This is a genomic window from Serratia sp. CMO1, from assembly GCF_015689115.1.
GTDB lineage: Bacteria > Pseudomonadota > Gammaproteobacteria > Enterobacterales > Enterobacteriaceae > Serratia > Serratia marcescens.
In genome coordinates, this window is sequence record NZ_CP065032.1 from 628,913 (window position 1) to 859,598 (window position 230,686).

Consider the following 230,686-nt stretch of genomic DNA (forward strand, 5'->3'; position numbering starts at 1 on the left):
CGAGCGCACCGCGCTGGGCACCCGGGTGCGGATCATTCAGGAACTGATGCGCGGCGAGATGAGCCAGCGCGAGTTAAAAAATGAACTGGGCGCGGGGATCGCCACCATCACCCGCGGATCGAACAGCCTGAAAGCGGCTTCACCCGCGCTGAAACAGTGGCTTGAGCAGCAGCTGTTGCACGACGCGCCCTAGCAGACTCAGCGTTATTGCTGATAGATGGCGTTGTGGAACGGCACCAGCGCCAGCAGCAGCGCCTGGTGGTAAACGCTGGTGCGGCTCAGCCGGCCGTCGGTGAAGACGCCGATGGCGCCGCCCTGACGTTTCACCTCGGCGTTGCCGGTGATCGCCGCCATTTCGCTGCCCAATTCGCGACCGGCGCGAATACCTTGTAAGATGACCTCCGGCAGCATCAGGCTCGCCGAGCGGGATTCGCCACGGATGTGCGGGTTCTCGATGGTCATCCAGGCGAAGGTCATATTCTCTTCAATCCCGGCTTCCACGCCGACCCAAAAATCGGCCTCGGGCCTGACCTGGCGCGCTTCCATGACGCGTTGACGCGAACCGGTGCGGGTTTCGTGGTTGCCTATCGGCTGCAGCGAGACGCCGCTGGCGACGTCAACGGATTCAATGCGGTATTGGCCCGCGCCAAAGACGTCATCGAAGGCGAGTTGAATAGCCTTGATCTTTGCCGGGTTGGTAGTTGCAGCGACAACATGGTACATAACGGGTTTGATATCCTTCTGGCCGATACGCCGGGCAGCGGCAAAAGCGCCACCGGGCCGGGGATAAATGCAAATTTCACGCAGTATAACGGAAAACAAAAATGTTACAGGTATACCTCGTTCGCCATGGCGAAACGGAATGGAACGCGGCTCGCCGTATCCAGGGTCAGTCCGACAGCCCGTTAACCGCCATGGGGGAACACCAGGCCCGTCTGGTCGCCAGGCGCGTCAGCAAAGAAGGCATTACGCACATCATTACCAGCGATCTGGGGCGCACGCGGCGCACCGCGCAGATCATCGCCGACGCCTGTGGCTGCGAAGTGATTAGCGATCCGCGTTTGCGTGAGCTGCACATGGGGGTTCTGGAAGAACGCCTGATCGACAGTTTGACGCCGCAGGAAGAGCAGTGGCGCAAACAGATGGTCGATGGTACTCCTGACGGCCGTATCCCTCAAGGCGAATCCATGGAGGAGCTGGGCGAGCGCATGCGCGCCGCGCTGGATAGTTGCCTGATGCTGCCTGAAGGCAGCAAGCCGCTGCTCGTCAGTCATGGCATCGCGTTGGGGTGTTTGATCAGTACGGTGCTGGGGCTGCCGGCCTATGCGGAACGCCGTCTGCGCTTGCGCAACTGCTCACTGTCGCGCGTCGATCACCAGCAGAGCCCTTGGCTGGCTTCCGGCTGGATCGTGGAAACGGCGGGCGATGTCACGCATTTGGACATGCCCGCGTTGGACGAACTGCAGCGTTAACGCCGAATCGGGATCAGGTAATCGCACTTGATCTCGATAGGCGCCTGATGCGGACGGCGCTCGCCTTTCGGATAGAAGCGTTCGATGTCGTGCCCTTTGCGGCGCGTCAGCTGGAGCGCCGGCAGGCAGGTGCCGTAGACCGTCAGAATAAAGTCTTGCAGTCCCTCGGTGGGCCCTTCGTAGCTGAACATCGCAAACTCACCGCCCGGCAACACCAGCGGCTGGCCTTCCTGTACCTTGTCAGGCACCTGATCCGGCTCCAGCGCCGTGGTGTACAGCACTTCCTGTTCGTCGTCCTTCTCTTGGCTCGGTCGCGAGTGGTGCAGCCCGTACAGCACCGGCGGCAGGGTTTCGACGTCACCGAGGAACTGACGCCAGAACTGTGAGCGCAGTTCGGTGCGCACGGTGGTGATCTGTTCCAGCGTACAGGAGTAGCTTTGGGTCAGGCCGACCAGGCGCTTGTCCGGCAGCGAGACGAATTCCGGCTGCGGCAGGGTGAAGGCTCCCAGACGGATCGGCGGACAGATGCCGAATGCGTTCCAGTCTTCGGCGCGGCGGTACAGCGCCGGCGTCTGCGCAAACTGTTTTTTGAAGGCGCGGGTGAAGGTCTGCTGCGAGTCGAAGCGATATTGCAGGGCGATATCCAAAATCGGCCGGCTGGTCAAACGCAGCGCGACGGCGGCTTTGGACAGCCTCCTTGCCCGGATGTAAGCACCGATGGCGTTACCGGTAATATCTTTGAACATCCGTTGCAGATGCCATTTGGAGTAGCCTGCCTTGGCCGCTACGTTATCCAGCGACAAGGGTTGGTCCAAATGGCTTTCCAGCCAGCTAAGCAGATCACGAATGATACCGGCTTGATCCATAGATCTTCCTCGTAAAGCTTGGGGGTAGGAACCCGAACTGTTGATTCGTCACGCTGGTGCTGCGCTATCAGACCGATCCATGAGCCATTATGCGTTGCACTCTTTGCCTCTGCTGCGCATGCCGCGCCAGAGTTGGATTGGGGTACACCGTAGTGGGCGCAAAGAAATAACGACGCCGCATCATAGCAATTTTTTTACTCCGCGACTCTCAAAGATTTTTGTCACGCTCTGTGCTAAAACGGACGGTGCGGACCCGTAAAAAACCGATTCCGTGAGCTTAGACATAAATAATGGCGACCGCCGAACCTATTTTTGCAGCAAGGTTATACCGGAGTTAAGTAAATGAAAAAAAGCTGGATATTTTTATTCGGTTTGGTTTGCGCAACCGTTGGCAGCGCGCAGGCGGAGCAGGTGGGCTCCGTTGATACGGTGTTTAAATTGTTGGGGCCGGACCACAAAATCGTGGTGGAAGCGTTCGACGATCCGGACGTTAAAAATGTAACTTGTTATATCAGCCGCGCCAAAACCGGCGGCATCAAAGGCGGCCTGGGGCTGGCGGAGGACACTGCCGACGCGGCCATTTCCTGCCAACAGGTGGGGCCTATCGAGCTGAGCGACAAGATCAAAAACGGCAAGGCGGAAGGCGATGTGGTGTTCCAGAAACGCACCTCGCTGGTGTTCAAGAAGTTGCAGGTGGTGCGCTTCTATGACACCAAGCGCAATTCGTTGATTTACCTGAGCTACTCCGACAAGGTGATCGACGGTTCGCCGAAGAACGCGTTGAGCGCGGTGCCGATCATGCCGTGGGCTGAGACGAAATAAAAAAACGGGGTTCAGCATGCTGAACCCCGTTTTCATGACGGCAGGCCGGAATTACTCTTCCAGATCGCCGCAGAAGCGGTAGCCTTCGCCGTGAATGGTGGCGATGATTTCCGGCGTGTCCGGCGTCGATTCGAAGTGTTTGCGAATGCGACGGATGGTGACGTCCACGGTGCGGTCATGCGGCTTCAGCTCGCGGCCGGTCATTTTCTTCAGCAGTTCGCCGCGCGACTGGATCTTGCCCGGGTTTTCGCAGAAGTGCAGCATGGCGCGGAATTCGCTGCGCGGCAGCTTGTATTGTTCGCCGGCCGGGCTGATCAAAGAACGGCTGTTGATGTCCAGCTCCCACCCATTGAACTTGTAGCTCTCGACCAGGCGGCGCTCTTCGCCCAGGCTGCCCAGGTTCATGGTGCGCGACAGCAGGTTGCGCGCGCGGATGGTCAGCTCACGCGGGTTGAACGGCTTGGTGATGTAATCGTCGGCGCCGATTTCCAGGCCGAGGATTTTGTCCACTTCGTTATCGCGACCGGTCAGGAACATCAAGGCGACGCTGGCCTGTTCACGCAGTTCGCGCGCCAACAGCAGGCCGTTTTTGCCTGGCAGGTTGATGTCCATGATGACCAGATTGATATCATTTTCAGACAGGATATTGTGCATCTCTGCACCATCATTGGCTTCATGAACAATGTAGCCTTCCGCCTCGAAAATGCTCTTCAGGGTGTTACGAGTGACTAACTCGTCTTCGACAATCAGAATGTGCGGGGTCTGCATATTTGCTACCTAAAATTGCCAACAAAATAGAAAATCGGAAGTACAGAAGTCTTTGTTTTCTTAGAGGAGGGCAGAGATAGCGCCACGTTCCCTCTCAGCAAATGACTAAAGTACGTAAACTCGTTCTTGATGCACTTTCCATCTCATGTCAACAAGATCGCTAGCCTGGTGGGGATGCTGTTCCCTACAACCCCTGGGGTGCCGAAACGGCGCATATCCTAACCCCATTAACAGCAATATAACAGCGCGTGCCGAATTCATCACCCAACAAAACTACGCTTTGTTGACATATATCAAATTCAATTGTAGCACGTTAACAGATTTGTGAAAAACACTTACAGAAATGCCAGTTTAAGTCACAGAACCTCAAATTCTGTGAACGATTCAGCATTATCCGGCCCGATAGGATACAATTATTCGCTTATTGATCATCGCGTTGTTTTAACTTATTGATAAATAAACGCAGTAAAACATAAGCGCGAATAATGACTATTACGATGGGTTTATTAGCGCAACGAGCCGTTTAATCTTGTTTGTTGCTATTAACGCGTTTATTGTTACGTAATTGTAAATATAAGCGGGCGCTGCGCCATCGTCAAAAACGCAGGCCCGCCTTCGGTGGAAGAGTGATGCAGCTTCATATTGTTTTAGTGGCTCCGGCGCGGCCGGAAAATGTTGGCGCGGCGGCGCGCGCGATGAAAACCATGGGCTTCACGTCGTTGCGCATCGTTGACAGCGAGGCGCACCTGCAGCCGGCGGCGCGCTGGGTGGCGCACGGTGCCGGCGAGATCCTCGACGGCGTGCAAACGTTCGCCACGCTAGAGCAGGCGCTGGCGGGCGTGGATTTTACCGTCGCCACTACCGCCCGCAGCCGCGCGCGCTTTCACTACTACTGTACGCCGCCCGAACTGCTGGAACAGCTGAGCGAGCGTAAGCAGTGGGTCGGCCAGGCCGCGCTGGTGTTCGGCCGCGAAGATTCCGGCTTGACCAACGAAGAGCTGGCGTTGGCGGACTTGCTGACCGGCGTGCCGATGCAGGCGGACTATCCGTCGCTTAACCTGGGCCAGGCGGTGATGGTGTACTGCTACCAGCTGGCTAGCCTGATGGGTGTCAATACGCCACAGGAAACGGCGGCGTCGGAAGGGCAGCTTAAGGCGCTGCGCCGCCGCGCCGATGCCTTGTTGAGCGCATTGGATGTCGGCGATGACCAAAAATTGCGCGACTGGCTGCACCAGCGCCTCGGCGCGCTGCAACAGCGAGATACGGCGATGCTGCATACGCTGCTGCACGACATCGAAAAAAAACTCGCCAAGTGATAGCGGCTCCATCAGACGGTTACCCAGCGTGATCCACTAGTAAATCGGCTTTAAGTTGTTTTTTTGTTCTGTCATTTTGCTTTTCACCTGTTGCATCGCGCATTACCGCCGCTGAACGGAAAATAAGCAAAAAAAAGAAATAGTTTGACTTGGGATAGCGATTGCTTTAACCAATAGAGGGGACAGAGTATTTCATGAGACAGACAGACAACATGCGCAACATCAGCCTGAAAACCACAATTATTACCACCACCGATACCACAGGTAACGGGGCGGGCTGACGCGCACAGGAAACACAGAAAAAAGCCCGCACCTAATCAGTGCGGGCTTTTTTTTCGGCTTAAATTCGGAGAGATCACACATGCGAGTGCTGAAATTTGGCGGAACCTCGGTGGCGAATGCAGAACGTTTTCTGCGCGTCGCCGACATCATGGAGAGTAATGCGCGTCAAGGGCAGGTAGCCACGGTCTTGTCCGCCCCCGCAAAGATCACCAACCATCTGGTGGCGATGATCGACAAAACGGTGGCGGGCCAGGACATTCTGCCGAATATCAGCGACGCCGAGCGGATCTTTGCCGACCTGCTGAGCGGGCTGGCGCAGGCGCTGCCGGGCTTTGAATACGATCGCCTGAAAGGCGTGGTCGATCAGGAATTCGCGCAGCTCAAACAGGTGCTGCACGGCGTCTCGCTGCTGGGGCAGTGCCCGGACAGCGTGAACGCGGCGATCATCTGCCGCGGCGAAAAACTCTCCATCGCCATCATGGAAGGGGTGTTCCGCGCCAAGGGCTACCCGGTCACGGTGATCAACCCGGTGGAGAAACTGCTGGCGCAGGGCCACTACCTGGAGTCTACCGTGGATATCGCCGAGTCCACGCTGCGCATCGCCGCAGCGGCGATCCCGGCCGACCACATCGTGCTGATGGCCGGTTTCACCGCCGGTAACGATAAGGGTGAGCTGGTGGTGCTGGGCCGCAACGGCTCCGACTATTCCGCCGCGGTGCTGGCCGCCTGCCTGCGCGCCGACTGTTGCGAAATCTGGACCGACGTCGACGGCGTATATACCTGCGATCCGCGCACCGTGCCGGACGCCAGGCTGCTGAAATCGATGTCGTACCAGGAGGCGATGGAGCTTTCCTATTTCGGCGCCAAAGTGCTGCACCCTCGCACCATCACGCCGATTGCCCAGTTCCAAATCCCTTGCCTGATTAAAAACACCTCTAACCCGCAAGCCCCCGGCACGCTGATCGGCAAAGACAGCACCGATGACGCAATGCCGGTGAAAGGCATCACCAACCTGAACAATATGGCGATGATCAACGTCTCCGGCCCGGGCATGAAAGGCATGGTCGGCATGGCCGCGCGGGTGTTCGCCGTGATGTCGCGCGCCGGCATTTCGGTGGTGCTGATCACCCAATCCTCTTCCGAATACAGCATCAGCTTCTGCGTGCCGCAGGGCGAACTGCAGCGCGCCCGCCGCGCGCTGGAGGAGGAGTTCTATCTGGAATTGAAAGACGGCGTTCTGGATCCGCTGGACGTCATGGAGCGCCTGGCGATCATCTCGGTGGTCGGCGACGGCATGCGCACCCTGCGTGGCATTTCCGCGCGCTTCTTCTCCGCGCTGGCGCGCGCCAACATCAATATCGTCGCCATCGCCCAGGGCTCTTCCGAACGTTCAATCTCGGTGGTGGTCAGCAATGACTCCGCTACCACCGGCGTGCGCGTCAGCCACCAGATGTTGTTCAACACCGATCAGGTGATCGAAGTGTTCGTCATCGGCGTCGGCGGCGTCGGCGGGGCGCTGATCGAGCAGATCTACCGCCAGCAGCCGTGGCTGAAACAAAAACATATCGATCTGCGGGTGTGCGGCATCGCCAACTCGCGCGTGATGCTGACCAACGTGCATGGCATCGCGTTGGACAGCTGGCGCGACGAGCTGGCCGGCGCGCAGGAGCCGTTCAATCTCGGCCGCCTGATCCGGCTGGTGAAGGAGTATCACCTGCTGAACCCGGTGATCGTCGACTGTACCTCCAGCCAGGCGGTGGCCGATCAATATGTGGACTTCCTGGCGGACGGCTTCCATGTGGTAACGCCGAACAAAAAGGCCAACACCTCGTCGATGAACTATTATCAGCAACTGCGCGCGGCCGCGGCCGGTTCGCACCGCAAGTTCCTGTACGACACCAACGTCGGCGCCGGTTTGCCGGTGATTGAGAACCTGCAAAACCTGCTGAACGCCGGCGATGAGCTGGTGCGCTTCTCCGGCATCCTGTCCGGCTCGCTGTCCTTTATCTTCGGCAAGCTGGACGAAGGGCTGTCGCTGTCGGCGGCGACCCTGCAGGCCAGAGCCAATGGCTACACCGAGCCGGATCCGCGCGACGATCTGTCCGGTATGGACGTGGCGCGCAAGCTGCTGATCCTGGCGCGCGAGGCCGGTTACAAGCTGGAGCTGAGCGATATCGAGGTCGAGCCGGTGCTGCCGCCGTCCTTCGACGCGTCGGGCGACGTGGACCATTTCCTGGCGCGTCTGCCGGAACTGGATAAAGAGTTCGCGCGCAACGTGGCCAATGCCGCCGAGCAAGGCAAGGTGCTGCGCTATGTCGGTCTGATCGACGAAGGGCGCTGTAAGGTGCGCATCGAGGCGGTGGACGGCAACGATCCGTTGTATAAAGTGAAGAACGGCGAGAACGCGCTGGCCTTCTACAGCCGTTATTATCAGCCGCTGCCGCTGGTGCTGCGCGGCTACGGCGCCGGTAACGATGTGACCGCAGCGGGCGTGTTCGCCGATCTGCTGCGCACACTGTCATGGAAGTTGGGAGTTTAATATGGTTAAGGTGTATGCACCGGCCTCGATCGGTAACGTTAGCGTCGGTTTCGATGTGCTGGGCGCGGCGGTTTCGCCGATCGACGGCACGCTGCTGGGCGACTGCGTCAGCGTGGAAGCCGCCGAGACGTTCAGTTTGCAGAATGCCGGGCGCTTTGTCAGCAAGCTGCCGGCCGAGCCGAAAGAGAACATCGTTTATCAATGCTGGGAGCGTTTCTGCCAGGAGATCGGCCGCGAAGTGCCGGTAGCGATGCGGCTGGAAAAGAACATGCCGATCGGATCGGGGCTGGGCTCCAGCGCTTGTTCGGTGGTGGCCGGGCTGATGGCGATGAACGAATTTTGCGATCGCCCGCTGGATAAGACGACGCTGCTCGGCCTGATGGGCGAGCTGGAAGGCCGCATTTCCGGCAGCGTGCATTACGACAACGTGGCGCCCTGCTATCTGGGCGGCCTGCAGCTGATGCTGGAAGAGGAAGGCATTATCAGCCAGGAGGTGCCGTGCTTCGACGATTGGCTGTGGGTCATGGCCTATCCGGGCATCAAGGTCTCCACCGCCGAAGCGCGCGCCATTTTACCCGCGCAATACCGTCGTCAGGATTGCATCAGCCACGGCCGCTATCTGGCCGGCTTTATTCATGCCTGCCATACCCGGCAGCCGCAGTTGGCCGCCAAATTGATGCAGGACGTGATCGCCGAACCGTACCGCACTCGTCTGCTGCCGGGCTTCGCCGAAGCGCGCAAGGCGGCGCAGGACATCGGCGCGTTGGCCTGCGGGATCTCCGGCTCCGGCCCGACGCTGTTCGCCGTCTGCAATGACGGCGCCACCGCGCAGCGCATGGCCGCCTGGCTGCAACAACACTATCTGCAAAACGACGAAGGTTTTGTTCATATTTGCCGTCTGGATACCGCAGGCGCTCGACTACTGGGATAACGCATGAAACTGTACAACCTTAAGGATCACAACGAGCAGGTCAGCTTCGCGCAGGCGATCAAACAAGGCCTGGGCAAGCAGCAGGGGCTGTTCTTCCCGCTGGAGCTGCCGGCGTTCGAACTGACCGAGATCGACCACCTGCTGGAGCAGGACTTTGTCACCCGCAGCAGCCGTATTCTGTCGGCCTTTATCGGCGAAGAGGTGCCGGAGGCGGCGCTGAAGAAACGCGTGCAGGCCGCCTTTGAGTTCCCGGCGCCGGTGGCGAAAGTGACGGAAGACGTCTCCTGCCTGGAGCTGTTCCACGGCCCGACGCTGGCGTTCAAAGACTTCGGCGGCCGCTTTATGGCGCAGATGCTGGCGGAAGTGGCCGGCGATCAGCCGGTGACCATTTTGACCGCCACCTCCGGCGACACCGGCGCCGCCGTGGCGCACGCCTTTTACGGCCTGAAAAACGTCCGGGTGGTGATCCTTTACCCGCAGGGCAAAATCAGCCCGTTGCAGGAGAAACTGTTCTGCACCCTGGGCGGCAACATTCACACCGTGGCGATCGACGGCGACTTCGACGCCTGTCAGGCGCTGGTGAAGCAGGCGTTTGACGATCAGGAATTGAAAGATGCGCTGCACCTGAACTCGGCCAACTCGATCAACATCAGCCGTTTGCTGGCGCAGATCTGTTACTACTTCGAAGCGGTGGCGCAGCTGCCGCAGGAAGCGCGCAATCAGCTGGTGATTTCGGTGCCGAGCGGCAACTTCGGCGATCTGACCGCCGGGCTGCTGGCCAAGTCGCTGGGTCTGCCGGTGAAGCGCTTCATCGCCGCCACCAACGCCAACGACACCGTGCCGCGCTTCCTGACCAGCGGCCAGTGGCAGCCGCACGCCACGGTCGCGACGCTGTCCAACGCTATGGACGTCAGCCAGCCAAACAACTGGCCGCGTGTGGAAGAGCTGTTCCGTCGTAAGGTCTGGCAGCTGAAAGAGCTGGGCCACGCGGCGGTCAGCGATGAGACCACCAGGGAAACGATGCGTGAGCTGGCCGAACTGGGCTATGTCTCCGAACCGCACGCGGCCATCGCCTACCGCGCGCTGCGCGATCAGCTGCAGGAAGGGGAGTTTGGTCTGTTCCTTGGCACCGCGCATCCGGCCAAGTTTAAAGAGAGCGTGGAAGCGATCCTCGGCCAGGAACTGCCGTTGCCGAAAGCGCTGGCGTTGCGGGCCGATCTGCCGCTGTTGTCGCACACGCTGCCGGCCAGTTTCGGCGAGCTGCGCACGTTCCTGATGGCACTTCCGGCCTGAAATTCGGCAGGTTAGAATGCGAAAAGCCGTCTTGCGACGGCTTTTTTTATGCCTGCTCCGGGCGCTTGAACACCAGTTCATTGCCCTGCGAGGCGGCTTCGTCGAAGGCGTAGCCTTCCAGGTTGAAGTCCACCAACTGCTCGCTGCGCGTCAGGCGGTTCTTGATGATAAAGCGGCTCATCAACCCGCGCGCTTTCTTGGCGTAGAAGCTGATGACCTTGAACTTGCCGTTCTTCTCGTCGAGGAACACCGGTTTGATCAGCGAGCCGTGCAGCTTGGCCGGCTTCACCGCTTTGAAATACTCGTCGGACGCCAGGTTGACCACCACGTCGTCGCCCTGTTGCTCCAGCGCTTCGTTGAGCTTTTTGGTGATCTGATCGCCCCAGAAGCTGTACAGATCTTTGCCCTTCGGGTTTTCCAGCTTGATGCCCATCTCCAGCCGATACGGCATCATCAGATCGAGCGGGCGCAGCACCCCATACAGGCCGGACAGCATGCGCAGATGCTGTTGGGCGAAGTCGAAATCGGCTTCGCTGAAATCCTGCGCCTGCAGGCCGGTGTAAACGTCGCCCTTGAACGCCAGCAACGCCTGACGGGCGTTGTCCGGGGTAAATGCCGGCTGCCACTCGCTAAAGCGCGCGGCGTTCAGGCCGGCCAGCTTGTCGCTGATGCTCATCAGGCTGGCGATTTGCGCCGGCGTCAGCTTGCGGCAAATGTTGATAAGCCGCTGAGACTTGTCCAGCAGTTCGGGTTGCGTGAAGCGTTTTGTCGCCAGCGGGCTGTCGTAATCGAGCGTTTTTGCAGGGGAAATAATAACGAGCATGGCCAGATCCTGTTTATCCAAGTGCGGGTACTGTAGCAAAAAGCGCAGGAAAAAGCGGCAATCGGTCCAATAGGCGGGGCGCGCATCGCACGCGCCCCGGAAAACTCAGCGCGGCGGCTTTTGATCGTCCCACACGCCCGGCTCCAGCTGCGATTTCAGCTCCGGGAATCGGGTGGCGTCGAAGGTTGGTAGCTTGCCCAAGCGGCGCTGGCGATGGTAGTCGTCGGCCAGTTTCAGCGCCACCCGCGACAGCAGCAGGATCGCCGTCAGGTTGGTGATCGCCATTAGCGCCATGGAGGTATCCGCCATTTTCCACACCAGCGGCAGCTCCGCCAGCGCCCCGAACATCACCATGCCCAGCGCCACACAGCGGAAAATCAGTAGGCCGCCCGGATGATTGTGTTCGAGGAACACCAGGTTGCTTTCGGCATAGGCGTAGTTGGCGATGATCGAGGTAAAGGCGAAGAAGAAGATGGCGATGGCGACGAACGGCGTGCCCCAACTGCCGACGGCGGTCGACAGCGCGCGCTGGGTCAGATCGATGCCGCTGATGCTGTCGGTCGGCTGATCGAGAATGCCGGAGGAGAGGATGATCGCCGCGGTGGCGCTGCAGATGACGATGGTGTCGATAAATACCCCGAGCATTTGCACGTAGCCCTGCGAAGCGGGATGCGGCGGATAAGGCGAGGCGGACGCCGCCGCGTTGGGCGCCGATCCCATGCCGGCTTCGTTGGAGAACAGGCCGCGCTGCACGCCCTGGGTCATCGCCTGGGAGATGCCGTAACCGACGGCGCCGGCCGCGGCTTCCTGCAGGCCGAAGGCGCTTTTGAAGATCAGCGCCAGGATCGCCGGCATGTGCTCGATGTTATGGCCAATCACCCAGAGAGCCAGCAGCAGGTAGGCACCGGCCATCAGCGGCACCACCAGTTCGGCCACTTTGGCGATGGAACGGATGCCGCCGAAGATCACCACGCCGCTCAGCAGCACCAGACCGATGCCGACGTGCAGCGGCTGTAAGTGGAAGGCGACGGCGGAAGCTTGCGCGATGGAGTTGGCCTGCACGGCGTTGAACACCAGACCGAACGCGATGATCAGGAAGATCGAGAACAGCACGCCCATCCAGCGCATGCCGAGGCCTTTTTCCATGTAATAGGCCGGGCCACCGCGGTAGTTGCCGTTATCGTCTTTGGTTTTATAGAGCTGAGCCAGCGAGCTTTCCACAAATGAGGTGGCCATGCCGATAAACGCCACCACCCACATCCAGAAGATGGCACCGGGGCCGCCGGCGGTCAGGGCGATGGCGACGCCGGTCAGGTTGCCGGTGCCGACGCGCGCCGCCAGCGTGGTGCACAGCGCCTGGAAAGAGGAGATGCCGGCGCTGTCGCTTTTATTGCTGTTTTTCAACACCGAGAACATGTGGCTGAAGTGGCGAAGCTGGATAAAGCGGGTACGCAACGTGAAGTAGATGCCGGTGCCGAGCAGCAGATAAATCAGCACTGACCCCCACAAAATGTTGTTTATAAAATTCATCAGGTCCGTCAAGGGATCCCTCCTCTTATCGAAATGTCATGCGCACCTTGCAGCATCCACCGCAGGTGAAAAACATTGGCCTATTTTTTACAAGAGCTTAGCTGGAATCTGTCCGGCGTCAGTCGATTAAGATTTTTCGCAGATTAGCGGACGAATTGCATCAATTTTTTCGAATTTAACATAATTTATTCGGGCGATAGCACGTTATTGCCTTTCCATCCGCTCGGTAATGGCGAAAGATATCGGCGTAAACGGTTGCTCGCCCAAGGATAAAACAGATGCTTGCGCGCCGCGGTTTTCCAGCCTTGCGCCGGGCTTGGCGCATGTTATTATCAGGGCAGGGCATGGTTGAACAATGCCAAAAGTTCATGCACAAACGATGAGATAATGCCAACATGACCGACAAATTAACTTCCCTGCGCCAGCTGACTACAGTGGTTGCAGATACGGGTGATATCGCGGCAATGAAGCTGTATCAACCGCAGGACGCCACAACCAACCCTTCGCTGATCCTCAATGCAGCCCAAATTCCTGAATACCGCAAACTGATTGACGAAGCCATTGCCTGGGCGCGCGGCCAGAGCAACGATCGCGAGCAGCAGATCGCCGACGCCGCCGACAAGCTGGCAGTCAACATCGGTCTGGAGATCCTCAAACTGGTTCCGGGCCGCATCTCCACCGAGGTTGACGCGCGTCTGTCTTACGACACCGTTGCCAGCGTGGCCAAGGCCAAGCGCCTGATCAAGCTGTACAACGAAGCCGGCATCAGCAACGATCGCATTCTGATTAAACTGGCCTCGACCTGGCAGGGCATCCGCGCGGCGGAGCAGCTGGAGAAAGAAGGCATCAACTGTAACCTGACGCTGCTGTTCTCCTTCGCTCAGGCTCGCGCCTGTGCCGAAGCCGGCGTTTACCTGATCTCGCCGTTCGTCGGCCGTATCCTCGACTGGTACAAAGCTAACGGCGACAAGAAAGAGTTCGCTCCGCACGAAGATCCGGGCGTGATCTCCGTGACCGAAATTTACCAGTATTACAAACAGCACGGCTACAACACCGTGGTGATGGGCGCCAGCTTCCGCAACGTCGGCGAAATCATCGAACTGGCCGGCTGCGACCGCCTGACCATCGCGCCTGCGCTGCTGAAAGAGCTGGCGGAGAGCGAAGGCGCGCTGGAGCGCAAACTGTCTTATACCGGTGAAGTGAAGGCGCGTCCTGCCGCACTGACCGAACCTGAGTTCTACTGGCAGCACAACCAGGATCCGATGGCGGTTGAGAAACTGACCGACGGCATCCGCAAATTCGCCGTAGACCAGGGTAAACTGGAAAAAATGATCGCCGACCTGCTGTAATTCCCGCAGATCGCGCAGTAAAAAGGTGGCTCAGGCCACCTTTTTTTATGCCCGACGCTCCCGTCGGCGGGGGAAGCCCTTATACTCTCGGCAATGACAACAGAACGGGAGACGAACCCGTTCGGACCCCATCAGGCTGTAGAGGTTACGCATGGATATTTTACGTATTGGTTTGGTTTCCGTTTCCGACCGCGCGTCCGGCGGCGTTTATCAGGATAAAGGCATTCCGGCGCTGGAGGAGTGGCTGGCCGGCGCGCTGGCGACGCCCTTCAAGCTGGAAACCCGGCTGATCCCCGATGAGCAGACGCAAATTGAACAGACGCTGTGCGAGCTGGTGGACGAAATGGGCTGCCATCTGGTGCTGACCACCGGCGGCACCGGGCCGGCGCGTCGCGACGTCACCCCCGACGCCACGCTGGCGATCGCCGATCGCGTGATGCCCGGCTTCGGCGAGCAAATGCGTCAGATCAGCCTACACTATGTGCCAACGGCAATTCTTTCTCGCCAGGTGGGGGCGATCCGCAAACAGGCGCTGATCATCAACTTGCCCGGCCAACCGAAGTCGATCAAGGAAACGCTGGAAGGGGTAAAGGATGAGCAGGGCAATGCGGTGGTGCATGGCATCTTCGCCAGCGTGCCTTATTGCATTCAACTGCTCGACGGGCCTTACGTCGAAACGCACGCCGCGGTGGTAGCAGCATTTCGGCCAAAGAGCGCGCGTCGCGAGATAAACCTCTAAATTTCAGCGTTCTGCGAGATCGGCTTCAGCCCGTCTGGTGTGAAAATAATTTGCCGTTATAGTAAGGATTCTTTTACAGAAAGCCTGCGGCTTTTATTTTTACAGCCTTTACCGACGGTGCCCTATGCCTCACGACAATAATCGCCGGCTGAACCGGCAAGACTACAAAACGCTGACGTTGGCCGCGTTGGGCGGCGCGCTGGAGTTTTACGACTTCATCATCTTCGTGTTCTTCGCCGCCGTGGTCGGCGATCTGTTCTTCCCGGCGGACATGCCGGAGTGGCTGCGGCTGGTGCAAACCTTCGGCATCTTCGCCGCCGGCTATCTTGCCCGCCCGCTGGGCGGCATCGTGATGGCGCACTTCGGCGATCTGGTCGGCCGTAAAAAGATGTTTACCCTGAGCATTCTGCTGATGGCGTTGCCGACGCTGGCGATGGGTCTGCTGCCGACCTACGCCAGCATCGGCATCGCCGCGCCGCTGCTGCTGCTGCTGATGCGCGTGTTGCAGGGCGCGGCGATCGGCGGTGAGGTGCCGGGCGCCTGGGTCTTCGTCGCCGAACACGTGCCGCGCCGGCGCATCGGCTTCGCCTGCGGCACGCTGACCGCCGGGCTGACGGTGGGCATCTTGTTGGGCTCGGTGGTGGCGACGGTGATCAACACCACGCTCAGCCCGCAGAGCATCGCCGGCGGCGGCTGGCGCATTCCTTTCCTGTTGGGCGGCATGTTCGGCCTGGTGGCGATGTACTTGCGCCGTTGGCTGCAGGAGACGCCGATCTTTATCGAGATGCAGGCGCGTAAAGCGCTGGCCGAGGAGCTGCCGCTGAAATCGGTGGTGATCAACCACAAACGGGAAGTGGCGGTGTCGATGCTGCTGACCTGGCTGCTCTCCGCCGGCATCGTGGTGGTGATCCTGATGACCCCGACCTATCTGCAAAAGCAGTTCGGCATCGCGCCGGCCTTGACGCTGCAGGCCAACAGCATCGCCACCATCATGTTGATCGCCGGCTGCATCGTTGCCGGTTTGTCGGCCGATCGCTTCGGCGCCAGCAAAACGCTGGTGGTCGGCAGTGTGCTGCTGGCCGGCTGCAGCTGGCTGTTCTATCAAACGGTGGGCGTGCGCCCGGAAATGTTGTTCGCCTGCTATGCGCTAGTGGGCTTCAGCGTAGGCGTGGTGGGGGCCGTGCCGTATGTGATGGTGCGGGCCTTCCCGGCGGAAGTGCGGTTTACCGGCATCTCGTTCTCATATAACGTCTCGTACGCTATTTTTGGCGGTTTAACCCCTATTTTTGTGACGCTGATCATGAAATTAACCCCGTTAGCGCCCGCTTACTATGTGTTGGCGCTGTCGCTCCTCGGGCTGCTGCTCGGCGTCTACCTGCATCGCGACCTGAACAGCGAAGCCGGCGAGCGGCGAGCCGACTCCTACAGCTAAAAAAAAAGCCCTGCACTGCAGGGCTTTTTCGTCAGGGGAGGGCGATTACGCCGCGATCGGTGAGGCCGCGACGCGGGCCGGGGCCGGTTCGCCAATCGGCAGCACGGTGCGGCCGTATTGCTCGTTGAGCACTTCGGCCATCGCCAGGTAGATGGCGCTGGCGCCGCAGATGATGCCCTCATAACCGGCAAAGGTCAGCAGCGCGTGGTTGCCGGTGATGTTGCCGACGGCCAGCAGGGCGAACAGCAGCGTCAGGCTGGCGAACACGAACTGCAGCACGCGGTTGGCGCCCAGGGTGCCGAAGAACATGAACAGGGTGAAGACGCCCCACAGCGCCAGGTAGATGCCCAGCACGTGCGCCTCGGTGGCTTCAGCCAGACCCAGACGTGGCAGCAGCAGCAGGCCGACCAGGCTCAGCCAGAAGCTGCCGTAGGCGGTGAAGGCGGTCATGCCGAAGGTGTTGCCCTTCTTGTACTCCAGCAGACCGGCCAGGATCTGGGCCAGGCCACCGAAGAAAATCCCCATGCTGATGATGGCGGAGTTCAGTGGGAAAAAGCCCGCGTTGTGCAGGTTCAGCAAGACGGTGGTCATCCCGAAGCCCATCAGGCCGAGAGGGCCGGGATTCGCCAACTTGTTGGTGTGCATAAGTCCTCTGCGATAACAGAAAATTAACGGAAACAGCGAAGTAAAATCATAAATGGTCTGAATGGCCAAAAAATCGAAGTTTTCCACCAGAGCGCGCGCATCATAATGATCCCCGCAGCCGGAAACAATGATCTGAATGACGATAAAAAAAGAAATTTTTTTCGCCTTGCCCCTTGATGCCGGACTGGATGGCCCCATCTTATTTGCAACCGCAGCTGCTAACCGCGGGTCGCACTGAGATATCGGGCAGTTGAAAAGCAAAAAATCGCCCGCATATAGGTTAGCAACCTGACTGATTATGAATTTTTTAGTGGAGACGTTTAGATGGGCAAAATTATTGGTATCGACCTGGGTACTACCAACTCTTGCGTAGCAATTATGGATGGTGCCAAGGCACGCGTGCTGGAAAACGCCGAGGGCGACCGCACCACTCCTTCTATTATCGCATATACCCAGGACGGTGAAACTCTGGTTGGCCAGCCGGCTAAGCGTCAGGCAGTGACCAACCCTGAAAACACCCTGTTCGCCATCAAGCGCCTGATCGGTCGCCGCTTCCAGGATGAAGAAGCGCAGCGCGACAAAGCGATCATGCCGTACAAAATCGTCGAAGCCGACAACGGCGACGCCTGGCTGGAAGTGAAAGGCCAGAAAATGGCTCCGCCGCAGATCTCTGCGGAAGTGCTGAAAAAAATGAAGAAAACGGCGGAAGATTACCTGGGCGAACCGGTAACTGAAGCGGTTATCACCGTACCGGCTTACTTCAACGACGCCCAGCGTCAGGCGACCAAAGACGCCGGCCGCATCGCGGGTCTGGAAGTCAAACGCATCATCAACGAACCGACTGCGGCGGCTCTGGCCTACGGCCTGGACAAAGAAGTCGGCAACCGCACCATCGCGGTTTATGACCTGGGCGGCGGTACTTTCGATATCTCCATCATCGAAATCGACGACGTTGACGGCGAAAAAACCTTTGAAGTGCTGGCGACCAACGGTGACACCCACCTGGGTGGCGAAGACTTCGACAGCCGTCTGATCAACTACCTGGTGGAAGAGTTCAAGAAAGATCAGGGTATCGATCTGCGCAACGATCCGCTGGCGATGCAGCGTCTGAAAGAAGCCGCTGAGAAAGCGAAGATTGAACTGTCTTCCGCTCAGCAGACCGACGTTAACCTGCCGTACATCACCGCAGACGCGACCGGTCCAAAACACATGAACATCAAAGTGACTCGTGCCAAACTCGAGTCGCTGGTTGAAGATCTGGTTGCGCGCTCTATCGAACCGCTGAAAGTGGCGCTGAAAGACGCAGGCCTGTCGGTTTCCGACATCCAGGACGTGATCCTGGTGGGCGGCCAGACCCGTATGCCAATGGTGCAGAAGAAAGTCGCAGACTTCTTCGGCAAAGAACCGCGTAAAGACGTGAACCCGGACGAAGCGGTTGCCGTGGGCGCTGCGGTACAGGGCGGCGTGTTGGCCGGTGATGTGAAGGACGTTCTGCTGCTGGACGTGACCCCGCTGTCGCTGGGTATCGAAACCATGGGCAGCGTGATGACGCCGCTGATCACCAAAAACACCACGATCCCGACCAAGCACAGCCAGGTGTTCTCTACCGCTGAAGACAACCAGTCTGCGGTAACCATCCACGTGCTGCAGGGTGAGCGTAAGCGCGCCAGCGATAACAAATCTCTGGGCCAGTTCAACCTGGACGGCATCCAGGCGGCGCCGCGCGGCATGGCGCAGATCGAAGTGACCTTCGATATCGATGCCGACGGCATCCTGCACGTGTCTGCCAAAGACAAGAACACCGGTCGTGAGCAGAAGATCACCATCAAGGCATCTTCTGGCCTGAACGAAGACGAAATCCAGAAAATGGTGCGCGATGCCGAGCTGAACGCTGAAGCTGACCGCAAGTTCGAAGAGCTGGTACAGACGCGTAACCAGGCGGATCACCTGATCCACGGCACTCGCAAGCAGCTGGAAGAAGCGGGCGACAAACTGCCGGCGGAAGACAAAACGGCGATCGAAGCGGCGCTGAAGGATCTGGAAGCGGCGGTGAAAGGCGAAGATAAAGCCGAGATCGAAGCGAAGACTCAGGCGCTGGTGCAGGTTTCCGGCAAACTGCTGGAAATGGCTCAGGCGCAGCAGGCTCAGCAGGGTGCTGACGCCGGCGCGGACAACGCGGCGCAGAAAGACGACGACGTGGTTGACGCCGAGTTCGAAGAAGTTAAAGACAAAAAATAATCGCCCTTAAGCGGGCACGGGGCGGCCGAGGTGTCGTTCCCGGAAACCAGCACGGGCGTCGAGGCAACTCTGCGCCCGTGCACGCATGTTAAGGGTAAGCGAAAGAATGGCGAAGAAAGACTATTACGAGATTCTCGGCGTCAGCAAGACGGCGGATGAACGTGAGATCAAAAAGGCGTATAAACGCCTGGCGATGAAATACCATCCTGACCGCAACCAGGAACAAGACGCCGAAACCAAGTTTAAAGAAGTTAAAGAAGCTTACGAAGTTCTGACCGACGACCAGAAACGCGCGGCCTACGACCAGTATGGGCACGCGGCCTTTGAACAGGGCGGCATGGGCGGCGGCGGCTTTGGCGGCGGCGCCGACTTCAGCGATATCTTTGGCGACGTGTTTGGCGACATCTTCGGCGGAGGCCGCCGTCAGCGCGCCAGCCGCGGTTCCGATCTGCGCTATAACATGGAGCTGACCCTCGAGGAAGCGGTACGTGGCGTCACCAAAGAGATCCGCATCCCGACGCTGGAAGAGTGCGACGTCTGCCACGGCAGCGGCGCCAAACCGGGCAGCTCGCCGGTGACCTGCCCAACCTGTCACGGTCAGGGCCAGGTGCAGATGCGTCAGGGCTTCTTCACCGTGCAACAGGCGTGTCCGCACTGCCATGGCCGCGGTCAGATTATCAAAGATCCGTGCAACAAGTGCCACGGCCACGGCCGGGTAGAAAAATCCAAGACGCTGTCGGTGAAAATTCCGGCCGGCGTCGATACCGGCGACCGCATCCGCCTGGCGGGTGAAGGTGAAGCCGGCGAACACGGCGCACCGGCGGGCGATCTGTACGTTCAGGTGCAGGTGAAGGCGCACCCGATCTTCGAGCGTGAAGGCAACAACCTGTACTGTGAAGTGCCGATCAACTTCGCCATGGCGGCGCTGGGCGGCGAGATTGAAGTGCCGACGCTGGACGGCCGGGTGAAACTGAAGGTGCCTTCGGAGACCCAAACCGGCAAGCTGTTCCGCATGCGCGGCAAGGGCGTGAAATCGGTGCGCGGCGGCAGCCAGGGCGACCTGCTGTGCCGCGTGGTGGTGGAAACCCCGGTCAATCTGAACGACAAGCAGAAGCAGCTGCTGCGTGAGCTGGAAGAGAGCCTGGGTGGCCCGTCCGGCGACAAGAACAGCCCGCGTTCGAAGAGCTTCTTCGACGGGGTGAAAAAGTTCTTTGACGATCTGACTCGCTAACCTACTGTTTCTTTTGGTTTATGTACGAACCCCGGGCTTCTGTTCCGGGGTTTTTATTTGCGCGCCAAACCGCAAATTCCATAATATAAGTGTGACTTATTCGTGCTTTTTATCGGTTTTTCCGAGCTATTTAGCATTTATAAACTTATTTTTTCGAACTAAAACGCCCTCTATACTCACTTCATGACTGTTGTTCGCAGGGCGCTACGTCCTGCACAGATTTGGAGAGACGTACTGTGACCAACATCATTCGTCAATTTTTACGTCAGGAAGCCGCGGGCGGTATCATTCTGATTGCGGCGGCGATCGTCGCCCTGATCATGGCCAACACCCCGGCGCAGGGGATCTATCAGGCATTCCTTAACCTGCCGGTGATGGTGAAGATTGCTTCGCTGGAGATCGCCAAGCCGCTGCTGCTGTGGATCAACGACGGCCTGATGGCCATCTTCTTCCTGGTGGTGGGGCTGGAGGTCAAGCGCGAGCTGATGCAAGGCTCGCTGTCCGGGCGCGACAAGGCGGTGTTTCCGGCGATCGCCGCGCTGGGCGGCATGCTGGCGCCGGCGCTGATTTACCTGCTGTTCAACGGCGCGGATGACGTCACCCGCCAGGGGTGGGCGATCCCGGCCGCGACCGATATCGCCTTCGCGCTTGGCGTAATGGCGCTGCTGGGCAACCGCGTGCCGACCAGCCTGAAAGTGTTCCTGCTGGCGTTGGCGATCATCGACGACCTGGGCGTGATTATCATCATCGCACTGTTCTACACCCACGAAGTGTCGATGGTGGCGCTGGGCGTGGCGGCGGCGGCGACGGCGCTGCTGGCGGTGATGAACTGGCGCGGCGTGGGCAAGACCTCGTTATACATGATGGTTGGCCTGGTGTTGTGGGTGGCGATCCTCAAGTCTGGGGTGCATGCGACGCTGGCCGGGGTGATCGTCGGCTTTATGATCCCGTTGAACGTCAAAAAGGGGCCATCGCCGTCGGAAACGCTGGAGCATGAGTTGCACCCTTGGGTCGCGTTTATGATCCTGCCGCTGTTCGCTTTCGCCAACGCCGGGGTCTCTTTGCAGGGCGTATCGCTGGAAGGGTTAACGTCGCTGCTGCCGGTCGGGATTGCGGCTGGGCTGTTTATCGGCAAGCCGCTGGGGATTTTCCTCTTCAGCCTGCTGGCGGTGAAAATGGGCATCGCCCGTTTGCCTGAAGGCATCGGCTTCAAACAGGTGTTTGCCGTTTCGGTGCTCTGCGGCATTGGTTTCACCATGTCGATTTTTATCGCCTCGCTGGCGTTTGGCGATGCAGATGCGGCGCTCAGCACCTATTCCCGCCTGGGGATCCTGTTGGGCTCCACCACTGCGGCGGTGGTAGGGTATGGATTGCTGCGTCTGGCGTTGCCGCGCGTGCGTTAATCCTGAATGTGCGCGGTAAGGGCACATAATAAAATGGCTGGTCGGAGCTGTACGGTATAAAATATGTGCAGCTTCGGCCGTTCTTCGTTGGGACTAATGGGGTTATACGTTGTCTGAAGCAGGGAAAGGAAGTTTGTCGCTCGTCACGGCACACCGTTTGCCGCTGCGAAACGTTGTTAAGGAGAGCCGCTCGTGAGGATGTCGCATATCAACTTTAATCACCTTTACTATTTCTGGCAGGTCTGCAAGGCCGGTTCCGTGGTCGGTGCCGCCGAAGCGTTGTTTCTGACGCCGCAGACCATCACCGGCCAGATCAAAGCGCTGGAAGAGCGGTTGGACGGCAAGCTGTTCAAACGCCAGGGGCGCGGGTTGGTGCCTTCGGAGCTGGGGCAGTTGGTGTTCCGCTATGCCGACAAGATGTTTATGCTCAGCCAGGAAATGCTGGATATCGTCAACTACCGCAAAGAGTCCAACCTGCTGTTCGACGTCGGCGTAGCGGATGCGCTGTCGAAGCGGCTGGTCAGCCAGGTATTGGAAACGGCGGTGGTGGTGGACAACGAGCAGATCCACCTGCGTTGCTTTGAATCGACGCACGAGATGCTGCTGGAGCAGCTTAGCCAGCACAAGCTGGATATGATCCTCTCGGATTGCCCGGTGGACTCCAGCCAGCAGGAAGGGCTGTTCTCGCTGAAGCTGGGCGAGTGCGGCATCAGCTTTTTCTGTCGCCAACCGGCGCCGGACCTGCCGTTCCCGGCTTGTCTGGAGCAGCGCAAGCTGCTGATCCCCGGCCGCCGTTCGATGCTGGGGCGCAAGCTGCTCAACTGGTTCAATACGCAGGGCATTCAGGTGGAAATTCTGGGCGAGTTCGACGATGCGGCGCTGATGAAGGCCTTCGGCATGTACCACAATGCGATCTTCGTGGCGCCGACGCTGTATGCGCAGGATACCTACAACGATGACAACGTGGTGGAGATTGGGCGTATCGACAGCGTGCAGGAGGAGTATTACATCATCTTCGCCGAGCGCATGATCCAGCATCCGGCGGTGCAGCGCGTCTGCAACAAAGACTTCTCGGCGCTGTTTTCCTGCTAGCGGTTCACTGAACGCAGGACGTAAAAAAACCGGCCTGAGCCGGTTTTTTTATCAAGCAGATAACGAAATGCTTATTGCATTGCGTTGATGCGTGCAGTCAGGTTTGACTTATGACGCGCTGCTTTGTTTTTGTGGATCAGGCCTTTAGCTGCCTGACGGTCCACCAGTGGTTGCATTACCAGGAATGCATTTTGTGCTGCTTCTTTGTCGCCAGCTGCGATAGCTGCGTCTACCTTCTTGATGAAGGTACGCACCATTGAGCGACGGCTTGCGTTATGCTTGCGGCGTTTCTCAGACTGTACGGCGCGTTTCTTAGCTGATTTGATATTAGCCAAGGTCCAACTCCCAAATATATTCTATTGAGGACAATTCAAAGGCCGAGGAATATGCCCTTTTAGCCTTCGTTTGTCAATGGATTTGTGCAAATAAGCGCCGTTTGTACAGGCGGCACTCGCTACGTTGTGATGGCGCAGGATTTTACCAGCTTCGCTCTTGGGAATACAGTGTTTCGCGAGAAAATTCGCCAATGTTTTGCCGCGGCGGGCGCAAGCCGTTGGCCGCGGTCGAGAATCGCCCCGGCAGCGCCGGATAAACTGCGGCGAAGCCGTTTCACGCGCAGATTATCTCCGGTATGGTATGTCTATTACATAAAGGCACCAATCGCGGGTTAACCTTACCGGCTGTACAAGGTATAATCCGCCGATTTCCACTGTTTTGAGCCAGCTATGGAGCTAATTCGCGGCATTCACAATATCCGGGCGCGCCACCATGGTTGCGTGCTCACCATCGGCAACTTTGACGGCGTACACCGCGGTCATCAGGCGCTGCTGGAGCAGTTGAAGCAACAAGGGCAACGCCTCGGGCTGCCGGTGATGGTCATGATCTTTGAGCCGCAGCCGCTGGAGATGTTCGCCGCAGACAAGGCGCCGGCCCGCTTGACGCGCCTGCGCGACAAGGCCAACTATCTGGCGCAGGCGGGCGTCGATTACCTGCTGTGCGTCAAGTTCGATCCGCGTTTCGCCGCCAACACTGCGCAGGCGTTCGTCGCCGAGCTGCTGGTGGAAAAACTGGGCGTCAAATTCCTGATGGTGGGGGATGATTTTCGCTTTGGCGCCGGGCGTCAGGGCGATTTTCCGCTATTGCAGCAGGCCGGAAAAGAGTACGGCTTCGACGTGGTCAGCACCCCGACCTTCCGCGAAGGCGAGCGGCGCATCAGCAGCACCGCGATCCGCACCGCGCTGAGCGAGGACGATCTGCCGTTGGCGGAGACCCTGCTGGGTCACCCGTACAGCATTTCCGGGCGCGTGGTGCACGGCGACGAGCTGGGGCGCACCATCGGCTTCCCGACCGCCAATCTGCCGCTCAAGCGTCTGGTGGCGCCGGTGAAAGGAGTGTATGCGGTGGAAGTGTATGGCCTGGGGCCGAAGCCGCTGCCGGGCGTGGCCAATATCGGCACGCGCCCGACCGTCGCCGGCGTGCGCCAGCAGCTGGAAGTGCATCTGCTGGATGTCACAATGGATCTTTACGGGCGCCATATTGAGGTGGTGCTCCGCGCAAAATTGCGCAATGAACAGCGGTTTGCTTCGCTGGATGCCCTGAAGCAGCAAATCGCCAATGATGTGGTGACGGCCCGGAAGTTCTTCGGGTTAAAAACACTGGTTTAATCGTTTACCCTAAACAATTCGAGCCGCATCGCGGCGGCAACCGCGCGAACCCCGATGAGCTTGCACAGGCAAGTGATTCGGGTGAGAAAGGGCGGCCGACAAAGATGCAGCTTGAAGTGTGACGGGTAAATAGCCGAAAACGGAAACGAGAATCTCATGAGTGACTACAAGAATACCCTGAACTTGCCGGAAACAGGGTTCCCGATGCGCGGCGATCTCGCCAAGCGCGAACCTGGCATGCTGCAACGTTGGTATGAACAGGATCTGTACGGGATTATTCGTACTGCCAAAAAGGGCAAAAAAACCTTCATTTTGCATGACGGCCCTCCGTATGCGAACGGCAGCATTCACATTGGTCACTCGGTTAACAAGATTCTCAAAGACATTATCATCAAGTCGAAAGGGATGGCCGGCTTCGACTCGCCTTATGTGCCGGGTTGGGATTGCCACGGCCTGCCGATCGAACTGAAGGTTGAGCAACTGTACGGCAAGCCGGGCGAGAAGCTGACGGCGGCCGAGTTCCGCCAGAAGTGCCGCGAGTACGCGGCCGAGCAGGTTGAAGGCCAGAAGAAGGACTTCATTCGCCTGGGCGTGTTGGGCGACTGGGATCGTCCGTACCTGACGATGGATTTCAAAACCGAAGCCAACATCATCCGCGCGCTGGGCAAGATCATCAGCAACGGCCACCTGCTGAAAGGCGCCAAGCCGGTTCACTGGTGCACCGACTGCGGCTCGTCGCTGGCGGAAGCGGAAGTGGAGTACTACGACAAGACTTCGCCGTCGATCGACGTGAGCTTCCATGCGGCCGACGCGGCTGCCGTGGCGGCCAAGTTCGGCGTGAGCCACTTCAGCGGCGCCATCTCCCTGGTTATCTGGACCACCACCCCGTGGACCCTGCCGGCCAACCGCGCGATCTCGCTGCACCCGGACTTCACCTATCAGTTGGTGCAGGTTGACGGCCAGTGCCTGATCCTGGCGGCTGAACTGGTGGAAAGCGTGATGAAGCGCGCCGGCATCACCGAGTGGACCGTGCTGGGCAGCTGCAAAGGCGCCGATCTGGAGCTGCTGCGCTTCAAACACCCGTTCATGGACTTCGACGTGCCGGCGATCCTCGGCGAGCACGTGACGCTGGACGCCGGTACCGGTGCGGTGCATACCGCGCCAGGCCACGGCCCGGACGACTTCGTGATTGGCCAGAAATACGGCCTGGAAGTGGCCAACCCGGTAGGGCCGAACGGCTGCTACCTGACCGGCACCTACCCGCTGCTGGACGGCAAGTTCGTCTTCAAGGCCAACGATCTGATCGTCGATCTGCTGCGTGACAAAGGCGCGCTGCTGCACGTCGAGAAGTTCCTGCACAGCTATCCGTGCTGCTGGCGCCACAAGACGCCGATCATCTTCCGCGCTACGCCGCAATGGTTCATCAGCATGGATCAGAAAGGCCTGCGTCAGCAGTCGCTGGAAGAGATCAAGGGCGTGCAGTGGATCCCGGATTGGGGCCAGGCGCGCATCGAAATGATGGTCGCCAACCGCCCGGACTGGTGCATCTCGCGTCAGCGCACCTGGGGCGTGCCGATGTCGCTGTTCGTGCATAAAGAGACCGAGCAGCTGCACCCGCGCAGCGTTGAGCTGATGGAAGAAGTGGCCAAACGCGTCGAGCAAGACGGCATTCAGGCCTGGTGGGATCTGGACGCGGCCGACATCCTCGGCGCGGAAGCCGCCGACTACGTGAAAGTGCCGGATACGCTGGACGTGTGGTTCGATTCCGGTTCCACCCACGCCTCGGTTGTCGACGTGCGTCCTGAATTCAACGGCCACGGCGCCGACATGTATCTGGAAGGCTCCGACCAACACCGCGGTTGGTTCATGTCATCGCTGATGATTTCCACCGCGATGAAGGGCAAGGCGCCGTACAAGGAAGTGCTGACCCACGGCTTCACCGTCGACGGTCAGGGCCGCAAGATGTCCAAATCGATCGGCAACACCGTCAGCCCGCAGGACGTGATGAACAAGCTGGGCGGCGACATTCTGCGTCTGTGGGTGGCGTCGACCGATTACACCGGCGAGATCGCGGTGTCCGATGAGATCCTCAAGCGCTCCGCCGACTCTTATCGCCGCATCCGCAACACCGCGCGCTTCCTGCTGGCCAACCTGAACGGGTTCGAGCCGAGCACCGATTGCGTGGCGCCGGAAGACATGGTGGTGCTGGATCGCTGGGCGGTCGGCCGCGCGCTGGCGGCGCAGCGGGATATCGAGCAGGCTTACGCCAACTACGATTTCCACGAAGTGGTGCAGCGCCTGATGCAGTTCTGTTCGGTCGAGATGGGCTCCTTCTACCTGGATATCATCAAGGATCGTCAGTACACCGCGAAGAGCGACAGCGTCGCCCGCCGCAGCTGCCAGACCGCGCTGTATCACATCGTCGAAGCGCTGGTGCGCTGGATGGCGCCGATCATGTCGTTCACCGCAGACGAGATCTGGGGCTTCATGCCGGGCAAACGCGCGCAGTACGTGTTCACTGAAGAGTGGTACGACGGCCTGTTCGGGCTGGCGGAAGGCGAGTCGATGAACGACGCTTTCTGGGCTGAGCTGCTGAAAGTGCGCGGCGAAGTGAACAAGGTGCTGGAGCAGGCGCGTGCCGACAAACGCCTCGGCGGTTCGCTGGAAGCGGCGGTGACGCTGTATGCCGACAGCGAGTTGGCGGCGCGTCTGAACAGCCTGCAGGATGAGCTGCGCTTTGTGCTGCTGACCTCTGCGGCAAGCGTTGCGCCTTTGGCGGATGCGCCGGCCGACGCGCAGTCTTCCGAGCTGCTGAAAGGGCTGAAGATCGCCTTCAGCACGGCGCCAGGTGAGAAGTGCCCGCGCTGCTGGCATTACACCACCGATATCGGTCTGGTGGCGGAGCATGCAGACATCTGCGGCCGCTGTGTGAGCAACGTCGCCGGTGACGGCGAGAAGCGTAACTTTGCCTGAGAACTCGCGCCTGATGAGTAAACCAATTTGTTCGACCGGCCTGCGTTGGCTGTGGGTTGTAGTGGCGGTGCTGGCGCTGGATTTCGGCAGCAAGCAGTGGATCCTCGCTAACTTTACGCTGGGCCAGTCCCAGCCGTTGATCCCGTCGTTCAACCTGTTTTACGCGCGCAACTACGGCGCCGCGTTCAGCTTCCTGGCCGATCACGGCGGTTGGCAGCGCTGGTTCTTCGCCGGCATCGCCATCGCCATCGTCGCGGTGCTGCTGGTGATGATGTACCGCAGCGCGGCACAGCAGAAGCTGAACAACATCGCCTACGCCTTTATTATCGGCGGGGCGCTGGGCAACCTGTTCGATCGCCTGTGGCACGGTTTTGTGGTCGATTTCATCGACTTCTACGTCGGTGATTGGCACTACCCGACCTTCAATCTGGCGGACAGCTTTATCTGCGTGGGCGCGGCGATGATCGTGCTGGAAGGTTTCTTGTCGCCGGCGAACAAAGACGCAAAGAGTAAAGGTGAGTAATATGACGGCTCAGGTTATCAGTGACAGCGCGGTGCTGGTTCACTTCACGCTGAAACTGGAAGACGGTTCGACCGCCGAATCCACCCGCAGCAGCGGCAAACCGGCGCTGTTCCGCCTGGGTGACGGCAGCCTGTCGGCGCCGCTGGAAGAGCAACTGCTCGGCCTGCGCGCGGGCGACAAGCGCGCCTTTACCCTGCAGCCGGAAGCGGCGTTCGGCGCGGAGAACCCGGATCTGGTCCAGTTCTTCTCGCGCCGCGACTTCGCGGAAACCGGCGTGCCGGACGTGGGCACCATCATGCTGTTTACCGCCATCGACGGCAGCGAAATGCCGGGCGTGGTGCGCGCGGTGGCGGAGGATTCAATCACCGTCGATTTCAACCATCCGCTGGCGGGCCATCCGGTGACCTTCGACATCGAAGTGCTGGAGATCGATCCGCAGCAGGAGGAGACGCATGCAAATATTGCTGGCTAACCCGCGCGGCTTCTGCGCCGGGGTTGATCGTGCGATCAGCATCGTGGAACGTGCGCTGGAGCTGTACGGTGCGCCGATCTACGTGCGACATGAAGTGGTGCACAACCGCTACGTGGTCGACAGCCTGCGTGAGCGCGGCGCGGTGTTTATCGAAGAGATCGCCGAAGTGCCGGACGGCTCTATCCTGATCTTCTCGGCGCACGGCGTTTCTCAGGCGGTGCGCGCCGAAGCCAAGGCGCGCGATCTGACCATGCTGTTCGACGCCACCTGTCCGCTGGTGACCAAGGTGCATATGGAAGTGGCGCGCGCCAGCCGCCGCGGCACCGAAGCGATCCTGATCGGCCATGCCGGGCATCCGGAGGTGGAAGGCACCATGGGCCAGTACAGCAACCCACCGGGCGGCATGTACCTGGTCGAGTCGCCGGAAGACGTGTGGAAGCTGCGGGTGAAAGACGAAGACAACCTGTGCTTCATGACGCAGACTACGCTGTCGGTGGATGATACCTCGGACGTGATCGACGCGTTGCGTCAGCGTTTCCCGAATATTATCGGGCCACGTAAGGATGATATCTGCTACGCCACCACCAACCGTCAGGAAGCGGTGCGCAATCTGGCCGGCGATGCGGACGTGGTGCTGGTGGTGGGGTCGAAGAACTCCTCCAATTCCAACCGTCTGGCGGAACTGGCGCAGCGCGTCGGCAAACCGGCTTATCTGATCGATTCGGCGGCGGATATTCAGGAAAGCTGGCTGAGCGAAGCGCGCAATATCGGCGTTACCGCTGGCGCCTCGGCACCGGACGTGCTGGTGCAGGAGGTGATCTCCCGCCTGAAAGCGCTGGGCGGCCTGGACGTGCATGAAATCAGCGGGCGCGAAGAGAACATCGTGTTCGAAGTGCCGAAAGAATTGCGCGTGGACGTCCGTCAGATTGACTGATGTGCGTGAGTGAATGACAACGGGGGGCTTAGGCTTCCCGTTTTTTTTTGGAAAGCGAGCCGCGTAAAAAATAACACTCCATGCATATTCAAATTTTCTGCTAACTAAAGTCAAATTTATTCTGAGTATTTGAAATAACGTCGGTGTGGTTAATTATATAGGCTGGCGAAAAGTCATTAATAAGAATATCATTAGGCTGCAATCTAAATAGGCCCGGTGTTGGTAAAGTGATTACAATAATTACAATAATGGATGTTGCAGATGTTTCTTATTTTATTCCTGCCGAATATGTTCTACGTCGGTTAATCCCTTCTCCTGCAAATAGAGTTTCATATGTTCCAGCAACCGTCTGACTTTTAATGGCTGGATCTCCCTACGTGGCATAATGGCGTAGCAATTAATTTCCGGTAAGCGCCAATCGGGCAATATTTCAATCAGCTCACCGCTGCGCAATTCACGTTCAACATTGGCGAAGAAATTGCGAATGATGCCCTTGCCGGTCAACGCCAACTCCTTCATCGCCATACCGCTGTTGGTGAACAAACGCCCGGTCATGCGCATGCGGTGTTCATCACCGTTGCGATGGATAAGACGGACAAACTGTGGGTTGCCGAGCGGCGTAAAGGTGACCCAATGGTGATGGGTCAGCGCCTGCGGCGAATCCGGCACGCCGTGGTGTGCCAGGTAGGCCGGTGAGGCGCACAACACTTCGCGGCAGCGGGCCAACCGCGTGGAAACGTAGCTGGAATCGGCCAGCACGCCGCCGCGTATCGCCAGATCGATGCGTTGCGCGATCAGGTCTATCTTCTCATCGTGGATCTCCAGTCGCAGCGTGAGCCGAGGATGCTCGTCGAGAAAGCTTTGCAGCGCCGGCACCAGATAGTGAGTGGCGAATTCAGTGGAGGTGGCGACGCGCAGTTCGCCGACCAGCTCTCCGCGCAGCGCGGCGATCCGTTGTTGGCCACGTTCGGCAGCGTGGATCATCAGCAGGCAATCTTCATAAAAACACAATCCTGCTTCGGTCAGACTCAATGAACGCGTCGATCGCAACAGTAATTGAATGCCCAGATGCTCCTCCAGCTGGCGAATATGTTGGCTGACGGCGGAGGTCGTCATGCCCAATTCTTTTGCCGCCATGCTGAATGCGCCGCAATCGACCACTTTTGAGAAAATGGCCATGCGTTTTAAAATATTGCTCATAGTTTGTTAAGCACAACTTAACCAAGATTGTGAATTATACGGGCTAATAATATAGCATCATCTCTTCTATATTGCCTGAAGCATATAAACGACGGGCTGATTATTATTTTGCAGAGATTTTTTCTCTTTTTGATAAATCTTATTGCGCTTATCAATAATACTCCCGCACCACATCGTAACAGGAGCTCATTGTGGACAGCGCTCAGAAAGAAGAAATATCGTTAAAGATCCTACGTGAATTATTGCAATACCGCCGCCGTTTCCCCGGCGACGACACCTCGATCGCTGAAGAAGAACGGCGGGTCACTCAGGTGCAATTGCCGCGCATTCGGGCATTCATCGAAAACGAGCAACGTATCGAATTCGTGCTGCCGGCCTTCCCGACCAAGTCGCCCAACACCAACAAGGTGATCGGCGCGGTGCCGGACATGGCGGAGCGGCTGTCGCTGATCTTCCTCAACTCGCTATGCCAGCGCATTCAACTCTACTACCCGCCGGGTGCGCATATCGTTATCTGCTCCGATGGCCACGTGTTCGGCGATCTGATCCGCGTCAGTGACGAAGCGATCAACCACTATCAGCGCGAAATTGAAAACCTGCTGCATGAAGTGGGCGCGACGCATCTCAGCGTATTCAACCTCGGCGACGTCAAAGGCCTGGCCGAACATACTGATGATTACGATCTGCTGCGCCAACTGTTGGTGGAGGGCTATGCCGAATCGGAAGAGGCGATCAAACAGCAGTTGATGCAGGACGAACAGGGCCTCTTGCTGTACCGCGCCATCACGCGCTTCCTGTATGAAGACAGCCAACTGCCGGGCTACAGCGGTTCCAACGCCGCGCTGCAGAAAGACGCCAAACAGCGCGCCTGCGGAGTGATCCAGCGCAGCTGGGCCTGGGGCAATCTGCTGGCGCAGCATTTCCCGGCGGCGATCCGCCTGTCGATTCACCCGCAGCCGGTCGACAGCCTGAAAATGGGCATCCACATGATGCCGACCAAAGACGACTGGCTGACGCCGTGGCATGGCGTGGCAGCCAACGTGAACGGCCAGTTCGTGCTGATGAAGCGTAAAGATGCGCAGAGCCTGGACGGCGAATTGGTGGAGATCCGCGGCACGCCGAGCCATTACCTGATCGAACAACCGCAGATGGCCTGAGGCCGCTGCAGGCTTTTGCGCCCGAAATCCTGGCGGACGCGTTTTTGACGGCACGTTGCCGTGTGAGCAGCACATTCGATGCAAGGAGAATCACCGATGAATAACCAACCGCTTAATTGCCATATTCAACCGAATACCCCGTTTGGCGCGATCCTGACGCCGCAGCATCCGGGGCAAAAGATCGGCGAACTGCCGGTGGCAGCGCTGCGGGCGCTGGCGCAGGAGCATCACTTGCTGGTGCTGCGCGGATTCGACTCCGGTTTCAGCGAGCCGGAAGTCCTGACTCGCTACGCCGAGCAGTGGGGCGAGATCATGATGTGGCCGTTTGGCGCGGTGCTGGACGTGAAGGAACATCCGGACGCCAAGGATCATATTTTCGACAGCAGCTACGTCCCGCTGCATTGGGATGGCATGTATAAGCCGACTATTCCCGAGTTCCAGCTGTTCCACTGCGTGGCGGCGCCGTCGCCGGACGAAGGCGGGTGCACGACCTTCGTCGACACCACGCGCTTGCTGGCCAATGCGGACGAAGCGTTGCTGGATCAGTGGCTGTCGGTCTCGATCACCTACCGCATCAAGCAGGTGGTGCACTACGGTGGTGAAGTCTGTTCGCCGCTGGTGGTGCAGCACCCGAACGGCAGGGGCTTGATCATGCGCTACAATGAACCGCCGACGGAGGGGAAAAAATTCCTCAATCAACATGCGCTGGAATATCACGGCGTGCCGGAACAACAGCAGGAACAGTTCCACCACACTCTGCAGCAGCATCTGTACGATCCGCGTCACTATTATGCCCACCAATGGCAACAGGGCGACGTGGTGGTGGCGGACAACTTCTCGCTGCTGCATGGGCGTGAGGGCTTCACCGCCCGTTCCGCGCGTCATTTGCAGCGCGTGCATATTCAGAGCAACCCGGTGTGCGCCAATCTGGCGCTGAAGCCGGCTAACGCAGAAGCGTAAAGGAGCATTATGGCAAGGATATTGATGGCGGCAGTCGCCACTCCGGGGCACGTTTACCCGATGTTGGCCATCGCTCGCCACCTGATTGCCCAAGGGCATCAGGTGCGGGTGATGACCGGCGCGCTGTTCCGCGAACGCGCCGAGGCGGTGGGCGCGAGCTTCGTGCCGTTCGACGCGCAGGTGGATTTCGACTATCGCCACCTGGAGGCGCATTTCCCCGAGCGCGCCGCGCTGCCGCCGGGCAATGCGCAGATGGCGCTGGCGCTGAAAGATTTCTTCGCCGCGCCGATCCCGTTGTTGGATCGTCAGCTACGTGCGGCCATCGCCGCCGAAAAGACCGATCTGCTGATGGTGGAGAACTGCTTCTACGGCGTGCTGCCGCTGCTGCAGTCCACCGAACGGCCGCCGGTCTTCGGGATCGGGGTCACGCCGCTGTCGTATTCTTCGCGCGACGCCATTTTCTATGGCCCGCGCATCCCGCCGGCGCTGCTGCCGCAGGCGCTGACCCGTGAGCAACTGGTGGATGAAGAAACGCGCGTGCTGCTTGATGAGGTGCAGCAAAGCTTTGATGCCGCGCTGGTGCAGGCGGGGGGACGGGCGCTGGATCGCCCGTTCACCGACGCGCTGATCGGCGGCTGCGAGCGTTTCCTGCAGTTGGCCACCACGGCGCTGGAATATGAGCGCGACGACCTGCCGAGCGGCGTGCGCTTCGTCGGGCCACTGCGCAGCGGTGGTCAACCGGCCGCGGAAGAGGCGCTGTGGGAGGAGGACGATCGTCGGCCGCTGGTGATCGTGTCTCAGGGCACGCTGGCCAATGTCGATCTGCATCAGCTGATCGTGCCGACGTTGCAGGCGCTGGCGCATCTGCCGGTGCGGGTGTTGGCCACCACCGGCGGACGGGCGACCGAAGGGCTGATGGACGCGCTGCCGGCCAATGCCAGAGTGCGCGAGTTCATCTCCTTCGAACGCTGGCTGCCGGAGACGGCGCTGCTGATCACCAATGGCGGTTACGGTTCGATCAACTATGCGCTGAACAGCGGCGTGCCGCTGATCGTCGCCGGCACCGGCGAAGACAAACTGGAGGCGGCCGCGCGCGTGGTCGCCGCCGGCTGCGGCATCAGCCTGCACACCAGCACGCCAAGCCCTGAACAGATCCTGGCGGCGGCGACGCGAATTCTGCAGCAGCCGATCTATCGCCAGCGCGCGGCACTGGTGCGTGAGGACTATGCCCGCCACGATGCGCTGACGGCGATCGCCAACGAAGTGGCCGCCATTACCGCCTGACCTCGCTGTGATCCTTTCTCCAGGCGCCGTTTTCGGCGCCTTTTTTCTGCATTTTTTTGCCATGGAAACTGCATGATTATGTACAATCGTCGCAGGCCGCCAAATCAGTTGAATGTTAATCTCACGACAGCGCCGCTGATGAAAGCGGGGGAATATCATAATTTTCTAATTATGAAATGAATCCTCTGGCGGCGCTGCAGCGGGGCAGTTACCCTGAATCGATAGCCTAATGGGATAGGCGTCAAATCAAGAAGAGAGCAAGCATGAGTGATTCACAAATCCGCATTGCGATTGCGGGCGCCGGCGGCCGGATGGGCCGTCAGTTGATCCAGGCGGTGCAGCAGGCGGAAGGCGTGGTGTTGGGCGCGGCGCTGTCGCGCCCGGGTTCAAGCCTGATCGGCATCGATGCCGGCGAGCTGGCGGGCATTGGCGCGCTGGGCGTTAAGGTAAGCGACAGCCTGGAGAAAGTGGCGAGCGAGTTCGACATTTTGATCGACTTCACCCGCCCGGAAAGCACCCGGAGCTACCTGGATTTTTGCGTGGCGCACCACAAGGCGATGGTGATTGGCACCACCGGCTTCGATGACGCCGGCAAGCAGGCGATCCGCGCTGCGGCGCAGCACATCGGCATCGTGTTCGCCGCCAACTTCAGCGTCGGCGTCAACCTGGTGCTGAAACTGCTGGAGAAGGCCGCGCAGGTGATGGGCGACTACACCGACATCGAAATCGTTGAGGCGCATCACCGCCACAAAGTGGATGCGCCGTCGGGCACGGCGTTGGCGATGGGCGAAGCGATCGCCGGCGCGCTGGGGCGCGATCTGAAAAGCTGTGCGGTCTATGCGCGCGAAGGCCATACTGGCGAACGCGATCCCCAAAGCATCGGCTTTGCCACCATTCGCGCCGGCGACATCGTCGGCGAGCACACCGCAATGTTCGCCGACATCGGTGAACGGGTGGAAATTACCCATAAGGCTTCCAGCCGCATGACTTTTGCCAGCGGTGCGGTGCGCGCGGCTTCCTGGCTGCATAACCGGGATAAAGGTTTATTTGATATGCGCGACGTGTTGAATTTGGACCAGTTATAATTGATTTGCATACCATCGTGATGTGGTTGTATTGATCATAATGCTATGATAATCGGGCAATAATTTTATTGTCCTTTTTTTTAACATGATAAATACCGTGTTGGTTTTATTTCATTGTCAAAGCTGTTATTTGTCTGTATTTACTTTGCTAATCATCTCCTTTTTTTCCACCCTTGGCTTTTTTAGCGTCTTTTTTGTCCCATTCCGGCGCTATTTTCCGTCATTCTTCCCCGCAACCGTTTTCCAGCTCCGGTTTTCTGTGTTTTTATCGGCGCTCAAGCCGCATAAGCGCCGAGAACTGCAAAAATAAAACAAAAAACGGCAGTTTGGGTAGACAAGCCAGGCACTCATCATTAAAATGCGCCCAATTTGCCAAAAATTGGCCTCGCGGACGGTTTTTGCATTGATTTAGATCGCGATATCTGAATTAATATGCAAATATTGTGATTGATTATTCCTTGGAGGGTGTTTTGATAAAGTCAGCGCTATTGGTTCTGGAAGACGGAACCCAATTCCACGGTCGGGCCATCGGGGCAGAGGGAACGGCAGTGGGGGAAGTGGTCTTCAATACGTCGATGACCGGTTATCAAGAAATCCTCACTGATCCTTCCTATTCCCGCCAGATCGTTACTCTTACTTATCCTCATATCGGCAATGTCGGCACCAATGCTTCCGACGAAGAATCCTCCGCAGTACACGCCCAAGGCCTCGTCATTCGCGACCTCCCGCTGATCGCCAGCAACTACCGCAACGAAGAAAGCCTGTCCGACTACCTCAAGCGTCACAACATCGTGGCGATCGCCGATATCGATACCCGCAAATTGACCCGCCTGCTGCGCGAGAAGGGCGCCCAGAACGGCTGCATCATCGCCGCCGATTCGCCGGACGCCGCGCTGGCCCTGGCCAAGGCGCAAGGTTTCCCGGGGTTGAAGGGCATGGATCTGGCGAAAGAGGTCACCACCCAAGAGGCCTACAGCTGGCAGCAAGGCAGCTGGACGCTTGAAGGCGACCTGCCCGAAGCCAAAACCGCCGCGGAACTGCCGTTCCACGTGGTGGCTTACGACTACGGCGCCAAGCGCAACATCCTGCGCATGCTGGTGGATCGCGGCTGCCGCCTGACCGTGGTGCCGGCGCAGACCCCGGCCGACGAGGTGCTGAAAATGAATCCGGACGGCATCTTCCTGTCCAACGGCCCGGGCGATCCGGAGCCGTGCGACTACGCCATCACCGCCATCAAACAGTTCCTGGAAACCGACATTCCGGTGTTCGGCATCTGCCTGGGCCACCAGCTGCTGGCGCTGGCCAGCGGGGCGAAAACCATGAAGATGAAGCTCGGCCACCACGGCGGCAACCACCCGGTGAAGGATCTGGACAACAACACCGTGATGATCACCGCGCAGAACCACGGCTTTGCGGTAGATGAGAACAATCTGCCGGCGAACCTGCGCGTGACGCACAAATCGCTGTTCGACCATACGGTGCAGGGCATTCACCGCACCGACAAGGCGGCGTTCAGCTTCCAGGGCCACCCGGAAGCCAGCCCAGGCCCGCACGACGCTGCGCCGCTGTTCGATCACTTTATCGAACTGATTGAGACTTACCGTTCTAACGCCAAATAATCAGGAGCAGTAAAAAATGCCAAAACGTACAGACATAAAAAGCATCCTGATCCTCGGCGCGGGTCCGATCGTTATCGGCCAGGCGTGTGAGTTCGACTACTCGGGCGCCCAGGCGTGTAAAGCGCTGCGCGAAGAGGGTTACCGCGTCATTCTGGTCAACTCCAACCCGGCGACCATCATGACCGACCCGGAGATGGCCGACGCGACCTACATTGAGCCGATCCACTGGGAAGTGGTGCGCAAGATCATCGAAAAAGAGCGCCCGGATGCGGTGCTGCCGACCATGGGCGGCCAGACGGCGCTGAACTGCGCGCTGGAGCTGGAGCGCCAGGGCGTGCTGGCCGAGTTCGGCGTTACCATGATCGGCGCCACCGCCGATGCGATTGACAAGGCCGAAGACCGTCGCCGTTTCGATGTGGCGATGAAGAAAATCGGTCTGGATACCGCGCGTTCCGGCATCGCGCACACCATGGAAGAAGCGCTGGCGGTAGCCGCTGACGTCGGCTTCCCGTGCATCATCCGCCCTTCCTTTACCATGGGCGGCACCGGCGGCGGCATCGCCTACAACCGCGAAGAGTTCGAAGAGATCTGCGAACGCGGCCTGGACCTGTCGCCGACCAACGAGCTGCTGATCGATGAATCGCTGATCGGTTGGAAAGAATACGAGATGGAAGTGGTGCGTGATAAGAACGACAACTGCATCATCGTCTGCTCCATCGAAAACTTCGACGCTATGGGCATCCACACCGGCGACTCGATCACCGTCGCACCGGCCCAGACCCTGACCGACAAGGAATACCAAATCATGCGCAACGCCTCGATGGCGGTGCTGCGTGAGATCGGCGTCGAAACCGGCGGCTCCAACGTGCAGTTCTCGGTCAACCCGAAAACCGGTCGCCTGATCGTTATCGAAATGAACCCGCGCGTGTCGCGCTCTTCGGCGCTGGCGTCGAAAGCCACCGGCTTCCCAATTGCCAAGATCGCCGCCAAGCTGGCGGTGGGCTATACCCTCGATGAGTTGATGAACGACATCACCGGCGGCCGCACCCCGGCGTCGTTCGAACCGTCCATCGACTATGTCGTAACCAAGATCCCGCGCTTCAACTTCGAGAAGTTCTCCGGCGCCAACGATCGCCTGACCACCCAGATGAAGTCGGTCGGCGAAGTGATGGCCATCGGCCGCACCCAGCAGGAATCGCTGCAAAAAGCGCTGCGCGGGCTGGAAGTGGGCGCGACCGGCTTCGATCCGAAAGTGAGCCTGGACGATCCGGAAGCGCTGACCAAAATCCGCCGCGAGCTGAAAGACGCCGGTTCCGACCGCATTTGGTACATCGCCGACGCCTTCCGCGCCGGTTTGTCGGTTGACGGCGTTTTCAACCTGACCAACGTCGACCGTTGGTTCCTGGTGCAGATTGAAGAGCTGGTGCGCCTGGAAGAGCAGGTGGCCGAGGCGGGCATCAACGGCCTGAACAAAGACTTCCTGCGTACTCTGAAGCGCAAAGGCTTCGCCGATGCGCGTCTGGCCAAGCTGGCCGGCGTCGCCGAGAGCGAAATTCGCAAGCTGCGCCACAGCTACGGCCTGCATCCGGTATACAAGCGCGTGGATACCTGCGCGGCGGAATTCGCCACCGACACCGCCTACATGTACTCCACCTATGAAGAAGAGTGTGAGTCCAATCCGACCAACGACCGGCCGAAAGTGATGGTGCTGGGCGGCGGGCCGAACCGCATCGGCCAGGGCATTGAGTTTGACTACTGCTGCGTGCACGCTTCGCTGGCGCTGCGTGAAGACGGCTACGAGACCATCATGGTCAACTGTAACCCGGAAACCGTCTCCACCGACTACGACACCTCGGACCGCCTGTACTTTGAGCCGGTAACGCTGGAAGACGTGCTGGAAATCGTGCGCATCGAGAAACCGAAAGGCGTGATCGTGCAGTATGGCGGCCAGACCCCGCTGAAGCTGGCGCGCGAGCTGGAAGCCGCAGGCGTGCCGGTTATCGGCACCAGCCCGGACGCCATCGACCGTGCCGAAGACCGCGAACGCTTCCAGCAGGCGGTCAACCGCCTGGGCCTGAAGCAGCCAGCCAACGCCACCGTCACTGCCATCGAGCAGGCGGTCGAGAAGGCGGCGGGCATCGGTTATCCGCTGGTGGTGCGTCCTTCCTACGTGTTGGGCGGCCGGGCGATGGAAATCGTTTACGACGAAACCGACCTGCGCCGCTACTTCCAGACTGCGGTCAGCGTATCCAACGATGCGCCGGTGCTGCTGGATCGCTTCCTGGACGACGCGGTGGAAGTGGACGTCGATGCCATTTGCGACGGCGAACGCGTGCTGATTGGCGGCATCATGGAGCACATCGAGCAGGCGGGCGTGCACTCCGGCGACTCCGCGTGTTCGCTGCCGGCGTACACCCTGAGCCAGGAAATTCAGGACGTGATGCGTCGTCAGGTGGAAAAACTGGCGTTCGAGCTGCAGGTGCGCGGCCTGATGAACGTGCAGTTCGCGGTGAAGGACAACGAAGTCTACCTGATTGAAGTCAACCCGCGCGCCGCGCGCACCGTGCCGTTCGTGTCCAAAGCGACCGGCGTGCCGCTGGCCAAAGTGGCCGCGCGCGTGATGGCCGGCAAAACGCTGGTTGAACAGGGCGTGACCGAAGAGATCATCCCGCCGTACTACTCGGTGAAAGAAGTGGTGCTGCCGTTCAACAAATTCCCGGGCGTCGACCCGATTTTGGGGCCGGAAATGCGCTCTACCGGGGAAGTGATGGGCGTGGGCCGCACCTTCGCGGAAGCCTTCTCCAAAGCGATGCTGGGCAGTAACTCGGGCATGAAGAAACAGGGCCGCGCGCTGCTGTCGGTGCGCGAAGGCGACAAGGCTCGCGTGGTCGATTTGGCCGCCAGCCTGCTGAAGCAGGGCTTCGAGCTGGACGCGACCCACGGCACCGCGGTGGTGCTGGGCGAAGCGGGCATCAACCCGCGCCTGGTCAACAAGGTGCACGAAGGGCGTCCGCACATTCAGGACCGTATCAAGAACGGCGAGTACACCTACATCGTCAACACCACGGCAGGCCGTCAGGCGATTGAGGACTCCAAGCTGATTCGCCGCAGCGCCCTGCAGTACAAGGTGCACTACGACACCACGCTGAACGGCGGCTTCGCCACCGCGATGGCGCTGAAAGCGGATCCGACCGAGCAGGTTACATCGGTGCAGGAAATGCACGCGCGTATCGGCAAGTAACCGCGCGAGAATGCCTACGCCAGGGCGCTGCAGATGCAGCGCCCTTTTTTATTCAGTGAATTTGTAGGCTGGCGTTAAAAATTTCCGCTATCAATCAGTGGGCAAACTGTCACTCTGTGTGATTGATATATGCTTGGTGTATTGGCAAGGAACGAAGGAACGACGATAACAATGATTCTGATAATTTATGCTCACCCATATCCCCGGCATTCGCATGCCAATCACCGCCTGCTGCAGGCGGTGAGGGATCTCCCCGAGGTGGAGGTGCGCTCGCTGTATGAGCTGTACCCCGATTTCAATATCGACATCAACGCCGAGCAGCGGGCGGTGGAACGCGCCGACCTGGTGGTGCTGCAACATCCGATGCAGTGGTACAGCTTCCCGCCGTTGTTGAAACTGTGGATCGACAAAGTGCTGGAGCACGGCTGGGCCTACGGCCACGACGGCAATGCGCTGGTGGGTAAAGACTGCCTGTGGGCGGTGACCAGCGGCGGCGACGAGCACCACTTCGAGCTGGGCGACTTCCCCAACTTCGCCGCGCTGGCGCAGCCGCTGCAGGCCACGGCGATCTATTGCGGCATGACCTGGCTGCCTTATTTCGCCGTGCACAATACCTTTACCTGCAACGAGCCGGCGCTGCTCGCCGCCGGCGAAGCCTACCGCCAGCGGCTGGTCGACTACCTGATGGAACATGCCGAAGCGGAAACCCGGGAGGCCAGCCATGGATAATCACCACATGATGATCGAAGGGCTGATCTACCTCGGCTCCGCGGCGCTGTTTGTGCCGATTGCGGTGCGCCTGGGACTGGGCTCGGTGCTCGGTTACCTGATCGCCGGTTGCATCATTGGCCCCTGGGGGCTGAAGCTGGTGTCGGACGCCGAATCGATCCTGACCTTCGCCGAGATCGGCGTGGTGCTGATGCTGTTTATCATCGGCCTGGAGCTGGATCCTAAACGGCTGTGGACGCTGCGTGCCTCGGTATTCGGCGGCGGCAGCATTCAGATGGTGGGTTGCGGCCTGGCGCTGAGCGCCTTCTGTTACTTCCTTGGCCTTAACTGGAAGGTGGCGTTGCTGATTGGCCTGACGCTGGCGCTCTCATCCACCGCCATTGCCATGCAGGCAATGAGCGAACGCAATCTGACGCCGTCGCCGATCGGCCGTAGCGCGTTTGCGGTGCTGCTGTTCCAGGATATCGCGGCGATCCCGCTGGTGGCGATGATCCCGCTGCTGGCCAGCAGCGGCGCCACCACCACGCTGGGCGCTTTCATGCTGTCGGCGGCCAAGGTGGTGGGCGCGTTGACGATGGTGGTGTTGCTCGGCCGCTACGTCACCCGTCCGCTGCTGCACTTCGTCGCCCGTTCGGGCATGCGCGAAGTGTTCAGCGCCGTGGCGTTGTTCCTGGTGTTCGGCTTCGGCATCCTGCTGGAGATGGCCGGGCTGTCGATGGCGATGGGGGCGTTCCTCGCCGGGGTGCTGTTGGCGAGCTCGGAATACCGCCACGCGCTGGAGAGCGATATTCAGCCGTTCAAGGGATTGCTGCTGGGGCTGTTCTTCATCGGCGTCGGCATGTCGATCGACTTCGGCACGCTGTTCCATCATCCGTTGCTGATCGCCTCGTTGCTGCTGGGCTTTATGTTGATCAAGGCGGCGTTGCTGTGGCTGATTGGGCCGCTGCTCGGCGTGCCGAAGCGCCAGCGCGGCCTGTTCGCCATTCTGCTGGGGCAGGGCAGTGAGTTCGCCTTCGTGATCTTCAGCGCCGCGCAGCTGGCCGGCGTCTTGCCGGTTGAATGGGCCAAGTCGCTGACGCTGGCGGTGGCGCTGTCGATGGCGGCCACCCCGCTGCTGTTGGTGATCGCCGCGCAGCTGGAGAAAAATGCGCCGAAAGAGGATCGCCCGGCTGACGTCATTGATGACGAGAACGCCAGCGTGATCATCGCCGGCTTCGGCCGTTTCGGCCAGATCGCCGGTCGTTTACTGTTGGCCAACGGCGTGCACACCGTGGTACTGGATCACGATCCGGACCATATCGAAACGCTGCGCAAATTCGATACCAAGGTGTTCTATGGCGACGCCACGCGCGCCGATCTGCTGGAGGCCGCCGGCGCCGCTCACGCCAAGGTGCTGATCAACGCCATCGACGACGTGGAGGACAGCCTGGCGTTAACCGAGCTGGCCAGGCAGCACTTCCCGCATCTTAAGGTGGTGGCGCGGGCGCGCGACGTCGATCACTGGTATCAGTTGCGGCAGCTGGGGGTGGAAAAACCGGAGCGCGAAACCTTCGAAAGCTCGCTGCGCGTCGGCCGTGAAACGCTGGAGTTGCTGGGGCTGGACGCCTATGAGGCGCGCGAGAAAGCGGACACGTTCCGTCGCTATAACCTGAAGATGCTGGAAGATACGCTGGATAATTACCAGGATACTGAATTCCGTATCGCCAGCCTGCAGCGGGCCAAGGAGATGCTCAGCGCGGCCATCGAGCAGGATCAGAATCGGCTGGCGCGGGTGCAGCAGACCGGTTGGCGCGGCAGTATCGACGGCAAGGCGCCGGAGGATGAAGTGGTGGAAGCCAAAGGATAAGGGGAGGGGCGCCGTGATGGCGCCCCTTTTTTTGCTTAGCTCAGCGCGACCTTGATGCCTAAGGCGATCAACATGCCGCCCAGCAATTTGTCGACGATCTTCTGCGTCTTTTCCAGCCCGCGGCGCACCGGCCCGCTCTGGATCAAAAATACCAGCAGCGGCCACCAGATGACCGACAGGCCGAGAATAATCCCCGCGTACCACAGCTTGTCACCCAGACCGGAATCGATCTGCAGCACCTGGGTGAAGACCGCCAGGAAGAACAGGGTGGCTTTCGGATTCAGCAGGTTGCACAGGTAGCCTTGCGCAAAGGCGCTCTTCAGGCTGACCTGCTGCTGCGGCAGATTGCTGACGTTCATTTTGCCGCCGCCGCGCGACAGCAGCGCCTGGATGCCGATCCACACCAGATAGACTGCCCCGGCGTATTTCAGCAGGTTGAACAGCCACGGCGTGGTGGTGATCACCACCGCCAGCCCGGCGACGCAATAGGACATGTGGGTGGCGACGCCGCAGATCACGCCGAAGGCGGTCATCATGGCGGCCAGCCGCGGGTAGCGGGCGGCGTTTTTGATCACCAGGAAAAAATCCGGGCCGGGGGAGAGCATGCCGAGGGCGGCAATGCCGGCGACGAACAACGAAGTTTCAAGCATGGGAGACGTCTCGCGCAAAAGGCAGCAATCTGGCGATAATAACGCCGCTTCCTCTGATGCGCATCAACCCAATGAGGTATTGTTAGGCTCTATGATAATAATTCATCTCCCGCCAGCGACGGAGCACCATGCAGCAGACGACCACTACCGCCACAGACAGGCCGGAACCGCACCGGCAACAACGCGAAATCACTCGACTGTGCATTCAATGCGCGCTGCTGCTGTTGCAGCACGGCGCCGAGAGCACGGTGGTGGAACAGCTGTCGACCCGCCTGGGGCTGGCGCTGGGGATGGACAGCGTGGAAAGCTCGATCTCCGCCAATGCGGTGGTGTTGACCACTCTTAGCCATGGCGCCTGCCTGACCACCACCCGCAAGAACGTCGATCGCGGCATCAATATGCAGGTGGTGACCGAAGTGCAGCATATCGTGATCCTCGCCGAGCATCGCCTGGCGGATGCGCACGACGTGGCGCGTCGCTTTGAAAGGATCCGGCCGCTGCGCTACCCGCGCTGGCTGGTGGTATTGATGGTAGGGCTGTCCTGCGGGTGCTTCAGCATGCTCAACGGCGGCGGCGGCGACGCCTTCCTGGTGACCTTTATCGCCAGCGGCGCGGCGATGCTGGTGCGCCAGATCCTCACCGCCCGCCAGATGAATCCGCTGATCAATTTTTGCCTGACGGCATTTGTCGCGACGTCGATCTCCGGGCTGCTGCTGCGCCTGCCGGCGTTTAAAGACACCTCGAGCGTGGCGATGGCCGCCAGCGTGTTGCTGCTGGTGCCGGGCTTCCCGCTGATCAACGCGGTGGCCGACATGTTCAAGGGGCACGTCAATACCGGACTGGCGCGCTGGGCGATGGCCAGCCTGCTGACGCTGGCGACCTGTATCGGCGTGGTGATGGCGATGTCGCTGTGGGATCTGCGGGGGTGGTCATGAATCTGCTGTGGGCATTGTTGCAGGAGATGCTGTTGGCGGCGGTGCCGGCGCTGGGCTTCGCCATGGTGTTTAACGTGCCGTTGCGCGCGCTGCGCTATTGCGCATTGCTCGGGGCTATCGGGCGCGGTTCGCGCATGCTGATGATGCATGCCGGCATGAACATTGAGTGGGCCTCGCTGTTGGCGGCGATCCTGATTGGCATCATCGGCATCTACTGGTCGCGCTGGCTGTTGGCGCATCCGAAGGTGTTCACCGTGGCGGCGGTGATCCCGATGTTCCCCGGCATTTCCGCCTATACCGCGATGATCACGGTGGTGGAGATCTCGCATCTGGGCTACAGCGAAGCCCTGATGGAGACCATGATCACCAACTTCCTCAAGGCCAGTTTCATCGTCGGCGCGTTGTCGATCGGCCTGTCGTTACCGGGCCTGTGGCTGTACCGCAAACGCCCCGGCGTGTGAAATCGCCCGGCGGGCGATCGTTGGTTATTAGATATACTGATAAGAGCTATCTTATATATTCATCTTGCTTGATTAGCCTATCGACGGCACTCAGGCCTTTACGTATAGTGTCACCAATTTTGCTGCCTACACAGGGTTAAACAATGATTATCAGCCTGATCGCTGCCTTGGCGGCGGATCGCGTTATTGGCATGGAAAACGCCATGCCGTGGCACCTGCCGGCGGACCTTGCGTGGTTTAAACGCAATACGTTGAATAAGCCGGTTATTATGGGCCGCAAGACCTTCGAGTCCATCGGCCGCCCGCTGCCGGGCCGCCACAATATCGTTTTGAGCAGCCGCCCGGGCAGCGAAGCCGGGGTGACCTGGGTAACCTCGCTGGATGAGGCGCTGGCCGCCGCGGGCGACGTGGAGGAAGTGATGGTGATCGGCGGTGGGCGCATCTATACCCAGCTGCTGCCGCGCGCCGACCGTCTGTACCTGACGCACATCGACGCCGAAGTCGGCGGCGATACCCACTTCCCGGATTACGAGCCGGACGAGTGGGAAACCACGTTCAGCGAATTCCACGACGCCGACAATCTGAACTCGCACAGCTACTGCTTCGAAATCCTGCAGCGCCGCTGATTTCAGCCCGTTAGCCAACTCTCCCGGGGGCGCAAGCAATTGCGCCCCCGGCCTTTTTGCGCCGGTCATTTGTAACCTTTCCGTCACATTACCTGATTAGTATGAAGCCCAACTCCGAGCGCCACGGCAACTCTGGTGAATCTTGACCGCGGCGCCATAACTAAAAAGGTAACCACGTTATGACCAAGCAAATTGAGCAATTAGACGCCGACCGCCTGATCGATCCCACTCGCCGCAAGCTGCTGCTTGGCAGCGCCGGCGCCGTCGGCCTGGCCGGCTTTCTCGGCGGCGGCATCTGGTCGGTTTCCGCCGAGGCGTTGGCCGAGGATCTGCCGCCGAACACGCTGCTGGGCTTTCAGGGCATCGCCGCATCTACCGCCGACGAGGTGACCATCGCGCCGGGCTACCGCGCGGAGGTGCTGATCTCCTGGGGTGAGCCGCTGGTGGACGGCGCGCCGGCCTTCGATCCGCAGGGCAACAACAGCGCCGCCGATCAGGAAAAACAGTTTGGCGATAACAATGACGGTATGAGCTTCTTCCCTATCGATGACAATCACGGCGTGATGGCCATCAATAACGAATACGTCAACGAACAGTATCTGTTCGCCCACGGCGGCGCCAAAGCCACCAGCCTGGAAGAGGTGCGCAAGTCGCAGGCGGCGCACGGCGTCTCCATTGTCGCGGTCAAGCGGGTCGGCGACGGCCAGCGCTGGGAGGTGGAACGTCCATCGCGCTATAACCGCCGCATCACCGCCAACAGCGAAATGCAGTTCAGCGGCCCGGCCGCCGGGCACCCGCTGCTGCAGACCGCCGCCGATCCGAGCGGCCGCAAGGTGCTGGGCACCTTCGGCAACTGCGCCAACGGCAAGACGCCGTGGGGGACCTATCTGACCTGCGAGGAAAACTTCGACACCTATTTCGGCACCCGTCAGGCCGATTATCGAACCACGCCGGAACAAAAGCGCTACACGCTGAAGGTCAGTGAACCGGAGCGCAACTGGCCGGACTATGACGAGCGCTTCGATGTGGCGAAGAATCCCAACGAATTCAACCGTCACGGCTGGATCGTCGAGATCGATCCGCTGAATCCGAGCTCGACGCCCATCAAGCACACCGCGCTCGGCCGCTTCAAGCATGAAAACGCGGCGGTGACCGTGGCCAAAGACGGCCGTCTGGTGGTGTACATGGGCGACGACGAGCGCGGCGAACATATCTATAAGTACGTTTCCAAAGGCGTGGTCGACGCCGCCAATCCGGCCAACAATCGCACGCTGCTGGACGAGGGAACGCTGTACGTGGCGCAGTTCGACGGCGATGAGGCCGGCACGCCGCTGAAGGGCAAAGGACGCTGGATTGCGCTTGAGTTTGGCAAGAATGGCCTGACGCCGGAGAACGGTTTCCGCGACGAGGCCGAAGTGCTGATCTTCGCCCGCAAGGCGGCGCAGCAGGTCGGCGCCACCAAAATGGATCGCCCGGAGTGGATCGCGGTGAACCCGCATGACGGTCGCGCATACTGTACGCTGACCAACAACAGCAAGCGCGGTGAGGAAGGGATGCCGCTGAACGCCGCCAACCCGCGACCAAACAATATCTATGGCCAGATCATTCGCTGGGACGAAGGCGGCGACGCCACCGCCGACGTCTTCGCCTGGGATATCTATGCGCTGTGCGGCAACCCGATCGCCCACCCCGAGGGCGTCAACCGCGGCACGCCGAATATCACGGCGGAAAATACCTTCAACAGCCCGGACGGGCTGGGCTTTGATCGCGCCGGCCGCCTGTGGATCCTCACCGACGGCAAGTACAGCAACAAGGGCGATTATGTCGGGCAGGGCAACAACCAGATGTTGGTGGGCGATCCGATCAGCGGCGAGATCCGCCGTTTCATGGTGGGACCGAAGTCCTGCGAATTGACCGGCATCACTTTCACTCCGGACTACAAGACGATGTTCGTCAACGTACAACATCCGGGAGAAGAGGGCGATTCGCACTTCCCGAACAACAGCCCGCGCCCGCGTTCATCGGTATTGATGATCACGCGTGAAGATGGCGGGGTGATTGGGGCGTAAGGCGACTATATAGAAAACAAAGGCGGCCACCGGGCCGCCTTTGTATTTTCAGGATGCGGCTAATCTGCCGGCGTGGTCAGACGCCTCGCCCCGATTGGCGGGCTGCGTGAAGTAACGGCGGTCTTCCCAGCGCAGCATCGTCAAGTCACCGCCCCAGCAACAGCCGGTATCCAGCCCGATCACGCCTTCCGGCGTGCCCTTGCCTTCGAGCGAGGCCCAGTGGCCGAAGATGATGGTGTATTCGGGGTCGACCAGGCGCGGCAGTTCGAACCACGGCTTCAGCGGCGCCGGCGCGCTGCCCGGCGCATCTTTGCAGATCATGTCGAGTTGGCCGTTGGGGAAGCAGTAGCGCATGCGCGTCAGCGCATTGGTGCTGAAACGCAGGCGCGCCAGGCCGCTCAGCTCCGGCGCCCAGTTGTTCGGCATGTCGCCGTACATGGCGTCGAGGAACAGCGGGTAGCTGTCGCTGCTCAATACCGCTTCCACTTCGCGCGCGCACATTTTCGCGGTGTCGATATCCCACTGCGGAGTGATGCCGGCGTGCGCCATCACCAGCTTTTGCTCATCGTCCACCTGCAGCACCGGTTGGCGGCGCAGCCAGTTGATCAGCTCGTCGGCGTCAGGCGCCTCCAGCAGCGGGGTGATGCGATCTTTGGGTTTGTTGCGGCTGATGCCGGCGTAAACCGCCAGCAGGTGCAGATCGTGGTTGCCTAGCACCATGCGCACCGCCGGGCCGAGCGAGCGCACGTAGCGCAGCACGTCCAGCGAGGCGGGGCCGCGCGCCACCAGATCGCCGGTCAGCCACAGTTGATCGCGCTCGGGATCGAACGCAGCCTGAGCCAGCAGCGACTTCAGTTCATCGAAACAGCCGTGAACGTCGCCGATAAGGTATGTCGACATAATTAATGGATCAGCGTTGGAATGGCTAAGCGAAACACGGGAATAGCGGTGCGGAACGGCTGACCCTGATGGTCAACCATTTCGTAATGGCCTTCCATGGTGCCCAGCGGCGTTTCCAGAATGGCACCGCTGGTGTACTGAAACTCTCCGCCGGGCGGAATGACGGGCTGTTCGCCGATCACGCCTTCGCCCTGGACTTCGGTTTGGCGGCCGTTGCTGTTGGTGATCAGCCAGTAACGGCCCAGCAGTTGCACGTCGGTCCGCCCCAGATTGCGGATGGTGATGGTATAGGCGAAGACGTAACGCTCTTCTTCAGGGATCGACTGTGATTCCACATAGATGCTCTGAACCTGAATACACACGCGGGGCGAATCAATCATGACAACAACTCCTTATTGCTGCGGCGCCGGATTGGCTGACAGCCAGTTGGCCAGCTTGCAGTACTGCGCCACAGAAATATTCTCTGCTCTGAGCGAAGGATCGACGCCCAGTTCCATCAGCTGTTCCGGCGTGAACAGGTCGCCCAGGCTGTTGCGGATGGTTTTCCGCCGTTGGTTGAACGCCTGCGTGGTGATGCGGCTCAGCATGCGCACGTCGCCCACCGGGTTCGGCAGCACGCTGTGCGGCACCAGACGCACCACGGCGGAATCGACCTTCGGCGGCGGCGCGAACGCGGTCGGCGGCACTTCCAGCACCGGAATGACGTTGCAGTAGTACTGCGCCATCACGGTCAAACGCCCGTAGGCCTTGCTGTTTGGGCCGGCCACCAGACGGTTGACCACCTCTTTTTGCAACATAAAGTGCATGTCGCGGATTGCCTGAGTATAGCTGAAAAGGTGGAACATCAGCGGCGTCGAAATATTGTACGGCAGGTTACCAAATACGCGCAGCGGTTGGCCAGCTTCCTCGGCCAGTTCGGCGAAATTCACCGTCATGGCGTCCTGCTGGTGGATGGTCAGCTTGTCTTTCAACCGCGGGTGGTTCTCCAACCGGGTGGCCAGATCGCGGTCCAGTTCGATCACCGTCATGCGGTCCATGCGTGCGCCGACCGGCTCGGTCAAGGCGCCGAGGCCGGGGCCGATCTCGACCACCGCTTCGCCCGGTTGCGGGTGAATGGCGGAGACAATGCTATCGATGACAAACTGATCGGTTAAAAAGTTTTGTCCAAAGCGTTTGCGGGCAAAGTGCCCTTGGTGGACTCTGTTATTCATTACAATTAATTATCATTTTAATGGCGAGATTCAGGGCCGTTTGGAAACTGCCGACATCGGCGGTGCCGGTGCCGGCCAGTTCCAGAGCGGTACCGTGGTCGACCGAGGTGCGTATGAAAGGCAAACCGAGGGTGATATTCACCGCGCGGCCGAACCCTTGGTATTTTAGCACCGGCAGCCCCTGATCGTGATACATCGCCAGCACCGCATCGGCATCTTGCAGATATTTGGGCTGGAACAGGGTGTCCGCCGGCAGCGGGCCGATCAGATGGATACCGTCAGCGCGCAGCGCGTCGAGCGCCGGGATGATGGTGTCTATCTCTTCGCGCCCCATATGGCCGCCTTCCCCGGCGTGGGGATTCAGACCGCAGACGTAAATGTGCGGCTGGGCGATGCCAAATTTGTTTTTCAGATCGTGGTCGAGAATGCGAATGACTTCGAACAGGCTCTGCTGCGTGATGGCGCCCGGCACCGCCAGTAGCGGCAGGTGGGTGGTCGCCAGCGCCACGCGCAGCTCTTCGGTCGCGAGCATCATCACCACGCGATCGCAGCGGCTGCGATCGGCAAAGAATTCGGTATGGCCGATAAACGGCACGCCGGCGTCGTTGATCACGCCTTTGTTCACCGGGCCGGTGATCAGGGCGGAAAACTCGCCGTTCAGGCAACCGTCGCAGGCGCGCGCCAGGGTTTCCACCACGTAGGCGCTGTTACCTACGTTCAGTTCACCGGCGGTGACCGGCTGAGCGAGCGACACCGGCAGCACGGTCAGCGTGCCGGCGCGTTGCGCCTCGGCCGGTTGCTGCGGTTGGTAGTCGCGCAGCGTCAGCGGCAGGCCCAAACGCTTCGCGCGTTCAAGCAGCAGGGCCGGATCGGCGCACACCACCAGCTCAACAGGCCAATCCTGTTGCGCCAGGGCGGCTACCAAATCCGGCCCCACCCCGGCGGGTTCGCCGGGGGTAATGACAACGCGTTTATTGCTGTGCATCGCTGCCATCGAGGATCTTCACGTAAGCCTGGGCACGCTGTTCCTGCATCCAGGTCTGCGCCTCTTCGGCGAACTTACGGTTGAACAGCATGCGGTAAGCGCGATCTTTCTGCGCGGCGTCGGTTTTATCCACCTGACGGGTATCCAGCAGCTGAATCAGGTGCCAACCGAAGGAAGAGTGCACCGGCGCGCTGATTTCACCTTTGCTCAGCTTCAGCAACGCATCGCGGAAGGCCGGATCGTAGATGTCCGGGGAGGCCCAGCCCAGATCGCCGCCCTGCATGGCGGAACCCGGATCCTGCGACAGCTGTTTGGCTTCGTCGGCGAATTTGGCGCGGCCGCTCTTGATCGCTTCCGCAACGGATTGCAGCTTGGCGCGCGCCTGATCGTCAGTCAGCACCACCGAAGGCTTCAGCAGGATGTGACGGGCGTGCACTTCGGTGACCGACACCGACTGGCTCGCGCCGCGGATGTCGTTCACTTTCAGGATGTGGAAGCCGACGCCGGAACGGATTGGGCCGACGACGTCGCCTTTCTTGGCGCTCACCAGACGTTCAGCGAACAGGGTCGGGATCTCTTGCAGCTTGCCCCAGCCCATGTTGCCGCCTTTCAGCGCCTGAGAATCGGCGGAGTAGGTGATCGCCAGCTTGCCGAAGTCGGCGCCGCTGTTGATCTCACCCACCAGGCGTTTGGCCAGCTCTTCGGCTTTATCGACCTGCTGCTGCGACGGGTTTTCCGGCAGCGGGATCAGGATGTGGCTGATGTTCATTTCGGTGTCGCTGCCGTTCTGCGCGCCCACCTGTTTGGCCAGCGCGTCCACTTCCTGCGGCAGGATGGTGACGCGGCGGCGCACTTCGTTGTTACGCACTTCGGAAATCAGCATCTCTTTGCGGATCTGCGAACGGTAGGTGTTGTAGTTCAACCCTTCGTACGACAGGCGGCTGCGCAGCTGATCGACGTTCATGCGGTTCTGCGCGGCGATGTTGGCGATCGCTTTGTCCAGCTCGGCGTCGGACACGGTGATGCCCATTTTCTTGGCCATCTGCAGCTGGATGTTATCCATGATCAGCCGTTCGATGATCTGATGGCGCAGCGTCTTGTCGTCCGGCAACTGTTGGCCGGCCTGCTGGGCGTTGAGCTTGACTGACTGCAACAGACCGTTGACGTCGCTTTCGAGTACCACGCCGTTATCCACGACGGCGGCGACTTTATCCACTTCTTGGGGTGCTGCGAACGCGGCATTGGCGCAAACCACCAATCCGAGAATAAGCGTTCTCCAGTTCTTCATACATTTCCCATTATGTAATCCGCAAATGCGGGTGAAAGTTCTCGTTTTCAAAGTGTTGCAAAGCGTCAGAATGCGCGCTGATACGGCAGAATGCCGGAGCGCATCATTTCCGCGGAGCCGAGACTATGATCGCTGCTCAGGCCGCGCAGTTCGACGTTGAACGAAACTCTGTTGTCGTAAACGCTGGTATTGTTGCTGTTGTTCCAGTCGGTGATCTTGCGCTCATAGCCCAGGGTCACCGCCCAGCAGCAGGTGTTATACTTCAGCCCCACCAGCTGATCGGCGGATTGTTTGGCGCGGGTGTCGTAGTAGTACGCCCCGACGACCGCCCAACGATCGGCGATCGGCCAGCTGCCGGTGATGCCCACCTGCGAGATGCCGTCCTGGAAGGCCGGAATCGTTTTGGTGTTCAACGCTGTCTGGATGTATTCCGGCGTGGCGTAACGGTAGTTCAGCTGCACCACGCGCTCGGCGTCCTGGCGGTATTCCACCACGCCGTTGCCCAGCGAGACGCTGTTCAGGCGGGTGTCGTACTGCAGGCCGCCGCGCAGGCCCCAACGATCGTCGATTTTCCAATAGGTATCGCCGGCCCAGGCCACGCTGCCGGTATCGTCGTTGTTGTCGTATCCCGTCACCTGATCGCCGGTGCGCGAACGGCTGAAGTAGTAGATTTGACCCACGGAAGCGTTAAAACGTTCCACCAGCGCGTCATCATAAATGCGCGTGGTCAAACCGGTGGATACGCGGTTCTGCGAAGCGATGCGATCCAGGCCGCTGTAGGTGCGGTCGCGGAACAGGCCGGAGTAGTCGGTCTGCAGCAGCGTGGTGTCGTAGGTGTAGATGTTGCTCTGGTCGCGGTACGGCACGTACAGGTACTGCACGCGCGGCTCCAGCGTCTGGGTGGCGCCTTCGGCCCAGATCATCGGCCGCTCGAACACCAGCTTGCCGTCGACCTTGAATTGAGGCAGTACGCGGTTGACCGAGTCATCAAGATCCGGCGCAGCGACGCCTTTGCGGCTCTGGTAGTTGGCGGCGAAACCGTCAGGAATATCCTGCTGGTAGTGGGTCGCCATCACTTTGGCTTCGGTGTTCAGGCTGGCCCAGCCGTTGGTGAGCGGCAGACTCAGCGTCGGCTCCATATGCAGACGGGTGGCGTCCGGGCTGTACGGGTTGACGCTGGTGAACTTGGCCGCCTGGCCGTAAATATGGAAGTCGAACGGACCGAGGTCGTTCTTGTAATAGTTCAGATCCAGCTGCGGCTGGACTTTATACGACTCCGACTGTGAACGATCGGTATCGTCGTAAATCTGGAACTGCTTGGAGCTCAGCGTGGCGTTCCAGTTTTCGTTGGCGTAGCCGAGGCTGAATTTCTGCGTAGCGTAGCCGTCGGTAGTGGAACCGTACTTGGAGTCCAGATCGGTGAAGTATTTGGAATCGCTGACCTTGGTGTAGTCGACGTTGAAGCGCCACACCTGATCCATGACGCCGTTGTGGTTCCAGTAGAACAGCCAGCGTTTGCTGTCCTCATGATCTTTGCCGTATTCCTTGTCGTCCGGCAGCCAGTCGAACTCCATCAGGCCGAGGCCCGGCTGCACCAGATAGCGGAACTCGGTCTGCCACTGCAGGCCGCGCTTGGACATATAGTGTGGCGTGATGGTGGCATCGTAGTTCGGTGCGATGTTCCAGTAGTACGGCAACATGAACTCGAAGCCGTTGTTGCTGCCGTACTTGGCGTTGGGGATCAGGAAACCGGAACGGCGCTTGTCGCCGACCGGCAGCTGCAGGTACGGGCTGTAGAACACCGGCACGCCGCCGATGCGGAAGCGGGCGTTCCATATTTCCGCCACCTGCTCTTCGCGATCGTGGATCACTTCGGAACCGACCACGCTCCAGCTGTCGTCGCCCGGCAGACAGGAGGTAAAGGTGCCGTTTTCCAGGATGGTGTAACGGTTGGCGCCGCGCATTTTCATCTTGTCGGCGTCGCCGCGCCCCTGACGGCCGACCATCTGGTAGTCGCCTTCATAGACGTCGGTATCTTTGGTATTCAGGTTCGACCAGGCCTTCGGGCCTTTCAGTTTGATCTGATTGTCGCTGTAGTGCACGTCGCCGGTGGCGGTGACGGTGCGCACCGGTTCCGTCTGGCCAGGGTTTTCCGTCTGGTTCAGCTCGACTTCTTTGGCGGTCAGGGTGCTGTTGCCCTGCTCGATATGCACGTTGCCGCTGAACAGGGCGCTTTTCGGGTAGTCGGCGCGCGAGTCATCGGCATTGATGGTCACCGGCTGGCTGTTCGGATCGCCGCTGACCAAAGGCTTGTCGTAAACGGGAACGCCAAGCATGCATTGCTCGGCCAGATCAGCCAGCGCATGCTGACTGTAGAGTGCCGTCCAAATCATCGTGGCCAGCAGTGTTGGGAAACTTTTTTTCATACGCGGTTTTGGTGTTCCGTCATCAGAGGCGTCGTGTCCGGCAAACGGTCAGAGACTATATTACTCATCTGCGTTGCGCTAGTGCTAAATCCAGCCGTTTACTTGCGTCGTCGTTAGGCGCAAAGATAAATGACAGGTATGATAATCCAAATTCTAGGAAAAATCGCCTGCGCCCTTTCCTGAAGCGAAGGAGAGCGGGCGGCTTTCGGCATGATAATTGAGGAGTATATGCAGTATTGGGGAAAACTGCTCGGCGTCATCGTCGCCATCTGGTCTGGCGCGGGATTCTGGGGTGTAGTTCTGGGGCTGATTATCGGTCATATGATCGATACGGCGCGCAGCAACAAGCGCAGCCGGGGGTTTTTCACCGACCAGCAAACGCGGCAAACGCTGTTTTTCCGCACCACTTTTCAGGTGATGGGCCACCTGACCAAATCCAAGGGACGCGTTACCGAGGCGGATATCCAGATCGCCAGCCTGTTCATGGATCGCCTGCAGCTGCACGGCGAAGCGCGCACCGCGGCGCAGCAGGCGTTCCGCGAGGGCAAACAGAGCCAGTTCCCGCTGCGTGAGACGCTGCAGCAGTTCCGCAGCATCTGTTTCGGCCGCTTCGATCTGATTCGGATGTTTCTGGAAATTCAGATCCAGGCGGCGTTTGCCGACGGCTCGCTGCACCCGAACGAACGTCAGGTGCTGTACGTCATCGCCGAAGAACTCGGCATTTCGCGCGCGCAGTTCGATCAGTTCCTCAGCATGATGGAGGGCGGGCGTCAGTTCGGCGGCGGTCAGCAGGGCGGGTATTCGCAGGGCGGCTATCAGCAGGCTCAGCGCGGCCCGACGCTCGACGATGCCTGCAAGGTGCTCGGCGTGCGCAGCAGCGACGATGCCGCCACCATCAAACGCGCCTACCGCAAGCTGATGAGCGAACACCATCCGGATAAGCTGGTGGCGAAGGGCTTGCCGCCGCAGATGATGGAAATGGCCAAGCAGAAAGCGCAGGAGATCCAGGCGGCGTACGACCTGATCAAACGCGAGAAAGGTTTTAAATAAGCGATGAAAGCGGGCCCGGTATGCCGGGCCCGTTGGGTTTTAGCCTTAGAAATCCGGCTCGGCGCGAAAGTGCATCGGCGTCTGGAAGGCGGGGTGGGTGATGCGCAGCTCTTGCGCATGCAGCTGTAGCCGTGGCGCCATCGCCTTAGCCTCCGGCGGGGCGTAGAAACCGTCGCCGAGGATCGGATGCCCCAGCGCCAGCATGTGCACCCGCAGCTGATGCGAGCGGCCGGTGATCGGCGTCAGCTTCACGCGCGTGCTGCCGTCGGCGTCGCGCGACAGCACCTGATATTCCGTTTGCGCCGCTTTGCCGGTGTCAAAACACACCTTTTGCAGCGGCCGGTTCGGCCAATCGCAGATCAGCGGCAAATCCACCAGTCCTTCGTCATGTTCCATATGCCCCCAAACGCGGGCGATATAGGATTTCTTCGGCTCGCGTTCGCGGAATTGACGCTTCAGCTCACGTTCGGCGGCCTTGTTGAGCGCCACCACGATCACCCCGCTGGTGGCCATGTCCAGCCGGTGCACCGATTCGGCGGCCGGATGATCGGCCTGAATGCGGGTCATCAGGCTGTCTTTGTTCTCCGGCGCGCGGCCGGGCACCGACAGCAAGCCGCTGGGCTTGTTGACCACCATGATGTGTTCATCCTGATACAGGATGTGCAGCGGGTCCTGCGGGGGATTGTAGGGTTCCATCTTGGCTCCGCGAAAAGGGCTGAACGGGGAGACGGTTGCCTCCCCATGTCGCGCCGGTTACTGGTGGGTGACCACCACCAGACGAATGGCGTCCAGGCGCCAGCCGGCTTCATTGAGGTTGGCCAGCACCTGACGGCGGTTGAACTCCAGCGCTTCGACTTCGTCGTCGCGGATGTTCGGGTTGACCGCCTTCAGCGCTTCCAGACGCGCCAGCTCGGCGCTCAGCTTGTCGTCCGCTTCTTGCTTCGCCTGTTCGATCAGCGTGCGCGCCTGCGCTTCCACCAGGCTTTCCGCCTGCTGCAGCATGGCGTGCACGTCTTGCTGCACGGCGTTGACCAGCTTGCTGGAGGTGTGGCGGTTGACCGCGTTCAACTGACGGTTGAAGCTTTCGAACTCGACCTGCGCCGCCAGGTTGGTGCCCTTGCGATCCATCAGCATGCGGATCGGCGTCGGCGGCAGGAAGCGGGTCAGCTGCAGGTGTTTCGGCGCCTGGGCTTCCACCACGTACACCAGCTCAACCAGCAGGGTGCCGACCGGCAACGCTTTATTTTTCAACAGGGACACCGCGCAGCTGCCGGTATCGCCGGACAGGATCAGATCCAGGCCGTTGCGGATGATCGGGTGTTCCCAGCTGACGAACTGCGCGTCTTCACGTGACAGCGCCCGATCGCGATCGAAGGTGACGGTGCAGCCGTCCTGCGGCAGGCCCGGGAAGTCCGGCACCAGCATATGGTCGGACGGCGTCAGCACGATCAGGTTGTCGCTGCGGTCTTCCTGATTGATGCCGACGATGTCGAACAGGTTGAGCGCGAAGCCCACCAGGTTGACATCGTTATCTTGCTCGGCGATGGCGGCGGCCAGCGCCTGGGCCTTGTCGCCGCCGTTGGAGTGCATCTCCAGCAGACGGTCGCGGCCCTGTTCCAGCTGCGCTTTCAACTGGTCATGCTGCTGGCGGCAGGCGTGGATGAATTCGTCCAGGCCTTCCTGCTCGGTCGGCGCGGCCAGATAGCCGATCAACTGCTCGTAGCAGCTGTCGTAGATGGTGCGGCCGGTCGGGCAGGTGTGTTCGAAGGCGTCGAGCCCTTCGTGGAACCAGCGGCCCAGCACCGCCTGTGCGGTGTGCTCCAGGTAAGGCACCATGATCTGGATATCGTGCATCTGGCCGATACGGTCCAGACGGCCGATGCGCTGTTCCAGCAGATCCGGGTTGAACGGCAAATCGAACATCACCAGCTGGCTGGCGAACTGGAAGTTGCGGCCTTCGGAACCGATCTCGGAACACAGCAGCACCTGCGCGCCTTCTTCTTCGGAGGCGAAGTAGGCGGCGGCGCGGTCGCGCTCGATGATCGACAGCCCTTCGTGGAACACCGCGGCGCGGATCGCTTCACGCTCGCGCAGCACCTGCTCCAGCTGCAGCGCGGTATCGGCTTTGGCGCAGATCACCAGCACTTTTTCGTTGCGGTTGGCCAGCAGGTAATCCAGCAACCATTCGACGCGCGGGTCGAAGTTCCACCAGGTGGCGTTTTCGCCTTCGAATTCCTGGTAGATCTGCTCCGGATACAGCATGTCGCGCGCGCGCGCTTCGACGGATTTCTTGGCGCCCATGATCCCGGACACTTTGATCGCGGTCTGATATTGGGTTGGCAACGGCAGCTTGATCTGGTGCAGGTTGCGGTGCGGGAAGCCCTTCACGCCGTTACGGGTGTTGCGGAACAGCACGCGGCTGGTGCCGTGGCGATCCATCAGCATGGCCACCAGCTCCTGGCGCGCCTGCTCGGCGTTGTCGCCTTCGCTGTTGGCGGCCTTGAGCAGCGGTTCGATGTCCTGTTCGTCGATCAGCTCGCCCAGCAGGTTAAGCTTGTCGTCGGCCAGGCGTTCACCGCTCAGCAGCAGGGTGACGGCGTCGGCCACCGGACGGTATTTCTGCTGTTCGGCGACGAACTCGCCGTAGTCGTGGAAACGGTTCGGATCGAGCAGGCGCAGGCGCGCAAAGTGGCTCTGTTGACCCAGCTGTTCCGGGGTGGCGGTCAGCAGCAGTACGCCGGGGATATGCTCGGCCAACTGTTCGATCACCTGATATTCGCGGCTCGGCGCTTCTTCGCTCCAGGCCAGGTGGTGCGCTTCATCGACCACCAGCAGATCCCACTGGGCGTCCGCCAGCTCTTCCAGGCGCTGCTTGTTGCGGCGCACGAAGTCCAGCGAGCAGATCACCAGCTGTTCGGTCTCGAACGGGTTGCTGCTGTCGAGCTTGGCTTCGGCGTAGCGGCTGTCGTCGAACAGCGAGAAGTAGAGGTTGAAGCGGCGCATCATCTCCACCAGCCACTGGTGCTGCAGCGTTTCCGGCACCACGATCAGCACGCGCTCGGCGCGGCCCGCCAGCAGTTGCTGGTGGATGATCATGCCGGCTTCGATGGTTTTGCCGAGGCCGACTTCGTCCGCCAGCAGAACGCGCGGCGCATGGCGCTGGCCGACTTCATGAGCGATGTGCAGCTGGTGCGGGATCAGGCTGGCGCGCATGCCGCGCAGGCCGGCGAACGGCAGGCGATACTGCTCGCTCTGGTATTTGCGGGCGCGAAAACGCAGCGCGAAACGATCCATGCGGTCGATTTGGCCGGCGAACAGGCGATCCTGCGGCTTGCTGAAGGTCAGTTTGCTGTCCAGCAGCACTTCGCGCATCGCCACGCCGCTTTCCTGGGTGTCCAGGCGGGTGCCGATATAGGTCAACAGACCGTTTTCCTCTTTCACCTCTTCCACCTGCAGCTGCCATCCCTCATGGCTGCTGACGGTATCGCCCGGGTTGAACATCACGCGGGTGATCGGCGAATCGTTTCTGGCATAGAGGCGGTTTTCACCGGTGGCGGGGAAAAGCAGGGTAATCATGCGCGCGTCCAGCGCCACGACGGTGCCCAGTCCTAATTCGCTTTCCGTGTCGCTGATCCAGCGTTGACCAAGAGTAAAAGGCATATATTGTCGGCTCGATTCTTTGTAAGTAAGTCTTGTTACCGGGCGGGAAGGGCCGCGGCACCTGTACTGAACGTCTGCTAATCCCGGTTTGTTTTAAATTTGGCGGGCAATAGCCGTTCACGCCATGCAGACGTCGCGAGACGGCAGGGCTAAGCGTGGTTCAGTTTTGGGAAGGGCGCTATGGTAATGGAAGGCGGCGCGTTCGTCACCTGCAAAACCGGATGATTTTTCTTAACCTGGCGCAATCTCAAAACAGCCCCATCTGCCCGGTGACCAGCGTGGTGAAGTCGTCGTGCAAGAAAGGGAGTATAGCGTCTGCCACCGGTTGCAGCTGACGTTCGAGGTAGTGCTGATAATCGATGGGCGAATGGCGGGTTTCCAGCGGTTCCGGCCCGGCGACGGTCATCACGTAGCTGATCCAGCCGCCGTTCTGATACTGCAGCGGCCGCCCCTGACTGCGGTTGTAGTCGTCGGCGATGCGCGCGGCGCGGGCGTGCGGCGGCACGTTGCGCTGATAGTCGTCGAGCTTTCTGCGCAGCCGTTTGCGGTACACCAGTTGATCGTCGAAGTCGCCGTTCAGGGTTTTGCCGACGTAGTCGCGCACATAGTCCTGGTAGGGCTGTTGTTTGAAGATGCGCTGATAGAGCTGCTGCTGGAACTGCTGCGCCAGCGGCGTCCAGTCGGTGCGCACCGTTTCCAGGCCTTTGTACACCATCTCTTCCTGGCCGTCGGCGCGCGCGACCAGGCCGGCGTAGCGTTTCTTGCTGCCCTGCTCGGCGCCGCGAATGGTCGGCATCAGGAAGCGGGAATAGTGGGTTTCGAACTCCAGCTCCAGCGCGTTCTCCAGCCCGAACTGCTGTTGCAGATGCTGCTGCCACCAGGCGTTGACCCGTTGCACCAGCGCCCGGCCGATCTGCGCCGCCTGTTGCTCGTCATGCGGCTGTTTCAGCCAGACGAAGGTGGAGTCGGTGTCGCCGTAAATCACCTGATAGCCTTCGGCTTCGATCAGCTCGCGGGTTTGGCGCATGATCTCGTGGCCGCGCAGGGTGATCGACGACGCCAGCCGCGGATCGAAGAAGCGGCAGCCGCTCGATCCCAGCACGCCGTACAGCGCGTTCATGATGATCTTCAGCGCCTGCGACAGCGGCTTGTTGTGCTGGCGTTTGGCGGCCTCGCGCCCTTGCCAGATCTGCTCGACGATCGCCGGCAGGCAGTGTTTGCTGCGCGAGAAGCGGGCGTTGCGAAAGCCGGGCACCGAGTCGGCGTCGTTTGGGTGGCGCATGCCTTCCACCAATCCGACCGGATCGATCAAGAAGGTGCGGATGATCGACGGGTACAGACTTTTATAGTCCAGCACCAGCACCGAGTCGTACAGGCCGGGCCGGGAATCCATCACAAAGCCGCCGGGGCTGTGTTCCTCCGGCTGTTCGCCGAGGTTGGGGGCGACAAAGCCCAGGCGATGCATGCGCGGCATATAGAGGTGGCTGAAGGCCGCCACCGATCCGCCGCTGCGATCGGCCGCCAGCCCGGTGACGGTTGCGCGCTCCAGCAGGAAGTTGAGCAGATCGGCCTTGGCGAAGATGCGCGTCACCAGTTCACAGTCCTTCAGGTTGTAGCGTGCCAGCGCCGGCTTGTCTTCGGCGAAGCGCCGGTCGATCTCCGCCATGCGTTGATAAGGATTGTCGATCGCCTTGCCTTCGCCCAGCAGTTCCTGCGAAACGTACTCCAGGCTGAAGGAGGGAAAATTCCAGGTGGCGGATTTCAGCGCCTCGATGCCGTCGATGATCAGGCGGCCGGCGGCGGCGGCGAAAAAGTGATTCTGCTTGAAGCCATGCTCGCGCCACTCCAGCAGGTTGCCGCCACGTCCCAGCCGCAGCGGGATTTGGTAGCGCTCGGCGTGCTTCTGCAGCACTCGCAGATCGAACTGCACCAGGTTCCAGCCGATGATGGCGTCGGGATCGTGCCGCTCCAGCCAGGCGTTCAACCGCTCCAGCAGCTGAGGGCGGCTGGCGCAGTACTCCAGATCGAAATCCAGCGGCGCATCGCCGCCGTTGGCCGGCCCCAGCATATAGACCTGACGCTGGCCGCAGCCCTCCAGCGCGATAGAGTAAAGTTCGCCGTGGGCGGTGGTTTCGATATCCAGCGACACCAGTTTTAGCGTTGGACGGTACTCCGGCGCCGGCTTCATCTGGCCGTTGAGCAACGGGCCGCCGCCGTCGGGGCTGCCGTTGAACCATACCGGCGCGGTGATGAAGCGTTCCATCAGGTAGCGCTCCGGCGGGCGAATGTCGGCCTCGTAGACCGTAACGCCGCCTTCCCGCAGCAGTTTTTCCAGCTTGATGAGCTGACGGTGCTGGCGGCAGTATAGCCCCAGCATCGGGCGGTGATGAAAATCCGTCAGCGCCAGCGGTTTTAGTTCGACTTGCCGCTCTTCCCGCAGCAGCAGTTCCGCGCGCTGCCTTTGTTCGGCGGGGATAAACGCCACCGAAGTCTGCGGCGGCAGACGCAGCTGACGCGGGCCTGCGTCGGTCGCCAGCCAAAATTCGACCTCGGTGCCGGCTGGCGTGTCGCGCCAGTGGCGAGTGAGCAGGAAACCCTGTTGCAGTGCAGTCATAACCCCTTCGTTTTCCACCGGGCGGCGTGCGCGACGTTCAGCGTGATGTCGGTTTTGGCGCTAATATAGATAAATTATAGTATGGGTTTTTATACAGTAATTGTCCATCGCCGCGCGGCGTTGCCAAATACGCATACAATTCATCGATTGACTCGTCAGCGGCGGCGCTGGAAAATCCTCCGCCCCGTTTGGCCCGAATAATCCGCAGAGGTGTAATGGAAGCCTATTTACAAGATTTGATCACCCAGTCACTGGCTTTCACCCTGATGGTCGTCCTGCTGGTCGCTTTTCTGGAGTCGCTGGCGCTGGTGGGGCTGTTGCTGCCCGGCACGGTGATGATGGCCAGCATCGGCGCGCTGATCGGCAGCGGCAAGGTGGACTTTTACTACGCCTGGGCGGCGGGCATCGTCGGCTGTCTGCTCGGCGACTGGATCTCTTATTTCGTCGGCCGCGCGTTCAAGGGGCCTTTACACCGTTGGTCATTCCTGAAGAAGAACAAGGCGCTGCTCGACAAAACCGAGCATGCCTTGCACCAGCACAGCATGGCGACCATTCTGATCGGCCGCTTCGTCGGCCCGACGCGCCCGCTGGTGCCAATGGTGGCCGGCATGCTCGATTTGCCGCCGTACAAGTTCGCGCTGCCGAACATCATCGGTTGCCTGACCTGGCCGCCGGTTTATTTCTTCCCCGGCATTCTGGCGGGCGTGGCGATCGATATTCCCGCCGGCGCCGACAGCGCGATGTTCAAGTGGCTGCTGCTCGCGGCGGCGCTGCTGGTCTGGCTGGCGGTATGGTTGAGCTGGCGTTGGTGGCGTGAGGGTAAGCGCAACGCCGATCGACTGAGCCGTTGGCTGACGCCGCTGCGGCTGCGCGTGGTTTGCGGATTGAGTTGGCTGGCGGCGCTGGCGGTCGGTTATGCGCTGAGTCAGCAGCCGCTGATGCCGGTGTATCGCCACCTGCTGTGGCAGGTGTTGTCGGGTCAATGACCAAAGGGGGCGAAAGCCCCCGTTCGCCTTATTGGAAGAACGCTTCCAACTGTTCAAATACCCGCACGTCTTCGCTGTGGCGCTTCACCTGCAGCACGTCTTCCAGCTTTTCCACCTGGCTGATCATTTGCTCCAGCCGCTGATCGTCGGCGACCAATAGCCAAATGCGGCTCTGCTGGCCGTCCTTTAGCGGCAGACACAGAATGCCTTCGACGTTGAACGCGCGGCGGGCGAACAGCCCGCAAACGTGCGACATCACGCCGGGATGGTTACGCACTGCCAGCTCCAGGATCACTTGGGGTTTATCTTGTGGTTGCAGCATGGCTTATTCTCCAATCATGTCGATGTTGGCGGCGCCCGGCGGCACCATCGGGAATACTTTTTCGTTGATATCGATCAGCGCGTGGATCAGGCAGGGGCCCGGGCGTTGGATCGCCTCGGCCAGCGCCGCCTGCGGATCTTCCGCGGCGTTCAGATCGCAGGTATCCAGCCCGAATCCGGCGGCGATCTTCAGGAAGTCGGTGCGCTTCGGGTAGGCGGCGGCGAAGATGCGCTGCTGGTAGAACAGGGTTTGCTGCTGGTGCACCAGCCCCAGCGCCTGGTTGTTCATCAAAATGATTTTCACGTCCAGATTGTGCTCGACCGCGGTGGCCATTTCCTGAATGTTCATCATCAGGCTGCCGTCGCCGGAGAAGCACAGCACTTTGCGCTCGGGCTCCGCCAGCGCTGCGCCGATAGCCGCCGGCAGACCGAAGCCCATGGTGCCCAGACCGCCCGACGTCAGCCACTGGCGCGGCCGGCTCAGCGGATAGGCTTGCGCCACCCACATCTGATGCTGGCCTACGTCGGTGGTGATGATGGCGCTGTCGTCCACACAGCGCGCGGCGGCCAGCACCAGGCCGTAATGGCTCAGCGGATCGTCGGCGTTCGGCATGTTGAACGGGAATTCGCGTTTCAGGTCATTGACGGTGTTCAGCCATGCGCTGCGCGGCTGCGTGTCGATCTGCGGCAGCAGCTGGCGCAGCACCTGGCCGACGTCGGCATGGATCGCAACGTTGGCCTGTTTGACCTTGCCCAGCTCGGCGCGGTCGATATCCACATGAATGATGGCGGCGTTAGGGCAGAACTGCTCGGTTTTGCCGATCGCCCGATCGTCGAAGCGCGCGCCCAGCACGATCAGCAGATCGGCTTCCTGCAGAATGAAGTTGGTGCTGCGTGCCGCGTGCATGCCCAGCATGCCCAGCGACAGCGGGTGTTCCACCGGCATCGCGCCCAGCGCCATCAGCGTCATGGTGGTGGGCAGACCGGCGCGTTCGGCCAGTTCCACCGCTTGCCGGTGGGCGTCGGCGCAGATGATGCCGCCGCCCAGGTAGAGGATCGGGCGTTTCGCCTGATTGATCATCGCGGCCGCTTGCGAAACCAGCGCCGGATCGAAGCTTGGAGCGGCGTCCGGCACGGCGATCGGCGGCAGCTCTTCCAGCGTGATGGTGGCGGTTTGCACATCTTTCGGCACATCGATCCAGACCGGTCCGGGGCGGCCGGACTCGGCGATACGGAAGGCGTCGCCAATCACCTGCGGCAGTTCGCGGATATCGCGCACCAGATGGTTGTGCTTGGTGATCGGGATGGAAATGCCGTAGGTGTCCACTTCCTGGAAGGCGTCGGTGCCGATCATCGAGGAGGGCACCTGACCGGTGATGCACACCAGCGGAATGGAGTCGAGTTTGGCGTCGGCGATGGCGGTGACCAGGTTGGTGGCGCCCGGCCCGCTGGAGGCGATGCACACCGCCGCCTTGCCGTTGGCGCGCGCCATGCCTTGCGCCATAAAGCCCGCGCCCTGTTCGTGGCGCGCCAGCACGTGGTGAATGCGGGTGCTTTGGCTCAGCGCGTCATACAGCGGCAGCGCGGCGCCGCCGGGAATGCCGGCGACGGTGGTGATGCCCTGACGCTCCAGCAGATGAACGATCAATTGTGCGCCGGTGAAGCGGGTACTCGGTTGAGGCGTGCCCGAAGTTGCCATGTTCCTGTCCTTTCTCAAGGCCGGTGAGCTTTGCTGGGCAGGGTGCTAAAACAAGAAACCCCGCCCGGTTTGCGCCGGCGGGGTTTGGGAATCGATGCGTTGATTCGGACCCTACGGCGCATTGCCGACGACCACCACCACACGCACGACGACCACCGCGGCTGGTAGCGCGGTAACTAGTAGGGTCGAAGTCAGCGAGGATGCGATCACAGGGAACCTTATCATCAGTAAAAAAAGTCAGGTTTTTATAAAAACACAGGCGCAAAATTCTCACAACAGGTTTATTGGCGCAGCATAAAAAACGCGCGTCAGATCACGCTTTGCCCGAAATGCCCAGCACGCGCGCTTCGGGCGCGCTGCCGTCCAGCAGGGCCTGCGTCGGGCCGTCGTAATAGATGCGGCCGTCGACCACCAGCAGCGTGCGCGGCGCGATGCGCGCGGCGTCGTCGAGGTTGTGCGACACCATCAGCAGCGTCAGGTCGCGCTGTTCGCATACCGTCTGCAGCAGTTGCAACATCTCGTTGCGCAGCGCCGGATCGAGCGCCGAGAAGGGTTCGTCGAGCAACAGGATCGGCCGTTGGCGAATCAAACAGCGCGCCAGCGCGGCGCGCTGACGCTGGCCGCCGGAAAGTTGCGACGGCAGGCGCTCCAGGTGCTCTTCCAGGCCGACCTGACGGGCGATGTGCTCCCGCTGTTGGCGCTGTTGTTCAGTCAAGCGCAGACCGGGATCCAACCCCAGCCCGATGTTCTGCGCCACCGTCAGGTGCGCGAACAGGTTGTTCTCCTGAAACAGCATCGACACCGGCCGCTTGGCCGGCGGGGTGGCGGTGTGGTCTTCGCCGTTCAGCAGCAGCCGGCCGCTGGCCGCCGGCAGAAAACCGGCGATCAGGCTCAGCAAGGTGCTTTTACCGGCGCCGCTGGGGCCGAGCACCGCGACGCGCTCGCCCGGCTGGATGCGCAGATCAAAGCGCATCGGCAGGTGTTCATACAGGTAGGTCAGTTTTTCAAGCGTCAGCATGGCGGCCCGGTAAGCGTTCAATCAGGGTAAACAACAGGAAGCACAGCAGCAGCAACAGCAGCGCGGTCACCGCCCCGTCGTTGCTGCGGTAGGCGCCAATCTGCTGATACAGGTAAAAAGGCAGGGTACGGAAATGCTCGTTGCCAAACAAGGCGACCACGCCGAAGTCGCCGATCGACAGCACGCAGGCGAAGGCCAGCGCCTGCGCCAGCGGGCGGCGCAGGGCGCGCAGCTCAATCAGCCGCAGCCGTTGCCAGCCGCGGATATCCAGCGACAGGCACAGCGGATTGTAACGTTCGGCGAGGTCGCGCATCGGGTTCTCCAACACCTTTAGCGCGTAGGGCACCGCCATCAGCGCATTGGTGAGGATCACCAGCGCATAGGGCGACTGCGGCAACCCAATTGTATCGCTCAGCAGCAGGAAGAAGCCGGTGGCCAGCACGATGCCCGGCATCGCCAGGATCACCATGCCGCTCAGCTCCAGCGCCTGGCCGCCGTGCAGCTGCTGCCGCAGTTTCAGCTCGCGGCTGCTCCACAGCAGCATCATCGTGAGCGCCACGCACAGCAGCCCGGCGCCGAGGGCGATGCGCAGCGACGTGAACAGCGCCTGCCACAGCACCGGCTGGCGCAGCACGCTGACAATGGCCTGATTGGCGCCGTCGGCGATCACCGCCAGCAGAGGCGGCAGCAGCAGCAGCAGGGCGGCGGCGATCAGCAGAAAATCGCTGATGCGCCGCCACAGGCTGTCTTCCGGATTGCGCCAGCGCTGGGCGTGGGTATGCCCCACCGGCAATGCCTGGCTCAGGCGCTGACTGATCAACACCAGCCCGAGACAACAGCCCAGCTGGATCAGCGCCAGCATGGCGGCACGCCCCAGATCGTAGTCGTAACTCAGCGCCTGGTAGATCGCCAGTTCGATGGTGGTGGCCTGCGGCCCGCCGCCCAGCGACAGCACGGTGGCGAAGCTGGCGAAGCACAGCATGAAGATCAGCGCGCCGCTCGGCAGGATCTGGCGACGCAGCGCCGGCCATTCGACGAAACGGAACTGCTGCCAGCCGTTCATCCCCAGTTGGGCGGCCAGCTGGCGCTGCTCCACCGGAATGTTCTCCAGCGCCTGCAGCAACAGGCGGGTGGCCAGCGGCAGGTTAAAGAACAGGTGCGCCAGTAGAATGCCCTGCAGCCCGTAGGGCGAGAAGCCATACTCGACGCCCAGCCAGCCGCACAGCGTCGCCAGCCAGCCCTGGCGCCCATAGACGCTGAGCAGGCCGAACACCGCCACCAGCACCGGCAGCACCAGCGTCATGGCGCACAGCCGCAGCAGCAGCTGCCGGCCGGGGAAACGGCGGCGATAGAGCGCACGCGCCAGCAGAACGGCGGGCAGCACCGAAATCAGCGCCGACAACAGCGCCTGCCAGAAGGTGAAGCGCACCACGTGCCACAGGTAACTGTCCTGCCACAGGCCGCGCCAGTCGCTGTCCGGCGCGTGACGCCACAGTGAGCCCATCGCCAGTGCGGCGACCAGCAGGATCACGCCGGCGGCCAGCAGCCCCGGCCAGAGCCAGCGGGGGATCAGCGGCTGACGGCGGTTTGCCATGCCCGGATCCAACCGCCGCGTTGTTTGGCCACCTCTTCGGCGCTGTATTGCAGCGCGGTCTGCGGCACGTTCATCTGCTCAAAACCGACGGGCAGCGGGGTGTTGATCACCGGGTACATCCAGTTGCCGGTCGGGATGGTGTTCTGGAATGCCGGCGTCACCATGAACTGCATGAAGCGCTCGGCCAGCTCAGGCTGTTTGGCGGCTTTCAGCTTGCCCGCCACTTCCACCTGCAGGTAGTGGCCTTCGCTGAACGTGGCGGCGGCGTAAAGGTCTTTTTTCTCTTCGATCAGGTGATAGGCCGGAGACGTGGTGTAGCTGAGCACCAGGTCGCCTTCGCCTTTCAGGAACAGGCCGTAGGCCTCGCTCCAGCCTTTGGTGACGGTGACGGTCTTCTTCGCCAGCTGCTGCCAGGCGGCCGGCGCCTTGTCGCCATACACTTTTTGCATCCACAGCAGCAGGCCGAGCCCCGGCGTGCTGGTGCGCGGATCTTCGTAGATCACTTTCCAGTTGCGGTCGCCGCTGACCAGCTCCTGCAGGCTTTTCGGCGGGTTCTTCAGTTTTTCTTTGTTGTAGACGAAGGCGAAGTACCCGTAGTCGTAAGGCACGAAGGTCGCGTCCTGCCAGCCGCCCGGCACCGTCAGCTTGGCGGTGTCGACGCCGCTCGGCGCGAACAGGCCGGTTTGCTGCGCCGCCTGCAGCAGGTTGTTGTCCAGCCCCAGCACCACGTCGGCGGCGCTGTTTTTGCCTTCCATGCGCAGGCGGTTCAGCAGCGAGACGCCGTCTTCCAGCGCGACGAACTTCAGTTCACAGCCGCATTCGGCTTCGAAGGCTTTTTTCACCGCCGGACCAGGGCCCCAGTCGGCGGCGAAGGAATCGTAGGTGTAAACCGTCAGCGTCGGCTTGGCGAACGCCGGCGCGGCGCACAGCAGCAATAAGCAGGGCAGATATTTTTTGACCACGTTGCACTCCTGAAAAATAAGGGGGCAAGGGCATCTGAGGGGGCGAGGCGGCGTCGCCGGTTCGCTGGGCTCAAATCCCTCCGCCGGTATTGACCGGATCAGGTTCGACGGGTGTGCTCTCAGCGGAAAATCGGGCTTATTAGGCGGCCCGGCTCTCCGCACCCCGTTGAGACGGCGCTATTGTAAAGATTAACCGACTTGGGCGAAAGGCGCTTATGTCTCCGGCGGGGCAAACCAGGCGGACTTGAAGTCGAACCAGCCGAGGGTGTTCATCCGCACGCCGCGCATGCTGCGCTGGCCGTGCAGCTGCAGCCAGTGGTGGAACAGCGGATGCAGCTGGTGGTTGCTGACCAGACGCTGGCAGAACTCCGCCAGCGGCAAGCGGTTGGCGCGCCACAGCGCCGCGTCCTGCGCCAGATCTTCGTTCATGCAGTGCTGCATCAGCGGCAGTTCGTACAGCGTGGCGAACAGCGAAAACTCCAGCGGCAGATAGAAGTTGGCGCTGCCGAGCCACAGATCGCTGCGCGCGTCGCCCTGGTGCCAGGTGGCGTAATCCACGCTTTGCACGATCAGGCGGATGCCGTGCTGCGCCAGCAGCGGTTCAATCGCCTGGCGAATGGCGTGAAACTCCGAATGCTCATTGAAGTGGGTCATCGTCAGTTCGGTCAACCCCGCCGGTTTGGGCTGCTGCGCCAGAGCGCGGTTGTGGTGCCAGCGGGGCAGCAGGCCGTACGCCGGCGACCAGTAGCGCTGGTAGAGCGGCCCGGCGCGGCTCAGCAGCGAAATGGGGTTGATCAATTCGCACAGCCAGCTGCGAATGGCGGGGTCGGCGGCCAGCGGGGAGCGCTGATCGAACAGCAAGAAATAACAGCCCTCTTCCAGTCGGCTTTCCAGTTCGTTTTTGCCGGTTTCATCGCCCTGCAGCTGCACGCCGGAGTGCACCAGCTCTTCGGAGAACTCCGGCAGCACCCAGATGTTCACCTCGTCGATCAGCGCACGGTAGCCGAAATAGTCGTCGAAGGCGTGGATCTTCATCTGGCTGGGAAGATTGCGCACCACGCGGTAGGGGCCGGTGCCGACCGGATGGCGGGCGAAATCCGGCAGTTCGCGCCATTCACGCGGCAGGATCATGGCCTGCACGCTGCCCAGCAGCCAGGGCAGCCAGTGGTCGGGGCTGCGCAGATGCACGTCGATAACGAACGGCGTCGGCGAGGTGACACTTTCGATATGCGAGAACAGCGGTTGCGAGGTCAGACGCGAAAGCGAGCTGATGACGTCCGCCATCTCCAGCTCGCGGCCGTGATGAAAATGGATCGCCGGGCGCAGGTAAAACCGCCAGTGCAAGGGCGTCAGCGCCTGCCAATGGTGGGACAGATCGGATTCGAGTTCCCCGTTTTCCTCATTTATGCGCGTCAGGCCGTTGAAGATCTGACGCGCCAAATGGGTCTCGGAACGCCGCAGCGCCGAGCCGGGCAGCAGATTGTACAACTGCCGATAGTAGAGCACCCGCAGGATGTGCTTCCCCTGGCGGAAGCTGCGCCCCAGCTGCGACAGCAGCATCTGGCGCACCACGTTTTTGTCGCCCACCAGTTGCACCAGCTGATCGATGCGATCCTGTTCCAGCAACTCCTCGGCCCGCTGTTGCTGCAGCGCCAGGCCGGTGTAGTGGAAGGTTAGCCGAGAACGCTTGCCGCGCCCCGACTCCGCCTGCCAGGTGAGCCAGCCTTCCCGCTGCATGGCGCTCAGCAGGGAACGCACGTGGCGCCGCGAGCAGCTGAGCACCTCCGCCAGATCCTGCAGCGTGGTGTCGGTGGTTTCACCGTGGCAGCGCTGCCCCAGGCGGATGAACTGCTGCTGCAATCTGGACGTGGACATAAAAGAGGAACACTCCCGCTTCAACTCGTCAATTTTTCTTTCCCTATATTACGCCGATAATTTTCATCAATGAAAGGGGAGGACGTAATCATGAAAGCTTTCTTATCCAAACCGTTCTATCAGCGCTATTTCCGCGCGGTGCGCCGCCAGCGCGCCGACTGGCTGAGCGTGGTGCCCGAACAGGCACGGCTGGCGATGCTGGCGCACCTGACGCAATGGGACATTAAAGAGATGACCGATAAGCAGTATCGCGAGCACCTGTAGGGGCTGCGGCAACAAGTTTCTGAGTAATGGTGCTGTTTCACCAGCCAGTGGGGCGACCCACTGGTTTTTTTATGCGCGGTCATGGCGATGCGCTTGCTTTTTCCTCGCCGTGGCCTAAGGTTCTTTCTTCTGCTTTGAGGTCAGGGAAGACAATATGCAACGCCTGAGCCGGTTGTCACTGCGCATTAACCCCATCTTCGCCGCCTTCCTGCTGATCGCTTTTCTCTCCGGCATCGCCGGCGCGTTGCTGACGCCGACGCTCAGTCTGTTTCTGACCACCGAAGTCAAAGTGCGGCCGCTGTGGGTCGGGCTGTTTTACACCGCCAACGCGGTGGCCGGCATCGTGGTCAGCTTCCTGCTGGCCAAACGTTCCGATACCCGCGGCGATCGGCGCAGGTTGATCCTGCTGTGTTGCCTGATGGCGGTCGGCAACTGCCTGCTGTTCGCCTTTAACCGCGACTACCTGACGCTGATCACCGCCGGGGTGCTGATGTCCGCCGTTGCCAACACCGCCATGCCGCAGATTTTCGCGTTGGCGCGGGAATACGCCGACAGCGAGGCGCGTGAAGTGGTGATGTTCAGCTCGGTGATGCGCGCCCAGCTTTCGCTGGCGTGGGTGATCGGCCCGCCGCTGTCGTTTGCGCTGGCGCTGAACTACGGGTTCACCGTGATGTTCCTGATCGCCGCCGCCACCTTCGCGGTTTGCGTGCTGCTGGTGGGATTTATGCTGCCTTCGGTGCCGCGTGCGGCGGAGAATGGGGGGCTGCAGGGCGGGATGTCTGCGCCGATCGCGCCCGCCAGCGCCTGGCGCAATCGCGATGTGCGGCTGCTGTTCATCGCTTCGATGCTGATGTGGACCTGCAATACCTTGTATATCATCGATATGCCGCTGTATATCACCGCCGATCTCGGGTTGCCGGAAGGGCTGGCCGGGGTGCTGATGGGCACTGCCGCCGGGTTGGAAATCCCGGCAATGCTGCTGGCCGGTTATTACGTCAAACGCTTCGGCAAGCGCAACATGATGCTGCTGGCGGTGGCGGCGGGCGTGCTGTTTTATCTCGGGCTGACGGTGTTGGCGACCAAGCCGGCCCTGATCGCGCTGCAACTGCTTAACGCGGTGTTTATCGGCATCGTCGCCGGTATCGGCATGCTCTATTTTCAGGATTTGATGCCGGGCCGGCCGGGCGCCGCCACCACGCTGTTCACCAACAGCATCTCTACCGGGGTGATCCTGGCCGGGGTGCTGCAGGGCGTGCTGGTGGAGAATTTCGGTCATGGTTCGGTGTATTGGATGGCGGCGCTGCTGGCGCTGGCGGCGCTCGGGATGAGCGCCAAAGTGCGTGAAGTGTGAGGTTAAACGACGGCATTCTTGATGCAAGTCATTGAGAAGGCTAAGCCGGACGCTCAAGCTGAAGGCATATGGCGCGCGATCGCTGCGCCCACGCCCATCTCGCTATTGAGATGCCGCCCTGTCGTTTAGAACAGTGGGAACGTTATGGATAAACTCACACCGCTCAAAACGCTTCCTTCCCTGTGCGCCCTTGGCGCCACGCTGATTATCTGGTTCCTCATTCCCGTGCCGGAGGGCGTTGCGCCCAACGCCTGGCAACTGCTGGCGCTGTTTATCGGCACCATCATCGCCATCATCGGCAAGGCGATGCCGATCGGCGCGGTTTCGGTGATCGCCATCGCTCTGGTGGCGGTGACCGGCGTCACCAATCCGGGCAAGCCGGGCGCCGCGCTGGACGATGCGCTCAGCGGCTTCTCCAACCAGCTGATCTGGCTGATCGGCTTTTCGATCATGATTTCCCTCAGCCTGAACAAAACCGGGCTGGGCGCGCGCATCGGCTATTACTTTATTTCGCTGTTCGGCAAGAAGACGCTGGGCATCGCTTACGCGCTGACGCTGGCGGAAACCACGCTGGCGCCGGTGACGCCGAGCAACACCGCGCGCGGCGGCGGCATCATTCACCCGATCATGAAGTCGATCGCCGACAGCTTCGGCTCCAAACCCGAGCTCAATACCTCCGGCAAAATCGGCCGCTACCTGTCGTTGGTAAACTACAACATCAACCCGATCACCTCGGCGATGTTTATCACCGCCACCGCGCCTAACCCGTTGATCGTCAGCCTGATCGCCAAAGGCACCCATGGCAGCTTCGAGCTGTCCTGGTCGATGTGGGCGATTGCCGCCCTGGTGCCGGGGCTGTGTTCGCTGCTCGTGATGCCGCTGGTCATCTACCTGCTGTATCCGCCGGAGGTGAAAAGCACCCCGGACGCGCCGCGCTTCGCGCGCGAAAAACTGCAGGCGTTGGGGCCGGTGACGCTGCCGGAAAAAATTACCCTCGGGGTGTTCGCGCTGTTGCTGATACTGTGGGCCGGCATTCCGGCGATGATCTTCGGCCCGGCGCTGGCGGTCAATCCCACCACCGCGGCGCTGATCGGCCTGGCGGTGTTGCTGGCCACTGGCGTGCTGAGCTGGGAGGATGTGCTGAAGCATAAAGGGGCCTGGGACACCGTGGTGTGGTTCTCGGCGCTGGTGATGATGGCCAGTTTCCTCGGCAAGCTGGGGCTGATCGGCTGGCTGTCGCAGACCGTGGGCAACGGCATTGACCATATGGGTATGAGCTGGGTGGGCGGTACGATCTTGCTGACTCTCATCTACTTGTATTCGCACTATTTCTTCGCCAGCACCACCGCGCACGTGACGGCGATGTTCGCCGCCTTCTTCGCCGCCGGCATCGCGCTTGGCGCGCCACCGGCGCTGCTGGGCCTGATCCTGGCGTTCTCTTCTTCGCTGATGATGTCGCTGACGCATTACGGCACCGGCACCGCGCCGATCATCTTTGGCTCCGGCTATGTGACGCTGGGAGAATGGTGGAAAGCGGGATGGGTGATGAGTGTGGTTAACCTGCTGATCTGGATGCTGATCGGCGGGGCGTGGTGGAAGCTGCTGGGCTACTGGTGAGGAAAAAATTCACCCGCCGGGCGGCGGGTGAAGGGGATTAATTCAGAAATGCCGGCTGCTGCGCTTCGTAGCGGGAGATGTCCGCTTCGTGCTGCAGCGTCAGGCCGATGCTGTCCAGCCCGTTGATCATGCAGTGGCGGCGGAAGCTGTCGATTTCGAACGGATAGCTTTTGCCGCCGGCGTTGACCGTCTGGTTCTCCAGATCCACCACGAACTCCGTCCCTTCGTTGGCGTCTACCAGTTTGAACAGCTCATCCACCTGCTGCTCGCTCAGCGTTACCGGCAACAGCTGGTTGTTAAATGAGTTGCCGTAGAAGATATCGGCGAAGCTCGGCGCGATCACCACTTTGAACCCGTAGTCGGTCAGCGCCCAAGGGGCGTGTTCGCGCGAGGAGCCGCAGCCGAAGTTCTCCCGCGCCAACAGGATGCTGGCGCCTTTATAGCGCGGTTTGTTCAGCACGAACGCCGGGTTCGGTTGCTGGCCGGCATCGTCGAGGAAGCGCCAGTCGTTGAACAGGTGCTGGCCGAAACCGGTGCGGGTGACCTTCTGTAAAAACTGTTTGGGAATAATGGCGTCGGTGTCGACGTTGGCCGCATCCAAAGGCACCACTAAGCCGGTATGTTGAGTAAATTTAGCCACGTTAGCCCCTTAGTGAATATCACGGATGTCGGCGAAGTGACCGGCGACGGCGGCCGCGGCGGCCATCGCCGGGCTGACCAGGTGGGTGCGCCCGCCGCGGCCCTGACGCCCTTCGAAGTTACGGTTGCTGGTGGACGCGCAGCGCTCGCCTGGATTCAGACGGTCGTTGTTCATCGCCAGACACATTGAGCAACCCGGCAAACGCCATTCGAAACCGGCTTCGATAAAGATTTTGTCCAACCCTTCGGCTTCCGCCTGGGCCTTCACCGGGCCGGAGCCCGGCACCACGATGGCCTGCACGCCGCTGGCGACCTTGCGCCCTTTGGCGATAGCTGCCGCCGCGCGCAGATCTTCGATGCGTGAGTTGGTGCAGGAGCCGATGAACACTTTGTCGATCGGCACGTCGGTCAATTTGATGCCCGGCTTCAAATCCATGTAGGCCAGCGCTTTCTCGGCGGAGGCGCGCTCGACCGGATCGCTGAACGATTCCGGCGCCGGGATCGCCTGATTGACGGCGATCACTTGGCCGGGATTGGTGCCCCAGGTGACCTGTGGCGCGATCTCTTCGGCGCGCAGCGTCACCACGGTATCGAACTGGGCGTCGGCGTCGGACTTCAGCGTGCGCCAATAGGCGACCGCCTGCTCCCAGTTTTCGCCGGTTGGCGCAAACTGACGCCCCTTCAGGTAGGCGAAGGTGGTGTCATCCGGTGCGACCAGCCCGGCCTTGGCGCCCATTTCGATCGCCATGTTGCACAGGGTCATGCGGCCTTCCATGCTCAATGCCTCGATCGCCTTGCCGCAGAACTCCACCACGTGGCCGGTGCCGCCGGCGCTGCCGGTTTTGCCGATCACCGCCAGCACGATGTCTTTGGCGGTGATGCCCTCGGCGGCGTCGCCGGTGACTTCAATCTTCATGGTTTTGGCGCGGCCCTGTTTCAGGGTCTGGGTCGCCAGCACGTGTTCCACTTCGGAAGTGCCGATGCCGAACGCCAGCGAGCCGAAAGCGCCGTGGGTGGCGGTGTGCGAGTCGCCGCAGACGATGGTCATGCCCGGCAGCGTCATGCCTTGCTCAGGCCCGATCACGTGCACGATGCCCTGGAACGGGTGATTCAGGTCATACAGCGAAACGCCGAATTCCGCGCAGTTCTTGATCAACTCCTGCATCTGGATGCGCGCCATTTCGCCGCTGGCGTTGATGTCTTTGGTTTGGGTCGACACGTTGTGATCCATGGTGGCGAAGGTTTTGCCGGGCTGGCGCACCTTGCGGCCCATGGCGCGCAGGCCGTCGAATGCCTGCGGCGAGGTGACTTCGTGCACCAGGTGACGGTCGATATACAGCAACGGCGTTTCGTTCGGCGCTTCGTGCACCACGTGGGCGTCGTACAGCTTCTGGTATAAGGTCTTGGCCATGTTATGCCCCCTGAGCTACAAAGCGGGCGATGATGTCGCCCATTTCATCGGTGCTGACGGCTTTGCCGTCACCGGCCAGATCGGCGGTGCGGTAGCCCTGTTCCAGCGCCTGGTTGATGGCGCGCTCCACGGCGTCGGCCGCTTCATCGGCGCCCAGGCTGTAACGCAGCAGCAGGGTGGCGGACAGGATCTGCGCAATCGGGTTGGCGATGCCTTTGCCTGCAATATCCGGCGCGGAACCGCCCGCCGGTTCGTACAGGCCGAAGCCTTGCTCATTCAGGCTGGCGGACGGCAGCATGCCCATCGAGCCGGTGATCATCGCGCACTCGTCGGACAGAATGTCGCCGAACAGATTGGAGCACAGCAGCACGTCGAACTGGGACGGATCCTTGATCAACTGCATGGTGGCGTTGTCGATATACATGTGCGACAGCGACACGTCCGGGTAATCCTTGGCGACCTGATTGACCACTTCACGCCACAGGATGGAGCTTTGCAGCACGTTGGCCTTGTCGATCGACGTCACTTTGTGGCGGCGCTTGCGGGCGGATTCGAAGGCGATGCGCGCGATGCGTTCAATCTCGAAACGGTGATACACCTCGGTATCGAAGGCGCGTTCCTGCATGCCCTGGCCTTCGCGGCCCTTCGGCTGGCCGAAATAGATGCCGCCGGTCAATTCGCGCACGCACAGAATGTCGAAGCCGCGGGCGGCGATGTCGGCGCGCAGCGGGCAGAATGCCTCCAACCCTTGATACAGGCGCGCCGGGCGCAGGTTGCTGAACAGTTTGAAGTGCTTGCGCAGCGGCAACAGCGCGCCGCGTTCCGGCTGCTCGGCCGGCGGCAGGTGTTCCCATTTCGGGCCGCCCACCGAGCCGAACAGGATGGCGTCGGCCTGCTCGCAGCCGGCGACGGTCGCCGCCGGCAACGGGCTGCCGTGGCGATCGATGGCGATGCCGCCGACGTCGTACTCGGCGGTGGTGATGCGAATGTCAAAGCGTTGACGCACCGCGTCCAACACTTTGCGCGCCTGAGCCATTACTTCCGGGCCGATGCCGTCTCCGGGCAAGACGGCAATGTGATAAGTCTTCGTCATGTTCACACCGTTTCCTGATTATTTTGATGTTTGTTTTGCTGCAGGCGCTGCTTTTCTTTTTCTACCTGCTGTGAGCGCCAAATATTGTTCAACACGTGCACCATCGCCTTGGCGGAGGATTCGACGATGTCGGTCGCCAGACCCACGCCGTGGAAGCGGCGGCCGTTGTAAGAGACCACGATATCCACCTGGCCCAGCGCGTCGCGGCCATGGCCCTTGGCGGTCAACTGGTACTTCACCAGCTCGATCGGGTAGTCGGTGATGCGATTTATCGCCTGATAGACCGCATCGACCGGGCCGTTGCCGGTGGCGGCTTCGGCTTTCTCTTCGCCGCCGCAGATCAGTTTCACCGAGGCGGTGGCCATGATGCTGCTGCCGGACTGCACGCTGAAGTAACCCAGGCTGAAGTGCTCCGGCTCTTCCTGCTGTTTGTTGATGAAGGCCAGCGCCTCCAGATCGTAGTCGAATACCTGGCCCTTTTTGTCGGCCAGCTTCAGGAAGGCGGCGTACAGGCTATCCAGGTTGTAATCCTGTTCCTGGTAGCCCATCTCTTCCATGCGGTGTTTCACCGCCGCGCGGCCGGAGCGGGAGGTCAGGTTCAACTGCACGTCTTTCAGGCCGATCGACTGCGGGGTCATGATTTCGTAGTTTTCGCGGTTCTTCAGCACGCCGTCCTGGTGAATGCCGGAGGAGTGGGCGAAGGCATTGGAGCCGACGATCGCCTTGTTGGCCGGGATCGGCATGTTGCACAGCTGGCTGACGATCTGGCTGGTGCGGAAGATTTCCTGGTGATTGATGTTGGTGTGCACGTTCATGATGTCCTGGCGCACTTTAATCGCCATGATTACTTCTTCCAGCGAACAGTTGCCGGCGCGTTCACCAATGCCGTTCAGGGTGCCTTCCACCTGGCGGGCGCCGGCCTGCACCGCGGCGATGGAGTTGCCGACCGCCATGCCCAAATCGTCGTGGCAGTGCACGGAGATGATGGCTTTGTCGATGTTCGGCACGCGGTCATACAGGGTCGTGATGATGCCGCCGAACTGGTTTGGCGTGGTGTAGCCGACGGTGTCCGGGATATTGATGGTGGTGGCGCCGGCGTTGATGGCGGCTTCAACCACGCGACACAGATTGTCGATCGGCGTGCGGCCGGCGTCTTCACAGGAGAACTCCACGTCGTCGGTGTAGTTGCGGGCGCGTTTTACCGAGCGCACCGCCATCTCCAGCACTTCGTCGAACGAGCGCTTCAGCTTCGATTCGATGTGCAGGGTCGAGGTGGCCAGGAATACGTGGATGCGGAACGCTTCGGCGACGCGCAGCGCTTCGGCGGCCACGTCAATGTCTTTGTCCACGCAGCGGGCCAGGCCGCAGACGCGGCTGTTCTTGATCTGGCGCGCGATGGTTTGCACCGACTCGAAGTCGCCCGGCGAAGAGACCGGGAAGCCGACTTCCATCACGTCAACGCCCATTCTTTCCAGCGCCAGCGCAATCTGAATCTTCTCTTTTACGCTCAGGCTGGCCTGCAGCGCCTGCTCGCCATCACGCAGCGTGGTATCGAAAATAATGACTTGTTGGCTCATCGGTGCATTCCTTATCGTGTTGATTTCACGCTAAGCGGGCAAAAAAAAACCCGCGCAGTAGCGCGGGTTTCTTATGGGTGATCGGCTGAGTCAGCTCCGAACTTCGTCCATAGGCATACCGCGCAAACAAGATGCGTTAAGTAGTAGGCCTAGTAGACGGTGAGTACGGATCATAAGGGTTCAGCTTCTCTTAAATTGGGTGTCTGCCTAATTTGATACGTGATTGGCCTGGCGATGTCAACACCTGATTGAATGCGGGGACAATGCATCAGCCCATTAGCTAAACAGAGGATCATTCGGCAAAAAAACGACGCCTTAGAGAAAAAAATGGGACCAGTTTGCGTGCTGCTTAGCATAAACGAATCGAATATATACTGCGCTAATTGCTTCTGGATTTCGTTGCGTTAAGATTTGTGATGAAAAAAACAAGAGGGATTAATCACGGGGAGCAATGAAATAACATTTTCAATACAAATGGTTTAAATTGAACTCATATGAATAATTGATTGTTTTAGTCATAATATAACAAAATAATGCGTTTTTACACAAAGTGAGCGGTGTTTTTAGATGGTTTGATTGCTTATGATGTGTTTTTATAGTTTGTCTCATACAGTGCGGCGACGTTGTTCAATTGTATTAATCATTGTTGATACCTAATTATTAGTACTACCCAGGTGGCATTCTTCTCGCTGACGGGGGAAGCTGCTGACATGTATTCCATATACGACTTATATCGTGTCGATAACACGAGGTTTTTTATCGGTTGATGACGGTAATGGCAGAATTTGTCGTGCAAAGATAAGACAATGCGGCGTTTCATTGTTTGTCGAGCATAAGGATTAGATTATCTACACATGATTTAGTGGAGTGAAATATGGCTGAATATGATTCAGAAATCGCCATGGTCAAAGAGCCGGCGGACATTCATTTGCGCAGCGTCGATCTTAATTTACTGACGGTGTTTGACGCCGTGATGCAAATGCAAAATATTACGCGAGCCGCTAATTTGTTAGGGATGTCGCAGCCGGCGGTGAGCAATGCGGTAGCGCGCCTGAAGGTGATGTTCAACGACGAACTGTTCGTGCGCTGCGGCCGCGGGATCCAGCCCACCATGCGGGCCAGGCAGCTGTTCGGGCCGGTGCGGCAAGCGCTGCAGCTGGTGCAGAATGAGTTGCCGGGATCTGAGTTTGAGCCGCTGACCAGCACGCGAGCGTTCTCCCTGTCGCTGTGCAGCCCGCTCGATTTGCGTCTGGGCGCCGGGATAATTAATCACGTCAAACAGATAGCGCCGCAGCTTAACCTGCAAATAAAGTCATACATTAACAATAATATTGAACATCAATTACGTTATCAGGACGTCGAGTTTGTCATCGGCTACAGCCGTTTCGAGTCGGCGGAGTTTCGCAGCCTGGCGATGTTCGACGACGAATTAGTGCTGGCGGTTGCGCAGGCGCACCCGAGAATAGGCGAGGAGGTGACGCCGGAGCACATGCTGGCCGAGCAGCATGCTGCGGTTTCCCTGGAAAGTTTTGGATCGTTCAGTAAACCTTTTTATTCAGACGAGCCGATGCTGCGTGCCGTGACGCAGCAGTGCACGGATCTTTACAGCGTGTTGAATATGGTGTCGCAAACGGAAATGGTGGCGATTGCGCCCACCTGGTTGGTGCGACAGCTGACGGAGGCGTTGAAAATAAAGGCGGTTCCTTTATGTGGCAACGATAATAAAGCCACCTGCTACCTATCCTGGCATGAATCTTCAGAGCGGGATAAAGGCCACCAGTGGATGAAATCTGTCCTGATTGAGGCGGGTAACCCAAAGTAAAGCGATAAAGATGGGAGCCATATAAAGATAATATTCAACTGAGCGTTTTTTTCTCATGATAAAAACTAAGAACTATCTGTGTTTTTATTAAGATATTTCTTGGTTTTGCGGCGATAGAATAACTTATTATTAGGGTAAATTTGTTCATTTAGCGAAAACAATTAATATAAATTAATATTCTGATTTTTACTTTCCAGTTGGGATTTTAAACTAACTCGATGTGGCGGCCCGAACGGGCCGCGTTTTATGGCCGCCATCAAACCTTTTCCTTCCCATTCTGTCCAACCCATGAAAGCGCGAAAGCCGGCTTGAGTTTTAGCTCACACTTCTACGCTGAAATCGCTTTTCCCCCTGCCTGAGAGTAGGTAGACTGCGCGGAAAAAAGTAAACACGTGTAAGCTGAGATGAGGGCCGCAAGGCGTCGTTCAGGCTTAACGGTATGATTCATTTCAGGCTTAGAGCACTATGATCACTAATCTGCTGCAATACCATTTGATCCATCGTATACAGCATCAAATCACCCACCGAGCCGATCGCACAGCATTTCGCCAATGGTCGCCCAACGGCGAGTTTCAACTGACCTGGGGAGCGGCGGCTGCCCGCATTGATCGCATTGCCGCCGGGCTGCTGGCGCTGGGCGCCGAAGTGCAAGAACGTATCGGTATCTTCGCCAATAACACGATGGCCTGGTCGTTGACCGATCTCGCGATCCTGCACCTGCGTAGCGTCAGCGTACCGCTCTATTCCACCAATACGCCGGCGCAGGCGGCCTTCGTCATCAATGACGCTGACATTCGCATCCTGTTCGTCGGCGAACAGGCGCAGTTGGACGCCGCCATCGCGCTGCGCGGCGTCTGTCCGCAACTGCGTCATATTATCGTGTTCGACGAGGATGCCGATCTGCGCGATTGCGAGATAGCCCAACACCTGAGCGCCTTCGAGCATGCCGTCGATCCGGCGGCTTTTATCGCTCAACGTCGGCAGCGCATTGAAGAGTGCGACCTGCAGGATCTCTTCACCCTGATCTATACCTCGGGCACCACCGGCGAGCCGAAAGGGGTGATGCTGGATTATCGCAACCTGGCGGCACAGCTCTACCTGCATGATGAGAGACTGACGGTCGGCGAAGAGGATGTGTCGCTCAGTTTCCTGCCGCTGTCGCACGTGTTCGAGCGTGCCTGGAGCTTCTTTGTCATGCATTCCGGCGCGCAGAACGTTTTCCTGCCGAACACCGACTGGGTTCGGGAAGCGATGGGGCAGGTGCGGCCGACGTTAATGTGCGCGGTGCCGCGTTTCTACGAGAAGATTTTCAGCGCGGTGCATGAAAAAGTGGCGCGTGCCCCTTGGCTGCGCCGCGCGCTGTTCCACTGGGCGATCGTCTGCGGGGAGCGCAAGTTCCTGCAAGAGCGGGCCGGCAAACCGTTGGGCAAACTGTTCGAATTCTCTCACCGCTGGGCCGACAAGCTGGTATTGAGCAAGCTGCGCGGTATCCTCGGCGGCCGGGTGCGCTTCCTGCCGGCGGCGGGCGCCAAGCTGGATGACAATGTGATCCTGTTTTTCCAGGCGATGGGCGTCAACATCAAGTACGGTTACGGCATGACCGAAACCTGTGCGACCGTGTCCTGCTGGGAAGAAGGGCATTTCCGCTTCGGCTCTATCGGCAAACCGCTGCCGCAGGTCGAGGTGCGCATCGGTGAAGAAAATGAAATCCAGGTGCGCGGGCCTATCGTGATGCGCGGCTATTTCAACAAACCGTTGGAAACCGCCGCGACCTTTACCGCAGACGGCTGGCTGAAAACCGGCGACGCCGGGGCGATCGATGAAGAGGGCAATCTGTTCATCACCGAGCGCCTTAAGGATTTGATGAAAACCTCTGGCGGCAAATACATCGCGCCGCAGATGCTGGAAGGCACGTTGGCGCAGGACCGCTTTATCGAGCAGGTGGCGATCATCGCCGATGCGCGCAAGTTCGTTTCCGCGCTGATCGTGCCGTGCTTTGAGTCGCTGGAAGAGTACGCGAAGTCAGTCAACCTGAAGTATCAGGATCGCCTGGAGCTGCTGCGCAACGGCGAGATCCTCGCGATGTTCGAAAAGCGCCTGCGCGAGATGCAAAAGGAGCTGGCGCGCTTCGAACAGGTGAAGAAGTTCACTCTGCTGCCGGCGGCTTTTTCCATGGAGTTGGGGGAGCTGACGCCAACCCTGAAGCTGCGCCGCAAAGTGATCCTGCAGCGCTATCAGCGCGAAATCGACTCGATGTACCGGGAACAGGCCTGACGCCGCCGCCGGGCCACGTGCCCGGCGAAAAAAGTGGCATATCCTTCACCTGATTTAGTTCTGTAATTTTCCTCCTGTTCGAAACAATGCCTAGCCCAACAACCCTGAGGCTAGCGCATTGTTTTTATAAAGCTGCGATCTCCAGCCGCTTGGCAATAACCCCGCCGCCGTTAAGCCATTTTGCCGTTTGCCTGCCCCATATTCTGACGTTATGTTAATTCGATAGCGACAACCCATAAAAATTTAGGGGCATTGCCCCGCAGCAGGCGCTACGTTCCGGCGCCAGAGAAGAATAAGCAAGCCTGGAGGCAAACCCATGGAGATGTTGTCAGGAGCCGAGATGGTCGTCCGATCGTTGATCGATCAGGGCGTTAAACATGTATTCGGCTACCCCGGCGGGGCGGTGCTCGATATCTACGACGCCCTGCATACGGTCGGAGGGATCGATCATATTCTGGTGCGCCACGAGCAAGGGGCTGTGCACATGGCCGACGGTTACGCGCGCGCCACCGGCGAAGTGGGCGTGGTGCTGGTGACCTCCGGCCCCGGCGCCACCAACGCCATTACCGGCATCGCCACCGCCTATATGGACTCGATACCGATGGTGGTGCTGTCGGGGCAGGTGCCCAGCTCGCTGATCGGCTACGACGCCTTCCAGGAGTGCGATATGGTGGGGATTTCTCGGCCGGTGGTGAAGCACAGCTTCCTGGTGAAACGTACCGAAGACATCCCGGCGGTGTTGAAGAAGGCCTTTTACCTGGCTTCCAGCGGCCGCCCCGGCCCGGTGGTGATCGATCTGCCGAAAGACATCGTCGGCCCGGCGGTGCGGATGCCTTATTCCTACCCGCAGGACGTGAGCATGCGTTCTTATAACCCGACGGTGCAGGGCCATCGCGGGCAAATCAAACGCGCGTTGCAAACCATCCTGGCGGCCAAGAAGCCGGTGATGTATGTCGGCGGCGGCGCGATCAACGCCGGTTGCGAAGCCGAACTGCTGGCGTTGGCGGAGCAGCTGAACCTGCCGGTGACCAGCAGCCTGATGGGACTGGGCGCTTTCCCCGGCACCCATCGCCAGAGTGTCGGCATGCTCGGCATGCACGGCACTTATGAAGCCAACAAAACCATGCACCATGCCGACGTGATCTTCGCCGTCGGCGTACGTTTCGACGATCGCACGACCAACAATCTGGCCAAATACTGCCCGGATGCCACCGTGCTGCATATCGATATCGATCCGACCTCGATCTCCAAAACGGTGGATGCCGATATTCCGATCGTCGGCGATGCCAAACAGGTGTTGGTGCAGATGCTGGAGCTGTTGGCGCAGGATGACAAGGCGCAGGATCATGATGCGTTGCGCGATTGGTGGCAGTCTATTGAACAGTGGCGCGCCCGCGACTGTTTGGGGTACGACAAAAACAGCGGCACCATCAAGCCGCAGGCGGTGATCGAAACCCTGCATCGCCTGACCAAAGGCGACGCCTATGTGACCTCCGACGTGGGGCAGCACCAGATGTTCGCCGCGCTCTATTACCCGTTCGACAAACCGCGCCGTTGGATCAACTCCGGCGGCCTCGGCACCATGGGCTTTGGCCTGCCGGCGGCATTGGGCGTCAAGCTGGCGCTGCCGGAGGAAACCGTGGTGTGCGTCACCGGCGACGGCAGCATCCAGATGAACATTCAGGAGCTGTCCACCGCGCTGCAATATAACCTGCCGGTGGTGGTGGTGAACCTCAACAACCGTTATCTGGGCATGGTCAAGCAGTGGCAGGACATGATTTATTCCGGCCGCCACTCGCAGTCTTACATGGATTCGCTGCCGGACTTTGTCAAGCTGGCCGAGGCTTACGGCCATGTCGGCATCGCCATCCGCACGCCGGATGAGCTGGAAAGCAAGCTGGCGCAGGCGCTGGCGGAAAAAGAGCGGCTGGTGTTCGTCGACGTGACAGTCGATGAAACCGAACATGTTTACCCGATGCAGATCCGCGGCGGAAGCATGGACGAAATGTGGCTTAGCAAAACGGAGAGGACCTGATCATGCGCCGTATTTTATCTGTCTTGCTGGAAAACGAATCCGGCGCCCTCTCGCGCGTGGTGGGGTTGTTCTCCCAGCGCGGTTACAACATCGAGAGCCTGACGGTGGCGCCGACCGACGATCCGACGCTGTCGCGCATGACTATCCAGACCGTCGGCGACGAGAAAGTGCTGGAGCAGATTGAGAAGCAGTTGCACAAGCTGGTGGACGTGCTGCGCGTTAGCGAGCTGGTGCAGGGCGCCCACGTCGAGCGCGAGATCATGCTGGTGAAGCTGCAGGCCAGCGGCTACGGCCGTGAAGAAGTGAAGCGCTGCGCCGACATTTTCCGCGGCCAGATCGTTGATGTGACGGCGACGCTGTATACGGTGCAGCTGGCCGGCACCAGCGATAAACTGGACGCCTTCCTGAGCGCGGTGCGTGAAGTGGCGGAGATCGTGGAAGTGGCGCGTTCCGGCGTGGTCGGCGTGTCGCGCGGCGACAAAATTATGCGCTGAGCGTGGTCTGGCGGCGAATAATTCGGGGCGCGGCGTGGCTGCGCCCTTTGCTTTTCGGTATTTTTTGCCCGATTGCTGGCACCTTTCGGCAAAAGCGGTTGCTAGGTAGTGTTTTCTGCTGTTAGATCGCAGAGGCTGGATTGAATAACCGTACGGGATGCCATGGTTAATCCGAGCACAGCCTTCACTTCTATTTTCAGCGTCATTAAGGGGTTAATGTGAAACTGGATGAAATCGCGCGTCTCGCGGGCGTTTCGCGCACGACGGCCAGTTATGTCATCAACGGCAAGGCGAAGCAGTATCGTGTCAGCGATAAAACCGTCGAGAAAGTGATGGCCGTGGTTAGGGAGCACAACTATCACCCGAATGCCGTCGCGGCAGGGCTGCGCGCCGGGCGCACCCGTTCTATCGGTCTGGTGATCCCGGATCTGGAAAATACCAGCTATACCCGTATCGCCAACTACCTGGAGCGTCAGGCGCGCCAGCGTGGTTATCAATTGCTGATCGCCTGTTCCGAAGATCAGCCGGACAACGAAATGCGCTGTATCGAGCATTTGCTGCAGCGTCAGGTGGACGCCATCATCGTTTCCACCGCCTTGCCGCCGGAGCACCCCTTCTATCAACGCTGGGCCAACGATCCGCTGCCGATCATCGCGCTGGACCGCGCGTTGGATCGCGAACATTTCATCAGCGTCGTCGGGGCCGACGAGGAAGATGCCTTTGCGCTGGCGCAGGAGCTGCGCACCTTCCCGGCTGAATCGGTGCTGTATCTGGGCGCCTTGCCGGAGCTTTCGGTCAGCTTCCTGCGTGAGCAGGGCTTCCGCCGGGCCTGGCAAGAGGATCCCCGCCACGTCGATTACCTGTATGCCAACAGCTATGAGCGTGAAGCCGCCGGCGCGCTGTTTGCCGAATGGCTGAAGACGCACCCGATGCCGCAGGCGCTGTTCACCACCTCGTTCTCGCTGTTGCAGGGCGTGATGGACGTGACGCTGAAGCAACGCGGCCGTTTGCCGACCGATCTGGCGATTGCCACCTTCGGCGACCATGAACTGTTGGATTTCCTGGAGTGCCCGGTGCTCGCGGTGGCGCAGCGCCATCGTGACGTGGCCGAACGCGTGCTGGAGCTGGTGTTGGCCAGTCTGGACGAACCGCGTAAACCCAAGCCTGGATTGACGCGTATTCGCCGCAATCTGTTCCGCCGCGGCAGCCTGAGCCGCAAGTAGTTTGCCTGGCAGGAGCCCCCGCGTTGGTGGGCTCCTGGTTTAGACGTAGTCCGCCACCCGGAACAGCCGCCGGCAGTATTCCAGGAAATAGCCATACACCACGCCCATCGCCATGGAGACCAGCGCATTGCTGGTTACCGCCGCCAGCATTTGTTGGCCGTCGGCGCCTACGCTCCATAGAATGGCGGCATAAACCGGCGACTGGAAGCTGACGTAGGCCAGCAGATCGGCGAGGTTGCGCAGCAGGAACTGGCCGCGCGGGCAGCGGCGCGCCGTGCGGATAAACAGATCGCGATAGCGGCCGTAAGGCCAGGCGATCAGGATGTTGACCGGGATCGACAGCAGGCGCGAAGAGAGGGATTGCTGGAAGCTCATGCCTGAGATCAACACTTCTATCGCCATGCCGGCGATAAAGCAGTACACCACCAGTGCGAACGTATCGGCAGCGGCGCTACGCCAGTGAGTCGCGGGCGAAAGCATGCGTCATCCTCTTTGGTTAAAATTCTGTTAAGTTATTAATTATTGGATGTTAAGGCTGGTTTTTTGCCTTTTTTATAGTGTACTAATCTGAATTGTCTTTTTTAACTAGGTTTATATTTTTATTTTTAACATTTGTTCGCTTTTTGTCCCGCAGAGCTGGGGCATAGGATGGGGTGGAGAGATTAAAATCGGCGTTTTTAAATAAATCGATTAAAAACATAAGGTTGCAATTTTTCGTTTTTGAAGGGGATTTTTCCGGCAAAAATTGTGGAAATAAAGGTGTAAGAAAATGAAACCATAATTGTAAACAGGTATTTTGGGAATAATCTTACCAAATTGATTTGAATCGAAATTACTTCTGCTCGTAATATCCGAGCCATTTATTTTTATCGCGCCCTCATCACGGCGGTGCAAATTGAAGTAAAATAGCGCCCGGCTTTACGGTGAATAACGATTGAGCGTTATTAACTCAAGGGGTTATGGCCTTATTCCGCGATCGGTTCGCCTGGCGCCGAGCCTTGGCGGGCGCGGCTCGCCAGCGGTTACAGCCCTGAGATTGCCGAGCTGAAAAATGAGACATGGCTTGCAGAAGGAAGTAATGAGTTAATTAATCGCCAGTTCGTCAGGTTTTTAATCAGATTCTTTCCGCTTAGAAAATTCTCTCCGTTTATCATGGTGTTAATTTTTAATCGTCGAATAATCAGAGTTTCTTTCGCGAGTCAGCTCCCAAAATGACCAGAGAAATATTGCCAAAGCGCTGGCGCTCTGGCTTGACAAGGTTTTCATACCCTCCGTAAACTCCATTGTGTGGGAATTTGTGGGGTAAAGTGGTGAAAACGGTCACTAAGGGGTAGCTCAGGAATGTTCCGTGGAGCGACGATGGTCAACCTCGACAGCAAAGGGCGGCTCGCCGTACCTACCCGATATCGGGAATTGCTCAACGAGGAATCGCAAGGCCAAATGGTCTGTACCATTGACCTCCATCAGCCCTGCCTGCTGCTTTATCCTTTGCCCGAATGGGAAATTATTGAACAAAAATTATCACGTCTGTCGAGCATGAATCCCGCCGAGCGCCGCGTTCAGCGCCTGCTGCTGGGGCATGCCAGTGAGTGTCAGATGGATAGTGCCGGTCGTTTGCTGTTAGCCAGTACGCTGCGGCAACACGCCGGGCTCACGAAAGAAGTGATGCTGGTCGGTCAGTTCAACAAGTTTGAACTGTGGGATGAACAGACCTGGTATCAACAAGTCAAGGATGATATTGACGCTGAACAGTCGACTCAGGAACCGTTGTCTGAGCGGCTACAGGACTTGTCGCTATAAGCATGTTGGAAAACTATAAACACACCACCGTCCTGCTGGACGAAGCCGTCAACGGCCTCAACATCCGCAGCAACGGCATATATATCGACGGTACTTTTGGTCGCGGTGGCCATTCTCGTCTGATTCTGTCCCAGCTGGGGCCGGAAGGGCTCTTGCTGGCGATTGACCGTGACCCTCAGGCGATTGCAGCCGCCAAATCTATTGAAGATCCTCGTTTTACCATCGTACACGGCCCATTTTCCGAGTTGTCGCACTATGTGCGGGAGCGCGACCTGGTGGGCAAGATCGACGGCGTTCTGCTCGATCTGGGCGTTTCCTCGCCGCAGCTTGACGACGCGGAGCGCGGATTCTCCTTTATGCGTGACGGTCCGCTGGACATGCGCATGGATCCGTCCACCGGCCTGTCCGCCGCCGAATGGCTGATGAAGGCCGAAGCGGACGATATCGCCTGGGTGCTGAAAACCTTTGGCGAAGAGCGTTTCGCCAAGCGCATCGCGCGCGCCATCGTGGAAAGAAACCGCGTGGAGCCGATGACGCGCACCAAAGAGCTGGCGGATCTGATCGCCGATGCCAGCCCGTTCCGTGAAAAGCACAAGCATCCGGCGACGCGCAGCTTCCAGGCGATCCGCATCTATATCAACAGCGAGCTGGAAGAGATCGAGCGTGCGCTCGACGGCGCGCTGGAAGTGCTGGCCCCGCAGGGCCGTTTGTCGATCATCAGCTTCCACTCGCTGGAAGACCGCATCGTCAAACGCTTTATGCGTCACCACAGCCGCGGCGCTCAGGTGCCGGCGGGCATTCCGTTGACCGAAGAGCAGCTGCGCGGCATGGGCGGCCGGACGCTGAAAGCGCTGGGCAAAATGATGCCGTCGGAAGCGGAAGTGGCGGACAACCCGCGTGCGCGCAGCTCGGTGCTGCGTATTGCTGAGAGGATGCCCGCGTGATCGGCAACGAACGTCACGGTTTGGTCGGGGTGATTGGCGGCGATCTGCTGCGCAATGCCAAGATCCCCCTGATTTTACTGATTGCGTCACTGGTTTCCGCGATTTTCGTGGTGACTACCGCGCACCGCACCCGCCTGCTGACCGCTGAGCGCGAACAGCTGGTTCTGGAGCGCGATGCGCTGGATATCGAGTGGCGCAACCTGATTTTAGAAGAGAACGCTCTCGGCGATCACAGCCGGGTTGAACGTATCGCGACAGAAAAACTGCAGATGCAACACGTTGATCCATCGCAGGAAAATATCATCGTTAAACAATGAATGGTTTAACCGGAATAATGACACGGAGTAGAAAGGAAACGCATGAAAGCAGCGCGCCCCGGTAAGTTGAGACGCCAGGAAGATCAGGCCAGCTTTGTCAGCTGGCGTTTTGCGTTGCTGTGCGGCTGCATTTTGCTGGCGATGGTTGGCCTGATGTTGCGCGTCGCGTACCTGCAGGTCATCAACCCCGATCGTCTGGTGAAAGAAGGCGACATGCGTTCGCTGCGCGTGCAGGAAGTGCCGACCGCGCGCGGCATGATCAGCGATCGCGCCGGCCGTCCATTGGCGGTCAGTGTGCCGGTGAATGCGGTGTGGGCCGATCCGAAAGAGCTGAACGAGCGCGGCGGCATCACGCTGGACAGCCGCTGGAAAGCGCTTTCCGATGCGCTGAACATCCCGCTGGACCAGCTTTCCAACCGCATCAACGCCAACCCGAAAGGGCGTTTCGTTTATCTGGCGCGCCAGGTTAACCCGGCGATCGGCGATTACATTCACAAACTCAAGCTGCCGGGGATCTACCTGCGGCAGGAGTCGCGCCGTTACTACCCGGCGGGGCAGGTGACGTCGCACATCATCGGCGTGACCAACATCGACGGGCAAGGTATCGAAGGCGTCGAGAAGAGCTTCGACCGCTGGCTGACCGGGCAACCGGGCGAGAGAACGGTGCGTAAGGACCGCTTCGGCCGGGTGATCGAAGATATCTCCTCCGTCGACAGTCAGGCGGCGCACAACCTGGTACTGAGCGTCGATGAGCGCCTGCAGGCGCTGGTGTATCGCGAGCTGAACAACGCGGTGGCGTTCAACAAGGCCGAATCGGGCACTGCGGTGCTGATCGACGTGAACACCGGCGAAGTGCTGGCGATGGCCAACAGCCCGTCTTACAACCCGAACAACATGGCCGGTACGCCGAAAGAAACCATGCGTAACCGCGCCATCACCGATATTTTTGAACCCGGTTCAACCGTGAAGCCGATGGTGGTGATGACCGCGCTGCAAAACGGCGTGGTGAGAGAAAACAGCGTGCTGAACACCATCCCGTACCGCATTCAGGGCCACGAGATCAAAGACGTGGCGCGGTACTCGGAGCTGTCATTGACCGGGATCTTGCAGAAGTCGAGTAACGTCGGTGTTTCAAAGCTGGCGTTAGCGATGCCGTCCTCAGCGTTAGTAGATACTTACTCTCGTTTTGGGCTGGGAAAAGCGACCAATTTGGGGCTGGTCGGAGAAAGCAGTGGCATATACCCAAAAAAACAACGGTGGTCTGACATAGAGAGGGCCACCTTCTCTTTCGGCTACGGGCTGATGGTAACTCCGTTACAGTTGGCGCGAGTCTATGCAACGATCGGCAGCCTGGGCGTGTATCGCCCATTGTCGATCACCAAGGTTGACCCTCCGGTCGCCGGCGAACGCGTTTTCCCTGAACCTCTGGTGCGCACCGTGGTGCACATGATGGAAAGCGTGGCCTTGCCGGGCGGTAGCGGCGTGAAAGCCGCCATCAAGGGATACCGTATCGCCATCAAAACCGGTACCGCGAAAAAAGTGGGCCCGGACGGCAAATACGTCAACCGATACATCGCTTATACCGCCGGCGTCGCGCCGGCAAGTAACCCCCGTTTTGCCCTGGTGGTCGTCATCAACGACCCGCAGGGTGGGAAATACTATGGTGGCGCAATCTCCGCGCCGGTGTTCGGCGCCATCATGGGCGGCGTATTGCGCACCATGAACGTCGAGCCTGACGCGTTGCCCACCGGTGACAAAAGCGAATTAGTGATTAACAAGAAAGAGGGTTCAGGTGGCAGATCGTAATTTGCGCGACTTACTCGCCCCGTGGGTGCCGACGGCACCCGGGCGCGCGCTGCGGGAAATGACATTAGACAGCCGCGTGGCGGCTGCCGGGGATCTGTTTGTCGCCGTGGTCGGCCATCAAACGGATGGACGCCGCTATATTCCGCAGGCCATCGCGCAGGGCGTCGCCGCTGTGATCGCCGAGGCTGACGGTCAGGCCGAAGACGGCGCCATCGTTGAGATGCACGGCGTGCCGGTGATCTACCTGAGCCAACTGAACCAGCGCCTTTCCGCGCTGGCCGGGCGTTTTTACCATCAGCCGGGCGAGCGTCTGCGCCTGGTTGGGGTGACCGGCACCAACGGCAAAACCACCACCACGCAACTGCTGGCGCAGTGGAGCCAACTGCTGGGCGAAACCAGCGCGGTAATGGGCACCGTCGGCAACGGCCTGCTGGGCCAGGTGTGTCCGACGGAGAATACCACCGGTTCTGCGGTGGATGTTCAACACGTATTAAACGAGTTGGCGGAACAGGGCGCGACCTTCGCCGCGATGGAAGTCTCATCCCACGGTCTGGTGCAACACCGGGTGGCGGCGCTGCCGTTCGCTGCGGCGGTTTTCACCAACCTGAGCCGCGATCACCTGGATTATCACGGTGACATGGCCAATTACGAAGCGGCCAAATGGTCGCTGTTCGCCGCCCACAACGTGGGGCAGGCGATCATCAATGCCGACGATGAAGTCGGCCAGCGCTGGCTGAGCAAGCTGCCGGATGCGGTAGCGGTGACGATGCAGGACAACCTGCAGCCGGGCTGCCACGGCCGCTGGCTGAAAACCACGGCGGTCGACTATCACGACAACGGCGCCACGGTTCGTTTCAGCTCCAGCTGGGGCGACGGCGAGATCGAAAGCCGCCTGATGGGCGCTTTCAACGTCAGCAACCTGCTGTTGGCCTTGGCGACGCTGCTGTCGTTGGGCTACCCGCTGGAGGCGCTGGTGGAAACCGGCAGCCGTCTGCAGCCGGTCTGCGGCCGCATGGAAGTGTTTAACGCGCCGGGCAAACCGACGGTGGTGGTGGATTACGCCCACACGCCGGATGCGCTGGAGAAAGCGCTGGAAGCTGCGCGCCTGCACTGCCAGGGGCAGCTGTGGTGCGTGTTCGGCTGCGGCGGCGATCGCGACAAGGGCAAACGTCCGCTGATGGGCGGCATCGCCGAGCAGTTCGCCGATCGCGTGGTGATCACCGATGACAACCCGCGGACCGAAGAGCCGCGCGCGATTATCAACGACATCCTGACCGGATTGCTGGACGCCGGGCAGGCGCTGGTGATCCACGGCCGCGCCGAAGCGGTGACCAGCGCCATCATGCAGGCGCAGGAGCAGGATGTGGTGTTGGTGGCGGGCAAAGGCCACGAAGATTATCAGCTGGTGGGCAACCGCCGTCTGGATTATTCCGACCGCACGACGGTCGCACGGCTGCTGGGGGTGCTGGCATGATCCCTGTCTCTCTTCAGACACTGGCTGAGGTATTGAGCGCTGAACTGATCGGCGCCGATTGCCAAATTGTCGAGGTGACGACAGACACCCGCAAGGTGACCGCCGGTTGCCTGTTTGTAGCGCTGAAAGGCGAGCGTTTCGACGCTCACGACTTCGCGGCGGATGCCGTAGCCGCAGGCGCCGGGGCGTTGCTGGTCAGTAAGCGCTTATTGGTGGACGCGCCGCAGCTGGTGGTGAAAGACACCCGTCTGGCGCTGGGGCAGCTTGGCGCCTGGGTGCGTCAACAGGTGCCTGCGCGCGTGGTGGCGCTGACCGGCTCCTCGGGCAAGACATCGGTGAAAGAAATGACCGCTGCCATTCTGCGTGAATGCGGCGAAGTGCTGTATACCGCCGGCAACTTCAATAACGACATCGGCGTGCCGCTGACGCTGTTGCGTCTGGAGCCGCAGCATGACTTTGCCGTGATAGAGCTGGGCGCTAATCACATTGGCGAAATTGCTTACACCACCGCATTGACGCGTCCGCAGACCGCTTTGGTGAACAACCTGGCGGCAGCGCACCTGGAAGGCTTCGGCTCGCTGGCCGGCGTCGCCCAGGCGAAAGGTGAAATCTTTACCGGCCTGCCGGCCGACGGCGTGGCGATCATCAACGCCGATAACAACGACTGGCCGCACTGGCAGAGCATGCTGGGCGGCAAAACCGTCTGGCGCTTCTCGCCGCAGGCCGCCGAAGGCGTGGACTTCTTCGCGGACGACGTGCGGGTGAACGGCGCAGGCACGCAGTTTACGTTACACAGCCCGTTCGGCACCGCCGAGATCGCGCTGCCGCTGCCGGGGCGCCACAACGTGGCCAACGCGCTGGCGGCCACGGCGCTGGCGATGTCGGTGGGCGCCACCCTTGAAGCGGTGCGTCAGGGGTTGAAGCAATTGCAGGCGGTGCCGGGGCGTTTGTTCCCGGTGGCGCTGGCCGAAGACAAGCTGCTGCTGGATGACAGCTATAACGCCAACGTCGGGTCGATGACCGCGGCGGCGCAGGTGCTGGCGGAAATGCCGGGCTATCGCGTGATGGTGGTCGGCGATATGGCCGAGCTGGGCGCAGAAGCGGAAGAGTGCCACCGTCAGGTGGGTGAAGCCGCCCGTCTGGCCGGGGTCGACAAAGTGATCAGCGTCGGCGGGTTGAGCCGCGTGCTGAGCGAAGCCTCCGGCAATGGCGAACATTATCAGGACAAGACAGCAGTGATCGCGCGCGTGGCGGAATTACTGTCGGAACATGCGGTCATCACCGTGTTAATCAAAGGTTCACGTAGTGCCGCAATGGAGCAGGTAGTACGCGCGTTACAGGAGAAAGCACCATGTTAGTTTGGCTGGCCGAGCATTTGGTCAAGTATTACTCAGGCTTCAACGTCTTTTCTTATCTGACGTTCCGAGCCATTGTCAGCCTGCTGACCGCGCTGTTCCTGTCGCTGTGGATGGGCCCGCGGGTGATCAAGCGTCTGCAAGAAATGTCCTTCGGGCAGGTAGTGCGTAACGACGGCCCCGAGTCGCACTTCAGCAAGCGCGGCACGCCGACCATGGGCGGTATCATGATCCTGACCTCCATCACCATTTCGGTGCTGATGTGGGCCTACCCGTCCAACCCGTATGTCTGGTGCGTGCTGTTTGTGCTGGTGGGTTACGGCATCGTCGGTTTCGTCGACGACTACCGCAAGGTGGTGCGTAAGGACACCAAAGGGCTGATCGCCCGCTGGAAGTATTTCTGGCAGTCGGTGATTGCGCTGATTGTCGCATTCGCCATGTACGCCGTAGGAAAAGACACGCCAGCCACCGAGCTGGTTGTGCCGTTCTTTAAGGACGTGATGCCGCAGCTGGGCTTGCTGTACATCCTGCTGGCCTATTTCGTCATCGTCGGCACCAGCAACGCGGTCAACCTGACCGATGGCCTGGACGGCCTGGCGATTATGCCGACGGTATTCGTGGCGGCCGGTTTCGCGCTGGTGGCCTGGGCGACCGGTAACATGAACTTCGCCAACTACCTGCATATTCCGTATCTGCGTCATGCCGGTGAGTTGGTGATCGTCTGCACCGCCATCGTCGGCGCCGGCCTCGGGTTCCTGTGGTTCAACACCTACCCGGCGCAGGTATTTATGGGCGACGTCGGTTCGCTGGCGCTGGGCGGCGCGCTGGGCACCATCGCGGTGCTGCTGCGTCAGGAGTTCTTGTTGGTGATCATGGGCGGCGTATTCGTGGTAGAGACGCTGTCGGTGATCCTGCAGGTGGGGTCGTTCAAGCTGCGCGGACAACGCATTTTCCGCATGGCGCCGATTCACCACCACTATGAATTGAAAGGCTGGCCGGAACCGCGCGTGATCGTGCGCTTCTGGATCATTTCGCTGATGCTGGTGCTGATTGGCCTGGCAACGCTGAAGGTGCGTTAATCATGGCAGACTATCAGGGTAGAAAAGTCGTCATCATCGGGTTGGGCCTCACCGGCCTGTCCTGTGTCGATTTCTTCATGGCGCGCGGCGTTACGCCGCGCGTGATGGATACCCGTATCGCGCCGCCAGGGTTGGACAAACTGCCTGAAAGCGTGGAGCGCCATCTGGGTGATTTGAATCAGGACTGGCTGCTGGCGGCGGATCTGATCGTCGCCAGCCCGGGCGTCGCGCTGGCGACCCCGGCATTGAGCGCCGCGGCTGACGCCGGCGTGGAAATCGTCGGCGATGTCGAGCTGTTCTGCCGCGAGGCGCAGGCGCCGATCGTGGCGATCACCGGCTCCAACGGCAAAAGCACCGTCACCACCCTGGTGGGCGAGATGGCGAAAGCCGCCGGTTGGGCGGTGGGCGTGGGCGGCAATATCGGCCTGCCGGCGCTGAGCCTGCTGCGCCAGGAATGCCGGCTGTACGTGCTGGAGCTGTCCAGCTTCCAGCTGGAAACGACGCATAGCCTGCGGGCGGCGGCGGCGACCATCCTGAACGTGACCGAAGACCATATGGATCGCTATCCGTTCGGCCTGCAGCAGTATCGCGGCGCCAAGCTGCGCGTGTATGAAAACGCCGCCGTGTGCGTGGTGAACGCGGACGATGCGCTGACCATGCCGGTGCGCGGCGCCGACGAGCGCTGCGTCAGCTTCGGTGCGGACGTGGGCGACTATCACCTGAACCGTCAGCAGGGGGAAACCTGGCTGCGGGTGCGCGGTGACAAGGTGCTGAATACGCGCGAGATGAAACTGACCGGCCGCCACAACTACACCAACGCCCTGGCGGCGCTGGCGTTGGCGGATGCGGTCAATATCCCGCGCGCGTCCAGCCTGAAGGCGCTGACCACCTTCACCGGCCTGGCGCACCGCTTCCAGCTGGCCTGGGAGAACAACGGCGTGCGTTGGATCAACGATTCCAAAGCCACCAACGTCGGCAGCACCGAAGCGGCGCTGAACGGCCTGCAGGTGGACGGCACGCTGCATCTGCTGCTGGGCGGCGACGGCAAGTCCGCCGATTTCTCGCCGCTGGCGCGCTATCTGCAGGGCGACAACGTGCGTCTGTATTGCTTTGGCCGCGACGGGGCCCAGCTGGCGCAGCTGCGGCCGGAAGTGGCGACGCTGACCGAGACCATGGAGCAGGCGATGCGCACCATCGCCGGCCGCGTACAGCCCGGCGATATGGTGTTGTTGTCGCCGGCCTGCGCCAGTCTCGATCAGTTCCGTAATTTTGAAGTGCGCGGCGATGAGTTCGCCCGCCTGGCGCAGGAGCTTGGCGGATGAAACTACGCTTGCCGAACTTCGGGCTGACAGAACGGCTGAAAGACTGGGTGACCGGCGCGCGCGACAACGACGCGGTCAACATGGTGCTGTACGATCGCACCCTGCTGTGGCTGACCTTCGGGTTGGCGATCATCGGCTTCGTGATGGTGACTTCGGCGTCGATGCCGATCGGCCAACGCCTGGCGGACGATCCGTTCCTGTTCGCCAAACGTGATGCGTTGTACCTCGGCCTGGCGTTCGGTCTGTCGCTGGTGACGCTGCGCATCCCGATGGAAGTTTGGCAGCGCTACAGCAACGTAATGCTGCTGATGTCGATCGTGATGCTGCTGATCGTCCTGGTGGTGGGGAGCTCGGTAAACGGGGCCTCGCGTTGGATCGCGCTCGGCCCGCTGCGTATTCAGCCCGCAGAGCTGTCCAAGCTGTCGCTGTTCTGCTACCTGGCGAGCTATCTGGTGCGCAAGGTGGAAGAGGTGCGCAGCAACTTCTGGGGCTTCTGTAAGCCGATGGGCGTGATGGTGGTGCTGGCGGTGCTGCTGCTGGCGCAGCCGGACCTCGGTACCGTGGTGGTGCTGTTCATCACCACGCTGGCGATGCTGTTCCTGGCCGGCGCGAAAATGTGGCAGTTCCTGGCGATCATCGGCTCCGGCGTGTTCGCCGTGGTGCTGCTGATTATCGCGGAACCGTACCGTATGCGCCGCGTGACCTCGTTCTGGAACCCGTGGGCCGACCCGTTCGGCAGCGGCTACCAGTTGACCCAGTCGCTGATGGCATTCGGCCGCGGTGAGTTCTGGGGGCAGGGGCTCGGCAACTCGGTGCAGAAACTGGAGTATTTGCCGGAAGCGCATACCGACTTCATCTTCTCCATTTTGGGTGAAGAACTGGGCTATATCGGTGTGGTTTTAGCCCTGTTAATGGTATTCTTCGTCGCTTTTCGCGCGATGTCCATCGGGCGCCGCGCGCTGGAGATCGACCAACGCTTCTCCGGCTTCCTGGCCTGCGCGATCGGCGTGTGGTTCAGCTTCCAGGCGCTGGTTAACGTCGGCGCCGCCGCGGGCATGTTGCCGACCAAAGGTCTGACGCTGCCGCTGATCAGTTACGGCGGCTCGAGCTTGCTGATTATGTCGACGGCGATCGTGCTGTTGCTGCGAATTGATTATGAAACGCGCCTGACCAAGGCTCAGGCGTTTGTGAAGAGGTAAGGGATGAGCGGGAAACCTAAGCGTTTAATGGTGATGGCAGGCGGTACCGGCGGGCACGTGTTCCCGGGGCTGGCGGTCGCGCATCATCTGATGGCGCAGGGCTGGCAGGTGCGCTGGCTCGGAACCGCAGACCGAATGGAAGCCGATTTGGTGCCGAAGCACGGGATCGAGATTGATTTTATCCGCATCTCCGGCCTGCGCGGCAAGGGCCTGAAGGCCCAGTTGACGGCGCCGCTGCGGATCTGGCAGGCGGTGCGGCAGGCGAAAGCCATTATGCGCAGCTATCAGCCGGATGTGGTGCTGGGGATGGGCGGTTACGTTTCCGGCCCCGGCGGCCTGGCGGCCTGGCAGTGCGGCATCCCGGTGGTGCTGCACGAGCAGAATGGCATCGCCGGTTTGACCAACCGCTGGCTGGCGCGCATCGCCGCCAAAGTGATGCAGGCCTTCCCCGGCGCGTTCCCGAACGCCGAGGTGGTGGGCAACCCGGTGCGTACCGACGTGTTGGCGCTGCCACTGCCGGCGGAGCGGTTGCAAGGGCGCGAAGGCCCGATCCGTGTGTTGGTGATTGGCGGAAGTCAGGGCGCGCGCGTGCTGAATCAGACAGTTCCTGAAGTCGCGGCGCGTTTGGGCGATAGAATTACGCTCTGGCATCAGGTTGGCAAGGGCGCGCTGGAAACGGTGCTGCGCGACTACGAGAGGGTAGGGCAGACGCAGCACAAGGTGACCGAGTTCATCGACGACATGGCAGCCGCCTATGCCTGGGCCGACGTGGTGGTCTGCCGCTCCGGCGCGTTGACCGTCAGCGAAATCGCGGCGGCGGGGCTGCCGGCGATCTTCGTGCCGTTCATGCACAAGGATCGTCAACAGTACTGGAACGCACGTCCGCTGGAAGAAGCCGGCGCGGCGAAGATTATCGAACAGCCGCAGTTCAACGCCGATGTGGTGGCCGAGCTGCTGGCGAGCTGGGATCGCAAGACGCTGCTGGCCATGGCCGAGAAAGCGCGCGCGGTCGCCATTCCGGACGCCACCGAGCGCGTGGCGGCGGAGCTGGTGCGGCTCGCCAGGTAACGAGTGCAGGGGTTCGGCGCGCCGAACCTGAATAAAAGCAATGTGATGTAGGGCCGGGGTACCGGATCCGGATTAGAGAGAGTGATGAATACACAACAACTGGCGAAACTACGTACTATCGTGCCCGAGATGCGTCGCGTCCGGCACATTCACTTTGTCGGCATCGGTGGTGCCGGCATGGGTGGTATCGCCGAAGTGTTGGCAAACGAAGGATATCAGATCAGCGGCTCCGACCTGGCGCCGAATCCGGTGACCCAACAGTTGAGCGCGCTCGGGGCGACGATTTACTTCAATCACCGTCCGGAAAACGTGCTGGATGCGAGCGTGGTGGTGGTGTCTACCGCCATCTCCGCCGACAACCCGGAGATCGTCGCCGCTCGTGAAGCGCGCATCCCGGTGATCCGCCGCGCTGAAATGCTGGCGGAGCTGATGCGTTTTCGCCACGGCATTGCTATCGCCGGCACGCACGGCAAAACCACCACCACGGCGATGGTCTCGAGCATTTATGCCGAAGCCCGCCTGGACCCGACCTTCGTCAATGGCGGGCTGGTGAAGGCGGCAGGCACCCACGCGCGACTGGGGTCCAGCCGTTATCTGATCGCGGAAGCGGATGAGAGCGATGCGTCGTTCCTGCACCTGCAGCCGATGGTGGCCGTGGTCACCAACATCGAAGCCGACCATATGGACACTTACCAGGGCGACTTCGAGAACCTGAAGCAGACGTTTATCAATTTCTTGCACAACCTGCCGTTCTACGGCCGTGCGGTGATGTGCATCGACGATCCGGTAGTGCGCGAGCTGTTGCCGCGCGTGGGTCGCCATATCACCACTTATGGCTTCAGTGAAGATGCTGATGTGCGCATCGAAGACTACCGGCAGATTGGGCCGCAGGGGCACTTTACCCTGAGCCGTCAGGACAAGCCGTTGCTGACGGTGACGCTGAACGCGCCGGGCCGCCACAATGCGTTGAACGCGGCGGCGGCGGTAGCGGTAGCGACCGAAGAAGGCATCGACGACGAAGATATCCTGCGCGCGCTGGCGGGTTTCCAGGGGACCGGGCGTCGCTTCGATTTCCTCGGCGAGTTCCCGCTGGAGCCGGTCAACGGCAAAGCGGGCAGCGCGATGCTGGTGGACGACTACGGCCACCATCCGACCGAAGTGGACGCCACGCTGAAGGCGGCGCGCGCCGGTTGGCCGGACAAGCGTCTGGTGATGATCTTCCAGCCGCACCGCTACACGCGTACTCGCGATCTGTACGACGATTTCGCCAACGTGCTGTCGCAGGTGGATGTGCTGCTGATGCTCGACGTGTACGCCGCCGGCGAAGCGCCGATCCCGGGCGCGGACAGCCGCTCGCTGTGCCGCACCATCCGTAGCCGCGGCAAGCTGGATCCGATCCTGGTTTCCGATGCCGATAGCGTGCCGGAAACGCTGGCGCAGCTGCTGCAGGATGAAGACCTGGTGCTGGTGCAGGGCGCTGGTAACGTGGGCAAAATCGCCCGTAAACTGGCCGAGCTGAAGCTGCAGCCGCCGAAGAAAGAGGAGGAGCACCATGGCTGATAAAGTTGCAGTTCTGCTGGGCGGCACCTCCGCTGAACGTGACGTTTCTCTGCAATCCGGCGCCGCGGTACTGGCCGGGTTGCGCGAAGCCGGTATCGATGCGCACGGCGTCGATACCCGCGATTTCCCGGTGACCCAGCTGAAAGAGCAGGGGTTCACCAAAGTGTTTATCGCGCTGCACGGCCGCGGCGGCGAGGATGGCACCCTGCAGGGGCTCCTGGAGTTCCTCGAGCTGCCTTATACCGGCAGCGGCGTGATGGCCTCGGCGCTGACCATGGACAAATGGCGCACCAAGATGGTGTGGCAGTCGATGGGCTTGCCGGTGGCGCCTTACGTGGCGTTGAATCGCCAACTGTACTTCGGCACCGAAAAAGCGGCGCTGCTGGCGCGCGTGGCGGATCTCGGTCTGCCGCTGATCGTCAAGCCAAGCCGTGAAGGCTCCAGCGTCGGCATGAGCAAGGTCACCGAGAGCGCTGCGTTGGAAGCGGCGTTGGAAGAAGCCTTCCGCCATGACGACGATGTGCTGGTGGAGAAGTGGTTGAGCGGGCCGGAATACACCGTGGCAATGCTGGGCGACCAGGTGCTGCCGTCGATCCGCATCCAGCCAGCCGGTGTGTTTTACGACTACCAGGCCAAGTACATTTCGGACGATACGCAGTACTTCTGCCCGAGCGGTTTGAGCGCCGAGCAGGAAGCCGAGATGGCGGCATTGGCGCTGCGCGCCTACCGCGGTCTGGACTGCAGCGGCTGGGGCCGCGTCGACGTAATGCAAGACAGCGATGGCAGCTTCTATCTGCTTGAGGTGAACACCTCTCCGGGCATGACCAGTCATAGCCTGGTGCCGATGGCAGCGCGCCAGTTTGGATTAAGCTTCTCGCAGCTAGTGGCGAGAATTTTGGAGTTGGCCGACTGATATGTCGCAAGCTGCCCTGAATGCGCGCGATCGCGAGGTGGATAACGGCCCGCGCCGCAGCAATGGAACCCAGTTGGCGGGAATGATTTTCCTGCTGATGGTGTTGGGAACGGTCGTGTGGAGCGGTTGGGCGGTGCTTGGCTGGATGAAAGACGCCAGTCGCCTGCCGCTCTCAAGGCTGGTGGTGACCGGCGAACGCCACTACACCACTAACGATGATATTCGTCAGGCGATCCTGGCGCTGGGCGCACCCGGCACCTTTATGACGCAGGATGTGGACGTCATCCAGCAGCAGATCGAACGTCTGCCGTGGATCAAGCAGGCCAGCGTGCGCAAACAATGGCCGGATGAGCTGAAGATCCATCTGGTGGAGTACGTCCCGGTGGCGCGCTGGAACGATTTGCACATGGTGGACGCCGAGGGCAAAGCGTTCAGCGTGCCGGCGGAGCGGGCGGGCAAGCAGAAGTTGCCGCTGCTCTACGGGCCGGAAGGGAGCGAGCAGGATGTGCTGGAGGGCTATCGGGCGATGAGCGCCACGTTGGCGGCCAGCAAATATACGCTGAAAATGGCGGCGATGACCGCGCGCCATTCCTGGCAGCTGGCGCTGGACAACGATGTTCGGCTTGAGCTGGGGCGCGATGACCGCAACGGGCGTTTGCAGCGGTTTATCGAGCTTTACCCGGTATTGCAACAGCAGGGCCAGGCGGAGAGCAAGCGTGTCAGCTATGTCGATCTGCGCTACGAGTCCGGCGCTTCGGTAGGGTGGGCTCCGGTGTTGGTCGATCCGCAGGCGCTTGGCGGTCAGCAAAACAGTAATCAGCAACAGAATCAGGCACAGGCAAAACAACACTGATCAAGTCGACGGACAGAAAACTGGTAGTTGGACTGGAGATCGGTACTGCAAAAGTCTCCGCGTTGGTAGGGGAAGTTCTGCCCGATGGCATGGTCAACATTATCGGGGTGGGCAGCTGCCCGTCTCGCGGCATGGATAAGGGCGGCGTAAACGACCTGGAGTCGGTGGTGAAGTGCGTACAGCGCGCCATCGATCAGGCCGAGCTGATGGCGGACTGCCAGATCTCGTCAGTGTATCTGGCGCTGTCGGGCAAGCACATCAGCTGCCAGAACGAAATCGGTATGGTGCCGATCTCGGAAGAGGAAGTGACGCAGGACGACGTGGAGAACGTGGTGCACACCGCCAAATCGGTGCGCGTGCGCGACGAACACCGCATCCTGCATGTGATTCCTCAGGAATACGCCATCGATTATCAGGAAGGCATCAAAAACCCGGTTGGGCTGTCCGGCGTGCGCATGCAGGCCAAGGTGCATCTGATTACCTGCCATAACGATATGGCGAAGAACATCGTCAAGGCCGTGGAACGTTGCGGCCTGAAAGTTGACCAACTTATTTTCGCCGGTCTGGCCGCGAGCTACGCGGTGCTGACCGAAGATGAACGCGAACTCGGCGTTTGCGTGGTGGATATCGGTGGCGGCACCATGGATATGGCGGTGTACACCGGCGGCGCGCTGCGCCACACCAAAGTGATCCCTTACGCCGGGAACGTGGTCACCAGCGACATCGCTTACGCCTTTGGCACGCCGCCGACCGACGCGGAAGCGATTAAAGTTCGACACGGTTGTGCGCTTGGGTCGATTGTTAGCAAGGATGAGAATGTAGAGGTGCCTAGCGTTGGGGGACGTCCCCCACGCAGTCTGCAAAGACAGACGCTGGCTGAAGTCATTGAGCCACGCTACACCGAACTGTTGAATCTGGTTAACGATGAAATTTTGCAATTGCAGGAGCAACTGCGTCAGCAAGGGGTGAAGCATCATCTGGCGGCAGGTATCGTGCTGACCGGTGGCGCCGCCCAGATTGATGGCCTGGCAGCCTGTGCGCAACGGGTGTTCCACACCCAGGTACGCATCGGCCAACCCTTGAACATCACGGGTCTGACGGATTATGCGCAGGAGCCTTACTACTCGACGGCGGTAGGTCTGCTGCACTATGGAAAAGAGTCTCACCTGAGCGGTGAGACGGAAGTAGAAAAACGCGCCTCGGTGGGCAATTGGTTTAAACGCATCAATAGCTGGCTGAGAAAAGAGTTTTAATGTTTCAACAAAGAGATCATGCTGAGTAATCTTTTTATGATCTCGCAGCGACAGGCACAAAACGGAGAGAAACTATGTTTGAACCAATGGAACTAACCAATGACGCGGTGATTAAAGTCATCGGCGTCGGCGGCGGCGGTGGCAACGCCGTTGAACACATGGTGCGCGAGCGCATCGAAGGTGTTGAATTCTTCGCTGTGAACACGGACGCCCAGGCGCTCCGCAAAACGGCGGTTGGCCAAACCATCCAGATTGGTAGCGGTATTACCAAAGGTCTGGGTGCGGGCGCGAACCCTGAGGTGGGTCGCAATTCAGCGGAAGAAGACCGCGAAGCCCTGCGCGCAGCGCTGGACGGCGCAGACATGGTCTTCATCGCAGCCGGCATGGGCGGCGGTACCGGTACCGGTGCGGCGCCAGTGGTGGCTGAAGTGGCTAAAGATTTGGGTATTCTGACCGTGGCCGTGGTGACCAAGCCTTTCAACTTCGAAGGCAAGAAGCGCATGGCATTCGCGGAGCAGGGTATCGCTGAGCTGTCCAAACACGTGGACTCGCTGATCACCATCCCGAACGACAAGCTGTTGAAAGTGCTGGGGCGCGGGATCTCTCTGCTGGACGCGTTCGGTGCGGCCAACGACGTGTTGAAAGGCGCGGTGCAGGGTATCGCCGAGCTGATCACCCGTCCGGGCCTGATGAACGTCGACTTCGCCGACGTGCGCACCGTGATGTCCGAAATGGGCTACGCGATGATGGGTTCCGGCGTGGCTTGCGGTGAAGACCGTGCCGAAGAAGCGGCCGAAATGGCGATCTCCAGCCCGCTGCTGGAAGACATCGACCTGTCCGGCGCGCGCGGCGTGCTGGTCAACATTACCGCTGGCTTCGATCTGCGTCTGGATGAGTTCGAAACCGTGGGTAACACCATCCGTGCGTTCGCTTCCGACAACGCTACCGTGGTTATCGGTACCTCGCTGGATCCGGAAATGAACGACGAACTGCGCGTAACCGTGGTTGCAACCGGTATCGGTATGGACAAGCGTCCAGAAATCACTCTGGTGACCAATAAGCAGGCCAGCCAGCCAGTGATGGATCACCGTTATCAGCAGCACGGCATGTCGCCTCTGCCGCAGGAAGTGAAACCTGCCGCCAAGGTGGTCAACGACCAAGCTGCGCAGCCGAATAAAGAGCCCGACTATCTTGATATTCCAGCCTTCCTGCGTAAACAGGCAGACTAAGAATATCCTGAGAATTTGGAATCTCCGCTCTTTGTGCTAAACTGTCCCGCCGGCCATGCTGTATGCTTGGCTGGTAGGATGGATAACATTGCGAGATAAAACGATGATCAAACAAAGGACATTAAAACGTATTGTTCAGGCGACTGGCGTCGGTTTGCATACCGGCAAGAAAGTCACGCTGACAATGCGCCCAGCGCCGGCTAATACCGGGGTCATCTATCGTCGCACTGACTTGAATCCACCGGTTGATTTTCCGGCTGATGCAAAATCCGTGCGTGATACCATGCTCTGTACTTGCCTGGTGAATGAGCATGACGTGCGTATTTCGACCGTTGAGCACCTCAACGCCGCGCTGGCTGGGCTGGGCATCGACAACATCGTCATTGAAGTCGACGCCGCTGAAATCCCAATCATGGACGGCAGCGCCAGTCCGTTCGTGTTCTTGCTGCTGGATGCCGGCATCGAAGAGCTGAACTCGGCGAAGAAATTCCTGCGTCTGAAAGAGACCGTACGCGTTGAAGACGGCGACAAATGGGCCGAGCTGTCCCCGCACAACGGGTTCCGCCTGGACTTCACCATCGACTTCAACCACCCGGCTATCGACGCCAGCTCTCAGCGCTACCGTCTTGATTTCTCGGCTGAGTCGTTCGTGCGTCAAATCAGCCGTGCGCGCACCTTCGGGTTCATGCGCGACATTGAATACCTGCAGTCCCGCGGCCTGGCCCTGGGTGGCAGCTTCGATTGCGCCATCGTGGTAGATGACTATCGCGTGCTGAACGAAGACGGTCTGCGTTTCGAAGACGAATTCGTACGTCACAAAATGCTGGACGCCATCGGCGACCTGTTCATGTGCGGCCACAACATCATTGGCGCATTCACCGCGTTCAAGTCTGGCCACGCGCTGAACAACAAACTGCTGCAGGCCGTACTGGCCAAGCAGGAAGCGTGGGAATACGTGACCTTCCAGGACGAAGCCGAAATGCCGTTGGCATTCAAGGCGCCGTCTACCGTATTGGCGTAAGGTCCGAATTCCTCGCCTGCGAATAACGGCAGGCGCATCCCCTGAGAGCCTGATCATTCAGGCTCATGATGCCGGCTGTTTTGCAGTTTGTGTCGCTGATTACTTATCACGACTGGTTGTGTTGGTACCCTCTCCGGCCAATGCAGCCAGCCGTTCCAATATCTTGCGCAGTTTCTCCGGGCTACGGCTCGCCAACCCTCTCAGCTCTTCCGCACTTTCCAGACTCAAATGCCGCATCGGCACGGGTTTTTCCGGCGCTTTCTCTGCGTTTTGCACCTGGTTGCTGCCTTTCGCCATCAAGGCCGGATTAATCCTGATGTCGATCGACGACAATGATGGTAGAATTTGCGCTCGTAGTGCAGACAGCAAAGCGGGTTGTTCGTAGCGCAAGCGCATCATCCAACTGGCATTTGCCGTTTCGAGCACTAAAATACCCTGTCGGAAATTCGCGACGCGGCACCAGGGATGCAGGGGAGCGGGCAACAGGCCCTTCACTGCACGGTTAAGCTTGAGCAGCGCCACCGCGCGTTGCTGGACGTTATGCAGCGGCCCTTTGCTGCCGGCAGACGCGTCGTCGAACAGGACATCTAATAATTGTGGACGGCTATCGCGCATAATGGGCTCCGGCGGATTATAAACTCGTGATCGGTATTCTAAATCGTTGGCGACAATTTGGCAGACGTTATTTCTGGCCCCATCTCCTGTTAGGGATGGTTGCGGCCACGCTTGGCGCGTCTTCCAATTTGTCCGGCGCCCCCGATCAGGCCGCACTGCCGAATACGTCGTCCAGCCTTAACCGGCAAAATTCGGCCAATGGCACGTTCAACAGCCTGGCCCTGCTGCAGGACGCGCATCGCCGTCCTACCTTCAGCGTAGATTATTGGCAGCAACATGCGCTGCGCACCGTCATTCGTCACCTCTCTTTCGCGCTGGCGCCGCAGGCGGTTTATGCGCGGGTGCAGGAGAGCGAAGCCGAAGCGGAACCCCCTTTGCAGGTAGCGCAACTGGCGCTGCTGTCTACCCTCAACGCGCTGCTGACGCACGAGCCGAAACCGCCGACCATCATTCGCCACACTCACCTTGAGGTGCTGCCCACGCTGGCGCGCCACCCGACCGGCCTGTGGGTGGCGCAGGTGCAGGGCATTCGCGCCGGGCCCGCCGCCCTCGTCTGATCTCGCCCTTCGGGCACAAAAACCATAAATAATAGCAAGTTGACTGCCGTGTTCGGCGGTCATGACAGAGATATCAAACATCATGTTAGTGAAATTATTAACCAAAGTTTTTGGCAGCCGTAACGATCGTACCCTGCGCCGCATGCGCAAAGTGGTTGAGCAGATCAACCGCATGGAACCGGACATGGAAAAACTGTCCGATGACGAGCTGAAAGCGAAAACCAACGAGTTCCGCGCACGCCTGGAGAAAGGCGAGTCGCTGGACAGCCTGATCCCTGAAGCCTTCGCCGTGGTGCGCGAGGCGAGCAAGCGCGTGTTCGGCATGCGTCACTTCGACGTGCAGCTGCTGGGCGGCATGGTGCTGAACGACCGCTGCATCGCCGAGATGCGCACCGGTGAAGGTAAAACCCTGACCGCGACGCTGCCGGCCTACCTGAACGCCCTGAGCGGCCGCGGCGTGCACGTCGTGACCGTCAACGACTATCTGGCGCAGCGTGACGCCGAAAACAACCGTCCGCTGTTCGAGTTCCTCGGCCTGAGCATCGGCATCAACCTGCCGGGCATGCCGGCGCCGGCCAAGCGCGAAGCTTACGCCGCCGACATCACCTACGGCACCAACAACGAATACGGCTTCGACTACCTGCGCGACAACATGGCGTTCAGCCCGGAAGAGCGCGTGCAGCGCAAACTGCACTATGCGCTGGTGGATGAGGTGGACTCCATCCTGATCGATGAAGCGCGTACGCCGCTGATCATCTCCGGCCCGGCCGAAGACAGCTCTGAGATGTACATCAAGGTCAACAAGCTGATCCCTAAACTGATCCGCCAGGAAAAAGAAGACTCCGACACCTTCAAGGGTGAAGGGCACTTCTCGGTGGACGAGAAGGCGCGTCAGGTCCACCTGACCGAACGCGGTCTGATCCTGATCGAAGAGATGCTGGTGGACGCCGGCATCATGGATGAAGGCGAATCGCTGTACTCGCCGACCAACATCATGCTGATGCACCACGTTACCGCCGCGCTGCGCGCCCACGTGCTGTTCACCCGCGACGTGGACTACATCGTGAAAGATGGTGAAGTGATCATCGTCGATGAACACACCGGCCGTACCATGCAGGGCCGCCGTTGGTCCGACGGTCTGCACCAGGCGGTGGAAGCCAAAGAAGGCGTGGAGATCCAGAACGAGAACCAGACGCTGGCTTCGATCACCTTCCAGAACTACTTCCGTCTGTACGAGAAGCTGGCCGGGATGACCGGTACCGCCGATACCGAAGCCTTCGAATTCAGCTCGATCTACAAGCTGGACACGATCGTGGTGCCAACCAACCGTCCGATGATCCGTAAGGATATGCCGGATCTGGTGTACATGACCGAGAAAGAGAAGATCGGCGCCATCATTGAAGATATCCGCGAGCGTACCGCCAAAGGCCAACCGGTGCTGGTGGGGACCATCTCAATCGAGAAATCCGAAGTGGTGTCCCGTGAGCTGACCAAAGCGGGCATCGACCACAAGGTGCTGAACGCCAAATTCCACGCCATGGAAGCGGACATCGTCGCCCAGGCCGGCCAAAGCGGTGCGGTGACCATCGCTACCAACATGGCGGGCCGTGGTACCGACATCGTGCTGGGCGGCAGCTGGCAGGCCGAAGTGGCGCTGCTGGAAGAACCGACCGAAGAGCAGATCGAAGCTATCAAAGCCGCCTGGAAAGAGCGCCACGACGCGGTGCTGGCGGCGGGCGGCCTGCATATTATCGGCACCGAGCGCCATGAATCGCGCCGTATCGATAACCAGCTGCGCGGCCGTTCCGGTCGTCAGGGCGACGCCGGTTCATCCCGCTTCTACCTGTCGATGGAAGATGCCCTGATGCGTATCTTCGCCTCGGATCGCGTGTCCGGCATGATGCGTAAACTGGGTATGAAAGAAGGCGAAGCGATTGAGCACCCGTGGGTGACCAAGGCGATCGCCAATGCTCAGCGCAAGGTAGAGAGCCGCAACTTCGACATCCGTAAGCAGCTGCTGGAATACGACGACGTCGCCAACGATCAGCGCCGCGCCATCTACAGCCAACGCAACGAATTGCTGGACGTGTCCGACGTGAGCGAAACCATCGCCAGCATCCGCGAGGACGTGTTCAAGAGCACCATCGACAACTACATCACGCCGCAGTCGCTGGAAGAAGAGTGGGACATTCAGGGGCTGGAAGAGCGCCTGAAGAACGACTTCGATCTGGAGATGCCGATCGCCCAGTGGCTGGACAAAGAGCCGGAGCTGCACGAAGAGACGCTGCGCGAACGCATTCTGGAGAACGCCAAAGAGCAGTATCAGCGTAAGGAAGAAGTGGTCGGCAGCGAGATGATGCGCAACTTCGAGAAGGGCGTGATGCTGCAGACGCTGGATTCTCTGTGGAAAGAGCATCTGGCGGCGATGGACTACCTGCGCCAGGGTATCCACCTGCGCGGTTACGCGCAGAAGGATCCGAAGCAGGAGTACAAGCGTGAATCCTTCAACATGTTCGCCACCATGCTGGAATCGCTGAAATATGAAGTGATCAGCGTGCTGAGCAAGGTACAGGTGCGGATGCCGGAAGAGGTGGAAGCGCTGGAACAGCAGCGCCGTGAAGAGGCCGAGCGTCTGGCGCAGCAGCAACAGCTGAGCCACCACGACGAGAACGCGCTGGCGACTGAAGATCCGAATGCGCCGGCGACCGCCGAGCGTAAAGTGGGCCGCAACGATCCTTGCCCATGCGGTTCCGGCAAGAAATACAAGCAGTGCCACGGTCGCCTGCAGTAATGCCGGCCGCGGTTGACCGATAACACCCAGGGGTTCAGCTTGCTGAGCCCCTGTTTTTTTGACACCCATCAGGAGGGTGAGATGAAACATCTGAATATCGCCGTGGGCATCATCCGTAATGCTCAGCGGGAAATTTTTATTACCCGCCGCGCCGCTGATGCGCACATGGCCGGATTCTGGGAGTTTCCCGGCGGCAAGATCGAACCGGGTGAGACGCCGGAACAGGCGTTGAGCCGCGAGCTGCGGGAAGAGACCGGTATCGAAGCCGAACGCGCCGAACTGCTGGAGGTGGTGGAGCACCGCTTCAGCGATCGTATCGTGACGCTGAATTTTTATCTGGTAGAAGCCTGGGCGGGTGAGCCGTTCGGCCGTGAGGGGCAACCGATGCGCTGGGTAAAACAGGCGGATCTGCGTGAAGACGAGTTCCCGGAAGCCAATGTCGGCATTATTCAATTGCTGGTGGCGCAGGCGAACGCCGCGCAATAACAAGGTTGGCCTGGCGTCCGCCAGGCCAATAGCGGGCGATCAGCGATCGTCCATTTCACTCCAGTCTTCGCTTTCCGACAGATCGCTGTTGCTCGGAATGCGCTTCTCTTCATCGGCCCACTCGCCGAGATCGATCAGCTGGCAGCGTTTGCTGCAAAACGGCCGGAATGGGCTGACTTCACCCCAAACCACGCCGGTGCCACAGGTTGGGCATTTTACTACGGTCGTCATAACGGTTCCTTACGCCTTCTGTCAGTGCTGAGAAGGCTTTCTTTCACAAGTTCAACAACAGGCCAGTTCGAACGTCAGGCGTTCAGGCACCGCGCCATTTTCGCTATCCAGCGGCAGGAAACGAATGGCATAGCGCGTCTTATGGCCGGAAATCTGCGGATAAAGCTGCGGTGCCAGATGGAGGCGCAAGCGCAGCAGATCCGCCCCTTCGGCGTTGTCCTGGAAAAAACCGTTCAGACTGATTTGATTGCGGAACGGCCCGGATTGGCGGATCAGATCCAACACCATGATCAGCGCCTGGTTCAGCGGATCCAGCGACTGCAGCCAGGCGGCGACGTCGGCATCGCGATCCTGCTGCGGCGCGTGCATCCACATGTGCAGGGTCGGCAGATCAAAGCTGCAGCAGCCGCCGGGAATATTCAGCCGCTGACGCACCAGGCCGATCAGCCGGTCTTCGCGCAGCGCCTGGCCGAGGCGCGGCGCCGCCATCAGCGCCGATGAGCGCGACTTCAGCTGGCCACGCAGCTGGTCGATCAGCGCCATATCCACGCCCGGCACATCGGCCCAGGCCAACAGTTTCTGCTGCTGGCGTTCCAACTCTTTGAGCAGTTCGGTGCGTACTTCGCCGCGCTCCAGCACGTCCAGCAAATCGGAGACGGTGCGAAAGAAGGTGAGGGCGATGGCGGTCTCGCTCAGGGCGCGTTGGCCGTGCAGCTGTTGCAGCAGGAATTCGATGCGCAGCCAGGTGCGCATTTTTTCGTTCAGCGGGTGTTCAAAGAGAACGGTTGGGGAAACATCACTCATGCAGTTTAATCCTGTTGGGGCGCTGTTGCCGCCAGTTCAAGGTAGCGACGATGCAGTGCGGCGACCTGTGGCTCTATCCCCTGAGCGGCGCCGCTGTTGTCAATAATGTCATCCGCCACGGCGAGGCGCTGCTGGCGCGTGGCCTGGGCGGCGAGAATGCTCTGCGCTTGCTCACGGCTGACGCCGTCGCGCGCGATGGTGCGAGCCAGCTGGGTTTCGGCGTCGACGTCGATCACCAGCACCCGATCGGCGCGATCCTGCAGACCGTTTTCCACCAGCAGCGGCACCACCCACAGCGCGTACGGGCTGGTGGCCTGCGCCAGTTGGCGCTGGGTTTCACGGTGTATCAGCGGGTGCAGCAGCTGGTTCAGCCAGGTTTTGTCATCGGGATGGCTGAAGATGCGCTGACGCAGCGCAGCGCGGTTCAACGCGCCGTCCGGCAGCAACATTTCATTACCAAATCGTTCGGCGATCGCGGCCAAGGCAGGGGTGCCCGGCTCGACGACCTGACGGGCGATCACGTCGGCGTCGACAAGGGTTGCGCCGTGGCGCGCAAAGGCGTTCGCGACGGTCGTCTTGCCGCTGCCTATGCCCCCGGTCAACGCAACAATGTAGGCCATGGTGTTAGGTGCATCCGATGTTCATAAAAAAATAATAGTCGAATCATAAAGCGATCGCGCAGAAGTGCAAGTCGGCAGGCGGCGCTTGCGCATCGGCACCGATCGGGTGGCGAGAAAAAACGCAGCGGCACGGCAAAAATGAGCGGGCAATCACACTGCGATTATGCAGGTAAATTTGTCGGATTGTAGCGTAAATAAAGGCGAATTCGCAGTCTTGTTCGGCGATTATTAGCGCGTATTATAACGTCACTGGAACTGGCATTAATCTCGCCGCCGTCTTTTTGCGCCACTGGAAAGCCGCCGGGCAGAGGTTCGAATATCCTCCTTGCGATCCGTCGCCATTAACCAGGAAATCATAAGTCATGCGTATTGAAGAAGATTTGAAGTTAGGCTTTAAAGACGTGTTGATCCGCCCTAAGCGCTCCACGCTGAAAAGCCGCTCCGAGGTTGAACTGGAACGTCAGTTTGCCTTCAAGCATTCAGGTTGCAGCTGGTCCGGCGTGCCGATTATCGCGGCCAACATGGACACGGTGGGCACCTTCCGCATGGCCGAGGCCCTGGCTTCTTTCGACGTTCTCACCGCCGTACACAAACATTACAGCGTCGAGCAATGGGCTGACTTCGTGCAGCGCATGCCGGAATCGGTGCTGCGCCACGTGATGGTCTCCACCGGCACCTCCGAAGCCGACTTCGCCAAAATGCAGCAGATCCTGGCCCTGTCTCCGGCGCTGAAATTCATCTGTATCGACGTGGCCAACGGCTACTCTGAACACTTTGTCGCCTTCCTGCAGAAAGCGCGCGAAGCCTGCCCGGATCACGTCATCTGCGCAGGTAACGTGGTCACCGGCGAGATGGTGGAAGAGTTGATCCTCTCCGGCGCCGACATCGTTAAAGTTGGCATCGGCCCGGGGTCGGTATGCACCACCCGCGTGAAGACCGGCGTGGGCTACCCGCAGCTGTCGGCGGTGATTGAATGCGCCGACGCGGCCCATGGGTTGGGCGGCCAAATCGTCAGCGACGGCGGCTGCTCGGTGCCGGGCGATGTCGCCAAAGCCTTCGGCGGCGGCGCGGACTTCGTGATGCTGGGCGGCATGCTGGCCGGCCACGACGAGTGCGAAGGCACCGTGGTGGAAGAGAACGGCGAGAAGTTCATGCTGTTCTACGGCATGAGCTCCGAGTCGGCGATGAAGCGCCACGTCGGTGGCGTAGCGGAGTATCGCGCGGCCGAAGGGAAAACCGTCAAGCTGCCGCTGCGGGGCGAGGTGGAGTTTACCGTGCGCGATATCCTCGGCGGCCTGCGTTCCGCCTGCACCTACGTCGGCGCCGAGCGTCTGAAAGAGCTGACCAAGCGCACCACCTTTATCCGCGTGGCGGAGCAGGAAAACCGCGTCTTCGGCAGCAAATAAGCCGCAGCTTGCATTCGGGCGCCGCGCACCGCGTCGCCCGCTATCCTCTTCTTTATCCCAGCACGCTGCCCAGTTGAAAGATAGGCAGATACATGGCGATCACCAAAGCGCCGACAATCCCGCCCACCACCAGCATCAGCAGCGGCTCCAGCGTTTGCGCCAGCGTATCGGCCAGCTCGTGCGTCTGCCGTTCATACCACTGCGCCAACTTATCCAGCAAGGCGTCCAGCGAACCGGACTCCTCGCCCACCCGCACCAGCTGCCGGCACAGTGGCGGAAACAGCGGTTGCAGACCCAGGGCCTGATGAAACGCTTCGCCTTCGGCGATCTGCCGTTGCACCTGCTCCAGCGCCTGCCGGTACAGCAGATGATCCGCCGCCAGCGCCGCCGCGTTCAAGCCTTCCACCAGCGTCAGCCCCGCGCGTTGGGTCATGGTCAGGATACGAAACGTTTGGCTCAGCGCGCCGCCGTTCACCAGCCGGGCAATCAGCGGCAGGCGCAGTAAGGCGGCCTGTTCGCGTTGGCGCCACGGAGGGCGCGGATGCAACCAGCGGAAGTAGCCGAACAGCGACGCGCCGAGCAGCAGCGCCAAATAGGGGCCAACGGCGATCAGCTGCGCGGACAGCCCCAATAACCCTTGGGTAAACCAAGGCAGCGGCGCATCGAACGACTGATAAACCTTGGCAAATTCCGGCAGCACCATCACCAGCATCAGCACGCTGACCAGCAGCGCCACCGCACAGATGAAAAGGGGATACCGCAGCGCTTTGGTCACTTTGCGGCGCAGCAGGTGCTGAGCCTCCTGCTGTTGCGCCAACTGCAGGCAGCAGCGATCGAGGTTGCCGGTCAGTTCGCCGATGGCGATCAGTTGGCGATAGATCGGTGGAAAAACGCCTGGTTGCGCGGCAAGGCTTTCGGAGAGCGGCTGCCCTTCGCGCACCTGTTCTGCCAACAGGCGCAACAGGCAACGCCAGGCTGCCGAAGGGTGCTCTGCCGCCAGAAGCTGCAGCGTATTGACCAGCGGCAGCCCGGCCTGCAACAAGGTAGCGAGCTGGCGGGTGAAGTGGATTAAGGGTTCTCCGCGCCATTGGCCGGGCGTGACGCGTTTGCCGTGCCCGATCCGCCAAGGTTGCAGGCCTTGTTCGATCAGCAACCTGCTCACCTGCCGCTTTTCATCGCTCATCAGTTCGCCGCTGCGTAAGGCGCCCTGAGCGTCGAAGGCCTGCCACAGAAACAACCGGCGCGCTTTCATGGCGTGGTTACGCCGAGCCGGACGACGTCGATGACGCGGTACAGTTCTTCCAGCGAGGTCGTGCCTTCGGCGGCCAGCGCCAGACCCGCCTGCAGCAGCGAAAGCTGCCCCTGTTCGCGGGCGATATCCGCCAGCAGACTGGGAGCGGCGTTCGCCAGCAATGCTGCCTGAATTTCCGGCGTAATGGCCAACAGTTCATACACGCCGATGCGCCCATAGTAGCCGCCGAAGCAGTGCTCGCAGCCGTCGGCACGCCAGGCGGTCAGCGGTTCCGGCCAGATCGCGGTGGGAAAATGCGTCGGCTGGCTGTGCGGGTAGCGGCAGTGGCGACATAGCCTGCGCACCAGCCGCTGGGCGACGACCAGCTTCAGGCAGCCGGCGAGCAGGTAGCCGGGGATACCCATGTGCATCAGCCGCGTCAGGGTCTCGCCGGTGGAGTTGGTATGCAGCGTCGACAGCACCAGGTGGCCGGTTTGCGCGGCCTTGACCGCGATCTCGGCGGTTTCCGCATCGCGGATCTCGCCGATCATGATGACGTCCGGATCCTGGCGCAGCAGGGCGCGCAGCACTCGGGCGAAGCTCAGCTCGGTTTTGGCGTTGATCTGGGTCTGATTAACGCCGAACAGCGGGATCTCGACCGGATCCTCGACGCTGCACAGGTTGCTCTGCGCATCGTTCAACTGGCGCAGACCGCTGTACAGCGTCACCGTCTTGCCGCTGCCGGTCGGGCCGGTCACCAGGATCAAACCTTGCGGGCAGGTTAACGCCGCCGCGTAGCGCGCCAGATCCGCCCGGCTCATGCCCAGTTGGTCCAGCGGCAGCTCTTGCTGCTCGCCCTGCTGAACGCGCAGCACCACTTTTTCGCCGTGTAGCGTCGGCAGAGTGGCGATACGCATGGCATAGCGCGCGCTGTCCAGCGTCAGGCTGAGCTGCCCGTCCTGAGGCTGACGGCGCTCGGCGATATCCAACTGCCCGAGGATCTTCAGCCGGGCGATGAGGCGCGCGGCCAGCTGCGGCGGCGGTGAGGCGAGGGTTTGCAGCACGCCGTCGATGCGCAGACGAATGCGAAAATGCTGCCGAAAGGGCTCGAAGTGGATGTCCGAGGCGCGGCGCTGAATAGCCAGGCGCAGCGTCTGGTTGATGAACTGTACCACCGGCGCATCGCCGTCGTCGGGGTAGGCGATGTCGGTCGTGTCCTCTTCGGCCGTCAATGGCGCCGGGAGCGGCTCGTGGTGCTGGTTCAGCGCCATCTCCAGCCTGGCCGCCGGCCATTGTTCCAAATGGATGCGCTTGCCGGTGGCGAAACGCAGCGCCGCCAGCAGCCCCTGCGGCGCTTCTTCGCTGAGCGCGACCGTCAGGGTGGTCGGGTCTTCGATCAGCGCCAGCGCCTGATAGCGCCGGCACAGGGCGTGAACCTCTTCGCTGATTTGCGCATTCATCGCCGTTACTCCGCCGCGTTGTCGAAGCGGAAGACTTCCTGGCACACCTCAACCAGCGTCGCGTTTTCGCTGCTGCACAGCCGGGTCCAGCGGGTCAGTCCATCGGCGTTCGACTTGGGGGTTAATGCCACCGCCAGGCCCTGCAGCGTTTGGCTGCCGGTCAGCGTGATCACGCCTTTGACGACTTTCACCCCGCTGACATAGCGCGACGTGCCGCCGGTGGGAATGCCTTTGCTGCCGGCCTCGCAGCCGGCGGGCGTGCCTTCGTCCAGCACGCACAGCTCGACCGCCATTTTATACGGCGCCATGGTTTGCAGCATGTCGGTCATCGCCGCTTTCTGGATGTAGCGCTGGTAGGCGGGAATGCCGATGGCGCTGAGGATGGCGATGATGGCGATCACCACCATCAGTTCTATCAGGGTAAAGCCGCGTTGCGTTTCCATGCGTTGTTTCCTCCATTGGGGTGTGGAAGACAACGGTAGCGGCTTGCTCGGGGGCACGGCGAGGGGCTTTTACGCGTTTCTCGGCGCGCCTCCATCAGTAATGATGTGGTTTGCAGCGGTGAAAAAAACGGTGAGAGGGGGTTCGCAATTTTACGGTGACGCCCCCGGCGGCGGCCGGGGGCGAGGGGATCATTTGAAGCGCATCGACAGATCGAGTGCAGTGATGTGCTTGGTCAGCGCGCCGACCGAAATGTAATCCACGCCGGTGTTGGCGAAGGTGCGCAGCGTCTCACTGGTGACGTTGCCGGACACTTCCAGCTGGGCGCGGCCCTGGGTTTGGGCGACCGCCTGACGCATCATCTCGACGCTGAAGTTGTCCAGCATGATGATGTCGGCGCCGGCATCCAGCGCCTGCTGCAGTTCATCGAGCGATTCGACTTCCACTTCCACCGGCACGTCGGCGTGCAGCCAGAAGGCTTTTTCCACTGCGTTTTTGATCGAGCCGGAGGCGATGATGTGGTTTTCCTTGATCAGGAAGGCATCGGACAGCCCCAGCCGGTGGTTGCTCCCGCCCCCGCACAGCACGGCGTATTTCAGCGCGGTGCGCAGGCCGGGCAAGGTTTTGCGGGTATCGAGCAGGCGAGTCCGGGTCCCTTCCAGCAGGGCCACGTAGCGGCTGACCTCGGTCGCCACGCCGGAGAGCGTCTGCACGAAGTTCAGCGCGGTGCGCTCGCCGGTCAGCATCACCCGCGCCGGGCCGCGCAGCCGGCAGAGCGGTTGGTTCGGCGTCAGACGGTCGCCGTCCGCCACCAGCCACTCCACCTGCACCTGATTGCCCAACTGAATAAAGACTTCGTTCAGCCAGCGGCGGCCACAGAACACGCCGGCTTCGCGGGTGATGACGGTGGCTTCGGCCTGTTTGTCTGCCGGTAACAATTGCGCGGTAATATCGCGCCCGGCGTCGACTTCCCCCCCCAGGTCTTCGCGCAGCGCCTGGGCGACGGCATAGGGAATATCACTTTCAATTCGTTCAAGAAGCTCGGTGCGGCGACTGTCGGCACTGTAGCGGCGTGTCGGCATGGAAAACTCCGAAATGGACGGTTAGATCGTAGGGGAACATGCTACTCTGTTGCAGGAATAAGTACCACCGCAGAGAGGTGTCTGATGCAGTTGGAAAATGGCTGGATTGTCGGGGTGACGCGAGTGCTCTCGCCGCACTGCGATCGGCGCCCGGATGACGAGCCGCCCTCGCTGTTGGTCATCCACAACATCAGCTTGCCGCCCGGCGAATTCGGTGGCCCCTATATCGACCAGCTGTTCACCGGCACGCTCGACCCTGCGCAGCACCCTTATTTCGCCGATATCCATCAGCTGCGGGTGTCGGCGCATTGCCTGATTCGCCGCGGCGGAGAGATCGTGCAGTATGTGCCCTTCGACCAACGCGCCTGGCACGCGGGCGTTTCCCTGTATCAGGGGCGCGATCGGTGCAATGATTTCTCCATCGGCATCGAGCTGGAAGGGACTGACCAGTTGCCCTACACCGAGGCGCAATATCGCACGCTGCAGGCGGTCACCGTGCTGCTGGCCGAACATTACCCACCGCTGGCGGCCAATATCGCCGGGCATTGCGATATCGCCCCCGGCCGCAAGACCGATCCCGGGCCGGCGTTCGATTGGGATCGCTATCTGGCATCTCTGGAACAACGCGGCGCGCCCGCCGACGCTATGCTTGAGACAAGAAAAAGGGAGAGGAATCGCTAATGACGCTGTTTACGCTGTTGCTGGTTTTGGCCTGGGAACGCCTGTTCAAGCTGGGAGAGCACTGGCAGCTGGATCATCGCCTCGAAGTGGTATTTCAGCGGCTGCATCGGGTTTCGCTGGCGCAGACACTGGCGATGACCGCCGCCTGGATGGTGATCGTCTGGGGCGTTCTGTGGCTGTCGCACGGGCTGTTCTTCGGCGTGGTGACGCTGCTGCTGTGGATTGTCATCGATCTGCTGTGTGTCGGCGCCGGCATCAAGCGCAAACACTACCGCGCCTACCTGAAAGCGGCGCGGCAGGGGGATATCCACGCCAGCGATCAGATGGCGGAAGAGCTGGCGTTGATCCACGGCTTGCCGGTGGACTGCAGCGAAGAGCTGCGCCTGCGCGAGCTGCAAAACGCGCTGCTGTGGATTAACTTCCGTTATTACCTGGCGCCGCTGTTCTGGTTCGTGGTCTTTGGGCCGTACGGGCCGATCGCGCTGGCGGGGTATGCCTTCCTGCGCGCCTATCAAACCTGGCTGGCGCGCCACAATACGCCGCTGGAGCGTTCGCAATCGGGCATCGATCACCTGTTGAACTGGCTGGACTGGATCCCGGTGCGTTTGGCCGGGGTGGCCTATGCGCTGTTCGGCCATGGCGAACGCGCGTTGCCGGCCTGGTTCGCCTCGCTGGGGGATCGGCATTCGTCGTCGTATCAGGTGCTGACGCGGCTGGCCCAGTTCTCGCTGGCGCGCGATCCGCATATGGATCCGGTGCAAACGCCGCGGGCGGCGGTGACGCTGGCGCGCAAGGTGACGATGATCATCGTGGTGGTGGTGGCGCTGTTGACCATTTACGGCACGCTGCTTTAAGCCGCTGAGAAAAACAAAACGGGCGCCGAGGCGCCCGTTTTGTTTGGCCATTCGGCCGGGATTACAGCTTGGCGAAGCAGCGACGCGCGGCGTCGATGGTGCGCTGGATGTCTTCCTTGCTGTGCGCCACGGACATGAAGCCCGCTTCGAAGGCGGACGGCGCCAGATACACCCCTTCTTCCAGCATCAGGTGGAAGAAACGCTTGAAGCGTTCCACGTCGCACTGCATCACGTCCTGGTAGCAGGTGACCGCCGGCGCGTCGGTGAAGAACAGGCCGAACATGCCGCCAACGTTGTTGACCACCAGCGGAATATTCTCCTCCTGCGCCGCGTGCAGCAGGCCAGCGGCCAGCATCTCGGTCAGTTCGGTCAGCGTCTGGTGCACGCCGACCTGTGAGACTTCGGTCAAACAAGCGTAGCCCGCCGCCATGGCGATCGGGTTGCCGGACAGGGTGCCGGCCTGGTAGACCGGGCCGGTGGGCGCCAGCGCGTCCATCACCTCGCGACGGCCGCCGAAGGCGCCCACCGGCATGCCGCCGCCGATGATTTTGCCGAGGCAGGTCAGATCCGGTTCGACGCCGTAATAGGATTGCGCGCCGGCCAGCGCGATGCGGAAGCCGGTCATCACTTCGTCGATGATCAAGAGCGCGCCGTACTTGTCGCACAGGGCGCGCAGGCCCGGCAGGAATTCTGGCAGCGGCGGCACGCAGTTCATGTTGCCGGCGACCGGCTCGACGATAATACAGGCGATCTCGGACGGGTACTGTTCGAAGGCGGCGCGCACCGAATCCAGATCGTTATAGGTGCAGGTCAGAGTGTGCTTGGCGAAGTCGGCCGGCACGCCCGGTGAGTTCGGCTGGCCGAGGGTCAGCGCGCCGGAGCCGGCTTTCACCAGCAGGCAGTCGGCGTGGCCGTGATAGCAGCCTTCGAACTTGATGATTTTATCGCGGTTGGTGTAGCCGCGCGCCAGGCGGATGGCGCTCATGGTGGCTTCGGTGCCCGAGTTCACCATGCGCACCATATCCATCGTCGGCACCAGCTCGGTGACCAGCTGCGCCATTTTGACTTCCATCTCGGTCGGCGCGCCGAAGCTCAGGCCGCGCTGCGCCGCTTCGATCACCGCGTCGCGGATCGCCGGGTGGTTATGCCCCAGCACCATCGGCCCCCAGGAACCGACATAGTCGATATAGGCCTTGCCGTCGGCATCGAACAGGTAAGCCCCGTCTGCCCGCTCGATAAACAGCGGCACACCGCCCACGCCGGTGAATGCACGCACCGGAGAGTTTACCCCGCCGGGGATCAACTGTTGCGCCTGGGCGTACAGACTTTCGGACTTGCTGTGTAGGCTCATAAATCGGCTCCTGGATTCTCTTTTGAATGATTTGACCGCGCTATTCTAGAGGAGAGCGCCGCGTTATGAAACGATCACAGTCAGATACCATTAACGGCAGCGTCCGCCGCCAGGTTGGGGTAGAATTATCGCCCTGCCTATTTGTATTACAAATTACCTGACGAATCACTCGCGATGACAGAATCACAATCACAGCCAGTCGGGACGTTGAGCCCGCGTCTGCGCCGCAGCGATGCGGTGCGTCAGTTTATTCGCCGCGATAAAACCCCGGTGGCGATCCTGGTGATGGCCGCGCTGGTGGGGGCGCTGGCCGGTTTGCTCGGCGTGGCCTTCGATAAAGCGGTGGAGTGGGTGCAGCAGCAGCGGTTGGCTTCGCTGGCGCAGGTCGCCGACTCCTGGCTTCTGGTGTGGCCCCTGGCGTTTATCCTGTCCGCCGCGCTGGCGGCGCTGGGCTATTACCTGGTGCGGCGCTTTGCGCCTGAGGCGGGCGGCTCGGGCATTCCGGAAATCGAAGGCGCGCTGGAAGAGCTGCGGCCGGTACGCTGGTGGCGCGTGATCCCGGTAAAATTCATCGGCGGTATGGGCACCCTGGGGGCGGGCATGGTGCTGGGGCGCGAAGGGCCCACGGTGCAAATGGGCGGCAACGTCGGGCGCATGGTATTGGACGTGCTGCGCATTCGCGGCGCCGAGGCGCGTCATACGTTGCTGGCGACCGGGGCCGCCGCCGGGTTGTCCGCCGCGTTCAACGCGCCGCTGGCCGGCATCTTGTTCATCATCGAAGAGATGCGGCCGCAGTTCCGCTACAACCTGATCTCGATTAAAGCGGTGTTTATCGGCGTTATCATGTCGAGCGTGGTGTTCCAGCTGTTTAACGGCCAGGGGGCGGTGATCGCGGTCGACAAACTTTCTTCGGCGCCCATCAATACCCTGTGGCTCTATCTGGTTTTGGGGGCAATCTTCGGCGCGGTGGGCGTGGGGTTCAACGCGCTGATCTTCCGCACCCAAGACATGTTCGCGCGCCTGCACGGCGGCAGAATGCGCAATGTCTTGCTGATGGGCGGGCTGCTCGGCGGCGTGTGCGGCATTCTGGGGCTGATCCAGCCGGAGGCGGCGGGCGGCGGCTTTGGGCTGATCCCGATCGCCGCGGCGGGCAACTACAGCGTCGGCATGTTGATGTTTATCTTTATCACCCGCATCTTCACCACGCTGCTGTGCTTCGGTTCCGGCGCGCCGGGCGGCATCTTCGCGCCGATGCTGGCGTTGGGCACGCTGTTCGGCACCGCCTTCGGGCTGGCGGGGGCACATCTGTTCCCGCAGTACGGCATCGAGGCGGGCACCTTCGCCATCGCCGGCATGGGGGCGCTGTTCGCCGCCACGGTGCGCGCCCCGCTGACCGGCATCGTGCTGGTGCTGGAAATGACCGACAACTACCAGCTTATTTTACCGATGATCATTACCTGCCTCGGCGCCACGGTGGTGGCGCAGCTGCTCGGCGGCAAGCCGCTGTATTCGTCGATCCTGGCCCGCACGCTGCAAAAGCAGGAGGCGCAGCTGGCGCGGGAGGCGGCGCAGAAAACAAGTAAGGAAAATACAACAAATGCGGTGAATACTTGAACGCAACACTCAGGTATCGGATAATCGTTAATATTAATCAGGCAGCCATAGTCGCGATCTGATGCTGAACAATGTTGGGAGTAAAGAGTATGAGTGATCAAACGGCACTGCCCCTGCAATTTACCGAGGCAGCAGCAAACAAGGTTAAGTTCCTGATTGCTGACGAAGAAAACCCGAACCTGAAGTTGCGGGTTTACATTACCGGCGGCGGCTGCAGCGGATTCCAGTACGGCTTCACTTTTGACGACAAGGTCAACGATGGCGACATGACCATCGAGAAGCAGGGCGTGGCGCTGGTGGTCGATCCGATGAGCCTGCAGTATCTGGTCGGCGGTTCGGTGGACTACACCGAAGGGCTGGAAGGATCGCGCTTTGTGGTGACCAACCCGAATGCCAAAACCACCTGCGGTTGCGGTTCGTCGTTCAGCATCTGAGTTTGCCTGCCAGAATATCAACCCGCTCGCCTTACGGCCGGCGGGTTTTTTTATGCCTACCCTTCCACGAGAATCACTGCCGTGCCGTTCTCCTGCGCCGGCCGGCCGTGAGTGATGTGCGGCGGCTCAGCGTTCGAGAATAAAGGCGGGCAGCTTGAGATGCCAACGAATGGCCGCCAGCCGAATGGCCAGGGTAATGAGCATGCCCAGCATCATGGCCTGTTGCAGCGGCATATTGAAGGTGTAAAACGCCGTGGCGTGCACGATGCCGCCGATGATGCAGGCGGTGGCGTAAATTTCGGTGCGCAGGATCATCGGGATCTCGCGCGCCAGCACGTCGCGGATAATGCCGCCGCCGACGCCGGTGATCACCCCCATACAGATCGCCACCAGCGGGCCGGTACCGGCCGCGAAGGCCTTGTTGACGCCGATGCCGACGAACACCGCCAGCCCGACGGCGTCCAGCACCGGCAGCACCCACTTCGGCAGGCGGCGCGGCTGGCGCACCAGCAGCAGCGTCAAGACGCAGGTGATCATCGCCACCACCAGATCGGTGGGATCCTTGACCCAAAATACCGGGCCGTTGGCCAGCGCCATGTCGCGGATGGTGCCGCCGCCGACCGCGGTGACCACGCCCAATACCAGCACGCCGAACGGATCCATGCGCAACTTGCCGGCCAGCAGCACGCCGGAGACGGCGAACACCGCCGTGCCGAGAATATCCAGCCAGAACACCAGCATCAGCGGATCTCCGCCAGCTGGCGGCACAGCTGCTGCGCCGCCAACAGGATGCGCGGCCCGCCGCGATTGAACCAGTCTTCGTTCAGCGCGATCACCGGCACCTGCAGCTGCGGTGCCCAGAAGGCTTTCACATTGGCGGCCTCTTTCTCGCCGCCGGTGATGACGATGGCCTGCGGCTGACGTGCCAGCACCTGCTCGCGGCTGATCTGCGGCCAAGGGGTGCGGCTGTCGGCGAAGACGTTCTGCCCGCCGCACAGCGCCAGCACCTGGCTTTGCAATGTGGCGCCGGAGCTGGTGAACAGCGGCTGGGTGCCGAACTGCAGCAGCACACGCCGTGGCGAGTTAGCGGCGTACTGTTGCTTGAGAGCGGCGAACTGGCGGCGAAGGCCGTCCGCCGCCTGATGCGCCTGCTCCGGGTGCGGGCTGTAGCGCGCCAGCTTATCCAGCAAGCCGGCGATCCCTTCGAGATTGTCGGCGTCCGCATAGAAGATCGGGATGCCGAACGCGGCGAGCTGATCCAACGCGCGTTGTGGATTACCGCCGCGCCAGGCGAGGATCAGATCCGGCTTGAGCGCCAGCACCCGCTCCAGATTGATGCCCTGCCAGGAGGCTACCTGCTCCAGCCTGGCGGCCTGCGGCGGGTAATCGGAATAGGCGCTCGCCGCCACCAGCACATCGCCCATGCCGGCGGCATAGGCGAGTTCGGTGGCGTTGGGCGCCAGGCTGATCACCCGCTGGGCGGCGCCGACCGGCAGGGCCAGCCAGAGCGCCAACAGACAGAGCATCGAGGTGAAGCGCTGCCTCACATCAACCGCGCTTGGCCAGGGTTTGCAGCATGGCGTTGACCATCAGCGTGGACTGCTTGGCCGCTACCACCAGGAACTCGTCAAAGCTCATGTGCGATTCGCTGTCGGCGACGTCGGAAATGGCGCGCACCACCACGAACGGCGTGCCGAACAGATGGCAGACGTGGGCGATCGCCGCGGCTTCCATTTCCACGGCGGCGACGCGCGGGAAGGTGGCGCGGATGCGCGCCAGCGGCTCGGCGCCGTTGATGAAGGCGTCACCGCTGCAGATCAGGCCGCGCACCGCGTGCAGATCCAGCTGTTTGATGCAGCTTTCCGCCAGCGCGATCAGCGCATCATCGGCGACGAACGCCGCCGGGCAGCCGGCCATCTGGCCCGGCTCGTAGCCGAAGGCGGTGACGTCGGCGTCGTGGTAGCGCACTTCTTCCGACACCACGATGTCGCCCACGCGCAGCGTGCTGGCCAGGCCGCCGGCGGAGCCGGTATTGATCACCACGTCGGGGCTGCAGTGCTCCAGCAACAGGGTGGTGCCCATGGCCGCAGAGACTTTGCCGATGCCGGATTTCAGCAGGGCCACGTCAACGCCGCCGATCTGGCCGGTGTAGATTTCGCAGCCCGCGCGCTGGATGGTTTGACGGTTTTCGATTTGATCGCGCAGCAGGGTGACTTCCTGCTCCATTGCGCCGATGATGCCTACTTTCATAAATAACACTCGCTGATTGGCCGTGAGAATTGCGGCATAGTCTATCATGGCTGTGTATCAGAGATAATGCGTTGCATCCGCTGCCGGGAATTGTTATCACGGGGGCAGGGCGCAACGGCGGAGAAACAGATGTCCGGGATCGACTTCAAGCAAAAAATCAGCTTCCAACGGCCTTTCAGCAAACCGATCGAGGCCGAGGAAGAGTACGACATCGTGCGGCAGTTCGAGAGCGATCGCGGGCGCATCGTCAACTCGGCCGCCATTCGCCGTCTGCAGCAAAAAACCCAGGTGTTTCCGCTGGAGCGCAACGCGGCGGTGCGCAGCCGCCTGACGCACTCGATGGAGGTGCAGCAGGTCGGGCGCCATATCGCCAAAGAGATCCTCAACCGCTTCAAACAGGCGGGGAAGATCGACGAACTCGGCCTGACCCGGCTGCTCGATCCGTTTGAAAGCATCGTGGAAATGGCCTGCCTGATGCACGACATCGGCAATCCGCCGTTCGGTCATTTCGGCGAATCGGCGATCAATGACTGGTTCGCCCAGCGGCTCGATCCCGCCAGCTGCGGCAGTGAGCCGGGCAGCCACGATCGCTGCCAGGTGGCGACGCTGCGCCTGCATGAAGGGGAGAGCGATCTGAACCGGCTGCGCAGCCGGATCCGTCAGGATCTCAGCCACTTCGAGGGCAACGCCCAGGCGATCCGCATGGTGTACAGCCTGCTCAAGCTCAACCTGACCTACGCGCAGGTCGGCTGCATTTTGAAATACACCCGCCCGGCCTACTGGGCGAGCGACATCCCCGCCAGCCACAGTTACCTGATGAAAAAGCCCGGCTACTATCTGGCGGAAGAAGCCTTCGTCGATCGGCTGCGGCGTGAGCTGCATATGGGCGAGTTCGATCGTTTCCCGCTGACCTACATTATGGAGGCCGCCGACGATATCTCGTACTGCGTGGCCGATCTGGAAGACGCGGTGGAGAAGAGCATTTTCACCGTCGAGCAGCTGTATCAGCACCTGATTCAGGAATGGGGCGAGGTGGCGCCGGGCGATCTGTTCGACAAGACCGTCGCCAGCGCGTTTCGCAAGATCGATCGCGGCGGCGCGCGGCGCAGCGCGGAAGATCAGTTCTTCATGTATCTGCGGGTGTTTACCGTGGCGCGGCTGGTGCCGCACGCGGCGCAGCGCTTTATCGACAATCTGGACGCGGTATATCAGGGCAGCTTCAATCAGGCGCTGCTGGAGGATTCCAGCCCGGCCTACCGGCTGTTGAAAATATTTAAAAATGTGGCGTTCAAGCATGTGTTCAACCACCCGGAGGTCGAGCAGCTCGAGCTGCAAGGCTATCGGGTGATCAGCGGCCTGCTGGACATTTACAGTCCGCTGTTGGCGATGTCGCTGGCGGACTTCACTCTGCTGGTGCGTGAAGACAGCCACCGCGCGTACCCGATCGAAACGCGTCTGTTCCACAAGCTGTCCACCAAGCATCGGCTGGCGTATGCGGAGGCGGTAGAAGGGCTGCAGCATTTATCGCCGGAGCAGCAAGCCATTCGGGAATATTATTTCCGCGCGCGTTTATTGCAGGACTATATCAGCGGAATGACCGACCTTTATGCCTATGATGAATATCGTCGATTAATGGCGGCGGAATAATTAAGCTGAGGAATAATTATCAGCAATTCCAACCGGTTGGCTGTCTTGATTTTTGTAAAGACGGACAATATTTGTTTACTATTGCCAATCATCTGTGCCGGAACTTCAGGCTATTAATTAACTCTGAATAAGCACGCAAGACGGCCATTCTTTTTTGAACGACTTTATAAGAGACACACAGATGAAAAAAACCGCATTAGTTCTGAGCGCATTGGCATTCAGCATCGGCATGGCGATGGGCCCGGTGACGGCCAGCGCCGCTGAAACCGCCTCTTCCTCCACCCAACAGCTGCCGAGCCTGGCGCCGATGCTGGAAAAGGTGATGCCTTCCGTGGTGAGCATTAACGTTGAGGGCAGCACCACGGTCAACACGCCGCGCATGCCGCAGCAGTTCCAACAGTTCTTCGGTGAAGATTCGCCGTTCTGCCAGGACGGTTCGCCGTTCCAGGGCTCGCCGATGTGTCAGGGCGGTGAACAGCCTGGGCCGGATGGCCAGCCGCAGGGCACGCAGCAGAAATTCCAGGCGCTGGGCGCCGGGGTGGTCATCGATGCCGCCAAGGGCTATGTGGTGACCAATAACCACGTGGTGGATAACGCCAACAAGATCCAGGTGCAGCTGAGTGACGGCCGCCGCTTCGACGCCAAGGTGATCGGCAAGGATCCGCGCTCGGACATCGCCCTGATCCAGCTGAAAGACTTCAAGAATCTGACGGCGATCAAGATGGCGGATTCCGATCAGCTGCGCGTCGGCGATTACACCGTGGCGATCGGCAACCCGTACGGGCTGGGCGAAACCGCCACCTCGGGCATCGTTTCCGCTCTGGGGCGCAGCGGCCTGAACATCGAAAACTACGAAAACTTTATCCAGACCGATGCGGCGATCAACCGCGGCAACTCCGGCGGCGCGCTGGTTAACCTGAACGGCGAGCTGATCGGCATCAACACCGCGATCCTGGCGCCGGACGGCGGCAACATCGGTATCGGCTTCGCCATTCCGAGCAACATGGTGAAAAACCTGACGGCGCAAATGGTCGAGTATGGCCAGGTGAAACGCGGCGAACTCGGCATCATGGGCACCGAGCTGAACTCTGAGCTGGCCAAGGCGATGAAGGTTGATGCGCAGCGCGGGGCCTTTGTCAGCCAGGTGATGCCGAAGTCTTCCGCCGCGAAGGCGGGCATTAAAGCCGGTGACGTGATCGTCACCATGAACGGCAAGGCCATCTCCAGCTTCGCCTCATTCCGGGCGGAGATCGGCACGCTGCCGGTCGGCAGCAAAATGTCGCTGGGCATTATCCGCGACGGCAAACCGGTGACCATTGATGTCACGCTGGAGCAAAGCGCGCAGACCCAGGTGGCCTCGGGCAATATTTACACCGGCATCGAGGGCGCCGAGCTGAGCAACACCCAGGTCGGCAACCAGAAAGGCGTCAAGGTCGACAGCGTGAAAGCCGGCAGCGCCGCGGCGCGCATCGGCTTGAAAAAAGGCGATGTGATCCTGGGCGTGAACCAACAGCCGATACAGAACCTGGGCGAGCTGCGTAAGATTCTCGACAGCAAGCCGTCGGTGCTGGCGTTGAATATTCAGCGCGGCGAGAGCCAATTGTACCTGCTGGCGCAGTGATAAACGTCAGGCGCTAAAAGAAAAAGGCACGCTGCGGCGTGCCTTTTTGCGTAACGGCCTGCGAATTCAGGCAGGCTGCGTCAGATGCGCGTGCGCCGCGTGGATCACCAGTTCAATCTCATCCAGCAGCTCCAGCCATTCCGGCTCCAGTTCGTCGTTGGTGACGCCCTGGCGCAGTTGCCGCTCGAGGTAGAAACACAGCTGCTTGAGGCGTGGCACGCCGCTGTAGCTGCAGCTGCCGTGCAGCTTATGGACCAGATCGAGGATTTCGTCGTCATGCTGGCCGTCGAGCAGCGCCTGCACCCGTTCGCGCACCTGCGGCAAGAAATCGAGCAGCATTTGCAGCAGATCGCGCGCCAGATCCGGTTTATTGGCCGCCTGACGCAACGCCAGCGGCCAGTCGAGCGACAGCGGCGCGTCGTCGGCGACGGCGTTTTCCATTTCGCCACTGTGATAGCGCGACAGCACGCGGGTCAGCATTTTCTCGTCGATCGGCTTGGCCAGGTAGTCGTCCATCCCGGCCTGCAACAGGTGCTCGCGCTCGCCGCTGGCTGCATGGGCGGTGACGGCGACGATCGGCGTGGAGTTGTGATGCGGCAGTTGGCGGATCAGCTCGCTGGCGTGAATGCCGTCCATCTTCGGCATTTGAATGTCCATCAGGATCAGATCCAGCACGTTGTCGCGCGCCAGCGCCAGCGCTTCCTCGCCGCTCTCGCACAACAGGGTTTTTTCTACCTGTTCCCCCAACAACGTGCCGATCAGCTTCAGGTTAGCCGGGTTGTCGTCAACCGCCATCACCGTCAGCGGCAGGCGTTTACGCTCAGGCTGCGCGGTGAGGCGTGCCGGCGCCTCCATCCGGAGCATCGGGAACAGTCGGGTGCTGGTGATCGGCTTGATCAGGCAGCCGAGCGCGCCTTGTTGTTTAAGCAGCTCGGCATCGATTTGCGCCTGGCACGGCAGCGCCAGAATGACCCGATCGGCCAGCTTCAGCGAGGCCAGCAATTTGTCCTCGTGCTGCGCCATGTTGTCGCGGAACGGGATGGGCACGCCGGCCAGCAGGAAATCATAGTGGCTTGGCGGCAACTGGCCCAGCGTCGGCGAGTGGGTGATCACCAGTTGCGTGACGCTGAGCATGTTGAGCGTCGCCTGCGCCGCCGTCGGGTTGGACTCGATATAGGCCAGCGTTTTGCCGTTCAGATCCGGCAGGCTCGGCGCCAGCGACAGCATGCCCTCGTTCAGATCCAGCGTGATGTGGAACCAGAAGGTCGAGCCGCGGTTCAACTGGCTGTGGAAGCAGATATCGCCCCCCATCTCTTTCACCAGCTTTTGCGTGATCACCAGCCCCAGCCCGGTGCCGCCGTGGCGGCGGGAGATGCTGGCGTCCGCCTGGCGGAATGCCTGGAACAGCTGCGACTGCTGGCGTTCGGAGATGCCGATGCCGGTATCGTGGATCTGCACTTCCACTTCCACCCGGCGATCCAGCTGTTTGCGCAGCTCGACGCGAATGTCGATATTGCCGGTTTCGGTGAACTTGATGGCGTTGCCCAGCAGGTTGGTGATGATTTGCTGCAGGCGCAGCGAGTCGCCGATCACCTGCTCCGGCACGTCGTTGTGCACATCCAGCGTCAGCTCCAACCCTTTGTCATGTGCGCTGGGCGCCAGCAGCACCACCACTTCGTCCAGCGTTTCGCGCAGGGCGAACGGAATATGCTCCAGCACCAGCTTGCCGGCCTCCAGCTTGGAGAAGTCCAGCACGTCGTTGATGATGGTCAGCAGGTTGTTGGCCGAGCGCTCGATGGTCTGTAAATAGTCGGTCTGGGTTGCGCTCAGATCGGTTTTCAGCATCTGGCGGGTGAAGCCGATCACGCCGTTGAGCGGAGTACGCAGCTCATGCGACATGTTGGCCAGGAATTCGGACTTGATGCGCGCCGCCTCCTGCGCGCGTTTTTTCGCCAGATCCAGTTCGACGTTCTGGATCTCCATCTGCTCCAGCGTTTCGCGCAGGTCTGACGTGGCCTGATCGATGTTCTGCTGCATCTCTTCGTGATAGGCGGTAAGCGACATCGCCATCGAGTTGATGCCGTTTTTCAGCATGTGCAGCTCGCCGAGCATGTAGCCTTCCACGCGGCTGTCGAGCTGGCCGCGGCGGATGCGGTCGACGGTGTTCACCATATTGCGGATCGGGCCGGTCACGTCGCGCATCAGCCGGTAAGCGAACAGGATGGCTATGCACATGCACAGCAGCAGCAGCAAGGTGGAGACGAAGACCTCTTTATACTGCTGCAGCCGCACCGACTGCAGATCCAGCTCGATCGCCACATAGCCCAGGTTGTTGTCGGGATGGCTGCCGCCGTCGGCGGTTTCATCCGGATACTGGCTTTCCGACAGGATCGGCGTGCGCAGGATCAGCGAATCGCCGCGTCGGGTGAGCATCAGCTCGGTGGGCAACGGCACGCCTTTCGGCAACTGCAGCTGAGCGAAGTTGTGGTGATAATTTGAGGTGACGAACAGGTTGTTCTGCGCATCAAACACGGTGATCGAACGTACGATGTCCGAATGGCGGCGGTGCAAAAGGCTGACCAACTGCCTGACCGATTCGCGGCTGCGGAACGTCATGCCGTACTCGCTGGCCACCGCCAGCGGCTCGATGATGCTGGCGCCGGCGTCGACCAGTTGCTCCTGCAGCTCGTTATAGCGGTGCACCACGAAGAAGGTGCTGAGCAGCAAACCAATCAGCAAGGTCGGGGCCAGAATCAGGATCATCATGCGCGCACGCAGGCTGTATTTGGTCATGGGATTCCAATGTGGGAGAATTGACAGCTGACACTAGCTTAATGAACCAGCACACAATCGACAAATATGGCGCAATTCTACTCTCCCAAACGCCGCGTGACGACCCGGCAGAGCTCACAAATCTTCACCGTGACGGTGAGCGATCTCGATCCTTTTGGCCAGGGCGTGGCGCGCCACGACGGCAAAGCGGTGTTCGTGCCGGGCGTATTGCCGGGCGAGCAGGCGGAAATCCAGTTGACCGAAGACAAGCGCCAGTTCGCCAAAGGCAAGCTCAAACGCCTGCTGAGCCGCAGCCCGCAGCGGGTAGAACCGCGCTGCCCGCATTTTGGCGTGTGCGGCGGCTGCCAGCAGCAACATGCTGATGAGGCGCTGCAACAGCAGAGCAAGGCGGCGGCGCTGGTGCGCATGATCGCCCGCGAAACCGGCGTAACCCCGCAACAGGAACCGGTGATCGCCGGCCCGGAATACGGCTATCGCCGCCGCGCCCGCCTGAGCCTGGCATGGCAGCCGAAGCTGCAGCGCCTGATGATGGGCTTTCGCCAGGCGGCCTCCAGCGAGCTGGTGGCGGTGGAGTACTGCCCGGTGCTGCGGCCGGAGCTGGAACAGCTGCTGGCGCCGGTGCGCGCCTGCCTGAGCGGGCTGCAGGCGGTGCGGCGGCTGGGGCATGTGGAGCTGGTGCTGGCGGATAACGGCCCGCTGCTGGTGCTGCGTCATCTCGACGCGCTGAAAGAGGCGGATCGGCAGGCGCTGTTGGCGTTTGGCGAGCGGGAAAAGGTCGCCGTTTATCTGGCGCCGGACAGCGAACGGGTGGAAAAACTGTGCGGTGAAACGCCGTATTATCAGGTTGACGGGCTACGCTTAGACTTCAGTCCGCGCGACTTTATTCAGGTCAATGACGCCGTAAACCAACAAATGGTGGCGCAGGCCCTTGAATGGCTCGACATTCAACCCAATGATCGGGTGCTGGACCTGTTCTGCGGCATGGGTAATTTCACCCTGCCGCTGGCGCGCCGCGCCGCCGCGGTGGTGGGCATCGAAGGTGTTGCCACGCTGGTAGCGAATGGGCAATATAATGCACATAAGAATAAGCTGAATAATGCGTCGTTCTTCCATGAGAATCTGGAGGACAACGTTGCGCGGCAACCTTGGGCAGCACAAGGGTTTGATAAGGTGATGCTGGATCCCGCCCGCGCCGGTGCGGCCGGGGTGATGTCACACATTGTAAAACTGGCGCCGGCGCGGGTGGTGTATGTTTCCTGTAACCCCACCACGCTGGCTCGCGACAGCAACGTGCTGTTGAACGCCGGTTATCGTCTTGCGCGCGTGCGGATGTTGGATATGTTTCCGCACACGGGGCATCTTGAATCAATGGCGCTGTTTATCAACGAGCGTGCGCCAGAGGTCGCTGCAAAGTAGGGAGAAGTTATGGTTGCGGTAAGAAGTGCACATCTGAATACGGCGGGTGAGTTCGCTCTCGATGAGTGGATCGCCGGCTTGGGGCTACCTAACCCGCAGTCATGTGAGCGATTGGCCGCAACCTGGCGTTATTGTGAGCAGCAGACCCAAAACCATCCTGACGCCTCGCTGCTGCTGTGGCGCGGCCTGGAGATGGTGGAAATTCTCTCGACGCTGAGCATGGACAACGACAGCATGCGCGCCGCGCTGCTGTTCCCGCTGGTGGACGCCGGCATCGTGCAGGAAGAGACCCTGACCGAAGCGTTCGGCAAGGGCATCGTCGCGCTGGTGCACGGCGTGCGTGACATGGACGCCATTCGCCAACTGAAAGCCACCCAAAACGACTCGATGGCCTCCGAACAGGTCGACAACGTGCGCCGCATGCTGTTGGCGATGGTGGAGGATTTCCGCTGCGTGGTCATCAAGCTGGCGGAGCGTATCGCCCACCTGCGCGAGGTGAAAGACGCGCCGGAAGACGAACGCGTGCTGGCGGCGAAAGAGTGTTCCAACATCTACGCCCCGCTGGCCAACCGGCTCGGCATCGGCCAGCTGAAGTGGGAGCTGGAGGATTTCTGCTTCCGCTACCTGCATCCGGAAGAATACAAGCGCATCGCCAAGCTGTTGCATGAGCGCCGCATCGATCGCGAACAGTTCATTGACGATTTCGTCGCCGGGCTGCGCGCAGAAATGGCCAACGAAGGCATTCGGGTGGAGATTTACGGCCGGCCGAAACACATCTACAGCATCTGGCGCAAGATGCAGAAAAAACACCTGGCGTTCGACGAACTGTTCGACGTGCGTGCGGTGCGCATCGTGGCGGAGCGCCTGCAGGATTGCTACGCGGCGTTGGGCATCGTGCATACCCACTTCCGCCATTTGCCGGATGAGTTCGACGACTACGTCGCTAACCCGAAACCGAACGGCTACCAGTCGATCCACACCGTGGTGCTGGGGCCGCGCGGCAAAACCGTAGAGATTCAGATCCGCACCCGGCAAATGCACGAAGACGCCGAACTGGGCGTGGCCGCGCACTGGAAGTACAAAGAGGGCGCGGGCGTGACCGTGCGCTCCGGCTACGAAGAACGCATCGCCTGGCTGCGCAAGCTGATCGCCTGGCAGGAAGAAATGGCGGACTCCGGCGAGATGCTCGACGAAGTGCGCAGCCAGGTGTTCGACGATCGGGTCTATGTATTTACCCCGAAAGGCGACGTGGTGGATCTGCCGGCCGGCTCCACGCCGCTCGATTTCGCCTACCACATTCACAGCGACGTCGGTCACCGCTGTATCGGCGCCAAGATCGGCGGCCGCATCGTGCCGTTTACCTATCAGCTGAAGATGGGCGATCAGATTGAGATCATCACCCAGAAACAGCCGAACCCGAGCCGCGACTGGCTGAACCCGAACCTGGGGTATGTCACCACCAGCCGCGGGCGCTCGAAGATCCACAACTGGTTCCGCAAGCAGGATCGCGACAAGAACATTCTCGCCGGCCGCCAGATGCTGGACAACGAACTGGAACATCTCGGCATCAGTCTGAAAGAGGCCGAAAAGCTGCTGATCCCGCGCTACAACATGAACTCGCTGGACGAGGTGTTGGCGGCGATCGGCGGCGGGGACATTCGCCTGAACCAGATGGTGAATTACCTGCAGGGCAAGTTCAACAAACCGAGCGCCGAAGAGCAGGATCGCGAGGCATTGCGCCAGCTGGTGCAGCAGAAAGCGCCGCCGCCGGCCCGCAACAAGGACAACGGCCGCGTGGTGGTGGAGGGCGTGGGCAACCTGATGCACCACATTGCCCGCTGCTGCCAGCCGATCCCGGGCGACGACATCGTCGGTTTTATCACCCAGGGGCGCGGTATTTCGATCCACCGTGCGGACTGCGATCAGCTGGTCGATTTGCAATCGCACGCGCCGGAGCGCATCGTCGATGCGGTATGGGGCGAAAGCTACTCCAGCGGTTATTCGCTGGTGGTGCGCGTGATGGCCAACGATCGCAGCGGGCTGCTGCGCGACATTACCACCATTTTGGCCAACGAAAAGGTCAACGTGCTGGGCGTCGCCAGCCGCAGCGACACCAAGAAACAGTTGGCCACCATTGACATGGATATCGAAATCTACAACCAGCAGGTGCTGAGCCGGGTGCTGGCGAAGCTGAACCAGCTGCCGGACGTGATAGACGCCAAGCGTCTGCACGGCAACTAAGCCCACATCTCCTTTCGGGCCGTATGCGCCATCGATACGGCCCGAGATCCATGAATTCGGTGGGCGCTCCCATGCGCCCTCATTCTTTCTCAGAGATTTTTTATGACCCAATCCACTCCGCTGCAGCGCCTGCTGAACATCATGAAAACGCTGCGCGATCCGCAGATCGGTTGCTCATGGGACCGCAAGCAAACTTTCGCCACCATCGCGCCCTACACGCTGGAAGAGACTTACGAAGTGCTGGACGCCATCGAGCGGCAGGACTACGCCGATCTGCGCGACGAACTGGGTGATTTGCTGTTCCAGGTGGTGTTCTATGCCCAGATGGGGCAGGAGCAGGGGCTGTTCGATTTCGATGAGGTGTGCACCGCCATCAGCGACAAGCTGGAGCGCCGTCACCCGCATATCTTCGGCGACGCTGAGGCGGGAGACAGCGAAGCCGTGGCGGCGCGCTGGGAGCAGCTGAAGGCCGGCGAGCGCGCCGAAAAAGCGCTGCACTCGGTGCTGGACGACATTCCGCAGGCGTTGCCGGCGCTGATGAAGGCGCACAAAATCCAAAAACGCTGCGCCTCGGTCGGCTTCGACTGGAACACCCTGGGGCCGGTGCTGGACAAAGTGTACGAAGAGATCGATGAAGTGATGCACGAAGCCCGCCAGGCGGTGGTCGATGAGAGCAAGCTGGAAGAGGAGATCGGCGATCTGCTGTTCGCCACGGTGAACCTGTCGCGCCATCTGGGGCACAAGGCGGAGAACGCGCTGCAGGCGGCGAACCGCAAGTTCGAGCGCCGCTTCCGCCAGGTGGAAGCGATCGTCCAGCAACGCGGGCTGCGGCTTGAAGACGCCACGCTGGAGCAGATGGAAGACGCCTGGCAGCAGGTGAAGAAATCTGAAATCTGATGCGCTTCCGGCGTTCATGGCGCCGGGGTGAACATGAAGGACGTTCCACGCAGACAAGGGAAGGTGGCGTCATGATCAAGAGGCTAATGCTTTTAGCCTGTTTTTTCCCCGGTTTCAGCACGGCGTCTCCTCCTGCTGATGTTGGGCGGCTGCGGTATGATGAGCGCAGGCTGCCATTAGTCGATGTGCAGATCGATAACCGGTTACACACGCTCATGCTGGATACCGGCAGCGCAGAAGGGATACACCTTTATCAACACGATCTGGAGCGTCTGGTCGCGCAACCGAGTCTGAAGGCGGTGCAGCTGGCGCCTCGGCGGCTGAGAGATCTCTCTGGCGGTGAAAATCAGGTGTCTGCCTGGCGGATTAGTCGGCTGTTTATTGGCAATATCCCGTTTAACGACGTCGAAGCGGTGAGTTTTAAGCCCTGGGGACTCAGCCTGGGAAACGAGGTGCCGGTAAGTGAAGTGATGGGGATTGGGTTGTTCCGCGATCGAAAGGTGCTGATGGACTTCGAAAACGACCGCTTGCAAATGTTGACTCATCTGCCTTCAGACATTGCAATATGGGCTTCATATCCATTCGAACAGACCGATGAGGGGCTGAGCGTGACGGCCTTCGTTGGCAATAAACCGTTGCGCCTGATTGTTGATACCGGCGCCAGCCATTCTCTTTTGTTTGCCGCAGGCTTGCCGGCTGGCCTCTTGTTTTCCGGCTGTCGCTCCATTGAGCCTGAGGCTGAGAACCTGGATTGCCGAGTGACCAGATTCACCTTGACCGATCGCCGGGGCCGGCATCACAACGATTTGGCCATCATTACCGAGGGCCCAACGTCTGAGGCGCTGGGTTTTGATGGTCTGCTGGGGATGGGCTTTATGCGGGGGCATCGTGTGATTGTTGATATGCCTGAACGCATGCTCTACATCAGTCGTTAATCCGATGCTCCTCGATCCCAGGCTAATCGGGTTTAGGGAAGCTGAACCGCCGCTACAATGTTGATCGACGACAAGGTTCACGAAAGCTGAAACGGTTAAGCTTGCAGTCAGGTCACAGGCGCATGGCTGCCGTCGGCAGCAAAAGGCCAACAAACTGAAATCTAAGGCGTTTTATCGCTCGAGAGGGGCGGTAAAAAGAAACTTTCTCCGCTAACTCTTTGTATTTCCTGGAGGGTTTATGCGGCGCCGGCGGAGTAAACCCTGATGAACACGGGAGGGCGGCCGAGATGATGGACAGCAAAACGATCGTTTGTAGGTCAGGAGAGGTTCGGGTATACTACTTTCCCGTCCTGGTTCTTCCATCGTCTTTAAACCTAAACTCTCAGGTTCAGCATGACAACTAATTATATTTTTGTGACCGGCGGGGTCGTATCCTCTCTGGGTAAAGGCATTGCCGCAGCCTCTCTGGCGGCTATTCTTGAAGCCCGTGGCCTCAACGTTACCATCATGAAACTGGACCCGTACATCAACGTGGATCCGGGCACCATGAGCCCGATTCAGCATGGGGAAGTTTTCGTCACCGAAGACGGCGCAGAAACCGATCTGGATTTGGGTCACTACGAGCGCTTCATCCGCACCAAAATGTCGCGTCGCAACAACTTCACCACCGGCCGCATCTACTCCGACGTGCTGCGTAAAGAACGCCGCGGCGACTATCTGGGCGCGACCGTGCAGGTCATTCCGCACATCACCAACGCGATCAAAGAGCGCATCATCGAAGGCGGCGAAGGCCACGATGTGGTGCTGGTGGAGATCGGCGGCACCGTCGGCGATATCGAATCGCTGCCGTTCCTCGAAGCCATCCGTCAGATGGCGGTGGAAGTGGGCCGCGAGCACACGCTGTACATGCACTTGACGCTGGTGCCGTACATGGCGGCGGCCGGCGAAGTGAAAACCAAGCCGACCCAGCATTCCGTAAAAGAGCTGCTTTCCATCGGTATTCAGCCTGATGTGCTGATTTGCCGCTCCGATCGCGCGGTTCCTGCTAACGAACGCGCTAAAATCGCGCTTTTCTGCAACGTGCCGGAAAAAGCGGTTATCTCTCTGAAAGACGTTGATTCTATTTATAAAATCCCAGGCCTATTGAAATCTCAGGGGCTGGACGATTATATTTGTAAACGATTCAGCCTGAACGCGCCGGAAGCCAACCTGGCCGAATGGGAACAGGTGATCTACGAAGAAGCCAATCCGGGCGGCGAAGTGACCATCGGTATGGTCGGCAAATACGTTGAGCTGCCAGACGCTTACAAGTCGGTGATCGAAGCGCTGAAGCACGGCGGGCTGAAAAACCGTCTGACCGTGAACATCAAGCTGATCGACTCGCAGGACGTGGAAACCCGCGGCGTGGAAGTGCTGAAAGGGCTGGACGCGATCCTGATCCCGGGCGGCTTTGGCTATCGCGGCGTGGAAGGCAAAGTGATGACCGCACGCTATGCGCGCGAGAACAACATTCCTTACCTGGGCATTTGCCTGGGCATGCAGGTGGCGTTGATGGAGTTCGCTCGCAACGTGGCGGGGATGGAAAACGCCAACTCCACCGAGTTTATGCCAGACTGTAAGTACCCGGTGGTGGCGTTGATCACCGAATGGCGCGATGAAGACGGCAACGTCGAAGTGCGCAGCGAAGAAAGCGATTTGGGCGGCACGATGCGCGTAGGTGGCCAACAGTGCAACCTGAGCGACAACAGCCTGGTGCGTCAGTTGTACGGCGAACCGACCATTGTCGAGCGTCACCGTCACCGTTACGAAGTTAACAACATGCTGTTGAAGCAGATCGAAGCCGCAGGGCTGCGTGTCGCCGGTCGTTCCGCCGACAACAAGCTGGTTGAGATCATTGAACTGCCGAATCACCCGTGGTTTGTAGCCTGTCAGTTCCACCCGGAATTTACGTCTACGCCGCGTGATGGGCATCCGCTGTTCGCCGGCTTCGTGAAAGCCGCAGGCGAGCATCAGAAGCGCCAGGTGAAATAACATATTTGGTAGGCGGCGCGCGGTGAGAACCGCGCGCTGTTTGTCTGGAGTTTTAGTTTAACTTGTACTGAGGAAAACCTAATGTCCAAAATCGTTAAAGTCATCGGTCGTGAAATCATCGACTCCCGCGGTAACCCGACTGTTGAAGCCGAAGTTCATCTGGAAGGCGGTTTCGTAGGCCTGGCTGCTGCGCCGTCAGGTGCTTCTACCGGTTCCCGCGAAGCGCTGGAACTGCGTGACGGTGACAAGTCTCGTTTCCTGGGTAAAGGCGTACTGAAAGCCGTTGCCGCAGTAAACGGTCCGATTGCTCAGGCAGTACTGGGTAAAGATGCCAAAGACCAGGCGAACATCGACAAGATCATGATCGAGCTGGACGGCACCGAGAACAAATCCAACTTCGGCGCCAACGCCATTCTGGCGGTTTCCCTGGCAGCAGCGAAAGCAGCCGCAGCCTCTAAAGGCATGCCGCTGTACGAGCACATCGCTGAACTGAACGGCACCCCAGGCAAATTCTCCATGCCACTGCCGATGATGAACATCATCAACGGCGGCGAGCACGCTGACAACAACGTCGACATTCAGGAATTCATGATTCAGCCGGTTGGCGCGAAAACCCTGAAAGAAGCGGTGCGCATCGGTTCCGAAGTGTTCCACCACCTGGCGAAAGTTCTGAAAGCCAAAGGCATGAACACCGCCGTGGGCGACGAAGGCGGCTACGCGCCAAACCTGGGTTCCAACGCCGAAGCGCTGGCGGTTATCGCTGAAGCGGTAAAAGCGGCGGGCTACGAGCTGGGCAAAGACGTCACTCTGGCGATGGACTGCGCGGCTTCCGAGTTCTACAAAGACGGTAAATATGTGCTGGCCGGCGAAGGCAACAAGGCCTTCACTTCCGAAGAGTTCACTCACTTCCTGGAAGAGCTGACCAAACAGTACCCAATCGTGTCTATCGAAGATGGCCTGGATGAATCCGACTGGGCAGGCTTCGCTTACCAGACCAAAGTTCTGGGCGACAAAATCCAGCTGGTGGGTGACGATCTGTTCGTAACCAACACCAAGATCCTGAAAGAAGGCATCGAGAAAGGCATCGCTAACTCCATCCTGATCAAGTTCAACCAGATCGGTTCTCTGACCGAAACCCTGGCAGCTATCAAGATGGCGAAAGACGCCGGTTACACCGCGGTGATCTCTCACCGTTCCGGTGAAACCGAAGACGCGACCATCGCTGACCTGGCGGTAGGGACTGCGGCTGGCCAGATCAAAACCGGTTCCATGAGCCGTTCTGACCGCGTTGCCAAGTACAACCAACTGATCCGTATCGAAGAAGCGCTGGGTGACCGTGCGCCGTTCAACGGCCTGAAAGAAGTTAAAGGCCAATAAGTTCGACCGATTCGGTTGCTAAATAAAAACCCGCTGCGGCGGGTTTTTTTATGTTTTAAATTCGTGATGATTGTCAGTTTAATAATAAGTTTTTCATTGAAAGCGCGGTTTTGTTTAACCCGATAATTTCATTAAAGATAGTAAATGCGTTTATTTTATATTCCCATTTCATTTGCTTTATAACTATTCGTTACTAGACTGCCAATAAGGCAGTTTATTTTTCGCCGTTCTGCCGTAGACATTCATCATCACCATACCTTAATACTGCCGGCTTGCTGGCCGGTTGAGTGAGGGCTTGATGCGACAGCGAATCATCATTGTCGGCGGCGGAACCGGCGGCACCATCCTGGCCAATTTATTGGCCGCAAAATTGCACCGGGAAATTATTAATAATAAAGTCGAGTTATTAATGATATCGGATTCACCGCTGCATTATTACAAACCGGCGTTTATGTATGTGGCGTTCAATACTTTTTTCAAGCAAGAGCTCACGCGCTCACAGCGGAGTTTATTGCGGCCCGAAATACAGTTTATTATTGATAAGGCGGAATCTTTCGATTTAAAACAGCGAAGCATAGCGACGCAAAGCGGTAAATTTTATTCCTATGATTTTCTGGTTTTCGCCACCGGCTGCGTACCTTGGCCAGAGCGCATCGAAGGATTGGCGCAGGCGGGCGATCATTTTTACCAGTATCAGGCCGCCAGGCGGTTAGCGCATAAATTGGCGACGATCGAGAAAGGCCGCATTTTCATCACCGTGTCCTTCCCTGAAACGCCCAACGTGCCCCATCAGTGCGGCATCGCACCGATCGAAACCACCCTGATGCTGGACGACTACCTGCGGCGGCGCGGCGTGCGCAAGGCGGTGGAGATCGTTTATACCTACCCAACCATTTCTCAACTGCTGCGTAACTGCCTGTTTTTACAGCGCCCGACCGGCGAAGCGTTGCCCGCCATTTTTGCCGCGCGCGACATTCGCCACCAGCGTGGGTTTACCCTCAGCCGGGTAGACGCCCAACGTAACATCGCCTATTCCGCTGAGGGGGAAGAGCAGTCGTTCGACATTCTGATGGCAACGCCGCCGATTCGCGCAGTCGAAGCGGTGCGCAATACCGGGTTGAGCGAGAGTCAAAACGGTGAAGGCTGGCTGCCGACCGATCATCAAACGCTGCAGGTCTACGGCCAGCAGGGCGTGTATGTCATAGGCGATACCGTGGATTTGCCGGTCAGCAAGGCCGGCGGCTCTTGCCATAATCAGGCGCCGGTCATTGCCGACAACATCGTGGCGGAAATGCGGCTGGGCCACACAGTGAGCCATTATGACGGCAAGGTGCAGGCGGTCGCGCAAATGGGGCTGAATGCCGGCATGCCGCTGGTGTACGACTACCGTCACGACGTGCTGCCGACGCCCGCCACCAAGGTGGGCGGCATGCTGCGCAATGGGTTTAACCGCGGCCTTTACTGGGCCACGGTAAGGGGGCTGATATGACGGAAAGCACGGTGCATGCGGCTGACCTGCAATCATTGGCGGCGTTGCTCGAGAAACTGCAGCCGCTGCTGGCGGGTGGCCGGTTGGATAACGTGGTCGATCTGTTGTCGCTGTTGTCGGACGTGGTGGATATTGCCGACAACGCGCTGGTGGAGAAATTAGCCGGCGTCTTTGAAGGTTTGGTGACCCTCGGCTGGGAAGGCGGAACGGCGCTGCAGATGGCGCACAGCGAGCTGCAGTTGAATCCACCACCGGCCAGTTTTCGCGCGCTGTACGCCTTGCTGAAGCAGCCGGATACCCTGCTGGGGTTAACGTTGCTGCTGCGTACTTTACAAATCATCGGCCAGCGCACGCGAGACAGCGCGTTGCCGTCAGCCCTGCCAGATGAATCGTCGAATTAAGCTTCACCCACTCAGGTAAGGAGTTGTGTTATGTCCGCTACAGCAGTTGGCCACGACTTTGCCACCCGGGCTATTCATTACGGCTACGATCCTCAGCGGTATCAGGGTGCACTGTCTCCACCGGTGTTTATGAGCTCTACGTTTGCTTTTCCCACGGCGGAATACGGTGGCGCCTGCTTTGCCGGCACCGAGCCGGGGTACTTTTATTCGCGCATCGCCAACCCGACGTTAAACCTGCTCGAGCAACGCATCGCCAACCTGGAGGAGGGGGAGGCGGCGGTGGCGTTCGCTTCCGGTATGGGGGCGATCACCGCGTGTTGTTGGACGCTGCTCAGACCGGGTGATGAGCTGATTGTCGATGAAACCGTTTATGGTTGCACCTTCAGCTATTTTCATCATGGTCTGGCGCGCTTTGGCGTCAAGATAACCCACGTTGACCTGACCCGGCCGGAGCGGCTGGCGTCGGCCATGGGGCCGCATACCCGGCTGGTGTATTGCGAAACGCCGGCCAATCCCAACATGCGCTTGATCGATATCGCCGCCGTGGCGGAGATCGCCCATCGGCATCAAGCGTTGCTGCTGGTGGACAACACCTACTGTACGCCCTATCTGCAGCGGCCTCTGGCGTTAGGCGCCGATATCGTGGTGCACTCGGCGACCAAGTACCTCGGCGGGCACGGCGATCTCCTGGCCGGGATCGCGGTGACGCGTCAGGCGTTGGCCGAGGCGATCCGTCTGGAGGGGCTAAAGGACATGAACGGGGCGGTACTGTCGGCGCAGGATGCCGCGCTGGTGCTGCGCGGGATGAAAACCTTGCCGCTGCGCATGGATCGTCATTGCGATAACGCGCAGCGCCTGGCGGAGATGCTGACGGAGCATCCGGCGATCGAGCGGGTGTATTACCCCGGCCTGGCGAACTTCCCGCAGCATGCGTTGGCGCAGCGGCAAATGGCGCGCCCCGGCGGCATGCTGGCGTTTGAACTGCGGGGCGGAATGCGTGCGGGCATTCGCTTCCTCAATGCGCTGCAGCTCATCTTGCGCGCGGTCAGCCTGGGCGATTGCGAAAGCCTGGCGCAACACCCGGCCAGCATGACGCACTCGGCCTACACGCCGGAAGAGCGGAAACGGCACCACATCAGCGAGGGGCTGGTGCGGCTGTCCGCCGGGCTGGAGGCGTTTGACGATCTGCAGGCGGATATCCTGCAGGCGCTGGCGCAGGCGCAATAAAAAAACCCGCCGCAGCGGGTTTTAGCCGAAGCGAGCGTTACACCTGTTGCGTCGCTGTGGTCACCGGCGAACCGCCGCCTTTTTTGCGTACCCACAGCCAGTAAGCCGCGGTGAGGAACGCGATCCACACCAGCCCGACATACAGGGCGATGCGGCTCTCTTCGAAGTAGCCGAGCAGGCCGATGACGAACGCCATAAAGGCGGTCGCCAATGCCGGCGCCACCGGCCACCACGGCACCGGGAAGCTCAACTGACGGGTTTCTTCCGGCGACAGCGTGCGGCGCATGACGATCTGCGACAGCAGGATCATCAGCCACACCCAGACGGTGGCGAAGGTGGCGATCGAGGCGATGATCATGAAGACCTTCTCCGGGATCAGGTAGTTGAGCACCACCGCCAGCAGCAGGGCGATTGACATGACCAGCACCGTCATCCACGGCACGCCGCTGGCGGTCAGCTTGGTGAAGCTGCGCGGCGCCTGGCCGTCCTGCGCCATGCCGTACATCATGCGGCCGGCGCCGAAGATGTCGCTGTTGATGGCCGAAATGGCCGCGGTGATCACCACCACGTTCAGCACGTTGGCGGCGGAGCTGATGCCGAGGTTGCTGAAGATCTCAACGAACGGGCTGCCGTTCTGGCCGATGCTGTTCCACGGATAGATCGCCATCAGCACCGTCAGCGTCAGCACGTAAAACAGCAGGATGCGCACCGGCACGGCGTTGATCGCCTTCGGCAGCACTTTGGCGGGGTCTTTCGCCTCGCTGGCGGTGATGCCGATGATCTCGATGCCGCCGAAGGCGAACATCACTACCGCTAATGACGCGACCACGCCGCCAATGCCGTTAGGCATAAAGCCGCCGTGCTGCCACAGGTTGCTGATGCCGGTGGCGTGCTGGGCTTGCCCGAAACCGAACAGCATCACCGCCGCACCGCCGACGATCATCGCCACGATGGCGGCGACCTTGACCAGCGACAGCCAGAACTCCAGCTCGCCGAAAACCTTGACGCTGCACAGGTTGAGCGCGCCGATAAACAGGATGATGCTGAGCACCCAGACCCACTGGGCGACGTCCGGGAACCACAGCCCCATATAGATGCCGAAGGCGGTGACGTCCGCCAGGGCGACGATCACCATTTCAAAGGTGTAGGTCCAGCCGGTGAGGAACCCGGCCAGCGGGCCGAGATAGTGGCTGGCGTAGTGGCCGAACGAGCCGGAAACCGGCTGATGCACCGCCATTTCACCCAGCGCGCGCATCACCATGAATACCGCCGCGCCGCCCACCAGGTAGGCCAGCAGCACCGCCGGGCCGGCCAGCTGGATGGCGCCGGCGGAGCCGTAGAACAGGCCGGTGCCGATCGCCGAGCCGAGAGCCATGAAACGGATATGCCGCGCGTTTAGTCCGCGTCTGAGTTGTGTCGTTTCGTTACGCATGTTGCTTCCCGTTAAGTGTTTGCCGAACAGGCACGCGCTGCCCGCGCCGGGTGGAACGCACCCGGCGGGGCAGAACAAACTGCGTGATTCAGTGTGTGATGATTATGCCTGGCTAGGCAGCAGCGCCGCAGGCAGCAGCGATGTCAGGTGACCGGCCGCCAATAGCTGGCTGGCGGCTTCAATGTCGGGGGCGAAGAAACGATCCTTGTCGTAGAAACTGACATGCTCGCGCAGCAGACGGCGCGCCTGCTCCAGACCTTCCGAGGTCTTCAGGCCGTTGCGGAAATCCAGGCCCTGGCAGGCGGCCAGCCACTCGACCGCCAGAATGCCGCGCACGTTGTCCGCCATGCTCCACAGACGGCGGCCGGCGGCCGGCGCCATGGAAACGTGGTCCTCCTGGTTGGCGGAGGTCGGAATGCTGTCGACGCTCGATGGATGCGCCAGCGCTTTGTTTTCGCTGGCCAGCGCCGCGGCGGTGACCTGAGCGATCATGAAGCCGGAGTTCACGCCGCCGTTCTCCACCAGGAACGGTGGCAACTGCGACATGTGTTTGTCCATCATCAGCGAGATGCGGCGCTCGGACAGCGAACCGATTTCGGCGAATGCCAGCGCCAGGTTATCGGCGGCCATCGCCACCGGTTCGGCGTGGAAGTTGCCACCTGACAGCACGTCACCCTGCTCGGCGAACACCAGCGGGTTATCGGAGACGGCGTTGGCTTCGATCTCCAGCACCTCGGCGGCCTGACGGATCTGCGTCAGGCAGGCGCCCATTACCTGCGGCTGGCAGCGCAGGGAGTAAGGATCCTGCACTTTTTCCCAGTTGCGGTGCGAGTCGGAGACTTCGCTGCGCGCGCCGAGCAGGTGGCGGTAGGCGAGGGCGGCGTCGATCTGGCCGCGCTGGCCACGCACCTCGTGGATGCGCGCATCGAACGGGCTGCGGGAGCCCAGCGCCGCTTCCACCGTCAGGCTGCCCGCCACGGTCGCGGCGGCGAACAGGTCTTCCGCGTCGAACAGGCCGCGCAGCGCGAAGGCGGCGGAGACTTGGGTGCCGTTCAGCAATGCCAGGCCCTCTTTCGCCGCCAGCGTCAGCGGTTTCAGGCCGGCTTTGGCCAGCGCTTCGGTTGCCGGCAGCCATTGGCCCTGATGGCGCGCTTGGCCTTCGCCCAGCAGCACCAGGCTCATGTGCGCCAGCGGCGCCAGATCGCCGGAGGCGCCGACCGAGCCTTTCAGCGGAATATGCGGATAGACTTCGGCGTTGACCAGCGCGATCAGCGCCTGGATAACTTCCAGGCGAATGCCGGAGAAGCCGCGCGACAGGCTGTTGATCTTCAGCACCATGATCAGGCGCACCAGATTGTCGTCGGTCGGCTTGCCCACGCCGGCGGCGTGTGACAGCACGATCGAGCGCTGCAGATTTTCCAGATCGTCGCGGGCGATGCGCGTCGAAGCCAGCAGGCCAAATCCGGTGTTGATGCCGTAAGTGGTGCGGTTTTCTTCAACGATGCGTTCCACGCAGGCCACGCTCTGCTGGATAGGGCCGTAGGCGTTGTCGTCCAGCGTCAGCGTCACCGGATGTTGATAGACGTCGCGCAGTTGGGCCAGCGTCAGTTTGCCTGGGCGAATAGTCAGCGCTTTCATGCTTTTTCTCCTTGGGTCGCGGCAACCATCGGCAGGTTCAGGCCTTGCTCGCGGGCGCAGTCGATAGCGATATCGTAACCGGCGTCGGCGTGACGCATGACCCCGGTAGCCGGGTCATTGTGCAGCACGCGGGCGATGCGCTCGGCGGCTTCGTCGGTGCCGTCGCAGACGATCACCATGCCGGAGTGTTGGGAGAAGCCCATGCCGACGCCGCCGCCGTGGTGCAGGGAAACCCAGGTGGCGCCGCTGGCGGTGTTCAGCAGGGCGTTCAGCAGCGGCCAGTCGGAAACCGCATCGGAACCGTCTTTCATCGCTTCGGTTTCACGGTTCGGGCTGGAAACGGAGCCGGAATCCAGGTGGTCGCGGCCGATGACGATCGGGGCGGACAGTTCGCCGCGGCGAACCATCTCGTTGAACGCCAGACCCAGCTTGGCGCGCTGGCCGAGGCCAACCCAGCAGATGCGCGCCGGCAGGCCCTGGAAGCTGATGCGCTCGCGCGCCATGTCCAGCCAGCGGTGCAGGTGTTCGTCATCCGGGATCAGCTCTTTCACCATGGCGTCGGTTTTGTAGATGTCCTGCGGATCGCCGGACAGCGCCGCCCAGCGGAACGGCCCGATGCCGCGGCAGAACAGCGGACGGATGTAGGCCGGCACGAAGCCCGGGAAGTCGAAGGCATTGTCGACGCCGGTTTCTTTCGCCATCTGGCGAATGTTGTTGCCGTAGTCGAAGGTCGGCACGCCCATCTGCTGGAACGCCAGCATGGCTTTGACGTGATCGGCCATCGACTGCTTGGCGGCGGCGACCACCTTGGCCGGCTCGGTCTGGGCGCGCTGGCGATACTCTTCCCAGCTCCAGCCTTTCGGCAGATAGCCGTTCAGCGGATCGTGGGCGCTGGTCTGATCGGTGACCATGTCCGGGCGCACGCCGCGGCGCACCAGCTCAGGCAGGATTTCCGCCGCGTTGCCGCACAGGGCGATGGAGATGGCTTTGCCTTCTGAGGTGTATTTTTTGATGCGGGCCAGCGCGTCGTCCAGATCTTTGGCCTGCTCATCGACGTAGCGGGTTTTCAGACGGAAATCGATGCGGCTCTGCTGACATTCGATGTTCAGCGAGCAGGCGCCCGCCAGCGTGGCGGCCAGCGGCTGCGCGCCGCCCATGCCGCCCAGACCGGCGGTCAGCACCCAGCGCCCCTGCAGGCTGCCGTCGTAATGCTGGCGGCCCGCTTCGACGAAGGTCTCATAGGTGCCCTGAACGATGCCCTGGCTGCCGATGTAGATCCAGCTGCCGGCGGTCATCTGGCCGTACATGGCCAGGCCTTTGGCGTCCAGTTCGTTGAAGTGTTCCCAGGTCGCCCAGTGCGGCACCAGGTTGGAGTTGGCGATCAGCACGCGCGGCGCGTTGCTGTGGGTTTTGAATACGCCGACCGGCTTGCCGGACTGCACCAGCAGGGTTTCGTCCTCTTCCAGCGTTTTCAGGGTTTCGACGATCTTGTCGTAGCAATCCCAGTCGCGCGCGGCGCGGCCGATGCCGCCGTACACCACCAGCTCATGTGGGTTCTCCGCAACTTCAGGATCGAGGTTGTTCATCAGCATGCGTAACGGCGCTTCGGTCAGCCAGCTTTTTGCGTTTAATTGTGTGCCGCGTGGCGCGCGTACATCGACATTGCGAACTTTGTTATTTGTAGTCACAGCATTTTCCTCAAACAGTATCGGTGCAGATTCCATGCCGCGGTGGGGATGAGTACCACGGCATAACAATGCGTAGGGCTTATTAACATATACTTGTATGTACAAGCATATGCAACACTGACCAGTTGCCGCTGAAAAGTGGCATAAGAAAAAGTTATTTTCTTTTTATATCAGGTTGATATGCGATTTTTTATCACCGGCTTCATGTGCGAAAAGCCGGAGAAAAGTGAGCTGTTCGGCAAAAATGAATTAAAATTGACTCATTTTTGGGCGGCTAGTCACAATATTTTTACAGACTGATTACAGTTGGCGGCGGAGGATAAACAAGCCCTATCACCGCGGGAAGAAAGCCCGCCGTGGGCGGGCTTGCCAGGCTCAGGCGGCCGGTTGCAGCATCGGCTTGCGGCTCATCTTGCACACCGTGGCGATGGCAGCGATCAGCGCCGGTACGCACAGGAACATCAGGATGCTCTGCACTTCCCACTGCATCGCCAGCAGTTGGGCGCCCATCATGGTGCCGGCGACGCCGCCGAAGCGGCCGATGCCCTGCATCCAGGCGATGCCGGTGGCGCGGCTGTGGGTCGGGTAGAAGGTGGCCGCCAGCGTTTGCAGCCCGGACTGCGCGCCGTTCATGGTGACGCCCATCAGGAAGATGAAGGCGCCCAGCAGCACGATCTGCTTGTCTTCGGTGGCCATCGCCACGATCAGCAGGGCGGTGACGACAAAGCCACTCGAGACCACTTTGTGCGCATTCCAGCGGTCCATCAGCCAGCCGGCCACCAGGATGCCCAGCGTGCCGCCGAAGGTGAACAGCGAGGTGAGCATCGCCGACTGTTCCAGCTGATAGCCCAGCCCCTGCATCAGGATTGGCATCCAGCTCAGCAGCACGTAATAGATCACCAGCCCCATGAAGTAGGTCACCCACAGCATCAGCGTGCCGAGCAGGTAAGGGCGGCTGAACAGCAGGCCGACGCTGGTCTTGGCCTGCGTCAGCTTCTCTTCGTACAGGTAAAAACGCGTCACGCCGTCGAGGCTCTGGCTGACGAAGCGTTGCGCGATGCGTTTGATCTTCGCCGCATCCTGCCCGCGGTTGACCATATATTTGACCGATTCCGGCAGCAGCAGGATCAGCAAAACCGTCAACGCCAGCGGCGCAATGGCGCCGAGCAACAGCACGCTGTGCCAGCCGTAGCTCGGGATCAGCCACGATGAAATGGCGCCGCCGCCGGCCGCGCCCAGCGGAAAGCCGCAATACATGGTATTGATCGCCAGCGAACGGCAGCGCTGCGGCGCGTATTCGGAGATCAGCGTGATAGCGTTGGGCATCGCCGCTCCCAGCCCGAGGCCGGTGAGGAAACGCCACAGCGTCAGGCTGTTGAGCGAGCCGGCGTAGGCGGTGGCCAGGCTCGACAGGCCGAAGAACAGGCAGGAAAACACCAGCACGCGCTTGCGGCCGATGCGGTCGGAGATTGGCCCGGCTATCAGCGCGCCGAGCGACAGCCCCAGCAGCGCGGCGCTCAGCACCGGCCCCAGATCCTGCTTCACGATGCCCCAGTCTTTGGCGACCGAGGGGGCGATATAGCCCATGGCGGCGGTATCGAAACCGTCGATGGCGAGGATCAGGAATCCGAGAACGATCAGTGTCCAGTGAAACAGCGAAAACTTGCTGTCGTCGATGGCCTGTTGAATGTTTAACTCGCTGGTGGAATGAGTCATGGCACCCTCTAAACGCAGATGTAGTCGTGATGAATAGTATGTGGCCGAAACTGATGCTCGGCTTGTGTTTGCTTGTATATACATCTGCGCGTCGGCGCTTTATGTCAAATATAATTATCTTATTTGTTAACTTCGTGTTGTTTTCTGTGGAGCAGGTTGCACCGCGGATGAAAGGCCTAATACCGGTTAACAAATTAAATGAACGCCATTGGCGGTGAGATATGCTGGCGGCGGCGCGGAGGAAAAAATTTAATACAATTTTGGCCGTTTGGTCGCCGAGCCGGAATCTGCGATAATCGTTTTTTACTTTTCCAGATTGAGAAACCGATGCAGTACCCGATCAACGAGATGTTCCAAACCTTGCAGGGCGAAGGCTTTTTCACCGGCGTGCCGGCCATTTTCATCCGCCTGCAGGGCTGCCCGGTAGGGTGCAGCTGGTGCGACACCAAACATACCTGGGAAAAGGAAGCCCATCGGGAAGTAGACCTGCAACGGATCCTGGTCAAAACAGAAGAGAGCGACGCCTGGGGCAATGCCAGCGCCGAGCAGCTGTTGGCGGTGATGCGCCAACAAGGCTACACCGCGCGCCATGTGGTGATCACCGGCGGCGAACCCTGCATTTACGATCTGGCGCCGCTGACCGAGCTGTTCGAACAGCACGGCTACCGTTGCCAGATTGAAACCAGCGGCACCCACGAAATTCGCTGTTCCGCCAACACCTGGGTGACGGTTTCGCCCAAGGTGAATATGCGCGGCGGCATGAAGGTGTTGGATCAGGCGCTGCGGCGCGCCGACGAGGTGAAGCATCCGGTGGCGCGCGAGCGCGACATCGAGGCGCTGGATGCGCTGCTGGCGACGTTGCAGGATGACAAGGCGCGCATTATCGCGCTGCAGCCGATCAGCCAGAAAGAAGAGGCGACCCGTCTGTGTATTGAAACCTGTATCGCGCGCAATTGGCGGCTGTCGATGCAGACCCACAAGTATCTGAACATCGCCTGAGTTTTTTATTGGCCGCAGGCCTTCGAACGGGACGGGAGTTACGGTGAAAATTATATCGCGTGCATTCGAGGCGGTGACGGAAGCGGAATTGCGGTCGATTTGCTCGCTGTTGTCCGACGCTTTCCCCGAGATAACCGACGGATTTTATCGGCGGCAGGAGCCGGCTTGCCTGGTGACCGCCACGGAAGGCGAGGCGATCGTCGGACAACTGGCGGTGCATGAGCGGCCGGTGTTGATTGACGGTGAGGCCGAGGTGATCGGCATCATCGGGCTGGTGGCCGTGGCACACACGCATCGGCGCCGCGGCGTGGCCGCAAACATGCTGGTGAAGGCGCATGACTATTTGCGCAGTAAAGGGATCGCGTATTCCATACTGTTTGCGGTAAGCGAAAAGTACTATACCGGCGCCGGCTATCGGGCGATGGAAAACGAGACGGCGTTCATTGAGGATGGCGAGAGCAAAACGTTCGTCTATCGAGGGGGAATGGCGCTGAGCCTGTCGGAAAGGCCCTGGACGGCGCGGCGTCTGGATCTGCAAGGCGAGGTAGTGTGAGGGTATCTGCACATACCCTCACGGCATCAACCTTTATATACGCATCCCGCCGTACAGGTCTCTTTCACCATCACCGCAGTCAGTTCCGGTAACTGGGGCTTGAGCTGCTGCCAAATCCAGGCGGCGAGCACTTCGCTGGTGGGATTTTCCAATCCTGGAATATCGTTCAGATAATGGTGATCCAGCCGTTCCCAGATCGGGGAAAACACAGCCTTGAGCTCGGCGAAATCCATCACCCAACCGGTGTGGGGATCCACTTCACCGGTCACTTCCAGACGCACCATAAACGAATGCCCATGCAGACGGCCGCATTTATGGCCCTCCGGCACGTGCGGCAAGCGGTGTGCGGCTTCAAACTGAAAATCTTTAAACAGCGTGGTTGCCATTATTACGGCCTCATTGACTCAAAAACCGCCGCATAGTACCGGAAAGCGCGTCTGCTTGCCATTTATACCGTTATGGTCTACCGCCACGGCCAACGCGCCCGTTTAACACTTTTTTTGTTTGGTGTTTGCGGCACCTATCGGCTGGGGTTATGAGCCGAAATGTTGAACGGTGAAAAAACGATGAAAAAAAGCGCTTTAATTTCATCTGGATAAAAAACTTTGTTTAACGGTTTAAGCGTTATGCCTTACCAGAAAAACAGCTTAGTCATTTTGGTTATGATTTATTGCTATCCCTTATTTAATCGTTGCTATTCTGCTCGGTAACCTTACAAACTCTCCTGATCTTTTCCGCACACCCGACGCAGCGAAGAGACAGCGACTGACACTGGCGCGCGCCTGGCAGGAAAGGCGCTAAGTATAGGAAATAAGTACAGCAATGACGACTCAGGCTCCTCCAACATCTTTGCTCCCGCTGACGCCCGAACAGCTGGCGCGCCTGCAGGCGACGATCGGCGACTATTCGCCGACGCAGCTGGCGTGGCTGTCCGGTTATTTTTGGGGCATGGTCAATCAACAGCCCGGAGCCGTGGCCATTGCGCCTGTTGCCCCTGCGGCTGCCGCCGGCATCACCATCATTTCCGCTTCGCAGACCGGCAATGCGCGCCGCCTGGCGGAGCAGCTGCGCGACGATCTGCTGGCCGCCAATCTGAGCGCCACGCTGATCAGTGCCGGCGACTACAAGTTCAAGCAGATAGCTCAAGAGCGCCTGCTGGTGATCGTCGCCTCCACGCAAGGGGAAGGCGAGCCGGCGGAAGAAGCGGTGGCGCTGCATAAATTCCTGTTCTCGAAAAAGGCGCCGAAGCTGAATGATACCGCTTTTGCGGTGTTCGGGCTGGGCGACACCTCTTATGAGAATTTCTGCCAGTCTGGTAAGGATTTCGACGGCAAGCTGGCCGAGCTGGGTGCCGAGCGCCTGGTGGAGCGCGTGGATGCCGACGTGGAGTACCAGGAGCTGGCCGCCGCCTGGCGCAAACAGGTGGTGTCGGTGCTGAAGGCGCGCGCGCCGGCGGAAAGCACCGCGCCGGGCGTGTTGGCCAGCGGCGCGGTTGACCTGATCGACAGCAGTCCGTACAGCAAGGAACAACCGCTCACCGCCCAACTGGCGGTCAAGCAGAAAATTACCGGCCGCGCGTCGGATAAAGACGTGCGCCATATCGAGATCGATCTGGGCGACTCCGGCCTGCGCTATCAGCCGGGCGATGCGCTCGGCGTATGGTTCGACAACGATCCGGCGCTGGTGGACGAACTGGTGCAGCTGTTGTGGCTGAAAGGCGACGAGCCGGTCGAGGTGGAAGGGCAGACCCTGCCGCTGGCGCAGGCGCTGCGCAGCCATTTCGAGCTGACGCAGAACACCACGCCGATCGTCGATAAATACGCCGCGCTGTCGCGCGACGAAACGCTGATCGGCCTGCTGGCGGATAAAGCCGCGCTGCAGCATTACGCGCACAACACACCGATCGTCGACATGGTGCGCCAGGCGCCGGCGGATCTGAGCGCCGAACAGCTGATCGGTCTGCTGCGTCCGCTGACGCCGCGCCTGTACTCCATCGCCTCTTCGCAGGCGGAGAACGAAAGCGAAGTGCACATCACCGTGGGCGTGGTGCGTTACGACATCGACGGGCGCGCCCGCAGCGGCGGCGCCTCCGGCTTCCTGGCGGATCGCCTGGAGGAGGACGGCGACGTGCGGGTGTTTATCGAGCACAACGACAACTTCCGTCTGCCGGCCAACCCGGAAACGCCGGTGATCATGATCGGCCCGGGCACCGGCATCGCGCCGTTCCGCGCCTTTATGCAGCAGCGCGACGCCGACGGCGCCGGCGGCAAAAACTGGCTGTTTTTCGGCAACCCGCACTTTACCGAAGATTTCCTGTACCAGGTTGAATGGCAGCGCTACGTGAAAGACGGCCTGCTGACCCGCATCGATCTGGCCTGGTCCCGCGACCAGCAACATAAAATATACGTACAAGACAAACTGCGCGAACAGGGCGCGGAAGTGTGGCGCTGGATTCAGGAAGGCGCGCACATTTACGTCTGCGGCGATGCCAATCGCATGGCGAAAGACGTGGAAAACACATTACTGGAACTGGTGGCCGAGCACGGTGGCATGGATACCGAGCAGGCGGATGAATTTTTAAGTGAGCTGCGCCTTGAGCGCCGTTATCAGCGAGATGTTTACTGATGAGTGATAAACACCCCGGGCCTTTGGTAGTCGAAGGCAAACTGGCCGATGCGGAGCGCATGAAGAAGGAGAGCAACTTCCTGCGCGGCACCATCGCCGAAGATTTGAACGACGGCCTGACCGGCGGCTTCAACGGCGACAACTTCCTGCTGATCCGTTTTCACGGCATGTACCAGCAGGATGACCGCGACATTCGCGCCGAACGCGCCGAGCAGAAGCTGGAGCCGCGCCACGCCATGATGCTGCGCTGTCGCCTGCCGGGCGGCGTCATCAGCCCGCAGCAGTGGCTGGGCATCGACAAGTTCGCGCAGGAGAGCACGCTGTACGGCAGCATTCGCATCACCAACCGCCAGACGTTCCAGTTTCACGGCATTCTGAAAGGCAACGTCAAACCGGTGCACCAGCTGCTGAACCGCCTGGGGCTGGACGCGCTGGCGACCGCCAACGACGTGAACCGCAATGTGCTGTGCACCTCCAACCCGGTGGAGTCCGAGCTGCATCAGGAAGCCTACGAGTGGGCGAAGAAGATCTCCGAACACCTGCTGCCGCGCACCCGCGCTTACGCAGAGGTGTGGCTGGATCAGGAGAAGGTGGCCACTACCGACGAAGAGCCGATTCTGGGGCCGACCTACCTGCCGCGCAAATTCAAAACCACGGTGGTGATCCCGCCGCAGAACGACGTCGATCTGCACGCCAACGACATGAACTTCGTGGCGATCGCCGAAAACGGCAAGCTGGTGGGCTTCAACCTGCTGGTGGGCGGCGGGCTGTCCATTGAGCACGGCAACAAGAAAACCTACGCGCGTCAGGCCAGCGAGTTCGGCTACATTCCGCTCGAGCATACGCTGGCGGTGGCTGAAGCGGTGGTGACCACACAGCGCGACTGGGGCAACCGCACCGATCGCAAGAACGCCAAAACCAAATACACGCTGGAGCGCGTCGGGGTGGACGTTTTCCGCGCCGAAGTGGAAAAGCGCGCCGGCATCACCTTCGCGCCGATTCGGCCGTATGAATTCACCGGCCGCGGCGATCGCATCGGTTGGGTGAAGGGCATCGACGATCAGTGGCACCTGACGCTGTTTATCGAGAACGGCCGCCTGCTGGACTATCCGGGGCGCCCGCTGAAGACCGGTATGGCGGAGATCGCCAAGATCCATAAAGGCGACTTCCGCCTGACGGCGAACCAAAACGTGATCATCGCCGGCGTGCCGGAAAGCGAAAAGGCGAAGATCGAAGCCTTGGCGCGCGATCATGGCCTGATCGACGACGAGATCAGCGAGCAACGCAAAAACTCGATGGCCTGCGTGTCGTTCCCGACCTGCCCGCTGGCGATGGCGGAGGCCGAGCGTTTCCTGCCGCAGTTTGTCACCAAGGTGGAAGGGATCATGCATCGGCACGGGGTGGGTGACGAGCATATCGTGCTGCGCATCACCGGCTGCCCGAACGGCTGTGGCCGCGCGCTACTGGCGGAGCTGGGGCTGGTGGGCAAGGCGGTCGGCCGCTATAACCTGCATTTGGGCGGCAACCGCGAAGGCACGCGCATTCCGCGCATGTACCGCGAGAACATCAACGAAGATGAGATCCTGAGCGAGATCGATCTGCTGGTGGGGCGCTGGGCGAAGGAGCGCAACGCCGGCGAAGGTTTCGGCGACTTCACCGTTCGCGCGGGCATCGTCAAACCGGTGCTGGATCCGGCGCGAGATTTTTGGGAGTGAGGCCGGCGGCCCCTGGGCAGAGGGGCCGCACAGGTCATTTCAAGTATCAGGAGAGACAACATGGCTGAATTCGATCTGGCGGCGCTGAACGCGTTGCCCAAATCCGGGCAGGCGCTGGCATTAGCGGTGGTCAATGGCCAACTGGAGACCCTCAGCGCCGAACAGCGCGTTGCATGGGCGCTGGAGCATCTGCCCGGCGAATTCGTACTCTCGTCCAGTTTCGGCATTCAGGCGGCGGTATGCCTGCACCTGGTGACGCGTATCCGGCCGGATATCCCGGTGATCCTGACCGACACCGGTTATCTGTTCCCGGAAACCTATCGCTTTATTGATCAACTGACCGACCAACTGAAGCTGAATCTGCAGGTGTTCCGCGCGGAGCAGTCTCCCGCCTGGCAAGAGGCGCGCTATGGCAAGCTGTGGGAGCAGGGCGTGGAAGGGATTGAAAAATACAACCAGATCAATAAGGTCGAGCCGATGAACCGCGCGCTGGAGACGCTGGGCGCGCAGAGCTGGTTCGCCGGCCTGCGGCGCGAGCAGTCAGGCAGCCGCGCCAATCTGCCGGTACTGGCGGTGCAGCGTGGGGTGTTCAAGATCCTGCCGATCATCGACTGGGACAACCGCAAGATTTACCAGTATCTGACCGAACACGGGCTGAGTTATCACCCGCTGTGGGAGCAGGGTTACCTGTCGGTCGGCGATACCCACACCACCCAGAAGTGGGAGCCGGGCATGAGCGAGGAAGAGACGCGTTTCTTCGGCCTGAAGCGCGAGTGCGGCCTGCACGAAGGCTAAACGGCGCGATCAACATGACAGGGCTCAGCAATGCTGGGCCCTGTTTTTTTGCGGGCTACTTTTTCTTCTGCGCTTTCGGCGGGTGCGCCTGCGCCAGCTCTTTGATCAGCGGCAGCAGGATCTGCACGCTGTCGCGGCTGCGTTTGTCGATCCGCCCCGGCAGGTAGCGATCCAGATACTGCAGATTGTCATACTGCGGACGGTGCCAGGTGATGCCCTGCGGGAAGTGCGGGCTGACGGCGCGCTGTTGGTAGCCATCTTTACCGCCCAGCGACCAGTTGGTGGCCTCCACCGACAGCACCGGGATGCCAGCGGCGTCGAACACCTCTTGATCAGAGCAGCAGCCGGTGCCTTTCGGATGCTGTGCGCTGCCCGGATTGGTGGCGGCGGCGATGCCGTAGCGGTGGGCGATATCCAGCGCGCGATCGCGGGAACGCTTCGCCATTTGCGGCGGCGTGTTGCGCCCGGCGTTGAAATACAGACGATCGCCGGTGATCAGGCTGTCGAGGTTGATCACCAGCACGGTGTTGCTTTTCTCTTCCGCGCTCATGCGTTGCAAGTAGTTCTGCGCCCCCAGTGAACCGATCTCTTCGGCGCTGGTGGCGACGAAGCGCAGGCCGTAGGCGGTGGGAATGTTCTTCAGGCGTTCCGCCAGTTCCAGCATCACGCCGATGCCGGAGGCGTTGTCGTCGACGCCCTGCAGCGTCAAGCCGCCGAGGTTGTTATCCAGATCCTCATCGCTCTGCGGCGTATAGGTGTCGAAGTGGGCGACGACCACGATCTGTTTTGGGCTGTCGCCGTTGCGGGCGGCGATCACCGAGCTGGCGGTGACGTTGTTCCAGTTCTTCTTGCCGTCTTTGCTGGTGTAGAGATAGCGCGTATTGACGCTGCGAATGTCGCTTTGGTAACCCATCTTGCTGAATTGCTGCTTCAGATAGTCGGCGGTGAGCAATTCTGCCGGGCTGCCCGCCATGCGGCCGGGGAAGTAAGTGGCGATGTGGCGGGTCTGTTCGGCGGCGAAACGGCCCATTGGCGCGTCTTTTACGGGCTGTGCGGCACAAACGCTGAAGACGCCGCCGAGTGCGAGGGCCAGCAGGCTGGTCTTCAGGTAAAAACGGGAAAACATACCGAAAAATCCTTCTTTGCTATCGGCGCTGCCGATCATTTTTCTTCGGCACCCAGTATGAGACGCCGGGCGGCATTACACAATTTCCCTGTCTCTTAATTTCGCACGAACGCGCAAACCGCCGCCGTGAGTATTACCGTTTGCTTCCTGCGTTGCGGCCTATATTCCATAAAGGAACTAATCATTCCTTTTCGTCATTTCAGAGGCTAAATCTCAGCCCGTATAGTCACACTATCTTTCTGTTATATGAAAAGGCTGTTGTGGACTATCTACCAATATTCGCCGACCTGAAACAACGCCCGGTGCTGGTCGTTGGCGGTGGTGACGTGGCTGCGCGCAAAGTCGATCTGCTTCAGCGCGCCGGGGCTGAAATACGGATAGTTGCGCAGTCGCTCTCACCGGAACTGGAACAACAACGTCAGCAAGGGCAGGTGCTCTGGCTGGGGAAAAGCTTTGATCCGCAGCAGTTGGACGACGTGTTTCTGGCGATCGCCGCCACGGACGACAACGCGCTGAACGCCGCGGTGTTCGCCGAGGCGGATAAACGCCGGGTGTTGGCCAACGTGGTGGACGATCAGCCGCGCTGCTCATTCATTTTCCCGTCGATCATCGATCGCTCGCCGCTGGTGGTGGCGGTGTCGTCCAGCGGCCAGGCGCCGGTGCTGGCGCGACTGCTGCGCGAAAAGCTGGAGGCGTTGCTGCCCGCCAGTTTGGGGCAGATGGCGCAGGTGGCGGGCCGTTGGCGCGGCCAGGTCAAACGGCGGTTGGCTTCGATCGGCGAACGTCGCCGTTTCTGGGAGAAAACCTTCGGCGGCCGTTTCGCCACGCTGGTGGCCAACGGCCAGACGGCGCAGGCGGAACGGCAGCTGGAGCAGGATTTACACCGCTTCGCCGCAGGCGATGAAGGCGCACAGGGCGAGATCGCCCTGGTGGGCGCCGGGCCGGGCGACGTGGGGCTGTTGACCCTGCGCGGGCTGCAGGTGATGCAGCAGGCGGACGTGGTGCTGTATGACCATCTGGTCAGCGGCGAGATCCTCGATCTGGTGCGCCGCGACGCCGAGCGCATCTGCGTGGGCAAGCGCGCCGGCGCGCACTCGGTGATCCAGGAAGAGACCAACCGGCTGCTGGTGGAGCTGGCGCAGCAGGGCAAACGCGTGGTGCGCCTCAAGGGCGGCGATCCGTTCATCTTTGGCCGCGGCGGCGAAGAGCTGCAGGTGGCCGCCGCCGCCGGCATTCCGTTCCAGGTGGTGCCGGGCGTCACGGCCGCCGCGGGGGCGACCGCCTACGCCGGCATTCCGCTGACGCATCGCGATCACGCGCAGAGCGTGACCTTTATCACCGGCCACTGCCGCCCGGACGGCGATGGTCTGGACTGGGCCGATCTGGCCCGGGCGCGGCAGACGCTGGCTATCTACATGGGCACTATGAAGGCGGCGGACATCAGCCAACGTCTGATCGCCCACGGTCGCGACGCCGCGACGCCGGTAGCGGTGATCAGCCGCGGCACGCGCGCCGATCAGCAGGTGCAGATCGGCACGCTGGAACACCTGGAACACCTGGCCCAACGGGCGCCGCTGCCGGCGCTGCTGGTGATTGGCGAAGTGGTGGAACTGCACCATCAAATCGCCTGGTTCGGGCATCAATCGCAGACGGAAGGGGCCGCGCGCCCGGCCGTCGTGAATTTGGCATAGGCAAGGCTTTTAAGGATCTGTTATGGACGAAAAACGACTCACTCATTTGCGGCAATTGGAGGCGGAGAGTATCCATATCATCCGTGAAGTCGCCGCTGAATTCGCCAACCCGGTGATGCTGTATTCCATCGGCAAAGACTCTTCCGTGATGCTGCATTTGGCGCGCAAGGCGTTCTTCCCCGGCACGCTGCCGTTCCCGCTGCTGCATGTCGATACCGGCTGGAAGTTCCGCGAAATGTACGAATTCCGCGATCGCACCGCTAAGGAGTACGGCTTCGAGCTGCTGGTGCATAAAAACCCGGAAGGGGTGGCGATGGGCATCAACCCGTTCGTGCACGGCAGCGCCAAGCATACCGATATCATGAAAACCGAGGGCCTGAAGCAGGCGTTGAACAAGTACGGTTTCGACGCTGCCTTCGGCGGTGCGCGGCGCGACGAGGAGAAATCGCGCGCCAAAGAGCGCATCTATTCGTTCCGCGATCGCTTCCACCGCTGGGATCCGAAAAACCAGCGGCCGGAGCTGTGGCACAACTACAACGGCCAGATCAACAAAGGGGAGAGCATCCGCGTGTTCCCGCTGTCGAACTGGACCGAGCTGGATATCTGGCAGTACATCTTCCTGGAAAAGATCGACATCGTGCCGCTGTACCTGGCGAAACCTCGCCCGGTGGTGGAGCGCGACGGCATGCTGATGATGGTGGACGACGATCGCATCGATCTGCAGCCGGGTGAAGTGATCAGCCAGCGCATGGTGCGTTTCCGCACTCTGGGGTGCTGGCCGCTGACCGGCGCGGTGGATTCGCAGGCGCAAACCCTGCCGGAGATCATCGAAGAGATGCTGGTCTCCACCACCAGCGAACGCCAGGGGCGGATGATCGATCGCGATCAGTCCGGCTCGATGGAGCTGAAAAAGCGTCAAGGGTATTTCTAAGGAGCCGCCGGATGAACAACGCAATTGCACAACAAATCGCTGACCAGGGCGGCGTCGAGTCCTACCTGCACGCGCAGCAGCACAAGAGCCTGCTGCGCTTTCTGACCTGCGGCAGCGTCGATGACGGCAAAAGCACCCTGATTGGCCGCCTGCTGCACGATACCCGCCAGATCTACGAGGATCAGCTGTCGACGCTGCACAGCGACAGCAAACGCATCGGTACTCAGGGCGAAAAGCTCGACCTGGCGCTGCTGGTGGACGGCCTGCAGGCCGAGCGCGAGCAGGGCATCACCATCGACGTGGCCTATCGCTATTTCTCGACCGAAAAACGTAAATTTATCATTGCCGATACTCCGGGGCATGAGCAGTACACCCGCAACATGGCCACCGGCGCCTCGACCTGCGATCTGGCGATCCTGTTGATCGACGCGCGCAAAGGGGTGCTGGATCAGACTCGCCGCCACAGCTTTATCGCGACCCTGCTGGGCATTCGCCATCTGGTGGTCGCGGTAAACAAAATGGATCTGGTGGACTATCAGGAAGCGGTGTTCGAGCAGTTCAAACAGGATTACCTGACCTTCGCCCAGCAGTTGCCTGGCGATCTGGACATCAAGTTCGTGCCGTTGTCGGCGCTGGACGGCGACAACGTGGCGAGCGAAAGCGCCCATATGCCGTGGTACAGCGGCCCGACGCTGCTGGAAGTGCTGGAGAGCGTTGATGTGATCAGCGAGCGAGAAAACCAGCCGCTGCGTTTCCCGGTACAGTACGTCAACCGCCCGAACCTCGATTTTCGCGGTTATGCCGGCACGCTGTCCGCCGGCGTGGTGCGGGTGGGGCAACGCATCAAAGTGCTGCCTTCCGGCGTGGAGTCCAGCGTGGCGCGCATCGTGACTTTTGACGGCGATCTGCAAGAAGCGGTGCCGGGCGAGGCGATTACGCTGGTGCTGAAAGATGAAGTGGACATCAGCCGCGGCGATTTGCTGGTCGACGCCGGCGAAAACCTGCAGGCGGCGCAGAGCGCGCGGGTGGACGTGGTATGGATGGCCGAGCAGCCGCTGGTGCCGGGCCAGAGCTACGACATCAAGATCGCCGGCAAAAAGACCCGCGCCCGCGTGGAGAGCATCCGCCATCAGGTGGAGATCAACACGCTGGCGCAGCATCCGGCTGACACATTGCCGCTCAACGGCATCGGGTTGGTGGAGCTGACCTTCGACGAACCGCTGGTGCTGGACAGCTACCAGAGCAACCACGACACCGGCGGGCTGATCTTCATCGATCGCATGAGCAACGTGACGGTTGGCGCCGGTCTGGTGCGTGAAACGCTGCAGGCCGCATCGGCGGCGCGCGGAGAATTCAGCGCCTTCGAGCTGGAGCTGAATGCGCTGGTGCGCAAGCACTTCCCGCACTGGGGCGCCCGCGATCTGCTCGGTGGCCGATAAGGTGGCCGCTGAACTGAGGGCGACCGGGCCGGACGATGAGAACGTGGTTTGGCATCCGCACGCGGTCACGCGCGCGGATCGCGAAGCGCGCAACGGCCACCGCGGCGCGGTGCTGTGGTTTACCGGGCTGTCCGGCTCGGGCAAATCCACCGTCGCCGGCGCGCTGGAGCAAGCGCTGCATGGGCTTGGCGTCAGCACCTATCTGCTGGACGGCGATAACGTGCGCCACGGTTTGTGCCGGGATCTCGGTTTTTCCGACGAGGATCGGCGCGAGAACATCCGCCGGGTGGGCGAAGTGGCCAAACTGATGGTGGATGCCGGGCTGGTGGTGCTGACCGCGTTCATTTCGCCGCACCGCGCCGAGCGGCAACTGGTGCGCGAGATGCTCGGCGACGATCGCTTTATCGAGGTGTTCGTCGACACGCCGTTGGCGATCTGTGAGGCGCGCGATCCGAAGGGATTGTATAAGAAAGCGCGCGCCGGCGAGCTGCGCAATTTCACCGGTATCGACGCGGTTTATGAGGCGCCGCAGCAGCCGGAAATCCACCTCGACGGCCAACAATTGGTAACAAATTTGATTGCGCAATTGTTAGACGTGTTGCGTGGTCAGGCTATTATCAAACCCTGAATTCAAAAAAAGCGTGTGGCGTTTTTCGCCATGCGCTTTTTACTCTAAGCCGCCGCAGAGCGAGCCGAATAACCAGGGATCACTATGCAAAATGTCACGCCTATCTTGATCGACTCCAAGCAGTCAAAACAGGAGAGAGAGGAGCCTTCTTATTCTTTCCTGGGCGGCGTCAGCGGCTTTGTTTTCTACTGGCTGGCGTTCGCGTTGCCGTTTCTGGTTTACGGTTCCAACACGCTGTTTTTCCTGCTCTATACCTGGCCGTTTTTCCTGGCGCTGATGCCGCTGTCGGTGCTGATCGGCATCACTCTCAGCATGCTGCTGCGCGGCCGTCTGATCTTGACGCTGCTGCTGACCGGCGCCGTTGTGCTGTGCCTGTTCTGGCTGGTGTTCAGCTTCCTGACCGGGTGGTGAGAGAGTGGGCGCCGATGCCGGCGCCCGCAGGATTGCAAAGCCGTGCCGAAGGTTACAAAACTTTGCTCAAAAATGCCTGAGTGCGCGGATTGGACGGGTGACTGAAGATCTGCTGCGGCTGCCCCTCTTCCTGAATGATCCCCTGATCGATAAACAGTACCCGGTCGGCCACCTCGCGGGCAAAGCCCATCTCATGCGTCACCACCACCATGGTCATGCCCTCGAGGGCCAGTGATTTCATCACCGCCAACACTTCGCCCACCAGCTCAGGATCGAGCGCGGAGGTCGGTTCGTCGAACAACATGATCTTCGGCTCCATCGCCAGCGCGCGGGCGATGGCCACCCGCTGCTGCTGGCCGCCGGACAGACTGTTGGGATAGGCGTCGATCTTGTCGAGCAGGCCAACCTTGAGCAGCAGCTGCTCGGCTTGTGCGATGGCTTCAGCGCGCGGCTGTTTCTTCACGCTCACCGGCGCCATGATGATATTTTCCAACACCGTCATGTGTGGGAACAGGTTGAAGCGCTGGAACACCATGCCCACGCTTTCACGCATTTTGTTCAGGTCGGTTTTCTGATCGTGGACGGCGAAGCCGTTCACCTCGATCTCGCCGCCGGAGAGCGTTTCCAGCGCATTGATGCAGCGCAGGAAGGTGCTTTTTCCCGAGCCGGAAGGGCCGATGACGCACACCACTTCGTTGGCGGCGATCTGGCAAGAAATGCCGCGCAGCACATGGCTTTCGCCGAACTGTTTTTGCAGGTTATGTACGCGAATCACTTTTACCGAACCTCTTTTCCATGTGCTGCACCAGCAGCGAGAGCAGGAAGGTGATGACCCAATAGACCAGCGAAATGGTCAGATAGGGCTCCCAGTAGGTGGCGTAGGCGCCGGAGACGGTACGGGCGGCATAGGCCAGATCCGCCAGGCCGATGGCGGAGGCCAGCGACGAATCCTTGACGATGGCGATGGCGTTGTTGCCCAGCGGCGGCAGCATGCGGCGGAAAGCCTGCGGCAGGATCACCTGACGCATGGTCTTGCCATAGCTCATGCCCAGCGAGCGCGATGCCTCCATCTGGCCGCGATCGATCGACTGGATCCCGGCGCGGAAGATTTCCGACACATAGGCGCCGGCGTTGAGCGTGATCGCCACCACGCAGGAGAGAAAGGCGCCGTAGTCGGCGCGCAGCGCGCGAGCGAAATCGACGCTCATCAGGCCGCTGGTGACCAGCAGACCGTCACGCGGGTTGATGAACAGCGGCACCAGCGCGAAGTGCACCACCATGATCTGCACGAACAGCGGCGTGCCGCGAAAGGCGCTGATGTAGATGCGCACCGGCCACTGAACGCCGTAATGCAGGATGGGTTTCCAGATGCCGTGCGGCGCCTGCGCCAAACGGCCCAGCCCGAGGATCAAGCCCCAGGTGGTGCCCAGCAGCACGCAGATAATGGTGCATTTGATGGTCATCCAGGCGCCTTCCATAAACAGCGGCGCGTATTCCTGGATGATCTCCCAGCGGAAGTTCAAGGGGTATTCCTTCTTGGTAGGCTGAAACGGTGGCGCGCCGACGCTCTTGCGGGCGCCGGCGACTGGGGATTATTCCGCCGGCAGCGTCGGTACGTTACTGTCGAACCAGGTTTGGTAGATCTTGGCGTAGGTGCCGTCGGCGACGATTTTCTTCAGGCCGGCGTTGATCTTGTTGCGCAGTTCATCGTTGCCTTTGGCGACGGCGATGCCGAAATACTGGCGCTCGAACTTGGCGTCGGGCACCAGCTTGAAGGCTTTCTCAGGGTGGGTTTTGATATAGAACTTGGCCACGCCGACGTCGCCGACCGCCGCGCCGATGCCGTCTTCATACAGCTCCTGCAGCATCAGCGGGGTGTTGTCAAAGCGCTTGATGGCGGTGCTGTTTTTACCCAGCACGTCGGACACCACGATGTCGCCGGTGCTGGAGTTTACCACGCCGACCTTCAGCGCTTTCAGTGCGGCGATGGAGTCCACCGTCGAGTCTTGCGGCACCACGATAGCCTGCTCAGCCGGGAAGTAAGGCGCTGAGAAATCAACCATTTGCTTGCGCTTGTCGGTGATGGTGATGCCGGAGATGATGATATCGCGATCGCCGGAGTTCAGCGTGGCGAAGATCCCTTCCCACGGCGTATTGATCAGTTTGATTTGGAAGCCTTCAGCCTTGGCCACCGCCTTGATGATGTCGATGTCGAAACCTTCAAGCTGCTTTTGGCTGTTTTCAAATTCGAACGGCCGATAGGTGCCGCCGGAGCCGACGACGTAGGTTGGTTCAGCCGCCAACGCGGCGATGGAGAAGGTGGCGGCCAGGCAGGCGCCGATCAGAACTAAACGTTTTAACATCGCGATCCCCGATAATGAATGGTTATATATTGGAATTATTTATGCACTATGAGTGCATAAAAATAAGCTTCAATGAATGAAAGTGCAACCGCTGCATGAGGATTATTCTCTCTATGGTGTTAAATATTCACTTTTTGCTTTGCTGTGGCGTAAGCGATGGGTCAGGAAGCGGTGATGCAGTGATTCTTGCTGCATAATGGAGGTGGGGCAGCGTGTGTCTCATTGGAAAACGCGGCGCGCGCGCCGAGCCAAAGGGGCGTTTTTTGCCGCTTTCACAGCGGAATTAGGCGATAAACACGGGAACCCTTCATCCGTATTCTGAATTTGGCGCTGAAATGCCGCTCTCAGTGTGGAGTCCAACGAGAAGTTGTGGGATGATTGGTCGGTTTTTCAGGGGGCGGAGATGGGAAAACTTACGCTGCTATTGCTGGCATTGCTCGGTTGGTTACAGTATTCACTGTGGCTGGGCAAAAATGGTATTCACGATTACGTGCGGGTCAATGAAGACGTTGCGGTCCAGCAGGGCAACAACGCCAAGTTGAAAGCGCGTAACGATCAGCTGTTTGCCGAAATCGATGATTTGAACGGCGGACAGGAAGCGATCGAAGAGCGTGCGCGTAATGAGCTGGGCATGATCAAGCCCGGTGAGACTTTCTATCGTCTGGTTCCTGACCAATCCAGACGCAACGCGGCGTCTTCTTCGCAAAACAACGCACAAAAATAACGCATGAATCACTCCGCAGGTACCTTTCCCTCGGTGATTGCCGTCCTGCCCGCTGCCGGTATCGGCAGCCGCATGCAGGCGGAATGCCCGAAGCAATATTTAACCATCGGCCGGCACAGCATCGTCGAACACGCCATTCACGCCCTGTTGCGCCACCCGCGCATTGAACGGGTGATCGTGGCGATCGGCCCCGAAGATCGCCAGTTCGAACAGTTGCCGATCGCCCAGGATCCGCGGGTGATCGTCACCGAAGGCGGCAAGCAGCGCGCCGATTCGGTGATGGCCGGGCTGAAACTGGCGGGTGATGCGGACTGGGTGCTGGTGCATGACGCCGCGCGCCCCTGCCTGCACGCCGACGATCTCGAGCGTCTGCTGGCGATCACCGCACATAGCAAGGTCGGCGGCATTCTCGCCGCGCCGGTGCGCGACACCATGAAACGCGCCGAACCTGGCCGCGAAACCATCGCCCACACCGTCGAACGGCAGGATCTGTGGCATGCGCTGACGCCGCAGCTGTTTCCGCTGCCGCTGCTCAAGCTGTGCCTGCAGCGCGCGCTGGATGAAGGCGCGAACGTCACCGACGAAGCCTCGGCGCTGGAACATTGCGGCTATCATCCGCTGCTGATCGCCGGCCGGGCGGACAACATTAAAGTAACGCGGCCGGAGGATTTGGCGCTGGCGGCGTTCTATTTGACCCAGTTAGACAATTAAGGAGCGCATCATGCGTATCGGTCACGGTTTTGATGTACATAAATTCGGCGGCGAAGGCCCGTTGGTGATCGGTGGTGTTCGCATCCCTTACGACAAAGGCTTGCTGGCCCACTCCGATGGTGACGTCGCGCTGCATGCCGCCACCGACGCCCTGTTGGGGGCGGCGGCGCTGGGCGATATCGGCAAGCTGTTCCCCGATACCGATCCGGCTTTCAAGGGCGCGGACAGCCGCGAGCTGCTGCGCGAAGCCTGGAAACGCATCCGCGCCAAAGGGTACCGCCTCGGCAATCTCGACATCACGATTATTGCCCAGGCGCCGAAAATGGCGCCGCACATCCCGCAGATGCGCGTCTTCCTGGCGGAAGATTTGCAGTGCCATATGGATGACGTCAACGTGAAGGCCACGACCACCGAGCAGCTCGGTTTCACCGGGCGCGGCGAGGGCATCGCGTGCGAAGCGGTCGCCTTGCTGATCAAGGAATAACCGCATGGATATGGCGAATCTGACCTGGCTGCATGGCCGGCCGCAGAGCTCCGGGGTGTTGAAAGCCAATCCGGAAGATTTCGTGGTGGTCGAAGATCTGGGCTTTGCGCCGGACGGCGAAGGCGAGCACGTGCTGGTGAATATCCGTAAAAACGGCTGCAATACCCAGTTCGTGGCCGATTACCTGGCGCGCTTCGCCGGCATTCACGCCCGTTCTGTCAGCTATGCCGGTTTGAAGGATCGCCACGCGGTGACCGAGCAGTGGTTCTGCCTGCATATGCCGGGTAAGGACACGCCGGATTTCTCCCGGTTTACGCTGGAAGGCTGCGAGGTGCTCTCGTCTGCCCGCCACCTGCGTAAAATGCGCATCGGCAACCTGAAGGGCAACCACTTTACGTTGGTGCTGCGCCAGATTTCCGATCGGCAGGACGTGGAACGTCGCCTGCAGACTATCGCCGCGCAGGGTGTGCCAAACTATTTCGGCAGCCAACGCTTCGGCCGCGGCGGCAACAATCTGGTGATGGCGCGCCGCTGGGCGAACGACGAAATCCGCGTTAAAGAGCGCAGCAAGCGCAGCTTCTACCTTTCCGCCAGCCGCAGTGCGCTGTTCAATCTGATAGCCGGCCGGCGCCTGGCCGACGGCCTGCAGCGCACCGTGCTGGAGGGGGATGCCCTGCAGTTGAGCGGCCGCGGTAGCTGGTTCGTCGCCAAAGCCGATGAGCTGGAGACGTTGCAACAGCGGCTGGATGCCGGCGAGCTGGCGATCACGGCCTCCTTGCCGGGCGACGGAGAGCCAGGCACCGCCGGCCAAGCCTTGGCTTTTGAACAACACTGCTTGGCGGAACAACCGGAATTGCTTACGCTTTTAAAGCGCGAGCGTGTCGACCCCGCTCGCCGGGCCCTGCTGTTGCAGCCGCAAAATTTGCAGTGGAACTGGTGGGATGACGTTACCGTAGAATTGCGTTTCTGGCTGCCGGCAGGCAGCTTCGCGACCAGCGTGGTGCGTGAAATTATGCAGCAGGATGACAGTGATGCGGATATTGCTGAGTAACGATGACGGCGTCAGCGCCCAGGGCATTCAGGTGCTGGCGGCGGCGCTGCGGGAATTCGCCGAAGTGCAGGTCGTGGCGCCGGATCGTAACCGCAGCGGCTCTTCCAACGCCTTAACGCTGGAGTCGCCGTTGCGCACGCAGACGCTGGCCAACGGGGATATTGCGGTGTTGCAAGGGACGCCGACCGACTGCGTTTACCTTGGCGTCAACGCATTGATGCGCCCGGCGCCCGATATCGTGGTCTCCGGCATTAATGCCGGGCCGAATTTGGGTGACGACGTTATCTATTCCGGCACCGTCGCGGCGGCGATGGAGGGCCGGCACCTGGGGCTGCCCGCGCTGGCGGTGTCTCTGAACGGTCACCAACACTACGCGACCGCAGCGGCCATTACCTGCCGCATCCTGCGCGCGCTGCAGCGTGAACCGTTACGTACCGGAAAAATCCTGAATATTAACGTACCGGATCTGCCGCTGGCTGAGATCAAAGGCCTGCGCGTTACCCGCTGCGGCAGCCGCCATCCTGCCGACAAGGTCTTCTGCCAGCAGGATCCGCGCGGACAAAATATCTACTGGATCGGGCCGCCTGGTGATAAATTTGATGCCGGGCCGGATACCGACTTTGCGGCGGTGGAACAAGGCTATGTGGCGATAACGCCGCTACAGGTGGATTTAACCGCCTACGCGGCGCAAGAAGTCGTGAAAACATGGTTAACCAAGGCAGAGGTTAGCGGGGAATGGTGAATAAGCGCATGCAAACATTGCTGACGCAGCTGCGGCAGCAGGGGATCCGGGACGAAAAGCTGCTGCGGGCGATCGAAGCGGTGCCGCGCGAGCGTTTTGTCGATGAAGCGCTGGATCATAAGGCCTACGAAAACACCGCATTGCCGATCGGTTCCGGTCAGACCATTTCCCAGCCTTATATGGTGGCGCGGATGACCGAGCTGCTGAATCTGAAACCTACCTCAAGGGTGTTGGAGATCGGCACCGGTTCCGGTTATCAAACCGCTATCCTGGCACATCTGGTGCAACACGTTTGTTCCGTCGAACGCATCAAGGGGCTGCAGTGGCAGGCCAAGCGCCGCCTGAAACAGCTCGATCTTCACAATGTTTCCACCCGCCACGGCGACGGCTGGCAGGGGTGGGCCTCGCGCGGCCCGTTCGATGCGATCATCGTCACTGCCGCGCCGCCGGAGATCCCGCAGGCGCTGGTGGAGCAGCTGGACGATGGCGGCATTTTGGTGTTGCCGGTGGGCGAGCAGGCTCAAACCCTCAAACGCATTCAGCGTCATGGCAACGATTTCGTTATCGATGCGGTAGAGGCAGTGCGCTTTGTGCCGTTGGTGAAAGGCGAATTGGCCTAGCGATTGTCTGAATTTTCGACCGTCTGCAAAATCTGTTGCACTTTCATCATGGCCGGATAAGGTTTTCTCGTTCCAATCAGGCTAATTTTCACTAGAATTGGCCTTTCTACGTAGTTGTCTTATGGTGCGGCAACGCCAATGTGGTTAGCATTGGCGCGCGTTTTGATGCTCCGGCGCGAGATGACCTGGCGTTCAGGGATCGGCCGGCGGCGCCTTTACATCGCAGAAACTGGGAAGTGGCAAAAGCTCGGCTACGATGTAAAGGGTATTTTGGATATATCACTGATATTGCTGTCATGGGGGAAGCATGAGCACGGGAAGCCCAATGATTACGTTACGCCGGGTAGCGGTGTGTACGATGGTAAGTTTGTGGTTGGCGGGTTGTACGAATACGGCCTCGACGTCGGCTCCTATCAGCAGCGTGGGGGGCGGCGGTGCCGCTCCATCCGGCAATAATAATGGCGGAGTGCAGCAGGCCAGCCCAGAGGGCCGCATAGTCTATAACCGCAGTTATAACGCCATCCCTAAAGGGAGCTACAGCGGCGGCGAAACTTATACGGTCAAGCGCGGTGACACGCTGTTTTATATTGCCTGGATCACCGGCAATGATTTCCGCGACCTGGCGCAGCGCAACAATATTCCCGAGCCATACAGCCTGAATGTTGGCCAAACCATTCAGCTTGGTAATGGTTCTGCCAACGGCGGCGGCGGCATGTTGGCGACGACAGACGCGACCAAAGGCGGTGTTCCGAAGCCACCTTCCAGCTCCCAGATCCAGACGGCAACGGTTGATTCTCAATCAACTAACGCGTATTCTGAAAACTCGGGTAAACAGAATGTAGGTAAGATGTTACCTGCAGCAGGTGCCGCAGCGGTTGGGACCGCGACTGCGCCTGTTACCGCGCCGGAAGCCGCTCCACCTGTGAGCAGCACCGTCAGCAACAGCGCTCCGGTCAGTACCTGGAGATGGCCGACTGACGGTAAGGTTATTGATAACTTTTCCTCATCAGAAGGTGGGAATAAGGGTGTCGATATCGCCGGTTCCCGTGGGCAGCCTATCTTCGCTACCGCCGATGGCCGCGTAGTGTATGCCGGCAACGCTTTACGGGGTTACGGTAATCTAATCATCATCAAACATAATGATGATTACCTGAGCGCCTACGCTCATAACGACACAATGCTGGTCCGGGAACAACAAGAAGTGAAGGCGGGTCAAAAAATAGCCACCATGGGTAGCACCGGTACCAGTTCAGTACGTTTGCATTTTGAAATTCGTTACAAGGGGAAATCCGTAAACCCGCTGCGTTATCTTCCGCAGCGATAGATTGGGCAGAATACGCTGAGATTCTGCTCGCGGTATCACGGGTAGGAGCAGCATATGAGCCAAAATACGCTGAAAGTTAACGAGTTACATGATGATGCGGATTTCGACGAGAATGGAGCTGAGGCCGAGTCGTTTGATGAAAAAGCGCTGGTAGAAGAAGAGACCAGCGAGAACGATTTAGCGGAAGAATAGCTGTTGTCTCAAGGCGTTACGCAACGCGTATTGGATGCGACGCAGCTCTATCTGGGTGAGATCGGTTATTCACCTCTGCTGACCGCAGAGGAAGAAGTCTATTTTGCGCGGCGTGCTCTGCGCGGTGACGTGCCGTCCCGCCGCCGCATGATTGAAAGCAACCTGCGGCTGGTGGTGAAAATCGCTCGCCGCTACAGCAACCGCGGTCTGGCGCTGCTGGATCTGATCGAAGAGGGTAACCTCGGTCTGATTCGCGCAGTGGAAAAATTCGACCCGGAACGCGGTTTCCGCTTCTCCACTTATGCAACCTGGTGGATCCGTCAGACGATTGAACGGGCGATCATGAACCAAACCCGTACCATTCGTTTGCCTATCCATATCGTCAAAGAACTGAATGTCTATCTGCGCACCGCGCGCGAGCTTTCTCACAAGCTGGATCACGAACCGAGCGCTGAAGAAATTGCCGAGCAACTCGACAAGCCGGTGGATGACGTCAGCCGCATGCTGCGCCTGAATGAGCGCATCACCTCGGTGGATACGCCGCTGGGCGGGGATTCGGAGAAAGCGCTGCTGGACATTCTGGCCGACGAGAAGGACAACGGGCCTGAAGACACCACGCAAGATGACGATATGAAGCAAAGCATCGTCAAATGGCTGTTCGAATTGAACGCCAAACAGCGTGAAGTGTTGGCGCGTCGTTTCGGCCTGTTGGGCTATGAAGCGGCGACGCTGGAAGACGTAGGCCGGGAGATTGGCCTGACGCGCGAGCGCGTCCGTCAGATTCAGGTAGAAGGTCTGCGCCGTCTGCGTGAGATTTTGCAGATGCAGGGCCTGAGCATTGAGGCGCTGTTCCGCGAATAACGCCGGTTGTTGAACCGCATCAAATAAAAACGGTGAGCATGATGCTCACCGTTTTTTTATGCCCGCGTTTGGCGCCAGACTACACCATATTTTTCAGTCGGTAGATCCATTCCAGCGCCTGTCGCGGCGACAGGGAATCCGGATCCAGCGCCTCCAGGGCTTCTACCGCCGGCGAGGTCTCTTCCTGCAGCAGCGTCATCTGGGTGGCATCGACGCTGCCCGATGCGGTGTGGCTGGAAATAGACTCCAGCTCGCGCAGTTTCTGACGGGCGCGTTTGATGACGTCGCGCGGCACGCCGGCCAGCGCGGCGACCGCCAGGCCATAGCTTTTGCTGGCGGCACCGTCTTGCACGCTGTGCATGAAGGCGATGGTGTCGCCGTGTTCAAGCGCATCCAGATGCACGTTGACCACGCCTTCCATTTTCTCCGGCAGGGTCGTCAGCTCGAAGTAGTGGGTGGCGAACAGCGTCATCGCCTTGATGCGGTTGGCCAGGTTCTCGGCGCAGGCCCAGGCCAGCGACAGGCCGTCGTAGGTGGAGGTGCCGCGGCCGATTTCATCCATCAACACCAGGCTGTGCTCGGTGGCGTTGTGCAGAATGTTGGCGGTTTCGGTCATCTCCACCATGAAGGTGGAGCGGCCGGAAGCCAGATCGTCCGCCGCGCCGACGCGGGTGAAGATGCGATCCACCGGGCCGATGGTGGCCTTGGTGGCCGGCACGTAGCTGCCGATGTGCGCCATCAGCACAATCAGCGCCGTTTGCCGCATATAGGTGCTTTTACCGCCCATGTTCGGACCGGTTATGATCAGCATGCGGCGCTGCGGCGACAGGGTGAGCGGGTTGGAGATAAACGGCTCGCTCAGCACCTGCTCCACCACCGGATGGCGGCCTTCGGTAATGCGGATCCCCGGCTGCTCGCTCATGGTCGGGCAAGCGTAGTTCAGGGTATCTGCGCGCTCGGCCAGGTTGGCCAGCACGTCCAGCTCGGCCAGCGCGGCGGCGCTTTGTTGCAGTTCCGCCAGGTGCGGCAGCAGCAGATCGAATAGCTCGTCGTACAGGCTTTTCTCGATCGCCAGCGCCTTACCCTTGGAGGTGAGCACTTTGTCTTCGTACTCTTTCAGTTCCGGGATGATGTAGCGCTCGGCGTTTTTCAGCGTCTGACGGCGTACATAGTGGATCGGCACCAGGTGGCTCTGACCGCGGCTGACCTGAATATAATAGCCGTGTACGCCGTTAAAACCGACCTTGAGCGTATCCAGCCCCAGCTTTTCACGCTCGCGGATCTCCAGCCGGTCGAGGTAGTCGCTGGCGCCGTCGGCCAGCGCGCGCCACTCGTCCAGCTCGCTGTTGTAACCGGGGGCGATCACGCCGCCGTCGCGCACCAATACCGGCGGCGATTCAATCACCGCGCGTTCCAGCAGCTCGCGCAGCTCGTCGAACTGGCCCACCTGCGACAGCAACTGCTGCACGTGCGGCGTTTTCACATCCTGCAGCAGCGCGCGGATGTCCGGCAGTTGCTGGAAAGCATGACGCATGCGCGCCAGATCGCGCGGACGCGCGGTACGCAGCGCCAGACGCGCCAAAATTCGCTCCTGATCGCCCACCTGGCGCAGCGAAGGCTGCAGATCGGCGAACAGCTCCTGCAATGCGCCGATCGCCTGTTGGCGGGCGGTGAGAACCTTGATATCGCGGGTCGGCATGTGCAGCCAGCGTTTCAGCATGCGGCTGCCCATCGGCGTGACCGTGCGATCGAGGATCGCCGCCAGCGTGTTGTCGTTGCCGCCGGACAGGCTCTGCGTCAGTTCCAGGTTGCGGCGGGTCGCGGCGTCCATGATGATGCCGTCCTGCTGGCGCTCCATAGTGATGCCGCGAATATGCGGCAGCGAAGTACGCTGGGTATCTTTGACGTATTGCAGCAGGCAGCCGGCGGCGCGCAGCGCCTGGTGCGCCTGCTCGACGCCGAAACCGGTCAAGTCGCGGGTGCCGAACTGCAGGTTGAGCTGCTGGCGTGCGGTCTCCAGTTCGAATTCCCACAGCGGGCGGCGGCGCAGGCCGTGGCGTTGTTCGATCAGCGCCATTTGTTCGAAGGTTTCCGGGTAGAGCAGCTCGGCTGGATTGGTACGCTGCAGCTCGGCAGCCATGGTTTCCAAATCCTGCGGCTCGGCGACGCGGAAGCGGCCGGAGCTGACGTCCAGAGTGGCATAACCGAAGCCACGCGCATCCTGCCAGATCGCCGCCAGCAGGTTGTCCTGGCGTTCTTGCAGCAGCGCTTCGTCGGTGATGGTGCCGGGGGTGACGATACGCACCACTTTGCGCTCGACCGGCCCTTTGCTGGTGGCCGGATCGCCGATCTGCTCACAGATGGCGACGGACTCGCCGAGCTGCACCAGCTTGGCCAGGTAGTTCTCTACCGCATGGTGTGGCACGCCGGCCATCGGAATCGGTTCACCCGCCGAGGCGCCGCGTTTGGTCAGCGAGATATCCAGCAGTTGGGAAGCGCGCTTGGCGTCGTCGTAAAACAGCTCGTAGAAGTCGCCCATGCGGTAGAACAGCAGGATTTCAGGATGCTGGGCCTTGAGGCGCAGGTACTGCTGCATCATCGGCGTGTGCGAATCGAGTTTATCGGTGCTATTCATGCGATTATTTTTCCAATCCATTGAATGTAAAGGTCATTGTGATTTTCATTGTCGTCATTCGCTATCACATTGTTTCAGCAGACGCCGCCCCTTTTAGCGCTTGCCGGGCGGCGCAAATCAAATCATCAAAACGCCAAACGGCGCGCTCAAACCCAAGGTTTGCACAGACGCTTATACTAGCCCAGCGGGCAATCGGCTGTCACAGGTAAAAATGGGAAGCGCTGCGCAAGGCCGGTTTGTAACGCAGCGAGATTGTTGTTCGCCTGCGGGCAACAACGCAAGTGTCGCCGCCCGCAGTGGTGCTGGAGAGGTTATTGCGCGGCGGTGAGAGGCAAGGGCAGTTGATAGAGGCGGAAGCTGTCGGGCACTTCGGTTTCATGGCCGGGCAGCAGACGGTGGCGGATGCGCGACTCGCTGACGAAGGCGCAGCCTTGTGGGGTGATAGTCAGGTTGACCGGCGACTCCATGCCTTCGCGCAAGACCTCAAGCTGGTGCATCCCTGCCGCCTTGGGTGACGGGATCCGCAGGATCCGCCCTTGGCCGCTCTGGATCCCGTTTTCCAGCAAGATCAGCGCGCCGTCTGGCGCCAATCCCATCCCGTCCGGGTTTTCGATGAGGCGCGGCAGCTGCATTTCCGTCAACTGCGGCTTTGGATCGTTATAGCTGAGGGTGTAGAGCTTACCGGTGCCGAAATTGGCGACTGCCATCAGCCGGTCGTCGAGCAGCACGATCCCGGCGGCCCCCAACCCGCTGGGAGCCGCCAATTGCGGATCCCGATACAGCGTACTGAATGCCGTTTCGCCCGGCCGCAGGCGCAGGATGCCGCCGCCGCGGGTTTCCGTTACGTACACCGTGCCGTCTGCGCCGAGCACGATATCGTTGCCCATTTCTCCCGCCGGCAGCGCCAGGCTGCGGTTGAGGGTGCCATCCGCGACGTTCAGCGCATAGATGCGGTTGGCGCGCGCTTTGCCGCCGGAGAGAAAGTCCGGCGAATTGCCCCACAGCAGCCCGCGCCGTTCGTCCAGCCGCAGCGCATTTGAGGCGAACACCGTGTCAGCACCGGGGAAAAAGGTTTCCCACGCTTTACCCGGCCGTTTGCGCAGCACGTTGCCGCTGGTGATCAGCCCGACATACAGCGTACCGTCCGCTGCGCGGGCGATGCCGTTGGGGTAAAGCGCGCCGGACGGCAGCGTTATGCTGCTTTCTGTGCAGTCTGCGCTGACGGCTGCCTGCGCCGGTGGGCTAAGAGTGAGTGCGGTAGCGAGGGTGAACAACGCCGCTCGCGCGATAACAGCGTATGACATGTTTCTCTCCGGGAATGGGGGAAAAGGAGCTACCAGCGCTCGGGGCGGGCAGCCTGTGCCATTGGCGCCTCCAGTGCGGCGACGTCTTCCGGCGATAGCCTGAGGGTGAGCGCTGCCAGCGCATCCTGCAGATGATGCGGCTTGGACATGCCCACCAGCGGTGACGTCACGCCGGGTCTGGCCAACAGCCAGGCCAGCGCGATCTGCGCCGGTGGAACGCCGCGCGCGGCCGCCACCTCCGCTACCGCATCGACGGTGCGCTCTACCTCCTTTCTGCCGTTATACCAACGGGGGACCTGTTCGTCGGTGGCGGCGCGCAGCGTGCCGCCACTGCCGGAACCGGCCAGTACGCCGCGGGCCAGCGGCGACCAGGGCGTCAGGCCAAGGCCCTCCTCCAGACACAGCGGGATCAGCTCCTCTTCATCTTCACGCGTCACCAGGTTGTATTGGCTTTGCAGCGAAATAAACGGCGCCAGGCGGTGTTGACGTTGAAAGGCCAGCATTTTCATCAGGCGCCAGGCGTGCAGCGAAGAGGCGCCGAGATAGCGGATTTTGCCCGCCCGCACCAGGCCGTCGAGGGTGTCGGCAGTTTCTTCGATCGGCGTTTCGGTGTCGAAGCGGTGCAGCACGAACAGATCGAGATAATCCGTCCCCAACCGCTGCAAGGAGGCGTCGACGCTGTGCAGCAGGTGCTTGCGCGACAGTCCGCGGTTGTTCGGCTGCGCGTCCATCGGAAAGTAGGCTTTGGTGGCGATCACCACGTCTTCACGGCGGGCGAACGCCTTCAGCGCGCGGCCGAGAATGCGCTCGCTTTCTCCGCCGGAGTAAATGTTGGCGGTATCGAAAAAATTGATGCCCGCTTCCAGCGCCTCGCGGATAAAGGGGCGCGCTTCATCTTCTTTCAGCACCCAGGGCCGCCAGGCCGGATCGCCGTAGGTCATGCAACCCAGGCAGAGGCTGGACACCTGCAGGCCACTGTCGCCAAGCCGTACGTAGTTCATGGCGTCGTCTCCTCAGCGCATGCCGGCGATGGTGTAACCGCCGTCCACCAGCAGGCTTTGGCCGGTGATGAAGCGGGCTTCGTCCGTCGCCAGCCACAGCGCCACATCGCCGATGTCTTCCGATTCGCCCAGGCGGCCGGCGGGCGTGTGGGCGATAAAGGGCGCGAACGCCGCGCTGTCGGCCACGCTGCCGCGCGCCATCGGCGTGTCGATGATGCCGGGGTTGATGTTGTTGACGCGGATGCCCTGGCCGCTGTATTCGAGCGCCACCGCGCGGATCATCGCATCGAGCGCCCCTTTGCTGGCGGAGTAGCTGGATGAGCCGGCCAGCGCGCCGTGGGTCAGCCAGGAGGACGTGTTGATGATCACGCCGCCTGAATGCTGTGCCAGGAAGGTTTCAATCTCGTATTTCATCGCCAGCCAGACGCCACGAAGGTTAATGGCGATCACGCGGTCAAAATCCTCGCTGCTCTGTTCGGTGATGGGGGCGAAGTTGCCGATGATGCCGGCGTTGTTGAAGGCGACGTCGAGCCGGCCGTAGTGGGCGCTCACCGTGGCGAGCAGCCTGCGGATATCGTCTTCCTGGGAGACGTCGGCCACGATGGGCAGGGCGTCGCCGCCGGCCAGCGCGATGTCGCGCGCCGTGGCTTCGATTTCCGCCGCGCGACGGCCGACCAGCGCGACGTTGGCACCTTCGCGGGCATAGGCCAGCGCCGCAGCGCGGCCGATACCGGTACCGCCGCCGCTCACCAGTACGACTTTGTCCGCCAAACGGCGCGGTGTTTCATGAGTTGGAGCTGTAGCATTAATCATCGCTTCGATACCTGGTAATGGGTTCGATCGCAATGCTATGTTGTTAGATGACGGATAACTATCCGCTAAAAATTCATCTCACTATTAGATAATTTATATTAATAGCATGAAGAAACCCGAATTGTCCGGCCTGGCGGCCTTCGTGGCTATCGCCAGTGAACGCAGCTTCCGCCGTGCCGCCGCCCGATTGGGCGTGACGCCGCCGACGCTGACCCACACCCTGCGCGAATTGGAAGCGCAGGTGGGCATTCGCCTGCTGAATCGCACCACCCGCGACGTCTCGCCGACGGAGGCCGGTGAGCATCTGCTGGCACAGTTGGTGCCCGCCTTTACCGACATCGACGCCGCGCTGGAGAGCCTGAATGCGTTTCGCGAAGGGCCACGCGGCCTGGTGCGTATCAACGCGCCGCGTTCGGCGATCGATCTCGCCATCGTGCCGCATCTGGGGCGGTTGGCCAGCGAGTACCCCGGCATTACGCTGGAGGTGGTGGCGGACGAGGGGTTCGCCAACATCGTCGAGCAAGGCTTTGACGCCGGTATTCGGCTCGGCGAGGATCTGCACAACGATATGCGCGCGGTGCGCCTGACGCCGGATCTGCGTTTTGCCATCGTCGCCACGCCGGACTATTTTCAACGGCACGGCGAACCGACGCATCCGCAGGATTTGCTGCAGCACCGCTGCATCGGTTGGCGTAAGGCCTCATCGGGTGAGCGCTACAAATGGGGATTTCAGCAGGGCGAGCAGCGGTTTTCCGTGGCGGTTAACAGCCCGCTTATCGTGGATGACGCCAGGCTGTTGCTGCAGGCGGCGTTGGCGCACGTCGGCATCGCTTTCGCTATCGAACAGGAGGTGGAAGAACACCTGGCGAGCGGGCGGCTGCGGCGGGTGTTGGCCGACTGGTGTGCGCCGTTTCCCGGTTTTTACCTCTATTACCCCAACCGCAGGAACCATTCCGTGGCGCTGGCCACGGTGATCGAGTTGCTGCGTCTGCCCGTGTAATCCTCCTCGCCTGCCATCGCGTTCGGATGGCAGTAGGCGAATCAAGCTTGAACTATTTTTATTCCCACGCCGTTTGTTCAGGCGCAAATAACCCCTTAAATTCTCGGTGAGTTTGTAACTTGCTGTTTATAATTGTTATTTGAGTATTTTTTGCGAATATTCTGAGCTTTTTTCAGTTATTTGAGAGCCCGATCACACTATTTTTTTATGCGAAATGTGAAGGGGGTCAATCCGCCAGGTCAATGAGAGACGGTTGTGTTTCCTCCTGGCTTACCGATCCGTTTTTCATGCTCCGTATACTGTCTGTAACCAGGGCAACGTGACGGAAATTTTCATAAGGAATGTGCGTGAAGCAATCGTGATTGCATCTGGCATACAAATAACACGGGGTTTTTTTGATTATCTGAGGTGCTTGGTATGGAAAAGAAAAAAATCTATCTGTTTTGTTCTGCCGGTATGTCCACTTCCCTGTTGGTATCAAAAATGAAGGCGCAGGCCGAGAAATATGAAGTGCCGGTGATCATCGCCGCCTACCCGGAAGCGCTGGCTGCGGAGAAAGGCGTTGAGGCGGATCTGATCCTGCTGGGGCCGCAGATCGCCTACACCTTGCCGGAAGTGCAAAAACAGCTGCCCAATAAACCCGTTGAGGTCATCGATCCGCTGCTGTACGGCAAGGTCGATGGGCTGGGCGTGCTGAAGGCCGCGGTGGCCGCCATCAAGAAAGCCAATCAATAACAGGAGGCCGCCGTGAATACCCTCATTGCCTCGCTCGAGAAGGTTATCCTGCCTTTCGCCGTAAAAATCGGTAAGCAGCCCCACGTCAACGCCATCAAGAATGGCTTTATCCGCCTGATGCCGCTGACCTTGACCGGGGCGATGTTCGTGTTGATCAACAACGTGTTTCTGAGCTTCGGCGAAGGATCGTTCTTCTATTCTCTGGGCGTAAGGTTAGATGCCTCTACCATAGAGACGCTGAATAGTCTGAAGAGCATCGGCGGCAGCGTTTACAACGGCACGCTGGGGATCATGTCCCTGATGACGCCGTTCTTTATCAGCATGGCGTTGGCGGAAGAGCGCAAGGTCGATCCGCTCGCTTCGGCGCTGCTGGCGGTGGCGGCCTTTATGACCGTCACGCCGTTCAATGTCGGCGAGGCCTATGCGGTGGGAGCCAACTGGTTGGGAGGCGCCAACATCATTTCCGGTATGGTGATCGGGCTGGCGGTGGCCGAGATGTTTGCCTTCATCGTGCGGCGCAACTGGGTGATTAGCCTGCCGGACAGCGTGCCGGCCTCGGTGTCGCGTTCCTTCTCGGCGCTGATCCCCGGTTTCATCATCCTCTCCATCATGGGGCTGGTGGCGTTCGCACTGGCGCACTGGGGCACCAACTTTCACCAGATCATCATGGACGGCATTTCGGCGCCGCTGGCCAAGATGGGCAGCGTGGTGGGCTGGGTGTACGTGCTGTTCTCCTCGCTGCTGTGGTTCTTTGGGGTGCACGGCTCCATGGCGCTGGCGGCGCTGGACAGCGGCATCATGACGCCGTTCGCGCTGGAAAACGTGGAGCTGTACAACAAATACGGTTCGGTCGAAGCGGCGGTAGCCGCCGGAAAAGAGTTCCACATGTGGGCGAAACCGTTCGTCGATTCCTACATCTACCTCGGCGGCACCGGCTCGACGCTGGGCTTGATCATCGCCATCTTCATCGCCTCGCGCCGCGAAGATTACCGCCAGGTCGCCAAACTGGCGACGCCATCCGGCATCTTCCAGATTAACGAACCGATACTGTTCGGTCTGCCGGTGATCATGAACCCGGTGATGTTCATTCCGTTCATCCTGGTGCAGCCGGTGCTGACCATTATCACCTCCCTGGCCTACTACTCCGGGCTGATCCCGCCGATCACCAACATCGCGCCCTGGACCATGCCGGTCGGCCTGGGGGCGTTCTTCAACACCAACGGCAGCATCATGGCCATGTTGCTGAGCCTGTTCAACCTGGCGGTCGCCACCGTGATCTATCTGCCGTTCGTGGCGATCTCCAACAAGGCGCAGAGCCAGATCGACGCGGCGACGGAAAGCGAAGAAGACATCGCCAAGGCGCTGAAATTCTAACTGTGGAACGGGGCGGCGCGGCCGCCCCGCGAGGGACGCGAGTATGGAATATCAATTTGCCGACGGGTTCTGGTGGGGCAGCGCCACCTCCGCGCCGCAGTCTGAAGGGGCGGCCGCGCGGGACGGCAAGAGTCGCAACATCTTCGACTATTGGTACGAGATCGCGCCCGAGCGCTTTCACGGACGGGTGGGGCCGACCGAGGCCTCGACCTTTTATGACCATTTCCGCACCGATATCGGGCTGCTCAAAACGCTGGGCCATAATACTTTCAGAACCTCGATCTCGTGGTCGCGGCTGATCCCGGACGGCGACGGTGAAGTGAACCCGCAGGCGGTGGCGTTCTATAACGCGATGATCGACGAGCTGCTGGCGCAGGGCATCACCCCGTTTATCAATCTCTATCACTTCGATATGCCGCTGTGCATGCAACAGCGCGGCGGTTGGGAAAGCCGGGCGGTGGTCGAAGCCTATGCGCGTTACGCCGATACCTGTTTCGGCCTGTTTGGCGATCGGGTCACCCACTGGTTTACCTTCAACGAGCCGATCGTGCCGGTGGAAGCCGGTTACCTGAATGACCTGCACTACCCTTGCGTGGTGGACTTCAAACGGGCGGTCACCGTGGCGTATCACAGCGTGCTGGCGCACGCCATGGCGGTGCAGCGTTTCAGAGCGCGGGGGCTGCCGGGGAGCATCGGCATCATTTTGAACCTGAGCCCAACCTATCCGCGCTCCGATGCGCCGGAGGATCTGCAGGCCGCACACGACGCCGATCTGTTGCTCAACCGCAGCTTTCTCGATCCGGTCGCCAAAGGGCGTTATCCGGCGGCGTTGCTGCATCTGTTGGCGCAGCATGGGCTGATGCCTTACTGCGAACCGCAGGATGCGCAGCTGATCGAAGGCGGCGTGGTGGATATCCTTGGCGTCAACTATTACCAGCCGCGCAGGGTGCAGGCGAAAGAGGGACGGCGCGCCGAAGGGCCGATCGCATCGCCGGAGGATTTGTTCAGTTACTATGCAATGCCGGGCCGCAAAATCAATCCGCACCGCGGCTGGGAGATCTACGAGAAGGGGCTGTACGACATCCTGATGGATCTGAAAGAGAACTACGGCAATCTGCCCTGTTATATTTCGGAAAACGGCATGGGCGTCGAGGGCGAAGAAGCGTTTATCGGCGCCGATGGGCGGGTGGAGGACGATTACCGCATCGACTTTATTCGCGAACACCTGAAGTGGCTGCACCGCGCGCTGGCGGAAGGCTCGCAGTGCAAGGGCTATCATCTGTGGACCTTTATCGACTGCTGGTCCTGGCTGAATGCCTACAAGAATCGTTATGGGCTGGTGCGGCTGGATCGGGCGGATCAGCGGCGCACCATCAAAAAAAGCGGTTACTGGTTTGCCGAGGCGGCCAGACGCAACGGATTTGACTAACGGGAGGCCGGTGCCGTGTCCGATAACCGAATTTCGCTGAGTGCCAACGACGTGAAGCTGATTCGCGAGCAGGATTTCTTTAACTGCAAAGACTTTCACCTGTTCATCTATAACAAGGTGGAAAGTGCCACCGGGCTGCATCAGCACGACTATTACGAGTTCACCATCGTGCTGAGCGGCAAATGCTATCAGGAGATCAACGGCAAGCGGGTGCTGCTGGAACGCGGGGATTTCGTCTTTATCCCTATCGGTTCCTACCACCAGAGCTTTTACGAGTTCGGCGCGACGAAAATTTTCAACGTGGCGGTCAGCAAAGCGTTTTTTGAAGAGCATTACTTGCAACAGCTGCCGCGCTGCTTTGTCGCCTCGCAGGCTTACAGCCTGAGAAGCGAGTTTTTGGCCTATATCGAATCGGTGGTGAGTTCCCCGCAGTTTCGTGAGGACGACTTCGCCGAATTCCTCGAAACATTGACCTTCTACGTGATCAGCCGCATCCGACATTATAAAGAAGAAAACGACGGCGGCGATGATATCCCGCAGTGGCTGAAGAACACCCTGGCCGGCATGCATGACAAGGCGATGTTCGGCGAAAAGGCGTTGGCGAACATGGTGGCGCTGTCGGGGAAAACCCAGGAGTACCTGACCCGGGCGATGCGGCGTTACTACCATAAAACGCCGATGCAGGTGATCAATGAGATCCGCATCAACTTCGCCAAGACGCAGCTGGAGGTCACCAACTATTCGGTTTCCGATATCGCCTTCGATTCCGGCTATGGCGACGTCAGCCTGTTCATCAAAAACTTCAAGCGGCTCACCGACGTGACCCCGGGCAATTACCGAAAAAAGTGTTACGGCCCTCTTTAGGGCCGCTCCCGATCAGTATCAACGCCGATATGCCGATGAGCTTCAGGGCGCCGGTCGGTTAATCATTTGATTTTTACCTTAACGAGGGGGAATGCCGCGCCGAGCGGTCGGCCTTCCCTTGCCAAAAATCTATCCCGCGGGAGCCTCTATGGAAAAACTACTGATCGTGAATGCCGATGATTTCGGCCTGAGCAAAGGGCAGAACTATGGCGTCATCGAGGCGTATCAGCATGGCGTCGTTTCCTCCACCACGGCGATGGTGAACGGCGGCGGCGCGCAGCACGCGGCGGCGCTCAGCCGGCAATATCCGGGGTTGCCGATCGGGCTGCATTTCGTTTTGACCCATGGCAAGCCGCTGGGCGCCATGCCTTCGTTGGTCAACGAACATGGCGAACTGGGCAAATGGCTGTGGCGCCGCGCCGAGGCCGGCGAGCTGTCGCTGGACGAAATTCGCGAGGAGCTGCAGCGCCAGTTCGCGCGCTTCGTGACGCTGTTCGGCCGGCCGCCGACGCATATCGACAGCCACCACCATGTGCATATGCAGCCGCAAATTTATCCGCTGGTGGAGGCGTTCGCGCAAGCGCAGGGGCTGCCGCTGCGTCTCGATCGCGAAGAGGCGAAACGGCGTGGCATCACGCTGCATGCCCCCTATAGCACTGACGCTTTCGACGCGGGATTCTACGGTGAGACGATTTCCGAAACGTTGTTCCTGCAAAGGTTGGCGCGCGCCGACGAGCAGGGCGCAGAATCATTGGAAATGATGTGCCACCCGGCGTTCCTCGACGCGACGATCCTGCAGAGCCAATACTGCCACCCGCGCCTCGTCGAGCTGGATGTGTTGACCGCGCCGACGCTGAAAGCGGCGATCGCCGAACGCGGTTTTCTGTTGGGCTCCTTCCAGGATCTGTAACACCGCCGTTTACAGCATGGCGTGCGCCTTTTTCAGGCCGGTGTCTTCTTCAGGATCGGCGCCTTGAGGCAAGGGCTCCGCCTCTTGTGCTTCAGGCTGTGGCTCGTCGACCTCGGGCGCCGCTTCCGGCGGCGGCATGGTGTCGTGAATGATCTGCTCATCGAAGGTCGGATTGAGCGCCGGCGACAGCGGCGAGCTGGCGAGGCTGTCTGGCAGCGGGATGTGGGGCACCGGCGCGTCCTGCGCCAGCTGCGGTTCTTCCGCTTTCGCCGTGCGGCTGAGGGCCGCCAGCAGCACGCCGCACAGGGCGAAAAAGGCGTACAGGATATTGCCGCCCAGCGGTTCGATCAGCGCGCCGACCGCCAATGGCCCGATGCTGGCGCCGACGCCGAACGCCATCAGCAGACAGGCGGCCAGCGAGACGCGGCGTTCCGGCTCGATCAGATCGTTGGCCAGCGCCACCGCCAGCGGGTAGAGCGTAAATTGCAACATGCTGACGACGAACCCGACCGCCAGCAGCAGCGGGAAATCGATGTGCGGCAGCAGCGCCAGCGGCAGCGCCGCCACGATCAGCAAAATGGCGTTGAGGCGCATCAGCAACGGGCGATTATAGCGATCCGACAGCCAACTGAGCGGGAACTGCGCGATCAGCCCGGCGAAGATGGCCAGCGCCATGAACAGGCCGGTTTGCTGAGTGGTTAAGGATTGCAGGCTGGCGTAGACCGGCGCCAGGCCGTAAAACGAGCCCACCACCATGCCGATCACCAGCGTGGTGGCCAGCACCTTGGGAATGGCGCCGACAAAGTAACGCAGCTCCATCGGGGCCGGCGACATGTGGCGCGCATTGGTGCGGGTGGTAAGCGCGATCGGCACTAGACAAAGCGCGAAGCACAGCGCGATCACCAGCAGCGTGGTGATGCCCAGGTTGCTCTGCAGCATCAGCACGATCTGGCCCAGCGACATGCCGAGATAGGTCGCCGCCATATAGAAGCCGAACACCATGCCGCGCTGGTTGGATTCCGCCTGGTCGTTCAGCCAGCTTTCCAGCACCATATACTGGCACATCATGCACAACCCGATCACCAGACGCAGCGCGACCCAGGCGGGAATGAACGCCGTCAGGCCGTGGCCCAGCACCGCGGCGGTTATGATGCCGGCGCAGGCCACGTAGGCGCGGATATGCCCGACGCGGGCGATGAGAAAGTGGCCGACCTTGCCGCCGATCACCAGCCCGATGTAGTTGGCGGCGATGATGGCGCCGATCAGCGCGCTGCTGACGTGAATGGAGGTCAGCCGCAGCGAGACGTAGGTAGTGAGCAGGCCTGAGCCCAACAGCAGCAGCAGGGTGGTGGTGTACAACGGCAAAAATACGCCCAACGTTTTTTTCACGCTATCATCCTAATCTCTTCTGGTGCGCCCTGAGGCCGCCGCAGCGTGCCGCCTCCGTGATGTTCCTTGTGCTGGTGCGCCGCCGCTCGATGGGGCGCTTCTTTTGATACTAGCAGCTTGGCCGGGCGCTTAAAACCGCACCTCCTGCGAGGCGCTGCGCATTTCTGCGCGCCAGCCGCCGCGCCGCCTTGATAAATGTTACTATCGGGCGCATATACCTGAATTCGCGAGGGAGGGGTTATGAGTCAAAACCAATTGCGCCGGCTCAGCGTGCTGGCAGGGGAAAAACTGAAGGCGCAGGGCCGCTGGATCACCTGCGCGGAATCCTGCACCGGCGGCGGCATCGCCAAGGCCATTACCGATGTCGCGGGCAGCTCCGCCTATTTCGATCGCGGATTCGTGACCTACAGCAATGCGGCGAAGCATGATCTGCTGGGGGTGAGCGAAGCGACGTTGGCGGCGCATGGCGCGGTCAGCGAAGAGGTGGTGCGCGAGATGGCCATAGGGGCGCTGCGGGCGGCGCAGGCCGATCTGGCGCTGTCGGTGAGCGGCATCGCCGGCCCGGACGGCGGCAGCGCGGAAAAGCCGGTCGGCACCGTGTGGTTCGGCTTCGCCGGCAGCGATGGCCGGGGGCTGTCGCGCAAGATGCAATTCGAGGGCGACCGCGACGCGGTGCGGCTGCAGGCGACGATTTTCGCGCTGCAAACCGCCATCGACGAATTTTTGTAAATTAGGCTTGATACTGTATGACCATACAGTATAATTAGTGACATTTCCTGCACAACATACATTCAGTGGCAGTGTGGGGTAACACCGGCATTGCGAAACGAAGGAGCAAAAATGGCTATTGATGAGAACAAGCAAAAGGCGTTAGCTGCGGCACTGGGCCAGATTGAGAAACAGTTCGGCAAAGGCTCCATCATGCGCCTGGGTGAAGACCGCTCCATGGACGTGGAAACGATCTCCACCGGCTCACTGTCACTCGATATCGCTCTGGGCGCCGGCGGCCTGCCGATGGGCCGCATCGTCGAAATTTACGGCCCGGAATCCTCCGGTAAAACCACTCTGACGCTGCAGGTGATCGCCGCCGCGCAGCGCGAAGGCAAAACCTGTGCGTTCATCGATGCCGAGCACGCGCTGGATCCTATCTATGCGAAAAAGCTGGGCGTCGATATCGACAACCTGCTGTGCTCCCAGCCGGACACCGGCGAGCAGGCGCTGGAAATCTGTGATGCGCTGACCCGCTCCGGCGCGGTTGACGTCATCATCGTCGACTCCGTGGCGGCGCTGACGCCGAAGGCGGAAATCGAAGGTGAAATCGGCGATTCGCACATGGGGTTGGCGGCGCGCATGATGAGCCAGGCCATGCGTAAGCTGGCCGGCAACCTGAAAAACGCCAATACCCTGCTGATCTTCATCAACCAGATCCGTATGAAAATTGGTGTGATGTTCGGCAACCCGGAAACCACGACCGGCGGTAACGCCCTGAAGTTCTACGCTTCGGTGCGTCTGGATATCCGTCGTATCGGCGCCATCAAAGAAGGCGACGAAGTGGTGGGCAGCGAAACCCGCGTGAAAGTGGTGAAGAACAAAATCGCTGCGCCGTTCAAACAGGCTGAGTTCCAAATCATGTACGGCGAAGGCATCAACAGCCGTGGCGAACTGGTCGATCTGGGCGTGAAGCACAAGATGATCGAAAAAGCCGGCGCCTGGTACAGCTATAACGGCGAGAAGATCGGTCAGGGCAAGGCGAATGCCTGTAACTTCCTGAAAGAAAACCCGGCTATCGCCGCCGAGCTGGATAAGAAGCTGCGCGACCTGCTGCTGCACAGCGGCGGTGAGCTGGTGGCTGCCTCCGGTGACGACTTCGAAGATGACGAAGCGGAAACCAGCGAGCAGTTCTAATCGCTGAAGATGTGCGCCGCCGTTTATGTGGCGCATATCCTCTGAATTCAGGCTTGAATGATGAATGACTTGCTAAGCCGCGCCATGCGCCTGCTGTCGCAACGCGATCATAGTGAAGCTGAACTGCGCCGCAAACTTGCGGCGCAGCCGTTTGTGGCGAAAGCCCGGTTTGGCGGCAAGGGGCCGCATGCGCCGACATCGCCGACGGTGGCCGAAGAGCCGGTGGATCCTGCGCTGATCGATCAGGTTATCGTCTACTGTTACCAGCACAACTGGCTGGACGATAAGCGTTTCGCCCACAGCTACATCGGCAGCCGCAGCCGCAAAGGTTATGGCGCGCAGCGCATCCGCAGCGAACTGATGCAAAAGGGCGTGGATAAAGCGCTGGTGCAGGACGCGCTGGCGGAATGCGATATCGACTGGTGCGAACAGGCGAAACAGGTGGCGCAGCGAAAATTTGGCGATGCGTTGCCAACCGACTGGAAAGAGAAAGCCAAAGTGCAGCGTTATCTGCTCTATCGCGGCTTCTTCCAGGAAGAAATTCAGTCAATTTACCGTGATTTTGCGCAATGAGCGCACACGGGGTTTTACTTCCCTCTGAAGAAAATTTATCTTATCCCCACTTTTTGTTCGTGAGCTGGTTGTCATCGTCGGGATGACGCGCCACCGGCTCACGTGTCGTTATTCTAGCCTTTCCAGGAAAATTATGAGCAAGAGCACCGCTGAGATCCGTCAAGCGTTTCTCGATTTCTTTCATAGTAAGGGTCATCAGGTTGTAGCAAGTAGCTCCCTGGTGCCTAACAATGATCCGACATTGCTGTTTACCAATGCCGGCATGAACCAATTTAAGGATGTTTTCCTGGGGCTCGACAAACGCGCCTATTCCCGCGCCACCACCTCGCAGCGCTGCGTGCGCGCAGGCGGCAAGCATAACGACCTGGAAAACGTCGGTTATACCGCTCGTCACCACACCTTCTTTGAAATGCTGGGCAACTTCAGCTTCGGCGATTACTTCAAGCACGATGCTATCAGCTACGCGTGGGAACTGCTGACCGGTGAAAACTGGTTCAACCTGCCGAAAGAGAGACTGTGGGTCACCGTGTATGAAACCGATGACGAAGCATTCGACATCTGGCAGAAGCAAATCGGCGTACCGGCCGAGCGCATTATCCGCATCGGCGACAACAAGGGCGCGCCTTTCGCTTCCGATAACTTCTGGCAGATGGGCGACACCGGTCCATGCGGCCCGTGCACCGAGATTTTCTACGATCACGGCGATCACATCTGGGGCGGCCCTCCAGGCAGCCCGGAAGAAGACGGCGACCGTTACATCGAGATCTGGAACATCGTTTTCATGCAGTTCAACCGTCAGTCCGACGGCACCATGCTGCCGCTGCCGAAACCTTCGGTGGATACCGGCATGGGTCTGGAACGCATCGCGGCGGTGTTGCAGCATGTGAACTCCAACTATGAGATCGACCTGTTCCGCACCCTGATCGCCGCCGTGGCGAAAGTGACCGGCGCGAACGATCTGGACAACAAATCTCTGCGCGTTATTGCCGACCACATCCGTTCCTGCGCTTTCCTGGTGTCTGACGGCGTGATCCCCTCTAACGAAAACCGCGGCTACGTGCTGCGTCGCATCATTCGTCGCGCGATCCGCCATGGCAACATGCTGGGCGCGAAAGATACCTTCTTCTACAAGCTGGTAGCGCCGCTGATCGAAGTGATGGGCCCGGCGGCCGACGAGCTGAAACGCCAGCAATCGCTGGTGGAACAGGTGCTGAAAACCGAAGAGGAGCAGTTTGCCCGCACGCTGGAGCGTGGTCTGGCGCTGCTGGACGAAGAGCTGGCCAAGCTGCAGGGTGATACTCTGGACGGCGAAACCGCTTTCCGTCTGTACGATACCTACGGTTTCCCGGTCGATCTGACCGCTGACGTCTGCCGCGAACGCGGTCTGAAAGTCGACGAAGCGGGCTTTGAAGAAGCGATGGAAGCACAGCGTCGCCGCGCGCGCGAATCCAGCGGCTTCGGCGCCGACTACAACAGCCTGATCCGCGTGGACGGCAGCAGCCAGTTCAGCGGCTACGATCACGACGAGCAGCAGGCGACGGTCATCGCACTGTTCCGCGACGGCCAGCCTGTCGATCAGATCAACGCCGGCGAAGAGGCGGTGGTGGTGCTGGACGAGACGCCGTTCTACGGTGAATCCGGCGGCCAGGTCGGCGATAAAGGCGTGCTGAAAGCCGCCGGCGCCGAGTTTGTGGTCAACGACACCCAGAAATACGGTCAGGCTATCGGCCATCAAGGCAAGCTGGCGCAAGGTTCGCTGAAGCTGAACGATCGCGTGGACGCGCAGATCGACACTGAGCGCCGCAACAGCATCCGTCTGAACCACTCCGCGACCCACCTGCTGCACGCCGCGCTGCGCCAAACGTTGGGCGAGCACGTTGCGCAGAAAGGCTCTCTGGTTAACGACAAATACCTGCGCTTCGACTTCTCGCATTTTGAAGCGATGAAGCCGGAACAAATTCGCGCGGTGGAAGATCTGGTTAACCAGCAGGTGCGTCGTAACCTGCCGGTGCAGACCGAGCTGATGGCGTTGGAAGATGCCAAAGAGAAGGGGGCGATGGCGCTGTTCGGAGAGAAGTACGACGACAACGTGCGCGTGCTGACCATGGGCGACTTCTCCACCGAGCTGTGCGGCGGCACCCACGCCAGCCGCACCGGTGATATCGGCCTGTTCCGCATTCTGAGCGAATCGGGCACCGCGGCGGGCATCCGCCGTATTGAAGCGGTGACCGGCGCTGGCGCTATCGCTACGCTGCATCAGCAAAGCGATTTGTTGCAAGACGTTGCTCAGTTGGTGAAGGGCGACAGCAACAACCTGACCGATAAAGTGCGCTCGGTGCTCGATCGCACGCGCGCGCTGGAAAAAGAACTGCAGCAGCTGAAAGATCAGCAGGCGGCGCAGGAAAGCGCGTCGCTGTCCAGCCAGGCGAAAGTGGTTAACGGCGTGAAGCTGTTGGTCAGCCAGTTGGACAATGTCGAAGCCAAAATGCTGCGCACCATGGTGGATGACCTGAAAAATCAATTGGGTTCGGCCATTATCGTGTTGGCGACGACGGCTGATGACAAAGTCAGCCTGGTCGCGGGCGTGACCAAGGATCTGACTGACCGCGTGAAAGCCGGCGAGTTGATCGGCAACGTGGCGCAGCAGGTCGGCGGCAAGGGCGGTGGTCGCCCTGATATGGCGATGGCGGGGGGGACGGATATCAACGCCCTGCCAGCGGCGTTAAACAGCGTAGAAGCCTGGGTGGCCTCAAAGCTGTGAACATAAATAAATAGCACGGACAAACGCCATAATACTTTGTTGATTATGGCGTTTTTATACTGTGCTAACACAATTTAGTTACAATTGCGGGAACAAAGTTTTTCTGGTCGGCTAAACTTACCATTATCTGAGGTGGGACCAAGTCTGCTTACACTTATTGTGGATTGCGCGGCTTACGTTTTCACCACATATGATGGATAATGACGGGGAAACTGAGAGACCCGACTCTTTTAATCTTTCAAGGAGCAAAGAATGTTAATTCTGACTCGTCGAGTTGGTGAAACCCTCATGATTGGCGATGAGGTTACGGTCACTGTGCTAGGGGTAAAAGGCAACCAGGTGCGTATTGGTGTGAACGCCCCCAAAGAGGTTTCAGTTCACCGTGAAGAAATCTATCAGCGCATTCAGGCAGAGAAGTCTCAGCAGACGACTTACTGATTCCGAAGCAGCGTCTCGTTGCCAGACGAGACGCTACTGCATCGTTTTACCCACTTCTTTCGTTCTCCCTCTTCTTTTTCGTGATTATTTTCCCGGTGAGTTTCCTGCTTTATTGCTGCAGACGTTGCGGTTGCCTGTTGATAAAACGCCCTTTTTGCCGTGAAATCGCCCATGTTGGGTGCGAATTGTGCAAACGCGCATGAGTTGGGAAAAATTGTTTGACTTAAAAGTCGGAGAAAGTAATATGTGCGCCACGCAGTGCCGATGAGCTTCTCCAAAGCAAGTCAGGCACAATTCGAAAGAAGCGTATGGTGAGGTGGCCGAGAGGCTGAAGGCGCTCCCCTGCTAAGGGAGTATGCGGTCAAAAGCTGCATCCGGGGTTCGAATCCCCGCCTCACCGCCATTTGCATCCGTAGCTCAGCTGGATAGAGTACTCGGCTACGAACCGAGCGGTCGGAGGTTCGAATCCTCCCGGATGCACCATATTTTGCAGTATGGTGGGGTAGTAACAACGTACCATACGGTATCAAAAAAGAATTCCTGTGCATCCGTAGCTCAGCTGGATAGAGTACTCGGCTACGAACCGAGCGGTCGGAGGTTCGAATCCTCCCGGATGCACCATTCTTAATCTCACTCGTCGCGAAGAGAAATCTTCAAGCGGGTGGAAGAAAAGAAAGTGTTACCAGGGAGGATAACGTTGCTTAAGCAACGACCCGCAGGGTGAGGCGCTAGCGCCGAATCATCCTCCCGGATGCACCATTCTTCAAGTCTGGCTTTATTAGCAAAGCCGGCACGCGGTAAAAATAGTAATGCATCCGTAGCTCAGCTGGATAGAGTACTCGGCTACGAACCGAGCGGTCGGAGGTTCGAATCCTCCCGGATGCACCATCTAAGAGAAGCCCGCCTTAGCGGGTTTTTGCTTTTCTGTTATTCGTGAAACAGGCAAGCGGCAAAAACAGTCATGCATCCGTAGCTCAGCTGGATAGAGTACTCGGCTACGAACCGAGCGGTCGGAGGTTCGAATCCTCCCGGATGCACCATGTTTAACCTCCCGTATCGCGAAGAGAAATCGTCATGCGGGTGGTAAAAAGAAAGTGTCCTTGGGGAGGATAACGTTGCTTTAGCAACGGCCCGCAGGGTGAGGCGTTGGCGCCGAATCATCCTCCCGGATACACCATCTAAGAGAAACCCGCCCTGGCGGGTTTTTCGCTTTTCAGCATTTAGCCATTCTCTCTTCCCCCCTTTCCTGCTTTGTACCCGATCGATCACAGCACATTCCGCTATGACGCAGTCAGCGACAACCCAACGGCTTTACGCTAAAGTAGTTTTCTTTCCTCAACGATCATGGAGTAACGATGTACGACCGCTATCAGGGTCTTATTTTCGACATGGACGGCACGATTCTGGACACCGAGCCAACGCACCGCAAAGCGTGGAGTGAAGTGCTGTCACGTTATGGCATGACGTTTGATGAAGCGGCTATGGTGGCGCTGAGCGGTTCACCGACCTGGCGCATCGCTCAGGCGATTATCGCCAGCTACCAGGCCGATCTCGATCCCCATCACTTGGCCGCGGAGAAAACCCGCGCGGTGGAGGCGATGCTGTTGGACAGCGTGCGCCCGTTGCCGCTGATCGAGGTGGTAAAATCCTATCACGGTCGCCGTCCGATGGCGGTCGGTACCGGCAGCGAGCACCGCATGGCGGAAATGCTGCTGCGTCATCTCGGCCTGTTCAACTGCTTCGACGCGATCGTCGGTGCGGACGACGTACAGCGCCATAAACCGGAGCCGGACACCTTCCTGCGTTGCGCCGAACTTATCGGCGTGCCGCCGGAAAAGTGCGTGGTGTTTGAAGACGCCGAGTTCGGCATTCAGGCGGCAAAAAGCGCCGGTATGGACGTGGTAGACGTTCGCACGCTGTGAGTAGTACGCTAGCCGTAATATCGTTATTTGGCAGCAGCTTCCTCAGTGCGACGCTGCTGCCGGGAAATTCAGAAATCGTTCTGGTCGCTTTGCTGACCCAGAGTCGCGTCTCGCCGGAATTGCTGGTGCTGGCCGCGACCCTGGGCAACACGCTGGGCGGCTTGACCAATGTCATTATCGGGCGCCTGTTACCGGCGTTGAAACCACAGCGGGGGCTGGCAACGGCGCTCGGGTGGCTGCAACGCTTCGGCCCGGCTGCGCTGTTGCTCAGCTGGGTGCCGGTGGTGGGCGATTTGTTGTGCGTGTTGGCAGGTTGGCTGCGCATGCCCTGGGGCTCTGTCGCGCTGTTTCTGTGTATCGGAAAAGCGCTGCGTTACATCGTTTTGGCTATGATAACGGTACAGGGCATCGCCTGGTGGCAGTAACCAAGTGAATATAACTCAATATTCTCTCGGGTGCGGATTCAGTATGCTTACGAGTTATTGTTTTTAGAAGCGGGAGGTCAATTTGATCCCGGACGTATCACAGGCGCGTTCTTGGTTGGAAGCCCATCCTCAGGCATTAAAAGGCATTCGTCGCGGCATCGAGCGTGAAACGCTGCGAGTCACGCCGAACGGCACCTTGGCGACTACCGGGCATCCGGAAAAGCTGGGGGCGGCATTGACGCACCACTGGATCACCACGGATTTCGCCGAGGCGCTGTTAGAGTTCATTACGCCGGTTGATGACAATATCGATCACCTGCTGACGTTCCTGCGCGATATTCATCGCTACGTAGCGCGCAATATTGGCGATGAGCGCATGTGGCCGCTCAGCATGCCGTGCTTTATCGAAGCCGAGCAGGATATTGAGCTGGCGCAGTTCGGTTCGTCGAACATCGGCCGCATGAAGACGCTGTACCGCGAAGGGCTGAAGAATCGCTATGGCGCGTTGATGCAGACCATTTCCGGCGTGCACTACAACTTCTCGCTGCCGCTGGAGTTTTGGCAGGCCTGGGCTGGCGTGCAGGACGCAGAAAGCGGTAAAGAGCAGATCTCGGCGGGGTATTTCCGCCTGATCCGCAACTATTACCGTTTCGGTTGGGTGATCCCGTATCTGTTCGGCGCATCGCCGGCCATTTGTTCTTCGTTCCTCAAAGGTCGCGAGACCACTCTGCCGTTCGAACGCACCGAGCAGGGGATGTGCTACCTGCCGTACGCCACCTCGCTGCGTCTGAGCGATCTGGGTTACACCAACAAGTCGCAGAGTAATCTGGGCATCACCTTCAACGATCTGCACAGCTATGTGGCCGGTTTGAAGCGGGCGATCGTTACGCCTTCCGAAGAGTTCGCCAAGCTGGGCGTGAAAGAGGGTGACCGCTACCTGCAGTTGAACAGTAACGTGCTGCAAATCGAAAACGAGCTGTATGCGCCGATCCGGCCGAAGCGCGTGACCAAAAGCGGCGAGACGCCGTCAGACGCGCTGCTGCGCGGCGGTATCGAATACATCGAAGTGCGTTCGCTGGATATCAACCCGTTCTCGCCGATCGGCGTGGATGCGGTGCAGGCGCGTTTCCTGGATCTGTTCCTGGTGTGGTGCGCGCTGGCCGATGCGCCGGAGATGAGCAGCGATGAACTGCTGTGCACGCGCAAGAACTGGAACCGGGTGATTCTGGAAGGGCGCAAGCCGGGCCAGACCATCGGCATCGGCTGTGGCGCCAGCCATGAACCGCTGGAAAACGTGGGCAAGGCGCTGTTCGCCGATCTGCGTCGGGTGGCGGAAGTGTTGGACGGCGAAGCCGGCAACCGTCAATACCAGCAGGTGTGCGATGAGCTGGTCGCCGCATTTGACGACCCTGAGCTGACCTTCTCCGCGCGCATTCTGAAGGCGATGAAGGCGGAAGGCACCGGGCGCGTCGGTCTGCAGCTGGCGGAGCAGTATCGCCAGACATTGCTGGAAGAGCCGTTGGAAATCCTGAACGAAGACGAGCTGGATAAAGAGCGGGAAGCCTCTTGGCAGCGTCAACGCGACATAGAAGCCAATGATACGCTAAGCTTTGAAGCGTTCCTGAAGCAAAACGGCGGAAGCTGAAAAAGAAAAAGGCCACATCAATGTGGCCAAATATGCATCTCTGATGACAGGGATGATGATAACAAATGCGCGTCTTTCACATACTCAGACTCGCAGGGTTGGAAAAGGTTTCCCGGTTAGGAAAAAAAGTTTCGAAATAAATGCTCTTTTACGAGGAGGTAGCGAAATGCCATTGCTGGATAGCTTTACCGTCGATCATACCCGTATGGCAGCCCCGGCTGTCCGCGTTGCGAAAACCATGAAAACGCCTCATGGCGATACCATCACGGTATTTGATCTGCGCTTTTGCCGCCCGAACCTGGAAGTGATGCCCGAACGCGGCATTCACACGCTGGAACACCTGTTCGCCGGCTTTATGCGCGACCACCTGAACGGCCAGGGCGTGGAGATTATCGACATCTCCCCAATGGGCTGCCGCACCGGTTTCTACATGAGCCTGATCGGCGTGCCGGAAGAGCAGCGCGTTGCCGATGCCTGGAAAGCGGCGATGGCCGACGTGCTGAAAGTGACCGACCAGCGCAAGATCCCTGAGCTGAACGAGTACCAGTGTGGTACCTACCACATGCACTCGCTGGAAGAAGCGCAGGAAATCGCCAAGCACATTCTGGATAACGGCGTGGTGGTGAACCACAACGACGAACTGGCGCTGCCGAAAGAGAAGCTGCAGGAGCTGCATATCTGACCGTACGTTTCCCGCAGAAACAAAAAAGACGCGATTTCGCGTCTTTTTTACGTTCTGGCCGGCGGTCAGTGATGGCCGACGCTGGACTGCAGCGAGGTGATCGGCGTGACCCGCACCTGTTTGATCATGTTGCCCTGTACGTCGAGAATGTCGATATCGTAATGGCCGATACGCACCCGGGTGCCGATTTCGGGGATCTCTTCCAGTTCTTCCAGCAGCATACCGTTGACGGTACGGGCTTCATTGGCCGGCAAGGTCCAGTTGAAGGCCTTGTTCAGCTCCCGCACGTTGGCGGTGCCGTCGATCAAGACCGAACCGTCGCTCTGCGGCGTGACTTCTTCCGCCAGCGTCGGTGACATCGAGGTGGTGAAATCGCCGACGATCTCTTCGAGAATGTCTTCCACCGTGACCAGGCCCTGAATGTCGCCGTACTCGTCGACCACGATGCCGACCTTCTCTTTATTGCGCTGGAATTTCACCAGCTGCACGTTGAGCGGCGTGCCTTCCGGTACGAAGTAGATCTCATCGGCGGCGCGCAGCAGGTTCTCTTTGTTGAACTCTTTTTTCTCGGTCATCAGGCGATAGGCTTCGCGCACGCGCAGCATGCCGATCGCATCGTCCAGCGAGCTGCGATACAGCACGATGCGGCCGTGTGGCGAGTGGGTCAGCTGGCGCATGATTGACTTCCAGTCGTCGTTGACGTCGATGCCGACGATCTCGGTGCGCGGCACCATGATGTCGTTGACCGTCACCTTTTCCAGGTCCAGCACCGAGATCAGCATGTCCTGATTGCGGCGGGAGATCTGCGACTGGGATTCACGCACGATGGTGCGCAGCTCATCCTTGCTGACGGCGTCGCTGATGCGCACGTTGGTGCGAATGCCGAACAGGCGCAAGGTCAGGCTGGTGATGCCGTTGAGCAGCCAGACCAGCGGGAACATCACCTTTTGCAACGGCGCCAGCAGGACGCTGCTGGGGAAGGCGATGCGTTCCGGATAGAGCGCGGCGAAGGTTTTCGGCAGCACTTCGGCGAACAGCAGCACGGCGAAAGTCAGTATGCCGGTCGCAATCGCCACGCCCAGATCGCCATACAGCCGCATGCCGACGATGGTCGCCAGCGCCGAGGCAAGGATGTTGACCAGGTTGTTGCCGATCAGCACCAGGCCGATCAGCCGATCCGGTTTTTGCAGCAGCTTCTCCACCCGGCGCGCCGAGCGGTTGCCCTGTTTGGACAGGTGACGCAGGCGATAACGGTTGAGCGTCATCATGCCAGTTTCGGAAGCGGAGAAGTAAGCGGAGACCACGATCATGATCACCAGGATAATGATGAGGGTCCCCGTCGACACATGCTCCAATGCAGTATTCCTTATAGAGAGGGAGAATTGGACCGGGCTGGCCTAGCGCACCATCACCTGCTGAATCAGACGGCTGCCGAAGTAGGCGAGCGTCAGCAGAAAGGCGCCGGCGAAGCTGAACCAGACGACGCGGCGGCCGCGCCAGCCTTCATGGTAATGGCCCCACAACAGCACGATATACACGAACCAGGCCATGATCGACAGCACGGCTTTATGCACGTTCTCTTTGCTGAACAGGTTATCCATGTACAGCAGGCCGGTGCACAGGGTGAGCGTCAGCAGCACCACGCCGATCTGGGTGATATGGAACATCTTGCGCTCGATGCTCATCAGCGGCGGCATGTCGGCACTAAAGGTCAGCTTCTTGTTTTTCAACAGGTAGTCGAGCCAGGCGAGCTGTAAGGCGTAGAGTGCGGCGATGATCAGGGTGGCGTAAGAGAACAGCGCCAGGCCGATATGCACCATCAATTCCGGGCTGGCTTCCAGGTGAGTGATGAACTCGCCGGGCATGAAGCTGGCGAAGGCCAGATTGATCATCGCGAAGCTGTAGACGATCGGCAGCAGGAACCAGCCGCGATCGCGTGAAGCGACGAAGGTCATCACCGAACAGATGATCAGGCTGACGATAGAACCAATGTTCAGCAGGCTGAGATTCTGCCCGGCGCTGACGTCAAAGATGCGCTGCTGCAGCGCGATGGCGTGGCAAATCAGCGCCACCACCGCCGAGACGAGGGCGAGCCGACGGTATGCGCTGTTCTTCCGCAACAAGCTGGGAATGATCAGTCCAAGGCTGAGCAGGTAGGCCATCAAAGCCACAATGGAGAAAACTGGCATAGCGTTTAATTTTGCTTCGGCGTGGTTAATTGGAGTGTCAGTATAGCGTTGCGCGCGTTTCACTCCAACCTATCTCCAACGCTGAGGCAGAGATCCTGCGCGCTTCGTGTTATCATCGGCGCAATTGTGTCGCCGGAGCGGCCTGTCATTACACGTTGAGCATGAGACGATGTTTGAAAATTTAACCGATCGATTGTCGCGCACGTTGCGCAATATCAGCGGCCGCGGGCGGCTGACCGAAGAGAATATCAAGGAAACCCTGCGTGAAGTGCGTATGGCATTGCTGGAAGCGGACGTTGCGCTGCCGGTGGTGCGCGACTTCATCAACCGCGTCAAAGAGAGCGCGGTTGGCCATGAAGTCAACAAGAGCCTGACGCCGGGGCAGGAGTTCGTCAAGATCGTCAAAGGCGAGCTGATCGCCGCGATGGGCGAAGTCAACACCGAGCTGAATCTGGCGGCTCAGCCGCCGGCCGTGGTGCTGATGGCGGGCCTGCAGGGCGCCGGTAAAACCACCAGCGTCGGTAAGCTCGGCAAGATCCTGAAAGAAAAACAGAAGAAGAAAGTGTTGGTGGTTTCCGCGGACGTTTATCGCCCGGAGGCGATCAAACAGCTGGAAACGCTGGCGGAAGGCGTCGGCATCGACTTCTTCCCGTCTGACGTCAAAGAAAAACCGATCGACATCGTCAATCGCGCGCTGCAACAGGCCAAGCTGAAGTTCTACGATGTCCTTATTGTCGATACCGCCGGCCGTCTGCACGTTGACGAAGCGATGATGGACGAGATCAAACAGGTGCACGCGGCGATCAAGCCGGTGGAAACCCTGTTCGTGGTCGACGCCATGACCGGCCAGGACGCCGCCAATACCGCCAAGGCGTTTAACGAAGCGCTGCCGCTGACCGGCGTGGTGCTGACCAAGGTCGACGGCGATGCGCGCGGCGGTGCGGCGTTGTCCATCCGCCATATCACCGGCAAGCCGATCAAGTTCCTCGGCGTCGGCGAGAAGACCGAAGCGCTGGAGCCGTTTTACCCGGATCGCGTGGCATCGCGCATCCTGGGCATGGGCGACGTGCTGTCGCTGATCGAAGATATCGAAAGCAAGGTCGACCGCGAGCAGGCGGAGAAGCTGGCCAACAAGCTGAAGAAGGGTGACGGTTTCGATCTGACCGACTTCCTGGAGCAGCTCAAGCAGATGCGCAACATGGGCGGCATGGCCAACATGCTGAGCAAGCTGCCGGGCGCCGGCCAACTGCCGGACAACGTCAAGTCGCAGATGGACGACAAAGTGCTGGTGCGCATGGAGGCGATCATCAACTCGATGACGCTGAAAGAGCGCGCCAAACCGGAAATCATCAAGGGCTCGCGCAAGCGCCGCATCGCGATGGGGGCCGGCATGCAGGTGCAGGACGTCAACCGCTTGCTGAAGCAGTTCGACGAAATGCAGCGTATGATGAAGAAGATGAAGAAAGGCGGTATGGCGAAGATGATGCGCGGCATGAAAGGCATGATGCCGCCGGGCTTCCCAGGCCGCTGACGGGCCCCCGCACGCTGAGTGCGGGCGCTTTCAGCATTCGCCGTTCGCGGTGAAAACCGCCCGAAATTTGACAGGCTGCAAAAGTTGTCCCCTGCGATCGACGCTTTAGATTGCTTTTTGCGCCAAAATGAGTAAAATTTTCGGGCTTTTTATATTGCAACCGGGCCCCGTCCCTCAATGGGGCCCGGCTGTTTTATTAACTAAAGAGGATGTTATGGTAACAATTCGTTTGGCACGTGGCGGCGCTAAAAAGCGTCCGTTCTATCAAGTAGTAGTGACCGACAGCCGCAACGCTCGTGATGGTCGTTTCATCGAGCGCGTAGGCTTCTTCAACCCGATCGCTTCCGGTCAGGCTGAAGCACTGCGTCTGGACCTGGACCGCATCGAGCACTGGGTTGGTCTGGGTGCAACCGTTTCTGATCGCGTTCACGCGCTGATCAAAGACGCTAAGAAAGCAGCTTAATCTGTCGCGGTGGTGGCAATGAGCAAGCAACTCAAACCGGTAGCGCCTAAGCAGCCGATTGTACTCGGTAAAATGGGGTCCGCTTACGGCATTCGTGGTTGGCTCAGAGTGTTTTCATCCACCGAGAACGCCGAAAGCATTTTTGACTATCAGCCGTGGTTTATCCAGCAGGCGGGTCAGTGGCAGCATATCGAGTTGGAAGACTGGAAGCGCCACAGTCAGGATCTGATCATCAAGGTCAAAGGCATTGACGATCGGGACGCGGCGAATCTGCTGACTAATCGCGAGATTATGGTGGATTCTGAGCAACTTCCTCCGCTGGAGGGTGACGATTACTACTGGAAAGACCTGATGGGCTGCCAGGTAGTCACCACCGCCGGCTACGAGCTGGGTAAAGTCATCGATATGATGGAAACCGGCTCGAACGATGTGATGGTTGTGAAAGCGAACCTGAAAGATGCGTTCGGCATGAAGGAGCGGTTGATTCCGTTTCTTCATGGGCAGGTTATCAAGAAAGTCGATCTCACTGCCCGCGTGATTGAGGCAGATTGGGATCCTGGTTTTTGACCCCCGGATCAAACGGTCGAAGCAAGTGGAATAACGGTAAGGGGATTGGCTTGTGTTCATCGGTATTGTAAGCCTGTTTCCTGAGATGTTCCGCGCTATCACCGATTACGGGGTGACTGGCCGGGCAGTAAAAAATGGCCTGCTGAGCGTGCAGTGTTGGAGTCCGCGCGACTTCACCTACGACCGGCATCGTACCGTGGACGATCGCCCTTACGGCGGCGGCCCGGGAATGCTGATGATGGTGCAACCTTTACGGGAAGCCATTCATGCGGCGAAAGCAGCGGCAGGCGAGGGAGCAAAGGTGATTTATCTGTCACCTCAGGGGCGCAAGCTGGATCAAACCGGCGTGTGCGAACTGGCGGCCAATCAGAAGATGATTCTGGTGTGCGGCCGTTACGAAGGGATAGACGAGCGCGTAATCCAAACCGAAATTGACGAAGAATGGTCAATCGGCGATTACGTTCTCAGCGGCGGGGAACTGCCGGCGATGACCCTGATTGATTCAGTCGCCCGTTTCATACCGGGTGTGCTGGGCCATCAGGCCTCAGCGGAGGAAGACTCCTTCGCCGACGGATTGCTGGACTGCCCGCACTATACCCGCCCCGAGGTGTTGGAAGGAATGGAAGTACCGCCGGTTCTGCTGTCGGGCAACCATGCCGAGATACGTCGCTGGCGCTTAAAGCAGTCGCTGGGCCGAACCTGGCTTAGAAGACCTGAACTTCTAGAAAGCCTAGCTCTGACTGACGAGCAAGCGGTGTTGCTGGCTGAGTTCCAGCGGGAACATCAGACCAGGCAACAGGACTATGAAGGAAGCGTCTGACATCAGACGGGACCGATATATCAGTTTACCTAGGGTAAGAGACATATTATGAGCAACATTATTAAGCAACTTGAACAAGAGCAGATGAAACAAGACGTACCTGCATTCCGTCCGGGTGATTCCGTGGAAGTGAAGGTATGGGTCGTTGAAGGTAGCAAAAAACGTCTGCAGGCATTCGAGGGCGTGGTTATCGCTATCCGTAACCGCGGTCTGCACTCTGCATTCACTGTTCGTAAGATTTCCAACGGCGAAGGTGTTGAGCGCGTATTCCAGACTCACTCCCCAGTAATCGACAGCATTACTGTTAAACGTCGTGGTGCCGTTCGTAAAGCTAAACTGTACTACCTGCGTGAACGTACTGGTAAGGCTGCTCGTATCAAAGAGCGTCTGAACCGCGTTAACTAACGCTGCATCCAAAAGTTAATAGTTATCAGGGGTTGGCATTGTGCCAACCCCTTTTTTTTATCTGAAAAATCTATCACGTTGCATTTGAGAGGCTTAGCTGCCTGGCCGTGACATTAAAAAGCCTCCGTCAGCGGGCTTTTGGCATTACAGCGCGGCGGCGCTTTGTTTATGTTGATTTTCCGGCGGGTGCGGCTGCGCCGGGACAATGTCATCGCCAGGTTTGACTATCACCCGTGCAACGGACTCGTGCGTGGCGAACGTGCAACTGCAATTGATGTTGCGGCATTGATGGTAACGCTCTTTGGTCGACTCGCTCAAATAGCGGCTGGAGCGAGTGTGGGCCACGTGACCGCATAGTGGACAGTGCATCATAAGAACCCCCTTGAACAAATTAAGTGAAATTGGTGTGGCATCATCCTTTGGCGAGCGAACTCGTCATCATGAGGCAATGCCTTGCAAGCACAGTGCGCGTTCCATGGCGCGTCGCTGTTCCAGCCCTTTGTTTTTCTTTCCGTTTACGTAAACCCAGCGTGGCAGCTGATCGCAGGCCTGCCGCCACTGGCGCTGTTGCAGCAGCGCGACCAGCGTAGAGCGGCAGGCTGCGCTGACGCCCACATTGAAGGCGAAAGCGATCACCGCATCATAGGTTTGTTGCGAGAGCGTATCCGGCAGGCAGGTGGCCATGCCGCGCTCGGTGCGGCGAACATCGTCGACCAAATCCATCGCGGCTTTGCGTTCATCGATCGCTTTACCAGGGATGACGCCAGCGGTGTGCCCAATGCCATGCGTCCACACCCCGGCGCTGCACTGGTAAGGCGACAGGCGGCAACCTTCGAGATCGGCGATCAGCCTGAGACCGGCTTCTGAGGTTTGCAGCTCGCCAAATGACGGCAACAGCACGGCGATGGCCAAAACGGCGGCGACGCTGCAGCGCTTAACGGTTGCACTCATCGTAAATGTTCCTCCGAGATGTCGCATTGCGCTCAATGGCCTTCAAGATCTGCAGGCTTTTACGTCGGTAGTACCAGTTCACCAGAAACGTGCCGATGCCTACCGCCGCACCGACTAAAAAGGCAATGTCCTGCGGAGACAGCTTGCCGAGCCAGGCGAGAAACAGCGCCATGGCGTAGGTGATGAATGAGGTGATTTTCTCCATAGCCTTATGCTCGCTTCGTTTACAGAATCTCGGGAGCCGGAGGCATCGATGCGTGAGAGCTCGCTATCGATATCCATCATGCTCCTGGTCTGTATGATAATCACTGTATATGCATACAGTATTAAGCTATTTGCTAAAGTCGTCAATGGGTGGGATGAATATTTTTAGCAGATTGTGCAAAAGAGGGCGGCCGGCATAAAAAAAGCCCATCAATGATGGGCTTCGAGAAATAATGGGGGGATATTATAGGCCGTAGACCAGCGTGACCGAGGTCGTCGTGTCGGTGTTCTTCGGCGCCGAGGCCGGCGGTTTGCTGTTGTAGGTCACGGTGTAAGCTACGCGCAATGAGAAGCGATCGTTGATCGCCACGTTCAACGCGCTTTCCGAGTTCAGCGTGGTTTCTTCGTTCGCCAGCGCGGAAACGCCCTGAATGAACTTGGTGTTATCGGTCAACTGATAGGAATAGTTGGCCGCACCATAGGCTAGCCCCTTTGTTGCACGGCCGCCGCCATGGTACTCGTCATGGCGCACGCCGGGACCGAATTCCACCCGCAGGTCACTGAGCGGCCCGTTAAGGAGCTGACGGCCGTAGCCGCCGGTCAGCGTGGAGCGTGAGTCGTAACCGTTGAAACGGTCACTCAGCCAGCTGGCCTGACCGAACAGGTAGTTGCGATCGGTCAGGTTATAGCGCGTACGGCCACCGGCCTGGTATTTTTCGGACGAGCGCACGTTGGAGGAGGTGGTGTTGTTGGCCGCCCCCCACAGGCTGTACGCCGCGTCGCTATTGAACCAGGTCATGTTGGTGTTGGCCAACAGGGTGGAGCTCTGCGAGTTGCCTGACTGGGCGTTGTAGCCCGCCTGCACGTTGCCTTCGAACGGTTTCTTGGCGGTGGCCGGATCGTCCATCGCGGTGAAAAGCGTATTGTCGGCAAGGGCTGAAACACTGGTGAAAGTCGTTAAGCAGCAAATATACAGCGGAAAAGCGCGACGAGCGCGAGAAGAGAGCATCTTGGATCCAGTTGTTAAGGGGAATTATTGTTGATGACGATCACATTATATCGGTTCATTTCGGCGACAAAAATAGCCGTCATTAGCTTAAGTTTTTAATTTTTATCCCTCATTTATTCGCTTTTCTTCTACTTAAAATCATCGCTTTTGGCGGCATTTCGTGCTGATCCTGCTTCGCACAGGCGTCGGTGCCGAGATCGGCGGCGTATCTTCGCTGTAAAATCATGTGTACAAATAAATTTACATATATTCATTTTTCTTAGACCGGGTGGCTAAGGTGTGGTGAAGGTTTTTTTGATTTATTAAATACATGTATTTACTGTATTTATATTGGTTTTTTCAACTCTTTTTCAAAGGTGATTTAATCAGGATAATTGCGGTAATTTTTTATTTACGGAAAATGGATTGAAAACTTTACATATCGTGATAGGGTAGAGCCCTGAAACGCTCAATGTTCCATTTCAACGCATAACGCCAAACGACAGGAATAGCATCATGCAAAAAGACGCGCTCAATAACGTACACATCAGTGCAGAACAGGTTCTCATCACGCCGGAGGAGCTGAAGAACCAGTTCCCGCTCAGCGCCGACGACGAAAATGAGATCGCCACTGCGCGCAACACTATCGCCAACATTTTGCAGGGGCGCGATCATCGCCTGTTGGTGGTGTGCGGGCCTTGTTCGATCCACGATCCGGACGCGGCGCTGGACTACGCCCGTCGTTTGAAAACCCTGGCGGCTGACTTGAGCGATCAGCTGTATATCGTTATGCGCGTCTACTTTGAAAAACCCAGAACCACTGTCGGCTGGAAAGGTTTGATCAACGATCCGTACATGGACGGTTCGTTTGACGTTGAAGCAGGCTTGCATATCGCGCGTCGCCTGTTGCTGGATTTAGTGGGCATGGGCTTACCTTTGGCTACCGAAGCGTTGGATCCGAACAGCCCGCAGTACCTGGGGGACTTGTTCAGCTGGTCGGCGATCGGTGCGCGCACCACCGAATCTCAGACCCACCGCGAAATGGCCTCCGGCCTGTCGATGCCGGTCGGCTTCAAAAACGGCACCGACGGCAGCTTGGGCACCGCCATCAACGCCATGCGCGCCGCCGCTATGCCGCACCGCTTCGTCGGCATCAACCAGGCAGGCCAGGTTTGCCTGCTGCAGACGCAGGGCAACCCGGACGGACACGTGATCCTGCGCGGCGGCAAAACCCCGAACTACAGCGCTGAGCACGTTGCGGCCTGTGAAAAACAGATGCTTGAGGCGGGACTCCATCCGTCCTTGATGATAGATTGCAGCCATGGCAACTCGAATAAAGACTATCGCCGTCAGCCGGCGGTTGCCGAGTCCGTGGTGGAGCAGATCAAGGCGGGTAACCGTTCGATCACCGGCATCATGCTGGAGAGCCATCTGCATGAGGGCAACCAGTCTTCCGAACAGCCGCGTGCAGACATGCGTTACGGGGTGTCCGTCACCGATGCCTGCATCAACTGGGAGAGCACGGAAACTCTGCTGCGTCATATGCATCAGGAACTCGGCGCTGCGCTGACGGCTCGCACGGGAGAAAAGTAAGTTATGGTGGCAGAACTGACCGCGCTGCGCGATCAAATCGATGAGGTGGATAAAGCGCTGCTGGATCTGCTGGCGAAACGCCTGCATCTGGTAGCGGAAGTGGGCGAAGTCAAAAGCCGTCATGGCCTGCCGGTTTACGTACCGGAGCGCGAAGCCGCGATGCTGGCCTCGCGTCGCCAGGAGGCGGAAAACCTCGGGGTGCCGCCGGATCTGATCGAGGACGTCTTGCGCCGCGTGATGCGCGAATCGTACGTCAGCGAGAATGATAAAGGCTTTAAAACTCTGTGTCCGCAGCTGCGGCCGATCGTCATCATCGGCGGCAACGGCCAGATGGGCCGGCTGTTCAACCGCTTGCTGACGCTGTCGGGTTATCAGGTCAGGGTATTGGATCAGGAAGATTGGCCGCAGGCGGAACAGCTGCTGGCAGACGCCGGCATGGTGATCGTCAGCGTGCCGATCCATGTGACCGAGCAGGTGATAAGCCGCCTGCCGACGCTGCCTGCCGACTGTATTCTGGTGGATTTGGCGTCGGTGAAGAACCGTCCGCTGCATGCGATGTTGGCGGCGCACAGCGGCCCTGTGGTGGGATTGCACCCGATGTTCGGCCCGGACGTGGGCAGCGTGGCGAAGCAGGTAGTGGTTTACTGCGATGGCCGCCAGCCGGAGGCTTACCAATGGTTGCTTGAGCAGCTGCAGGTGTGGGGCGCGCGGCTGCATCGCATCAGCGCGGTCGAACACGATCAGAACATGGCGTTTATTCAGGCGCTGCGGCACTTCGCCACCTTCGCCTACGGGTTGCATCTGGCGGAAGAGAACGTGCAACTGGAGCAGTTGCTGGCGCTCTCCTCGCCGATCTACCGGTTGGAGCTGGCGATGGTTGGCCGCCTGTTTGCGCAGGATCCGCAACTTTACGCCGATATCATCATGTCGTCGGAAGAAAACGTGGCGCTGATTAAGCGTTACTACCAGCGCTTCGGCGAGGCGATAAAGCTGTTGGAGCATGGCGACAAACAGGCGTTTATCGACAGTTTCCGCAAGGTGGAGCACTGGTTCGGCGATTACGCCCAACGCTTCCTGGTGGAGAGCCGCACGCTGTTGCGGCAGGCTAACGACAGCCGACAGTAAAACGCGGGCGGTAAACGTAAAGGGTTCGGCTTGGCCGAACCTTTTTTTATGGTTTCAGGATGGGTTGACCGGCACCACGGTGTCGCTTGGGTAACAGCCCAGTACCTTCAGCGAGCGGGTGATTGGCGCCAGATCGCGCAGCGCTTTTTGCATCGCGTCGGCACGCAGATTGGCTTGCACATCGATATAAAACATCTCTTCCCACGGATTGCCGTTGATCGGGCGTGATTCCAGTTTGGTCATGATGATGCCGTTATCGCGCAATACCAGCAGCGCTTCGACCAGCGCGCCGGATTGTTGGCCGGTCGCCATGATCAGCGTGGTTTTTGCCGGCACCTGTTCAGATACGTCGATCGCTTTGCGCGCCAGGACGATGAAGCGAGTGATGTTTTGCTGCTGGTTGGCGAGGTTGTGTTCCAGCACCTGCAGCCCGTACAACGCGCCGCCGGCCTCACTGCCCAGCGCCGCCACCTTCGGCGAATTCAGCTTGGCGACTTTCTCCATCGCCGCGGCGGTGCTTTCGGTGTACTCGATTTTCCAGTGCGGGAAGCGGTTAAGGAACTGGCTGCACTGTTGGAACGGCTGCGGATGGCTGTAGACGGTTTCAATCTGGCTCAGGTCGCTATCGCCGGCCACCAGAACACAGTGGTCGATCGGGTTGGTCAGTTCGCCGACGATCGACAGGCTGGTGTGCTGCAGCAGATCGTACACCTCGTTAATCGAACCGGAACTGGTATTCTCGATCGGCAAAATTGCGTAGTCCGCCTGGCCGGTTTCCACCTGGGCGAAGATATCCTGAAACTTCTGGCAACCGCATTCGATCAGCCGATCGAAATGGCGGGCGGCATATTGGCGTGCCGCCAGATGTGAATAAGAGCCTTTCGGGCCGAGGAAGGCGATGCGTGCGGCGTGTTGGCTGACAGGGTTGAGCTGGTGCTGCAGCAGCGCCTGCTGGGTCAGGACGGAATCTTCGATAATCAGTTGGAACAGGCGGGTGACGTAGAAGCCGTCCAGGTCGTAGGGTTTGGCGGCGGCGATCAGCGCATCCAGCAGATCGCGTTCGCGCTCTTTGTCGCGGATCGGACGGTGAGAGTGCAGCTTGGTCTTGCCGACTTCGATCGCCAGTTCACGGCGTTCCGCCAGCAGGGCCAACAGTTTCAAGTCCAGTGCGCTGATGCGCTCGCGCAGCACCAATAACGGGTTGTCAGTCATAATCAGCTTCCGCCTTCAATTCTTATTCGTTGTAAAACAGCCATAAAAAAAGCCTCCTGTTTCCAGGAGGCCTTGTTGTTCGTCTTCGCATTCTTTCTTACACGACGAAACGCCTCCCAGTCAGGGGAAGGTAAAAAAGAATGCGAAGAAAAACGGTGTGCGTGGCATGGTCTACCTAAGGTTAATGCGAACAGGTTTTAAAGTAACCGCTGGCTTTTACCCCGTCAACAAAAATACCCGACAAAAAACGCGCCCTCGGGCGCGTTTGATGCGGCAACCGCAGTCGGAGGGTTATTCCTGCTCTTGCGTGACTTCCGGCACGATGTCTTTCACGCTGGCATTGCAGCGGCGCGCTTCGCCTTTGTGCTGCACCTTGTTCAGCTGGCGCTCCAGCTTGGCGATCAGCTCATTAACGGCGGTATACATGTCATCATGTTTGGCGCTGGCGACCAGCGGGCCGTTAGGCGTGGTAATGGTAGCATCGGCGACAAACCCTTGCGGTTCTTTGGATAAGACGATATGCGGGTTAATCAGCTGGGTCTGCCATTTTTCCAGTTTGGTGAGACGGTCTTCGACGTGATTGCGGATTGCGGGAGTGATATCCATTTGTTTGCTGGTAATGTTCAATGTCATATAACTTACCTCTCTGTCTTTCCGTCTTGGTGAATCCAGCATACCCCGCTTTTTGTTTAAATGCGTGATGTAAATCACGATTTTTTGTCACTTTTTGCAAAGTTAGTTCAATCTGTGATTCAGCATTTGAATTGGCTATCTAATGCTTGAGAGTTGTCGCCGGATGGCGCATTATTGATGAGTTGACCGGTGAGGAGCACTAGCTAACACCGTGTTTTTACTTGTGTATTTTTCCAGTGAAAACCAGGTCGACGCCAATGAAAACGGCAGCCGAGGCTGCCGTTTTGCTTTTCTGCCGTTGCCGACGCGCGCTTATTGCGGGTTGGCGGCGATCACTTTGGCCACTTTGTCAGCCTGGCCGTTCAGCTGCAGCTGCTTGTAGGCATTTTCCATCAGCGGCAACACGTCGTGCGTCGCTTTGGTATCCGGGAATTCACGCAACATCTGCTCGGCGCGATTAACGACCGCGACGTAAGCACCGCGTTTAGTGTAGTATTCCGCCACCGAAAGCTCATACTTGGCCAAGCGGTCTTTCAGATACACCAAACGCTTGTTGGCGTCGGTCGCGTATTGGCTGTTAGGGTATTGCTGAATCAACTGGCTGAAGTCGCGGAACGCAGCGCGAGCGTGCTGAGGATCGCGGTCAGAACGGTCAACCCCGAAGAAGCCCTGCAGCGCGCTGTCATCGAGCGCCATGTCGGTCAGGCCGCGCATGTACATCACGTAATCGATGTTCGGGTGCGTCGGGTTCAGACGCATGAAGCGATCGATGGATGCCTGAGCCATCGGCAAGTCGGCGGCCTTATAGTAGGCGTAAATCAAATCCAGCTGGACCTGCTGGGAATACGGCCCGAAAGGATAGCGGTTATCTAACGCTTCGAGTTGCGTAATCGCGCCCTTGAAGTTACCGTCCTGCAGTTTTTGCTGCGCGGTAGCATAGATTTCCGAAGGTGGGTTGTCGGGAACCGCATCCTTGGATGTGGAGCAACCTGCCAGCGCCAGGCTCAACGTGGCTGCCGCCACCAGATATTTCATACGCGTCATGACGTTTTGATTATCCTCAGGGTGTTATTCCGGGAGACTGTCCGTTAAGCTCCCGACAAAGACCAGGTACAATAGCACATTATATTAAACGGCATCGCCGTGAAAACCCAACGTTAACGAAGAAGCTGCATATGGCACAACAAGTACAACTCACCGCAACGGTGGCCGAATCTCAACTCGGACAACGTTTAGATCAGGCTTTGGCCGAATTGTTCCCTGATTATTCACGATCTCGCATAAAAGAGTGGATCCTGGGCGATCGGGTGAAGGTCAATGGCAAAACGTCAAACAAACCGAAAGAGAAGGTGCTGGGCGGAGAGACCGTCGCCATCGATGCACAGATTGAAGAAGAGGCGCGTTGGGAGCCACAGGATATCGCGCTGGATATCGTCTATGAAGACAGCGACATCCTGGTGATCAACAAACCGCGCGATTTGGTGGTGCACCCTGGCGCCGGTAACCCGGACGGCACGGTGCTCAATGCGCTGCTGTATCACTACCCGGAAATCGCCGACGTGCCGCGTGCCGGCATCGTGCACCGTCTGGACAAAGACACCACCGGCCTGATGGTGGTGGCGAAAACCGTGCCGGCCCAAACCCGGCTGGTGGAAGCGCTGCAGGCGCGTGAAATCACCCGTGAATACGAAGCGGTGGCGATCGGCACCATGACCGCCGGCGGCACGGTAGAAGAGCCTATCGCGCGTCATTCCACCAAGCGTACCCATATGGCGGTGCACCCGATGGGTAAACCGGCGGTAACGCACTACCGCATCATGGAACACTTCCGCGCGCACACCCGCCTGCGCCTGCGCCTGGAAACCGGCCGTACTCACCAGATCCGCGTGCACATGGCCTATATCAGCCATCCGCTGGTGGGCGATCCGCTGTACGGCGGTCGTCCGCGTCCGCCGAAAGGCGCTTCGGAAGCCTTCATCAATACGCTGCGCGGTTTTGACCGTCAGGCGCTGCACGCCACTATGCTGCGTTTGTATCATCCGATTAGCGGTATTCAGATGGAGTGGCATGCGCCGCTGCCGCAGGACATGGTCGATCTGATCAACGCGCTGAAGGCGGACACCGAAGAATTCAAAGATCAGATGGACTGGTAATGAGCTCGCTCATTCTGCCTGACTGGCCGTTGCCTGCCGGCGTTAAGGCCTGCAGCACCACGCGTCGCGGCGGCGTCAGCCTGCCGCCTTATGACTCGCTGAACCTCGGCGCTCACGTCGGTGACGAGGAGCAAACGGTGAAGCGCAATCGGGAACGATTGGTTATCGCCGCCGGCTTGCCGCAGATGCCGGTGTGGCTCGAGCAGGTGCACGGCACTCGCGTGGTGACGTTGACGGGACAAGCGCCCGCCGATCTGCGGGCGGATGCGGTGTACAGCAACGTGCCGGGGCAGGTGTGTGCCGTGATGACGGCGGATTGTCTGCCGGTGCTGTTCTGCTCGCAGCACGGCGACGAAGTGGCCGCCGCTCACGCCGGCTGGCGTGGGCTATGCCACGGCGTGCTGGAGCAAACCGTGGCGGCGTTCAGCGCCGCGCCGGGCCAAATTAGCGCCTGGCTGGGGCCGGCGATCGGCCCGCAGCAGTTTGAGGTCGGGCCGGAGGTGCGCGCCGCTTTCATGGCGGAAGACGCTGAGGCCGCAGCGGCATTTGCCCCGCACGGCGATAAGTTTTTGGCTAATATCTACTTGCTGGCTCGCCAACGCTTGTTGCGTGCGGGCGTTCAGGCCATCTACGGCGGCGACCGCTGTACGGTTAACGAAATGAGCCATTTTTTCTCCTATCGGCGCGACGGAATAACCGGACGTCTGGCAAGTTTAATCTGGCTGATATAACCTATTGAATTAGGACGATCCAACGACGCATGGCGTTGTACCGAAAATTTAGCGTCGAGATAACCTTGAAAATTTGAGGGGTGACCTCATTTAATCTCCAGTAGCAATTTCGACCCATCTTGGAGGTGTTATGCGTCTGGATCGTCTTACCAACAAATTCCAGCTTGCCCTCGCCGATGCCCAGTCACTAGCCCTTGGGCACGACAACCAGTTTATTGAACCGCTACATCTGATGAGCGCCCTGCTCAATCAGGAAGGGGGCACGGTTCGTCCACTATTAACTTCCGCAGGTATCGATGCCGGGCGCGTGCGCACCGAGATCGAACAGGCGCTGTCCCGTTTACCGCAGGTAGAAGGCACCGGTGGCGACGTTCAACCGTCCCATGAGCTGGTGCGCGTTCTGAACCTGTGCGACAAGCTGGCGCAGAAGCGTGCGGACAAATTCATTTCTTCCGAGCTGTTTGTGCTTGCGGTGCTGGAAGACCGCGGCTCGTTGACCGACTTGTTGAAAGCGGCCGGCGCGACGGCCGACAAAATCAGCAAAGCCATTGAACAAATGAGAGGCGGTGACAGCGTGGAAGACCAAGGTGCCGAAGACCAACGGCAGGCATTGAAGAAATACACGATCGATCTGACCGAACGCGCCGAGCAGGGCAAGCTTGACCCGGTGATCGGCCGTGACGAAGAGATCCGTCGTACCATTCAGGTGCTGCAACGCCGCACCAAAAACAACCCGGTGCTGATCGGCGAACCTGGCGTAGGTAAAACCGCCATCGTCGAAGGCCTGGCGCAGCGCATCATCAACGGCGAAGTGCCGGAAGGGCTGAAGCACAAGCGCGTATTGTCCCTCGATATGGGCGCTTTGATTGCCGGCGCCAAATACCGCGGCGAGTTTGAAGAGCGTCTGAAAGGCGTGCTCAACGATCTGGCCAAGCAGGAAGGCAGCGTTATCCTGTTTATCGACGAACTGCACACCATGGTCGGCGCCGGTAAGGCGGATGGCGCGATGGATGCGGGTAATATGCTCAAGCCGGCGCTGGCGCGCGGCGAGCTGCACTGCGTCGGTGCCACCACGCTGGATGAGTATCGTCAATATATAGAGAAGGATGCGGCGCTCGAGCGTCGTTTCCAGAAAGTGTATGTGGCGGAGCCGAGCGTGGAAGACACTATCGCTATTCTGCGCGGCCTGAAAGAGCGTTACGAACTGCACCACCACGTGCAGATCACCGATCCGGCCATCGTGGCGGCGGCAACGCTTTCGCACCGTTATATCGCCGATCGTCAATTGCCGGACAAGGCTATCGACCTGATCGACGAAGCGGCGTCCAGCATTCGCATGCAGATGGACTCCAAGCCTGAGTCGCTCGATCGGCTTGAGCGCCGCATCATTCAGTTGAAGCTGGAACAGCAGGCGCTGAATAAAGAGTCGGACGACGCCAGTAAGAAACGCCTGGACATGCTCAGCGATGAGCTGGGGCAGAAAGAACGCGAATATTCGGAGCTGGAAGAAGAGTGGAAAGCGGAAAAAGCGTCGCTCTCCGGTACTCAGAACATCAAGGCGGAACTCGAGCAGGCCAAAATCACCCTGGAGCAGGCGCGCCGCGTCGGCGATCTGGGGCGGATGTCGGAACTGCAGTACGGCAAGATCCCTGAGCTGGAGAAACAGCTCGCCGCCGCCACGCAGGCCGAAGGCAAGAGCATGAAGCTGCTGCGCAACCGGGTGACCGATGCGGAGATTGCTGAAGTGCTGGCGCGCGCCACAGGGATCCCGGTGGCCAGAATGCTGGAAGGCGAGCGCGACAAGCTGCTGCGTCTGGAGCAAGAGCTGCATTCGCGAGTGATTGGCCAGGACGAAGCGGTCAGCGCGGTCTCTAACGCTATCCGCCGCAGCCGCGCCGGGTTGTCCGATCCTAACCGGCCGATCGGTTCGTTCCTGTTCCTTGGCCCGACCGGGGTGGGGAAAACCGAGCTCTGCAAGGCACTGGCTTCGTTCCTGTTCGACAGCGACGACGCCATGGTGCGTATCGACATGTCCGAGTTTATGGAGAAGCACTCCGTCTCTCGTCTGGTCGGCGCGCCTCCGGGTTATGTCGGCTATGAAGAGGGCGGCTACCTGACGGAAGCCGTGCGCCGCCGGCCTTACTCGGTGATCCTGCTGGATGAAGTCGAGAAAGCGCACCCGGACGTATTCAATATTCTGTTGCAGGTGTTGGATGACGGCCGCCTGACCGATGGCCAGGGCCGCACCGTCGATTTCCGCAATACTGTGGTGATCATGACGTCCAACCTGGGGTCGGATCTGATCCAGGAGCATTTCGGTCAGATGAACTACGCTCAGATGAAAGAGTCGGTGATGGAGATGGTGAGTCACCACTTCCGTCCGGAGTTCATCAACCGTATCGACGAAGTGGTGGTGTTCCATCCGCTGGGCGAGAAACACATTGCTGCAATCGCCAAGATTCAGCTGTCGCGTCTGTACAAGCGTTTGGAAGAGCGCGGTTACGAAGTGACCATGACCGAACCGGCTCTGGCACTGTTGAGCAAAACCGGTTACGACCCTGTGTATGGTGCGCGTCCGTTGAAACGTGCTATTCAGCAGGAGATCGAGAACCCGCTGGCGCAGCAAATCCTGTCTGGCAAGCTGATCCCCGGCAAGCTGGTAACGCTGGATGTGGAAAACGACCATATCGTTGCACGCCAATAACGACAGTTAAGCCTATTAAAGATGAAAGGGAGCGGGTGACCGCTCCCTTTTCTTTATCTTCGTTTGCTCCTGTTTGCAGGGTTTGCCGCTATTACTGCGCTAAAACCGGTGTTTTTTGACTAATAAACATCCTAAAAAGGTATTTCTGGTGATTATTTGAACGCTTGAAAAGTTTTTTGCAATTAGGGGTTGCGGCCTGCCGAGAACTCCCTATAATGCGCCTCCACTGACCGGGAACAACGACTGACAAGCCGCCGGGTCAGCGAGAAGAAAGCGAAATAAACGCTTGACTCTCCGGGCGAAAAGCGTAGTATACGCAGCCCGCGCCGATGAGTTTCTCGGCACTGCTCTTTAACAATTTATCAGACAATCTGTGTGGGCACTCCACAAGACGATATCCAGCATCTTCGGATGCAAAAAAATATCAAGTCTTGAAGAGTGACTAACTGAAGTAAAATTCATGCAGTAAATCTTTGAGCATCGCTTCTCGAGTGGAAGCAAATCAAGCTTTTAATTGAAGAGTTTGATCATGGCTCAGATTGAACGCTGGCGGCAGGCTTAACACATGCAAGTCGAGCGGTAGCACAAGGGAGCTTGCTCCCTGGGTGACGAGCGGCGGACGGGTGAGTAATGTCTGGGAAACTGCCTGATGGAGGGGGATAACTACTGGAAACGGTAGCTAATACCGCATAACGTCGCAAGACCAAAGAGGGGGACCTTCGGGCCTCTTGCCATCAGATGTGCCCAGATGGGATTAGCTAGTAGGTGGGGTAATGGCTCACCTAGGCGACGATCCCTAGCTGGTCTGAGAGGATGACCAGCCACACTGGAACTGAGACACGGTCCAGACTCCTACGGGAGGCAGCAGTGGGGAATATTGCACAATGGGCGCAAGCCTGATGCAGCCATGCCGCGTGTGTGAAGAAGGCCTTCGGGTTGTAAAGCACTTTCAGCGAGGAGGAAGGTGGTGAGCTTAATACGTTCATCAATTGACGTTACTCGCAGAAGAAGCACCGGCTAACTCCGTGCCAGCAGCCGCGGTAATACGGAGGGTGCAAGCGTTAATCGGAATTACTGGGCGTAAAGCGCACGCAGGCGGTTTGTTAAGTCAGATGTGAAATCCCCGGGCTCAACCTGGGAACTGCATTTGAAACTGGCAAGCTAGAGTCTCGTAGAGGGGGGTAGAATTCCAGGTGTAGCGGTGAAATGCGTAGAGATCTGGAGGAATACCGGTGGCGAAGGCGGCCCCCTGGACGAAGACTGACGCTCAGGTGCGAAAGCGTGGGGAGCAAACAGGATTAGATACCCTGGTAGTCCACGCTGTAAACGATGTCGATTTGGAGGTTGTGCCCTTGAGGCGTGGCTTCCGGAGCTAACGCGTTAAATCGACCGCCTGGGGAGTACGGCCGCAAGGTTAAAACTCAAATGAATTGACGGGGGCCCGCACAAGCGGTGGAGCATGTGGTTTAATTCGATGCAACGCGAAGAACCTTACCTACTCTTGACATCCAGAGAACTTAGCAGAGATGCTTTGGTGCCTTCGGGAACTCTGAGACAGGTGCTGCATGGCTGTCGTCAGCTCGTGTTGTGAAATGTTGGGTTAAGTCCCGCAACGAGCGCAACCCTTATCCTTTGTTGCCAGCGGTTCGGCCGGGAACTCAAAGGAGACTGCCAGTGATAAACTGGAGGAAGGTGGGGATGACGTCAAGTCATCATGGCCCTTACGAGTAGGGCTACACACGTGCTACAATGGCGTATACAAAGAGAAGCGACCTCGCGAGAGCAAGCGGACCTCATAAAGTACGTCGTAGTCCGGATTGGAGTCTGCAACTCGACTCCATGAAGTCGGAATCGCTAGTAATCGTAGATCAGAATGCTACGGTGAATACGTTCCCGGGCCTTGTACACACCGCCCGTCACACCATGGGAGTGGGTTGCAAAAGAAGTAGGTAGCTTAACCTTCGGGAGGGCGCTTACCACTTTGTGATTCATGACTGGGGTGAAGTCGTAACAAGGTAACCGTAGGGGAACCTGCGGTTGGATCACCTCCTTACCTAAAGATATTAGTTCGAGTGGCGTGCTCACACAGATTGTCTGATGAAAAAGTAACGAGCAAAAGCGTCATAAAAGTACGGTGTCGTGTCCCCTTCGTCTAGAGGCCTAGGACACCGCCCTTTCACGGCGGTAACAGGGGTTCGAATCCCCTAGGGGACGCCAAGCTTCCGACCCACCCGGTGAAAGCGGCGGTCTCAAGTATCTGACGATACACCATATCTTAAAGATGACTTCCGAGTCATGTTTAAGATATTGCTCTTTAACAATCTGGAACAAGCTGAAAATTGAAACATGACGGCTGAAATTTATCCCTCCGTAGAAGTACCGGGATGAAGAGTAACCTGTCATAGAGTCTCTCAAATGTTTGCAGCACGAACGATGGAAACATCTTCGGGTTGTGAGGTTAAGTGACTAAGCGTACACGGTGGATGCCTAGGCAGTCAGAGGCGATGAAGGGCGTGCTAATCTGCGAAAAGCGTCGGTAAGGTGATATGAACCGTTATAACCGGCGATACCCGAATGGGGAAACCCAGTGTGTTTCGACACACTATCATGTCATGAATACATAGTGGCATGAGGCGAACCGGGGGAACTGAAACATCTAAGTACCCCGAGGAAAAGAAATCAACCGAGATTCCCCCAGTAGCGGCGAGCGAACGGGGAGGAGCCCAGAACCTGAATCGGCTTGTGTGTTAGTGGAAGCGTCTGGAAAGTCGCGCAGCAAAGGGTGATAGCCCCGTACACTAAAATGCACAGGTCGTGAGTTCGATGAGTAGGGCGGGACACGTGACATCCTGTCTGAATATGGGGGGACCATCCTCCAAGGCTAAATACTCCTGACTGACCGATAGTGAACCAGTACCGTGAGGGAAAGGCGAAAAGAACCCCGGCGAGGGGAGTGAAATAGAACCTGAAACCGTGTACGTACAAGCAGTGGGAGCACCTTCGTGGTGTGACTGCGTACCTTTTGTATAATGGGTCAGCGACTTATATTTTGTAGCAAGGTTAACCGTATAGGGGAGCCGTAGGGAAACCGAGTCTTAACTGGGCGAATAGTTGCAAGGTATAGACCCGAAACCCGGTGATCTAGCCATGGGCAGGTTGAAGGTTGGGTAACACTAACTGGAGGACCGAACCGACTAATGTTGAAAAATTAGCGGATGACTTGTGGCTGGGGGTGAAAGGCCAATCAAACCGGGAGATAGCTGGTTCTCCCCGAAAGCTATTTAGGTAGCGCCTCGTGAACTCATCTTCGGGGGTAGAGCACTGTTTCGGCTAGGGGGCCATCCCGGCTTACCAAACCGATGCAAACTCCGAATACCGAAGAATGTTATCACGGGAGACACACGGCGGGTGCTAACGTCCGTCGTGAAGAGGGAAACAACCCAGACCGCCAGCTAAGGTCCCAAAGTCATGGTTAAGTGGGAAACGATGTGGGAAGGCATAGACAGCCAGGATGTTGGCTTAGAAGCAGCCATCATTTAAAGAAAGCGTAATAGCTCACTGGTCGAGTCGGCCTGCGCGGAAGATGTAACGGGGCTAAACCATGCACCGAAGCTGCGGCAGCGACGCTTAGGCGTTGTTGGGTAGGGGAGCGTTCTGTAAGCCGGTGAAGGTGGCCTGTGAGGGTTGCTGGAGGTATCAGAAGTGCGAATGCTGACATAAGTAACGATAAAGCGGGTGAAAAGCCCGCTCGCCGGAAGACCAAGGGTTCCTGTCCAACGTTAATCGGGGCAGGGTGAGTCGACCCCTAAGGCGAGGCTGAAAAGCGTAGTCGATGGGAAACAGGTTAATATTCCTGTACTTGGTGTTACTGCGAAGGGGGGACGGAGAAGGCTAGGCTAGCCGGGCGACGGTTGTCCCGGTTTAAGCGTGTAGGGGGTGTGACCTGGTAAATCCGGTTGCATACTAACCCTGAGGCGTGATGACGATGCACTACGGTGCAGAAGTAGTTGATGCCCTGCTTCCAGGAAAATCCTCTAAGCTCCAGGTAACATTAAATCGTACCCCAAACCGACACAGGTGGTCAGGTATAGAATACCAAGGCGCTTGAGAGAACTCGGGTGAAGGAACTAGGCAAAATGGTGCCGTAACTTCGGGAGAAGGCACGCTGGCATGTAGGTGAAGTCCCTCGCGGATGGAGCTGAAGCCAGTCGAAGATACCAGCTGGCTGCAACTGTTTAATAAAAACACAGCACTGTGCAAACACGAAAGTGGACGTATACGGTGTGACGCCTGCCCGGTGCTGGAAGGTTAATTGATGGGGTCAGCCGCAAGGCGAAGCTCTTGATCGAAGCCCCAGTAAACGGCGGCCGTAACTATAACGGTCCTAAGGTAGCGAAATTCCTTGTCGGGTAAGTTCCGACCTGCACGAATGGCGTAATGATGGCCAGGCTGTCTCCACCCGAGACTCAGTGAAATTGAACTCGCTGTGAAGATGCAGTGTACCCGCGGCAAGACGGAAAGACCCCGTGAACCTTTACTATAGCTTGACACTGAACATTGAGCCTTGATGTGTAGGATAGGTGGGAGGCTTTGAAGCGTGGACGCCAGTCTGCGTGGAGCCATCCTTGAAATACCACCCTTTAATGTTTGATGTTCTAACTCGGCCCCATAATCTGGGGTGAGGACAGTGTCTGGTGGGTAGTTTGACTGGGGCGGTCTCCTCCCAAAGAGTAACGGAGGAGCACGAAGGTTAGCTAATCACGGTCGGACATCGTGAGGTTAGTGCAAAGGCATAAGCTAGCTTGACTGCGAGAGTGACGGCTCGAGCAGGTACGAAAGTAGGTCTTAGTGATCCGGTGGTTCTGAATGGAAGGGCCATCGCTCAACGGATAAAAGGTACTCCGGGGATAACAGGCTGATACCGCCCAAGAGTTCATATCGACGGCGGTGTTTGGCACCTCGATGTCGGCTCATCACATCCTGGGGCTGAAGTAGGTCCCAAGGGTATGGCTGTTCGCCATTTAAAGTGGTACGCGAGCTGGGTTTAGAACGTCGTGAGACAGTTCGGTCCCTATCTGCCGTGGGCGTTGGAAGATTGAGAGGGGTTGCTCCTAGTACGAGAGGACCGGAGTGAACGCACCACTGGTGTTCGGGTTGTCATGCCAATGGCATTGCCCGGTAGCTAAGTGCGGAAAAGATAAGCGCTGAAAGCATCTAAGCGCGAAACTTGCCTCAAGATGAGTCTTCCCTGGGCCTTCAAGGCCCCTGAAGGAACGTTTAAGACTAAGACGTTGATAGGCTGGGTGTGTAAGTGCAGCGATGCATTGAGCTAACCAGTACTAATGATCCGTGAGGCTTAACCTTACAACACCGAAGGTGTTTTTAGAGAGATTTTCAGCGAAGTTCCGAGATTGGTTCTGATGGCGACACGAAAGTGAAGCGGTTGGAATGAAACAGAATTTGCCTGGCGGCAATAGCGCGGTGGTCCCACCTGACCCCATGCCGAACTCAGAAGTGAAACGCCGTAGCGCCGATGGTAGTGTGGGGTCTCCCCATGCGAGAGTAGGACACTGCCAGGCATCAAATAAACGTTATCAGTGTGACGACTGGTAATGCGCAAATCGCAGAACGCGATATTGCCGGCATCGAAAGATGCAACGTAAAAGAATCGGTGGAGCGGTAGTTCAGTTGGTTAGAATACCTGCCTGTCACGCAGGGGGTCGCGGGTTCGAGCCCCGTCCGTTCCGCCACTTAATTGATAAGCCCTGAGTCTCGACTCAGGGCTTTTTCATATCTGCATTTTACGCTTTTCAGGCCGGAATTATCCTTCCTTACCGCCTTACCCCCATATTGTTGCCGTTAGATCAAAAGTCTTATGCCGAACCAGGCGTTTTTGATCAATAAAAAAGTTGCCATAATCTTCCTCATACCACATCTACCTGTTAATGAGAGAAAACATTATGAGCATCCCTGCATTTGGTTTAGGTACTTTCCGCCTTCAGGATCAGGTTGTTATCGATTCTGTCAGCACCGCACTCGAGCTGGGCTATCGCACTATCGATACCGCGCAGATCTATGAAAACGAAGCGGCTGTTGGCCAGGCTATCGCTGCCAGCGGCGTGAAACGTGAAGACCTGTTCATCACCACCAAGATTTGGATCGCGAACCTGGCGAAAGGCACGCTGATCCCAAGCCTGCAAGAAAGCCTGAAAAAACTGCAAACGTCCTACGTTGATCTGACGCTGATCCACTGGCCGTCACCCAATGACGAAGTGCCGGTTGCCGAATTTATGGCTGAGCTGCTGGAAGCGAAAAAGCTGGGACTGACTCGCCAAATTGGCGTATCTAACTTCACCATCGATTTGATGCAGCAAGCGATTGACGCGATTGGCGCCGATGAAATTGCCACCAACCAAATCGAGCTGTCACCGTTCTTGCAGAACCGCAAGGTGGTAGAATTCGCGCAGCAGCACGGCATCGCCATCACCTCTTACATGACGTTGGCCTACGGCAAAGCGCTGCAGGATGAAACGATCAAAAGCATCGCCGCTCGTCACAATGCAACTCCAGCACAGGTTGTCCTGGCTTGGGCATTGAAACTGGGCTATGCAGTTATTCCTTCCTCGACCAAGCGTGAAAACCTGGCGAGCAACCTGTTGGCGCAGCAACTGACGCTGACCGACGAAGATATGGCGCAGATTGCCGCACTGGAGTGCAACGGCCGTCTGGTTAGCCCGGAAGGTCTGGCGCCAAACTGGGATTAATCATTCCTCGCAGTAGTCAGCATAAGGCGCCCATCGGGGCGCCTTTTTTATCGTTTCAGGTATTCACTCACAAAATCAATAAAGCTGCGCAGACGGTTGCTGACGGCGCTGTCGCTGTAATAAACCGCGTTGATCGGCATGGCGACCGGCAGTGTCGCTTCCACCAGAATCGGAACCAAATCTCCACGTTTGATATCTTCGTCGCTCATAAAGTCCGACAGGCAGGCGATACCGTTGCCATGCAGACAGAGATGGCGCTGGGTTTCTCCGCTATTGGTCGTCAAGCCTGGGGTGATTTCCAACTGGCTGCCATCTGAACAAGCCAGTGGCCAGCGGTTCAGGCTGGGCAGGTCGTTGAAGCCGATGCAGCAGTGATATGCAAGATCTTCTACCGTTAGCGGCGTGCCGTGTTGAGCCAGATAGGCGGGAGAGGCGAGCACATGCCGATAGCTGGTCATCAGTTTGCGTGCTTTCAGCGTGGAATCGGTCAGTTCGCCTACGCGGATTGCGATATCCACTTTTCGCTCGATCAAATTGATAAAGTTTTCCGAAGACACCAGCGATAGCGACATTTCAGGATAACGTTCGCGGAACTCCGCCACTAAAGGCGTCAGCATGTGCAGCACCACCGGCGTTGCCGCGTCGACGCGCAGCAGGCCTTGCGGACGCTGGCGGCTTTCCATCAACGCATTTTCCGCCGCGGCCATGTCGTTCAGTACCTTCTGCACCTGGCGAAAGTAATTCTCTCCTTCCTGAGTCAGGCTGATTTGGCGCGTGGTGCGGTTGAGCAACGTCACGCCCAGTTTGCTTTCCAGTTTTTTCACCGTTCGGCTGACTACGGAGTTCGCTTGTTCCAGGCGTTCGGCCGCCCGGCTGAAGCTGCCGCTTTCCACTACGGTGACAAAGGTGATCAGCTCGTCTGAGTTTGCTTTCATTTTTGCTCCGATAGCAAAGTTAATTTGAAATTTTGAGCATTTTTATCATTTAAGCATAGGCCGATAATAGCCGTCATCAACTTGAATGCTATTTCGGAGTAAAAAATGCCACTCGCATTACTTGCCTTAACCATCAGCGCTTTTGCTATCGGCACGACCGAGTTCGTGATTGTCGGGTTGATCCCGACTATCGCGGAACAGCTTGGGGTGACCGTACCGTCCGCTGGATTGCTGGTGACTATCTATGCCCTCGGCGTGGCCATTGGCGCGCCGGTGCTGACGGCCCTGACCAGCCGTATACCGCGCAAGCTGCTGCTGGTTGGCCTGATGGCGCTGTTCACTCTCGGCAACCTGCTGGCCTGGCAATCACCCAGCTATGAATCGCTGGTGATTGCCCGGTTGTTGACCGGCCTGGCGCACGGCGTGTTCTTCTCTATCGGCTCCACTATCGCGACGAGCCTGGTGGCGAAAGAGAAGGCGGCTTCCGCCATTGCCATCATGTTTGGTGGCCTGACGGTGGCGCTGGTGACCGGCGTACCGTTAGGGACATTCATCGGCCAGCAGTTTGGCTGGCGTGAAACCTTCCTGGCCGTTTCTCTGATTGGCGCGGTCGCTACAGTGGCCAGCATTATTCTGGTGCCGAACAATATCAAGAACCAGGGCAGCGCCGGCGTGCGGGAACAAATGAAAGTACTGACCCATCCTCGTCTGCTGCTGATTTACGCAATTACCGCATTGGGATACGGCGGGGTCTTCACGACCTTTACCTTCCTTGCGCCGATGATGCAGGAACTGGCGGGCTTCTCTGCTCCGACCGTGAGCTGGATACTGTTGGCTTATGGCGTCGCGGTGGCGGTGGGTAACATCTGGGGGGGCAAGCTGGCCGATCGCCATGGGGCGGTGCGTGCGTTGAGCTTTATCTTTGCCGCGTTGGCCGTTTTGTTACTGGTGTTTCAGTTTACCGCCAGCCACAGTATCGCCGCTTTGCTGACGGTGATTGCGATGGGCGTGTTCGCTTTCGGCAACGTGCCGGGGCTGCAGGTCTATGTGGTACAAAAAGCCGCGCAATACACGCCAAATGCGGTGGATGTGGCGTCCGGTCTCAACATCGCGGCGTTCAACATCGGCATTGCGCTTGGTTCGGTGATTGGCGGCCAGACCGTTGCCTCGCTGGGGCTGGCGCAGACCCCCTGGATTGGCGCGCTGATCGTGGTGGTTGCATTGTTGCTGGTTAGCCTCAGTGGCCGTCTGGATAAAAAGTCTCAGCGGCAAACAGCTTGATAGGCAACTATTACTGCCTGGCCCGCGTTTTGCGGGCCTTTTCGCATTTTTCACCTATTATCCCCCACCTTTACACAGCTATACCGTCAGAAGATTGAAATCGCTGCAGGTGGCCCCTATAACTGAAAAGGTGATGCCCGCAAAAGCCATGCCCTCTATGCGGGGTAGGCGTATAATCAATTCATCGTTGGCGAGTCTTCATCGCCAGTTTTCATGTTACTGGGTAATAGGCGAATCGCGTGCCGAAACGAACTTATGCAATGCGGTATGTTGCAGGTCAGCCAGTTGAGCGAATCTTTCCTGGCGCCGTTAACCAGCCGTTGCCGCCAGGGGCGGCGCTGCCGACGACCGGCGCCTTGCGCGTTATGGTGTGGAATATTTTCAAACAGCAGCGAGCCGACTGGCTTTCGGTGCTGAAAAACCATGGCAAAGACGCGCAACTGGTGCTGTTGCAAGAGGCGCAAACCACGCCGGAGCTGGTGAGCTACGCTACCGCCAACTACCTGGCGGCCGATCAGGTACCGGCCTTTGTGCTACCGCAGCACCCTTCCGGCGTGATGACGCTGGCGGCCGCTCATCCTGTTTACTGTTGCCCGCTGCGCGAGCGAGAGCCGCTGCTGCGGCTGTCCAAGTCGGCCCTGATCACCGTTTATCCGCTGTACAACGGCGAGCTGTTGATGGTGGTGAACATCCATGCGGTGAACTTTAGCCTGGGCGTCGACGTCTACAGCAAGCAATTGGGGCCAATTGGTGAGCAGATCGCCAGCCACCGGGGGCCGGTGATCATGGCCGGGGACTTCAACGCCTGGAGCCGCAAGCGCATCAATGCGCTGTATGACTTCGCCGGAGAGATGGCGCTGCGCGAAGTGAGCTTCGCCGACGATCATCGCCGCAAGGCCTTCGGCCGTCCGCTGGATTTCGTATTTTACCGCAATCTGGGGGTGGTGGAGGCGTCGGTATTGGTGACCAGCGCGTCGGATCACAATCCGTTGTTGGTGGAGTTCCACCCGGAAAAAGACTCTCCCGTCTGGTGAATCGCAGGTAATAAAAAAGCACCCCGCAGGGTGCTTTTTTGTACCGGAAACTTAGGTATCCGGCGTTAGCTTGTTGCCGACAAACAGGGTCAGCTTCAGACCTGGCTGCAGGTTGCCTTTGGCGAGCGTTGAATTCCAACGCATCACGTCGTTAATATCGACGCCGTGACGACGTGCGATACTGGCGAGCGAATCACCTTTACGGACCTGGTAGGTGATACTGCTGTTACTGCCAGTATTGCTGGCCACTTGCAGGGTTTGCCCAACTTTTATGGCGCTCTTGGCGCGTAAGTTGTTCCAACTCTGCAAATCGCTGGTCTTAACGTTCAGCCGCTTGGCAATGCCCGATAAGGTGTCGCCGGAGCGCACTTTATACGAACTGCCACCGGTCAAACCGCTGTTCTTCGCCAACTGCGTCGTTGGCTGAGTCACGGCGATCTGGCCATCGGCCAGCGAGTCTTTCAGTTGCTCGGCATGTCCTTTGGGAACCATGATGTAATGGGGCCCGTTGGGTGCCGTAACGCCTTTTTTGTAGCCTGGGTTATACGCTTTCATCTTGGTGACTGAAAGCCCTGCCATCTCAGCCGCCTGAGTCAGCTGGATCTGCTGTCCGACATCAATACGCGCCAGCGCACGGGTTTCATCCGTTTTCGGGAGTTTCACGCCGTACTTCTTGCTGTTCTTGATGATGTCGCTCAGCGCCAGCATTTTCGGGACATAGATTGACGTTTCACGCGGAAGCGACAATGCCCAGAAATTGGTTGGCTTACCCTGGCGTTTGTTTGCCTTCACCGCTTGCATCACGCGGCCTTCACCACTGTTATAGGCGGCTACGGTCAGTAACCAGTCGCCGTTAAACATGCGGTTCAAGCGCTGCATCATGTTAAGCGCAGCGGTTGTTGAGGCGACGACATCGCGTCGACCGTCATACCACTGATTGTTTTTCAAACCATAATTGCGACCCGTTTGCGGCACGATTTGCCATAGCCCTGCGGCGTTGGCACTTGACGTGGCGTGTGGGTCAAAAGCGCTCTCCACTATGGGTAGCAGTACCAGTTCCATCGGCATATTACGTTTCTTAATCTGCCCGACTATCCAGTACATGTACGGCTCTGCCCGTAATGTTACATCGTGGAGATAGCTCTTACTTTTTAAGTACTTTCTTTTCTGATCACGGATCCGGGAATTTTCCGGAACCTCCATCTTCAGCTCGTCGCTAATGAAGTTCCACAGGTCCTGGTGCGCGGCGGGACTGTTGTTATCCAACCACCGCGCCGAGCTCGCTCGGCCATTTGCTGTGTACTCTCCTGCTTCACCATCTTGACCAGCCGAAGACAAACTCTGTGCATGCTGTTCTGGCGCCGGTGCGTCCTGCCTGGACGACTGGCAACCCACTAGCAAGACTGAGGCGAGAAATATCGCTTTAGCCTTCATGTGTGTGTCAATGTAGTTGCTTAAAAGACGAGCAATAATACTTTGCTTCGCCAAATAACACAACTAAAAGCTTAGAAGTTATCTTTCCGCAGGCGTAATTCGGAAAAAACTGAATGAAGGCTTTGGGGTGGTGAATTAAAGCCTAATTTCTTTTGTAAATCAGTGTCATGGCAGCGTAAAAATAGGTTAATTTTGCGCTCTAATTGCAATGTAGTCGGCACGCTGGCTTGGCCTTTTGCCCTTAACGCTTCAACATGTTGTTGATATGTTTCAATCTCTCGATCTTCCGGCAAAATAGCCCGCGCAAACTTAAGATTTGAAAGAGTATATTCATGCGCGCAGCAAATTAAGGTGTTATCGGGAAGTTGCGCGAGTTGTTGAAATGAGTCGTACATTTGTTTGGCGGTGCCTTCAAACAGCCTGCCGCAGCCGGCGGAGAAAATGGTGTCGCCGCAGAACAGATAAGGGGCACTATAGAATGCCACATGGCCCAACGTATGACCGGGAACGGCGATAGTCTTGTAGTGGCGGCCATCGATGTCAAAGGTGTCGCAGTCGCGGACGATGTGGTTGGCGCCTTTGTCCGCGGTTTCTTGCGGCCCATAGACGGCCAGGCCGGGATACTGCGCCACGATCTGCGCCACGCCGCCGACGTGATCGTGATGATGGTGGGTCAGCAGGATCGCCGCCGGCGCCAGCTGCAGGCGCTGCAACGCTTCAAGTACCGGCTGCGCTTCACCCGGATCGACGATAATGCAGCGCCCCTGTCGGTCATCCAATAACCAAATGTAATTGTCCTGGAAGGCGGGAATGCTGATAAGATTCATGGTGTACCTCTCGTTGGCAACGGCTTGAAAGAAGATAATAAATCATGAAACCAGCCCATACTCTACAAAAGCTCACCGGCCCGCAGTCCTGGGCTGAGCTGCCGTGGGGGGAGTACTATCGTGAAGCGCTCGAGCGGCAGTTGCAACCCTGGTGGCCCAAGCTGTTCGGTTTCCATCTGCTGAAGATGGGCATGCTCAGCGCCGAGCTGGCCACGGACAAATGCGCAATCTCCCACCAGGTTAACGTAGGGCTGGAGGGGGAAGGGCTGCAGGTGGTCGCCGATGCTTATCAACTGCCGTTCGCCGCCAAGTCGGTAGATGCCTGCCTGCTGGCGCATACGCTGTCCTATGCGGACGATCCGCACCGCATGCTGCGTGAAGTGGACAGGGTGTTGATCGACGACGGCTGGTTGGTCGTCAGCAGCTTCAATCCGTTCAGCCTGCTGGGATTGGGCAAGCTGGTGCCCGGGTTGCGTCGCCGCCAGCCCTATGTCAGCCGCATGTTTACCCAGATGCGGCTGCTGGATTGGCTCAGCCTGCTGAATTACGAGGTGTTGCACCAGGCGCGTTTTCACGTGCTGCCGTGGCACCGCAAGGGCGGCAAGTTTTTATGTACCCATTTGCCGGCGCTGGGCTGCATGAGCGTGATTGTGGCGCGTAAGCGCACCTTGCCGCTGACGCCTACGCCGATGAAACTGGGGGCGAGAAAGCCGTCTCTCAGCCGCGCGGTGGGCGCGACCAAGAGCTATCGCAAGCTGCCTTAGGCTTCCGGTTGGTAACCGACGTCTTCCTGCGTCGGTTTGCCGGCCGCCTCGCGCGCCAGCACGTCACAACGTTCGTTCTCCGGATGGCCGGCGTGGCCCTTGACCCATTCCCATTTCACCTCGTGGCGCTGAATGGCCTGATCCAGCCGCTGCCACAGATCGACATTTTTGACCGGTTTTTTGTCGGCGGTTTTCCAACCGCGTTTCTTCCAGTTATGGATCCAGCTGGTGATGCCCTGGCGCACGTACTGGCTGTCGGTACTGAGCGTCACGGCGCAGGGGACGGTCAGCGCTTCCAGCGCCACGATCGCCGCCATCATTTCCATGCGGTTATTGGTGGTCAGACGAAATCCTTCGCTGAAGGTTTTTTCCGTCTGCTTATAGCGTAGTATCGCGCCGTAGCCACCGGGGCCGGGGTTGCCAAGGCAGGAGCCGTCGGTGAAAATTTCTACCTGTTTGAGCATCTCTGGTAGACTCTTCCTATCAGTTTTATAAAAGCCAAGTCTGACATAAACGAGCGCTGTGAGCACTGCAATATGATCTCTACAACCACCAGACAGATTGTCCTCGATACCGAAACCACCGGTATGAACAAGCTTGGGGTGCACTACGAAGGGCACCGCATCATCGAAATCGGTGCGGTGGAGGTGATTAACCGCCGCCTGACCGGGCGCAACTTCCACGTTTACATCAAGCCGGATAGGCTGGTGGATCCGGAAGCCTACGGCGTACACGGCATCAGCGACGACTTCCTGGCCGACAAGCCGACCTTCGATCAGGTTGCCGAGGAATTTCTCGACTTTATCCGCGGCGGCGAGCTGGTGATCCATAACGCGGCGTTCGATATCGGCTTTATGGATCACGAATTCCGCATGTTGCAGCAGGGCATCCCGAAGACCGAGACCTTCTGCACCATCACCGACAGCCTGTTGATGGCGCGTCGCCTGTTCCCGGGCAAGCGCAACAACCTCGATGCCTTGTGCAGCCGTTATGAGATAGATAACAGCAAGCGTACGCTGCACGGCGCATTGCTCGATGCCGAGATCCTGGCGGAAGTCTATCTGGCGATGACCGGCGGTCAGACCTCGATAGCGTTCCAGATGGAGGGGGATACCCAGCAAAATGACGCCGCGCAAGAAATACAGCGTATCGTCCGCCCGGCTACGGCGATGAAAGTGGTCTACGCCAGCGACGAAGAAATAAAGGCGCACGAGGCGCGTCTGGATCTGGTGGCAAAAAAGGGCGGTAGCTGCCTGTGGCGCGGGGCGCCGGCGGAATAACGGCGTTTTTGCGTGAAAAAACCTCACCGGATGAATCTTCGTTGAAAAACTGTGCAAACGGTTCATTTGCGGAGAAAAAGGCGTTGACGGAACCGAGAGGCGTCCGTAATATGCGCCTCGTTCCCCCGCAAGAGGGAATGGCGCGGAGCGGTAGTTCAGTTGGTTAGAATACCTGCCTGTCACGCAGGGGGTCGCGGGTTCGAGCCCCGTCCGTTCCGCCACTATTCAGAAGTCCTGAGTTAGCGATAACTCAGGGCTTCGTCGTTTCCGTTCTCTGAAAAACGGTGCGGCCCAATCAACGGGGCCGGCGGACCGGCCCCTTATCCTCAGAATAACACCGAATAGTTCAAGCCGAAGGTGCGTCCGCGGCCTTTATAGCTGTACAGCTCAGGCGAGCCGTAGGTCGGGCTGTACAGGATCGGCGCGCGTTGGCCCCAAACGGTGGTGTACTCCTTGTCCAGCAGGTTTTCCACGCTGAAGCTGATTTTTCCTACCGGCAGGGTATAGCTGCCGAGGAAGTCGACGGTGTTGTAGCCATCGATCTTGCGGCCCTGAGTGGAGTTGGCTTTGGTGTAATCGCCGTCGTCCGACACGTCGAAGGTTTGCTGCGACTGTAAGCGCAGATTCCAGTCGCCCGGCGCCCAGCCGACATAAGCGGTGACTTTCGATGGGCTGGCGGTATCGACCACCAGCTTCTTCCATTCGCCGTTGACCTTGGTTTCGGAACGGATGAGGTTGAAGTTGGTACCGGCGCTCCAGTCGCTGTCTTCAAAGAAATAATCCACCGCGCCTTCCAGCCCATAGATGCGCCGCTTGTCCGCATTGACGTTGATGGTCATGTCGGTTTTGTTGATGGCGATGCTCTTGTCGGACAGCGAGTAGTAGGCGGCGATTTGCGTGCGCAGGTTATCGCCGGTATAGCGCCAGCCCAGCTCGTAGGCATTGACCTTGATGCCTTCCAGTTTGGAATCGCCGACGTTGACGCTCTTCAGCAATTGATAATGGCTGCCGTTCAACGCGTAGGTGCCGTTGCCGTAATATTTGCCCGGATCCGGGATCTCGAAGCCCTGAGAGAAGTTGAACCAGGTTTGCTGGCGCTCGGTCAGATGTGCCAACAGGCCGGCATTGAACAGCGCGTTGTTGTAGTCGGTTTTCCCTCCCGGTATAGCGTCGGCGGACGTCGCGGCGCCGGTGGCGATCGCCTGCTGCTGGTTATAACCGACGAAGTCATCAATCTTGTTTTCGGTGTACTGGTAACGCACGCCGCCGCTCAGGGTGAAGATGGGATTGATGTCGTAACTGGCCTGCAGGAACGACGCCAGGTTGCTGGTGGTATAGCTCGGGTAGCGGCCGGTGCCGTAAGCGTTCTCCAGCGTCATGCCGCCGGACTGTTGGGCCTTCGCCAGGTCGAAGAACTGCTGGTTGGCGTTGAAGCTCTCATGCTCGGCGTCGATGCCGTAAGTCAGCGTCAGCGCGTCGACAGGTTTGCTGTTTAACGTCAGTTTGCCGCCGTAAAAATCGGTTTTTTGCTGCGAAGCGCCAATGCTGCTGACGTAATAGTTCGGCGCTTTGCCCGCCAGCGTTGGGAATGGGTAGAAGGTCAACGTTTCGTCGCGATAGTAGACCTGCGCCACCAGATCCTGGCCGAGGAAATCGGTGTTGGAATATTGCAGGTTGATCAGGTGGCGCTCGGTGCCGGGGATGCGATCGGAGTTTAAGTTACCGCTGTTGTACGCCTTGGCGTTGCCGGTCACCGCCGCGAAGTTTTCCCCCAGAAACAGGCCGTGATCGCCGTCGGACTGGCTTTTGTAGTATTGGGTGGTCAGCTGCAGCTGTTGATGATCGTCGATGTTGAGGGTGCCGGTGCCCATCACATCGAGGCGATTGGAATACTGCAGGCCGGTTTGGGTATTGTCGATCAATACCTCATTGCCTTTGCCGTCATACCAGCCGCCATAGCGCTGGTAAGAAACGGACAGGCGCCCCGAGGCGTTGTCGTTGCCGCCGCTGACCGCCGCCGCCACGTTCTCGTCGTGATCGTTATGGCCGCCAAAGCCGGTTTTACCGCCGACCTGCAACTCGACCTGCTGTTCCTGTTGCCCTTTTTTGGTGACGATATTGATCAGGCCGCCGGTGCTGCCGCCGCCGTACAGCGAGGTCGCGCCGGAAATCACCTCGATATGATCGATATTGAACGGATCGATCGAATCCAACTGGCGGCTGTCGCTGCGCGATGAATTCAGGCGCACGCCGTCAATCATCACCATCATCGAGCGGCCGCGCATATTCATGCCATAGTTGGTGCGGCCCTGGCCGCTGACGTCCATGCCGGGGATCAGCTGCGCCAACATGTCCTTGATCTCTTTGCCGCCCTGAACCTGCTGTTCGATCTCCTGACTTTCGATCACCCAGGTGGTCTGCGCCATTTCCGCCATGCTACGGTGTGAACGGCTGGCTGAGACCACCATCTGCTCTTCGGCGCCGGCTTTCTGATCTTCGGCCCAGGCCGCTGGCGCAAGCATTGCCAGCAGACAAGGGTTCAAAACCCAAAGGTGTTTGCGTTTCATCGTTATTTATTTCCCAGGTGATATTGTTATTGCGTTATTTTTGAGAATGATTCTTTTATCAATAACGTTTCTTGTTATCAATAAAATCATGATATGATTTTTTGCGATACATTAACGTAATTAATTAGTTTTATTGACATTTTACCCGCTGCGCGATCGAGCAACCCACGCCGTCAACACGGCAGCCGATCGGCCATACGTTCAAGCGACAGCCGTTGCCGGAGAATCGAGAACATGTCCGCCAGCTACAGAATTTTTGATATCACCTTGAAAAGCAAAATACTGATTTCACCTTCGCTGGTGCGCTGCGTGTTTGAAGGTGCGGATATTCATCGGATGAAGCTGGAAGCGCCGGATCAGCGCATCAAACTGCTGTTCCCGGCGGCGGACGGCCAGATCCCGCAATTGGCCAATAGCCCGGACTGGTACGGCGATTACATGGCGATCCCCAAAGAGCGGCGCCCGGTGATGCGCACTTATACGCTGCGTGCGCTGCGCCGTGAGCAGAATCAGATGGACGTCGAGTTCGTGCTGCATGGCGTGAACGGCCCGGCCTCCGCCTGGGCGACTCACGCCGAGCCGGGTGATGCCATTCAGACCGTCGCCCCCAACGCTGACTTCGACGGCGACAGCGGCGGCTACGAATGGACGCCGCCGGCGCAGTTGCAGCAGGCGCTGTTGATCGCCGATGAAACGGCCGTGCCGGCGGCGATGGGCATTCTGGAGCAATTGGCGCAGCAGGCTAATCCGCCGCGCGTGCAGGCGTTCTTCGAAGTGCCGCAGGCGGGGGATTGCCTGGATTTGACCCGTTTCCCGTTCGCCGAGGTTTACTGGCTGCCGCGCGATGTGGGCCGCCAATTGGCGCACGGCACGTTGCTGGTGGAAGCGGTGCGCCAGCGGGTGGATATCCCCGCGTCGGCCTGTGCGCAGGCGCAGTCCCTGGTGGAAAGCAGCCTGAGCGATGAGGTGTTGTGGGAGCGGGCAGCTGGCAGCAACGCTTTCTACGCCTGGGTGGCGGCCGAGTCTTCCACGGTGAAAACGCTGCGGCGTTACCTGATCGGCGAACGCGATCTGGACCGCGCTACCGTTAACTTTATGGCCTACTGGTGTTGAGTGCGCCGTCCTTTTCCGGCATCGGCGCTGGAGGCGCAGCAGGCCGCCGCACGGATGATGACGCGCGGCGACAAGCTGGCGGCGATCGGCGCGGAGCCTTTATCTCTCTGCCGAACATCGACGTGCCAATCGCCGGCTGGGAGCGTGTTTAATCAGTCGAGACGCAGAAAGCTGTCGGCGTCGCGCCAGGCCGGGAAGGCGTTGCGGTAACTCTGCAGGGTTTCCAGCGACAGCTCAGCGTCCAGCTGCGCGGCTGCGCCGGGCTCGGCATCCGCCAGGATCTCGCCCTGCGGGCTGATGATCAGGCTGTCTCCGCTGTAGTTCAGGCCGTTGGCATCGTCGCCCACCCGGTTGCAGCCCGCCACATACACCTGATTTTCAATCGCCCGC

The 230,686-nt window shown here is 59.6% G+C and carries 199 protein-coding genes, 8 tRNA genes, 3 rRNA genes, 1 pseudogene, 1 riboswitch and 2 other annotated features (2 of these 214 cut by a window edge); of the genes and pseudogenes, 137 read left to right on the forward strand and 74 right to left on the reverse strand.

The genetic code is table 11. The features are described 5' to 3' along the window. Window positions 1–193: the 3' portion of a trp operon repressor gene (gene trpR, locus IT763_RS02920; protein WP_016929152.1), read on the forward strand. It extends 137 nt beyond the left edge of the window; the window shows 193 of its 330 coding nt (coding positions 138–330); the start codon falls outside the window, past its left edge; it ends in the stop codon at window positions 191–193. Window positions 194–204: 11 nt separating this feature from the next. Here trpR and yjjX read toward each other — a convergent pair whose 3' ends face one another. Beyond that, window positions 205–723 carry an inosine/xanthosine triphosphatase gene (gene yjjX, locus IT763_RS02925; protein ID WP_004933015.1) on the reverse strand — a complete coding sequence of 173 codons (519 nt, stop codon included), beginning with the start codon at window positions 721–723 and terminating at the stop codon, window positions 205–207. A 101-nt stretch (window positions 724–824) separates the two neighbouring features. On the opposite strand from yjjX, the gene gpmB reads away from it, so the two are divergent. Continuing rightward, window positions 825–1,472: a 2,3-diphosphoglycerate-dependent phosphoglycerate mutase GpmB gene (gene gpmB / locus IT763_RS02930; protein WP_206195160.1), complete on the forward strand. Its 648-nt coding sequence runs from the start codon at window positions 825–827 to the stop codon at window positions 1,470–1,472. Here gpmB and robA read toward each other — a convergent pair. Then, window positions 1,469–2,338, reverse strand: a complete 870-nt coding sequence (gene robA / locus IT763_RS02935; protein WP_016929151.1) for an MDR efflux pump AcrAB transcriptional activator RobA — start codon at window positions 2,336–2,338, stop codon at window positions 1,469–1,471. The genes gpmB and robA overlap by 4 nt on opposite strands. 342 nt (window positions 2,339–2,680) lie before the next feature. Between robA and creA the strand changes: the two genes are divergently transcribed. Next, complete coding sequence (creA, locus tag IT763_RS02940) at window positions 2,681–3,160, forward strand: protein CreA (protein ID WP_049300125.1); 480 nt, start codon at window positions 2,681–2,683, stop codon at window positions 3,158–3,160. A 51-nt stretch (window positions 3,161–3,211) separates the two neighbouring features. On the opposite strand, the gene arcA is transcribed toward creA, so the two are convergent. Beyond that, the gene (gene arcA / locus IT763_RS02945) at window positions 3,212–3,928 is read right to left on the reverse strand and encodes a two-component system response regulator ArcA (protein WP_004933003.1); all 717 of its coding nucleotides are present in this window, start codon (window positions 3,926–3,928) and stop codon (window positions 3,212–3,214) included. A gap of 629 nt (window positions 3,929–4,557) precedes the next feature. Here arcA and IT763_RS02950 point away from each other — a divergent pair. The 5 genes from IT763_RS02950 (at window position 4,558) to thrC (ending at window position 10,289) form a co-directional block, all read left to right on the forward strand. Beyond that, window positions 4,558–5,244 carry a tRNA/rRNA methyltransferase gene (locus IT763_RS02950; RefSeq protein WP_016929150.1) on the forward strand — a complete coding sequence of 229 codons (687 nt, stop codon included), beginning with the start codon at window positions 4,558–4,560 and terminating at the stop codon, window positions 5,242–5,244. 212 nt (window positions 5,245–5,456) lie between these two features. Further along, complete coding sequence (thrL, locus tag IT763_RS02955; protein ID WP_086581142.1) at window positions 5,457–5,525, forward strand: thr operon leader peptide; 69 nt, start codon at window positions 5,457–5,459, stop codon at window positions 5,523–5,525. Further along, window positions 5,464–5,581, forward strand: a sequence feature (Thr leader region). (Overlaps the previous gene by 62 nt.) 24 nt (window positions 5,582–5,605) lie before the next feature. Next, a complete protein-coding gene (thrA, locus tag IT763_RS02960; RefSeq protein ID WP_016929149.1) occupies window positions 5,606–8,065 on the forward strand; it encodes a bifunctional aspartate kinase/homoserine dehydrogenase I in 2,460 nt (819 codons plus the stop codon). Window position 8,066: 1 nt separating this feature from the next. After that, the gene (thrB, locus tag IT763_RS02965) at window positions 8,067–8,996 is read left to right on the forward strand and encodes a homoserine kinase (protein WP_016929148.1); all 930 of its coding nucleotides are present in this window, start codon (window positions 8,067–8,069) and stop codon (window positions 8,994–8,996) included. Between the two features lie 3 nt (window positions 8,997–8,999). Then, window positions 9,000–10,289, forward strand: coding sequence for a threonine synthase (gene thrC / locus IT763_RS02970; protein WP_016929147.1), 1,290 nt, complete (start codon window positions 9,000–9,002; stop codon window positions 10,287–10,289). Window positions 10,290–10,335: 46 nt separating this feature from the next. Here the strand turns inward: thrC and yaaA are convergent, their stop codons facing one another. Together yaaA and IT763_RS02980 are read right to left on the reverse strand one after the other, a co-directional pair. After that, entirely contained in the window at window positions 10,336–11,112 is a 777-nt protein-coding gene (yaaA, locus tag IT763_RS02975; RefSeq protein ID WP_049300199.1) for a peroxide stress protein YaaA, read from the reverse strand. Window positions 11,113–11,217: 105 nt separating this feature from the next. Beyond that, window positions 11,218–12,654, reverse strand: a complete 1,437-nt coding sequence (locus IT763_RS02980) for a sodium:alanine symporter family protein (protein ID WP_016929145.1) — start codon at window positions 12,652–12,654, stop codon at window positions 11,218–11,220. Between the two features lie 383 nt (window positions 12,655–13,037). Between IT763_RS02980 and tal the strand changes: the two genes are divergently transcribed. The 3 genes from tal (at window position 13,038) to IT763_RS02995 (ending at window position 16,162) form a co-directional block, all read left to right on the forward strand. After that, entirely contained in the window at window positions 13,038–13,991 is a 954-nt protein-coding gene (tal, locus tag IT763_RS02985; protein WP_049300127.1) for a transaldolase, read from the forward strand. Between the two features lie 151 nt (window positions 13,992–14,142). Further along, complete coding sequence (mog, locus tag IT763_RS02990) at window positions 14,143–14,730, forward strand: molybdopterin adenylyltransferase (protein ID WP_015376607.1); 588 nt, start codon at window positions 14,143–14,145, stop codon at window positions 14,728–14,730. A 124-nt stretch (window positions 14,731–14,854) separates the two neighbouring features. Next, window positions 14,855–16,162 (forward strand): MFS transporter, encoded by a 1,308-nt coding sequence (locus IT763_RS02995; protein ID WP_206195161.1) that lies wholly within the window; start codon window positions 14,855–14,857, stop codon window positions 16,160–16,162. A gap of 45 nt (window positions 16,163–16,207) precedes the next feature. Here the strand turns inward: IT763_RS02995 and satP are convergent, their stop codons facing one another. Continuing rightward, the gene (satP, locus tag IT763_RS03000) at window positions 16,208–16,807 is read right to left on the reverse strand and encodes an acetate uptake transporter (RefSeq protein WP_206195162.1); all 600 of its coding nucleotides are present in this window, start codon (window positions 16,805–16,807) and stop codon (window positions 16,208–16,210) included. A 324-nt stretch (window positions 16,808–17,131) separates the two neighbouring features. Between satP and dnaK the strand changes: the two genes are divergently transcribed. The 4 genes from dnaK (at window position 17,132) to nhaR (ending at window position 22,771) form a co-directional block, all read left to right on the forward strand. Continuing rightward, window positions 17,132–19,045, forward strand: a complete 1,914-nt coding sequence (gene dnaK / locus IT763_RS03005; RefSeq protein WP_004932972.1) for a molecular chaperone DnaK — start codon at window positions 17,132–17,134, stop codon at window positions 19,043–19,045. A gap of 106 nt (window positions 19,046–19,151) precedes the next feature. Beyond that, entirely contained in the window at window positions 19,152–20,276 is a 1,125-nt protein-coding gene (dnaJ, locus tag IT763_RS03010; RefSeq protein WP_004932969.1) for a molecular chaperone DnaJ, read from the forward strand. A 236-nt stretch (window positions 20,277–20,512) separates the two neighbouring features. After that, window positions 20,513–21,679, forward strand: a complete 1,167-nt coding sequence (gene nhaA, locus IT763_RS03015) for a Na+/H+ antiporter NhaA (RefSeq protein WP_033641227.1) — start codon at window positions 20,513–20,515, stop codon at window positions 21,677–21,679. A 192-nt stretch (window positions 21,680–21,871) separates the two neighbouring features. After that, window positions 21,872–22,771 carry a transcriptional activator NhaR gene (gene nhaR, locus IT763_RS03020; protein ID WP_028127865.1) on the forward strand — a complete coding sequence of 300 codons (900 nt, stop codon included), beginning with the start codon at window positions 21,872–21,874 and terminating at the stop codon, window positions 22,769–22,771. Window positions 22,772–22,842: 71 nt separating this feature from the next. Here nhaR and rpsT read toward each other — a convergent pair whose 3' ends face one another. Beyond that, entirely contained in the window at window positions 22,843–23,106 is a 264-nt protein-coding gene (rpsT, locus tag IT763_RS03025) for a 30S ribosomal protein S20 (protein ID WP_004932960.1), read from the reverse strand. Between the two features lie 390 nt (window positions 23,107–23,496). On the opposite strand from rpsT, the gene ribF reads away from it, so the two are divergent. The 5 genes from ribF to ispH all read left to right on the forward strand — a co-directional run bounded on the left by ribF (window position 23,497) and on the right by ispH (window position 29,337). Further along, entirely contained in the window at window positions 23,497–24,435 is a 939-nt protein-coding gene (gene ribF / locus IT763_RS03030) for a bifunctional riboflavin kinase/FAD synthetase (RefSeq protein ID WP_016929138.1), read from the forward strand. 156 nt (window positions 24,436–24,591) lie between these two features. Further along, on the forward strand, window positions 24,592–27,408 hold the full coding sequence (ileS, locus tag IT763_RS03035; RefSeq protein ID WP_206195163.1) for an isoleucine--tRNA ligase: 2,817 nt from the start codon (window positions 24,592–24,594) through the stop codon (window positions 27,406–27,408). 13 nt (window positions 27,409–27,421) lie between these two features. Next, window positions 27,422–27,931, forward strand: coding sequence for a signal peptidase II (gene lspA, locus IT763_RS03040; protein WP_016929136.1), 510 nt, complete (start codon window positions 27,422–27,424; stop codon window positions 27,929–27,931). Window position 27,932: 1 nt separating this feature from the next. After that, window positions 27,933–28,403, forward strand: coding sequence for an FKBP-type peptidyl-prolyl cis-trans isomerase (gene fkpB, locus IT763_RS03045; protein ID WP_016929135.1), 471 nt, complete (start codon window positions 27,933–27,935; stop codon window positions 28,401–28,403). Then, a complete protein-coding gene (gene ispH / locus IT763_RS03050; RefSeq protein ID WP_206195164.1) occupies window positions 28,384–29,337 on the forward strand; it encodes a 4-hydroxy-3-methylbut-2-enyl diphosphate reductase in 954 nt (317 codons plus the stop codon). Before fkpB ends, ispH begins: the two co-directional genes overlap by 20 nt. Window positions 29,338–29,610: 273 nt before the next feature. Here ispH and IT763_RS03055 read toward each other — a convergent pair whose 3' ends face one another. After that, window positions 29,611–30,537 (reverse strand): LysR family transcriptional regulator, encoded by a 927-nt coding sequence (locus IT763_RS03055; RefSeq protein ID WP_049300134.1) that lies wholly within the window; start codon window positions 30,535–30,537, stop codon window positions 29,611–29,613. Between the two features lie 191 nt (window positions 30,538–30,728). Here IT763_RS03055 and pvcA point away from each other — a divergent pair, with 191 nt between their 5' ends. From pvcA to kefC, 8 genes are all read left to right on the forward strand, one after another. After that, complete coding sequence (gene pvcA / locus IT763_RS03060; protein ID WP_049300135.1) at window positions 30,729–31,694, forward strand: L-tyrosine isonitrile synthase; 966 nt, start codon at window positions 30,729–30,731, stop codon at window positions 31,692–31,694. Between the two features lie 96 nt (window positions 31,695–31,790). After that, on the forward strand, window positions 31,791–32,654 hold the full coding sequence (locus IT763_RS03065; RefSeq protein WP_049300137.1) for a TauD/TfdA family dioxygenase: 864 nt from the start codon (window positions 31,791–31,793) through the stop codon (window positions 32,652–32,654). 24 nt (window positions 32,655–32,678) lie between these two features. Beyond that, the gene (locus IT763_RS03070; RefSeq protein ID WP_151254347.1) at window positions 32,679–33,938 is read left to right on the forward strand and encodes a glycosyltransferase; all 1,260 of its coding nucleotides are present in this window, start codon (window positions 32,679–32,681) and stop codon (window positions 33,936–33,938) included. Between the two features lie 263 nt (window positions 33,939–34,201). Next, window positions 34,202–35,023 (forward strand): 4-hydroxy-tetrahydrodipicolinate reductase, encoded by an 822-nt coding sequence (dapB, locus tag IT763_RS03075; RefSeq protein WP_206195165.1) that lies wholly within the window; start codon window positions 34,202–34,204, stop codon window positions 35,021–35,023. A gap of 470 nt (window positions 35,024–35,493) precedes the next feature. After that, window positions 35,494–36,642, forward strand: a complete 1,149-nt coding sequence (gene carA / locus IT763_RS03080; RefSeq protein ID WP_004932920.1) for a glutamine-hydrolyzing carbamoyl-phosphate synthase small subunit — start codon at window positions 35,494–35,496, stop codon at window positions 36,640–36,642. A gap of 16 nt (window positions 36,643–36,658) precedes the next feature. Then, window positions 36,659–39,883, forward strand: a complete 3,225-nt coding sequence (carB, locus tag IT763_RS03085; protein ID WP_197758548.1) for a carbamoyl-phosphate synthase large subunit — start codon at window positions 36,659–36,661, stop codon at window positions 39,881–39,883. A gap of 171 nt (window positions 39,884–40,054) precedes the next feature. Then, window positions 40,055–40,612, forward strand: coding sequence for a glutathione-regulated potassium-efflux system oxidoreductase KefF (kefF, locus tag IT763_RS03090; RefSeq protein ID WP_016929126.1), 558 nt, complete (start codon window positions 40,055–40,057; stop codon window positions 40,610–40,612). Then, window positions 40,605–42,458, forward strand: coding sequence for a glutathione-regulated potassium-efflux system protein KefC (gene kefC / locus IT763_RS03095; RefSeq protein ID WP_021505358.1), 1,854 nt, complete (start codon window positions 40,605–40,607; stop codon window positions 42,456–42,458). The genes kefF and kefC overlap by 8 nt, the downstream gene beginning before the upstream one ends. A 35-nt stretch (window positions 42,459–42,493) precedes the next feature. On the opposite strand, the gene IT763_RS03100 is transcribed toward kefC, so the two are convergent. Then, on the reverse strand, window positions 42,494–43,108 hold the full coding sequence (locus IT763_RS03100) for a LysE family translocator (protein ID WP_015376619.1): 615 nt from the start codon (window positions 43,106–43,108) through the stop codon (window positions 42,494–42,496). Between the two features lie 128 nt (window positions 43,109–43,236). Here IT763_RS03100 and IT763_RS03105 point away from each other — a divergent pair, with 128 nt between their 5' ends. From IT763_RS03105 to IT763_RS03120, 4 genes are all read left to right on the forward strand, one after another. Further along, the gene (locus IT763_RS03105) at window positions 43,237–44,043 is read left to right on the forward strand and encodes a threonine/serine exporter ThrE family protein (RefSeq protein WP_016929123.1); all 807 of its coding nucleotides are present in this window, start codon (window positions 43,237–43,239) and stop codon (window positions 44,041–44,043) included. Further along, the gene (locus IT763_RS03110; RefSeq protein WP_015376621.1) at window positions 44,040–44,504 is read left to right on the forward strand and encodes a threonine/serine exporter; all 465 of its coding nucleotides are present in this window, start codon (window positions 44,040–44,042) and stop codon (window positions 44,502–44,504) included. The genes IT763_RS03105 and IT763_RS03110 overlap by 4 nt, the downstream gene beginning before the upstream one ends. Window positions 44,505–44,647: 143 nt before the next feature. Beyond that, complete coding sequence (gene folA, locus IT763_RS03115) at window positions 44,648–45,130, forward strand: type 3 dihydrofolate reductase (protein ID WP_016929122.1); 483 nt, start codon at window positions 44,648–44,650, stop codon at window positions 45,128–45,130. A 179-nt stretch (window positions 45,131–45,309) separates the two neighbouring features. Next, window positions 45,310–47,199: a PhoX family phosphatase gene (locus tag IT763_RS03120; RefSeq protein ID WP_016929121.1), complete on the forward strand. Its 1,890-nt coding sequence runs from the start codon at window positions 45,310–45,312 to the stop codon at window positions 47,197–47,199. A 48-nt stretch (window positions 47,200–47,247) separates the two neighbouring features. Here IT763_RS03120 and apaH read toward each other — a convergent pair whose 3' ends face one another. From apaH to lptD, 6 genes are all read right to left on the reverse strand, one after another. Next, window positions 47,248–48,099: a bis(5'-nucleosyl)-tetraphosphatase (symmetrical) ApaH gene (gene apaH, locus IT763_RS03125; protein WP_016929120.1), complete on the reverse strand. Its 852-nt coding sequence runs from the start codon at window positions 48,097–48,099 to the stop codon at window positions 47,248–47,250. A gap of 2 nt (window positions 48,100–48,101) precedes the next feature. Continuing rightward, entirely contained in the window at window positions 48,102–48,479 is a 378-nt protein-coding gene (gene apaG / locus IT763_RS03130) for a Co2+/Mg2+ efflux protein ApaG (protein ID WP_016929119.1), read from the reverse strand. 12 nt (window positions 48,480–48,491) lie between these two features. Further along, window positions 48,492–49,310: a 16S rRNA (adenine(1518)-N(6)/adenine(1519)-N(6))-dimethyltransferase RsmA gene (rsmA, locus tag IT763_RS03135; protein WP_016929118.1), complete on the reverse strand. Its 819-nt coding sequence runs from the start codon at window positions 49,308–49,310 to the stop codon at window positions 48,492–48,494. After that, complete coding sequence (gene pdxA / locus IT763_RS03140) at window positions 49,303–50,304, reverse strand: 4-hydroxythreonine-4-phosphate dehydrogenase PdxA (protein WP_371811599.1); 1,002 nt, start codon at window positions 50,302–50,304, stop codon at window positions 49,303–49,305. The genes rsmA and pdxA overlap by 8 nt, the downstream gene beginning before the upstream one ends. Continuing rightward, complete coding sequence (surA, locus tag IT763_RS03145; protein ID WP_004932876.1) at window positions 50,282–51,583, reverse strand: peptidylprolyl isomerase SurA; 1,302 nt, start codon at window positions 51,581–51,583, stop codon at window positions 50,282–50,284. The genes pdxA and surA overlap by 23 nt, the downstream gene beginning before the upstream one ends. Before the next feature lie 65 nt (window positions 51,584–51,648). Then, window positions 51,649–54,009 carry an LPS assembly protein LptD gene (gene lptD, locus IT763_RS03150; RefSeq protein ID WP_016929115.1) on the reverse strand — a complete coding sequence of 787 codons (2,361 nt, stop codon included), beginning with the start codon at window positions 54,007–54,009 and terminating at the stop codon, window positions 51,649–51,651. 228 nt (window positions 54,010–54,237) lie between these two features. Between lptD and djlA the strand changes: the two genes are divergently transcribed. Beyond that, window positions 54,238–55,059, forward strand: a complete 822-nt coding sequence (djlA, locus tag IT763_RS03155; RefSeq protein ID WP_015376627.1) for a co-chaperone DjlA — start codon at window positions 54,238–54,240, stop codon at window positions 55,057–55,059. Between the two features lie 45 nt (window positions 55,060–55,104). Here the strand turns inward: djlA and rluA are convergent, their stop codons facing one another. The 3 genes from rluA to IT763_RS03170 all read right to left on the reverse strand — a co-directional run bounded on the left by rluA (window position 55,105) and on the right by IT763_RS03170 (window position 61,333). Continuing rightward, window positions 55,105–55,755: a bifunctional tRNA pseudouridine(32) synthase/23S rRNA pseudouridine(746) synthase RluA gene (rluA, locus tag IT763_RS03160; RefSeq protein WP_016929114.1), complete on the reverse strand. Its 651-nt coding sequence runs from the start codon at window positions 55,753–55,755 to the stop codon at window positions 55,105–55,107. 57 nt (window positions 55,756–55,812) lie between these two features. Continuing rightward, complete coding sequence (rapA, locus tag IT763_RS03165; protein WP_028127862.1) at window positions 55,813–58,719, reverse strand: RNA polymerase-associated protein RapA; 2,907 nt, start codon at window positions 58,717–58,719, stop codon at window positions 55,813–55,815. A 247-nt stretch (window positions 58,720–58,966) separates the two neighbouring features. Then, window positions 58,967–61,333 (reverse strand): DNA polymerase II, encoded by a 2,367-nt coding sequence (locus IT763_RS03170; RefSeq protein WP_176063678.1) that lies wholly within the window; start codon window positions 61,331–61,333, stop codon window positions 58,967–58,969. Window positions 61,334–61,548: 215 nt separating this feature from the next. Between IT763_RS03170 and IT763_RS03175 the strand changes: the two genes are divergently transcribed. Beyond that, the gene (locus IT763_RS03175) at window positions 61,549–62,319 is read left to right on the forward strand and encodes a DedA family protein (protein WP_016929111.1); all 771 of its coding nucleotides are present in this window, start codon (window positions 61,549–61,551) and stop codon (window positions 62,317–62,319) included. A 28-nt stretch (window positions 62,320–62,347) separates the two neighbouring features. On the opposite strand, the gene ilvN (IT763_RS03180) is transcribed toward IT763_RS03175, so the two are convergent. The 7 genes from ilvN (IT763_RS03180) to sgrR all read right to left on the reverse strand — a co-directional run bounded on the left by ilvN (IT763_RS03180) (window position 62,348) and on the right by sgrR (window position 69,788). Beyond that, complete coding sequence (gene ilvN / locus IT763_RS03180; RefSeq protein ID WP_016929110.1) at window positions 62,348–62,641, reverse strand: acetolactate synthase small subunit; 294 nt, start codon at window positions 62,639–62,641, stop codon at window positions 62,348–62,350. Between the two features lie 3 nt (window positions 62,642–62,644). Further along, window positions 62,645–64,339: an acetolactate synthase large subunit gene (ilvB, locus tag IT763_RS03185; RefSeq protein ID WP_028127860.1), complete on the reverse strand. Its 1,695-nt coding sequence runs from the start codon at window positions 64,337–64,339 to the stop codon at window positions 62,645–62,647. Between the two features lie 111 nt (window positions 64,340–64,450). Continuing rightward, on the reverse strand, window positions 64,451–64,564 hold the full coding sequence (gene ivbL, locus IT763_RS03190) for an ilvB operon leader peptide IvbL (protein WP_154747116.1): 114 nt from the start codon (window positions 64,562–64,564) through the stop codon (window positions 64,451–64,453). A gap of 88 nt (window positions 64,565–64,652) precedes the next feature. After that, window positions 64,653–65,357: a thiamine ABC transporter ATP-binding protein ThiQ gene (gene thiQ, locus IT763_RS03195; protein WP_151254336.1), complete on the reverse strand. Its 705-nt coding sequence runs from the start codon at window positions 65,355–65,357 to the stop codon at window positions 64,653–64,655. Continuing rightward, window positions 65,344–66,951 carry a thiamine/thiamine pyrophosphate ABC transporter permease ThiP gene (gene thiP, locus IT763_RS03200; RefSeq protein ID WP_033641246.1) on the reverse strand — a complete coding sequence of 536 codons (1,608 nt, stop codon included), beginning with the start codon at window positions 66,949–66,951 and terminating at the stop codon, window positions 65,344–65,346. Before thiP ends, thiQ begins: the two co-directional genes overlap by 14 nt. After that, entirely contained in the window at window positions 66,927–67,913 is a 987-nt protein-coding gene (gene thiB / locus IT763_RS03205) for a thiamine ABC transporter substrate binding subunit (protein ID WP_049300146.1), read from the reverse strand. The genes thiP and thiB overlap by 25 nt, the downstream gene beginning before the upstream one ends. A 57-nt stretch (window positions 67,914–67,970) precedes the next feature. Beyond that, window positions 67,971–68,089, reverse strand: a riboswitch (TPP riboswitch). A 37-nt stretch (window positions 68,090–68,126) separates the two neighbouring features. Next, a complete protein-coding gene (gene sgrR / locus IT763_RS03210; RefSeq protein WP_206195166.1) occupies window positions 68,127–69,788 on the reverse strand; it encodes an HTH-type transcriptional regulator SgrR in 1,662 nt (553 codons plus the stop codon). A 90-nt stretch (window positions 69,789–69,878) separates the two neighbouring features. On the opposite strand from sgrR, the gene sgrT reads away from it, so the two are divergent. From sgrT to IT763_RS03225, 3 genes are all read left to right on the forward strand, one after another. Further along, entirely contained in the window at window positions 69,879–70,052 is a 174-nt protein-coding gene (sgrT, locus tag IT763_RS03215; protein ID WP_075205914.1) for a glucose uptake inhibitor SgrT, read from the forward strand. A 154-nt stretch (window positions 70,053–70,206) separates the two neighbouring features. Then, window positions 70,207–71,403 carry a sugar efflux transporter gene (locus tag IT763_RS03220; protein ID WP_110146686.1) on the forward strand — a complete coding sequence of 399 codons (1,197 nt, stop codon included), beginning with the start codon at window positions 70,207–70,209 and terminating at the stop codon, window positions 71,401–71,403. A gap of 144 nt (window positions 71,404–71,547) precedes the next feature. Next, window positions 71,548–73,020 carry a DASS family sodium-coupled anion symporter gene (locus tag IT763_RS03225; RefSeq protein WP_206195167.1) on the forward strand — a complete coding sequence of 491 codons (1,473 nt, stop codon included), beginning with the start codon at window positions 71,548–71,550 and terminating at the stop codon, window positions 73,018–73,020. 37 nt (window positions 73,021–73,057) lie between these two features. Here IT763_RS03225 and leuD read toward each other — a convergent pair whose 3' ends face one another. From leuD to leuA, 4 genes are read right to left on the reverse strand one after another with little or no spacing between them, the layout of a single operon-like run. Further along, entirely contained in the window at window positions 73,058–73,660 is a 603-nt protein-coding gene (gene leuD, locus IT763_RS03230) for a 3-isopropylmalate dehydratase small subunit (protein ID WP_004932829.1), read from the reverse strand. 9 nt (window positions 73,661–73,669) lie between these two features. After that, the gene (leuC, locus tag IT763_RS03235) at window positions 73,670–75,070 is read right to left on the reverse strand and encodes a 3-isopropylmalate dehydratase large subunit (protein WP_033637093.1); all 1,401 of its coding nucleotides are present in this window, start codon (window positions 75,068–75,070) and stop codon (window positions 73,670–73,672) included. Between the two features lies 1 nt (window position 75,071). Then, window positions 75,072–76,163 (reverse strand): 3-isopropylmalate dehydrogenase, encoded by a 1,092-nt coding sequence (gene leuB / locus IT763_RS03240; protein ID WP_025159635.1) that lies wholly within the window; start codon window positions 76,161–76,163, stop codon window positions 75,072–75,074. A 2-nt stretch (window positions 76,164–76,165) separates the two neighbouring features. Beyond that, complete coding sequence (gene leuA / locus IT763_RS03245; RefSeq protein ID WP_016929098.1) at window positions 76,166–77,740, reverse strand: 2-isopropylmalate synthase; 1,575 nt, start codon at window positions 77,738–77,740, stop codon at window positions 76,166–76,168. An 874-nt stretch (window positions 77,741–78,614) separates the two neighbouring features. Here leuA and leuO point away from each other — a divergent pair. The 5 genes from leuO to cra all read left to right on the forward strand — a co-directional run bounded on the left by leuO (window position 78,615) and on the right by cra (window position 85,588). Then, entirely contained in the window at window positions 78,615–79,562 is a 948-nt protein-coding gene (gene leuO / locus IT763_RS03255; RefSeq protein ID WP_151254339.1) for a transcriptional regulator LeuO, read from the forward strand. A gap of 465 nt (window positions 79,563–80,027) precedes the next feature. Continuing rightward, complete coding sequence (locus IT763_RS03260) at window positions 80,028–81,836, forward strand: long-chain fatty acid--CoA ligase (protein ID WP_197758536.1); 1,809 nt, start codon at window positions 80,028–80,030, stop codon at window positions 81,834–81,836. A 316-nt stretch (window positions 81,837–82,152) separates the two neighbouring features. Continuing rightward, a complete protein-coding gene (ilvI, locus tag IT763_RS03265) occupies window positions 82,153–83,871 on the forward strand; it encodes an acetolactate synthase 3 large subunit (protein ID WP_049300159.1) in 1,719 nt (572 codons plus the stop codon). A 2-nt stretch (window positions 83,872–83,873) separates the two neighbouring features. Beyond that, window positions 83,874–84,365, forward strand: coding sequence for an acetolactate synthase small subunit (gene ilvN / locus IT763_RS03270; protein ID WP_004932806.1), 492 nt, complete (start codon window positions 83,874–83,876; stop codon window positions 84,363–84,365). Between the two features lie 218 nt (window positions 84,366–84,583). After that, the gene (gene cra / locus IT763_RS03275; RefSeq protein ID WP_016929094.1) at window positions 84,584–85,588 is read left to right on the forward strand and encodes a catabolite repressor/activator; all 1,005 of its coding nucleotides are present in this window, start codon (window positions 84,584–84,586) and stop codon (window positions 85,586–85,588) included. Window positions 85,589–85,627: 39 nt separating this feature from the next. Here the strand turns inward: cra and IT763_RS03280 are convergent, their stop codons facing one another. After that, window positions 85,628–86,068 (reverse strand): L-alanine exporter AlaE, encoded by a 441-nt coding sequence (locus IT763_RS03280; RefSeq protein ID WP_004932798.1) that lies wholly within the window; start codon window positions 86,066–86,068, stop codon window positions 85,628–85,630. 861 nt (window positions 86,069–86,929) lie between these two features. Here IT763_RS03280 and mraZ point away from each other — a divergent pair. The 16 genes from mraZ to lpxC all read left to right on the forward strand — a co-directional run bounded on the left by mraZ (window position 86,930) and on the right by lpxC (window position 104,781). Then, window positions 86,930–87,388: a division/cell wall cluster transcriptional repressor MraZ gene (gene mraZ / locus IT763_RS03285; RefSeq protein ID WP_004932796.1), complete on the forward strand. Its 459-nt coding sequence runs from the start codon at window positions 86,930–86,932 to the stop codon at window positions 87,386–87,388. Window positions 87,389–87,390: 2 nt separating this feature from the next. Next, a complete protein-coding gene (gene rsmH, locus IT763_RS03290; RefSeq protein WP_206195168.1) occupies window positions 87,391–88,332 on the forward strand; it encodes a 16S rRNA (cytosine(1402)-N(4))-methyltransferase RsmH in 942 nt (313 codons plus the stop codon). Beyond that, window positions 88,329–88,649, forward strand: coding sequence for a cell division protein FtsL (ftsL, locus tag IT763_RS03295; RefSeq protein WP_015376645.1), 321 nt, complete (start codon window positions 88,329–88,331; stop codon window positions 88,647–88,649). The genes rsmH and ftsL overlap by 4 nt, the downstream gene beginning before the upstream one ends. 42 nt (window positions 88,650–88,691) lie before the next feature. Beyond that, on the forward strand, window positions 88,692–90,455 hold the full coding sequence (locus tag IT763_RS03300; RefSeq protein WP_206195169.1) for a peptidoglycan glycosyltransferase FtsI: 1,764 nt from the start codon (window positions 88,692–88,694) through the stop codon (window positions 90,453–90,455). Beyond that, window positions 90,442–91,929: a UDP-N-acetylmuramoyl-L-alanyl-D-glutamate--2,6-diaminopimelate ligase gene (gene murE / locus IT763_RS03305; RefSeq protein ID WP_060444862.1), complete on the forward strand. Its 1,488-nt coding sequence runs from the start codon at window positions 90,442–90,444 to the stop codon at window positions 91,927–91,929. The genes IT763_RS03300 and murE overlap by 14 nt, the downstream gene beginning before the upstream one ends. Then, window positions 91,926–93,287 carry a UDP-N-acetylmuramoyl-tripeptide--D-alanyl-D-alanine ligase gene (gene murF, locus IT763_RS03310; RefSeq protein ID WP_028127855.1) on the forward strand — a complete coding sequence of 454 codons (1,362 nt, stop codon included), beginning with the start codon at window positions 91,926–91,928 and terminating at the stop codon, window positions 93,285–93,287. Before murE ends, murF begins: the two co-directional genes overlap by 4 nt. Beyond that, the gene (gene mraY, locus IT763_RS03315) at window positions 93,281–94,363 is read left to right on the forward strand and encodes a phospho-N-acetylmuramoyl-pentapeptide-transferase (RefSeq protein WP_004932782.1); all 1,083 of its coding nucleotides are present in this window, start codon (window positions 93,281–93,283) and stop codon (window positions 94,361–94,363) included. Before murF ends, mraY begins: the two co-directional genes overlap by 7 nt. A gap of 2 nt (window positions 94,364–94,365) precedes the next feature. After that, window positions 94,366–95,685 (forward strand): UDP-N-acetylmuramoyl-L-alanine--D-glutamate ligase, encoded by a 1,320-nt coding sequence (gene murD / locus IT763_RS03320; protein WP_049300163.1) that lies wholly within the window; start codon window positions 94,366–94,368, stop codon window positions 95,683–95,685. After that, complete coding sequence (gene ftsW / locus IT763_RS03325) at window positions 95,682–96,884, forward strand: cell division protein FtsW (RefSeq protein ID WP_015376649.1); 1,203 nt, start codon at window positions 95,682–95,684, stop codon at window positions 96,882–96,884. The genes murD and ftsW overlap by 4 nt, the downstream gene beginning before the upstream one ends. Window positions 96,885–96,887: 3 nt before the next feature. Next, complete coding sequence (gene murG, locus IT763_RS03330; protein WP_028127853.1) at window positions 96,888–97,952, forward strand: undecaprenyldiphospho-muramoylpentapeptide beta-N-acetylglucosaminyltransferase; 1,065 nt, start codon at window positions 96,888–96,890, stop codon at window positions 97,950–97,952. Window positions 97,953–98,036: 84 nt separating this feature from the next. Then, window positions 98,037–99,512, forward strand: coding sequence for a UDP-N-acetylmuramate--L-alanine ligase (murC, locus tag IT763_RS03335; RefSeq protein ID WP_028127852.1), 1,476 nt, complete (start codon window positions 98,037–98,039; stop codon window positions 99,510–99,512). Beyond that, window positions 99,505–100,425 carry a D-alanine--D-alanine ligase gene (locus tag IT763_RS03340; RefSeq protein WP_049300164.1) on the forward strand — a complete coding sequence of 307 codons (921 nt, stop codon included), beginning with the start codon at window positions 99,505–99,507 and terminating at the stop codon, window positions 100,423–100,425. Before murC ends, IT763_RS03340 begins: the two co-directional genes overlap by 8 nt. 1 nt (window position 100,426) lies before the next feature. Then, window positions 100,427–101,278, forward strand: a complete 852-nt coding sequence (gene ftsQ, locus IT763_RS03345) for a cell division protein FtsQ (protein ID WP_206195170.1) — start codon at window positions 100,427–100,429, stop codon at window positions 101,276–101,278. Then, entirely contained in the window at window positions 101,275–102,531 is a 1,257-nt protein-coding gene (gene ftsA, locus IT763_RS03350; RefSeq protein ID WP_004932758.1) for a cell division protein FtsA, read from the forward strand. Before ftsQ ends, ftsA begins: the two co-directional genes overlap by 4 nt. Window positions 102,532–102,605: 74 nt before the next feature. Next, the gene (gene ftsZ, locus IT763_RS03355; RefSeq protein WP_004932757.1) at window positions 102,606–103,760 is read left to right on the forward strand and encodes a cell division protein FtsZ; all 1,155 of its coding nucleotides are present in this window, start codon (window positions 102,606–102,608) and stop codon (window positions 103,758–103,760) included. A gap of 103 nt (window positions 103,761–103,863) precedes the next feature. Beyond that, window positions 103,864–104,781, forward strand: a complete 918-nt coding sequence (lpxC, locus tag IT763_RS03360; protein ID WP_004932754.1) for a UDP-3-O-acyl-N-acetylglucosamine deacetylase — start codon at window positions 103,864–103,866, stop codon at window positions 104,779–104,781. Window positions 104,782–104,880: 99 nt separating this feature from the next. Here lpxC and IT763_RS03365 read toward each other — a convergent pair whose 3' ends face one another. Continuing rightward, window positions 104,881–105,396 carry a DUF721 domain-containing protein gene (locus IT763_RS03365; protein WP_004932751.1) on the reverse strand — a complete coding sequence of 172 codons (516 nt, stop codon included), beginning with the start codon at window positions 105,394–105,396 and terminating at the stop codon, window positions 104,881–104,883. Between the two features lie 26 nt (window positions 105,397–105,422). Here IT763_RS03365 and secM point away from each other — a divergent pair, with 26 nt between their 5' ends. The 3 genes from secM to mutT all read left to right on the forward strand — a co-directional run bounded on the left by secM (window position 105,423) and on the right by mutT (window position 109,230). Continuing rightward, window positions 105,423–105,953, forward strand: coding sequence for a secA translation cis-regulator SecM (gene secM, locus IT763_RS03370; protein WP_206195171.1), 531 nt, complete (start codon window positions 105,423–105,425; stop codon window positions 105,951–105,953). Between the two features lie 82 nt (window positions 105,954–106,035). After that, the gene (gene secA / locus IT763_RS03375) at window positions 106,036–108,744 is read left to right on the forward strand and encodes a preprotein translocase subunit SecA (RefSeq protein WP_033641260.1); all 2,709 of its coding nucleotides are present in this window, start codon (window positions 106,036–106,038) and stop codon (window positions 108,742–108,744) included. Window positions 108,745–108,825: 81 nt separating this feature from the next. Next, window positions 108,826–109,230 (forward strand): 8-oxo-dGTP diphosphatase MutT, encoded by a 405-nt coding sequence (gene mutT, locus IT763_RS03380; RefSeq protein WP_206195172.1) that lies wholly within the window; start codon window positions 108,826–108,828, stop codon window positions 109,228–109,230. Window positions 109,231–109,269: 39 nt separating this feature from the next. Here the strand turns inward: mutT and yacG are convergent, their stop codons facing one another. The 3 genes from yacG to coaE are packed head-to-tail and all read right to left on the reverse strand — an operon-like array spanning window position 109,270 to window position 110,885. Continuing rightward, on the reverse strand, window positions 109,270–109,461 hold the full coding sequence (gene yacG, locus IT763_RS03385) for a DNA gyrase inhibitor YacG (protein ID WP_004932737.1): 192 nt from the start codon (window positions 109,459–109,461) through the stop codon (window positions 109,270–109,272). Window positions 109,462–109,512: 51 nt separating this feature from the next. Next, window positions 109,513–110,265 carry a cell division protein ZapD gene (gene zapD, locus IT763_RS03390; RefSeq protein ID WP_016929080.1) on the reverse strand — a complete coding sequence of 251 codons (753 nt, stop codon included), beginning with the start codon at window positions 110,263–110,265 and terminating at the stop codon, window positions 109,513–109,515. 5 nt (window positions 110,266–110,270) lie between these two features. Continuing rightward, the gene (gene coaE / locus IT763_RS03395) at window positions 110,271–110,885 is read right to left on the reverse strand and encodes a dephospho-CoA kinase (RefSeq protein WP_079451066.1); all 615 of its coding nucleotides are present in this window, start codon (window positions 110,883–110,885) and stop codon (window positions 110,271–110,273) included. A 362-nt stretch (window positions 110,886–111,247) separates the two neighbouring features. Between coaE and IT763_RS03400 the strand changes: the two genes are divergently transcribed. Continuing rightward, window positions 111,248–112,291: a GMP reductase gene (locus IT763_RS03400; protein WP_033641262.1), complete on the forward strand. Its 1,044-nt coding sequence runs from the start codon at window positions 111,248–111,250 to the stop codon at window positions 112,289–112,291. A gap of 52 nt (window positions 112,292–112,343) precedes the next feature. Here the strand turns inward: IT763_RS03400 and hofC are convergent, their stop codons facing one another. The 4 genes from hofC to nadC form a co-directional block, all read right to left on the reverse strand. Further along, window positions 112,344–113,543: a protein transport protein HofC gene (gene hofC / locus IT763_RS03405; protein ID WP_143779159.1), complete on the reverse strand. Its 1,200-nt coding sequence runs from the start codon at window positions 113,541–113,543 to the stop codon at window positions 112,344–112,346. Further along, on the reverse strand, window positions 113,540–114,982 hold the full coding sequence (gene gspE / locus IT763_RS03410) for a type II secretion system protein GspE (protein WP_206195173.1): 1,443 nt from the start codon (window positions 114,980–114,982) through the stop codon (window positions 113,540–113,542). The genes hofC and gspE overlap by 4 nt, the downstream gene beginning before the upstream one ends. A gap of 5 nt (window positions 114,983–114,987) precedes the next feature. Beyond that, a complete protein-coding gene (gene ppdD / locus IT763_RS03415) occupies window positions 114,988–115,425 on the reverse strand; it encodes a prepilin peptidase-dependent pilin (RefSeq protein WP_016929075.1) in 438 nt (145 codons plus the stop codon). 189 nt (window positions 115,426–115,614) lie between these two features. Continuing rightward, window positions 115,615–116,505, reverse strand: a complete 891-nt coding sequence (gene nadC, locus IT763_RS03420; protein ID WP_049300176.1) for a carboxylating nicotinate-nucleotide diphosphorylase — start codon at window positions 116,503–116,505, stop codon at window positions 115,615–115,617. An 84-nt stretch (window positions 116,506–116,589) separates the two neighbouring features. Between nadC and ampD the strand changes: the two genes are divergently transcribed. Both ampD and ampE read left to right on the forward strand, forming a co-directional pair. Continuing rightward, a complete protein-coding gene (ampD, locus tag IT763_RS03425) occupies window positions 116,590–117,186 on the forward strand; it encodes a 1,6-anhydro-N-acetylmuramyl-L-alanine amidase AmpD (RefSeq protein ID WP_049300177.1) in 597 nt (198 codons plus the stop codon). Beyond that, complete coding sequence (gene ampE, locus IT763_RS03430) at window positions 117,186–118,040, forward strand: beta-lactamase regulator AmpE (protein ID WP_004932714.1); 855 nt, start codon at window positions 117,186–117,188, stop codon at window positions 118,038–118,040. The genes ampD and ampE overlap by 1 nt, the downstream gene beginning before the upstream one ends. A gap of 61 nt (window positions 118,041–118,101) precedes the next feature. On the opposite strand, the gene hemL is transcribed toward ampE, so the two are convergent. After that, window positions 118,102–119,391, reverse strand: a complete 1,290-nt coding sequence (gene hemL, locus IT763_RS03435; protein ID WP_206195174.1) for a glutamate-1-semialdehyde 2,1-aminomutase — start codon at window positions 119,389–119,391, stop codon at window positions 118,102–118,104. A 174-nt stretch (window positions 119,392–119,565) separates the two neighbouring features. On the opposite strand from hemL, the gene clcA reads away from it, so the two are divergent. Next, on the forward strand, window positions 119,566–121,005 hold the full coding sequence (gene clcA, locus IT763_RS03440) for a H(+)/Cl(-) exchange transporter ClcA (RefSeq protein ID WP_033634217.1): 1,440 nt from the start codon (window positions 119,566–119,568) through the stop codon (window positions 121,003–121,005). An 89-nt stretch (window positions 121,006–121,094) separates the two neighbouring features. Then, window positions 121,095–121,439, forward strand: coding sequence for an iron-sulfur cluster insertion protein ErpA (erpA, locus tag IT763_RS03445; protein WP_004932708.1), 345 nt, complete (start codon window positions 121,095–121,097; stop codon window positions 121,437–121,439). Between the two features lie 126 nt (window positions 121,440–121,565). Here erpA and IT763_RS03450 read toward each other — a convergent pair whose 3' ends face one another. The 3 genes from IT763_RS03450 to mtnN are packed head-to-tail and all read right to left on the reverse strand — an operon-like array spanning window position 121,566 to window position 123,689. Then, window positions 121,566–122,180, reverse strand: coding sequence for a TRIC cation channel family protein (locus tag IT763_RS03450; RefSeq protein ID WP_015376663.1), 615 nt, complete (start codon window positions 122,178–122,180; stop codon window positions 121,566–121,568). Then, window positions 122,180–122,965 carry a vitamin B12 ABC transporter substrate-binding protein BtuF gene (gene btuF, locus IT763_RS03455; RefSeq protein ID WP_033641486.1) on the reverse strand — a complete coding sequence of 262 codons (786 nt, stop codon included), beginning with the start codon at window positions 122,963–122,965 and terminating at the stop codon, window positions 122,180–122,182. The genes IT763_RS03450 and btuF overlap by 1 nt, the downstream gene beginning before the upstream one ends. Before the next feature lie 22 nt (window positions 122,966–122,987). Continuing rightward, the gene (gene mtnN, locus IT763_RS03460; protein ID WP_004932702.1) at window positions 122,988–123,689 is read right to left on the reverse strand and encodes a 5'-methylthioadenosine/S-adenosylhomocysteine nucleosidase; all 702 of its coding nucleotides are present in this window, start codon (window positions 123,687–123,689) and stop codon (window positions 122,988–122,990) included. Window positions 123,690–123,818: 129 nt separating this feature from the next. Between mtnN and dgt the strand changes: the two genes are divergently transcribed. Together dgt and degP are read left to right on the forward strand one after the other, a co-directional pair. Continuing rightward, entirely contained in the window at window positions 123,819–125,336 is a 1,518-nt protein-coding gene (gene dgt, locus IT763_RS03465) for a dGTPase (RefSeq protein WP_016929068.1), read from the forward strand. 181 nt (window positions 125,337–125,517) lie between these two features. After that, on the forward strand, window positions 125,518–126,957 hold the full coding sequence (gene degP / locus IT763_RS03470; protein ID WP_033641270.1) for a serine endoprotease DegP: 1,440 nt from the start codon (window positions 125,518–125,520) through the stop codon (window positions 126,955–126,957). Between the two features lie 66 nt (window positions 126,958–127,023). Here the strand turns inward: degP and barA are convergent, their stop codons facing one another. Further along, complete coding sequence (gene barA / locus IT763_RS03475) at window positions 127,024–129,750, reverse strand: two-component sensor histidine kinase BarA (protein WP_033641271.1); 2,727 nt, start codon at window positions 129,748–129,750, stop codon at window positions 127,024–127,026. Between the two features lie 66 nt (window positions 129,751–129,816). On the opposite strand from barA, the gene rlmD reads away from it, so the two are divergent. The 9 genes from rlmD to IT763_RS03520 all read left to right on the forward strand — a co-directional run bounded on the left by rlmD (window position 129,817) and on the right by IT763_RS03520 (window position 141,764). Beyond that, entirely contained in the window at window positions 129,817–131,166 is a 1,350-nt protein-coding gene (gene rlmD, locus IT763_RS03480; RefSeq protein WP_206195175.1) for a 23S rRNA (uracil(1939)-C(5))-methyltransferase RlmD, read from the forward strand. Window positions 131,167–131,175: 9 nt separating this feature from the next. After that, the gene (gene relA / locus IT763_RS03485; protein ID WP_004932686.1) at window positions 131,176–133,407 is read left to right on the forward strand and encodes a GTP diphosphokinase; all 2,232 of its coding nucleotides are present in this window, start codon (window positions 131,176–131,178) and stop codon (window positions 133,405–133,407) included. Window positions 133,408–133,509: 102 nt separating this feature from the next. Beyond that, entirely contained in the window at window positions 133,510–134,304 is a 795-nt protein-coding gene (gene mazG / locus IT763_RS03490) for a nucleoside triphosphate pyrophosphohydrolase (RefSeq protein WP_206195176.1), read from the forward strand. Window positions 134,305–134,375: 71 nt separating this feature from the next. Continuing rightward, entirely contained in the window at window positions 134,376–135,239 is an 864-nt protein-coding gene (locus IT763_RS03495) for a hypothetical protein (RefSeq protein ID WP_193843271.1), read from the forward strand. 393 nt (window positions 135,240–135,632) lie between these two features. Continuing rightward, window positions 135,633–137,270 (forward strand): glutamine hydrolyzing CTP synthase, encoded by a 1,638-nt coding sequence (pyrG, locus tag IT763_RS03500; RefSeq protein ID WP_004932674.1) that lies wholly within the window; start codon window positions 135,633–135,635, stop codon window positions 137,268–137,270. 81 nt (window positions 137,271–137,351) lie between these two features. After that, a complete protein-coding gene (eno, locus tag IT763_RS03505) occupies window positions 137,352–138,647 on the forward strand; it encodes a phosphopyruvate hydratase (RefSeq protein ID WP_004932670.1) in 1,296 nt (431 codons plus the stop codon). Window positions 138,648–138,945: 298 nt separating this feature from the next. Continuing rightward, entirely contained in the window at window positions 138,946–140,136 is a 1,191-nt protein-coding gene (locus tag IT763_RS03510; RefSeq protein WP_206195177.1) for an FAD/NAD(P)-binding oxidoreductase, read from the forward strand. Beyond that, complete coding sequence (locus tag IT763_RS03515; protein WP_080286892.1) at window positions 140,133–140,537, forward strand: hypothetical protein; 405 nt, start codon at window positions 140,133–140,135, stop codon at window positions 140,535–140,537. The genes IT763_RS03510 and IT763_RS03515 overlap by 4 nt, the downstream gene beginning before the upstream one ends. A 30-nt stretch (window positions 140,538–140,567) precedes the next feature. Next, the gene (locus tag IT763_RS03520; RefSeq protein ID WP_028127848.1) at window positions 140,568–141,764 is read left to right on the forward strand and encodes a methionine gamma-lyase; all 1,197 of its coding nucleotides are present in this window, start codon (window positions 140,568–140,570) and stop codon (window positions 141,762–141,764) included. A gap of 37 nt (window positions 141,765–141,801) precedes the next feature. On the opposite strand, the gene IT763_RS03525 is transcribed toward IT763_RS03520, so the two are convergent. The 4 genes from IT763_RS03525 to IT763_RS03540 form a co-directional block, all read right to left on the reverse strand. After that, complete coding sequence (locus tag IT763_RS03525) at window positions 141,802–143,196, reverse strand: amino acid permease (protein ID WP_206195178.1); 1,395 nt, start codon at window positions 143,194–143,196, stop codon at window positions 141,802–141,804. A gap of 102 nt (window positions 143,197–143,298) precedes the next feature. Continuing rightward, window positions 143,299–144,834: a histidine ammonia-lyase gene (gene hutH / locus IT763_RS03530; protein ID WP_206195179.1), complete on the reverse strand. Its 1,536-nt coding sequence runs from the start codon at window positions 144,832–144,834 to the stop codon at window positions 143,299–143,301. Beyond that, on the reverse strand, window positions 144,831–146,522 hold the full coding sequence (gene hutU, locus IT763_RS03535) for a urocanate hydratase (RefSeq protein ID WP_025159649.1): 1,692 nt from the start codon (window positions 146,520–146,522) through the stop codon (window positions 144,831–144,833). Before hutU ends, hutH begins: the two co-directional genes overlap by 4 nt. 375 nt (window positions 146,523–146,897) lie before the next feature. Next, window positions 146,898–148,238 (reverse strand): aromatic acid/H+ symport family MFS transporter, encoded by a 1,341-nt coding sequence (locus tag IT763_RS03540; protein ID WP_016929055.1) that lies wholly within the window; start codon window positions 148,236–148,238, stop codon window positions 146,898–146,900. Window positions 148,239–148,565: 327 nt separating this feature from the next. Between IT763_RS03540 and queE the strand changes: the two genes are divergently transcribed. Next, window positions 148,566–149,237: a 7-carboxy-7-deazaguanine synthase QueE gene (gene queE / locus IT763_RS03545; protein WP_004932641.1), complete on the forward strand. Its 672-nt coding sequence runs from the start codon at window positions 148,566–148,568 to the stop codon at window positions 149,235–149,237. 43 nt (window positions 149,238–149,280) lie between these two features. Beyond that, window positions 149,281–149,790 (forward strand): GNAT family N-acetyltransferase, encoded by a 510-nt coding sequence (locus IT763_RS03550; RefSeq protein ID WP_206195180.1) that lies wholly within the window; start codon window positions 149,281–149,283, stop codon window positions 149,788–149,790. A gap of 26 nt (window positions 149,791–149,816) precedes the next feature. On the opposite strand, the gene queD is transcribed toward IT763_RS03550, so the two are convergent. Further along, window positions 149,817–150,176, reverse strand: coding sequence for a 6-carboxytetrahydropterin synthase QueD (gene queD / locus IT763_RS03555; RefSeq protein WP_004932638.1), 360 nt, complete (start codon window positions 150,174–150,176; stop codon window positions 149,817–149,819). Window positions 150,177–150,612: 436 nt separating this feature from the next. Here queD and cysJ point away from each other — a divergent pair, with 436 nt between their 5' ends. Genes cysJ through IT763_RS03570 form a run of 3 tightly spaced genes read left to right on the forward strand, consistent with a single transcriptional unit; the run spans window position 150,613 to window position 154,925 of the window. After that, a complete protein-coding gene (cysJ, locus tag IT763_RS03560; protein ID WP_206195181.1) occupies window positions 150,613–152,415 on the forward strand; it encodes an NADPH-dependent assimilatory sulfite reductase flavoprotein subunit in 1,803 nt (600 codons plus the stop codon). Continuing rightward, window positions 152,415–154,130, forward strand: a complete 1,716-nt coding sequence (gene cysI / locus IT763_RS03565; RefSeq protein ID WP_197782033.1) for an assimilatory sulfite reductase (NADPH) hemoprotein subunit — start codon at window positions 152,415–152,417, stop codon at window positions 154,128–154,130. Before cysJ ends, cysI begins: the two co-directional genes overlap by 1 nt. Before the next feature lie 60 nt (window positions 154,131–154,190). Beyond that, window positions 154,191–154,925, forward strand: a complete 735-nt coding sequence (locus tag IT763_RS03570) for a phosphoadenylyl-sulfate reductase (RefSeq protein WP_016929052.1) — start codon at window positions 154,191–154,193, stop codon at window positions 154,923–154,925. Between the two features lie 55 nt (window positions 154,926–154,980). Here IT763_RS03570 and IT763_RS03575 read toward each other — a convergent pair whose 3' ends face one another. Next, entirely contained in the window at window positions 154,981–156,051 is a 1,071-nt protein-coding gene (locus IT763_RS03575; protein WP_206195182.1) for an aminopeptidase, read from the reverse strand. 260 nt (window positions 156,052–156,311) lie between these two features. Here IT763_RS03575 and cysG point away from each other — a divergent pair, with 260 nt between their 5' ends. The 5 genes from cysG (at window position 156,312) to IT763_RS03600 (ending at window position 161,151) form a co-directional block, all read left to right on the forward strand. Next, complete coding sequence (gene cysG, locus IT763_RS03580) at window positions 156,312–157,742, forward strand: siroheme synthase CysG (RefSeq protein WP_016929050.1); 1,431 nt, start codon at window positions 156,312–156,314, stop codon at window positions 157,740–157,742. A gap of 22 nt (window positions 157,743–157,764) precedes the next feature. Beyond that, window positions 157,765–158,673 carry a sulfate adenylyltransferase subunit CysD gene (gene cysD / locus IT763_RS03585; RefSeq protein ID WP_004932620.1) on the forward strand — a complete coding sequence of 303 codons (909 nt, stop codon included), beginning with the start codon at window positions 157,765–157,767 and terminating at the stop codon, window positions 158,671–158,673. A gap of 11 nt (window positions 158,674–158,684) precedes the next feature. Next, on the forward strand, window positions 158,685–160,112 hold the full coding sequence (gene cysN / locus IT763_RS03590; RefSeq protein ID WP_016929049.1) for a sulfate adenylyltransferase subunit CysN: 1,428 nt from the start codon (window positions 158,685–158,687) through the stop codon (window positions 160,110–160,112). Next, window positions 160,051–160,740 carry an adenylyl-sulfate kinase gene (gene cysC / locus IT763_RS03595; RefSeq protein WP_079450100.1) on the forward strand — a complete coding sequence of 230 codons (690 nt, stop codon included), beginning with the start codon at window positions 160,051–160,053 and terminating at the stop codon, window positions 160,738–160,740. Before cysN ends, cysC begins: the two co-directional genes overlap by 62 nt. Before the next feature lie 84 nt (window positions 160,741–160,824). Beyond that, entirely contained in the window at window positions 160,825–161,151 is a 327-nt protein-coding gene (locus tag IT763_RS03600) for a DUF3561 family protein (protein WP_016929047.1), read from the forward strand. A gap of 52 nt (window positions 161,152–161,203) precedes the next feature. On the opposite strand, the gene IT763_RS03605 is transcribed toward IT763_RS03600, so the two are convergent. The 3 genes from IT763_RS03605 to IT763_RS03615 form a co-directional block, all read right to left on the reverse strand. Beyond that, window positions 161,204–161,926, reverse strand: a complete 723-nt coding sequence (locus IT763_RS03605; RefSeq protein WP_016929046.1) for an amino acid ABC transporter ATP-binding protein — start codon at window positions 161,924–161,926, stop codon at window positions 161,204–161,206. After that, on the reverse strand, window positions 161,910–162,629 hold the full coding sequence (locus tag IT763_RS03610) for an amino acid ABC transporter permease (protein ID WP_042706788.1): 720 nt from the start codon (window positions 162,627–162,629) through the stop codon (window positions 161,910–161,912). Before IT763_RS03610 ends, IT763_RS03605 begins: the two co-directional genes overlap by 17 nt. 114 nt (window positions 162,630–162,743) lie before the next feature. Beyond that, window positions 162,744–163,514 (reverse strand): basic amino acid ABC transporter substrate-binding protein, encoded by a 771-nt coding sequence (locus IT763_RS03615; protein ID WP_016929044.1) that lies wholly within the window; start codon window positions 163,512–163,514, stop codon window positions 162,744–162,746. Window positions 163,515–163,917: 403 nt separating this feature from the next. Here IT763_RS03615 and ftsB point away from each other — a divergent pair, with 403 nt between their 5' ends. The 8 genes and pseudogenes from ftsB to rpoS all read left to right on the forward strand — a co-directional run bounded on the left by ftsB (window position 163,918) and on the right by rpoS (window position 170,223). Next, window positions 163,918–164,238, forward strand: a complete 321-nt coding sequence (ftsB, locus tag IT763_RS03620) for a cell division protein FtsB (RefSeq protein ID WP_016929043.1) — start codon at window positions 163,918–163,920, stop codon at window positions 164,236–164,238. A gap of 3 nt (window positions 164,239–164,241) precedes the next feature. After that, entirely contained in the window at window positions 164,242–164,949 is a 708-nt protein-coding gene (gene ispD, locus IT763_RS03625) for a 2-C-methyl-D-erythritol 4-phosphate cytidylyltransferase (protein WP_097102739.1), read from the forward strand. A 10-nt stretch (window positions 164,950–164,959) separates the two neighbouring features. After that, window positions 164,960–165,433: a 2-C-methyl-D-erythritol 2,4-cyclodiphosphate synthase gene (ispF, locus tag IT763_RS03630; protein WP_004932594.1), complete on the forward strand. Its 474-nt coding sequence runs from the start codon at window positions 164,960–164,962 to the stop codon at window positions 165,431–165,433. A gap of 4 nt (window positions 165,434–165,437) precedes the next feature. Continuing rightward, window positions 165,438–166,484: a tRNA pseudouridine(13) synthase TruD gene (truD, locus tag IT763_RS03635; RefSeq protein ID WP_206195183.1), complete on the forward strand. Its 1,047-nt coding sequence runs from the start codon at window positions 165,438–165,440 to the stop codon at window positions 166,482–166,484. Further along, a complete protein-coding gene (gene surE, locus IT763_RS03640) occupies window positions 166,465–167,226 on the forward strand; it encodes a 5'/3'-nucleotidase SurE (RefSeq protein WP_206195184.1) in 762 nt (253 codons plus the stop codon). The genes truD and surE overlap by 20 nt, the downstream gene beginning before the upstream one ends. Further along, window positions 167,220–167,846: a protein-L-isoaspartate(D-aspartate) O-methyltransferase gene (locus tag IT763_RS03645; protein WP_033641281.1), complete on the forward strand. Its 627-nt coding sequence runs from the start codon at window positions 167,220–167,222 to the stop codon at window positions 167,844–167,846. Before surE ends, IT763_RS03645 begins: the two co-directional genes overlap by 7 nt. A 325-nt stretch (window positions 167,847–168,171) precedes the next feature. Beyond that, complete coding sequence (gene nlpD / locus IT763_RS03650; protein ID WP_015376692.1) at window positions 168,172–169,170, forward strand: murein hydrolase activator NlpD; 999 nt, start codon at window positions 168,172–168,174, stop codon at window positions 169,168–169,170. Between the two features lie 54 nt (window positions 169,171–169,224). Next, a pseudogene (rpoS, locus tag IT763_RS03655) lies at window positions 169,225–170,223 on the forward strand (RNA polymerase sigma factor RpoS). Window positions 170,224–170,302: 79 nt separating this feature from the next. Here rpoS and mutS read toward each other — a convergent pair. The 4 genes from mutS to IT763_RS03675 all read right to left on the reverse strand — a co-directional run bounded on the left by mutS (window position 170,303) and on the right by IT763_RS03675 (window position 175,913). Then, window positions 170,303–172,858 carry a DNA mismatch repair protein MutS gene (mutS, locus tag IT763_RS03660; protein ID WP_206195185.1) on the reverse strand — a complete coding sequence of 852 codons (2,556 nt, stop codon included), beginning with the start codon at window positions 172,856–172,858 and terminating at the stop codon, window positions 170,303–170,305. 311 nt (window positions 172,859–173,169) lie between these two features. Beyond that, window positions 173,170–174,162, reverse strand: a complete 993-nt coding sequence (locus IT763_RS03665) for a hypothetical protein (RefSeq protein ID WP_241005487.1) — start codon at window positions 174,160–174,162, stop codon at window positions 173,170–173,172. A 29-nt stretch (window positions 174,163–174,191) separates the two neighbouring features. Next, window positions 174,192–175,163 carry an aldo/keto reductase gene (locus IT763_RS03670; protein ID WP_206195186.1) on the reverse strand — a complete coding sequence of 324 codons (972 nt, stop codon included), beginning with the start codon at window positions 175,161–175,163 and terminating at the stop codon, window positions 174,192–174,194. A gap of 12 nt (window positions 175,164–175,175) precedes the next feature. Further along, window positions 175,176–175,913, reverse strand: coding sequence for an SDR family NAD(P)-dependent oxidoreductase (locus IT763_RS03675; protein WP_369435772.1), 738 nt, complete (start codon window positions 175,911–175,913; stop codon window positions 175,176–175,178). A gap of 169 nt (window positions 175,914–176,082) precedes the next feature. Between IT763_RS03675 and IT763_RS03680 the strand changes: the two genes are divergently transcribed. The 6 genes from IT763_RS03680 (at window position 176,083) to chbG (ending at window position 182,288) form a co-directional block, all read left to right on the forward strand. Then, window positions 176,083–176,976: a LysR family transcriptional regulator gene (locus IT763_RS03680; protein WP_206195187.1), complete on the forward strand. Its 894-nt coding sequence runs from the start codon at window positions 176,083–176,085 to the stop codon at window positions 176,974–176,976. 417 nt (window positions 176,977–177,393) lie between these two features. After that, window positions 177,394–177,711 carry a PTS sugar transporter subunit IIB gene (locus tag IT763_RS03685; RefSeq protein WP_004932561.1) on the forward strand — a complete coding sequence of 106 codons (318 nt, stop codon included), beginning with the start codon at window positions 177,394–177,396 and terminating at the stop codon, window positions 177,709–177,711. Between the two features lie 12 nt (window positions 177,712–177,723). Further along, a complete protein-coding gene (gene chbC / locus IT763_RS03690; RefSeq protein WP_016929034.1) occupies window positions 177,724–179,085 on the forward strand; it encodes a PTS N,N'-diacetylchitobiose transporter subunit IIC in 1,362 nt (453 codons plus the stop codon). A 43-nt stretch (window positions 179,086–179,128) separates the two neighbouring features. After that, the gene (locus IT763_RS03695) at window positions 179,129–180,514 is read left to right on the forward strand and encodes a glycoside hydrolase family 1 protein (RefSeq protein ID WP_206195188.1); all 1,386 of its coding nucleotides are present in this window, start codon (window positions 179,129–179,131) and stop codon (window positions 180,512–180,514) included. A gap of 15 nt (window positions 180,515–180,529) precedes the next feature. Next, a complete protein-coding gene (gene chbR, locus IT763_RS03700) occupies window positions 180,530–181,378 on the forward strand; it encodes a transcriptional regulator ChbR (RefSeq protein ID WP_016929032.1) in 849 nt (282 codons plus the stop codon). A 148-nt stretch (window positions 181,379–181,526) separates the two neighbouring features. Next, window positions 181,527–182,288, forward strand: a complete 762-nt coding sequence (gene chbG, locus IT763_RS03705) for a chitin disaccharide deacetylase (protein ID WP_206195189.1) — start codon at window positions 181,527–181,529, stop codon at window positions 182,286–182,288. A 9-nt stretch (window positions 182,289–182,297) separates the two neighbouring features. On the opposite strand, the gene IT763_RS03710 is transcribed toward chbG, so the two are convergent. Then, window positions 182,298–183,677, reverse strand: coding sequence for an MFS transporter (locus IT763_RS03710; RefSeq protein WP_033641286.1), 1,380 nt, complete (start codon window positions 183,675–183,677; stop codon window positions 182,298–182,300). Between the two features lie 240 nt (window positions 183,678–183,917). On the opposite strand from IT763_RS03710, the gene pncC reads away from it, so the two are divergent. From pncC to recX, 3 genes are all read left to right on the forward strand, one after another. Next, complete coding sequence (gene pncC / locus IT763_RS03715) at window positions 183,918–184,406, forward strand: nicotinamide-nucleotide amidase (RefSeq protein ID WP_042783712.1); 489 nt, start codon at window positions 183,918–183,920, stop codon at window positions 184,404–184,406. A 111-nt stretch (window positions 184,407–184,517) separates the two neighbouring features. Continuing rightward, window positions 184,518–185,582: a recombinase RecA gene (recA, locus tag IT763_RS03720; RefSeq protein WP_004932541.1), complete on the forward strand. Its 1,065-nt coding sequence runs from the start codon at window positions 184,518–184,520 to the stop codon at window positions 185,580–185,582. Window positions 185,583–185,642: 60 nt separating this feature from the next. Then, window positions 185,643–186,155 carry a recombination regulator RecX gene (recX, locus tag IT763_RS03725; protein ID WP_028127836.1) on the forward strand — a complete coding sequence of 171 codons (513 nt, stop codon included), beginning with the start codon at window positions 185,643–185,645 and terminating at the stop codon, window positions 186,153–186,155. A 40-nt stretch (window positions 186,156–186,195) separates the two neighbouring features. Here the strand turns inward: recX and IT763_RS03730 are convergent, their stop codons facing one another. Next, window positions 186,196–186,339 (reverse strand): hypothetical protein, encoded by a 144-nt coding sequence (locus tag IT763_RS03730; protein ID WP_162180460.1) that lies wholly within the window; start codon window positions 186,337–186,339, stop codon window positions 186,196–186,198. Between IT763_RS03730 and alaS the strand changes: the two genes are divergently transcribed. The 11 genes from alaS (at window position 186,289) to luxS (ending at window position 194,028) form a co-directional block, all read left to right on the forward strand. Beyond that, complete coding sequence (alaS, locus tag IT763_RS03735) at window positions 186,289–188,916, forward strand: alanine--tRNA ligase (RefSeq protein WP_049300198.1); 2,628 nt, start codon at window positions 186,289–186,291, stop codon at window positions 188,914–188,916. The genes IT763_RS03730 and alaS overlap by 51 nt on opposite strands. 252 nt (window positions 188,917–189,168) lie before the next feature. After that, window positions 189,169–189,354 (forward strand): carbon storage regulator CsrA, encoded by a 186-nt coding sequence (gene csrA / locus IT763_RS03740; protein ID WP_004091602.1) that lies wholly within the window; start codon window positions 189,169–189,171, stop codon window positions 189,352–189,354. 310 nt (window positions 189,355–189,664) lie between these two features. Then, window positions 189,665–189,757 (forward strand) — tRNA-Ser (locus IT763_RS03745). Between the two features lie 3 nt (window positions 189,758–189,760). Beyond that, window positions 189,761–189,837: transfer RNA gene (locus tag IT763_RS03750), tRNA-Arg, on the forward strand. 61 nt (window positions 189,838–189,898) lie between these two features. Then, window positions 189,899–189,975 (forward strand) — tRNA-Arg (locus IT763_RS03755). A gap of 190 nt (window positions 189,976–190,165) precedes the next feature. After that, window positions 190,166–190,242 (forward strand) — tRNA-Arg (locus tag IT763_RS03760). A 75-nt stretch (window positions 190,243–190,317) separates the two neighbouring features. Further along, a tRNA-Arg gene (locus tag IT763_RS03765) sits at window positions 190,318–190,394 on the forward strand. Between the two features lie 315 nt (window positions 190,395–190,709). After that, window positions 190,710–191,276 carry a fructose-1-phosphate/6-phosphogluconate phosphatase gene (gene yqaB / locus IT763_RS03770; protein ID WP_206195190.1) on the forward strand — a complete coding sequence of 189 codons (567 nt, stop codon included), beginning with the start codon at window positions 190,710–190,712 and terminating at the stop codon, window positions 191,274–191,276. Further along, the gene (locus IT763_RS03775) at window positions 191,273–191,701 is read left to right on the forward strand and encodes a YqaA family protein (protein WP_004932520.1); all 429 of its coding nucleotides are present in this window, start codon (window positions 191,273–191,275) and stop codon (window positions 191,699–191,701) included. The genes yqaB and IT763_RS03775 overlap by 4 nt, the downstream gene beginning before the upstream one ends. An 82-nt stretch (window positions 191,702–191,783) precedes the next feature. Next, window positions 191,784–193,346 carry a glutamate--cysteine ligase gene (gshA, locus tag IT763_RS03780; RefSeq protein WP_206195191.1) on the forward strand — a complete coding sequence of 521 codons (1,563 nt, stop codon included), beginning with the start codon at window positions 191,784–191,786 and terminating at the stop codon, window positions 193,344–193,346. Window positions 193,347–193,512: 166 nt separating this feature from the next. Further along, on the forward strand, window positions 193,513–194,028 hold the full coding sequence (gene luxS / locus IT763_RS03785) for an S-ribosylhomocysteine lyase (protein ID WP_004932513.1): 516 nt from the start codon (window positions 193,513–193,515) through the stop codon (window positions 194,026–194,028). A 65-nt stretch (window positions 194,029–194,093) separates the two neighbouring features. Here luxS and IT763_RS03790 read toward each other — a convergent pair whose 3' ends face one another. Both IT763_RS03790 and IT763_RS03795 read right to left on the reverse strand, forming a co-directional pair. Then, on the reverse strand, window positions 194,094–195,383 hold the full coding sequence (locus tag IT763_RS03790) for an HlyC/CorC family transporter (RefSeq protein ID WP_016929024.1): 1,290 nt from the start codon (window positions 195,381–195,383) through the stop codon (window positions 194,094–194,096). A 42-nt stretch (window positions 195,384–195,425) separates the two neighbouring features. Further along, the gene (locus tag IT763_RS03795; protein ID WP_004932506.1) at window positions 195,426–196,217 is read right to left on the reverse strand and encodes an inner membrane protein YpjD; all 792 of its coding nucleotides are present in this window, start codon (window positions 196,215–196,217) and stop codon (window positions 195,426–195,428) included. A 169-nt stretch (window positions 196,218–196,386) separates the two neighbouring features. Between IT763_RS03795 and ffh the strand changes: the two genes are divergently transcribed. From ffh to rplS, 5 genes are all read left to right on the forward strand, one after another. Further along, complete coding sequence (ffh, locus tag IT763_RS03800; protein ID WP_206195192.1) at window positions 196,387–197,748, forward strand: signal recognition particle protein; 1,362 nt, start codon at window positions 196,387–196,389, stop codon at window positions 197,746–197,748. A gap of 214 nt (window positions 197,749–197,962) precedes the next feature. Beyond that, complete coding sequence (rpsP, locus tag IT763_RS03805) at window positions 197,963–198,211, forward strand: 30S ribosomal protein S16 (RefSeq protein ID WP_004932501.1); 249 nt, start codon at window positions 197,963–197,965, stop codon at window positions 198,209–198,211. 18 nt (window positions 198,212–198,229) lie between these two features. Beyond that, a complete protein-coding gene (gene rimM / locus IT763_RS03810; RefSeq protein WP_019455135.1) occupies window positions 198,230–198,778 on the forward strand; it encodes a ribosome maturation factor RimM in 549 nt (182 codons plus the stop codon). 52 nt (window positions 198,779–198,830) lie between these two features. Continuing rightward, window positions 198,831–199,598 (forward strand): tRNA (guanosine(37)-N1)-methyltransferase TrmD, encoded by a 768-nt coding sequence (gene trmD / locus IT763_RS03815; RefSeq protein WP_016929022.1) that lies wholly within the window; start codon window positions 198,831–198,833, stop codon window positions 199,596–199,598. A gap of 48 nt (window positions 199,599–199,646) precedes the next feature. Next, entirely contained in the window at window positions 199,647–200,003 is a 357-nt protein-coding gene (gene rplS / locus IT763_RS03820) for a 50S ribosomal protein L19 (protein WP_015376707.1), read from the forward strand. Between the two features lie 144 nt (window positions 200,004–200,147). Here the strand turns inward: rplS and IT763_RS03825 are convergent, their stop codons facing one another. The 4 genes from IT763_RS03825 to IT763_RS03840 form a co-directional block, all read right to left on the reverse strand. Next, entirely contained in the window at window positions 200,148–200,375 is a 228-nt protein-coding gene (locus IT763_RS03825; protein ID WP_016929021.1) for an ogr/Delta-like zinc finger family protein, read from the reverse strand. Window positions 200,376–200,441: 66 nt separating this feature from the next. Further along, the gene (locus IT763_RS03830; protein WP_049298907.1) at window positions 200,442–200,954 is read right to left on the reverse strand and encodes a lysozyme; all 513 of its coding nucleotides are present in this window, start codon (window positions 200,952–200,954) and stop codon (window positions 200,442–200,444) included. Continuing rightward, a complete protein-coding gene (locus tag IT763_RS03835; RefSeq protein ID WP_016929019.1) occupies window positions 200,938–201,159 on the reverse strand; it encodes an HP1 family phage holin in 222 nt (73 codons plus the stop codon). The genes IT763_RS03830 and IT763_RS03835 overlap by 17 nt, the downstream gene beginning before the upstream one ends. 243 nt (window positions 201,160–201,402) lie before the next feature. Next, the gene (locus IT763_RS03840) at window positions 201,403–202,167 is read right to left on the reverse strand and encodes a YdiY family protein (RefSeq protein WP_028127834.1); all 765 of its coding nucleotides are present in this window, start codon (window positions 202,165–202,167) and stop codon (window positions 201,403–201,405) included. Between the two features lie 495 nt (window positions 202,168–202,662). Here IT763_RS03840 and IT763_RS03845 point away from each other — a divergent pair, with 495 nt between their 5' ends. Further along, entirely contained in the window at window positions 202,663–203,739 is a 1,077-nt protein-coding gene (locus IT763_RS03845; protein WP_016929016.1) for a 3-deoxy-7-phosphoheptulonate synthase, read from the forward strand. 3 nt (window positions 203,740–203,742) lie between these two features. Then, complete coding sequence (tyrA, locus tag IT763_RS03850; protein ID WP_033641292.1) at window positions 203,743–204,864, forward strand: bifunctional chorismate mutase/prephenate dehydrogenase; 1,122 nt, start codon at window positions 203,743–203,745, stop codon at window positions 204,862–204,864. A gap of 54 nt (window positions 204,865–204,918) precedes the next feature. Here the strand turns inward: tyrA and pheA are convergent, their stop codons facing one another. The 4 genes from pheA to bamD form a co-directional block, all read right to left on the reverse strand. Then, window positions 204,919–206,076, reverse strand: a complete 1,158-nt coding sequence (pheA, locus tag IT763_RS03855) for a bifunctional chorismate mutase/prephenate dehydratase (protein ID WP_033641293.1) — start codon at window positions 206,074–206,076, stop codon at window positions 204,919–204,921. A gap of 42 nt (window positions 206,077–206,118) precedes the next feature. Then, window positions 206,119–206,245, reverse strand: a sequence feature (Phe leader region). After that, the gene (locus tag IT763_RS03860; RefSeq protein ID WP_101428074.1) at window positions 206,197–206,244 is read right to left on the reverse strand and encodes a hypothetical protein; all 48 of its coding nucleotides are present in this window, start codon (window positions 206,242–206,244) and stop codon (window positions 206,197–206,199) included. (Overlaps the previous feature by 48 nt.) Window positions 206,246–206,367: 122 nt before the next feature. Then, window positions 206,368–206,709: a ribosome-associated translation inhibitor RaiA gene (raiA, locus tag IT763_RS03865; protein WP_004932457.1), complete on the reverse strand. Its 342-nt coding sequence runs from the start codon at window positions 206,707–206,709 to the stop codon at window positions 206,368–206,370. 312 nt (window positions 206,710–207,021) lie between these two features. Further along, entirely contained in the window at window positions 207,022–207,753 is a 732-nt protein-coding gene (bamD, locus tag IT763_RS03870) for an outer membrane protein assembly factor BamD (protein ID WP_004932456.1), read from the reverse strand. A 131-nt stretch (window positions 207,754–207,884) separates the two neighbouring features. Between bamD and rluD the strand changes: the two genes are divergently transcribed. The 9 genes from rluD to dkgB all read left to right on the forward strand — a co-directional run bounded on the left by rluD (window position 207,885) and on the right by dkgB (window position 219,061). Then, window positions 207,885–208,862, forward strand: coding sequence for a 23S rRNA pseudouridine(1911/1915/1917) synthase RluD (gene rluD / locus IT763_RS03875; RefSeq protein WP_028127833.1), 978 nt, complete (start codon window positions 207,885–207,887; stop codon window positions 208,860–208,862). Further along, complete coding sequence (gene yfiH, locus IT763_RS03880; RefSeq protein ID WP_049298908.1) at window positions 208,862–209,593, forward strand: purine nucleoside phosphorylase YfiH; 732 nt, start codon at window positions 208,862–208,864, stop codon at window positions 209,591–209,593. The genes rluD and yfiH overlap by 1 nt, the downstream gene beginning before the upstream one ends. A 130-nt stretch (window positions 209,594–209,723) precedes the next feature. Then, complete coding sequence (gene clpB / locus IT763_RS03885; RefSeq protein ID WP_025301647.1) at window positions 209,724–212,297, forward strand: ATP-dependent chaperone ClpB; 2,574 nt, start codon at window positions 209,724–209,726, stop codon at window positions 212,295–212,297. A 511-nt stretch (window positions 212,298–212,808) separates the two neighbouring features. Next, a 16S ribosomal RNA gene (locus IT763_RS03890) occupies window positions 212,809–214,350 on the forward strand. A gap of 88 nt (window positions 214,351–214,438) precedes the next feature. Then, a tRNA-Glu gene (locus IT763_RS03895) sits at window positions 214,439–214,514 on the forward strand. Window positions 214,515–214,753: 239 nt separating this feature from the next. Beyond that, a 23S ribosomal RNA gene (locus IT763_RS03900) occupies window positions 214,754–217,661 on the forward strand. Window positions 217,662–217,760: 99 nt separating this feature from the next. Beyond that, window positions 217,761–217,876 (forward strand): 5S ribosomal RNA (gene rrf, locus IT763_RS03905). The 16S, 23S and 5S rRNA genes sit together here with 2 tRNA genes alongside, the layout of an rRNA operon. Window positions 217,877–217,970: 94 nt before the next feature. Then, window positions 217,971–218,047: transfer RNA gene (locus IT763_RS03910), tRNA-Asp, on the forward strand. 210 nt (window positions 218,048–218,257) lie between these two features. Beyond that, window positions 218,258–219,061: a 2,5-didehydrogluconate reductase DkgB gene (dkgB, locus tag IT763_RS03915; RefSeq protein WP_015376713.1), complete on the forward strand. Its 804-nt coding sequence runs from the start codon at window positions 218,258–218,260 to the stop codon at window positions 219,059–219,061. A 47-nt stretch (window positions 219,062–219,108) separates the two neighbouring features. Here dkgB and yafC read toward each other — a convergent pair whose 3' ends face one another. After that, window positions 219,109–219,996: a DNA-binding transcriptional regulator YafC gene (yafC, locus tag IT763_RS03920; RefSeq protein WP_206195193.1), complete on the reverse strand. Its 888-nt coding sequence runs from the start codon at window positions 219,994–219,996 to the stop codon at window positions 219,109–219,111. Window positions 219,997–220,101: 105 nt separating this feature from the next. Between yafC and IT763_RS03925 the strand changes: the two genes are divergently transcribed. Together IT763_RS03925 and IT763_RS03930 are read left to right on the forward strand one after the other, a co-directional pair. After that, window positions 220,102–221,277 carry an MFS transporter gene (locus IT763_RS03925; RefSeq protein WP_016929008.1) on the forward strand — a complete coding sequence of 392 codons (1,176 nt, stop codon included), beginning with the start codon at window positions 220,102–220,104 and terminating at the stop codon, window positions 221,275–221,277. A gap of 260 nt (window positions 221,278–221,537) precedes the next feature. Beyond that, window positions 221,538–222,311 carry an endonuclease/exonuclease/phosphatase family protein gene (locus tag IT763_RS03930; RefSeq protein ID WP_033634215.1) on the forward strand — a complete coding sequence of 258 codons (774 nt, stop codon included), beginning with the start codon at window positions 221,538–221,540 and terminating at the stop codon, window positions 222,309–222,311. 51 nt (window positions 222,312–222,362) lie between these two features. On the opposite strand, the gene mltD is transcribed toward IT763_RS03930, so the two are convergent. Together mltD and gloB are read right to left on the reverse strand one after the other, a co-directional pair. Then, window positions 222,363–223,745, reverse strand: coding sequence for a murein transglycosylase D (mltD, locus tag IT763_RS03935; RefSeq protein WP_206195194.1), 1,383 nt, complete (start codon window positions 223,743–223,745; stop codon window positions 222,363–222,365). 71 nt (window positions 223,746–223,816) lie between these two features. Beyond that, window positions 223,817–224,572: a hydroxyacylglutathione hydrolase gene (gene gloB, locus IT763_RS03940; protein ID WP_206195195.1), complete on the reverse strand. Its 756-nt coding sequence runs from the start codon at window positions 224,570–224,572 to the stop codon at window positions 223,817–223,819. 44 nt (window positions 224,573–224,616) lie between these two features. On the opposite strand from gloB, the gene IT763_RS03945 reads away from it, so the two are divergent. Beyond that, on the forward strand, window positions 224,617–225,336 hold the full coding sequence (locus tag IT763_RS03945; RefSeq protein ID WP_049300346.1) for a class I SAM-dependent methyltransferase: 720 nt from the start codon (window positions 224,617–224,619) through the stop codon (window positions 225,334–225,336). Here the strand turns inward: IT763_RS03945 and rnhA are convergent. Next, window positions 225,333–225,800 (reverse strand): ribonuclease HI, encoded by a 468-nt coding sequence (rnhA, locus tag IT763_RS03950; protein ID WP_004930193.1) that lies wholly within the window; start codon window positions 225,798–225,800, stop codon window positions 225,333–225,335. The two genes, IT763_RS03945 and rnhA, sit on opposite strands and share 4 nt — an antisense overlap. Before the next feature lie 72 nt (window positions 225,801–225,872). Here rnhA and dnaQ point away from each other — a divergent pair, with 72 nt between their 5' ends. Together dnaQ and IT763_RS03960 are read left to right on the forward strand one after the other, a co-directional pair. Continuing rightward, complete coding sequence (gene dnaQ / locus IT763_RS03955) at window positions 225,873–226,616, forward strand: DNA polymerase III subunit epsilon (protein ID WP_143778594.1); 744 nt, start codon at window positions 225,873–225,875, stop codon at window positions 226,614–226,616. Between the two features lie 144 nt (window positions 226,617–226,760). Continuing rightward, window positions 226,761–226,837, forward strand: a tRNA-Asp gene (locus tag IT763_RS03960). 105 nt (window positions 226,838–226,942) lie between these two features. On the opposite strand, the gene IT763_RS03965 is transcribed toward IT763_RS03960, so the two are convergent. After that, on the reverse strand, window positions 226,943–229,183 hold the full coding sequence (locus tag IT763_RS03965) for a TonB-dependent siderophore receptor (RefSeq protein WP_049299730.1): 2,241 nt from the start codon (window positions 229,181–229,183) through the stop codon (window positions 226,943–226,945). A gap of 234 nt (window positions 229,184–229,417) precedes the next feature. Here IT763_RS03965 and IT763_RS03970 point away from each other — a divergent pair, with 234 nt between their 5' ends. Further along, window positions 229,418–230,296, forward strand: a complete 879-nt coding sequence (locus IT763_RS03970; RefSeq protein WP_116403898.1) for a siderophore-interacting protein — start codon at window positions 229,418–229,420, stop codon at window positions 230,294–230,296. Window positions 230,297–230,448: 152 nt separating this feature from the next. On the opposite strand, the gene IT763_RS03975 is transcribed toward IT763_RS03970, so the two are convergent. Then, a protein-coding gene (locus tag IT763_RS03975; protein ID WP_206195196.1) for an amidohydrolase crosses the window boundary here: on the reverse strand, window positions 230,449–230,686 show its final stretch. It continues 536 nt past the right edge of the window; only the last 238 of its 774 coding nucleotides appear in the window; the start codon falls outside the window, past its right edge; it ends in the stop codon at window positions 230,449–230,451.

Excerpts from the sequence above, each read along its gene's own strand:
- IT763_RS03110 (WP_015376621.1), top strand. The coding sequence starts at position 44,040 with ATGAATCTGCTGTGGGCATTGTTGCAGGAGATGCTGTTGGCGGCGGTG.
- coaE (WP_079451066.1), bottom strand. The coding sequence starts at position 110,885 with ATGGCCTACATTGTTGCGTTGACCGGGGGCATAGGCAGCGGCAAGACG.
- tal (WP_049300127.1), top strand. The coding sequence starts at position 13,038 with ATGACCGACAAATTAACTTCCCTGCGCCAGCTGACTACAGTGGTTGCA.
- rlmD (WP_206195175.1), top strand. The coding sequence starts at position 129,817 with ATGGCGCAATTCTACTCTCCCAAACGCCGCGTGACGACCCGGCAGAGC.
- cysI (WP_197782033.1), top strand. The coding sequence starts at position 152,415 with ATGAGTGATAAACACCCCGGGCCTTTGGTAGTCGAAGGCAAACTGGCC.
- cysN (WP_016929049.1), top strand. The coding sequence starts at position 158,685 with ATGAACAACGCAATTGCACAACAAATCGCTGACCAGGGCGGCGTCGAG.
- yqaB (WP_206195190.1), top strand. The coding sequence starts at position 190,710 with ATGTACGACCGCTATCAGGGTCTTATTTTCGACATGGACGGCACGATT.
- rsmH (WP_206195168.1), top strand. The coding sequence starts at position 87,391 with ATGTTGGAAAACTATAAACACACCACCGTCCTGCTGGACGAAGCCGTC.
- gloB (WP_206195195.1), bottom strand. The coding sequence starts at position 224,572 with ATGAATCTTATCAGCATTCCCGCCTTCCAGGACAATTACATTTGGTTA.
- pheA (WP_033641293.1), bottom strand. The coding sequence starts at position 206,076 with ATGACTGACAACCCGTTATTGGTGCTGCGCGAGCGCATCAGCGCACTG.
- ilvN (WP_004932806.1), top strand. The coding sequence starts at position 83,874 with ATGCGCCGTATTTTATCTGTCTTGCTGGAAAACGAATCCGGCGCCCTC.
- satP (WP_206195162.1), bottom strand. The coding sequence starts at position 16,807 with ATGCACACCAACAAGTTGGCGAATCCCGGCCCTCTCGGCCTGATGGGC.
- rplS (WP_015376707.1), top strand. The coding sequence starts at position 199,647 with ATGAGCAACATTATTAAGCAACTTGAACAAGAGCAGATGAAACAAGAC.
- IT763_RS03525 (WP_206195178.1), bottom strand. The coding sequence starts at position 143,196 with ATGCGTAACGAAACGACACAACTCAGACGCGGACTAAACGCGCGGCAT.
- btuF (WP_033641486.1), bottom strand. The coding sequence starts at position 122,965 with ATGCTCTGTCTGTTGGCGCTCTGGCTGGCCCTGCCGGTCGGCGCCGCC.
- lpxC (WP_004932754.1), top strand. The coding sequence starts at position 103,864 with ATGATCAAACAAAGGACATTAAAACGTATTGTTCAGGCGACTGGCGTC.
- mazG (WP_206195176.1), top strand. The coding sequence starts at position 133,510 with ATGACCCAATCCACTCCGCTGCAGCGCCTGCTGAACATCATGAAAACG.
- ftsZ (WP_004932757.1), top strand. The coding sequence starts at position 102,606 with ATGTTTGAACCAATGGAACTAACCAATGACGCGGTGATTAAAGTCATC.
- ileS (WP_206195163.1), top strand. The coding sequence starts at position 24,592 with ATGAGTGACTACAAGAATACCCTGAACTTGCCGGAAACAGGGTTCCCG.
- IT763_RS03615 (WP_016929044.1), bottom strand. The coding sequence starts at position 163,514 with ATGTTAAAACGTTTAGTTCTGATCGGCGCCTGCCTGGCCGCCACCTTC.
- mraY (WP_004932782.1), top strand. The coding sequence starts at position 93,281 with ATGTTAGTTTGGCTGGCCGAGCATTTGGTCAAGTATTACTCAGGCTTC.
- IT763_RS03100 (WP_015376619.1), bottom strand. The coding sequence starts at position 43,108 with ATGCTTGAAACTTCGTTGTTCGTCGCCGGCATTGCCGCCCTCGGCATG.
- leuA (WP_016929098.1), bottom strand. The coding sequence starts at position 77,740 with ATGAGCCAACAAGTCATTATTTTCGATACCACGCTGCGTGATGGCGAG.
- apaH (WP_016929120.1), bottom strand. The coding sequence starts at position 48,099 with ATGTCGACATACCTTATCGGCGACGTTCACGGCTGTTTCGATGAACTG.
- IT763_RS03225 (WP_206195167.1), top strand. The coding sequence starts at position 71,548 with ATGGATAAACTCACACCGCTCAAAACGCTTCCTTCCCTGTGCGCCCTT.
- gpmB (WP_206195160.1), top strand. The coding sequence starts at position 825 with ATGTTACAGGTATACCTCGTTCGCCATGGCGAAACGGAATGGAACGCG.
- IT763_RS03220 (WP_110146686.1), top strand. The coding sequence starts at position 70,207 with ATGCAACGCCTGAGCCGGTTGTCACTGCGCATTAACCCCATCTTCGCC.
- folA (WP_016929122.1), top strand. The coding sequence starts at position 44,648 with ATGATTATCAGCCTGATCGCTGCCTTGGCGGCGGATCGCGTTATTGGC.
- ispD (WP_097102739.1), top strand. The coding sequence starts at position 164,242 with ATGAATCACTCCGCAGGTACCTTTCCCTCGGTGATTGCCGTCCTGCCC.
- ampD (WP_049300177.1), top strand. The coding sequence starts at position 116,590 with ATGCAGTTGGAAAATGGCTGGATTGTCGGGGTGACGCGAGTGCTCTCG.
- IT763_RS03825 (WP_016929021.1), bottom strand. The coding sequence starts at position 200,375 with ATGATGCACTGTCCACTATGCGGTCACGTGGCCCACACTCGCTCCAGC.
- nadC (WP_049300176.1), bottom strand. The coding sequence starts at position 116,505 with ATGCCGACACGCCGCTACAGTGCCGACAGTCGCCGCACCGAGCTTCTT.
- IT763_RS03835 (WP_016929019.1), bottom strand. The coding sequence starts at position 201,159 with ATGGAGAAAATCACCTCATTCATCACCTACGCCATGGCGCTGTTTCTC.
- IT763_RS03260 (WP_197758536.1), top strand. The coding sequence starts at position 80,028 with ATGATCACTAATCTGCTGCAATACCATTTGATCCATCGTATACAGCAT.
- yacG (WP_004932737.1), bottom strand. The coding sequence starts at position 109,461 with ATGACGACCGTAGTAAAATGCCCAACCTGTGGCACCGGCGTGGTTTGG.
- mutS (WP_206195185.1), bottom strand. The coding sequence starts at position 172,858 with ATGAATAGCACCGATAAACTCGATTCGCACACGCCGATGATGCAGCAG.
- gspE (WP_206195173.1), bottom strand. The coding sequence starts at position 114,982 with ATGAATGCGCAAATCAGCGAAGAGGTTCACGCCCTGTGCCGGCGCTAT.
- IT763_RS03730 (WP_162180460.1), bottom strand. The coding sequence starts at position 186,339 with ATGAAAGAAATCGAGAAACGCTTGACGGATCTCAGCGGTGCTCTTGCT.
- mltD (WP_206195194.1), bottom strand. The coding sequence starts at position 223,745 with ATGAAGGCTAAAGCGATATTTCTCGCCTCAGTCTTGCTAGTGGGTTGC.
- relA (WP_004932686.1), top strand. The coding sequence starts at position 131,176 with ATGGTTGCGGTAAGAAGTGCACATCTGAATACGGCGGGTGAGTTCGCT.
- dnaK (WP_004932972.1), top strand. The coding sequence starts at position 17,132 with ATGGGCAAAATTATTGGTATCGACCTGGGTACTACCAACTCTTGCGTA.
- dapB (WP_206195165.1), top strand. The coding sequence starts at position 34,202 with ATGAGTGATTCACAAATCCGCATTGCGATTGCGGGCGCCGGCGGCCGG.
- mog (WP_015376607.1), top strand. The coding sequence starts at position 14,143 with ATGGATATTTTACGTATTGGTTTGGTTTCCGTTTCCGACCGCGCGTCC.
- rpsP (WP_004932501.1), top strand. The coding sequence starts at position 197,963 with ATGGTAACAATTCGTTTGGCACGTGGCGGCGCTAAAAAGCGTCCGTTC.
- kefF (WP_016929126.1), top strand. The coding sequence starts at position 40,055 with ATGATTCTGATAATTTATGCTCACCCATATCCCCGGCATTCGCATGCC.
- dgt (WP_016929068.1), top strand. The coding sequence starts at position 123,819 with ATGTCCGGGATCGACTTCAAGCAAAAAATCAGCTTCCAACGGCCTTTC.
- fkpB (WP_016929135.1), top strand. The coding sequence starts at position 27,933 with ATGACGGCTCAGGTTATCAGTGACAGCGCGGTGCTGGTTCACTTCACG.
- murD (WP_049300163.1), top strand. The coding sequence starts at position 94,366 with ATGGCAGACTATCAGGGTAGAAAAGTCGTCATCATCGGGTTGGGCCTC.
- degP (WP_033641270.1), top strand. The coding sequence starts at position 125,518 with ATGAAAAAAACCGCATTAGTTCTGAGCGCATTGGCATTCAGCATCGGC.
- IT763_RS03600 (WP_016929047.1), top strand. The coding sequence starts at position 160,825 with ATGCAAAATGTCACGCCTATCTTGATCGACTCCAAGCAGTCAAAACAG.
- sgrR (WP_206195166.1), bottom strand. The coding sequence starts at position 69,788 with ATGTCCACGTCCAGATTGCAGCAGCAGTTCATCCGCCTGGGGCAGCGC.
- hemL (WP_206195174.1), bottom strand. The coding sequence starts at position 119,391 with ATGAGCCTACACAGCAAGTCCGAAAGTCTGTACGCCCAGGCGCAACAG.
- barA (WP_033641271.1), bottom strand. The coding sequence starts at position 129,750 with ATGACCAAATACAGCCTGCGTGCGCGCATGATGATCCTGATTCTGGCC.
- lspA (WP_016929136.1), top strand. The coding sequence starts at position 27,422 with ATGAGTAAACCAATTTGTTCGACCGGCCTGCGTTGGCTGTGGGTTGTA.
- creA (WP_049300125.1), top strand. The coding sequence starts at position 2,681 with ATGAAAAAAAGCTGGATATTTTTATTCGGTTTGGTTTGCGCAACCGTT.
- ispH (WP_206195164.1), top strand. The coding sequence starts at position 28,384 with ATGCAAATATTGCTGGCTAACCCGCGCGGCTTCTGCGCCGGGGTTGAT.
- mtnN (WP_004932702.1), bottom strand. The coding sequence starts at position 123,689 with ATGAAAGTAGGCATCATCGGCGCAATGGAGCAGGAAGTCACCCTGCTG.
- IT763_RS03845 (WP_016929016.1), top strand. The coding sequence starts at position 202,663 with ATGCAAAAAGACGCGCTCAATAACGTACACATCAGTGCAGAACAGGTT.
- murG (WP_028127853.1), top strand. The coding sequence starts at position 96,888 with ATGAGCGGGAAACCTAAGCGTTTAATGGTGATGGCAGGCGGTACCGGC.
- chbG (WP_206195189.1), top strand. The coding sequence starts at position 181,527 with ATGGAAAAACTACTGATCGTGAATGCCGATGATTTCGGCCTGAGCAAA.
- hutH (WP_206195179.1), bottom strand. The coding sequence starts at position 144,834 with ATGAAAGCGCTGACTATTCGCCCAGGCAAACTGACGCTGGCCCAACTG.
- thrB (WP_016929148.1), top strand. The coding sequence starts at position 8,067 with ATGGTTAAGGTGTATGCACCGGCCTCGATCGGTAACGTTAGCGTCGGT.
- IT763_RS03670 (WP_206195186.1), bottom strand. The coding sequence starts at position 175,163 with ATGAACTACGTACGGCTTGGCGACAGTGGCCTGCAGGTGTCCAGCCTC.
- IT763_RS03930 (WP_033634215.1), top strand. The coding sequence starts at position 221,538 with ATGCGGTATGTTGCAGGTCAGCCAGTTGAGCGAATCTTTCCTGGCGCC.
- IT763_RS03400 (WP_033641262.1), top strand. The coding sequence starts at position 111,248 with ATGCGTATTGAAGAAGATTTGAAGTTAGGCTTTAAAGACGTGTTGATC.
- yjjX (WP_004933015.1), bottom strand. The coding sequence starts at position 723 with ATGTACCATGTTGTCGCTGCAACTACCAACCCGGCAAAGATCAAGGCT.
- leuB (WP_025159635.1), bottom strand. The coding sequence starts at position 76,163 with ATGACGAAGACTTATCACATTGCCGTCTTGCCCGGAGACGGCATCGGC.
- rluA (WP_016929114.1), bottom strand. The coding sequence starts at position 55,755 with ATGGAACCCTACAATCCCCCGCAGGACCCGCTGCACATCCTGTATCAG.
- IT763_RS03340 (WP_049300164.1), top strand. The coding sequence starts at position 99,505 with ATGGCTGATAAAGTTGCAGTTCTGCTGGGCGGCACCTCCGCTGAACGT.
- IT763_RS03540 (WP_016929055.1), bottom strand. The coding sequence starts at position 148,238 with ATGACTCATTCCACCAGCGAGTTAAACATTCAACAGGCCATCGACGAC.
- dkgB (WP_015376713.1), top strand. The coding sequence starts at position 218,258 with ATGAGCATCCCTGCATTTGGTTTAGGTACTTTCCGCCTTCAGGATCAG.
- IT763_RS03510 (WP_206195177.1), top strand. The coding sequence starts at position 138,946 with ATGCGACAGCGAATCATCATTGTCGGCGGCGGAACCGGCGGCACCATC.
- pncC (WP_042783712.1), top strand. The coding sequence starts at position 183,918 with ATGAGTCAAAACCAATTGCGCCGGCTCAGCGTGCTGGCAGGGGAAAAA.
- yaaA (WP_049300199.1), bottom strand. The coding sequence starts at position 11,112 with ATGCTCGTTATTATTTCCCCTGCAAAAACGCTCGATTACGACAGCCCG.
- thiP (WP_033641246.1), bottom strand. The coding sequence starts at position 66,951 with ATGGCAAACCGCCGTCAGCCGCTGATCCCCCGCTGGCTCTGGCCGGGG.
- IT763_RS03300 (WP_206195169.1), top strand. The coding sequence starts at position 88,692 with ATGAAAGCAGCGCGCCCCGGTAAGTTGAGACGCCAGGAAGATCAGGCC.
- hofC (WP_143779159.1), bottom strand. The coding sequence starts at position 113,543 with ATGAAAGCGCGCCGGTTGTTTCTGTGGCAGGCCTTCGACGCTCAGGGC.
- IT763_RS03695 (WP_206195188.1), top strand. The coding sequence starts at position 179,129 with ATGGAATATCAATTTGCCGACGGGTTCTGGTGGGGCAGCGCCACCTCC.
- IT763_RS03570 (WP_016929052.1), top strand. The coding sequence starts at position 154,191 with ATGGCTGAATTCGATCTGGCGGCGCTGAACGCGTTGCCCAAATCCGGG.
- apaG (WP_016929119.1), bottom strand. The coding sequence starts at position 48,479 with ATGATTGATTCGCCCCGCGTGTGTATTCAGGTTCAGAGCATCTATGTG.
- cysJ (WP_206195181.1), top strand. The coding sequence starts at position 150,613 with ATGACGACTCAGGCTCCTCCAACATCTTTGCTCCCGCTGACGCCCGAA.
- mutT (WP_206195172.1), top strand. The coding sequence starts at position 108,826 with ATGAAACATCTGAATATCGCCGTGGGCATCATCCGTAATGCTCAGCGG.
- IT763_RS03365 (WP_004932751.1), bottom strand. The coding sequence starts at position 105,396 with ATGCGCGATAGCCGTCCACAATTATTAGATGTCCTGTTCGACGACGCG.
- djlA (WP_015376627.1), top strand. The coding sequence starts at position 54,238 with ATGCAGTATTGGGGAAAACTGCTCGGCGTCATCGTCGCCATCTGGTCT.
- IT763_RS03685 (WP_004932561.1), top strand. The coding sequence starts at position 177,394 with ATGGAAAAGAAAAAAATCTATCTGTTTTGTTCTGCCGGTATGTCCACT.
- eno (WP_004932670.1), top strand. The coding sequence starts at position 137,352 with ATGTCCAAAATCGTTAAAGTCATCGGTCGTGAAATCATCGACTCCCGC.
- IT763_RS03925 (WP_016929008.1), top strand. The coding sequence starts at position 220,102 with ATGCCACTCGCATTACTTGCCTTAACCATCAGCGCTTTTGCTATCGGC.
- truD (WP_206195183.1), top strand. The coding sequence starts at position 165,438 with ATGGATATGGCGAATCTGACCTGGCTGCATGGCCGGCCGCAGAGCTCC.
- clpB (WP_025301647.1), top strand. The coding sequence starts at position 209,724 with ATGCGTCTGGATCGTCTTACCAACAAATTCCAGCTTGCCCTCGCCGAT.
- ilvI (WP_049300159.1), top strand. The coding sequence starts at position 82,153 with ATGGAGATGTTGTCAGGAGCCGAGATGGTCGTCCGATCGTTGATCGAT.
- IT763_RS03070 (WP_151254347.1), top strand. The coding sequence starts at position 32,679 with ATGGCGGCAGTCGCCACTCCGGGGCACGTTTACCCGATGTTGGCCATC.
- IT763_RS03645 (WP_033641281.1), top strand. The coding sequence starts at position 167,220 with ATGGTGAATAAGCGCATGCAAACATTGCTGACGCAGCTGCGGCAGCAG.
- recA (WP_004932541.1), top strand. The coding sequence starts at position 184,518 with ATGGCTATTGATGAGAACAAGCAAAAGGCGTTAGCTGCGGCACTGGGC.
- recX (WP_028127836.1), top strand. The coding sequence starts at position 185,643 with ATGAATGACTTGCTAAGCCGCGCCATGCGCCTGCTGTCGCAACGCGAT.
- bamD (WP_004932456.1), bottom strand. The coding sequence starts at position 207,753 with ATGACGCGTATGAAATATCTGGTGGCGGCAGCCACGTTGAGCCTGGCG.
- arcA (WP_004933003.1), bottom strand. The coding sequence starts at position 3,928 with ATGCAGACCCCGCACATTCTGATTGTCGAAGACGAGTTAGTCACTCGT.
- murC (WP_028127852.1), top strand. The coding sequence starts at position 98,037 with ATGAATACACAACAACTGGCGAAACTACGTACTATCGTGCCCGAGATG.
- IT763_RS03495 (WP_193843271.1), top strand. The coding sequence starts at position 134,376 with ATGATCAAGAGGCTAATGCTTTTAGCCTGTTTTTTCCCCGGTTTCAGC.
- dnaJ (WP_004932969.1), top strand. The coding sequence starts at position 19,152 with ATGGCGAAGAAAGACTATTACGAGATTCTCGGCGTCAGCAAGACGGCG.
- rnhA (WP_004930193.1), bottom strand. The coding sequence starts at position 225,800 with ATGCTCAAACAGGTAGAAATTTTCACCGACGGCTCCTGCCTTGGCAAC.
- yfiH (WP_049298908.1), top strand. The coding sequence starts at position 208,862 with ATGAGCTCGCTCATTCTGCCTGACTGGCCGTTGCCTGCCGGCGTTAAG.
- IT763_RS02995 (WP_206195161.1), top strand. The coding sequence starts at position 14,855 with ATGCCTCACGACAATAATCGCCGGCTGAACCGGCAAGACTACAAAACG.
- lptD (WP_016929115.1), bottom strand. The coding sequence starts at position 54,009 with ATGAAAAAAAGTTTCCCAACACTGCTGGCCACGATGATTTGGACGGCA.
- clcA (WP_033634217.1), top strand. The coding sequence starts at position 119,566 with ATGACAGAATCACAATCACAGCCAGTCGGGACGTTGAGCCCGCGTCTG.
- IT763_RS03840 (WP_028127834.1), bottom strand. The coding sequence starts at position 202,167 with ATGCTCTCTTCTCGCGCTCGTCGCGCTTTTCCGCTGTATATTTGCTGC.
- IT763_RS03175 (WP_016929111.1), top strand. The coding sequence starts at position 61,549 with ATGGAAGCCTATTTACAAGATTTGATCACCCAGTCACTGGCTTTCACC.
- carB (WP_197758548.1), top strand. The coding sequence starts at position 36,659 with ATGCCAAAACGTACAGACATAAAAAGCATCCTGATCCTCGGCGCGGGT.
- ampE (WP_004932714.1), top strand. The coding sequence starts at position 117,186 with ATGACGCTGTTTACGCTGTTGCTGGTTTTGGCCTGGGAACGCCTGTTC.
- queE (WP_004932641.1), top strand. The coding sequence starts at position 148,566 with ATGCAGTACCCGATCAACGAGATGTTCCAAACCTTGCAGGGCGAAGGC.
- cysD (WP_004932620.1), top strand. The coding sequence starts at position 157,765 with ATGGACGAAAAACGACTCACTCATTTGCGGCAATTGGAGGCGGAGAGT.
- IT763_RS03680 (WP_206195187.1), top strand. The coding sequence starts at position 176,083 with ATGAAGAAACCCGAATTGTCCGGCCTGGCGGCCTTCGTGGCTATCGCC.
- erpA (WP_004932708.1), top strand. The coding sequence starts at position 121,095 with ATGAGTGATCAAACGGCACTGCCCCTGCAATTTACCGAGGCAGCAGCA.
- nlpD (WP_015376692.1), top strand. The coding sequence starts at position 168,172 with ATGATTACGTTACGCCGGGTAGCGGTGTGTACGATGGTAAGTTTGTGG.
- leuC (WP_033637093.1), bottom strand. The coding sequence starts at position 75,070 with ATGGCCAAGACCTTATACCAGAAGCTGTACGACGCCCACGTGGTGCAC.
- IT763_RS03170 (WP_176063678.1), bottom strand. The coding sequence starts at position 61,333 with ATGACTGCACTGCAACAGGGTTTCCTGCTCACTCGCCACTGGCGCGAC.
- thiQ (WP_151254336.1), bottom strand. The coding sequence starts at position 65,357 with ATGCTGACGCTTGAAAAACTGACCTACCTGTATGAACACCTGCCGATG.
- ppdD (WP_016929075.1), bottom strand. The coding sequence starts at position 115,425 with ATGGAAACGCAACGCGGCTTTACCCTGATAGAACTGATGGTGGTGATC.
- dnaQ (WP_143778594.1), top strand. The coding sequence starts at position 225,873 with ATGATCTCTACAACCACCAGACAGATTGTCCTCGATACCGAAACCACC.
- surE (WP_206195184.1), top strand. The coding sequence starts at position 166,465 with ATGCGGATATTGCTGAGTAACGATGACGGCGTCAGCGCCCAGGGCATT.
- IT763_RS03450 (WP_015376663.1), bottom strand. The coding sequence starts at position 122,180 with ATGCTGGTGTTCTGGCTGGATATTCTCGGCACGGCGGTGTTCGCCGTC.
- thrC (WP_016929147.1), top strand. The coding sequence starts at position 9,000 with ATGAAACTGTACAACCTTAAGGATCACAACGAGCAGGTCAGCTTCGCG.
- IT763_RS03665 (WP_241005487.1), bottom strand. The coding sequence starts at position 174,162 with ATGTCATACGCTGTTATCGCGCGAGCGGCGTTGTTCACCCTCGCTACC.
- tyrA (WP_033641292.1), top strand. The coding sequence starts at position 203,743 with ATGGTGGCAGAACTGACCGCGCTGCGCGATCAAATCGATGAGGTGGAT.
- IT763_RS03105 (WP_016929123.1), top strand. The coding sequence starts at position 43,237 with ATGCAGCAGACGACCACTACCGCCACAGACAGGCCGGAACCGCACCGG.
- IT763_RS03795 (WP_004932506.1), bottom strand. The coding sequence starts at position 196,217 with ATGCCAGTTTTCTCCATTGTGGCTTTGATGGCCTACCTGCTCAGCCTT.
- IT763_RS03055 (WP_049300134.1), bottom strand. The coding sequence starts at position 30,537 with ATGAGCAATATTTTAAAACGCATGGCCATTTTCTCAAAAGTGGTCGAT.
- luxS (WP_004932513.1), top strand. The coding sequence starts at position 193,513 with ATGCCATTGCTGGATAGCTTTACCGTCGATCATACCCGTATGGCAGCC.
- IT763_RS02950 (WP_016929150.1), top strand. The coding sequence starts at position 4,558 with ATGCAGCTTCATATTGTTTTAGTGGCTCCGGCGCGGCCGGAAAATGTT.
- secA (WP_033641260.1), top strand. The coding sequence starts at position 106,036 with ATGTTAGTGAAATTATTAACCAAAGTTTTTGGCAGCCGTAACGATCGT.
- IT763_RS03945 (WP_049300346.1), top strand. The coding sequence starts at position 224,617 with ATGAAACCAGCCCATACTCTACAAAAGCTCACCGGCCCGCAGTCCTGG.
- IT763_RS03575 (WP_206195182.1), bottom strand. The coding sequence starts at position 156,051 with ATGTTTTCCCGTTTTTACCTGAAGACCAGCCTGCTGGCCCTCGCACTC.
- ivbL (WP_154747116.1), bottom strand. The coding sequence starts at position 64,564 with ATGATAAGGTTCCCTGTGATCGCATCCTCGCTGACTTCGACCCTACTA.
- IT763_RS03830 (WP_049298907.1), bottom strand. The coding sequence starts at position 200,954 with ATGAGTGCAACCGTTAAGCGCTGCAGCGTCGCCGCCGTTTTGGCCATC.
- ftsW (WP_015376649.1), top strand. The coding sequence starts at position 95,682 with ATGAAACTACGCTTGCCGAACTTCGGGCTGACAGAACGGCTGAAAGAC.
- IT763_RS03610 (WP_042706788.1), bottom strand. The coding sequence starts at position 162,629 with ATGGAAGGCGCCTGGATGACCATCAAATGCACCATTATCTGCGTGCTG.
- ribF (WP_016929138.1), top strand. The coding sequence starts at position 23,497 with ATGGAGCTAATTCGCGGCATTCACAATATCCGGGCGCGCCACCATGGT.
- raiA (WP_004932457.1), bottom strand. The coding sequence starts at position 206,709 with ATGACATTGAACATTACCAGCAAACAAATGGATATCACTCCCGCAATC.
- cysC (WP_079450100.1), top strand. The coding sequence starts at position 160,051 with ATGCGCTGGTGCGCAAGCACTTCCCGCACTGGGGCGCCCGCGATCTGC.
- murF (WP_028127855.1), top strand. The coding sequence starts at position 91,926 with ATGATCCCTGTCTCTCTTCAGACACTGGCTGAGGTATTGAGCGCTGAA.
- leuO (WP_151254339.1), top strand. The coding sequence starts at position 78,615 with ATGGCTGAATATGATTCAGAAATCGCCATGGTCAAAGAGCCGGCGGAC.
- sgrT (WP_075205914.1), top strand. The coding sequence starts at position 69,879 with ATGAAAGCTTTCTTATCCAAACCGTTCTATCAGCGCTATTTCCGCGCG.
- rsmA (WP_016929118.1), bottom strand. The coding sequence starts at position 49,310 with ATGAATAACAGAGTCCACCAAGGGCACTTTGCCCGCAAACGCTTTGGA.
- ffh (WP_206195192.1), top strand. The coding sequence starts at position 196,387 with ATGTTTGAAAATTTAACCGATCGATTGTCGCGCACGTTGCGCAATATC.
- alaS (WP_049300198.1), top strand. The coding sequence starts at position 186,289 with ATGAGCAAGAGCACCGCTGAGATCCGTCAAGCGTTTCTCGATTTCTTT.
- ftsQ (WP_206195170.1), top strand. The coding sequence starts at position 100,427 with ATGTCGCAAGCTGCCCTGAATGCGCGCGATCGCGAGGTGGATAACGGC.
- IT763_RS03065 (WP_049300137.1), top strand. The coding sequence starts at position 31,791 with ATGAATAACCAACCGCTTAATTGCCATATTCAACCGAATACCCCGTTT.
- pdxA (WP_371811599.1), bottom strand. The coding sequence starts at position 50,304 with ATGGCAGCGATGCACAGCAATAAACGCGTTGTCATTACCCCCGGCGAA.
- robA (WP_016929151.1), bottom strand. The coding sequence starts at position 2,338 with ATGGATCAAGCCGGTATCATTCGTGATCTGCTTAGCTGGCTGGAAAGC.
- queD (WP_004932638.1), bottom strand. The coding sequence starts at position 150,176 with ATGGCAACCACGCTGTTTAAAGATTTTCAGTTTGAAGCCGCACACCGC.
- ftsB (WP_016929043.1), top strand. The coding sequence starts at position 163,918 with ATGGGAAAACTTACGCTGCTATTGCTGGCATTGCTCGGTTGGTTACAG.
- IT763_RS03520 (WP_028127848.1), top strand. The coding sequence starts at position 140,568 with ATGTCCGCTACAGCAGTTGGCCACGACTTTGCCACCCGGGCTATTCAT.
- thrA (WP_016929149.1), top strand. The coding sequence starts at position 5,606 with ATGCGAGTGCTGAAATTTGGCGGAACCTCGGTGGCGAATGCAGAACGT.
- ispF (WP_004932594.1), top strand. The coding sequence starts at position 164,960 with ATGCGTATCGGTCACGGTTTTGATGTACATAAATTCGGCGGCGAAGGC.
- mraZ (WP_004932796.1), top strand. The coding sequence starts at position 86,930 with ATGTTCCGTGGAGCGACGATGGTCAACCTCGACAGCAAAGGGCGGCTC.
- rimM (WP_019455135.1), top strand. The coding sequence starts at position 198,230 with ATGAGCAAGCAACTCAAACCGGTAGCGCCTAAGCAGCCGATTGTACTC.
- csrA (WP_004091602.1), top strand. The coding sequence starts at position 189,169 with ATGTTAATTCTGACTCGTCGAGTTGGTGAAACCCTCATGATTGGCGAT.
- zapD (WP_016929080.1), bottom strand. The coding sequence starts at position 110,265 with ATGAGTGATGTTTCCCCAACCGTTCTCTTTGAACACCCGCTGAACGAA.
- rluD (WP_028127833.1), top strand. The coding sequence starts at position 207,885 with ATGGCACAACAAGTACAACTCACCGCAACGGTGGCCGAATCTCAACTC.
- surA (WP_004932876.1), bottom strand. The coding sequence starts at position 51,583 with ATGAAGAACTGGAGAACGCTTATTCTCGGATTGGTGGTTTGCGCCAAT.
- IT763_RS03280 (WP_004932798.1), bottom strand. The coding sequence starts at position 86,068 with ATGCTTTCGCCCGCGACTCACTGGCGTAGCGCCGCTGCCGATACGTTC.
- pyrG (WP_004932674.1), top strand. The coding sequence starts at position 135,633 with ATGACAACTAATTATATTTTTGTGACCGGCGGGGTCGTATCCTCTCTG.
- IT763_RS03965 (WP_049299730.1), bottom strand. The coding sequence starts at position 229,183 with ATGAAACGCAAACACCTTTGGGTTTTGAACCCTTGTCTGCTGGCAATG.
- IT763_RS03120 (WP_016929121.1), top strand. The coding sequence starts at position 45,310 with ATGACCAAGCAAATTGAGCAATTAGACGCCGACCGCCTGATCGATCCC.
- yafC (WP_206195193.1), bottom strand. The coding sequence starts at position 219,996 with ATGAAAGCAAACTCAGACGAGCTGATCACCTTTGTCACCGTAGTGGAA.
- kefC (WP_021505358.1), top strand. The coding sequence starts at position 40,605 with ATGGATAATCACCACATGATGATCGAAGGGCTGATCTACCTCGGCTCC.
- ilvB (WP_028127860.1), bottom strand. The coding sequence starts at position 64,339 with ATGGCAACTTCGGGCACGCCTCAACCGAGTACCCGCTTCACCGGCGCA.
- IT763_RS03970 (WP_116403898.1), top strand. The coding sequence starts at position 229,418 with ATGTCCGCCAGCTACAGAATTTTTGATATCACCTTGAAAAGCAAAATA.
- ilvN (WP_016929110.1), bottom strand. The coding sequence starts at position 62,641 with ATGCTGCAACCACAAGATAAACCCCAAGTGATCCTGGAGCTGGCAGTG.
- rapA (WP_028127862.1), bottom strand. The coding sequence starts at position 58,719 with ATGCCTTTTACTCTTGGTCAACGCTGGATCAGCGACACGGAAAGCGAA.
- IT763_RS03515 (WP_080286892.1), top strand. The coding sequence starts at position 140,133 with ATGACGGAAAGCACGGTGCATGCGGCTGACCTGCAATCATTGGCGGCG.